The sequence below is a fragment of the Mycolicibacterium flavescens genome, assembly GCF_001722335.1.
In the GTDB taxonomy this organism is placed as follows: Bacteria; Actinomycetota; Actinomycetes; order Mycobacteriales; family Mycobacteriaceae; genus Mycobacterium; species Mycobacterium flavescens.
Genome location: NZ_MIHA01000013.1, coordinates 1 through 179,116 on the forward strand (window position 1 = coordinate 1; position 179,116 = coordinate 179,116).

General features: G+C 69.0%; 180 protein-coding genes, 4 pseudogenes and 1 riboswitch. Of the genes and pseudogenes, 107 read left to right on the forward strand and 77 right to left on the reverse strand.

The genetic code is table 11. The features are described 5' to 3' along the window. Positions 1 to 126 precede the first annotated feature (126 nt). The 5 genes and pseudogenes from BHQ18_RS17500 to BHQ18_RS17525 all read right to left on the reverse strand — a co-directional run. Positions 127 to 700, reverse strand: a pseudogene (locus tag BHQ18_RS17500) (pirin family protein); the annotation flags it as partial. Positions 701 to 740: 40 nt separating this feature from the next. Further along, positions 741 to 1,193 carry an EVE domain-containing protein gene (locus BHQ18_RS17505; RefSeq protein ID WP_069414920.1) on the reverse strand — a complete coding sequence of 151 codons (453 nt, stop codon included), beginning with the start codon at positions 1,191 to 1,193 and terminating at the stop codon, positions 741 to 743. A 129-nt stretch (positions 1,194 to 1,322) separates the two neighbouring features. Then, a complete protein-coding gene (istB, locus tag BHQ18_RS17510; RefSeq protein WP_069414921.1) occupies positions 1,323 to 2,126 on the reverse strand; it encodes an IS21-like element helper ATPase IstB in 804 nt (267 codons plus the stop codon). After that, positions 2,123 to 3,637: pseudogene (gene istA / locus BHQ18_RS17515) on the reverse strand (IS21 family transposase). The gene istB and the pseudogene istA overlap by 4 nt, the downstream one beginning before the upstream one ends. A gap of 650 nt (positions 3,638 to 4,287) precedes the next feature. Next, positions 4,288 to 5,730, reverse strand: a complete 1,443-nt coding sequence (locus BHQ18_RS17525; protein ID WP_234794217.1) for an alkaline phosphatase family protein — start codon at positions 5,728 to 5,730, stop codon at positions 4,288 to 4,290. Here BHQ18_RS17525 and BHQ18_RS17530 point away from each other — a divergent pair. The 3 genes from BHQ18_RS17530 to BHQ18_RS17540 are packed head-to-tail and all read left to right on the forward strand — an operon-like array spanning position 5,693 to position 9,864. Further along, positions 5,693 to 6,616: an LLM class F420-dependent oxidoreductase gene (locus BHQ18_RS17530; protein WP_069414923.1), complete on the forward strand. Its 924-nt coding sequence runs from the start codon at positions 5,693 to 5,695 to the stop codon at positions 6,614 to 6,616. The two genes, BHQ18_RS17525 and BHQ18_RS17530, sit on opposite strands and share 38 nt — an antisense overlap. A 21-nt stretch (positions 6,617 to 6,637) precedes the next feature. Next, the gene (gene pta / locus BHQ18_RS17535) at positions 6,638 to 8,740 is read left to right on the forward strand and encodes a phosphate acetyltransferase (protein WP_069414924.1); all 2,103 of its coding nucleotides are present in this window, start codon (positions 6,638 to 6,640) and stop codon (positions 8,738 to 8,740) included. Further along, the gene (locus BHQ18_RS17540; RefSeq protein ID WP_069414925.1) at positions 8,737 to 9,864 is read left to right on the forward strand and encodes an acetate kinase; all 1,128 of its coding nucleotides are present in this window, start codon (positions 8,737 to 8,739) and stop codon (positions 9,862 to 9,864) included. Before pta ends, BHQ18_RS17540 begins: the two co-directional genes overlap by 4 nt. Here BHQ18_RS17540 and BHQ18_RS17545 read toward each other — a convergent pair. Then, entirely contained in the window at positions 9,799 to 10,134 is a 336-nt protein-coding gene (locus BHQ18_RS17545; RefSeq protein WP_234794218.1) for an STAS domain-containing protein, read from the reverse strand. The genes BHQ18_RS17540 and BHQ18_RS17545 overlap by 66 nt on opposite strands. Before the next feature lie 472 nt (positions 10,135 to 10,606). On the opposite strand from BHQ18_RS17545, the gene BHQ18_RS17550 reads away from it, so the two are divergent. After that, positions 10,607 to 10,972 (forward strand): group I truncated hemoglobin, encoded by a 366-nt coding sequence (locus tag BHQ18_RS17550; RefSeq protein WP_069414927.1) that lies wholly within the window; start codon positions 10,607 to 10,609, stop codon positions 10,970 to 10,972. Positions 10,973 to 10,976: 4 nt separating this feature from the next. On the opposite strand, the gene BHQ18_RS17555 is transcribed toward BHQ18_RS17550, so the two are convergent. Genes BHQ18_RS17555 through glnX form a run of 3 tightly spaced genes read right to left on the reverse strand, consistent with a single transcriptional unit; the run spans position 10,977 to position 15,513 of the window. After that, complete coding sequence (locus tag BHQ18_RS17555; RefSeq protein WP_069414928.1) at positions 10,977 to 13,229, reverse strand: serine/threonine-protein kinase PknG; 2,253 nt, start codon at positions 13,227 to 13,229, stop codon at positions 10,977 to 10,979. Next, the gene (locus BHQ18_RS17560; RefSeq protein WP_069414929.1) at positions 13,229 to 14,194 is read right to left on the reverse strand and encodes a glutamate ABC transporter substrate-binding protein; all 966 of its coding nucleotides are present in this window, start codon (positions 14,192 to 14,194) and stop codon (positions 13,229 to 13,231) included. Before BHQ18_RS17560 ends, BHQ18_RS17555 begins: the two co-directional genes overlap by 1 nt. Beyond that, a complete protein-coding gene (gene glnX / locus BHQ18_RS17565) occupies positions 14,194 to 15,513 on the reverse strand; it encodes a protein kinase G-activating protein GlnX (RefSeq protein WP_069414930.1) in 1,320 nt (439 codons plus the stop codon). Before glnX ends, BHQ18_RS17560 begins: the two co-directional genes overlap by 1 nt. A 111-nt stretch (positions 15,514 to 15,624) precedes the next feature. On the opposite strand from glnX, the gene BHQ18_RS17570 reads away from it, so the two are divergent. Then, positions 15,625 to 16,131: an NUDIX hydrolase gene (locus BHQ18_RS17570; RefSeq protein ID WP_069414931.1), complete on the forward strand. Its 507-nt coding sequence runs from the start codon at positions 15,625 to 15,627 to the stop codon at positions 16,129 to 16,131. Here BHQ18_RS17570 and thiE read toward each other — a convergent pair. Continuing rightward, positions 16,115 to 16,786 carry a thiamine phosphate synthase gene (gene thiE, locus BHQ18_RS17575; protein WP_069414932.1) on the reverse strand — a complete coding sequence of 224 codons (672 nt, stop codon included), beginning with the start codon at positions 16,784 to 16,786 and terminating at the stop codon, positions 16,115 to 16,117. The genes BHQ18_RS17570 and thiE overlap by 17 nt on opposite strands. A gap of 100 nt (positions 16,787 to 16,886) precedes the next feature. On the opposite strand from thiE, the gene thiO reads away from it, so the two are divergent. The 11 genes from thiO to BHQ18_RS17630 all read left to right on the forward strand — a co-directional run bounded on the left by thiO (position 16,887) and on the right by BHQ18_RS17630 (position 29,072). Next, a complete protein-coding gene (gene thiO / locus BHQ18_RS17580) occupies positions 16,887 to 17,939 on the forward strand; it encodes a glycine oxidase ThiO (RefSeq protein ID WP_165614570.1) in 1,053 nt (350 codons plus the stop codon). Next, positions 17,936 to 18,133, forward strand: coding sequence for a sulfur carrier protein ThiS (gene thiS / locus BHQ18_RS17585; RefSeq protein WP_069414933.1), 198 nt, complete (start codon positions 17,936 to 17,938; stop codon positions 18,131 to 18,133). Before thiO ends, thiS begins: the two co-directional genes overlap by 4 nt. Beyond that, a complete protein-coding gene (gene thiG / locus BHQ18_RS17590) occupies positions 18,126 to 18,887 on the forward strand; it encodes a thiazole synthase (protein ID WP_069414934.1) in 762 nt (253 codons plus the stop codon). Before thiS ends, thiG begins: the two co-directional genes overlap by 8 nt. Beyond that, positions 18,884 to 19,633 carry an SGNH/GDSL hydrolase family protein gene (locus BHQ18_RS17595; RefSeq protein ID WP_069414935.1) on the forward strand — a complete coding sequence of 250 codons (750 nt, stop codon included), beginning with the start codon at positions 18,884 to 18,886 and terminating at the stop codon, positions 19,631 to 19,633. Before thiG ends, BHQ18_RS17595 begins: the two co-directional genes overlap by 4 nt. Positions 19,634 to 19,645: 12 nt before the next feature. Beyond that, entirely contained in the window at positions 19,646 to 20,557 is a 912-nt protein-coding gene (locus tag BHQ18_RS17600; RefSeq protein ID WP_069414936.1) for an ABC transporter ATP-binding protein, read from the forward strand. Then, a complete protein-coding gene (locus tag BHQ18_RS17605) occupies positions 20,554 to 21,306 on the forward strand; it encodes an ABC transporter permease (RefSeq protein ID WP_069414937.1) in 753 nt (250 codons plus the stop codon). Before BHQ18_RS17600 ends, BHQ18_RS17605 begins: the two co-directional genes overlap by 4 nt. Positions 21,307 to 22,116: 810 nt before the next feature. Beyond that, positions 22,117 to 24,159: a beta strand repeat-containing protein gene (locus BHQ18_RS17610; protein ID WP_131815706.1), complete on the forward strand. Its 2,043-nt coding sequence runs from the start codon at positions 22,117 to 22,119 to the stop codon at positions 24,157 to 24,159. 3 nt (positions 24,160 to 24,162) lie between these two features. Next, positions 24,163 to 24,771 carry a hypothetical protein gene (locus tag BHQ18_RS17615; RefSeq protein ID WP_069414939.1) on the forward strand — a complete coding sequence of 203 codons (609 nt, stop codon included), beginning with the start codon at positions 24,163 to 24,165 and terminating at the stop codon, positions 24,769 to 24,771. Further along, positions 24,768 to 26,054 (forward strand): HTTM domain-containing protein, encoded by a 1,287-nt coding sequence (locus tag BHQ18_RS17620; protein WP_234794220.1) that lies wholly within the window; start codon positions 24,768 to 24,770, stop codon positions 26,052 to 26,054. The genes BHQ18_RS17615 and BHQ18_RS17620 overlap by 4 nt, the downstream gene beginning before the upstream one ends. Positions 26,055 to 26,097: 43 nt before the next feature. Further along, positions 26,098 to 27,615, forward strand: coding sequence for a M28 family metallopeptidase (locus BHQ18_RS17625; protein ID WP_069414941.1), 1,518 nt, complete (start codon positions 26,098 to 26,100; stop codon positions 27,613 to 27,615). Continuing rightward, on the forward strand, positions 27,612 to 29,072 hold the full coding sequence (locus BHQ18_RS17630; protein ID WP_069414942.1) for a M20/M25/M40 family metallo-hydrolase: 1,461 nt from the start codon (positions 27,612 to 27,614) through the stop codon (positions 29,070 to 29,072). The genes BHQ18_RS17625 and BHQ18_RS17630 overlap by 4 nt, the downstream gene beginning before the upstream one ends. Here the strand turns inward: BHQ18_RS17630 and BHQ18_RS17635 are convergent. Genes BHQ18_RS17635 through BHQ18_RS17650 form a run of 4 tightly spaced genes read right to left on the reverse strand, consistent with a single transcriptional unit; the run spans position 29,026 to position 32,126 of the window. Then, positions 29,026 to 30,315: a uracil-xanthine permease family protein gene (locus tag BHQ18_RS17635; protein WP_069414943.1), complete on the reverse strand. Its 1,290-nt coding sequence runs from the start codon at positions 30,313 to 30,315 to the stop codon at positions 29,026 to 29,028. The two genes, BHQ18_RS17630 and BHQ18_RS17635, sit on opposite strands and share 47 nt — an antisense overlap. Beyond that, the gene (locus BHQ18_RS17640) at positions 30,312 to 31,532 is read right to left on the reverse strand and encodes an APC family permease (RefSeq protein WP_069414944.1); all 1,221 of its coding nucleotides are present in this window, start codon (positions 31,530 to 31,532) and stop codon (positions 30,312 to 30,314) included. The genes BHQ18_RS17635 and BHQ18_RS17640 overlap by 4 nt, the downstream gene beginning before the upstream one ends. Before the next feature lie 14 nt (positions 31,533 to 31,546). Then, positions 31,547 to 31,888, reverse strand: coding sequence for a hypothetical protein (locus tag BHQ18_RS17645; protein ID WP_069414945.1), 342 nt, complete (start codon positions 31,886 to 31,888; stop codon positions 31,547 to 31,549). Positions 31,889 to 31,901: 13 nt separating this feature from the next. Continuing rightward, positions 31,902 to 32,126: a hypothetical protein gene (locus BHQ18_RS17650; RefSeq protein ID WP_069414946.1), complete on the reverse strand. Its 225-nt coding sequence runs from the start codon at positions 32,124 to 32,126 to the stop codon at positions 31,902 to 31,904. 102 nt (positions 32,127 to 32,228) lie between these two features. On the opposite strand from BHQ18_RS17650, the gene BHQ18_RS17655 reads away from it, so the two are divergent. Then, positions 32,229 to 33,479: a TetR/AcrR family transcriptional regulator gene (locus BHQ18_RS17655; RefSeq protein ID WP_069414947.1), complete on the forward strand. Its 1,251-nt coding sequence runs from the start codon at positions 32,229 to 32,231 to the stop codon at positions 33,477 to 33,479. On the opposite strand, the gene BHQ18_RS17660 is transcribed toward BHQ18_RS17655, so the two are convergent. The 10 genes and pseudogenes from BHQ18_RS17660 to BHQ18_RS17705 form a co-directional block, all read right to left on the reverse strand. Continuing rightward, positions 33,446 to 33,724, reverse strand: a complete 279-nt coding sequence (locus BHQ18_RS17660) for a DoxX-related protein (protein ID WP_069414948.1) — start codon at positions 33,722 to 33,724, stop codon at positions 33,446 to 33,448. The genes BHQ18_RS17655 and BHQ18_RS17660 overlap by 34 nt on opposite strands. Positions 33,725 to 33,740: 16 nt before the next feature. Further along, on the reverse strand, positions 33,741 to 35,228 hold the full coding sequence (locus BHQ18_RS17665) for a flavin-containing monooxygenase (protein WP_069414949.1): 1,488 nt from the start codon (positions 35,226 to 35,228) through the stop codon (positions 33,741 to 33,743). A 55-nt stretch (positions 35,229 to 35,283) separates the two neighbouring features. Then, positions 35,284 to 35,871: a septum formation family protein gene (locus BHQ18_RS17670; RefSeq protein WP_069414950.1), complete on the reverse strand. Its 588-nt coding sequence runs from the start codon at positions 35,869 to 35,871 to the stop codon at positions 35,284 to 35,286. Between the two features lie 34 nt (positions 35,872 to 35,905). Continuing rightward, the gene (locus tag BHQ18_RS17675) at positions 35,906 to 36,529 is read right to left on the reverse strand and encodes an alpha/beta hydrolase family protein (RefSeq protein ID WP_069414951.1); all 624 of its coding nucleotides are present in this window, start codon (positions 36,527 to 36,529) and stop codon (positions 35,906 to 35,908) included. After that, positions 36,526 to 37,362: a bifunctional hydroxymethylpyrimidine kinase/phosphomethylpyrimidine kinase gene (gene thiD, locus BHQ18_RS17680; protein ID WP_069414952.1), complete on the reverse strand. Its 837-nt coding sequence runs from the start codon at positions 37,360 to 37,362 to the stop codon at positions 36,526 to 36,528. Before thiD ends, BHQ18_RS17675 begins: the two co-directional genes overlap by 4 nt. Positions 37,363 to 37,372: 10 nt before the next feature. Next, positions 37,373 to 39,007 carry a phosphomethylpyrimidine synthase ThiC gene (thiC, locus tag BHQ18_RS17685; protein WP_069414953.1) on the reverse strand — a complete coding sequence of 545 codons (1,635 nt, stop codon included), beginning with the start codon at positions 39,005 to 39,007 and terminating at the stop codon, positions 37,373 to 37,375. After that, positions 38,999 to 39,109, reverse strand: a riboswitch (TPP riboswitch). Its footprint overlaps the gene before it by 9 nt. A 58-nt stretch (positions 39,110 to 39,167) precedes the next feature. Continuing rightward, positions 39,168 to 40,762 (reverse strand): annotated as a pseudogene (locus BHQ18_RS17690) (HNH endonuclease signature motif containing protein). Positions 40,763 to 40,799: 37 nt separating this feature from the next. Then, the gene (locus BHQ18_RS17695; protein WP_069414954.1) at positions 40,800 to 41,615 is read right to left on the reverse strand and encodes an exodeoxyribonuclease III; all 816 of its coding nucleotides are present in this window, start codon (positions 41,613 to 41,615) and stop codon (positions 40,800 to 40,802) included. A gap of 3 nt (positions 41,616 to 41,618) precedes the next feature. Beyond that, positions 41,619 to 42,509, reverse strand: coding sequence for an N-acetylglutamate synthase, CG3035 family (locus BHQ18_RS17700; protein ID WP_069414955.1), 891 nt, complete (start codon positions 42,507 to 42,509; stop codon positions 41,619 to 41,621). Continuing rightward, positions 42,509 to 43,102, reverse strand: coding sequence for a peptide deformylase (locus BHQ18_RS17705; protein WP_069414956.1), 594 nt, complete (start codon positions 43,100 to 43,102; stop codon positions 42,509 to 42,511). The genes BHQ18_RS17700 and BHQ18_RS17705 overlap by 1 nt, the downstream gene beginning before the upstream one ends. 136 nt (positions 43,103 to 43,238) lie before the next feature. Between BHQ18_RS17705 and BHQ18_RS17710 the strand changes: the two genes are divergently transcribed. Genes BHQ18_RS17710 through BHQ18_RS17730 form a run of 5 tightly spaced genes read left to right on the forward strand, consistent with a single transcriptional unit; the run spans position 43,239 to position 46,532 of the window. Continuing rightward, positions 43,239 to 43,547, forward strand: a complete 309-nt coding sequence (locus BHQ18_RS17710) for a nucleoid-associated protein NapA (protein WP_064351385.1) — start codon at positions 43,239 to 43,241, stop codon at positions 43,545 to 43,547. A gap of 45 nt (positions 43,548 to 43,592) precedes the next feature. After that, positions 43,593 to 44,054, forward strand: a complete 462-nt coding sequence (locus BHQ18_RS17715) for a LytR C-terminal domain-containing protein (protein ID WP_205866133.1) — start codon at positions 43,593 to 43,595, stop codon at positions 44,052 to 44,054. Between the two features lie 10 nt (positions 44,055 to 44,064). Then, positions 44,065 to 44,781, forward strand: coding sequence for a superoxide dismutase[Cu-Zn] (sodC, locus tag BHQ18_RS17720; RefSeq protein WP_069414958.1), 717 nt, complete (start codon positions 44,065 to 44,067; stop codon positions 44,779 to 44,781). Next, complete coding sequence (locus BHQ18_RS17725) at positions 44,762 to 45,892, forward strand: glutamate--cysteine ligase (protein ID WP_069415073.1); 1,131 nt, start codon at positions 44,762 to 44,764, stop codon at positions 45,890 to 45,892. Before sodC ends, BHQ18_RS17725 begins: the two co-directional genes overlap by 20 nt. 1 nt (position 45,893) lies before the next feature. Further along, a complete protein-coding gene (locus BHQ18_RS17730; protein ID WP_069414959.1) occupies positions 45,894 to 46,532 on the forward strand; it encodes an LON peptidase substrate-binding domain-containing protein in 639 nt (212 codons plus the stop codon). 4 nt (positions 46,533 to 46,536) lie between these two features. Here BHQ18_RS17730 and BHQ18_RS17735 read toward each other — a convergent pair whose 3' ends face one another. From BHQ18_RS17735 to BHQ18_RS17800, 14 genes are all read right to left on the reverse strand, one after another. Further along, a complete protein-coding gene (locus BHQ18_RS17735) occupies positions 46,537 to 47,424 on the reverse strand; it encodes an SAM-dependent methyltransferase (RefSeq protein ID WP_069415074.1) in 888 nt (295 codons plus the stop codon). Next, positions 47,411 to 47,773, reverse strand: a complete 363-nt coding sequence (gene mnhG / locus BHQ18_RS17740) for a monovalent cation/H(+) antiporter subunit G (protein WP_069414960.1) — start codon at positions 47,771 to 47,773, stop codon at positions 47,411 to 47,413. Before mnhG ends, BHQ18_RS17735 begins: the two co-directional genes overlap by 14 nt. Beyond that, entirely contained in the window at positions 47,770 to 48,054 is a 285-nt protein-coding gene (locus BHQ18_RS17745; protein WP_069414961.1) for a monovalent cation/H+ antiporter complex subunit F, read from the reverse strand. Before BHQ18_RS17745 ends, mnhG begins: the two co-directional genes overlap by 4 nt. After that, positions 48,051 to 48,617 (reverse strand): Na+/H+ antiporter subunit E, encoded by a 567-nt coding sequence (locus tag BHQ18_RS17750; RefSeq protein WP_069414962.1) that lies wholly within the window; start codon positions 48,615 to 48,617, stop codon positions 48,051 to 48,053. The genes BHQ18_RS17745 and BHQ18_RS17750 overlap by 4 nt, the downstream gene beginning before the upstream one ends. Then, positions 48,614 to 50,209 (reverse strand): Na+/H+ antiporter subunit D, encoded by a 1,596-nt coding sequence (locus tag BHQ18_RS17755; protein WP_069414963.1) that lies wholly within the window; start codon positions 50,207 to 50,209, stop codon positions 48,614 to 48,616. The genes BHQ18_RS17750 and BHQ18_RS17755 overlap by 4 nt, the downstream gene beginning before the upstream one ends. Further along, positions 50,206 to 50,676 (reverse strand): Na(+)/H(+) antiporter subunit C, encoded by a 471-nt coding sequence (locus tag BHQ18_RS17760; RefSeq protein WP_069414964.1) that lies wholly within the window; start codon positions 50,674 to 50,676, stop codon positions 50,206 to 50,208. Before BHQ18_RS17760 ends, BHQ18_RS17755 begins: the two co-directional genes overlap by 4 nt. Further along, positions 50,673 to 53,561 carry a Na+/H+ antiporter subunit A gene (locus tag BHQ18_RS17765; RefSeq protein ID WP_069414965.1) on the reverse strand — a complete coding sequence of 963 codons (2,889 nt, stop codon included), beginning with the start codon at positions 53,559 to 53,561 and terminating at the stop codon, positions 50,673 to 50,675. Before BHQ18_RS17765 ends, BHQ18_RS17760 begins: the two co-directional genes overlap by 4 nt. Positions 53,562 to 53,742: 181 nt before the next feature. Next, entirely contained in the window at positions 53,743 to 55,839 is a 2,097-nt protein-coding gene (locus BHQ18_RS17770) for an acyltransferase family protein (protein WP_069414966.1), read from the reverse strand. A gap of 115 nt (positions 55,840 to 55,954) precedes the next feature. Beyond that, the gene (locus tag BHQ18_RS17775) at positions 55,955 to 56,392 is read right to left on the reverse strand and encodes a DUF1707 domain-containing protein (RefSeq protein ID WP_069414967.1); all 438 of its coding nucleotides are present in this window, start codon (positions 56,390 to 56,392) and stop codon (positions 55,955 to 55,957) included. A gap of 183 nt (positions 56,393 to 56,575) precedes the next feature. Then, positions 56,576 to 58,789, reverse strand: a complete 2,214-nt coding sequence (locus tag BHQ18_RS17780; protein ID WP_069414968.1) for an AAA family ATPase — start codon at positions 58,787 to 58,789, stop codon at positions 56,576 to 56,578. A gap of 1 nt (position 58,790) precedes the next feature. Then, positions 58,791 to 59,642, reverse strand: a complete 852-nt coding sequence (pssA, locus tag BHQ18_RS17785) for a CDP-diacylglycerol--serine O-phosphatidyltransferase (RefSeq protein WP_069414969.1) — start codon at positions 59,640 to 59,642, stop codon at positions 58,791 to 58,793. Then, on the reverse strand, positions 59,639 to 60,349 hold the full coding sequence (locus BHQ18_RS17790; RefSeq protein WP_069414970.1) for a phosphatidylserine decarboxylase: 711 nt from the start codon (positions 60,347 to 60,349) through the stop codon (positions 59,639 to 59,641). The genes pssA and BHQ18_RS17790 overlap by 4 nt, the downstream gene beginning before the upstream one ends. 126 nt (positions 60,350 to 60,475) lie before the next feature. Continuing rightward, the gene (gene moeA / locus BHQ18_RS17795) at positions 60,476 to 61,699 is read right to left on the reverse strand and encodes a molybdopterin molybdotransferase MoeA (RefSeq protein ID WP_069414971.1); all 1,224 of its coding nucleotides are present in this window, start codon (positions 61,697 to 61,699) and stop codon (positions 60,476 to 60,478) included. Next, the gene (locus BHQ18_RS17800; RefSeq protein WP_069414972.1) at positions 61,699 to 62,610 is read right to left on the reverse strand and encodes an SDR family NAD(P)-dependent oxidoreductase; all 912 of its coding nucleotides are present in this window, start codon (positions 62,608 to 62,610) and stop codon (positions 61,699 to 61,701) included. Before BHQ18_RS17800 ends, moeA begins: the two co-directional genes overlap by 1 nt. Before the next feature lie 73 nt (positions 62,611 to 62,683). Between BHQ18_RS17800 and BHQ18_RS17805 the strand changes: the two genes are divergently transcribed. The 5 genes from BHQ18_RS17805 to BHQ18_RS17825 are packed head-to-tail and all read left to right on the forward strand — an operon-like array spanning position 62,684 to position 66,266. Then, complete coding sequence (locus tag BHQ18_RS17805) at positions 62,684 to 63,178, forward strand: PH domain-containing protein (RefSeq protein WP_069414973.1); 495 nt, start codon at positions 62,684 to 62,686, stop codon at positions 63,176 to 63,178. Positions 63,179 to 63,210: 32 nt separating this feature from the next. Beyond that, positions 63,211 to 64,617, forward strand: a complete 1,407-nt coding sequence (locus tag BHQ18_RS17810) for a PH domain-containing protein (protein WP_069415075.1) — start codon at positions 63,211 to 63,213, stop codon at positions 64,615 to 64,617. A gap of 25 nt (positions 64,618 to 64,642) precedes the next feature. Next, positions 64,643 to 65,458 (forward strand): HAD-IIA family hydrolase, encoded by an 816-nt coding sequence (locus BHQ18_RS17815; protein ID WP_069414974.1) that lies wholly within the window; start codon positions 64,643 to 64,645, stop codon positions 65,456 to 65,458. Between the two features lie 10 nt (positions 65,459 to 65,468). After that, positions 65,469 to 65,735, forward strand: a complete 267-nt coding sequence (locus tag BHQ18_RS17820) for an addiction module protein (RefSeq protein WP_069414975.1) — start codon at positions 65,469 to 65,471, stop codon at positions 65,733 to 65,735. A 36-nt stretch (positions 65,736 to 65,771) separates the two neighbouring features. Then, the gene (locus BHQ18_RS17825) at positions 65,772 to 66,266 is read left to right on the forward strand and encodes an SRPBCC domain-containing protein (RefSeq protein WP_069415076.1); all 495 of its coding nucleotides are present in this window, start codon (positions 65,772 to 65,774) and stop codon (positions 66,264 to 66,266) included. Between the two features lie 22 nt (positions 66,267 to 66,288). Here the strand turns inward: BHQ18_RS17825 and BHQ18_RS17830 are convergent, their stop codons facing one another. Continuing rightward, positions 66,289 to 68,016, reverse strand: a complete 1,728-nt coding sequence (locus BHQ18_RS17830; protein WP_069414976.1) for a DEAD/DEAH box helicase — start codon at positions 68,014 to 68,016, stop codon at positions 66,289 to 66,291. 220 nt (positions 68,017 to 68,236) lie between these two features. Between BHQ18_RS17830 and BHQ18_RS17835 the strand changes: the two genes are divergently transcribed. Further along, complete coding sequence (locus tag BHQ18_RS17835; RefSeq protein ID WP_069414977.1) at positions 68,237 to 70,765, forward strand: excinuclease ABC subunit UvrA; 2,529 nt, start codon at positions 68,237 to 68,239, stop codon at positions 70,763 to 70,765. On the opposite strand, the gene BHQ18_RS17840 is transcribed toward BHQ18_RS17835, so the two are convergent. After that, entirely contained in the window at positions 70,755 to 71,276 is a 522-nt protein-coding gene (locus BHQ18_RS17840) for a cupin domain-containing protein (protein WP_069414978.1), read from the reverse strand. The two genes, BHQ18_RS17835 and BHQ18_RS17840, sit on opposite strands and share 11 nt — an antisense overlap. A 100-nt stretch (positions 71,277 to 71,376) precedes the next feature. On the opposite strand from BHQ18_RS17840, the gene BHQ18_RS17845 reads away from it, so the two are divergent. After that, positions 71,377 to 72,459 (forward strand): PE-PPE domain-containing protein, encoded by a 1,083-nt coding sequence (locus BHQ18_RS17845; RefSeq protein ID WP_234794221.1) that lies wholly within the window; start codon positions 71,377 to 71,379, stop codon positions 72,457 to 72,459. A gap of 20 nt (positions 72,460 to 72,479) precedes the next feature. On the opposite strand, the gene BHQ18_RS17850 is transcribed toward BHQ18_RS17845, so the two are convergent. Continuing rightward, on the reverse strand, positions 72,480 to 73,403 hold the full coding sequence (locus BHQ18_RS17850; RefSeq protein ID WP_069414980.1) for an SDR family NAD(P)-dependent oxidoreductase: 924 nt from the start codon (positions 73,401 to 73,403) through the stop codon (positions 72,480 to 72,482). Between the two features lie 116 nt (positions 73,404 to 73,519). Here BHQ18_RS17850 and BHQ18_RS17855 point away from each other — a divergent pair, with 116 nt between their 5' ends. After that, complete coding sequence (locus BHQ18_RS17855; RefSeq protein ID WP_069414981.1) at positions 73,520 to 74,062, forward strand: TetR/AcrR family transcriptional regulator; 543 nt, start codon at positions 73,520 to 73,522, stop codon at positions 74,060 to 74,062. A gap of 6 nt (positions 74,063 to 74,068) precedes the next feature. Here BHQ18_RS17855 and BHQ18_RS17860 read toward each other — a convergent pair whose 3' ends face one another. From BHQ18_RS17860 to BHQ18_RS17875, 4 genes are read right to left on the reverse strand one after another with little or no spacing between them, the layout of a single operon-like run. Beyond that, entirely contained in the window at positions 74,069 to 77,032 is a 2,964-nt protein-coding gene (locus tag BHQ18_RS17860) for a lantibiotic dehydratase (protein ID WP_084294123.1), read from the reverse strand. Continuing rightward, positions 77,029 to 77,304: a hypothetical protein gene (locus BHQ18_RS17865; RefSeq protein WP_069414983.1), complete on the reverse strand. Its 276-nt coding sequence runs from the start codon at positions 77,302 to 77,304 to the stop codon at positions 77,029 to 77,031. The genes BHQ18_RS17860 and BHQ18_RS17865 overlap by 4 nt, the downstream gene beginning before the upstream one ends. Before the next feature lie 17 nt (positions 77,305 to 77,321). Continuing rightward, a complete protein-coding gene (locus BHQ18_RS17870; protein ID WP_069414984.1) occupies positions 77,322 to 77,993 on the reverse strand; it encodes an Rv0964c family protein in 672 nt (223 codons plus the stop codon). Positions 77,994 to 78,007: 14 nt separating this feature from the next. Continuing rightward, entirely contained in the window at positions 78,008 to 78,313 is a 306-nt protein-coding gene (locus tag BHQ18_RS17875) for a WXG100 family type VII secretion target (protein WP_069414985.1), read from the reverse strand. A gap of 324 nt (positions 78,314 to 78,637) precedes the next feature. On the opposite strand from BHQ18_RS17875, the gene groL reads away from it, so the two are divergent. Beyond that, positions 78,638 to 80,263: a chaperonin GroEL gene (groL, locus tag BHQ18_RS17880; RefSeq protein WP_069414986.1), complete on the forward strand. Its 1,626-nt coding sequence runs from the start codon at positions 78,638 to 78,640 to the stop codon at positions 80,261 to 80,263. An 85-nt stretch (positions 80,264 to 80,348) separates the two neighbouring features. Next, the gene (locus BHQ18_RS17885; protein WP_069415077.1) at positions 80,349 to 80,843 is read left to right on the forward strand and encodes a DinB family protein; all 495 of its coding nucleotides are present in this window, start codon (positions 80,349 to 80,351) and stop codon (positions 80,841 to 80,843) included. On the opposite strand, the gene BHQ18_RS17890 is transcribed toward BHQ18_RS17885, so the two are convergent. Then, complete coding sequence (locus BHQ18_RS17890) at positions 80,844 to 81,221, reverse strand: hypothetical protein (protein WP_069414987.1); 378 nt, start codon at positions 81,219 to 81,221, stop codon at positions 80,844 to 80,846. 230 nt (positions 81,222 to 81,451) lie between these two features. Here BHQ18_RS17890 and BHQ18_RS17895 point away from each other — a divergent pair, with 230 nt between their 5' ends. Together BHQ18_RS17895 and BHQ18_RS17900 are read left to right on the forward strand one after the other, a co-directional pair. Continuing rightward, positions 81,452 to 82,741: an ICP22 family protein gene (locus BHQ18_RS17895; RefSeq protein ID WP_069414988.1), complete on the forward strand. Its 1,290-nt coding sequence runs from the start codon at positions 81,452 to 81,454 to the stop codon at positions 82,739 to 82,741. Positions 82,742 to 82,813: 72 nt separating this feature from the next. After that, complete coding sequence (locus BHQ18_RS17900; protein ID WP_069414989.1) at positions 82,814 to 83,638, forward strand: SDR family NAD(P)-dependent oxidoreductase; 825 nt, start codon at positions 82,814 to 82,816, stop codon at positions 83,636 to 83,638. A 4-nt stretch (positions 83,639 to 83,642) separates the two neighbouring features. Here BHQ18_RS17900 and BHQ18_RS17905 read toward each other — a convergent pair whose 3' ends face one another. Then, entirely contained in the window at positions 83,643 to 84,197 is a 555-nt protein-coding gene (locus tag BHQ18_RS17905; RefSeq protein WP_069414990.1) for a carboxymuconolactone decarboxylase family protein, read from the reverse strand. Further along, the gene (locus BHQ18_RS17910; RefSeq protein WP_069414991.1) at positions 84,194 to 85,918 is read right to left on the reverse strand and encodes an N-acyl-D-amino-acid deacylase family protein; all 1,725 of its coding nucleotides are present in this window, start codon (positions 85,916 to 85,918) and stop codon (positions 84,194 to 84,196) included. Before BHQ18_RS17910 ends, BHQ18_RS17905 begins: the two co-directional genes overlap by 4 nt. Positions 85,919 to 85,940: 22 nt before the next feature. Between BHQ18_RS17910 and BHQ18_RS17915 the strand changes: the two genes are divergently transcribed. The 7 genes from BHQ18_RS17915 (at position 85,941) to BHQ18_RS17945 (ending at position 91,553) form a co-directional block, all read left to right on the forward strand. After that, positions 85,941 to 86,330 carry a VOC family protein gene (locus BHQ18_RS17915; RefSeq protein ID WP_069414992.1) on the forward strand — a complete coding sequence of 130 codons (390 nt, stop codon included), beginning with the start codon at positions 85,941 to 85,943 and terminating at the stop codon, positions 86,328 to 86,330. 17 nt (positions 86,331 to 86,347) lie between these two features. Continuing rightward, entirely contained in the window at positions 86,348 to 86,863 is a 516-nt protein-coding gene (locus tag BHQ18_RS17920; protein ID WP_069414993.1) for a mycothiol transferase, read from the forward strand. Then, on the forward strand, positions 86,860 to 87,417 hold the full coding sequence (locus tag BHQ18_RS17925; RefSeq protein WP_084294124.1) for a phosphatase PAP2 family protein: 558 nt from the start codon (positions 86,860 to 86,862) through the stop codon (positions 87,415 to 87,417). The genes BHQ18_RS17920 and BHQ18_RS17925 overlap by 4 nt, the downstream gene beginning before the upstream one ends. Positions 87,418 to 87,442: 25 nt before the next feature. Then, entirely contained in the window at positions 87,443 to 88,021 is a 579-nt protein-coding gene (locus tag BHQ18_RS17930) for a TetR/AcrR family transcriptional regulator (RefSeq protein ID WP_069414994.1), read from the forward strand. 62 nt (positions 88,022 to 88,083) lie between these two features. Then, positions 88,084 to 89,601 (forward strand): aldehyde dehydrogenase family protein, encoded by a 1,518-nt coding sequence (locus BHQ18_RS17935; RefSeq protein ID WP_069415079.1) that lies wholly within the window; start codon positions 88,084 to 88,086, stop codon positions 89,599 to 89,601. A gap of 100 nt (positions 89,602 to 89,701) precedes the next feature. Next, complete coding sequence (locus BHQ18_RS17940; protein ID WP_069414995.1) at positions 89,702 to 90,547, forward strand: hypothetical protein; 846 nt, start codon at positions 89,702 to 89,704, stop codon at positions 90,545 to 90,547. A gap of 28 nt (positions 90,548 to 90,575) precedes the next feature. Continuing rightward, the gene (locus tag BHQ18_RS17945) at positions 90,576 to 91,553 is read left to right on the forward strand and encodes a DUF2889 domain-containing protein (protein WP_069414996.1); all 978 of its coding nucleotides are present in this window, start codon (positions 90,576 to 90,578) and stop codon (positions 91,551 to 91,553) included. On the opposite strand, the gene BHQ18_RS17950 is transcribed toward BHQ18_RS17945, so the two are convergent. From BHQ18_RS17950 to BHQ18_RS17975, 6 genes are all read right to left on the reverse strand, one after another. Then, positions 91,533 to 92,438 carry a crotonase/enoyl-CoA hydratase family protein gene (locus BHQ18_RS17950; RefSeq protein WP_069414997.1) on the reverse strand — a complete coding sequence of 302 codons (906 nt, stop codon included), beginning with the start codon at positions 92,436 to 92,438 and terminating at the stop codon, positions 91,533 to 91,535. The genes BHQ18_RS17945 and BHQ18_RS17950 overlap by 21 nt on opposite strands. Before the next feature lie 353 nt (positions 92,439 to 92,791). Next, entirely contained in the window at positions 92,792 to 93,193 is a 402-nt protein-coding gene (locus BHQ18_RS17955) for a hypothetical protein (RefSeq protein WP_069414998.1), read from the reverse strand. Positions 93,194 to 93,720: 527 nt separating this feature from the next. Further along, on the reverse strand, positions 93,721 to 94,308 hold the full coding sequence (locus BHQ18_RS17960) for a hypothetical protein (RefSeq protein WP_069414999.1): 588 nt from the start codon (positions 94,306 to 94,308) through the stop codon (positions 93,721 to 93,723). A 67-nt stretch (positions 94,309 to 94,375) separates the two neighbouring features. After that, complete coding sequence (locus tag BHQ18_RS17965; protein WP_069415000.1) at positions 94,376 to 95,884, reverse strand: putative alpha/beta hydrolase; 1,509 nt, start codon at positions 95,882 to 95,884, stop codon at positions 94,376 to 94,378. A gap of 3 nt (positions 95,885 to 95,887) precedes the next feature. Next, on the reverse strand, positions 95,888 to 96,202 hold the full coding sequence (locus BHQ18_RS17970) for a DUF2563 family protein (RefSeq protein WP_131815707.1): 315 nt from the start codon (positions 96,200 to 96,202) through the stop codon (positions 95,888 to 95,890). Between the two features lie 73 nt (positions 96,203 to 96,275). After that, positions 96,276 to 96,881 carry a sensor domain-containing protein gene (locus BHQ18_RS17975; RefSeq protein ID WP_069415002.1) on the reverse strand — a complete coding sequence of 202 codons (606 nt, stop codon included), beginning with the start codon at positions 96,879 to 96,881 and terminating at the stop codon, positions 96,276 to 96,278. Between the two features lie 263 nt (positions 96,882 to 97,144). Between BHQ18_RS17975 and BHQ18_RS17980 the strand changes: the two genes are divergently transcribed. Both BHQ18_RS17980 and BHQ18_RS17985 read left to right on the forward strand, forming a co-directional pair. After that, positions 97,145 to 98,077 carry an EfeM/EfeO family lipoprotein gene (locus BHQ18_RS17980; RefSeq protein WP_069415003.1) on the forward strand — a complete coding sequence of 311 codons (933 nt, stop codon included), beginning with the start codon at positions 97,145 to 97,147 and terminating at the stop codon, positions 98,075 to 98,077. Then, positions 98,074 to 99,318 (forward strand): Dyp-type peroxidase, encoded by a 1,245-nt coding sequence (locus tag BHQ18_RS17985; protein ID WP_069415004.1) that lies wholly within the window; start codon positions 98,074 to 98,076, stop codon positions 99,316 to 99,318. The genes BHQ18_RS17980 and BHQ18_RS17985 overlap by 4 nt, the downstream gene beginning before the upstream one ends. Here the strand turns inward: BHQ18_RS17985 and BHQ18_RS17990 are convergent. Next, the gene (locus BHQ18_RS17990) at positions 99,311 to 101,314 is read right to left on the reverse strand and encodes a prolyl oligopeptidase family serine peptidase (protein ID WP_069415005.1); all 2,004 of its coding nucleotides are present in this window, start codon (positions 101,312 to 101,314) and stop codon (positions 99,311 to 99,313) included. The two genes, BHQ18_RS17985 and BHQ18_RS17990, sit on opposite strands and share 8 nt — an antisense overlap. 55 nt (positions 101,315 to 101,369) lie before the next feature. On the opposite strand from BHQ18_RS17990, the gene adh reads away from it, so the two are divergent. The 11 genes from adh to BHQ18_RS18045 are packed head-to-tail and all read left to right on the forward strand — an operon-like array spanning position 101,370 to position 110,840. Beyond that, a complete protein-coding gene (gene adh, locus BHQ18_RS17995) occupies positions 101,370 to 102,893 on the forward strand; it encodes an aldehyde dehydrogenase (RefSeq protein ID WP_069415006.1) in 1,524 nt (507 codons plus the stop codon). Between the two features lie 44 nt (positions 102,894 to 102,937). Then, positions 102,938 to 103,465 (forward strand): DUF779 domain-containing protein, encoded by a 528-nt coding sequence (locus tag BHQ18_RS18000; RefSeq protein ID WP_069415080.1) that lies wholly within the window; start codon positions 102,938 to 102,940, stop codon positions 103,463 to 103,465. Between the two features lie 36 nt (positions 103,466 to 103,501). Continuing rightward, positions 103,502 to 103,780 (forward strand): putative holin, encoded by a 279-nt coding sequence (locus tag BHQ18_RS18005; RefSeq protein ID WP_069415007.1) that lies wholly within the window; start codon positions 103,502 to 103,504, stop codon positions 103,778 to 103,780. 13 nt (positions 103,781 to 103,793) lie between these two features. Continuing rightward, on the forward strand, positions 103,794 to 104,258 hold the full coding sequence (locus tag BHQ18_RS18010) for a hypothetical protein (protein WP_069415008.1): 465 nt from the start codon (positions 103,794 to 103,796) through the stop codon (positions 104,256 to 104,258). A gap of 50 nt (positions 104,259 to 104,308) precedes the next feature. Then, on the forward strand, positions 104,309 to 105,895 hold the full coding sequence (locus tag BHQ18_RS18015) for an ABC transporter substrate-binding protein (RefSeq protein ID WP_234794223.1): 1,587 nt from the start codon (positions 104,309 to 104,311) through the stop codon (positions 105,893 to 105,895). Beyond that, positions 105,883 to 106,929 (forward strand): ABC transporter permease, encoded by a 1,047-nt coding sequence (locus BHQ18_RS18020; protein WP_084294137.1) that lies wholly within the window; start codon positions 105,883 to 105,885, stop codon positions 106,927 to 106,929. Before BHQ18_RS18015 ends, BHQ18_RS18020 begins: the two co-directional genes overlap by 13 nt. Continuing rightward, positions 106,926 to 107,753, forward strand: a complete 828-nt coding sequence (locus BHQ18_RS18025) for an ABC transporter permease (protein WP_069415009.1) — start codon at positions 106,926 to 106,928, stop codon at positions 107,751 to 107,753. Before BHQ18_RS18020 ends, BHQ18_RS18025 begins: the two co-directional genes overlap by 4 nt. A gap of 2 nt (positions 107,754 to 107,755) precedes the next feature. After that, complete coding sequence (locus BHQ18_RS18030) at positions 107,756 to 108,523, forward strand: ATP-binding cassette domain-containing protein (RefSeq protein WP_069415010.1); 768 nt, start codon at positions 107,756 to 107,758, stop codon at positions 108,521 to 108,523. Continuing rightward, positions 108,520 to 109,143, forward strand: coding sequence for an ABC transporter ATP-binding protein (locus BHQ18_RS18035; protein ID WP_084294127.1), 624 nt, complete (start codon positions 108,520 to 108,522; stop codon positions 109,141 to 109,143). Before BHQ18_RS18030 ends, BHQ18_RS18035 begins: the two co-directional genes overlap by 4 nt. A gap of 9 nt (positions 109,144 to 109,152) precedes the next feature. Continuing rightward, a complete protein-coding gene (gene lpdA / locus BHQ18_RS18040) occupies positions 109,153 to 110,547 on the forward strand; it encodes a dihydrolipoyl dehydrogenase (RefSeq protein ID WP_069415011.1) in 1,395 nt (464 codons plus the stop codon). 2 nt (positions 110,548 to 110,549) lie between these two features. Next, the gene (locus tag BHQ18_RS18045; protein WP_084294128.1) at positions 110,550 to 110,840 is read left to right on the forward strand and encodes a hypothetical protein; all 291 of its coding nucleotides are present in this window, start codon (positions 110,550 to 110,552) and stop codon (positions 110,838 to 110,840) included. Here BHQ18_RS18045 and BHQ18_RS18050 read toward each other — a convergent pair. Continuing rightward, positions 110,837 to 111,388, reverse strand: a complete 552-nt coding sequence (locus tag BHQ18_RS18050; protein WP_069415012.1) for a carboxymuconolactone decarboxylase family protein — start codon at positions 111,386 to 111,388, stop codon at positions 110,837 to 110,839. The genes BHQ18_RS18045 and BHQ18_RS18050 overlap by 4 nt on opposite strands. A gap of 10 nt (positions 111,389 to 111,398) precedes the next feature. Continuing rightward, positions 111,399 to 112,826, reverse strand: coding sequence for an acetate metabolism transcriptional regulator RamB (gene ramB / locus BHQ18_RS18055; RefSeq protein ID WP_069415085.1), 1,428 nt, complete (start codon positions 112,824 to 112,826; stop codon positions 111,399 to 111,401). 114 nt (positions 112,827 to 112,940) lie between these two features. Between ramB and BHQ18_RS18060 the strand changes: the two genes are divergently transcribed. The 3 genes from BHQ18_RS18060 (at position 112,941) to BHQ18_RS18070 (ending at position 116,233) form a co-directional block, all read left to right on the forward strand. Next, a complete protein-coding gene (locus tag BHQ18_RS18060) occupies positions 112,941 to 113,717 on the forward strand; it encodes an acyl-[acyl-carrier-protein] thioesterase (RefSeq protein WP_069415086.1) in 777 nt (258 codons plus the stop codon). Between the two features lie 268 nt (positions 113,718 to 113,985). Next, a complete protein-coding gene (gene aceA, locus BHQ18_RS18065; protein ID WP_069415013.1) occupies positions 113,986 to 115,272 on the forward strand; it encodes an isocitrate lyase in 1,287 nt (428 codons plus the stop codon). Between the two features lie 106 nt (positions 115,273 to 115,378). Then, a complete protein-coding gene (locus tag BHQ18_RS18070) occupies positions 115,379 to 116,233 on the forward strand; it encodes a 3-hydroxybutyryl-CoA dehydrogenase (RefSeq protein WP_069415014.1) in 855 nt (284 codons plus the stop codon). Here BHQ18_RS18070 and BHQ18_RS18075 read toward each other — a convergent pair. From BHQ18_RS18075 to BHQ18_RS18085, 3 genes are all read right to left on the reverse strand, one after another. Beyond that, on the reverse strand, positions 116,221 to 117,051 hold the full coding sequence (locus BHQ18_RS18075) for a PDDEXK-like endonuclease domain-containing protein (RefSeq protein WP_069415015.1): 831 nt from the start codon (positions 117,049 to 117,051) through the stop codon (positions 116,221 to 116,223). The genes BHQ18_RS18070 and BHQ18_RS18075 overlap by 13 nt on opposite strands. Before the next feature lie 284 nt (positions 117,052 to 117,335). Further along, entirely contained in the window at positions 117,336 to 118,169 is an 834-nt protein-coding gene (locus tag BHQ18_RS18080) for a polyphosphate kinase 2 family protein (RefSeq protein WP_069415016.1), read from the reverse strand. Next, on the reverse strand, positions 118,166 to 118,873 hold the full coding sequence (locus tag BHQ18_RS18085) for a TetR/AcrR family transcriptional regulator (RefSeq protein ID WP_069415017.1): 708 nt from the start codon (positions 118,871 to 118,873) through the stop codon (positions 118,166 to 118,168). Before BHQ18_RS18085 ends, BHQ18_RS18080 begins: the two co-directional genes overlap by 4 nt. Before the next feature lie 104 nt (positions 118,874 to 118,977). On the opposite strand from BHQ18_RS18085, the gene BHQ18_RS18090 reads away from it, so the two are divergent. The 9 genes from BHQ18_RS18090 to BHQ18_RS18130 all read left to right on the forward strand — a co-directional run bounded on the left by BHQ18_RS18090 (position 118,978) and on the right by BHQ18_RS18130 (position 126,383). Further along, positions 118,978 to 120,315, forward strand: a complete 1,338-nt coding sequence (locus tag BHQ18_RS18090) for a DUF445 domain-containing protein (protein WP_069415018.1) — start codon at positions 118,978 to 118,980, stop codon at positions 120,313 to 120,315. Between the two features lie 90 nt (positions 120,316 to 120,405). After that, entirely contained in the window at positions 120,406 to 120,834 is a 429-nt protein-coding gene (locus BHQ18_RS18095) for a helix-turn-helix domain-containing protein (protein WP_069415019.1), read from the forward strand. A gap of 49 nt (positions 120,835 to 120,883) precedes the next feature. Further along, the gene (locus BHQ18_RS18100) at positions 120,884 to 121,537 is read left to right on the forward strand and encodes a heparin-binding hemagglutinin (protein WP_069415020.1); all 654 of its coding nucleotides are present in this window, start codon (positions 120,884 to 120,886) and stop codon (positions 121,535 to 121,537) included. A gap of 54 nt (positions 121,538 to 121,591) precedes the next feature. Beyond that, on the forward strand, positions 121,592 to 121,873 hold the full coding sequence (locus BHQ18_RS18105; RefSeq protein ID WP_069415087.1) for a DUF2516 family protein: 282 nt from the start codon (positions 121,592 to 121,594) through the stop codon (positions 121,871 to 121,873). After that, positions 121,873 to 122,274 carry a DUF2599 domain-containing protein gene (locus BHQ18_RS18110; RefSeq protein ID WP_069415021.1) on the forward strand — a complete coding sequence of 134 codons (402 nt, stop codon included), beginning with the start codon at positions 121,873 to 121,875 and terminating at the stop codon, positions 122,272 to 122,274. The genes BHQ18_RS18105 and BHQ18_RS18110 overlap by 1 nt, the downstream gene beginning before the upstream one ends. 35 nt (positions 122,275 to 122,309) lie before the next feature. Further along, a complete protein-coding gene (gene deoC / locus BHQ18_RS18115; protein WP_069415088.1) occupies positions 122,310 to 122,951 on the forward strand; it encodes a deoxyribose-phosphate aldolase in 642 nt (213 codons plus the stop codon). A 117-nt stretch (positions 122,952 to 123,068) separates the two neighbouring features. Further along, entirely contained in the window at positions 123,069 to 123,326 is a 258-nt protein-coding gene (locus BHQ18_RS18120; protein WP_084294130.1) for a hypothetical protein, read from the forward strand. After that, on the forward strand, positions 123,295 to 124,911 hold the full coding sequence (locus BHQ18_RS18125; protein WP_372516668.1) for a S53 family peptidase: 1,617 nt from the start codon (positions 123,295 to 123,297) through the stop codon (positions 124,909 to 124,911). Before BHQ18_RS18120 ends, BHQ18_RS18125 begins: the two co-directional genes overlap by 32 nt. Next, positions 124,908 to 126,383, forward strand: a complete 1,476-nt coding sequence (locus BHQ18_RS18130) for a hypothetical protein (RefSeq protein WP_069415022.1) — start codon at positions 124,908 to 124,910, stop codon at positions 126,381 to 126,383. The genes BHQ18_RS18125 and BHQ18_RS18130 overlap by 4 nt, the downstream gene beginning before the upstream one ends. Before the next feature lie 3 nt (positions 126,384 to 126,386). Here BHQ18_RS18130 and BHQ18_RS18135 read toward each other — a convergent pair whose 3' ends face one another. From BHQ18_RS18135 to BHQ18_RS18155, 5 genes are all read right to left on the reverse strand, one after another. Then, entirely contained in the window at positions 126,387 to 127,331 is a 945-nt protein-coding gene (locus BHQ18_RS18135) for an LmeA family phospholipid-binding protein (RefSeq protein WP_069415023.1), read from the reverse strand. Then, the gene (locus BHQ18_RS18140) at positions 127,328 to 128,155 is read right to left on the reverse strand and encodes a carbon-nitrogen hydrolase family protein (protein WP_069415024.1); all 828 of its coding nucleotides are present in this window, start codon (positions 128,153 to 128,155) and stop codon (positions 127,328 to 127,330) included. Before BHQ18_RS18140 ends, BHQ18_RS18135 begins: the two co-directional genes overlap by 4 nt. 27 nt (positions 128,156 to 128,182) lie before the next feature. Then, positions 128,183 to 128,965, reverse strand: a complete 783-nt coding sequence (locus tag BHQ18_RS18145) for a methylase (RefSeq protein ID WP_069415025.1) — start codon at positions 128,963 to 128,965, stop codon at positions 128,183 to 128,185. A gap of 369 nt (positions 128,966 to 129,334) precedes the next feature. Then, positions 129,335 to 129,844, reverse strand: a complete 510-nt coding sequence (locus BHQ18_RS18150; protein WP_069415026.1) for a DUF2505 domain-containing protein — start codon at positions 129,842 to 129,844, stop codon at positions 129,335 to 129,337. Between the two features lie 20 nt (positions 129,845 to 129,864). Beyond that, positions 129,865 to 130,371 carry a DUF2505 domain-containing protein gene (locus BHQ18_RS18155; RefSeq protein WP_069415027.1) on the reverse strand — a complete coding sequence of 169 codons (507 nt, stop codon included), beginning with the start codon at positions 130,369 to 130,371 and terminating at the stop codon, positions 129,865 to 129,867. Here BHQ18_RS18155 and BHQ18_RS18160 point away from each other — a divergent pair. Together BHQ18_RS18160 and BHQ18_RS18165 are read left to right on the forward strand one after the other, a co-directional pair. Beyond that, positions 130,352 to 131,464 (forward strand): UDP-N-acetylmuramate dehydrogenase, encoded by a 1,113-nt coding sequence (locus tag BHQ18_RS18160; RefSeq protein ID WP_276046160.1) that lies wholly within the window; start codon positions 130,352 to 130,354, stop codon positions 131,462 to 131,464. The genes BHQ18_RS18155 and BHQ18_RS18160 overlap by 20 nt on opposite strands. A gap of 15 nt (positions 131,465 to 131,479) precedes the next feature. Continuing rightward, positions 131,480 to 132,766, forward strand: a complete 1,287-nt coding sequence (locus BHQ18_RS18165; protein ID WP_069415029.1) for a L,D-transpeptidase — start codon at positions 131,480 to 131,482, stop codon at positions 132,764 to 132,766. 89 nt (positions 132,767 to 132,855) lie between these two features. Here BHQ18_RS18165 and BHQ18_RS18170 read toward each other — a convergent pair whose 3' ends face one another. Next, positions 132,856 to 133,611 carry an SDR family oxidoreductase gene (locus tag BHQ18_RS18170; protein ID WP_069415030.1) on the reverse strand — a complete coding sequence of 252 codons (756 nt, stop codon included), beginning with the start codon at positions 133,609 to 133,611 and terminating at the stop codon, positions 132,856 to 132,858. Between the two features lie 180 nt (positions 133,612 to 133,791). On the opposite strand from BHQ18_RS18170, the gene BHQ18_RS18175 reads away from it, so the two are divergent. The 6 genes from BHQ18_RS18175 (at position 133,792) to regX (ending at position 139,948) form a co-directional block, all read left to right on the forward strand. Next, positions 133,792 to 135,111, forward strand: coding sequence for an ROK family protein (locus tag BHQ18_RS18175; protein ID WP_069415031.1), 1,320 nt, complete (start codon positions 133,792 to 133,794; stop codon positions 135,109 to 135,111). 135 nt (positions 135,112 to 135,246) lie between these two features. Further along, positions 135,247 to 136,569, forward strand: a complete 1,323-nt coding sequence (mshA, locus tag BHQ18_RS18180; protein ID WP_069415032.1) for a D-inositol-3-phosphate glycosyltransferase — start codon at positions 135,247 to 135,249, stop codon at positions 136,567 to 136,569. Then, positions 136,566 to 137,072 carry a type III secretion system chaperone family protein gene (locus BHQ18_RS18185; RefSeq protein ID WP_205866135.1) on the forward strand — a complete coding sequence of 169 codons (507 nt, stop codon included), beginning with the start codon at positions 136,566 to 136,568 and terminating at the stop codon, positions 137,070 to 137,072. The genes mshA and BHQ18_RS18185 overlap by 4 nt, the downstream gene beginning before the upstream one ends. Before the next feature lie 105 nt (positions 137,073 to 137,177). Further along, positions 137,178 to 137,939: a phosphoglyceromutase gene (locus BHQ18_RS18190; protein WP_069415033.1), complete on the forward strand. Its 762-nt coding sequence runs from the start codon at positions 137,178 to 137,180 to the stop codon at positions 137,937 to 137,939. A gap of 129 nt (positions 137,940 to 138,068) precedes the next feature. After that, entirely contained in the window at positions 138,069 to 139,265 is a 1,197-nt protein-coding gene (locus tag BHQ18_RS18195) for a sensor histidine kinase (RefSeq protein WP_069415034.1), read from the forward strand. Continuing rightward, positions 139,262 to 139,948 (forward strand): two-component sensory transduction protein RegX, encoded by a 687-nt coding sequence (regX, locus tag BHQ18_RS18200; RefSeq protein WP_069415035.1) that lies wholly within the window; start codon positions 139,262 to 139,264, stop codon positions 139,946 to 139,948. Before BHQ18_RS18195 ends, regX begins: the two co-directional genes overlap by 4 nt. Here regX and BHQ18_RS18205 read toward each other — a convergent pair. Beyond that, the gene (locus tag BHQ18_RS18205; RefSeq protein WP_205866136.1) at positions 139,945 to 140,238 is read right to left on the reverse strand and encodes a YciI family protein; all 294 of its coding nucleotides are present in this window, start codon (positions 140,236 to 140,238) and stop codon (positions 139,945 to 139,947) included. The genes regX and BHQ18_RS18205 overlap by 4 nt on opposite strands. Next, positions 140,235 to 141,020, reverse strand: coding sequence for a DUF3109 family protein (locus BHQ18_RS18210; protein ID WP_084294132.1), 786 nt, complete (start codon positions 141,018 to 141,020; stop codon positions 140,235 to 140,237). The genes BHQ18_RS18205 and BHQ18_RS18210 overlap by 4 nt, the downstream gene beginning before the upstream one ends. Before the next feature lie 24 nt (positions 141,021 to 141,044). On the opposite strand from BHQ18_RS18210, the gene BHQ18_RS18215 reads away from it, so the two are divergent. The 9 genes from BHQ18_RS18215 (at position 141,045) to BHQ18_RS18250 (ending at position 148,700) form a co-directional block, all read left to right on the forward strand. Beyond that, positions 141,045 to 142,115: a Ppx/GppA family phosphatase gene (locus tag BHQ18_RS18215; RefSeq protein WP_069415037.1), complete on the forward strand. Its 1,071-nt coding sequence runs from the start codon at positions 141,045 to 141,047 to the stop codon at positions 142,113 to 142,115. A 25-nt stretch (positions 142,116 to 142,140) separates the two neighbouring features. Further along, positions 142,141 to 143,259 carry an Rv0497 family membrane protein gene (locus BHQ18_RS18220; RefSeq protein ID WP_069415038.1) on the forward strand — a complete coding sequence of 373 codons (1,119 nt, stop codon included), beginning with the start codon at positions 142,141 to 142,143 and terminating at the stop codon, positions 143,257 to 143,259. 15 nt (positions 143,260 to 143,274) lie between these two features. Next, positions 143,275 to 144,120: a sugar phosphate isomerase/epimerase family protein gene (locus BHQ18_RS18225; RefSeq protein ID WP_069415039.1), complete on the forward strand. Its 846-nt coding sequence runs from the start codon at positions 143,275 to 143,277 to the stop codon at positions 144,118 to 144,120. An 18-nt stretch (positions 144,121 to 144,138) separates the two neighbouring features. Further along, a complete protein-coding gene (locus BHQ18_RS18230; RefSeq protein WP_069415040.1) occupies positions 144,139 to 144,951 on the forward strand; it encodes a thioesterase family protein in 813 nt (270 codons plus the stop codon). A 31-nt stretch (positions 144,952 to 144,982) separates the two neighbouring features. Then, the gene (gene proC, locus BHQ18_RS18235; protein WP_069415041.1) at positions 144,983 to 145,864 is read left to right on the forward strand and encodes a pyrroline-5-carboxylate reductase; all 882 of its coding nucleotides are present in this window, start codon (positions 144,983 to 144,985) and stop codon (positions 145,862 to 145,864) included. A 127-nt stretch (positions 145,865 to 145,991) separates the two neighbouring features. Continuing rightward, the gene (locus BHQ18_RS18240; protein ID WP_069415042.1) at positions 145,992 to 146,249 is read left to right on the forward strand and encodes a helix-turn-helix domain-containing protein; all 258 of its coding nucleotides are present in this window, start codon (positions 145,992 to 145,994) and stop codon (positions 146,247 to 146,249) included. Positions 146,250 to 146,393: 144 nt separating this feature from the next. Further along, the gene (locus BHQ18_RS29175) at positions 146,394 to 146,495 is read left to right on the forward strand and encodes a 30S ribosomal protein bS22 (RefSeq protein WP_003402602.1); all 102 of its coding nucleotides are present in this window, start codon (positions 146,394 to 146,396) and stop codon (positions 146,493 to 146,495) included. A gap of 31 nt (positions 146,496 to 146,526) precedes the next feature. Further along, positions 146,527 to 147,600, forward strand: coding sequence for an SDR family oxidoreductase (locus BHQ18_RS18245; protein WP_069415043.1), 1,074 nt, complete (start codon positions 146,527 to 146,529; stop codon positions 147,598 to 147,600). A 38-nt stretch (positions 147,601 to 147,638) separates the two neighbouring features. Further along, positions 147,639 to 148,700: a lysophospholipid acyltransferase family protein gene (locus BHQ18_RS18250; protein WP_069415044.1), complete on the forward strand. Its 1,062-nt coding sequence runs from the start codon at positions 147,639 to 147,641 to the stop codon at positions 148,698 to 148,700. Between the two features lie 79 nt (positions 148,701 to 148,779). On the opposite strand, the gene BHQ18_RS18255 is transcribed toward BHQ18_RS18250, so the two are convergent. Together BHQ18_RS18255 and BHQ18_RS18260 are read right to left on the reverse strand one after the other, a co-directional pair. Then, positions 148,780 to 149,310: an FAS1-like dehydratase domain-containing protein gene (locus BHQ18_RS18255; RefSeq protein ID WP_069415045.1), complete on the reverse strand. Its 531-nt coding sequence runs from the start codon at positions 149,308 to 149,310 to the stop codon at positions 148,780 to 148,782. 14 nt (positions 149,311 to 149,324) lie between these two features. Then, positions 149,325 to 150,215 carry an HAD family hydrolase gene (locus tag BHQ18_RS18260; protein ID WP_069415046.1) on the reverse strand — a complete coding sequence of 297 codons (891 nt, stop codon included), beginning with the start codon at positions 150,213 to 150,215 and terminating at the stop codon, positions 149,325 to 149,327. A 53-nt stretch (positions 150,216 to 150,268) separates the two neighbouring features. On the opposite strand from BHQ18_RS18260, the gene BHQ18_RS18265 reads away from it, so the two are divergent. The 14 genes from BHQ18_RS18265 to BHQ18_RS18330 all read left to right on the forward strand — a co-directional run bounded on the left by BHQ18_RS18265 (position 150,269) and on the right by BHQ18_RS18330 (position 161,096). After that, positions 150,269 to 150,517: a glutaredoxin family protein gene (locus tag BHQ18_RS18265; RefSeq protein ID WP_069415047.1), complete on the forward strand. Its 249-nt coding sequence runs from the start codon at positions 150,269 to 150,271 to the stop codon at positions 150,515 to 150,517. Between the two features lie 91 nt (positions 150,518 to 150,608). Continuing rightward, positions 150,609 to 152,009, forward strand: a complete 1,401-nt coding sequence (locus tag BHQ18_RS18270; RefSeq protein WP_069415048.1) for a glutamyl-tRNA reductase — start codon at positions 150,609 to 150,611, stop codon at positions 152,007 to 152,009. 42 nt (positions 152,010 to 152,051) lie between these two features. Further along, complete coding sequence (gene hemC, locus BHQ18_RS18275; RefSeq protein ID WP_109789336.1) at positions 152,052 to 152,975, forward strand: hydroxymethylbilane synthase; 924 nt, start codon at positions 152,052 to 152,054, stop codon at positions 152,973 to 152,975. A 53-nt stretch (positions 152,976 to 153,028) separates the two neighbouring features. Next, entirely contained in the window at positions 153,029 to 154,693 is a 1,665-nt protein-coding gene (locus BHQ18_RS18280) for a bifunctional uroporphyrinogen-III C-methyltransferase/uroporphyrinogen-III synthase (RefSeq protein WP_069415050.1), read from the forward strand. Between the two features lie 16 nt (positions 154,694 to 154,709). Further along, positions 154,710 to 155,690: a porphobilinogen synthase gene (hemB, locus tag BHQ18_RS18285; protein WP_069415051.1), complete on the forward strand. Its 981-nt coding sequence runs from the start codon at positions 154,710 to 154,712 to the stop codon at positions 155,688 to 155,690. Continuing rightward, positions 155,687 to 156,142, forward strand: a complete 456-nt coding sequence (locus tag BHQ18_RS18290; protein WP_234794224.1) for a hypothetical protein — start codon at positions 155,687 to 155,689, stop codon at positions 156,140 to 156,142. Before hemB ends, BHQ18_RS18290 begins: the two co-directional genes overlap by 4 nt. A gap of 19 nt (positions 156,143 to 156,161) precedes the next feature. Further along, on the forward strand, positions 156,162 to 156,527 hold the full coding sequence (locus BHQ18_RS18295) for a hypothetical protein (RefSeq protein ID WP_069415053.1): 366 nt from the start codon (positions 156,162 to 156,164) through the stop codon (positions 156,525 to 156,527). Continuing rightward, entirely contained in the window at positions 156,524 to 157,012 is a 489-nt protein-coding gene (locus tag BHQ18_RS18300; protein WP_069415054.1) for a transport-regulating membrane protein Mce1N, read from the forward strand. The genes BHQ18_RS18295 and BHQ18_RS18300 overlap by 4 nt, the downstream gene beginning before the upstream one ends. Beyond that, positions 157,009 to 157,254 carry a hypothetical protein gene (locus BHQ18_RS18305; protein ID WP_069415055.1) on the forward strand — a complete coding sequence of 82 codons (246 nt, stop codon included), beginning with the start codon at positions 157,009 to 157,011 and terminating at the stop codon, positions 157,252 to 157,254. The genes BHQ18_RS18300 and BHQ18_RS18305 overlap by 4 nt, the downstream gene beginning before the upstream one ends. Before the next feature lie 105 nt (positions 157,255 to 157,359). After that, a complete protein-coding gene (locus BHQ18_RS18310) occupies positions 157,360 to 158,262 on the forward strand; it encodes an oxygenase MpaB family protein (protein WP_069415056.1) in 903 nt (300 codons plus the stop codon). Beyond that, positions 158,249 to 158,845 carry a TetR/AcrR family transcriptional regulator gene (locus BHQ18_RS18315; RefSeq protein WP_069415057.1) on the forward strand — a complete coding sequence of 199 codons (597 nt, stop codon included), beginning with the start codon at positions 158,249 to 158,251 and terminating at the stop codon, positions 158,843 to 158,845. Before BHQ18_RS18310 ends, BHQ18_RS18315 begins: the two co-directional genes overlap by 14 nt. Positions 158,846 to 158,890: 45 nt before the next feature. Next, positions 158,891 to 159,166: a hypothetical protein gene (locus BHQ18_RS18320; RefSeq protein WP_069415058.1), complete on the forward strand. Its 276-nt coding sequence runs from the start codon at positions 158,891 to 158,893 to the stop codon at positions 159,164 to 159,166. 30 nt (positions 159,167 to 159,196) lie between these two features. Next, complete coding sequence (locus BHQ18_RS18325) at positions 159,197 to 159,682, forward strand: pyridoxamine 5'-phosphate oxidase family protein (RefSeq protein ID WP_069415059.1); 486 nt, start codon at positions 159,197 to 159,199, stop codon at positions 159,680 to 159,682. 55 nt (positions 159,683 to 159,737) lie between these two features. Next, the gene (locus tag BHQ18_RS18330) at positions 159,738 to 161,096 is read left to right on the forward strand and encodes a cytochrome P450 (protein WP_165614572.1); all 1,359 of its coding nucleotides are present in this window, start codon (positions 159,738 to 159,740) and stop codon (positions 161,094 to 161,096) included. Positions 161,097 to 161,099: 3 nt separating this feature from the next. Here BHQ18_RS18330 and BHQ18_RS18335 read toward each other — a convergent pair whose 3' ends face one another. The 3 genes from BHQ18_RS18335 to BHQ18_RS30780 form a co-directional block, all read right to left on the reverse strand. Continuing rightward, positions 161,100 to 161,729, reverse strand: a complete 630-nt coding sequence (locus tag BHQ18_RS18335; protein WP_069415061.1) for a hypothetical protein — start codon at positions 161,727 to 161,729, stop codon at positions 161,100 to 161,102. Between the two features lie 15 nt (positions 161,730 to 161,744). After that, positions 161,745 to 162,155, reverse strand: coding sequence for a hypothetical protein (locus tag BHQ18_RS18340; RefSeq protein WP_131815708.1), 411 nt, complete (start codon positions 162,153 to 162,155; stop codon positions 161,745 to 161,747). Between the two features lie 245 nt (positions 162,156 to 162,400). Continuing rightward, the gene (locus BHQ18_RS30780) at positions 162,401 to 162,526 is read right to left on the reverse strand and encodes a hypothetical protein (protein WP_264010305.1); all 126 of its coding nucleotides are present in this window, start codon (positions 162,524 to 162,526) and stop codon (positions 162,401 to 162,403) included. Between the two features lie 229 nt (positions 162,527 to 162,755). Between BHQ18_RS30780 and BHQ18_RS18345 the strand changes: the two genes are divergently transcribed. After that, positions 162,756 to 163,172, forward strand: coding sequence for an STAS domain-containing protein (locus BHQ18_RS18345; RefSeq protein ID WP_069415062.1), 417 nt, complete (start codon positions 162,756 to 162,758; stop codon positions 163,170 to 163,172). A gap of 4 nt (positions 163,173 to 163,176) precedes the next feature. Here the strand turns inward: BHQ18_RS18345 and BHQ18_RS18350 are convergent, their stop codons facing one another. Next, positions 163,177 to 165,783, reverse strand: a complete 2,607-nt coding sequence (locus BHQ18_RS18350; protein ID WP_069415063.1) for a LuxR C-terminal-related transcriptional regulator — start codon at positions 165,781 to 165,783, stop codon at positions 163,177 to 163,179. Positions 165,784 to 165,841: 58 nt separating this feature from the next. Continuing rightward, positions 165,842 to 168,475: a LuxR C-terminal-related transcriptional regulator gene (locus BHQ18_RS18355; RefSeq protein ID WP_069415064.1), complete on the reverse strand. Its 2,634-nt coding sequence runs from the start codon at positions 168,473 to 168,475 to the stop codon at positions 165,842 to 165,844. Between the two features lie 434 nt (positions 168,476 to 168,909). On the opposite strand from BHQ18_RS18355, the gene BHQ18_RS18360 reads away from it, so the two are divergent. Then, entirely contained in the window at positions 168,910 to 169,398 is a 489-nt protein-coding gene (locus tag BHQ18_RS18360) for a lipoprotein LpqH (RefSeq protein ID WP_069415094.1), read from the forward strand. A 4-nt stretch (positions 169,399 to 169,402) separates the two neighbouring features. Continuing rightward, a complete protein-coding gene (locus BHQ18_RS29885) occupies positions 169,403 to 169,750 on the forward strand; it encodes a hypothetical protein (RefSeq protein WP_069415065.1) in 348 nt (115 codons plus the stop codon). Between the two features lie 14 nt (positions 169,751 to 169,764). Here BHQ18_RS29885 and BHQ18_RS18370 read toward each other — a convergent pair whose 3' ends face one another. After that, complete coding sequence (locus BHQ18_RS18370; RefSeq protein ID WP_069415066.1) at positions 169,765 to 169,953, reverse strand: hypothetical protein; 189 nt, start codon at positions 169,951 to 169,953, stop codon at positions 169,765 to 169,767. A gap of 142 nt (positions 169,954 to 170,095) precedes the next feature. Here BHQ18_RS18370 and BHQ18_RS18375 point away from each other — a divergent pair, with 142 nt between their 5' ends. The 7 genes from BHQ18_RS18375 (at position 170,096) to ccsB (ending at position 177,654) form a co-directional block, all read left to right on the forward strand. Then, positions 170,096 to 171,619 carry a cadherin-like domain-containing protein gene (locus BHQ18_RS18375; protein WP_165614573.1) on the forward strand — a complete coding sequence of 508 codons (1,524 nt, stop codon included), beginning with the start codon at positions 170,096 to 170,098 and terminating at the stop codon, positions 171,617 to 171,619. A 70-nt stretch (positions 171,620 to 171,689) separates the two neighbouring features. Then, positions 171,690 to 173,006, forward strand: coding sequence for a glutamate-1-semialdehyde 2,1-aminomutase (hemL, locus tag BHQ18_RS18380; protein WP_069415067.1), 1,317 nt, complete (start codon positions 171,690 to 171,692; stop codon positions 173,004 to 173,006). Further along, positions 173,003 to 173,668 (forward strand): histidine phosphatase family protein, encoded by a 666-nt coding sequence (locus tag BHQ18_RS18385; RefSeq protein ID WP_069415068.1) that lies wholly within the window; start codon positions 173,003 to 173,005, stop codon positions 173,666 to 173,668. Before hemL ends, BHQ18_RS18385 begins: the two co-directional genes overlap by 4 nt. Further along, positions 173,665 to 174,261, forward strand: coding sequence for a TlpA disulfide reductase family protein (locus BHQ18_RS18390; protein WP_069415069.1), 597 nt, complete (start codon positions 173,665 to 173,667; stop codon positions 174,259 to 174,261). The genes BHQ18_RS18385 and BHQ18_RS18390 overlap by 4 nt, the downstream gene beginning before the upstream one ends. Further along, a complete protein-coding gene (locus BHQ18_RS18395; protein WP_205866137.1) occupies positions 174,258 to 175,049 on the forward strand; it encodes a cytochrome c biogenesis CcdA family protein in 792 nt (263 codons plus the stop codon). The genes BHQ18_RS18390 and BHQ18_RS18395 overlap by 4 nt, the downstream gene beginning before the upstream one ends. Further along, positions 175,046 to 176,677, forward strand: a complete 1,632-nt coding sequence (gene resB, locus BHQ18_RS18400) for a cytochrome c biogenesis protein ResB (protein ID WP_084294136.1) — start codon at positions 175,046 to 175,048, stop codon at positions 176,675 to 176,677. Before BHQ18_RS18395 ends, resB begins: the two co-directional genes overlap by 4 nt. Then, positions 176,677 to 177,654 (forward strand): c-type cytochrome biogenesis protein CcsB, encoded by a 978-nt coding sequence (gene ccsB / locus BHQ18_RS18405; RefSeq protein ID WP_069415070.1) that lies wholly within the window; start codon positions 176,677 to 176,679, stop codon positions 177,652 to 177,654. The genes resB and ccsB overlap by 1 nt, the downstream gene beginning before the upstream one ends. 1,385 nt (positions 177,655 to 179,039) lie before the next feature. On the opposite strand, the pseudogene BHQ18_RS30550 reads toward ccsB, so the two are convergent. Then, positions 179,040 to 179,116, reverse strand: a pseudogene (locus tag BHQ18_RS30550) (SAM-dependent methyltransferase); the annotation flags it as partial.

The window sequence follows — 179,116 nt, forward strand, 5'->3', positions numbered from 1 at the left end:
GCCCGGCAACCGATTCGGCATCCAACAATTCACGCTGATCATCAGAGCGACCCTGCACCGATCAATCATCCCCAAAAACCCAGAACAAACCGACCCGGCACACCGTATTAATTCAGCAGACTCCTAGAGGTCCAACTGCGCCCCGAGCAGCGGGGTGAAGGTGTGCACGGGCGAGCGGTGGCCGTCGAGCTCGCCGAGGAACACCCTGGTGGTCACGCCGCCGGTGTGCCCAGGGGCGGGTGCGTAGTGCGCGAAGTCACGGCCGGTGTCGCGGTCGGACTCGGGCAGCGCGACCCACAGCTGCGCGCCGTGCAGCACGGTCGTCAACGCCGTGGAGACCTCGGAGTGGCAGATGCCCGCGCCCGCGGTCATCAGGTTCAGCTCACCCGGTCGCACCATCGCGTGCACGCCGGCGCTGTCACGGTGTTCGACCTCGCCGCTGAACAGCCAGCTCACCGTCTGCAGCCCGGTGTGAGGGTGCGGGGGCACGTCCATACCCGTGCCCCCGCGCACGTGTTGCGGGCCGTAGTGATCGGCGAAGCACCACGCGCCGATCAGCGACCGTTTCCCGTTGCGGAAGCGTGCGCCGAACCCGGATGGCCCGCGGACCGCCCAGCGGGACCTCGCGTGGGTGCAGGACACCCGCGAACGTCGAAGTGACGCAATCGACTTCGGCGGGGGCGGGGTCGGTGTTGCTCATCCCGCCAGCGTAGGCGCTGCCGGTCCGGCGGAGGAGCAGGTCAGCGAGACGGAGGTGCGGGCATCAGTGACGCACACGCCTGCGGCACCATCGCAGCGCGGATCACCTCGAGGTCGTGGTCATCGATCCGGAAGACGCCGAAGCGGAATTTATACCCCCAGCGGGACTTGTCCTCGATGAAGTCGAGATCGTCGAGCAGCGGCCGGATCGGCGTCTCGACACAGTCGAGGAAGTCTACGTTGCGACGCCACGGTAGAAAGTCCGGCGTCATCTCCGCCTGGTAGGGCTCGTCGTCGGCGACCTGACCGATCGCGGTGAACGCCTGCAGCGGCTGCCCGTCGGGATAGGCGGTCTTCGGGGAGTAGAAGACAATCCAGTCTCCCCGGGACATCTTGCGCAGCATGTGCGGCTTGCCGTGGTTGGCCTGAGTGAAACGGCCGCGAACACCGCGCTCGACGTGGTCGCGGCTGACCGTGTTGATCCAGTTCGTCATGACCGCACGCTATGCCTGCGGCCCGACATTCCACAGGGCCCGACCGCCCGCCCTGTCAATGGCCAGTTTGATGTCCCCACTGGTGGCCAGGTAAAAGTCCCCGCCCCGTGCGGATAGTTCATGGGTTGGTTAGGTGTCCTCCTTGTGGTGTTTGGCGTCTTTCATGCGGTAGGAGTCGCCGGCGGTGATTACGACGGTCGCGTGGTGCAGGAGTCGGTCGAGGATGCTGACTGCGGTGGTCTGCTCGGGCAGGAAGCGACCCCATTGTTCGAAGGGCCAGTGCGAACCGATGGCCAGGGACCGGCGTTCGTAGGCGCCGGCAACCAGGCGGAACAGCAGTTGGGTGCCGGTGTCATCCAGGGGTGCGAAGCCCAGCTCGTCGAGGATGATGAGGTCGACGCGTAACAGCGATTCGATGCTCTTGCCGACGGTGTTGTCGGCCAGCCCTCGGTAGAGGGTTTCGATGAGATCGGCGGCGGTGAAGTAGCGGACTTTGTGCCCGGCGTGGATCGCGGCGATCCCGAGCCCGATCAGGGTGTGCGACTTGCCAGTCCCAGCGGGTCCGATGATCGCCAGGTTCTGTTGAGTGCGGATCCATTCCAGGCTCGACAGGTAGTCGAACACCTTCGGCTTTATCGAGGATGCTTTGATGTCGAAGGACTCCAAGGTCTTGGTGACCGGGAACCCAGCAGCCTTGAGGCGGTTGACGATGTTGGAGGCATCGCGGGCCGCGAGCTCTGTCTCGACGAGGGTGCGTAGCACTTCCTCGGGGGTCCAGCGCTGGGTTTTCGCGGTGAGCAGGACTTCGGGTGCCGTGCGCCGGATCGCGGCGAGTTTGAGTCGACGCAGCCCGGCATCGAGATCGGCTGCCAGTACCGGTACTGACTGTGGTGGCACCGGTTTCGTTTTCGATTCTGTAGCCGACGTCGTCATGGAGTCACCCCGTTCTCGGCGACCGGGCCGACTTTGTAGGCGTCCAGCGACCGGGTCGGAGCGACGGGCAGATCAAGGATCAACGCCTCGCCGGCTGGACGTGGCTGCGGAGCACCGGCCCCGGCGGCCAAGATGGACCGCACATCGGCGGCGCGGAACCGTTTGAACGCCACCGCCCGATTCAACGCCGCAACCAGGGCGTCGGTGCCGTGAGCGGCACCCAAGGCCAGCAGCAGGTCCAGTTCGGCGGGCAATCGGCTGTTACCGATTGCGGCGGCCCCGATGAGGAATTTCTCGGCGCTATCGCTCAGGGCGCAGAACTGTTTCTCAGCAGTAGTTCTGGGGCGCGGTTGGCGGCTGGGTGCCTGCCGTGGGCGTTCGTAGTGCTCATCGAGGACCGAGGAGGTTCCTGGCATCGCCAGGTCGTGTTCAGCGACCACCTCACCGCAGGACTGTTCGACGATGAGCAGTTGGCCGTCGCGTTGAACCAAGATGACGGTCGACCCGATCAGGCGGGTCGGTACCGAGTAGCGGGCTGAGGCGAACCGCACACACGAGAGTCGATCCACCTTGCGGGTCACCGGCGGCGGACCGATCTGCAGACGCAGAGACGGCAACGGCCTGAGCACCTCTCGCTCTGCGAGCAGTCGCTGCTCGGGAACCGCGCAGATCTCCGAGTGCACCCGCGCGTTGACCTCGACACACCACTGACGCGCGGCGGCGTTGGCCTCGTGCACGCTCACCGACCGCCCCGCGATCTCGGCTTCGGTGAACAACGGCACAGCAGGTCGCGTTGGGCGTAGCCGGCCAGGTTCTCCACGATGCCTTTGGATTCGGGATCGGCGGCGTGGCAGAAGTCTGGTGCGAACCCGTAGTGGGTCGCGAACCGGACGTAGTCCGGGGGTGGGGACCACCAGGTTGGCGACTACCCCGGCCTTGAGGCAGCCCATCCGGTCGGCGAGCACCTTGTGCGGCACCCCGCCGATCGCGGCCAACGCTTCAGCGATCAACGCCATTGTGGTGGTGGCCTTCTCGTCGATAGCGAATGCTGCGAAGCGCCACCGTGAATGGGCCAGCACTGCGCAGAACAGGTGCAGCCCACCCACGGTGGCCCAGTCGATGACCAGGTACTCACCCGGGGTCCACACCGCGGGGCGGCGTCCCCGGTGATGGGTACTGCGCCACCGCTTCTTCGCCTCGGCGACCAGGCGACGAAAATTGCGGTCCGAGCCCTAATATCCCGCGGTCTGGGCAATCGGCAGGAGTCGCTTCGCCGAGATCCGGGCATGCGATTTCTCCACTCGCGCCGCGACCAACTCGGCGACCGCGTCATAATTGTGTTCGCGCTCGACACGAGGTGGCGGCGGCACCCCGGCCTGGTCGGCTTCGAACTTGTCCACGATCCGTTTGACGGTCTTGTGGGTGGTGCCGCACTCGTCGGCGGCGGCTCGGTACGACCCGAGTTCGTGATAGGCAGAAATGATGTCCATGCGGTCCTTCGCAGACTTCAATGGAACTCCCCGATGGTGACGATGACTGGTTGGCACCTTCACCGTCACCATCGGGGCCCGCAGTTCCTGATCGACACGACGAACACGGGGTGGAAACTTTTATCTGGCCACCATTGGGGACCTCCACTTGGCCACCAGTGGGGACTTTTTCATGGCCACGGACACGCCCTGTGGATAACTCGGGCACTACTCTGACGCCATGAGCGACGGCGCCGTCACGGCCGATTATCTGCGCAGCATCACCTTCGAGAAGCCGCCGTGGGGCAAGCGCGGCTACAACGAGAAGGCGGTGCCGGCATCAAGCGGCTGAAACTCGCTGGACGGGCGCTTCTAGCCGAACAGCATCACGGCGATGCTTGCGCCTGCCTGTGCTGGCGGGACCGCCGTCTCCTGTCAACCATGAAGGACCCTCGCTGACTCCATCTTTTCTTCCACCTCCCTGAGGAAGGCAACGGCGTCTGCGCTGGTTCGTACACCGGCGACCCGCGAAACGACCTCGGATCGCCGCGCCGGTTCGAGAGCCATTTCCTCTATTGCTGCGACCCTTACAGCAGTCGCGATGAGGCTGTCGTCCTCAGACACCGGCTGGTTCGGCGCTATCCGAGGCATCTGTCCTGCTGGCAGATTGCTGACAACGACATCGGGAAGTCTCATCGGCGGTCGGTTCTTGGTTGCGGCAGATTCGCCAAATGTGCCAATCCACAGCCGGGCTCGCGCGCGTGTCGCAACGGCGGCAGGTCGAAGAGATCCATCAGTGTTGCGATGACTGACGTGTGTTCCATCAGGCGATGCTCAACGGTATTTCGGGGAATCCACGGGGAGACAACGACGGCGGGAACGCGGGGTCCTAATTGGTCGAACTTGAATCCGTGAGTCCGACCGCTCGAGCCAGTGGGCGTAGCCCCCTCAGGGGCCACGTGATCATAGAATCCGCCATGTTCGTCGTAGGTGACGATCAGCATGCTGTTTTGCCAATGAGGTGACCTGCGGATGGCCTCGTAGGTCGCTTTGATCAGACGCTCACCCGCCGCAACTCCGCCCAGTGGATGCTGAGAGTTGCCTTTCGTGAAATCTCCCGTATTCAGAAGGCCACCAAAGTAATCCGGTTCGAGGTGAATGAATGCAGCATCGAAAGTCGGATCCTGGAGATCTCCAGCGAAGTCCTCAAAGTCGCGCACATCGAACGTGTTACTGATCCCATCCAGCTCTCCAACAACGGGAAAGTGATCGCCGGCGTAGATCCGCCACTTGATGTCGGCTTCATCGAGCAACTTGAAAATCGTTCCGCCCTCGAATTCGAATCCCCCGAAGTGATTCGTACTTGCTTCTACTATCTCCCATTTCGTCGGAGAGTCGTCGAAATTTCCGCTCGTCGCGGCACTGAGGAACATTCGGTTCGGCTCGGTCGATCCGGGCATCGAACAGAACCAACGATCGCAGACAGCGAACTCTCGAGCCAGCGTAGTCAGAATCGGCACCTGGTCAGGGCTGAAGCATCGCATGATCTCCTGACCCCGGTCATGGAAGAACCCGCCCTCAACCTTGGTGAGCTGCGAGAGAAAGCCTGTGTTGTTGACCTCGGGGTACGGACCGTCCGGCGTGAAGGCAACATACTGGCCGCACAGCTGTTCCAGTACGGCTAAGAAATCGTGACCCGGTGGGACCGTGATGTCCGGAGCGCCTTTTTGCACGAAGAATCGTTCGCCGCCGTAGCAATTGAATTCTGTGCCTTTGAGGCCGTCGGCTGTGGTAGGCTGCCCGGTCGCCGCGTCAGTACCGCTGATATCCGCGAATCCCAATAAATGGTCGTAACATCGGTTCTCAAGCATTAGCACAAAGACATGCTTGATACGGTCTCGATGCCGATGATCGCGAATGCGCTCCCGTCTTACCACCGTGTCTTGATTCGAATGACGGCCAAAATCTGCGAGAGCAAAGAGCGGGTCTTGGAACGTACCGTCACCGCGACTTCCAGCCACCCAGATGCCGTCGTCGCCGAATCCGACGATATCGGCGTGGCCGTTACCGGTGAGATCGACGACGAAACGGGGATGTTTGTCGACGCGGAGGTTCGGGGTCTGCACGTTCGCCACCGACGAGGGGCTGCGGCCCGACGAACTCGCCGTCGCGCTGGAGGAGCGCGGCTTCGACTCGCTGTTCGTCAGCGAGCACACGCACTACCCGGTCGCGGCGCCGCCACCGCCGGACACCGACATGCCGCCGCACGACTACCTGCGGTCGCTGGACCCGTTAGTCGCGCTGGCCGCCGCGGCCGCCGCGACCGAGCGGCTTTCGCTGGGCACCGGTATCGCGCTGATCGTCCAGCGCGACCCGATCACGCTGGCCAAGGAAGCCGCCTCGCTCGACGTCCTCTCCGGCGGCCGCATGCGGCTCGGCGTCGGCGCGGGCTGGTTGCGCGAGGAGATGGCCAACCACGGCACCGACCCGAGAACCCGGATGGCGTTGATGCGGGAGCGGGTGCTGGCGCTCAAGCAGATCTGGACGCAGGAGCGCGCCGAGTTCCACGGTGATTTCGTCGACTTCGACCCGATCTACTCGTGGCCCAAACCCGCGCAGAAGCCGCACCTGCCGGTGCTGATCGGCGGTAACGGGCCGACGGTGTTCGACCGGGTGCTCGAGTACGGCGACGGCTGGGCGCCGAACCTGCTCGGCCCGCCGGAGTCGTTGGTCGCCGATGTCGCCGAACTGCGCCGCCGCGCCGACGATGCCGGGCGCGGAAACATCCCGGTGACGCTGATCGGCGCCGACCGGCGCGGGTTCACCGACCCCACCGCCGACACCGCGAGGACCAGCGCACCGCTCACCGCCGACGAGATCGCGGTCCTCGCCGACGGCGGCGTGGACGAATGCGTCTTCTTCCGCGCCGCCGGGGCCGACCGCGACGCCGCGCTGGCGTTCCTCGACCACCTCGCCGAGCTCACCGAGCCGTTCCGGGATCCGCTGATGCGCGAGCGGTGAGACTTTGGCAGTCTGGGACGCGTGTCGGAGACGCCCAAGAACGGTTCGTGGTCGTCGCGTGACGGGGCGTTCGCGATCTACGTCGCATCACCCGAGGGCGACACCGGCAAATCGACGATCGCACTGGGCCTGATGCACCGGCTGACCGCCACCGTCGCCAGCGTCGGCGTCTTCCGTCCCATCACCCGGCTCGGTGAGGACCGTGACTACATCCTCGAGTTGCTGCTCGGGCAGAGCACCGCCGGGTTGCCGTACGAGGACTGCGTGGGCGTCGGCTACGAACAGCTGCACGACGACCCCGACGGCGCGCTCGGCGAGATCGTCGACCGCTACCACCGGATGGCCGAGAAGTGCGACGCGGTGCTGATCGTCGGCAGCGACTACACCGACGTCGCCGCGCCGTCGGAACTGTCGACCAACGCCCGCATCGCCGCCAACCTCGGCGCACCGGTCGTGCTGGCCGTCAAGGCCAAGGACCGCAGCCCCGACCAGGTCGCCCACATCGTGGACATCTGTCTCGGCGAGATCGCCGCCCAGCACGCCCACACCGCGGCGGTGGTCGCCAACCGGTGCGACCCGGCCGCGCTGAGCGCGGTCGTCGACGCCCTGAAAGGCTTCGGCCCCACCTGCTACGCGCTGCCCGAGGAGCCGCTGCTGGTCGCGCCGTCGGTCACCGAACTGCAGCAGGCCGTCGAGGGCACGGTGATCGGTGGGGACGACATCCTGCTGACGCGCGAGGCGATGCACGTCCTGGTCGCCGGGATGACGGCCGAGCACGTGCTCGAGCGGCTCACCGAGGGAGTCGCGGTGATCACCGCCGGCGACCGCTCCGACGTGGTGCTGGCGGTGCTCAGCGCCCATGTCGCCGAGGGGTTTCCGTCGCTGTCGTGCCTGATCCTCAACGGTGGTCTTGAGCTGCACCCGGCGATCGCGACGCTGGTCGCCGGGCTGGGACTGCGGGTGCCGATCATCACGACACCGTTCGGCACGTTCGAGACCGCGAGCCGGGTGGCCGCGGCCCGCGGACGGGTGACGTCGACGTCGGTACGCAAGATCGACACCGCGCTGTCGCTGATGGACACCCACGTCGACACCGCGGACCTGTTGTCCCGCTTGTCGATCCCGATCCCCACCGTGGTGACCCCGCAGATGTTCACCTACCAGTTGCTGGACTGGGCCCGCTCGGACCGCAAGCGCATCGTGCTTCCCGAAGGTGAGGACGACCGCATTCTGACCGCGGCGGGCCGGCTCCTGCAACGCGGTGTCGCGGACCTGACCATCCTCGGCGACGAAGCCCAGATTCGCGCCCGCGCAGCAGAACTCGGCGCCGACCTGGCCAGCGCTGTGGTGATCGACCCGAAGACCAGCGAGCTGTGCGACAAGTTCGCCGAACAGTACGCCGAGATGCGCAAGCACAAAGGCGTCACCGTCGAACAGGCCCGCGAGATCATCCACGACGTCTCGTATTTCGGCACCATGCTGGTGCACAACGGCATGGTCGACGGGATGGTCTCGGGCGCCAGGCACACCACCGCGCACACCGTGCGGCCCGCCTTCGAGATCATCCGCACGACGGCCGGCGTGTCCACGGTGTCGAGCATCTTCCTGATGTGCCTCGCCGACCGGGTGCTCGCCTACGGTGACTGCGCGATCGTGCCGGACCCGACCGCAGAACAACTCGCCGACATCGCGGTCTCCTCGGCCCACACCGCCGCCCGCTTCGGCATCGAACCGCGGGTTGCGATGCTGTCCTACTCGACGGGCACCAGCGGCACCGGCGCGGACGTCGACAAGGTCCGCACCGCAACGAATCTGGTGCGCCACCGCGAACCCGACCTGCTCGTCGACGGACCCATCCAGTACGACGCCGCGGTGGAACCGTCGGTGGCGAAATCGAAGATGCCCGACTCGAAGGTGGCCGGACGGGCGACGGTGCTGATCTTCCCGGACCTCAACACCGGCAACAACACCTACAAGGCCGTCCAGCGCAGTGCGGGTGCCATCGCGATCGGTCCGGTGCTGCAGGGCCTGAACAAGCCGGTCAACGACCTGTCCCGCGGCGCGCTGGTCGAAGACATCGTGAACACGGTCGCCATCACCGCGATCCAGGCGCAGAGCCTGTGAACCGGAACGTGCTGGTACTCAACTCCGGCTCCTCGTCGCTCAAATACGCGGTGGTGGAGGCGGACTCGGGGAACACCAGGTCCGACGGGATCGTCGAGCGGATCGGTGACAGCGAGGTCGCCGACTACGCGGCCGCGCTGCAGGTGGTGTTCGAGCGCCTGGCCGACGACATGGCGAACCTGGTCGCCGTCGGTCACCGGGTGGTGCACGGCGGTCCCGACATCTTCGCGCCCACCCTCGTCGACGACGCGCTGGTCGCCAAGATCGAGCAGCTGTCACCGCTTGCGCCGCTGCACAATCCGCCGGCGCTGCAGGGAATCGAGGTGGCACGCCGGGCGCTGCCGCAGCTGCCGCACATCGCGGTCTTCGACACCGCGTTCTTTCACGACCTGCCGCCCGCAGCGGCGATGTATGCGATCGACCGCGACGTGGCCGAGCGGTGGGACGTGCGCCGGTACGGATTTCACGGCACGTCGCACGAGTACGTCAGCCAACAGGCAGCCGAATTCCTCGGCGCCCCACTGGACTCGCTGCGTCAGATCGTGCTGCACCTGGGCAACGGCGCGTCGGCATCGGCGATCGTCGGCGGACGCCCGGTGGACACGTCGATGGGGCTGACTCCGATGGAAGGCCTGGTGATGGGCACCCGCTCCGGCGACATCGACCCTGGAGTGCTGGTGTATCTGTGGCGCACCGCGGGAATGAGCGTCGAGGACATCGAGAACATGCTCAACCGCAACTCCGGTGTGCGCGGTCTGGGCGGCGAGATCGATTTCCGCGTCCTGCACCAGCGCATCGACGCCGGTGATGCGAAGGCGTGTCAGGCCTACGACGTGTACATCCACCGGCTGCGCAAGTACATCGGCGCCTACCTCGCAGTGCTGGGCGGCGCCGACGTGATCGTGTTCACCGCGGGCGTGGGGGAGAACGACGCCGCGGTGCGGCGGGATGCGTTGAGCGGAATGGCACCGCTGGGAATCGAACTCGACGAACAGCTCAACGCGGAACCGAACGGCACGATCCGGCGGATCTCGGCGGAGACGTCGCCGACGACGGTGCTAGTTGTTCCCACTGATGAGGAGTTGGCGATCGCCCGCGCCTGTGTCGATCTCATCGAGCAGTGAGCGGGTCTTCTCCAGCGGCAGGGTGCATGCGGGGTCGCAGATGGCCAGCAGCCGGCGGACCTGCCTGCCGCAGCGCACCTGCCAGTCGATGCCGTTGCGCGAGCAGATCACGTTGATGTAGTGCAGGGCGGCGAAACCGGTTGTGCCGAAGAAGTCGACCAACCGCAGATCGATCACCAGCCGGCGCGCCCCGGCGACCTGCCCTTCCACGTACGTCGCGAGGGCTCGGCTGTTGGCGGCGTCGACTTCGCCGTCGACGGTGACGACCACCGTCCAGTTTTGCGCGTGGGTCGCGGAGAAGGTGCCTCGGTGATGACGCTCGCACTGATCGAACGTGCTGGGGTCGGGACGGAACACCCGGCATGTGCCTATCGCAGTCACGGCGCACTCCCTGCTCGTTGAGACGCTTTTGATCCCGCGGATGTCGTCAGGGCGGCCCGTGTCCTCTGGGTTCAGCCCTACATCGATGACGTCTGCAGTCGGCTGTGACCTCAACCTGTGACGCAGATTACTACGAAATCCGCGGCTTGACTATCCGTGTGACGACATGGGCGGACGCTGTAACGAAGGTCCTCAGAACGCTGGTTTGCTGGTTCTCGCTGCGGATTCCGTAGGCCCGGTTCAAGCTCACAGGCCGCCGGTGTCCGTGGTGAGGACGAATTTGCCGGTCGGCAACCGCGCGAAACGGCGAGGCAACCGGGGTGGCCTTCACTGGGGTGCAGCCGAGCGGGAGGAAGGTCAGATGTCGAGCATCTACGAGCGGATCGGTGGCCACGAGGCCCTCGAGGTGGTGGTCGACGACTTCTACCGCCGCGTACTCGCCGACGACCAGTTGAGCGGCTTCTTCACCGGCACCCACATGCCGCGACTCAAGGGCAGGCAGGTCGAGTTCTTCGCCGCCGCGCTCGGCGGCCCCGACCCGTACACCGGCGCTCCGATGCGCCAGGTGCATCAGGGCCGCGGCATCACCGTGCACCACTTCAACCTGGTCGCCGGGCACCTGGCCGCCAGCGTCGACGCGGCCGGGGTGCCCGCCGACACCACCGCCGAGATCCTCGCGGCCATTGCGCCGTTGAGCGCCGACATCGCCTCGTCGAGCGTGGCCTGAAGCCTCAGAACGTGCTCGTCGGCCGCACGCTGTTGGCGAGGTCGACCAGCGCGTAGCGGTGCGCCTGGGTGGGCGCCACCCGCGCCAGTGCCCGCAGCGAGGCCTCCACCCCGAGTTGCAGCCCGTGCTCGGTGAACGGGAAACCCAGGATGTGGTTGGTGCTGGCGGTGTTGTCGGCCAGCCAGTCCATCGCGGTGCCCAGCACCAGCGCGCGGATCTGCAGAACCCGCGGTTCGGTGTCGGGCAGCGCCTCCACCCGGCGGGCGGCGTCGCGGATCTGTTGTTCGGTGATCTCGCTGGCGCTGCGCCCGGACAGCAGCGTGACGGCGCTGGTGAGCCGGGCGGTGGTGAAGTGCCGTGACATCGCGGGCACCTTGTCGAGCGTCTTGACCGCGGCGTCTCGCTCCCCGGCCGCCGACTGGGCGCGGGCCAGCCCGAACCCGGCCGAGATCACGCCGTTGTCGGTGGACCACACGGTGTTGTAGAACTTGCCGGCGTCGGAGGTCCCGGCCAGTTCGGCGGTGGCCGCCAGCGCCAGCTTCGGGGCCAGCTCGCCGGGCATGGTGTCGAGCACCTCGGTGAAATGCTTTGTCGCCGAGTCGTAGTCGGCGGTCAGCAGTTCGGAGACGGCCTTGAACCAGATGACCCGCCAGGTCCAGCCCACCCGCTCGGCGAGGTCGTCGAGCTTGCGGCTGGCCTTGGCGACATCTCCGAGGTCCAGCAGTGCGCGCACCTCCATCAGCGGCAGTTCGACCGAATCCGACAGGTCGATGCCCTCGGAGTCCAGCGCGCCGTGCCGCGCCGCCCGCAACTGGTCGAGCGTCTGCACCGGTTGGCTCACCACGCTGGCCGACAACACGGGCGCGCCGACATCGGTGGGGTCGACCAGTGGGACCGGCAGCGCCTTGACGATCTCCTGCGCGGTCAGCCGTTCGGAGTGCACCTGGCCGTCGAGGTAGACGTCGGTGTGCGCGACCAGCAGGTCGATGCCGAACGTCGAGCGGGTGGGTGAGAAGACCGTCGACAGACCGGGTTTCGGTGAACCGGTGTCCTTGGCGACGACTTCGCGCAGCACCCCGAGCAGCTGCCCGGACATCTCGTCGGAGCCGGCGAACCGGCGCCGGGGATCGGGGTCGATCGCGCGCCGCAGCACCCGGGCGAACGAGTCGTACTCGACCAGAACCGGGTCGTCTTCGGGCAGGCCGTCGACGTAGCGGCCCTTGCGGGTGCGCAGTTTGAGGGTCAGCGCGGCCAGAGTGCGCCCGACGGTGTAGATGTCGGTCGCGACGGTCGGTCCGGTGCGCACGATCTCGGGAGCCTGGTAGCCGGGAGTCCCGTAGAGGTAGCCGAACGAGTTGATGGTCGACACCGCGCCGAGGTCGATGAGCTTGAGCTGCTCCTCGGTGATCATGATGTTCTCGGGTTTGAGGTCGTTGTAGGTCAACCCGATCGAGTGCAGATAGCCCAGGGCGGGCAGGATCTCGAGCATGTAGCCGATCGCCTGGGCCACCGGGAGCTTCTCGCCCTTGGCCTGTTTGAGCGACGTTCCGCCGACGTACTCCATCACGATGTAGCCGACCGGGTTGCCGTGCTTGTCGGCGTGCTCGACGAAGTTGTAGATCTTCACGATCCCCGGATGGGTGACCTCGGCCAGGAACTGGCGTTCGGCCATCGCGATCTTCTGCGCCTCGGCGTCCCCGGAATGCACCAGACCCTTGAGTACCACCGGACGCTCGTTGACGTTGTGGTCGAACGCCAGATAGACCCAGCCCAGCCCGCCGTGGGCGATACAGCCCTTGATCTCGTACTGGTCGGCGACCATGTCGCCCGGATTCAGTTGCGGCAGAAAGGAGTAGAAGCTGCCGCAGTGCGGGCATTCGCCTTCGGAGCGGGCCGGGGTCGCACCGTGTGAGCGGCCCACCGGGCGGCCGCAGTTCCAGCAGAACCGCTTCGACTCGGCGACAACGGGATTCGTCATCAACGCCTCGAGCGGATCCTTCGCGGGCACGCGTGGGATCTCCACCAGGCCGCCGCCGAGGCGCCGGGTGCGCGACAACGCCCGCGTCGTCGTGGAGTGGTCCTGCGGTTCGGTGTCGCCGGTGCCGGCCGACATGCCGTCGTCATCGTCGTCGAAATGCGGACGGAACACCGCTTGGGTCGCCATCGGGCGCACGGTCGAGACCGAGTCCATGCCCATGTCGTCGAAGCTGGCGGGCTGCGTGCCCGGCCCCTCCTCGTGGAAGTCGTCCTGGGTCATCAGTCCGAGTACCTCGCGACAGGTGGTGCGGGCGCGGGGCCGAGCACCGTGAGCCACTTGCGGTACAACGTGTTCCACGTCCCGTCGCGGCGGATCCGTTCGAGCGTGCCGTTGACGAACCGGACCAGGCCGGTGTTCTGCAGGTTCACCCCGATGCCGTAGGGCTCCTGGTTGAGGCTGGGCCCGACGATGTGCAGGTACGGATCCTGGGACACCAGCCCGGCCAGGATGGAGTCGTCGGTGCTGACCGCCTCGACCTGGAGCTGCTGCAACGCCACCAGGCAGTCGGCCCAGGTGACCACGCCGACGATGATCGGCGGCGGGGTGATCTGCTGGATCCGCTGCAGCGACGTGGTGCCCTTGGCGACACACACCCGCCGGCCCGACAGGTCCGAGGGCTGCCGGATCGTCGAGTCGCGCTGGGCCAGGATGCGCTGGTTCGCGGTCAGGTACACCGTGGAGAAGCCGACGTGCTTCTTGCGTTCACACGTGATGGTCATGGTCTTGACGACGACGTCGACCTGGTTGTTCTGCAACGCCTCGATGCGGTCGGCCGAAGACATGATCCGGTACTCGACCTGCGACGGGGTGCCGAAGATGTCGCGCGCGATCTCACCGGCGATGTCGACGTCGAACCCGGTGATCTGACCGGTGATCGGATCGCGGAACGAGAACAGGTTGCTGCCGATGTCCAGCCCGACGATCAACCGGCCGCGGGTCCGGATGTTCTCCACCGCCTCGTCGGCCTGCGCCTTGGTGGGGAACGGGCGCAGGCTCTGGGTGCGGTCGCAGTCCTCGCCGCCTTCGGGGACGCGGACCGGTTCCGGTGCGATCTCCTCCATCCCGGCCGGCGCGGGCGGCGCCAGCGTGACACCCGGCAACGACGTCGTCGACGCCACCTGCGAGCAGCCGGTCAGCACCAGGCCCGCGGCCAAGCACATCGCCAGCGCCCTCAACACGCTCATCACCTGTACTCGCTCAATCGTGGCCACAACCCCAGCGCCACCGCGATCGCCGCCACCACGCTGAGCACCGCGGCGCCCACCGTCGCCCCCGACAGCACCCGGTGCGCGTTGACGATGTCGTTGCGCAGCTGGGTGCGGCTCTCCTGTATCCCCTTGGACAGCGCCTCGTCGAGCTTGTTGAACGCCGGCGTCGAATCGTCGTCGCCGGTGCCCAGCGCGACCTGCGTGGCGGCCTGGTAGTTGCCGACGCTGATGTAGGCGTTGATCCGGTCATCGGCCGCCCGCCAACGCTGCAATAGTTCCTCGACGTTGGCCAGATCGGTCTTGTCGATCGCGTCTTCGCGGGCCAGGTACGCCGACAGCTGCTCCTGCATCATGTCGATGCGCTCGTAGTAGGACTGTTTGCGGACTGTCTCGTCGCCGCGCCGGATCAGCGACAGTGTCTCGTCGGCGCGGGCCTGCTGCGCGGTGATCGCCAGGTTGGTGACCGTCTTCAGCGATTCGGCGGCGGTGCCCTTGGCGCTGCGGCTGTCGGCCGTCGAGATCACCAGCGCCGTCCCGACCCAGATCAGCATGATCAGCACCGCCAGCCCGCCGGCGACGAAGCCGATGTTGATGCGCCGACGGGTGCGCCGCGCCAACCAGCGGTTGGCGAACGCCCCGAACAGCAGCGTCGCCAGCACCACCAGGATCACCGGGCCGGGGATGCGGGTGGAGGCGGTGGTCTCGGCGTCCACCCGGTCCGACGTCAGCTCGTAGAGCCGCTGCGCGCCCGGCAGGATCTGGCTCTGCATCAGCGCCGACGCCTCCGACAGGTACGACGACCCGACCGGGTTGCCGGACCGGTTGTTGGTGCGCGCGGTCTCGACGAGCCCGGTGTACACCGACAGCTGCGCGTTGACCCGACCGAGCAACTGGACGAGGTCCTCGTCGGTCAGCCCGCTGGAGGCCCGGGTGACCGCCACCGACGCGTCGGTGATCGCCTGTTCGTAGCGCTGCCGCACGTCGCGGGGTTCGGCGCCGGCGATGAACGCCGTCGCCGCGGCGGCGTCGGCCACCGACAGCGTCGTGTACAGCTGACCGGCGGCGAACGCCAGTGGTTCGGTGTGGTTGAGCACCGTGGTCAGCGCCCGCTGACGGTCGTTGATCGTGGTGGAGGTGGCGAACGCGCTGGCGATCACCAGCGCCGAGAGCACCACCCCGATGGTCAGGATCCGCCCGGGCGTGGTCCACAGAAACCACCAACGCGGGTGCGACGGGGTGGTCGGTGACCGCGATGCGAGCGGTTCCGTCGACGGGTGCGCCAACTCCACAGTCACGTGTGCGCGGACCTCATCAGCATCGCTTTCCGGCTCGTCGTTTCGACCGCTCTCACTCTATGAAAGAAGTCTAAGAGCTTCCGGCAGCGCGGGCGGCCCTATTCTTGACGCGTGCGTGGCGATGGTGACGGCTGGGTGGTGTCGGACAGCCGTCAGGCTTTCTGGGGTCGGTTCGGCGCGGCGGGTCTGATGTTGCGGGCACCGGACCGCGACGGTTCTCCCGCGGTGCTGCTGCAGCACCGGGCGGCGTGGAGCCATCAGGGCGGGACCTGGGGTTTGCCGGGCGGCGCCCGCGACAGCCACGAGACCGCCGAGGAGGCCGCGATCCGCGAGGCCCACGAGGAGGCCGGGCTGGCCCAGGACCTGGTGACGGTCCGCAAGGTCGTGGTCACCAAGGAGGTCGTCGCCTCCGACGGCGCCCGCTGGAGCTACACGACCGTGATCGCCGACGCACCGGAGATGCTGGCGACCGTGCCGAACCGGGAGAGCGCCGAGTTGCGGTGGGTGTCGGTCGACGAGGTCGCCGACCTGCCGCTGCACCCCGGCTTCGCCGCGAGCTGGCAGCTGCTGCGGCAGGAGTCCGCGGCGATCCCGCTGCTGGTCAACCGCGAGCCGTGAGGGCGCCCCTGAGGTGCTCGGCGGCCGCGCGCGGGTCGTCGGCGGCGGTGATCGCGCGTACCACCACGACGCGGCGCGCACCGGCCGCCAGCACTTCACCGAGCCGCTGCGCGTCGATCCCGCCGATCGCGAACCACGGCTTGTCGGTGCGCTGCTCGGCGGTGTGCCGGACCAGGTCGAGGCCGGGAGCCGGGCGGCCCGGTTTGGTCGGGGTGGGCCAGCACGGCCCGACGCAGAAGTAGTCGACGGCTTCGTCGATCGCGGCGTGCACCTGCTCGACGTCGTGGGTGGACCGGCCGATCACCGTGTCGGCGCCGACGATGTCGCGCGCAACACGAAGCGGCAGGTCGTCCTGGCCGAGGTGCAGCACGTCGGCGCCCGCGGCCCGCGCGATGTCGGCGCGGTCGTTGACCGCCAGCAGCGCCCCGTGCCGTCGCGCGGCGTCGCCGAGCACCTCGAGCGCCTCGAGTTCCTGGCGGGCCTCCAGCGGCCCGAACCGCTGCTCACCCGGTGAGCCCTTGTCGCGCAGCTGGATGATGTCGACCCCGCCGGCCAGTGCCGCGTCGGCGAATTCGGCGAGGTCACCGCGCTCGCGGCGGGCATCGGTGCACAGATACAGCGATGCCGAAGCCAGGCGTTCCCGAGGTTTGTGCACACCGCGACGCTAGCGACTACGGTGGGGACTCGACACGGGAGTCCCGGGACGGGGGCTGAGAGTGGGCGCGCCGCCCTTACCGTCACACCTGATCCGGGTCATGCCGGCGAAGGGAGGGATCGTGGACTCAGGGAACATCGCGGCGACGAACGGCACGCTGGCCGTCATCGGCGGCGGCGTCATCGGGCTCGCGGTCGCGCGCCGCGCGCTTCTGGACGGGTGGTCGGTGCGGGTGCACCGCAGCGACGTCCGCGGCGCGTCGTGGGTGGCCGGCGGCATGCTCGCCCCGCACAGCGAGGGCTGGCCGGGCGAGGAGAAGCTGCTCGGGATCGGGCTGGAGTCGCTGCGGCTGTGGCACAGCGGCTTCCTCGACGGTCTGCCCGCCGAGGTGGTCACCGCGCGGGAGTCGCTGGTGGTCGCGGTCGACCGCGCCGACGCCGCGGACCTCAAGACTGTCGGTGAGTGGCTGGCCGCCCAGGGACATCCGGTGACGATGACGTCGAGCGCACGCGACATCGAACCGCTGCTCGCGCAGGGCATCCGGCACGGCTTCCGAGCCGAAACCGAACTTGCCGTTGACAATCGCGCGGTCGTCGACGCGCTGGCCGCACTGTGTGAACGGCTCGGCGTGCAGTGGGCGTCCGCGGTGTCTGATCTCGCCGAGGTCGACGCGGACACGGTGGTGATCGCCAACGGGATCGATGCGCCGACCTTGTGGCCCGGGCTGCCGATCCGTCCGGTCAAAGGTGAGGTGCTGCGGCTGCGGTGGCGCCGCGGATGTATGCCGGTACCGCAGCGCGTGATCCGCGCCAGGGTGCACGGCAGGCAGGTGTACCTGGTGCCGCGCGCCGACGGGGTGGTCGTCGGCGCCACCCAGTACGAACACGGCCGTGACACCGCGCCCGCCGTCACCGGTGTGCGCGAACTGCTCGACGACGCGTGCGCGGTGATGCCTGCGCTGGGGGAATACGAACTTGCCGAGTGCGCAGCCGGGCTGCGGCCGATGACCCCGGACGGGTTGCCGGTCGTCGAACGGCTCGACGAGCGCACACTGGTGGCTGCGGGTCATGGAAGAAATGGTTTCCTGCTCGCGCCGTGGACTGCGCAGCGGATCGCGGCCGAGCTCGATGTCACGGTTGGAGTAGGTCGATGAAGGTCACCGTCAACGACAAAGCGGTGGAAGTCGATTCGGCGATCACCGTCGCCGGGTTGCTGGAGCAGATGGGCTTCCCGGAGAAGGGCATCGCCGTCGCGGTGGACTGGTCGGTGCTGCCGAAGTCCGAATGGCACACCGCGCTGGCCGACGGGTCCCGCGTGGAGGTGGTGACGGCGGTGCAGGGTGGCTGATTCCGGGAAGCTGACCATCGCCGGTCGGGAGTTCGGGTCCCGGCTGATCATGGGCACCGGTGGTGCGGCCAATCTGGCGGTGCTCGAGGAGGCGCTGATCGCCTCCGGCACCGAGTTGACGACGGTCGCGATGCGGCGGGTGGACGCCGAGGGCGGCACCGGACTGCTCGACCTGCTCGGCCGGCTCGGTATCACACCGTTGCCCAACACCGCCGGTTGTCGCGGGGCGGCCGAGGCGGTGATGACCGCGCAGCTGGCGCGTGAGGCGCTGCACACCGACTGGGTGAAACTGGAGGTCATCGCCGACGAGCGTACGCTGCTTCCCGACGCGGTCGAACTCGTCAGGGCCGCAGAACAATTGGTGGATGACGGTTTCACCGTGCTGCCCTACACCAACGACGATCCGGTGCTGGCGCGACGGCTGGAGGACACCGGGTGTGCGGCGGTGATGCCGCTGGGTTCGCCGATCGGCACCGGGTTGGGTATCGCCAACCCCCACAACATCGAGATGATCGTCGATGCCGCCTCGGTGCCGGTGGTGCTCGACGCCGGGATCGGCACCGCCAGCGACGCCGCGATGGCGATGGAATTAGGTTGTGACGCTGTACTTTTGGCGACTGCCGTCACGCGTGCCGCGGACCCGCCGACGATGGCCGCGGCGATGGCCGCCGCCGTGACGGCGGGCCGGCTGGCCCGGCGGGCCGGCCGCATCCCCAAACGGTTCTGGGCGCAGGCTTCCAGTCCCGCTCTATGAGCCGCTATGTGGCGCTGGGCAGTTCGATGGCCGCGGGCCCGGGCATTCGGCCTCGGGTCAAGGGTTCACCGTTGCGGGCCGGCCGTTCACAACGGAACTACGCGCACCTCGTCGCCGCTCGGCTGGGCCTTGACCTCGTCGACGTGACGTACTCCGGTGCCACCACCGCCAACATCCTGACGTCGCCGCAACCCGGTGCCGCGCCCCAGATTTCGGCGCTCGACGGCACCGAGGAACTCGTCACGATCACGATCGGCGGCAACGACATCGGCTATGTGCCGATGCTGATGGTCGCCGGGCTGCCAAGGGTTCTGCGGGCCGTGCCGCGGCTGGGTGCGCTGGTGGATCGGGATGCGCGCGAGGCGGCGCTCGCCGGGATCGGGTCGGCGCTCGAGGACGTCGGACGGCAGGTGCGTGGGCGCTGTCCGCAGGCGCGGGTGTGCTTCGTCGACTATCTGACGCTGTTGCCGCCGGCGGGTATCCCTGCGCCGCCGCTGTCGGACGTCGACGCCGCGACGGGGCGCCGTCTCGCCGAAGGGCTCGAGCAAGCGACCGCCGAGGCGGCCGCGGCCACGGGGTGCGAGGTGGTGCGCGTCGCCGAAGCCAGCCGAACCCACCACGCGTGGTCGGCGGATCCGTGGACGACGAGGTTCGGGCTGCCGCTTCCCGGTCGCCCGGCGCCGTTGCATCCGAACGCGGCCGGGATGCGCGCCGTGGCGGACCTGGTTGTGGCGCAGGTGAGCTGAAATAGTGGGCCGATGATCGAACTGGCCGGACTGACCAAGGTGTTCGGCCGGACCCGCGCCGTCGACGACCTCACGTGTTCCATCGAGGCCGGACTGGTCACCGGGTTTCTGGGGCCCAACGGGGCAGGGAAGTCCACGACGATGCGGATGATCCTGGGACTGGACCATCCGACCTCGGGCAGCGCCACGATCGGCGGGCAGCCCTATCGAAAGCTGACCGATCCGCTGCGCACGGTCGGAGCCCTGCTGGATGCGCGGCAGGCCCATCCCAACCGGTCGGCGCGCAACCATCTGCGCTGGATCGCGGCCACCAACCGCATCCCGAGCCGGCGGGTCGACGAGGTACTCGAGATGGTGGGCCTGGCAGCGGTCGCGGGCAAGAAGGCTGGAACGCTGTCGTTGGGGATGGGCCAGCGGCTCGGGATCGCGGCGGCCCTTCTGGGCGACCCGCCGGTGTTGTTGTTCGACGAACCGGTCAACGGGCTGGATCCCGAGGGCATCCGGTGGGTGCGCACGCTTATGCGGTCGCTGGCCGCCGAAGGCCGCACGGTGTTGGTGTCTTCGCACCTGCTGGCCGAGATGGCCAACACGGCCGACCGCCTGGTGGTGATCGGGCGGGGTCGGCTGATCGCGTCGACGACGGTCGCGGAGTTCGTCGGCCGCTCGGGTGCCGGGGCGGTGCGGGTGCGCAGTCCACAGGCCGACTCGCTGCACCGGGTGCTCGCCGACGCGGGACTCGCGGTGCAGGCCGATCCCGCGGGGGCCGCGCTGGTGGTGACGGGTACGACTACGGACGTGATCGGCGACCTGGCCGCCCGCAACGCGATCACGCTGCACGAGTTGAGCGCCCGCCAGGCCTCGCTCGAGGAGGCCTACATGGAACTGACCGATCAGGCTGTCGAGTACCGGACGTCGGGCGCATGAGCGCGGTGTCGCTGCTCAACGCCGAGCGGATCAAGCTGGCCACCACGCGCTCGTCGGTGTGGATCGCCGTGGGTGTGGCGGTGTTGAGCCTGGCGCTGGCGGCGCTGCAGGGGGGATTGGCCTCGTCGTCGCTGGAGCCGCAGCGGGCGGCGTTGGGGATCGCGGTGTTCGGGGTGCCGGTGCTGATGGTGCTGGCGTCGATGACGGTGACCGCCGAGTACCGCAGCGGGATGATCCGTACGACGTTCCTCGCCGCGCCCAACCGCAGCCTGGTCCTGGTGTGCAAAGCGGTTGTGGTGGCGGTCTTTTCGGGGGTGTATGCGGCGGCACTGGTTCTCGGTTCGATCCTGACTGCGCGGGCGGTCGCGGCGGTGCCGGCGGGAGCGGAGTTGTCCACGGCGTCGGGTGAGGTGTGGCGGGTGGCCGGGGCGGTCGGGCTCTACGCGGCGCTGGCCGCGGTCCTCGGTGTCGGGGTCGGTGCCCTGCTGAGAGCTGGGCCGGGCGCGGTGGCGGTGTTGCTGCTGTGGCCGCTGGTGGTCGAGCCCATGCTGGCCAACCTGCCCGATGTCGGCACGCGCGTGGGGCCGTATCTGCCGTTCGCGAATATCTTCCTGGTGACCGAGGTGCCGTGGCTGTACCCGGTGTACGCGATGGCGTGGGGTCCGGCGGGATCGCTTGTCTTGTTCGTCGCGGTGGTGGCGGTGGTGTTCGGCGCCGCGGTCGCGGTGGTGAACGTGCGCGACGCCTGATCTGCGCCGATTCGTGCGGTGCGGCGGTGCGCCCGGGACGCCGCGGGTGGCCGATCTTTGAGCGCGGCGATGAATTCATGGCAAAGAACCGGTTTGACGCCACCGTTAAAAAAGTATGCGCAGGTTGCGGATACCGAACGCGCCGGGCAGTCGGGTCCTGCGACTCTGAGCTGGATGTTTGCGATGTGAAACATCGGAGCGATCCGATTCCGGGGGTTGTTGCGAAGCGAAATACGCGGTCACCGCTAGCAAACTTTTTGGATCTCGTGTTCTGGGCTCGCAGCGGGTTAGCTGACGGACATGCGGGCGGGGGTGGCCCCAGACGCGGCAAGCGATGAAGGCGAGGGTGTGCTTCGGGCCGCCCGGGGGTTCGAATGGTTCTCAGGCCTGTGACGACCGGTTTCTTGGTGGCAGTCGCCATCCGGGAGTTCCGGTTCGGACGGATGTATGCCCGGCGCTGATCCGCTGACGGCTCGGCTCCGCGCCCGTTTGCGACGCTAAATACTTCGCTTAGCGAAAGGCACTAGCTAAATTTGCTGACCGTGTGGCAAAATCCGCCGCGAGGGCCATTTGTCCCAAATTTGGGAGACATGGCCCGTTTGGGGTCAGGCGGAGCCACCAGGTTCTGCGACGAGAAGGGTCGGGTCGATGGGTGATATGCCGGCGCGGGGACGCCACCGGGCTTCGAAGAGAAAATCGGGCGTCAACGTACAACCCGACGGTCGGGCAGGCGCGCGTGGTCGGCACCGCGCAGCTCCGAATCCCCTTTTCAAGCCACGCACAGTGGGGCTGGGCGTGTTCGCCGGTGGCATGGCCCTCACCCTCGCTCAGTACCAGGCGCCACCGACAGTGGCCGTCCAGTTGGTCAATGCGCCCGGCGCGCTCGGGTCCGGTCAGGTGCCGCTCGCACCCGCCGACAGCGACAGTGACTCCGGTGACGGAGGTAGCACCGGCGGTAGCACCGGCGCCGGCACCAGCACCGACGGAGATGCCGGCGGCGACACCGATGGCGGCGCCGACGGCGGAAGCACCGGCGGTGACAGCACCCCCAAGACCCGGGTCGGGGCAGGCACCACCAGCGGCGGCGCGATCGGGACCACCTCCGGCGGCGACGAGGAGGAATCCGATGCCGATTCCCGACTCTCGAGCTCGGACCCGGAGAAGGCCTTCGGCCCGACAGCCATCCTGGGCGGCGTCGTCGGCGGCCTCACCGACACCGTGGGTGGCCTGACCGACGGGCTGACAGACACGGTCGGTGATGTGACCGATGGCCTGACGACTGCTGATGTCACGGGCACGCTCGGCGATGTCACCGACACCCTCGGCGATGTGACCGACACTGTCGGTGACCTGACCGGCGATGTGACAGACACAGTCGGCGATGTGACCAACACAGTGGGCTTGACTGACACGTTGGGTGATGTGACGGACACCGTCGGTGACCTGACTGGGGACGTGACCGACACGGTCGGCGATGTCACGGACACGGTCGGTGACGTGACCGGTGATGTGACCGACGGGCTGACGACCGCTGATGTCACAGGCACTCTCGGCGATGTCACCGACACTCTCGGTGATGTGACCGACACGGTCGGCGATGTGACCGGGGACGTGACCGACACCGTTGGTGACATCACCGGTGACACAGGAACTTTGGGCACCCTCGGTGACACGTTGGGTGATGTGACGGACACGGTCGGGGATCTGACCGGGGATGTGACCGACACGGTCGGCGATGTCACGGACACGGTCGGTGATGTGACCGGTGATGTGACCGACGGGCTGACGACCGCTGATGTCACAGGCACTCTCGGCGATGTCACCGACACGCTGGGTGATGTGACGGACACCGTCGGGGATCTCACCGGGGATGTGACCGACACGGTCGGCGATGTCACGGACACGGTCGGTGACGTGACCGGCGATGTGACGAACACCGTCGGCCTGACCGACACGCTCGGCGACACGTTGGGCGATGTCACCGACACGTTGGGTGATGTGACGGACACCGTCGGGGATCTCACCGGGGACGTGACCGACACGGTCGGCGATGTCACGGACACGGTCGGTGATGTGACCGGTGATGTGACCGACGGGCTGACGACCGCTGATGTCACAGGCACTCTCGGCGATGTCACCGACACTCTCGGTGGTGTGACCGACACCGTCGGGGATCTCACCGGGGATGTGACCGACACGGTCGGCGATGTCACGGACACGGTCGGTGACGTGACCGGCGATGTCACCGACACGCTCGGCGACACCCTCGGCGATGTCACGGGCACGCTCGGTGATGTGACCGACACGGTCGGCGACCTGACCGGCGATGTGACGGACACCCTCGGCGATGTCACGGACACGGTCGGTGATGTGACCGGCGATGTCACCGACACGGTTGGCGATGTGACGAACACGGTTGGCGATGTGACCGGGGATGTGACCGACGGGCTGACGACCGTCGACGTCACGGGCACTCTCGGCGATGTCACCGACACTTTGGGAGATGTGACCGACACGCTCGGCGACACGTTGGGCGACGTGACCGACACGCTCGGTGACGTGACGGACACCCTCGGCGATGTGACCGGCGACGTGACCGACACGCTCGGCGATGCCACCGACACGTTGGGTGACACGTTGGGAGATGTGACCGGTGACCTCGCCGGCGCAACCGATTCCACCGATGGTGGGCAGGGTGGTGACAATGCGCTCACCCGCTTCTTCCACTGGCTGGGCGGACTGGTCCAAGGCGTCATCAACTTCTTCGTCAACCTCATCCGCACCGCAGTCGAAATCGTCACCGGACAACAGCCGTTCCGGACCGGCGGCGGCAACGGATGGTGGGAGCTGTAACCGATGGGCACCGAGACCGAACACAAGAACCCGAAGCCGGGGACCCGGCGGCGGGCAGGCGGCAAGCGAGCGCGCGCCACCAAATCCAGCGTGTTGTGGCGGCGGGCTCGCGACATCGGCGCGAGCGTGCTGATCATCGTGATCCTGTCCACCGCGATCCTGTCGTCGTTGCCCAACTCGGTGCTCAAACAGACGGCGGCGCCGGTTCTCACCCCTGTCGCCCGTGCCACCGGTCTCGACCAGAACTGGGGAATGTTCGCGCCGAACCCGCCGCGCACGTTCTCCGTGCTGGAGGTTCACGTGATCATGAGCAACGGTGAAGACCGTGTGTGGCTGATCAAAGACGACCCCTCGATGCCCGGACTCTACTGGCGCAAGATCAAGGAAGAAGTGATCAAGCACAAGGACTTCCGCGACGGCCTGGCGGCCTGGGTGGTCCGCAAGATGACCAACAAGGGCGAACGCCCGGCACGCGTGGCCATGGTCGTGAAAACCGAGACGCTGCCGTTCAAAGGTGAACCGAAACGCGCCAAGAGGGTGATCTACGACGTGCGGATTCCGCACCCGAAGCGCAACGAGCCGCAGGTGACCGAAAAGGGAGCGCCATCGTGAACCTGAAGACAGCGGTCCGGGACCGCGCGGGCCGGGCTGTGAACGCTTGGCAGTCCTTCTGGTTCGGCAACCAGCCCGGCTACACCCTCGGCATCGTGCGAATGGTGTTCGGCCTGCTGATGATCGGCTGGACGATGCTGCTGGCATCGGATCTCAATGTCGCGTTCGGCGCCGACGGGGTGGTCCCGCGCCCGCCGTCGCGGACCTTCACGTGGGGCATCTTCCATGTCTACGCCAGTGACAGCGCCATCCTCGTCGGGTGGCTCGTCCTGCTGGTCGCCTCCATCGCGTTGACGGTCGGGTGGCACAGTCGCATTGCCGCGATCGTCGTCTTCGTCCTGATCATGTCGTTCGAAAGACGGAACCCGGTGATTTTCAACTCTGGGGACACCGTCATCCGCATCACGGCGCTCTACCTCGCGCTGGCTCCGTGCGGTGCGGGCCTGTCACTGGATCAGCGACGGCGGTCTGGTTCGTTCTTCTCCGCGCGCCAGATCCGGCCGTGGGCGTTGCGGCTCATCCAAATTCAGGTGACGATCATCTACGTCACCACGGTCATCCATAAGCTGGCGGGCGAGACTTGGCAGAACGGTACGGCGGTCGGCTATTCGCTTCGCCAGCACGACCTGCTCATCCTGCCCACACCGGAGTGGCTGTCCACCAACCTGCTCATCTCCAATGTGCTGACCTGGGGGACGCTGGCCCTCGAGTTGGCGATCGGGATCCTGGTGTGGAAGCGGTCCTGGCGGCCGTGGGTGCTGGCGGGTGGCGTGATTCTGCACCTGTCGATCAGCCTGTTTCTCGAAGTCGGCTTCTTCTCCATGTCGATGTTCGTGCTGTACCTCGCGTTCATCCCGCCCGAACGGGCTCAAGCGCTCGCCGAGGGTGCGCAGGCACGTCTGGTACGGCTCAAGAACCGGATCCTGTCCCGTCTGCCCGGCGATGACGAGGATCTGTTCGAAGAAGAGCTTCGTCACGAGAACCGCGAACCCGACGAGGACTCGGCGCCACAGGCGCAGCGCGCGCCCCAACGTCCGCTCCGGGTGAAGCTGCCCACCGAGATCTTCGTCGACCGCGGCGGGGACCCCCGTCAGCAACGCATCATCGAGGCCGGCCGCGCCCGCAACGGGAACGGTCACACCGACATCAGCAGTCCGATCCCCGGTGGCCACCGCAACGCGGACGCACTGTCGATCGCTGTGCCCATCCCGGAAGCCGGATCCGATGCACCGACCGGTCGTCATGCCCGCCGGAACGGCTCGTTGACCGGCCACACGAACTGACGCTCGGCCGCCTCGCGCCCTCCCGGCGCTAACGTAGTGGGCGATGACCCTCACACCACCGTCGAGAGCTGTCGGGATGCTGGCCGCGATCGTCGTCGCACTGGCCGGATGCGGCAGCGACACCGAGCCGCAGCCCGCGGTGCAGCCGCCGACGTCCCAGCCCGGCGTCGCACCAGCCGTCACCGAGTTCGCCGGGGCGTTGGCCCGGCGCACCACCGCGGACGCCATCTACGCGCACCTGACCCGGCTGCAGGAGATCGCCGACGAGCACGACGGTAACCGCGCGCTCGGCACCGCCGGCTACGACGCCAGCGTCGACTATGTCGCGAACACCCTGCGCGACAAGGGCTTCGATGTGCAGACGCCGGAGTTCGAAGTCCTCATCCCGTTCGCCGACGAGCCTTCGCTGTCGGTGGACGGCACCTCCCTCGAGGCCCGCCCGCTCAACTTCACCATCGGCACCCCGCCCGACGGCGTGACCGGCCCCCTGGTGCTTGCCCGTGTCGACGATTCCCCCGGTTGCACCGCCTCGGACTACGACGGCCTGCCCGTCGACGGAGCCGTCGTCCTCGTCGACCGCGGCAAGTGCCCGTTCTCGGAGAAGGAGAAGGTCGCCGCCGGCCGCGGAGCGGTCGCCCTGATCGTCGCCAACAACGAGGAGAACGACGAGATGGGCGGAACGCTCGGTGAGCGCACCGACGTCAAGATCCCGGTCATCAGCGTCACCAAGGACACCGGCGACCGCCTGCGCGCCGAACCCGGCGAGACGACCATCAAACTCAACGCCGGTGTGCGCACCGAGAAATCCCGCAACGTCATCGCCCAGACCAGGACCGGCGACACCGACAACGTCGTGATGGTGGGGGCGCACCTCGACAGCGTGCCGGAAGGGCCCGGGATCAACGACAATGGATCCGGCGTCGCCGCCATCCTCGAGGCGGCGCTGCAACTGGGGGCATCCCCGGACGTCAACTACGCCGTGCGGTTCGGCTTCTGGGGTGCGGAGGAGATCGGGTTGTACGGGTCCAACAACTACGTCGAGTCCCTCGACATCGAAGCGCTCAAGGACATCTCGCTGTACCTCAACTACGACATGGTCGGCTCGCCGAACCCCGGCTACTTCACCTACGACGGCAACCTCTCCCTGCCGCCCGACCGCAACGGCGTGGCGCAGCGCATCCCGGAGGGCTCCGCCGGGGTAGAGCGCACCTTGACGGCATACCTGGACTCCGCCGGAAAACCCGCGCAAGACACCACGTTCGACGGTCGCTCCGACTACGACGCCTTCACACTGGCGGGCGTCCCCGCCGGCGGCACCTTTTCCGGGGCGGAATCGGAGATGACCGAAGAGCAGGCCGAGCGCTGGGGCGGCCGCGCCGGTGAGCCGTTCGACCCCAACTATCACAAGGCATCCGATACGGTGGACACCATCGATCGCACTGCACTCGGAATCCACGGCGCCGGCGTCGCTTACGCCATCGGCATCTACGCCCAGGACCAGGGCGGCCAGAACGGCGTCCCCACCCGCGACCTGCGCACGCGCCACCCGCTCGCGTCATGACCAGATGGGCGGCCGTCATCGGCGTGATCGGGGTCCTGGCCGGACTCACGTCGTGCTCGTCGGAGCCGCCGCAACCGGCGGACCTGCCGCGGCACATCGCCGACCAGGTCACCGTCGACGGTATGGTCACCCACCTGCAGAAGTTTCAGGACATCGCTGACACCAACGCCGGCACCCGAGCCGACGGCACCCGCGGTTACGATGCCTCGATCGACTACGTCGCACAGTTCCTGCGCGACAAGGGCTTCGACGTGTCCACCCCCGAGTTCGAGTTACTCGACCGCACCGAGGGCGGCAAGCCCACCCTGCGGGTCGCCGGCCGCGACTTCCCCGTCGACCAGGCGTCGTTGCTGATCACCACACCGGCGGGCGGTCTGAACGCCGTCACGCTGCGGCCGCAGAACGCGGCAGGCTGCCGATCCGCAGACTACGGCGGCAGGTCGATGCGCAACACCATCGCGATCGTCGACGACACCGGGTGCTCGGTCGTCGACAAGCAGAACGCCGCCGTCAACCAGGGCGCCGTCGGGCTTCTCGTCGTCAGCGATCCCGGCAGCTCGGGCAGCCCGCCCGGTCTGTTCACCCCCGGTTACTACCGCGGACTGACCATCCCGGTGGCCGTCATCGGCAATGCCGCCGACGCCGCCCTCCGTCGCACCAACGCGTCGGTGCGTCTTGTCCTGGACCAGAAACCGGTGATGCGCAAGACGCGAAACGTGCTCGCGCAGACCAAAACCGGGGACGCGCGCAACGTCGTGGTGGCCGGTGCGCACCTGGACAGCTCGCGGGGCAGCCCGGGCATCAACGACGACGGCACCGGCGTCGCCGCTCTGCTGGAGACCGCCGCGGCGCTGGGGGCCGAACCGCGCACCGCCAACGCGGTCCGCTTCGCTTTCTGGGCGTCCGAGGAGAACGGCCCCGCCGGGCCGACACGGTACGTGCAGGGGTTGTCCCGTGAAGAACTCGCCGACATCGCGCTCTATCTCGGCTTCGACATGCTCGGCTCTCCGAACGCCGGGTACTTCACCTACGACGGTGACCAGTCCGCGCAGCCCAACCCCGACATCCCGCTGCGGTCGGTGCCCGACGGTTCCGCAGGCATCGAGCGGACCCTGGCCGGTTACCTGAACACCGCAGGCGTGCGGCCGGCCGACATGCCGCTGACCCGGTTCACCGACTACTACCCGTTCCTGGCCGCCGGCGTCCCGGTCGGAGGGCTGACCGCCGGTGCGTCACAACGCAAAACCGAGATACAGGCCCGACTCTGGGGCGGCCGGGCCGGCGTGCCCTACGACCCGAACTACCGCACGGCGCGTGACCGGCTCGACGCAGTCAACCGGGATGCGCTGTCCACGCTCGGACCGGCTGCCGCCTACGCCGTGGCCGTCTACGCCCAAGCCGTCGACGGGGTCAACGGGGTTCCGGCGCGGGATCAGCGGCATCGGACCGCTCCCTAGCCGACCGGAACCCCAGCAGCCGCATGCCGTGGTAGACGGCCAGCGCGGCAATCGATCCGAGCGCGATTCCCGTGAACGTCAGACTTCCTGCGTTCCAGGTGAAATCGGCGATCCCGATGATCAGCGGGATGGCGGCGGTCATCTGGTTGACCGGCTTGGAGAAGTCCACCCGATTGGTCAGCCAGATCCGGATGCCGATCACCCCGACCAGACCGTAGAGCACCACCGTGGCACCACCGAGCACGCCGGCGGGTACCGCCGAGATGACCGCGCCGACCTTCGGGCACAGCGACAGCCCGATCGCCACCGCGGCCGCAACCCAGTACGCCGCAGTCGAATACACCCGGGTTGCGGCCATCACACCGATGTTCTCGGCGTACGTGGTGGTCGCCGACCCGCCGCCGAAGCCGGCCAGGGTGGTGGCCACGCCGTCGGCGGCCAACGCGCGTCCCATCACGGGGTCGACGTCGGTGTCGGTCATCTGCCCGACCGATTTCACGTGCCCGATGTTCTCGGCGACCAGAGCGATCACCGCGGGCAGGAACATCGGCAGCACCGCGATCGTGAATGTCGGTGTCTGGAACTCGGGCAGGCCCAGCCACGGCGCCTCGGCGATCGCCGAGGTGTCGACGTCGCCCAGGACCAGCGCGAACAGATAGCCGACGGCCACCGCCACGAAGATCGCCAGTCGGCCGATGATGCCGCGGAAGAACGCCAGCGTCGCCACCAGCAGGACGAGCGTCACCAACCCGACCAGTGGGCCCTCCTCGAAGTTCGCCTTGGCCGCGGGCGCCAGGTTGAACCCGATCAGCGCGACGATCGCGCCGGTCACCACCGGCGGAAGCGTCACATCGATCCAGTGCGTGCCGACCAGGTGCACCACGGCGCCGATCACGATCAGCGACAGGCCGACCGCGATCAGCCCGCCCAGCGCGCTGCCGGTGCCGTGCGAGGCCACCGCCGCGGTGACCGGCGCGATCACCGAGAAACTCGACCCGAGATAGCTCGGCAGCCGGTTGCCGGTGATGAGCAGGAACAGCACGGTGCCCACCCCGGAGAACAACAGCGTCGTCGCCGGTGGGAAACCGGTGAGTACCGGCACCAGGAAGGTGGCGCCGAACATCGCCACCACGTGCTGAGCGCCCAGGCCGATGGTGCGGCCCCAGCCGAGGCGTTCATCGGGGGCGACGACGAAATCTTCGTCGGCGCGGGCCTCCACACGCCGCCAGGTCAGATCGATCACGGTCTAAGACGGTATGCCAGAGCGCCCACCAGCACCACGCAGACACCGGCCACCACCGACGCCGACGGCAGCAGCGCGGCCAGCAGCAGGCACCCGGCGAAACCCAGTCCGGGTACGACGCGGCGTCCCAGCGTCCAGGCCGACGCGTTGGCGATCGCGTAATAGATCAGGACGGCGAAAGACGAGAACCCGATCGCTTGTCGCACGTCGACCAGGGCCGCCACCGCGGCGACCACCACGCCGACCGCAACCTCGGCGCGGTGCGGGCTGCCGAACCTCGGGTGCACGGCCGCCAGCGCGGCGGGCAGATGCCGGTCCCGCGCCATCGCCAGCGTGGTGCGGGAGACGCCGAGGATCAGCGCCAGCAGCGAACCCAGCGCGGCCACCGCCGCGCCCACCCGCACCACCGGCGCCATCGCCGGTACACCGGCCGCCGTGACTGCGTCAGCCAGCGGCGCGGTCGCCGAAGCCAGTGCGTCGCTTCCCAATCCGCTCAGGACAGCGACCGCGACCACGGTGTACACCGCGAGCGTGATCGCCAGCGCCACCGGGATCGCCCGCGGGATCGTGCGGGCGGGATCGCGGACCTCTTCGCCGAGTGTCGCAATCCGCGCATACCCGGCGAACGCGAAGAACAGCAGTCCGGCGGCCTGCAGCACACCGCCGACGGTGATCTCGGAGGTGAAAGACAGCCGCGCCGGGTCCGCGTCGCCGAATCCGAACACGGTTACCGCCACTCCGGCGAGAACGGCCAGGACGACGGCGACGATGGCCCGGGTCAGCACGGCCGATTTGCGGATACCTGCGTAGTTCACCGCGGTCAACAGCACCACCGCCGCGACCGCGATGCCGCGCGCCCATTCGGGCCGCAGGTAGTAGCCGACCGTGAGCGCCATCGCCGCGCACGAGGCGGTCTTGCCGACGATGAAACTCCAACCGGCGGTGTGTCCCCAGAAGGCGCCCAGGCGTTCGCGCCCGTAGACGTAGGTGCCGCCGGACTGCGGGTAACGTGCGGCGAGCCGCGCCGAGGAGGTGGCGTTGCAGTAGGCGACGACGGCCGCGACGGCCAGGCCGACCAGCAGGCCCGACCCGGCCGCGGACGCGGCCGGGGCGAGTGCGACGAAAATGCCCGCGCCGATCATCGAACCCAGTCCGATGACGACCGCGTCGAAGGTGCCGAGCCGCCGGTGCAGCGCAGGACCTTCCGGCGTGCTCACGCCGAAATGCTAGATCAGGCGTCAGTGTGATGCGGCAGAAGGGATTCGCGGGCCGACGTCGTGGCGGCGGCCACCAGCACCGCGAGCAGGATGGTGCCGCTGATCACCGTCAGCGGCATCGTCCACATCCGACGCACGAGCAACGCGCTCTCACACTGGTCCACGTAGTTGACGTCGCCGCCGGCCGCGGCCGCCTGCGTGAGATCGGTCAGGTAACCGGTACCGCATTTGATCTGCCAACCGTACTGGTCGTAGTCGTCGAGGAAGACCGGGAAGTTCATGGCCAGAAGCCCAAAGATCAGGACGACGGCCGCGATGATCCCGGTGTAGGCCAGGCGGTGGTGACGTTGCGACAAGACGGACCCCCCTTCAGGTCATGCAGACGTTCGAGAACAGCAGCACCGGCCACGACACGATCGACCCGAGATATGAAACGGCCAAGTCAGCGCCGTCCATCTCCCGCAGATGATCGGTGTGGGTGGTGGACCAGAAAACGCCGATCAGCAGATACGGGGTGCCGAGGATCAGCGCCGCCGCCATCAGCTCACCGATCGTGACCTGGAAACCCAAGATCTTCCGTAGCGCGCTGAACACACTACTATGTTAATGACCATTCCGACGTTGGTGACGCAGTTGATGATTACCGCCAACCGAAGCCGGCACCTACGTCGTCACCCGTTCCGTTATCGTTGTTCCATGTCGCGCACCCGGCCCGCGAGTGGCGACGCGGTTCGGCGCCGACCGAAGGACCGCAAAGCGCAGATCGCCCGGGCATCGGCCGAGGCGTTCAGTTCGCTGGGCTTTCACGGGGTCAGCATGGAGGCCATCGCTTCGCGGGTGGGCATCTCGGCGGCCGCGCTGTACCGGCACTACGCGAGCAAGTACGACCTCTTCCGCGACGCGGTGCTCAACCTGGGCCAGCAGCTCGTGGACTGTACGGCGTTCGCCGACGACACCGAGTTCGAGGATCCGCACGAAGAACTGGATCGGTTGGTCTCGGCGCTCATCGACACCGCGTTGGCCAACCGTGAGTCGGGTGGGCTGTACCGCTGGGAGGGCCGGTTCCTGCGCGGCGACGACCAGGCCTCGCTGATCGCGCAGATGCGCACCGTCCACCACCGGCTGCAACGCCCGCTTCGCGCACTGCGCCCGGAGCTGGTTTCGGAGCAGCGGTGGACGCTGTCGATCGCGGTGATCTCGGTGATCGGCAGCATCGTCGACCATCGCGCCAAGCTGCCCGCGGTTCAGGTCCGGGCGCTGCTGGCCGACCTGTCGGCGGCATTGATGGCGACCGAACTGCCGAGCAGCAGCGACGAAGTGGACACCGCCGACGACCCGGCCGCACCGCAGCCCCCCAGCACCGAGTCATCGAAATACGAAGCGCTGCTTACCGAATCGATGCGGCTGTTCAACCACAAGGGGTACCGCGACACCGGCATGGAGGACATCGCGGCGGCGGTCGGTATGCCCGCTTCGGGGATCTACCGGTACTTCGCCGGCAAGAGCGACATCCTGGCCGCCGCGTTCCGTCGGGCAGCGGACCGCCTGTCCGAGGATCTGACCGCGCTCACTGCCGCACACCCCGACAGCGAGGACGCGCTGACCGCCGTCATCGACGCGTATGTGGCCCGGTCGTTCGCGCAACCCGAACTGGACTACGTGTACTACACCGAGCGGCTCAACATGTCGCCGACCGATCAGAAGATTCTGCGCAACATGCAGCGCTCCACGGTCGAGTCGATCGTCGATCTGGTCGTCGATGTCCGGCCCGAGTGGACGCCCGCGCAGGCGCGCTTCGCCGTGCACGCGGCCATGTCGCTGGTGATCGACCTCGGACGGTTGATGCAGTACTCGAACACGCCGCAGAACCGGGCGATGCTGACCCGGTTGCTCGACGTGACGCTGCTGGGCCGCTACCGGTTGCGCGCCGCGTTGCCCGCCAAATAGGCCAGGTAGCCGACGGTTCCGAGCAGCGCGAGCTTGCGGGTCTTGCGTGCGGCCAGGCCGAGGCCGATCGCGGTCTCGATTCCGCCGTTGACGTAGATGAACTGGCGGGTGTTGCGCGGGAACGCCTGCACCGTCATCGATTCGAACAGTTCCGGCTTGAGGAAATGCGACAGCCCGACGCCGGCGAGGCCCAGACCTGCCAGGGTGGCGACGCGCGAACCGCTGCCCGACTCTACAGATGACACTGGTGTTCCTTTCTGATCACGCAATTCGGTAGTCGCTCAATGGGTATTGCGAGGCTTCCTTGATCGCGTTGCGCGTGGACATCGGGCGCAGCAGGGTGGCCTCGCCGCTCGGGTTGAAATAGTACGACCGCGATGTGGCGCAGTTGCCGACGGCGAACACCGAGTCGCCGATCAGTTCGGTCATCCGGTCCAGGTAGCGGGCGTTGGCTTCCTCGGTGACCTCGAACGTTGTCGCGCCTCGGCGCTTCAGCTCACCGAACAGTCGATCCATGTGGCGCATCTGGTATTCCATCGTGTTGAAGAAGTTCAACCCGAGGAACGCGTAGGGGCTGGCCAGGCTCAGGTAGTTCGGGAAGTGCGGCACGGTGATGCCCTGATATGCCTGGAAACGGGTCTCGCGCCACCACTTCCCGAGGTTGCGGCCGTCGCGGCCGATGATCTCGATCGCCGGGAAATTCGCTTCCCAGAGGTCGAAGCCGGTCGCGAGCACCAGGGTGTCGATCTCGGTCTTGGTGCCGTCGCTGTTGACGATCCCGTCGGACTCGACCCGCTCGATCCCTGAACTCTGCAGGTGCACATGGGGTTTGGTGAAGACCCGGTAGTAGCTGTTGGAGAAGGTGGGCCGCTTGCAGCCGAAGTCGTAGTCGGGCGTGAGCTGTTCGCGCAGCTCGGGATCGCGGATCGAGAAGAACCGGTGCATCTTCGCCAGGTCGGATGCGCCGATGTTGAGCCGGCGGAACAGGGTCTTGCTGTGGTGCAGGCCCACGTAGATGAAGAACTCGTAGAGTGCGTCGGTGACGGCGCGGATGGCGCGCTGCGTCACCGGGAACCGCGCGAACAGTCGTTTCGCGCGGGCGGAGAACTTGAAGTCCAGCTTCGGCACCACCCAGATCGGTGTGCGTTGATAGACCGTCAGGTCGGCAGCGGTTTTGGCCAGTTCGGGGATCAACTGCACCGCCGTGGCTCCGGTGCCGATGATCGCGACGCGTTGGCCTCGCGGATCGTAGGCGTCGTCCCAGTCGGTGGTGTGGATGATCTTGCCGGCGAAGCTGGTGATGCCCGGAATGTCGGGCATGTGCGGTTGGGACAGGAAGCCGGTCGCGGTGATCAGGTAGCGGGTGCTCACCGTGGCGCCGTCGGCCAGGGTGACCCGCCAGAGGTCGGCCTCCTCGTCCCAGCGCGCGCTCTCCACCGACGTGTTGAACCGGATGTGCCTGCGCACGTCGTACTTGTCGGCGACGTCGTTGGCGTACTGCTTGATCTCGGTGCCGGTGGAGAACAGCCGCGACCAGTTCGGGTTCGGCTCGAAGAAGTAGGAGTAGGTGGTGGTGGGGACGTCGACGGCCAGGCCGGGGTAGTGGTTGACGTGCCAGGTTCCGCCCAGGTCGTCCTCGCGGTCGAGGATGACGAAGTTCTCGTAACCCATCCGCTTGAGCTGGATGGCCGCGCCGATCCCCCCGAAACCGGCGCCCACGATGACGGCGTCGAACTGCTCGGAAGTCATGGCGAAACGGTACCTCAGGTACCGCCTGGGGACCGCAGGCGTCCCGCCCGCCGCGTCAGCCCCTCATCGATCCGGTGCGGGGCGGTTCGAAGGTCGCGATGCAGGTCACGGCCCGATCGCCGTCCGCCCACGTCTCGGCGGTGGGGTAGAGCACGTACATGTTCACTGCGGCGTCGAGCGCCGCTTCGGGCGAGTACGCCGACAGCGCGGGCGCGCACCGTTCGGCGTAGGCCTCGATGGCGGGCTGGCCGGGGAAGCCGCCGTCGGGCATCAGCAGCACCGCGAACACCTCACCGGCGTGCGGCTCCTCGCATGCCGTGGTCTGCACGGTCACGACGCGGGCGCCGGGGATCTCGCGCAGGCAGTCGCCGACCGCGACGTCGGTCGCGGTGACGGTGTCCTTGCCGAGCAGGAACAGCAGCGTCGCACCACCCCCGAGGACCAGAACCAGGGCGGCCACCACGCCGAGCACGATGTAGAGGGTCTTGCGGGACTTCCTCGGCGGCGGGTAGAACCCGCCCGGCTCACCGGAGTACGGCAGCGGCGGCGGGGGAGGATAGGCGCCCTGGGGCGGCGGGTAGTGCGGCTGGTTGTCGTACGGCCCGGGTCCGTACGGCGGGGGCGGGCCCGGCGGCGTGGTCATCCGACTCACCGTAGCCTGGCGGGCCGGAACCGTGTCAGCGCGCGGGAAGCAGGCTCAGCGCCGCATCCACCGCCAGTGCGGGGACGTCGAGCGTCTTGGAACCCAGATCGTGTCGTGCGCCGGTGATCTCGACGACCTCGCTGCGCACGGTGAGCAGGGCGGCGGCCGCCCGCAGTTCGTCGATCGAGCCGAACGGGTCCGAGGTGCCGTGGGTGAACACGGTCGGCGCCGTGATGTCCGGCAGGTGCTCGGTGCGGGCGCGTTCCGGCTTACCGGGCGGATGCAGCGGATAGGAGAACAGGGTGAGCACGTCGATGCCCGCCGTCCCGGCCGCGGCGACCATCGACGTCATCCGGCCGCCGTAGGAGTGCCCACCGGCGATGACCGGCCCGTCCGCCAGTGTCCTGGCCAGCGCGATCGCCTCGACGATGCCGGCCTGATCGGCGGTGGCCGAACCCGACGGCGGGCCCTTGGGGCGTCGTCGCCGGTACGGCAGGTTGTAGCGCACCGCCAGCCACCCGCGCCGGGCCCACTCATCGCAGATCCGCGTCAGTAGCGGCGCGTCGCGGTTGCCGCCTGCGCCGTGGGTCAGGACGACGACGCCGGCCGGGGCGGACTCGGGCTCGTGGGCGACGCCGTCGATCTGCTCGAGGCTCATTCGGCCAGCCGGAACAGCGCCGACACCGGTCCGTGGCCGTGCCCGAGCGGGTACGCGGCGCGCAGGCACTCGGTGACCCACCGCTTGCCGAAGGCGACGGCGTCGGGCACCGGGTATCCGTGGGCCAGCGCGCTGGCGACGGCCGCCGCCAGGGTGTCACCGGCGCCGTGGTCGTGCCCGGTGTCGATGCGGGTGGCGTCGAACTCGTGAAAGTCGGTGCCGTCGAACAACAGATCCGGGCTGTGCGCCGACGCGCGCAGGTGCCCACCCTTGACCAGCGCCCACTGCGGGCCCAGCGCATGCAGGGCGCGCGCCGCCTCCCGCTGGGTGGTCTCGTCGACGACGTCGATGCCGACCAGCAGTCGGACTTCGTCGAGGTTCGGTGTCACCAGGGTGGCCAGCGGAAACAGTTGCGTGCGCAGCGAATCGAGTGCGCTGGGGTGAAGCAGCGGGTCGCCGTGCATCGACGCGCATACCGGGTCGACGACCAGCGGCACGGTGCCTGCCAGACCCTGTCCTCGCCATGCCGTGGCCACGGTGTCGATGATCTCCGACGATGCCAGCATCCCGGTCTTGGCGGCCTGCACGCCGATGTCGGAGGCGACGGCCTCGATCTGCCCCGAGATGACGTCGAGCGGGATCTCGTGGAATCCCTTGACCCCCAGCGAGTTCTGCACAGTCACCGCGGTCACGGCGACCAGACCGTGCACGCCGAGCAACGCGAACGTGCGCATGTCGGCCTGGATGCCCGCCCCGCCGCCGGAATCTGAACCGGCGATCGTCATCACGCGCACCGGCGTCTGGCCCGTCGCGGACAGGGGAAGGTAGCTCATGGTGTCAACCTCATGCCAGGGGAAGATAGACGCGGTTGCCGTGTTCGGCGAACTCCCGGGACTTCTCGGCCATTCCCTGCTGCATCGCGGCTTCGATCGCCTCCTCGCTGTCGAGGCCGTGCTTGGCGGCGTAGTCGCGCACATCCTGCGTGATCCGCATCGAGCAGAATTTCGGGCCGCACATCGAGCAGAAGTGCGCGGTCTTGGCCGGCGCGGCGGGCAGTGTCTCGTCGTGGAATTCGCGTGCGGTGTCGGGGTCCAGCGACAGCGCAAACTGGTCGTTCCATCGGAACTCGAAGCGTGCCCGCGACAGCGCGTCGTCGCGCTCTTGAGCACGGGGATGCCCCTTGGCCAGATCGGCTGCGTGCGCGGCGATCTTGTACGCGATCACCCCGTCCTTGACGTCCTTGCGGTCGGGCAGGCCCAGGTGCTCTTTGGGCGTGACGTAACACAGCATCGCGGTGCCGGCCTGCGCGATGATCGCCGCGCCGATGGCGCTGGTGATGTGGTCGTATGCCGGCGCGATGTCGGTGGTCAGCGGTCCCAGCGTGTAGAACGGGGCCTCCTCGCACAACTCTTCCTCGAGGCGCACGTTCTCGACGATCTTGTGCATCGGAACGTGGCCCGGACCTTCGATCATCACCTGCACACCATGGGATTTCGCGATCTTCGTCAACTCGCCGAGTGTGCGTAGTTCGGCGAACTGGGCGGCGTCGTTGGCGTCGGCGATCGAACCCGGCCGCAGACCGTCGCCGAGGGAGAACGTCACGTCATAGCGCTGCAGGATCTCGCACAGCTCGTCGAAGTGGGTGTACAGGAACGACTCGCGATGGTGGGCCAGACACCACGCCGCCATGATTGAGCCGCCACGGCTGACGATCCCGGTGACACGCTTGGCGGTCAGCGGGACGTAGCGCAGCAGCACCCCGGCGTGCACCGTCATGTAGTCGACGCCCTGCTCGCACTGCTCGATCACGGTGTCGCGGTACAGCTCCCACGTCAGCGCGACGGGATCGCCGTTGACCTTCTCGAGTGCCTGGTAGATCGGCACGGTGCCGACCGGCACAGGGGAGTTGCGCAGGATCCATTCGCGGGTGGTGTGGATGTCGCGACCGGTGGACAGGTCCATGATGGTGTCGGCGCCCCAGCGGGTCGCCCAGACCATCTTGTCGACTTCCTCGGCGATCGAACTGGTGACCGCCGAATTCCCGATGTTGGCATTGACTTTCACTGCGAACGCCTTACCGATGATCATCGGCTCGGACTCGGGGTGATTGTGGTTGGCGGGGATGACGGCCCGCCCGCGTGCCACTTCATCGCGAACCAGTTCGGCCGAGAGTCCTTCGCGCGCGGCGATGAACGCCATCTCGGCGGTGATCTCACCGTTGCGCGCCCGCTGCAACTGGGTGCCGCGCTCGCGCACCACGCCCGGGCGCGGCGGCAGTCCGGCATGCAAGTCGAACTGCGCCGTCGAATCGGTGTACGGCCCGGACGTGTCGTACAAATCGAGGTGTTCTCCGTTCGACAGGTTCACCCGCCGGAACGGCACCTTGGCGCCGGGCACGCCGTCGAGGTCCCGGTAGTGCTTGACGCTGCCCGCGATGGGCCCGGTGGTCACAGACGGATTGACGACAACATCGGTCATTCGAGCATCTCCCTACGCCGGCATTACCCGGTCAGGTTCGTACGGTCGACGGGCCCACCCGTCCTCTCAGCGCGCTGGGTGCGCGCTCCCGTGTGTGGACGTTGGCCACGTTAGCGCAGGAGGCTGCGGATTGGGAGAGGGAACCCCGGAATGACCCCGGTCAGAACGGGGGGTCGTCCGGTTCCGGCGACGCTTCCGGTGACGGCCGCCAGTCCGGCGGCAGTTCCTCGGGTTCGAACGGCTCGTTGATCCAGCGGGAGAACGGGCTCTTACTGCGCTCGCGGCCCTTGAACAGAACCAGGAACCTGCGAGACCGGTTGCGCCACTTGCGCACTTCGATCTCCCTGTGCCGAGCCCGATCCAGCCTGCGCTGCGCGGCGTTGACCGGACGCTGCGCGCGCAGGGTCCGTCGCAGGTACCGCACCCGTGCTTTGCGCTCGCGCTGCCGATTGCGTTTACGCGGCTGATCGGACGGCGGCCGCATCTGGGGAAACAGCTCAAAACCGTCGGGCGTCGTGCGGTGCTCACGGCCCGTCGGGGAAGTCCACACGATGGTGCCGTCGGCGAGCTGTTCGTCACGCCAGCCATTCGGCCCGCAGACGAAGGTCTTCATCCGGTGGTGCCGGCGACAGTAGGCGGCCAGCCCCCAGGGCACCGTCAACCCGCCGGATACCTGGATCCGCATGGTTGAACGGCGTGGTGTGGTCGAGATCGCTGCCGGTCGCCGGGCGGTCGCATCCGGGGAAGCGGCAGGTCAGGTCCCGCATCCGGACCCACCGCGCCGTCGCCGCGCCGGGGCGGTACCGATGTGCCTCGGCCTCGGTCACGTGTGGCTGTTCGAGGGGCCGGACCGCGGCGTCCTCGGCGATCTCGCGTACCACCTCGGCCGTCGATGACGCCGAAACCCTCGAGGTAGCCTGGCTGCTCACTCTGACCGCTGACCGTGGCGTCGGTGGCGATCACGTTGATCACCGCGAGCACTGCGCGCTCGTCGTCGGAATCCTCGGTGCGCACCGGGCACTCGGCCCTGCCACAGTCACACACCAACTTACGGCCCGCCATCACCGCATCGAACGCGTCCGCGCGCCGCTGGTCCTTCGTACGGGAGTCTTTCGGGCACAGGGACTTCAACAAACCGGAGATGCGCTGCTCGAAGGTGGCGGCGGCGGTCGCCGAGATGCGTCCACGCAGGACGGCGGTTCCGTCGGGCTGGGCCTTGGTGCTGACGTACCGGTCACCGTCGGCGCGTGCACGACGCTCTTTGGCGGCTTCGGGGTCGATGGTGCGCACCACACTGTCGACGGTGGTGATCAGGCGCTTGCGCGACCAGGAGTGCCAGCCGCCGATCCGCTCGGCCAACTCCTCGTCGACCCGGCCGATCAACCGGTCCTCGACGAGTTCGGTGCGGGTCACGACGGCGCGCGCGCAGGGGAAGTCGACGCGGCCGTCGGCCAGCATCGCGAAGATCCGTGGCAACCGGGTGTCGAGCGCCTCGGCGCACGCCACAAGCTTGCTCGCATCCATCGGAGCCATGTTCAGCGCCGCCCCCACCTCGGCGCACGTCCGGGTGAAGCCGGTGATCATCGACCACCCGGGGTCCGGATCGATGCCTTCGGCCTCGGCGGTGCGGCATGTCAGCAGCTCGGCGATGGCCGCCATCTGGCGTGCCATCAACTTCGACTCCTCCCGGTGTGTCTCCTCGACGACGGCGAGGCTGGCTGCCGGATCCGCATACTCGAACGTGTGTTCGATCATGGTTCCGATAGTGCCATTGCCCTCCGACAAATTCGGTTTACCCGAGTTCGACCAGGACCGGGGCGTGATCGCTGGGCGATCCGATGCGGTCCTTGCCGCTCTTGCGTTCATCGCGGACGATCTCGCCGTGCACCACCCGATCGGCGAATGGTGGTGACCCGAGGATGAAGTCGATCCGCATGCCGCGGTTCTTCGGAAACCGGAGCTGCGTGTAGTCCCAGTACGTGAACACCGACGGCCCCGGCGTGAACGGCCGCACCACGTCGGTGAACCCGGCGTCGACGATCGCGTTGAACGCCGCGCGCTCCGGCGCGGTGACGTGCGTGCTGTCCTGGTAGAACTCGACGCTCCACACATCCTCGTCGGTGGGGGCGATGTTCCAGTCACCGACCAGCGCGATCGGGGCGGACGGATCGTCGGACACCCACTTGTGCGCGGTGTCGCGCAGCGCGGCAAGCCAATCCAACTTGTACGCGTAGTGCGGGGAGCCGACGAACCGCCCGTTGGGCACGTACAGGCTCCACACCCGCACACCGGCGCAGGTCGCCCCCAGCGCGCGGGCCTCGGCGGCGGCCTCCACCTCGGGTTTGTCGCCCCACGTCGGCTGTCCCTCGAAGCCGACCTCGACGTCGTCGATGCCTACTCGCGAGGCGATCGCCACCCCGTTCCACTGGTTGAACCCGCAGTGCGCCACCTCGTAGCCGGCCGCGAGGAACGGCATCATCGGGAACTGGTCGTCGGAGCACTTGGTCTCCTGCATCGCCAACACGTCGACGTCGGCCCGCTGCAGCCAGTCGGTGACGCGTTCGGCCCGGGCGCGGATCGAGTTGACGTTCCAGGTCGCGATGCGCATGGCCTACAGGCTACGAGCGTCCAGATAGCGGCTGCGGTGCTGCGCGGCGAATCCCATCGACTCGTACAGTCCCAGCGCCACCGCGTTGTCGGCGAGCACCTGCACGTAACCGCGCGTCGCACCGCGTTCGGCGCCCCACGCCAGCAGCGCCGAGCACAGCTTCCTCCCGACGCCCCGGCCGCGGGCGTCCTCGTCCACCCGCACCGACGACAGCCCCACCCAGCGGCCGCCGTCGGGAGCCGTCGTCACCGCCGCCCGGCCCACCCCCGCACCCGGCACCGTCGCGAACACCACCTCCCCGTCGATGACCGCGGTCAGTACCTCGACGGGCACCTCGCGCTGCAGCAGGCGCAGCCACTCGGCGTCCGGTGTCGCAGCGAGCTGTACTTCGCCGTTACCCTGTGCAGCCTCCAATTCGGTTGCCATCACGACGGTTTCGAGATGCGGCGGCCGCTCGGGCGGGCGGAACAGGCGGTCGGGCAGCGACAGCCACGGGGTGAGCCCCCGCGCGGTGTACCAGTCGACGATCTCCGGGATCGCCGACGCATCCGACTCGAAGCCCAGCGGCACCGCGGAATTACCGCGATGGGTGTGGCCGTCGGCGGCGCGCAGCAGCCACCCGCGGACCCAGCGCTGCTCCAGACCCGGCCACGCGAGCGCGGCCGCGTGCTCGAGCTTGCGGATGTCGGCCGTACGCACCGTTTTCGGCGGCAGCGCCTTGAGTACGACGACATCGCGGGGGTCGACGTCGACGATCTCACCGTGCTTGGTCTGGACCCGAAGCGCCGGATCGTCGGCCAGCAGGTGACCGATGACGTCGGTCAGCGGCGGATCGGAACCGGCGGGCAACCGGTACCGGATGATCACCCGGGTCCCCACCGGCGGCACCTGCATCAGTGACCGAACGGATCGGGGTCCTTGCCGGGCATCCACGACAACCCCGGCACACCCCAGCCGTGTGACTTCACGGCGCGCTTGGCGCTGCGCGCGTGCCTGCCCACCAACCGGTCCAGGTACAGAAAGCCGTCGAGGTGGCCGGTCTCGTGCTGCAGCATCCGCGCGAATAGGTCGGTGCCCTCCAGCGTGATCGGGGTGCCGTCGGCGTCCAGCCCGGTCACCCTCGCCCAGTCGGCCCGCCCCGTCGGGAACGATTCGCCGGGCACCGACAGGCAGCCTTCGTCGTCATCGTCGGGATCGGGCATCGTCTCCGGAACCTCCGAGGTCTCCAGGACCGGGTTGACGACGACGCCGCGCCGACGGGTGAGCCGGCCGCGCACCTCGGCGCAGTCGTAGACGAAGACCCGCTTGGCGACCCCGATCTGGTTGGCGGCCAGGCCGACCCCGTTCGCGGCGTCCATCGTGTCGTAGAGATCGGTGATCAGATCCGCGAGGTCGGGTGGCAGCGAACCGTCGTCACCGACGGGCACCGGCTCGGTGGCGGTGTGCAGGACGGGATCTCCTACGATGCGGATCGGTACGACGGCCATGCGCAAAATCTTAAGTCGGCATTCGTTGCCGCCCGACTCGCGGGCATGTCGGACCGCTCATCGGCGCAACCCGTGGTTGAATGAGCGCCGAACCACAGCGATGTCATTCAAGTTGTCGGAAGGGTCCAAGAGCCAGATGGACGGCGCGATCGCGCGGACTGAGCAATCCGGGGACAACTCTGAACTCTCCGACGGGCTGACCCGGCGCGAGCACGACATACTCGCCTTCGAGCGGCAGTGGTGGAAGTACGCCGGCTCCAAAGAGGACGCCATCAAAGAGCTGTTCTCGATGTCGGCCACCCGCTACTACCAGGTGCTCAACGCGCTCGTCGACCGCCCAGAAGCGCTCGCGGCCGATCCCATGCTGGTCAAGCGGCTGCGTCGGCTGCGGGCCAGCAGGCAGAAGGCGCGCGCGGCGCGCCGCCTCGGTTTCGACGTCACCTGAGGTTCTCCTTTCAGGGCTGCGGGCCCGCTCGATAAGGTGGGCGCAATGAATCAGCGAGACTCGTCCGGTCTACCCCTGCGCGCCATGGTCATGGTGCTGTTGTTCCTCGGCGTGGTGTTCCTGCTGGTGGGGTTCCAGGCGATGGGCTCCGATTCCGACGACGACGCGCAGACGCCGATCGCCACCTCGACGGTCACCAGCACCCCGACCAGCACCTCGGCCGAGGCCGAACCCGCCAGGGCCGAGGTCCGGGTGTTCAACATCTCCGCGGTGCAGGGCGCCGCGGAGGACACCGCCAACCGGCTGCGCGAGGCGGGCTGGGAGGTCGCCGACACCGGCAACCTCGAACTGGCCGACGTGCCCGTGACGACGGTGTTCTTCTCCGACGCCCCCGGCGAGCGCGAAGCCGCCGACGAAGTCGGCAAACTGCTCGAAGCGCCGGTCGAACCGCGGGTGCCCGGGCTCGCCGACCAGCCGCCGGGCGTGGTCGTAGTGGTCACCGGTTAGGCTCTTGCACATGTTCAAGACCGTCGCCGCCGCTGCCTTGTTCACCGTTCCCGCGCTGGCACTGAGCGCGTGCGCCGCACCCGAAATCCCGAGCGACACTCCCGGCACCACACCGTCGGTCTGGACCGGCTCACCGGCGCCGTCCGCCCCGCCCGGTGAAGGCGGCGCCGCAGAAGGTGGTGAGCAGGGTGGCGAAGCCCCGCCGCAGGGCGAGACCCTCACCGCCGAGCTGAAACTGGCCGACGGCACGCCGGTCGCCACCGCGAACATCGCGTTCACCGGTGGCTACGCGACGGTCACGGTGGAGACCACCACCCCCGGCGAGCTGACCCCCGGCTTCCACGGCATGCACATCCACCAGGTTGGAAAGTGCGAGGCCAACTCGGTGGCCCCGACCGGCGGCGCGCCCGGCAACTTCAACTCCGCGGGCGGACACTTCCAGGTGCCCGGCCACAGCGGCCACCCCGCCAGCGGCGACCTGTCGTCGCTGCAGGTCCGTGAGGACGGGTCGGCGAAGCTGGTGACGACGACCGACGCGTTCACCGCCGAGGAGCTCACCTCCGGCGCGGGCACGGCGATCATCATCCACGAGAAGGCCGACAACTTCGCCAACATTCCGCCGGAGCGCTACCAGCAGGTCAACGGCGATCCGCCGCCCGACGCTGCCACTCTGGCGACCGGTGACGCCGGCGCACGGGTGGCATGCGGTGTCATCGCTGCCGGCTAGCAGCCGTATCGACTTCGCCGGTTCACCGCGGCCGACGGTCGGCGTCGAATGGGAGTTCGCGCTCGTCGACGCGGAGACGCGGGACCTGAGCAACGAGGCGACCGCGGTCATCGAGGAACTCGGTGACACCCCGCACGTGCACAAGGAACTGCTGCGCAACACCGTCGAAATCGTCACGGGCATCTGCGATTCGGTGCCCGAGGCGATGGAGGATCTGCGCACCACGCTGGTCAGCGCCCGTCGCATCGTCCGGGACCGCGGCATGGAGTTGTTCTGCGCGGGCACCCACCCGTTCGCCAAGTGGTCGCCGGGCAGCCTGACCGACGCGCCGCGCTACGCCGAACTGATCAAACGCACCCAGTGGTGGGGCAGGCAGATGCTGATCTGGGGTGTGCACGTGCACGTCGGCGTGCGGTCGGCGCACAAGGTGATGGCGATCAACACCTCGCTGCTCAACCACTATCCGCATCTGCTGGCCCTGTCGGCGTCGTCGCCGTTCTGGGACGGTGAGGACACCGGCTACGCGTCGAACCGGGCGATGATGTTCCAGCAGTTGCCGACGGCCGGGTTGCCGTTCCACTTTCAGACGTGGGCCGAGTGGGAGCACTTCGTCCACGACCAGAAGAAGACCGGCATCATCGACCACATGAACGAAATCCGTTGGGACATCCGGCCTTCGCCGCACATCGGCACCGTCGAGATCCGGATCTTCGACGGGGTCTCGAACCTGCGTGAACTCAGCGCGCTGGTCGCGCTGACCCACTGCCTGGTGGTCGACCTCGACCGCAGGCTCGACGCAGGAGAGCCGCTGCCGACCATGCCGCCCTGGCACGTGCAGGAAAACAAGTGGCGCGCAGCCCGATACGGCCTCGACGCGATCATCATCCAGGACGCCGACAGCAACGAGCGGCTGGTCACCGAGGATCTCGACGACCTGCTGAACCGCCTCGAACCGGTCGCGGCCTCCCTCGGATGCGCCGACGAACTCGCGCGCGTCGAAGACATCTACCGGACCGGCGCGTCCTATCAGCGGCAGCGGCGGGTCGCCGAAGAACATGACGGCGACCTGCGCAGCGTGGTCGACGCCCTGATCGCCGAACTGGACATCTGAGATGGTCGCGATACCGATGTTCCCGCTGCAGGTCGCGATGCTGCCCGGCGAGGAACTGCCGCTGCGCATCTTCGAACCCCGCTACACCGCGCTGGTCCGCCACTGTCTGGAACAGCCCGACCCAGCGTTCGGGGTTGTGCTGATCGCCGCGGGCCGCGAGGTGGGCGGCGGGGACACCCGCAGCGACGTCGGCGCGCTGGCGCACATCACCGACGTCGGCGACCACGGCGACGGCCGGTACCGGTTGAAATGCGTGATGGGCGAACGGATCCGGGTGCTCGAATGGCAGCCCGACGATCCGTATCCGCGGGCGGCGGTGCAGCCCTGGCCCGACGAACCCGGCGATCCCGTCGACGCCGACGCGATCCGCACCGTGGAGGACCGAATCGTCGCGCTGTTCGAGCGGATCGCCGCGGCCCGCGGTGCCGAGGTCGACAGTCGCCAGGTGGTGGCCGGCGCCGACGCCTCCGGGGACGCCGGACAATGGTTGTACGCGTTGGCCGCTCGGCTGCCGATGGGGCAGGCCGACCGCTACGCGGTGCTCGCCGCACCCACCGCCGCGCAGCGGCTCGCAGCGCTGCGCGACGCGGTGGAGACGGTGACCGCAATGGTCGAATTCCAGCTGTCCTCAGGCGACTGACCGGTCAGCAGGTTCGCTGGCCCTCGACGAAAACCGTTCGGGGCGTGGCATCGTCGACCTCACCGGCCGCGCAGCGCCCGTAGCGCCCCATCAGATCGGCGGCAGGAAGTGCCGTCACATCCCAGCCGCGCCCGGCCAGCCAGGCGGCCACCTCGGTGCGCTCCTCGACATACCACAGATCCTGTACGTCGAACGTGTCGTCGCTTCCCCCGGCCTGCGCCCGGCTCTCCCGCAGCCTCGCGAGGTACTCGGGGTCGAAGAAGCCGGCGCCGAACGACTCCACGGCGATCCGGCTGCCCCGCGCGCTCAGATCGTGAATCCGCTCGAACAGCAAATCCTGCCCGGCCGCAGGCAGATACGGCAGCAGACCCTCGGCGGTCCAGGCGGTCGGCTCGCTCGGATCGAACCCGGCGTCGAGCAAGGCCCGCGGCCAGTCCTCGCGCAGATCGATCGGCACCGGCCGGTACTGCGCCATCGGCGTGACCCCATGTCGGCGCAACGTGTCGGCCTTGAACGCCAACACCCGGGGCTGGTCGATCTCGTAGACCACGGTGCCGTCGACCCACGGCAGCCGCCAGGCGCGCGCGTCGAGCCCGGCGGCGAGGATCACCACCTGGTCGATGCCGTTGGCGCCGGCGGCGATCAGGAACTCGTCGAACCACTTGGTGCGCGACGCCGCGTAGCCGCCGATCGCCTTGATCCGTTCCACGACGTCGGCCGGCGGCTGCCGCCACCCGCGCTCGACGGCGGCGTCGACGAACAACTGCGCGAACGGATCCAGGAACAGCGGGCACTCGGAGTTGTTCTCCTGCGCCCGCGACCACGCCACGCCCAGGGCGGTCGCGCCGACGCTTTCGGTGACGTCCCAGGTGTCGTCGTCAGACCTGGTCATCGCCACCGCTCTCCGTCTGCTCCGCGAATTCGTGGGCCTCGTCCGCCGTCAACAGATCGTCTCGGACGTTCTGTTCCCGATATGCGAGCTGGCCAACCCGGTTGGCCACCACCGGCGCGGTGATCACGGTGAACAACCCGGTGAGCAGCAGCATGCCGACGTCGGCGTTGCCGCGCAGCCGCAGCGCCGCGCCGGCCAGCACCAGCAGCAGGCCGAGCACCTGCGGTTTGGAGGCGGCGTGCATCCGGGTGAGTGTGTCGGGGAAGCGGACCACCCCGATCGCGGCCGTCAACGCCAGCGTGGATCCGCCGAGCACCAACACGGCGGTGATGATGTCGAAGACGTTCATCGGTGATCCCGTCGGTGGGGTTCCTTGACGTCCGGTACGCGGAACCGCGCGACGCTGACCGAGCCGACGAAGCTGATGATCGCCAGCGCGGTCAGCCCGTAGGTCACGGTGCTGTCGAGGCTGTAGGCCGCCCAGATACCGATACCGCACATGATCACCGCGATCAGCGTGTCGACCGCGACCAGGCGGTCCAACGTGCTCGGGCCGGCGAGCAACCGGAACATCGTGATGGCTGCCGCTGCGGTGGTCATGATCGCCGCGGTGACCCACACCCAAGTCACGCGCGATCACCCCCATTGCTCGCCGGCCGCCAGTCCTCGTCGCGCTCGAAGGTCCGGACCAGCAGCCGTTCCACCTCGGCGACCTGGGCGTAGAAGCGGCTCACCGAGCGGTCGGACCCGACGTCGATCACGTGCATGTACAGCATCCGGCGGGACTGGTCGATCTCCAGCACGATCGAACCCGGAATGAGGTTGAAGATGCTGACCGCCAACGCCAGCACCAGATCCGACTTCACCGACAGGTGCGCGCGCAGCACCGCCGACAGCGGAGGCGGGCCGGGTTTGATCGCCAGCGCCGCAACCTGGAACGAGGACAGCACCAACCGGTAGACTACGGTGATCAGCAGGCGTGCCAGCGACAGCAGATGCACCTTGCCTTCCACCGGTACCGGCGGCAACGGCAGCAGCAGCGTGATCAGCAACGCGACCGCCAACCCCGACACCACGTTGGCCGCACTGAACTGGCCCCACAACAGGTTCCAGACCAGCACCAGCCAGCACACCACCCACACGCGCAGCAGCACGCTTCGCAACGGCGGCCTCGAGCGCGATTTAACGCTCATCGCGGTCCCACCACTGCCGTGATGTACTGCCCCCGGTCGAGCACCTCACTGGACGCGCGCTCGCTGTAGGCGAGGATCGGCCCGGCGAACAGTGTCAGCGCCAACCCGACCGCGATCAGCGCCCCGGTCGGGGCGACCATCCCGGCCGGCATCCGGCCGACGTGATCACGGTCGACGAACTCGATGTCCTCGGGTTCGTCGAGCAGCGCCGACGGCGAGGCGGCCGACAGGTGGCCCTCGGGCGCGTCCTCGCGTGACCGCCAGAACGCCTTGGTCCACACCCGCGCCACCACGTACAGCGTCAGCAGGCTGGTCACCACACCGCCGCCGACCAACGTCCAGGCCAGCACCGAACCGTCCTGCGCGCCGGCCTCCAGCAGCGCGACCTTGCCGATGAACCCGGAAAACGGCGGTATCCCACCGAGATTGAGCGCAGGCACGACGAACACGAACGCCAGCAACGGGCTGGCGGCCGCCAACCCGCCGAGCCGCTGCATCGTCGAGGCGCCGGCCTGGCGTTCGATCAGCCCGACCACCAGGAACAAGGTGGTCTGCACGAGGATGTGGTGCGCGACGTAATAGATGGCACCCGACATGCCGAGCTGGCTGGACAGCGCGATCCCGAACACCATGTAGCCGATGTGACTGACCAGCGTGAACGACAACAACCGTTTGATGTCGCTCTGCGCGATCGCGCCGAGGATGCCCACGATCATGGTGAGCAGCGCGGCCACCAGCAGCACCGGGTCCAGGCCGCCGGACGGGAACAGCAGCGAGTGCGCGCGGATGATCGCGTAGACACCGACTTTGGTGAGCAACCCGGCGAACACCGCGGTGACCGGCGCGGGTGCGGTGGGGTAGGAGTCCGGAAGCCACGCCGACAGCGGGAACACCGCCGCCTTGATGCCGAACGCGACCAGCAGCACCGCGAACAACGCCGACCGGGTTCCGCTGGACACGTCGTCGAGGCGCACCGCGACCTCGGCCATGTTCAGGGTGCCGGTGGCGGCGTAGACCAGCGCGATGCCGAACAGGAACACCAGCGACGACACCATCGACACCATCACGTACGAGATGCCGGCCCGGACACGGTCTTTGCTCGCCCCGATCGTCAGCAGCACGTAGCTCGACGACAGCAGCACCTCGAAGCCGACGAACAGGTTGAACAGGTCACCGGCCAGGAACGCCATGCACACGCCCGCCGAGAGGACCAGGTAGGTGGGCATGAAGATCGACACCGGCTGGCGTTCGTCGCCGTCGCGGATGCCCTGGCCGATGGCGTAGAACACCACCGCCAGCAGCACGATCGACGAGACCACCAGCATCAGCGCCGAGAGCCGGTCCACCACCAGCGTGATGCCCAGCGGACCCATCCCGGGCACCGACTGACCCCAGCCGCCGACGTTGAGCACCAGCGTGCCGTCGCGGTCGGCGAGGTAGAGCAGCGCGCAGCACACCACGACGACGACCGACAGCGCGGCCAGCGTGAGGCTGCGCTGCAACCGCGGCCGTCGGCCGGCGATCAACGTCGCGGCGGCGCTGAGCGTGGGTATCAGCACCGGCAGCGGGATCAACGCGCTGGCAAGGCTCATCGCGAGCCCTCGTAACCGGGCAGCGCGTCCAACTCGTCGGGCGCGTCGGTGTCGCGGGCGGTGTCGACCTGAGGCCGGTCCTCCTCGACGGCGGTGGCGTCGGTGGCGGCCAACTCGGAGACCTTGGCGTCCTCGGGGTCGTCACCGACCTCCTCTTCGGTGGTCAGCCGGTACGACCGGTAGTTCATCGCGAGGATGAACGCCGCCACCCCCATCGTGATCACGATCGCGGTCAGGATCATGGCCTGCGCCAACGGATCTGCGACGACGCCGCTGTCGTTGCTGGTTCGGCCCCGGATCGGGGGACTGCCGGAGCGTCCCCCGACGACGATGATCAGCAGGTTGATCGCGTTGCCGATCAACAGCAGGCCCAACAACATTCGGGTCAGGTTGCGCTCGAGCAGCAGGTACACCCCGGCGGAGGTGAGCGCGCCGAGCAGCACGAGTGGGACGAATGAGGTGGTCATCGGGCGGGCACCGCCGCATCCTGTTGTTCACCCAGTTCGACGTCGATGCGCGCGCCGAGGCTGCGCAGCACGTCGAGCACCAATCCGACGACGATCAGGTACACCCCCAAATCGAAGAACAGCGCGGTGACGAACTTGACCTGACCGAGCACCGGCACGTCGATCTCGATCAGCGCCGACGACAACGCCGGCGCCCCCACCAGGATCGAGCCCAGGGCCGTGCCCGCCGACAGCGTCAGGCCCGCACCGAGGATCTTGCCCGCGTCCAGCGGCAGCGTCTCGCCGAGTTCGTAGCGCCCGCCTGCGAGGTAACGCAGCACCAGCGCCAGCCCCGCGGTCAGCCCGCCGGCGAACCCGCCGCCGGGAGTGTTGTGCCCGGCGAAGAAGAAGTACGCCGACAGGATCATGATCAGCGGGAAGATGATGCGGGTCGCGACCTCCAGGATCAGCGACCGGTGCCGCGGGTCGCGCAACTCACTGCCACGCAACCAGGTGACGTCGCCGAACGCGGGGCTGGTGTTCAGCGTCGCGGGCACCCGTCCGATGTCGGGCTGGCCGGCGTCGGCGACCCGCGGCGGAGCACCGAAACGCCTGTGCCGGAACACCATCGACGCCACACCCGTCGCCGCGACCAGCAACACCATGACCTCGCCCATGGTGTCCCAGGCGCGGATGTCGACCAGCAGCACGTTGACCGCGTTGGCGCCGTGGCCGCGGTAGTAGGCCGCGTCGGGAATCAACGACGCGATCGGGGTGCCGGTGCGCGCGGCCATCGCGTACGCCGCCAGCATCGTCACCGCCGCGCCGACCGCGAGCGCCAGCGCCGCACGCGGCCAGCGGTGCCGCCTGATGTGCACGCGGTCGGCCTCGGCGGGCAGCGTGCGCAGCACCAACACGAAGATCACCAGCGTCAGCGTCTCGACCAGGAACTGGGTCAGCGCCAGGTCGGGTGCGCCGTGCAACGCGAAGATCGCGCCGCAGCCGTATCCCGTCACCCCGACCAGCAGCACCGCGGCCAACCGGTTGCGCATCACCAGCGAGCCCAGCGCCGCGCCGAGGATGATCACGCCGATGACCACCTGCAGCGGCGAACCCCACAGCGCGAAGTTCGGGCGGTCGCGCGCGCCGACCGCCAGCGCGATCGTCGGCAGCAGCACCAGCGTCGACAGGATCACCGACTGGGTCGCCGGAATCGAACCCCGTTGGGTGACCGCGGTCAGCTCCACCGACCAGCGGTCGAGCCACCGCACAACGGCGTCGTAGGCGTGGTCGGCGTTGCCCAGCGGTTCGCGCACCGTGCGCAGCCGTCGCAGCCGCTGCCGGAAGGCGAACGCCGCGACACCGGTCGCCACCACGAGCACCGAGAGCAGAAGCGGCAGGCTCAGCCCGTGCCAGAGCGCCAGGTGGTAGTCGTCGTTGCCGCCGGGAACCGTGTCGGCGTAGCCCTCGAGCACGTCGCCGACGCCCACCGGCCAGATGCCGAACGCCAGCCCGGCCGCGGCCAGGATCGCCGGCGAGATCATGAACGGGATCTCCAGGCGGTGCATCTCGGCGACGCGCTTGCTCGGCTCGCTCTGGACCTTGCGGCCGAACGCGCCGAACAGGAACCGCAGGCTGTAGATGGTGGTGAACACCGAACCGACCACGATGCCGGCCAGCACGAACGGTGCCGCGTGCCCGAGGTACGGGCTGTGCAGCACGGTCTCGAGGTCGGCCTCCTTGGCGACGAACCCGAAGAACGGCGGCAGCGCGGCCATGCTCGCGGTCGCGCCGATCGCGATGACGAGCAGCGGACGCGCGCGGTCGCCGAGCCAGGCCAGCCGGCGGATGTCACGGGTGCCGGTGACGTGGTCGATGATCCCGACGACCATGAACAACGCCGCCTTGAACATCGCGTGCGCCACCAGCATGGCCAGCCCGGCGAGCATCATGTCGCTGCCGCCCGTGCCGACCATCACCGTGATCAGCCCCAACTGGCTGACGGTGCCGAACGCCAGGATCAGCTTGAGGTCGTATTCGCGCACCGCGCGCCAGCCGGCCATCAGCATGGTCAGCAGACCCAGCGAGACCACCATCGGCCGCCACGGGGCCACGTCGGCGAACCCGGGTGTCATCCGCGCGATCAGGTACACCCCGGCCTTGACCATCGCGGCGGCGTGCAGGTAGGCGCTCACCGGTGTCGGGGCGGCCATCGCGCCCGGCAGCCAGAAGTGCATCGGCACGATCGCCGACTTCGACAGCGCACCGATCAGCACCAGCACGACGGCCACCGACACCGCCACACCGCTGGGCGGCGACGCGATCAGCTCCGAGAGCAGGTAGGTGTCGGCGATCTCGCCGAGCACGATGATGCCGACCAGCATCGCCAGCCCGCCGAACGTGGTGACCAGCAGCGCCTGGGTGGCGGCGCGGCGGCTGGTGACGCGTTCGGCGTAGTGACCGACGAGCAGGAACGACAGCACCGTCGTGATCTCCCAGAACACGTACAGCAGCAACGTGTTGTCACTGGTGACCAACCCGAACATCGCACCCGAGAACGCGACCAGTTCGGCGGCGAAGCTGGGCAGCCGGTTCTCTTTGCGGCCGTCGTGGTGATGGAAGTAGTCGGCGCAGTAGAACAGCACGAGCGCGCCGATCGCGAGCACCAGCACGCTCATGATCGCGGCCAGCGAGTCGAAGCGCAGGTTGATGTCCATCGACAACTCGGGCACCCACGGAATGTCGACCCGCGTCGAGGAACCCGGGCTCGGCCAGTTGAGCACCACCCAGACCAGCGAGAACAGCGGAACCAGGGCGAGCGGATAGAACGCCATCCGCCCCCAGCGGTAGACGAGCAGGGGCGCCAGCGCGGTGGCGACCGCGTGGGCTGTCAAGACGGCGAGCAGGGCACTCCGATCGGTTGGGCCGACGGCACGCGGCCGCCAACCAGGGAACTTCTGGTCGGGGTGTCAGCCGAGTAAGTGGCTTCGGTGATTCACATTCTACGGGGGACGATCCGCGTTACTATCCGGCGTCGTTTCCGGCGTTGCTGTCGGGCCGGGCGTCACAGCTACCGTCGCAGCCCCCTCACCACCAACCGGTGGCCTCGGCGAGTTGGCGCGCCAACTCGTCGACCAGCGTCCGCACGTAGGTCGCCGAGAGGTGGTGGGCGTCGTGGTAGACCAGCACATTGCCCTCCACGGCGCGGCACACGTCGGGGCGGCACACCGCGTCGGACAGGTCGAGCACCGACAGCAGCGGATAGCGGTCGGCGTGTTCCAGCGTCGGGTTGCGTTCGGCCAGCATCTCACTGCGGGGCAGGCCGCAGGTCTCGGGGTCGCCGCCGTCGGCGAGGCAGTCGACGGGGGCGAACAGCACGCCGTCGCGGAACATCCACGGGGTGTCGCGCAGCCCCAGGATCGGGATCTGCTGGATGCTCAGCTCGTCCCAGATGCCGAGGTAGCTGTCGGGCACCCGGTCGCCGGGACCGTTCGGGTGTGGCCGGGTGGTGGTGGTGAAGACGTAGTCGGGCCGGTCTACGGTCAGCGCGTCCATCGCGTCGCGCACCCACACCTTGCACAGCGGGTAGGGGTCTTCGGACCCGGCGATGCGCGGGTCGTCGTCGGTGCTCAGCGGGCAGCCCATCTTCAGGTAGGTCACGACGCGGAACCCGTGGCTGCGCCCGACGATGTCCAGCGCGGTGATCCAGTGCTCGGAGTGCGAGCCGCCGGCCAGTGCGATCGTGCGTGCGGCCGAGGCGTCGCCGTACACGCAGCGGATCACCTCGACGCTGGCGAAATCGGTGATGCAGCCGTCGATGGTGGTGGCCGGGAGATCGTCGGTGGCCTCCAGCACGCTGGGCCGCATCGGGAGCCTCGGGACACGCGAGTTCTCCAGCAGCGCCCGAGCGCCCGGGTAGTCGCGGCTCGACAGGGTCTGCAGCTCGACGCCGTTGGCGCGGATCCCCTCGACGTGCCCGCGCCAGGCCAGTGAGGACACCACCAGCGCGACGGCGAGCAGCGCGACGACACCCCCGAGGGCGACCGCACCGTAGCGGGGGCCGGTCGGAAGGCGGTGCGCGGCACGGTCTTTCGATCCGACGCGGAGCGGATTCTCGACCAGACGCGTCGTCAGGTAGGCCAGCACCAGCGACAGCGCGATGATCGCCACGCCCTCGCTGACGCCGACGCCGTCCCGGTCGGTGTGGGCCAGCCAGAAGATCAGCAGCGGCCAGTGCCACAGATACAACGAGTAGGCCATCGTCCCGAGCGTGACCAGCGGCGCGGTGGCCAACAGGCGGTTCGGCGCGGGTGGCTCCCGGGTGCCGCTGAGGATCAACAGGATCGTCGCGCCGACCGGCACCAGCGCCCACGGGCCGGGGAACTCGGCGGCCCCGTCGAGCAGCACACCGCAGGCCAGGATCGCCCCCAACCCGACGACCGCCGCGACCACCCGCAGCCACCGCGGGCACCGCAGGACCGGCAGCACCGCGGCCGCCAGCATCCCGGCGAGCAGCTCCCAGGCCCGGGCGAACGTGTCGTAGTAGGCGTGGGACTGGTCGAGTTGGTGAGTGACCAGCGCGTACCAGAACGACAGCACGGTCAGCACAGAGAGCACGCCGACCAGCACCGCCCGCCGGTGCCGCGCCGCCCCGACGAGCCGCGTCACCAGCGCGATCACCGCAGCCAGGGTCAGCACGCCGACGAAGAACTGGCCCTGCACGGACATCGACCAGATGTGCTGCAGCGGGCTCACCCCCTCGCCGGCGCGCGTGTAGTCGTTGGCGGAGTCGGCCAGATACCAGTTCTGCCAGTAGAACTGGCTGGCCAGCGCCTGGTCGGCGAACTCCTCCCAGCGGGTCTGCGGCTGCACCAGCACGGTCAGCACCGCGGACGCGGCAAGCACCACCACCAGCGCGGGAAGCAGCCGGCGGGCGATGCGGGCGACGGCGCGCGGCCACGACTCGTCGGGTTGGTCGCCGGCGGCCTGGCGCAGCAGCCGGCCGCCGAGGAAGAAGCCCGAGAGCACCAGGAACACGTCGACGCCGCCGGAGACCCGGCCGAACCACACGTGGTAGACGACCACCAGCGCGATCGCCAGACCGCGCAGCCCGTCGAGGTCGCCGCGGATCTGCGTGGTGCGGATCGTCGGGCGGGAGGGCGCGACGGTCACGGTGCTGCTCATCGCGATCGCAATCCTGCCCGTTCGAAAGGTGTCGGCGCCCAAACTAACGCGTCAGATTTGGCGAAGCCAAACGCAGACCCAGGCCGGCACCGTGCCGATGCGGCGCCCGGCCCCGCTACGCGATTCGGGTCGGTCTGATCGAGCCGTGAGCCATCGCGGGAACGGCGTGACAGATGACGCCGATACCCCAGCCCATGATCGGCCAGACCGGCCAGAAGTACCACGACCCCGCGGTCAGTCCGACGGTCAGCCAGATGTCGAGCATCAGCAGTGAGCCGGCGAGGTAGCCCGCGACGTGGAACTGGACGCTGCGGCGGGCCGCGCGTCGCAGCGCCGCGCGGCGGGCGGGGTCGTTGCGTCTCAGGTGAGCGACGGGAAGGTCGGCGGTGAGGGCGTGGAGTTCGGGTCGGGTGCCCGCGGTGAACGCGGTCTGCAGCCGCGACTCGTACTCGGGCATCTCGAGGTAGCCCTGGGCGAGCGCGAGTCCGAGCAGGCGGGCGGTGGTGTCGCGGTCGGCGTCGCCGGCGCGGATGGTGGCGATGGGCGCGGTCATGGACGGCCTCCTCGATCTTGACAATGACAAGTTCTGGGGTCGACTATGCCGCGTCATCTAGCCACTGTCAAGATGCGGGGGGGCTGCGGGGCCGCCTTTCCGGCGCGAACGTGGGTTACCCGCACGCATTTTTCGAATTTTGCGTGCGGGTAACCCACGTTCGGCGGAAGAAAAAGTAGACGGTCAGCGGGCGGCCGAGAAGGCCCGCAGCGAATCCACCTGCGCCGGGTTCAGCGACGGCCGCACGTTCTCCCGGGCCGCTGCGACGTCGTCGGCCGTCACGTCGGCGGCGTCGATGGAGCGTCGCATCGCGGTCAACGCGGCCTCCCGCAACAGCGCCACACAGTCCGCGGCGCTGTAGCCGTCGAGTTCACCGGCCAGCGCGTCGAGGTCGACGTCGGGCGCCAGCGGGATCGACTTGCCCGCGGTCCGCAGGATGTCGCGGCGCGCTTGGGCGTCGGGAGGCTCGACGAACACCAGCTTCTCCAGCCGGCCCGGCCGCAGCAGCGCGGGGTCGATCAGGTCCGGCCGGTTGGTCGCGCCGAGCACCACCACATCGCGCAGCGGGTCGATCCCGTCGAGTTCGGTCAGCAGCGCCGCGACCACGCGATCGGTCACCCCGGAGTCGAAGCTCTGCCCGCGCCGCGGCGCCAGCGCGTCGATCTCGTCGAGGAACACCAGCGACGGCGCCGAGTCGCGCGCCCGCCGAAACAGTTCGCGCACCGCCTTTTCCGACGACCCAACCCACTTGTCCATCAGCTCGGCGCCCTTGACCGCGTGCACCGACAGCCGCCCCGAACTCGCCAGCGCCCGCACCACGAACGTCTTTCCGCAGCCCGGCGGACCGTACAGCAGCACACCGCGCGGCGGCGCCACGCCGAGACGCTGGAACGTGTCGGGGTGCTGCAGCGGCCACAGCACCGCCTCGGTCAGCGCCTGCTTGGTGTCGACCATGTCGCCGACGTCCTCGAGCGTGACCGAACCGACCGACACCTCCTCGGTCGCCGACCGCGACAGCGGCCGGATGACCGACGTCGCCCCCATCAGGTCGTCCTGCGTGAGACGCGGCGGCTCACCGTCGGCGCTGGCCCGCGACGCCGCCCGCAGCGCCGCCTCGCGCACCAGTGCGGCCAGGTCGGCGACGACGAAACCCGGTGTGCGCTGGGCGACTTCGTCGAGATCGAGGTCGTCGGCAGGCACGTCGCGAAGCAGTACCTCGAGCAGCTGCCGACGGATCGTCCCGTCGGGCAGCGACAGTCCGAGTTCGCGGTCGCACAGGTCGGGCGCGCGCAGCCGCGGGTCGATGCCGTCGGGCTGCTGCGACGTCGCGACGAACGCCACCCCGCGCGTCGCGACCGCGTTGCGCAGTTCGGCCAGGATCAGCGTGGCCACCGGTTCGGCGGGCCGGTCCGCGGTGTCGGGCAGCAGCGCGTCGACGTCGGTGATCAGCAGCACCCCGCCGCCGTCGCGCACGGTCGACACCGCCGACGCCACGCTGCTGAGCCGGTCCTCGGCGCGCAGCGAACCGACCTCGGGCCCGTCGAGTTCGACCAGCCGCCGCTCGGCGCACACCGCTCGCACGAGTGCGGCCTTGCCGACCCCCGCGGGCCCGGACACCAGCACCCCGAGATTGGCTGTCGCGCCCAGGGTTTCGAGCAGCTCCGGCTGATCGAGCGCAAGCTTGAGCCACTCGGTGAGCCGCTCGGCCTGCGCCTGCGCACCCTTCAGGTCGGCCACGCTCAGCTCCGGCTGCGAGGGTCCGGTGACCACTGCCTGCGCGGTCGACGGCGTCGACGCCGGCGCGGACGCCGATCCGCTGCCCCAGGTGACCGACGAATTCGGTTGCACGCTCACCGGTCCGGCCGGATCCGTGCCGGTCACGGTCAGCAGTTCCGAGGTCCAGGTGATGCCCACCGACGACGCCAACGCCGCCGTCGCCCGCGAGGCGGGGATGTCCGGGCCCAGTTCACGGGGCAGCAACGACACCGTGTCACCGACCGTCATCACCTTGCCCAGCAAGGCCTGTCGCAGTGTCGCCGGTGAAATCGACTGGCTCGCCAGCCTCGAACCCGACAGTGTCACCGACCGCGCGCCGTACACGGTCACCGGCGCCACCAGCACGGTCGCGTCCTCCCGCAGCCCGGCGTTGGACAGCGTGACGTCGTCGAGCAGCGCGGTGCCCGCCGGGACACCCGCCGGCGCCTCCGCGGCCACCGCCGAGGTGGTACGAGACCCGGTGAGCGACACCGCATCCCACTCGCGAATGCCCAGCGCGGCGATGGCCTCGGGGTGCAGCCTGACCACACCGCGCCGCGAGTCCAGCGCCGAGGTGTTCAGCCGCGCGGTCAGCGCGAGCTGCCGGTGGGGGACCTCGCCGGTGGTCTGCAGTTCGGTCACGTCAGGACCCGGGCCTGCGCAGTCCGAGTCGCATCATCGACCGCCGGTGCGGCTGGGCCCGCCGGATGGCGCGCCGCGCGGCGCGTTGCTGGCGGGGTTTGTCGTCCCAGACCTCCGGGTGCGCCGCCAGGAACCGGCGGGTCCGGATCGCGAACGGGATGTGCAGAACGTAGGCGGCGATGATGATCAGGATGACGATGTAGCCGTAGAGGATCGCCGCGGCGACGCCGATCGCGACCAGCGCCAGCAGCGGGGCCACCATGTTGGGCGGCACCGAGAACGTGTGGATCTTGCGCATCGGGATGGTGCTGACCACCAGCAGCGAGACCCCGACCATCCAGATCACGACCGCGATCTCCGACGTCCACCAGCCCTCGCCGAACTGCATCTTCGCCGCCAGCGGGCCGATCGCGCCGATCGCCCCCGCCGGTGCGGGCATGCCGACGAAGTACTTCTTCTCGTAGTCCGGTTTGTCGACGTCGAGCATCGCGTTGAACCGCGCCAACCGCAGCACGATGCACACCGCGTACACCAGCACCACGATCCACCCGATCTGCGACTGCGACAGCAGCGTGCCGTAGACGATGAAAGCCGGTGCGACACCGAAGTTCACGGCGTCGGCCAGCGAGTCGATCTCCTCGCCCATCTTCGACGTGGCGCCGAGCGCGCGGGCGATGCGCCCGTCGAGCGCGTCGAGGATCGCCGCGACCGCCAGGAACGCCATCGCCTCGGTGGGCCGGTTGTCCAGCGCCATCTTCACCGCGCTCAACCCGAGGCAGATCGCCGCGACGGTCATCGCGCTGGGCAGGATGCGCAGGCTGACGACGCCCCGTTTGATGCGCGGCCGGATCATGCCGTCGGCGCCCCTAGTTCGGCCAGCACCGTCTCGCCGCCGAGCGCCCGCTGGCCGACGGTCACCAGGATGTTCGAGCCGGCGGGCAGATAGGTGTCCAGCCGCGAGCCGTAGCGGATCAGGCCGTAGGTCTGGCCGATGTCGAGGGTGTCACCGGCCTTGACGTCGCACACGATGCGCCGCGCCACCAGGCCCGCGATCTGCACCGCGATCACCTGCACGCCGTTCTCGGTGCGGATCAGCACGCTGTTGCGTTCGTTGTCCTCGCTGGCCGCCTCGAGCTCGGCCGACCCGAACAGGCCGGGGCGGTGCTCGACGGAGACCACCTCACCGCCGATCGGCGCCCGCTGCACATGCGCGTCGAACACCGACAGGAAGATGCTGATGCGCGGCAACGGGGTTGGGGGTAAACCGAGTTCGGCCGGCGGCGCCGCCTCCTCGATCAGACAGATCAGGCCGTCGGCGGGCGCGACGATCAGGCCGGGCCGGGTAGGCGGCACCCGGGGCGGATGCCGGAAGAACGCGGCGTTGGCCGCGGCGGCCGCCAGCGCGGTGCCGCGCAGCCAGCGCTTCCGGTGCCCCAGCGCGGCCACCGCGAGGCTGGCGCCGACGAACGGCAAGCCGGCCGGGTGCATCGGGGGGATCGTGGTCCGGGCCAGCGCCAAGAGCCGCGCGGGGCCGGATTGCAAATCGGGGCGTCTGGCCATCGTGTGGCGATTCTACGGGCCGGGCTGACGCGGTGGCGCTCACCCGTCCGGCGCCGAAACTGAAGGTTTGTCTGAAAACCCGCCGGAAAAACGCGCACAAGCTCAGTTTCGGCGGTGCCGGACCCGTCAGCCGAGGTCCCACACCCGCACTTGGGAGCCCGCGGGCAGCGTGTCGACATCCTCGGCGATCTCGAGCAGACAGTTCGCCGATGCCAGCCAGCGCAGATGGTGCGACGCCGGCGGTCCGTAGCTGGTGACCGTGCCCGACTCGGCGTCGAGCACACCGCGGCGGAACTGGCGCTTCCCGCGCGGTGACTTCAGGTCCTCGGTCAGCACCGCGGTGCGCCGCGGGCGCTCCGGCTGCCTCGAACCCATCGCGGCCCGCAGCGGCGCGCGCAGGAACACCTCGAACGACACCAGCGCGCTCACCGGGTTGCCGGGCAGCGTGACGATCGGGGTGCCGTCCACCGCGCCGCAGCCCTGCGGCATCCCCGGCTGCATCGCGACCTTGACGAACTCCACCGCACCGCCGCTTCCCGGCGTCGCCGACGACCCGGCTCCGAGCGCGTCCTTGACCACCTCGTACGCGCCTGCGCTCACACCGCCGGTGGTGATGATCAGATCGGCCTGCCCGATGTGGCGGGCCAGCGCGGCGCGGAACGAGTCGACGTCGTCGCCGGTCATCGGTGAGGCCACCACCTCGGCGCCGGCATCGCGCAGCGCCGCGGCCAGCATCACCGCGTTGGACTCGTAGATCTGTCCCGGCGCCAGCGGTGTGCCCGGCGCGACGAGTTCGGTGCCGGTCGACATCACCAGCACCCGCTGGCGGGGGATCACGGTCAGCTCGCCGAGCCCGAGCGCGGCCGCCAGGCCCAGCGCCGCGGGTGTCAGCGCCTGACGGGCGCTCAGCACCGTCGTGCCCGCGGTGACGTCCTCGCCGGCGCGCCGGATGTGGCGGCCCGGTTCGGCGCCCGCGCGGATCTCCACGGTGTCGGTGGCCGCGTCCGTCGCCTCGACCGGCACGACGGCCGTCGCGCCCGCGGGCATCATCGCGCCGGTCATGATCCGGTGTGCGGTACCGGGTTTCAGCGTCAACACACCGGTGCGGCCCGCGGGGATGTCCTCGGCGACGGGCAGCCGCACCGGGTGCTCGGGCGTCGCGGAGGCCACATCGTCGGCGACGACGGCGTACCCGTCCATCGCCGAGTTGTCGAACCCGGGCAGCGACAGCGGCGCGACGACGTCCTCGGCGAGCACGAGCCCGAGCGCCTCGGCGATCGGCACCCGCGCCGGTGCGCGTGCGGTGATCAGCCCGGCGACCACCCGCTGGTGTTCTTCGACGGTGCGCATCACAGCGGATAGGTGATGCCGGTCAGCTCCTCGGACATGGTCCACAATCGGCGCTGAATGTCTTCGTTGTGTGACTGTGCGCTCGACGCAACGACTTTCGGGTGTCCCTTGATCTCGCCGATGCCGTCGGGCCCGTAGTACTGGCCACCTTCGACGCCCGGGTCGGTGGCTGCGCGCAGCGTGGGCAGCGCGCCCTGATCGGCGGGTTGGGTGAAGATCTTCCACACGATGTCGGGCACGACGACCGGGATGTAGCGCATCAGTTCGGTGTCGGAGAAGCCGGGGTGTGCGGCGGTGGCGATGGTCGGCGCGCCGCGGCCCGACAGCCGGCGCTGCAACTCGTAGGTGAACAACAGGTTGGCCAGCTTGGACTGCCCGTAGGCCTGGAACCGGTTGTACCCGGTTTCGAAGTGCGGGTCCTCGAAGCGGATCCGGGCCCGGATGCGGTGGCCGACGCTGCTGACGGTCACGATGCGCGACCCCTCGACCGCCAGCAGGTGGTCGAGCAGCAGCCCGGTCAACGCGAAGTGCCCGAGATGGTTGGTGCCGAACTGCATCTCGAAGCCGTCGGCGGTGAGCTCGCGGTCGGGCACGTACATCAGGCCGGCGTTGTTGATCAGCAGGTCGATGCGCGGATGCGCCGCGCGGATCTCGTCGGCGGCGTTGCGCACGCTGTCCAGCGACGACAGGTCGAGTTTCTGCACCGACACCACGGCGTGCGGGCTGGCCTTCTTGATCCGGTCGAGGGCCTCGTTGCCCTTGTCGAGGTTGCGCACCGCCAGCACCACCTGCGCGCCCCTGTCGGCCAGCACGGCCGCGGTGTCGTAGCCGAGGCCGCTGTTGGCTCCGGTGACGACCGCCGTCCGGCCGGACTGATCGGGCACGTCGGCCGCGGTCCATTTGCTGCCCATGACGATCAAACATACTCAGCGGCGCGGCGCGCGGCGGTTCCCTAGGCTGGTCCGGACTGGGAGGGCAGAACAGATGTCGCAACGGGCCGCGCTCGTCGACCCGGTGAACAGGCCGAGCAGCAAGGCGCCGCTGGTGTGGGCGCTGGGCGCGGCGATCCCGTGGTCGGCGCTGGTGCTGGGGCAGATCGTGTGGTTCGTCGTCGACCCCCGCCCGGCCTGGGTGCACGCGTTGGCCGCGGTGGCCACCGTCGTCGGGGCCGCGGTGTCCGTTCTCGTGGTGCCGTGGTGGCGCTACCGGGTGCACCGCTGGGACATCGACGGGCAGGCGGTCTACACCCGCACCGGGTGGCTGACCCAGGAGCGGCGGATCGCCCCGATCTCGCGGGTGCAGACCGTCGACACCGAACGCGGGCCGCTGGACCGGCTGTTCGGGTTGGCCAACGTCACGGTGACGACGGCGTCGTCGGCCGGGGCGGTGCGCATCGTGGCGCTCGATTCCGAAGTTGCCGACGCGATCGTCGCCCGCTTGACCGACATCGCCGCGCTCGGCGAGCAGGACGCCACGTGACCGAAGAGGACTGGCAGCGCCTGAGTCCGCGGATGCTGCTGGTGCACCCGGTGCACGAGATCATCCGCCAGATCCCGGTGATCGTCGGTTCGCTGGTGCTCGGCTCGGCGACCGGCAACCCGCTGTTCGCGGTCCTGGTGTTCGCGCTGACCATCGCGGTGGGCCTGGCCCGCTGGTTCACCACCACCTACCGGATCGGCCCGTCGGACGTGCAACTGCGCACCGGTCTGCTGCAGCGCAAAGTTCTGTCGTTGCCGCGCAACAGAATCCGTTCGGTCTCCACCGATGCCCGGTTGTTGCACCGGGTGCTGGGCCTGACGGTGCTGCGGGTCAGCACCGGTCAGGAGGCCACCGGCGACGCCGCGTTCGCGCTCGACGCGGTGCAGACCGAACAGGTGGGCCGGCTGCGCGCGCTGCTGCTGGCGGACTCGCTGGCACCCGAGGAGCCCACCGCCCCCGGCCGCGTGCTGGCGCGGTGGACGCCGTCGTGGTTGCGCTACAGCCCGCTGAGCTTCACTGGGCTGGCGATGATCGCGGCCGCGGCCGGTCTGGTCTATCAGGTGGGCGCCGGGCAGGCGGTGCAGGATTCGCAGCTCGCGCAGTCGGGTGTCGACGCCGCCGAACGGTTCGGGGTGGCGGTCACCGTCGCGGTGCTCGCGGCGGCCGTGCTGCTGGCGTCGGTGGTGCTCTCGGTGCTGCAGTCACTGCTGAGCTACGCAAACCTGGAGTTGCGCAGGGACTTTGACGTCCTGCACCTCAAACACGGACTGGTCCGGGTGCGTGAGCGCACCTTCGACATGCGCAGGCTGCGCGGCGGGACGCTGCGAGAGCCGCTGCTGGTGCGGCTGTTCGGCGGCGCCCGCCTCGACGCGATAATGACCGGCGTCGGCGGTGTCGGTGAGGCGTCGCTGCTGCTGCCGCCGTGCCCGGCCGCGACCGCGCAGGCGGTGCTGACCGATCTGATCGGGCAGCGCGACGCGGTGAGCGGGCCGGTGCGCGGACACGGGCCGGTCGCGACCCGGCGCCGCTGGACCAGGGCGATGATCGTCCCGGTCGTGCTCGGCGTGGTGCTGGTGGTGGCGCCGGTCCCGGCGTGGCTGTGGGTGCCGTGGGCGGTGCTGACCGGGTGCTGCGCGCTGCTGGCCGCCGACCGGGCGCGGTCGTTGGGGCACCGGGTCGGTGACGGCTGGCTGGTGGCGCGCACCGGCAGCCTGCAGCGCAGACGCGACTGCATCGCGGGGTCGGGGATCATCGGCTGGACCGTGCGCCAGACCTGGATGCAGCGCCGCGCCGGGGTGGCGACGCTGGTGGCCGCCACGGCCGCGGGGGTCAAGCACTATCAGGTGATCGACGTGCCGGTCGCGGTGGCGTGGCGCATCGCGGCCGAGACGTCGCCGTGGCTGGCCGACACGCGGTGGGCGGGGTCCGAGTTGCGCTGACGGGTGCGCCGTTTAGTGTCGGGCCATGGCGATCGGTGGAGTGTTGTTCGACATCGATGGCGTGCTGGTGACGTCCTGGCGGCCGATCGAGGGTGCCGCCGAGACGGTGCAGGCGTTGGCCGACAACCAGATCGCGTGCTCGTATCTGACCAACACGACGACCAAGACGCGGGCGCAGATCGCCGGACTGCTCAGCGACGCGGGCATGGCGGTGCGTCCCGACGAGGTGATCACCGCGGCGGTGCTGACCGCCCAGTACGTGCGCGAAACCTACCCGGGCGCCCGGTGCTTCATGGTCAACAGCGGCCAGATCGCCGAGGACATGCCGGGTATCGATCTGGTGTCGTCCACCGACTTCACCGGTCCCCGCGCGCCGGAGACCCCCGATGTGGTGCTGCTGGGCGGGGCGGGCCCGGAGTACAGCCACCTGACGCTGTCGTGGGTGTACGACTGGATGGCCCGCGGCGTGCCGGTGGTGGCGATGCACCGCAGCACCGCATGGACGACGACCGACGGGCTGCGCGTCGACACCGGCATGTACCTGATCGGCATGGAGGAGACGTCGGGCCGCAAGGCCACCGCGGTGGGAAAACCGGCGCCGGAAGGGTTTCTGGCCGCCGCCGGACGGCTCGGGGTGGAACCCGACGAGATGTACATGCTCGGCGACGACCTCAACAACGACGTGCTGGCCGCGCAGGTGGTCGGCATGACCGGGGTGCTGGTGCGCACCGGAAAGTTCCGCCAGGATACGCTGGATCGTTGGGCCGCAGACGAATTCGCGATGCAGCCCAACCATGTGATCGACTCGGTGGCGGACCTTCCGGCGCTGCTGGGGTTGTAGGGGGACGACGATGTGGCAGCGTGTGCAGCAGATGCTGCTGCGGCGGGGGATCAACACCTATCTCGAGCTCGCATTGTGGATCGCGTTGATCTACACCGTCGTCGGAGTCGTGTACGCCGCATTCCACATCGAGCTGATCGGACAGCTGGAGGCCGCGCTGTCCGGCGATTTCACGATCTTCGCCAACATCGCGGCGCTGGTGGCCACCGTCGCGCTGTGGCCGGTGCTGCTGCTCACCGCGTTCGTGTGCGGGGTGGCCGGCTGCGGGTTGTTCTAGCGACGAGTTCCGGCCGGTCGCGTGGTCTGTATGGGCGTGACTGAAAAACGCATCTCCGCCACCCGCACCGTCGACGCGCCGATCGACACCGTGTTCGGCCTGCTGGCCGACCCCGCGACACACGAGGCGATCGACGGCACCGGCTGGGTCCGCGCGCCGCTGGACGCCCGGCCGCTCACGGCCGTCGGACAGATCTTCCGGATGGCGATGTACCACGACAACCATCCGGAGAAGGACTACGAGATGGCCAACCGGGTCGAGGTGCTCGACCCGCCGCGCGCGATCGCCTGGCAGCCGGGGCAGGGGCCTGAGCAGCGCGGGCACATGATGAACACCACCGAGTTGGAGTTCGGCGGCTGGATCTGGCGGTACGACCTGGCGCCCGCCGAGACGGACCGCACGAAGGTGACGTTGACCTACGACTGGTCGGCGGTGCCCGCGCACTTGAGCGACATCCAGTTCCCGCCGTTCGAGCCCGGGCATCTGGACAACTCGCTGCAGAACCTGGCGGCCCTCGCCGAGCCCCGGTAACCCCCGCCCGCGCGGGAAACCGTCAGGCCTGAAGCGTGCGCACCGCCTCGATACGGGCCCGCAGCTGATCCGTCGTCGCCGCCGGCACCGGGGGGCCGCCGCAGATCCGGCGAAGCTCGTTGTGGATCCAGCCGTGCGGCTTGCCGGTGCGGTGGTGGGCGATCGACACCAGCGCGTTGAGCTCGCGGCGCAGCTCGCGCAGCTGCCCGTGGGTGGACACCCGCTGCGCGCTGCCCGGAGCCGGACCGAACTCGGCGCCGCCGCTGACCTGGGTGCGCCGGGTCAGCTGCTCTTCCTGCCTGCGGCGCAACAGGTCTCGCATCTGGTCGGCGTCGAGCAGGCCGGGGATACCGAGGTAGTCGGCCTCCTCCTCGCTGCCGGCCGGGGTCGCGGTGCCGAACGACGACCCGTCGAAGATGACCTGGTCGAGTTCGGCGTCGGCGCCCAGCATCTCGAAGCCGTTGTCGAGCTGGTCGGCCTCGTCCTTCTGCTTGTTGGCGTCCTCGAGGGCGGCGTCGTCCCACTCGCCCTGCGACTCGCGGTGCGGCTTGCCGAGCACGTGGTCGCGCTGCGCCTCCATCTCGCCGGCGAGGTTGAGCAGCGCGGGCACCGACGGCAGGAAGATGCTCGCGGTCTCGCCGGGCCGACGCGACCGCACGTAGCGGCCGATCGCCTGGGCGAAGAACAGCGGGGTCGACGCCGACGTCGCGTACACGCCGACCGCCAGCCGCGGCACGTCGACACCCTCGGAGACCATCCGCACCGCGACCATCCACCGGCCGGTGCCCGCCGCGTAGTCGGCGATGCGGTCCGAGGAGCCCGGATCGTCGGAGAGCACCACGGTCGGCTCCTCGCCGGTCAGCGTGGCGAGCACCTTGGCGTAGGCGCGGGCGGCCTTCTGGTCCGACGCGATCACCATCGCGCCCGCGTCGGGCACCCCGCCGTTGCGCAACTGGGTCAGCCGGGTGTCGGCGGCCTGCAGCACGGCCGGGATCCACTCGCCGTTCGGGTCGAGCACCGTGCGCCAGGCCCGGGCGGTCTGCTCGGCGTTGAGCGGTTCACCCAGGCGCGCCGAGTACTCCTCGCCGGCGCTGGTGCGCCAGCGGGCCTCCCCGGAGTAGGCCAGGAACACCACCGGGCGCACCACGCCGTCGGCCAGCGCGTCGGAGTACCCGTAGACGTGGTCGGCGCGCGAGCGCATCACGCCGGTGCCGTCGGGTTCGTAGGTGACGAACGGGATCGGGCTGTCGTCGCTGCGGAACGGGGTACCGGTCAGTGAGAGTCGGCGGGTGGCGTCGCTGAACGACTCGCGCATCGCGTCGCCCCAGCTCTTGGCGTCCCCGCCGTGGTGGATCTCGTCGAAGATGACCAGCGTGCGGTAGTTCTCGGTGCGCACCCGGTGTCGGGCCGGGTGGCTGGCCACCTGGGCGTAGGTGACGACGACGCCCTGGAACTCCGACGAGTGGTGTGCGGCGCTGTTGGAGAACTTCGGGTCCAGCGAAATGCCGAGCCGCGCGGCGGCCAGCGCCCACTGGATCTTGAGGTGTTCGGTCGGCACCACCACGGTGACCCGCTCGACGGTGCCGTCGGCCAGCAGCTCACCGGCGACGCGCAGGGCAAACGTCGTCTTACCCGCGCCGGGGGTGGCGACGGCCAGAAAGTCGCGTGGTTTGGCGCGAAGATACCGCACCAAAGCCCGACGCTGCCAGCCCCGCAAAGCCTGGGTGTCGGGCGCTGCATCTGCCCGCACCCAAAGACTCCTCACTGATCGGACGCCAGACTAGCGCAAGGCTTTCCGGGCGCGCATCCCTGTGTGGCGTGTCGTCGGGTGAGCGGTGTGTCGCGGCCGGTCGGCGCCGCCGACGTCAACCCTGATCCCCGGGCGTATGATCGCAGGCCACCTCGGGGCGGGCGGGCAGGCAGCAAACCCGACGCTTGTCCTCTCGTGTGATGGGTACTCTCCCGGCATCATGTCGGCCACCCCTGCCCCCTCGACCGACGAGGTCGACCCGTGTGTGCGCGTCTTCGGTACCCGCGTACACAACTTACGGGGTGTCGATGTCGCCGCGCCGCGCGACGCGCTGGTGGCGTTCACCGGGATCTCGGGGTCGGGCAAATCGTCGTTGGCGTTCGGGACGATCTACGCCGAGGCGCAGCGGCGCTACTTCGAGTCCGTCGCGCCCTATGCGCGCCGCCTGCTGCTGCCCAGCGGCGCTCCGAAGGTCGACGACATCACGGGCCTGCCTCCCGCGGTCGCGCTGCAGCAGCGCCGCGGGGCGGCCACCTCGAGGTCGACGGTGGGCACGGTGACGACGCTGTCCAACCTGCTGCGGATGTTGTTCTCGCGGGCCGGGGCCTATCCCCGCGGGGCGACCGAACGGCTGGACTCCGATGCGTTCTCGCCGAACACCGCGATCGGGTCCTGCCCGCGCTGCCACGGTCTCGGCCGCATCCACGAGGTCAGCGAGCAGACGCTGGTGCCCGACCCGTCGCTGACCATCCGCGAGGGCGCCGTGGCCGCGTGGCCGGGCGCGTGGCAGGGGCAGAACCTGCGCGACATCCTCATCACCCTCGGCTACGACATCGACAAACCGTGGCGCAAACTGCCCAAGCGGCAACGTGATTGGATCCTGTTCACCGACGAGCAGCCCACTGTCGAGATCGATCCCGGCCAGCATCCGGTCACCGCGGACTACTACTACAACGGGACCTTCTCCAGCGCTGAACGCCACGTCCGGCACACGCTCGCGAACTCCCAGAGCGCGACGATGCGGCGCCGGGTGCTGCAGTACGTCAACACAGTCGACTGCGGGGTGTGCGAGGGTTCCGGGCTGCGGCCGGAAGCGCTGAAGGTGACGTTCGCGGGCCGCACCATCGCCGACTACGTAGCGATGCCGTTGACCGATCTCGCCGACGTGCTGCGCCCGACGGCGGCGCGTACCGACGCCGCGGCCGCTTTCGAGTCGACCGAGTCCGGTGAGCACACCGAGGTCGCCACGATGATCGCCGCCGACCTGGTGGCCCGCATCGACGTGCTCGTCGATCTGGGGCTGGGTTATCTGTCGCTCAACCGGCGCACGCCGACCGTGTCGCCGGGGGAACTGCAGCGGTTGCGGTTGGCCACGCAGTTGCGGGCGGGTCTGTTCGGGGTGCTCTACGTGCTCGACGAGCCGTCGGCGGGTCTGCATCCGGCCGATGTGGAACCGCTGCTCGACGTGCTGGATCGGCTTCGCAGGGCGGGCAATTCGTTGTTCGTCGTCGAGCACGACATGGATGTGGTGCGCCGCGCCGACTGGATCGTGGACGTCGGGCCGAACGCGGGTGAACTCGGCGGCCGGGTTCTCTACAGCGGTCCCGTTGCGGGACTGGCCGACGTCGAGGAGTCGGTCACCCGTCGGTACCTTTTCGGTGACACGGCGGCCGCGCCGCGGGCACCGCGCACGCCGTCGTCGTGGCTGCGGTTGCGCGGCATCAGGTTCCACAACCTGCGCGGGGTCGACGTGGACCTCCCGCTGGGTGCCTACACGGCGGTCACCGGGGTCTCCGGATCCGGCAAGTCGACGCTGGTGGTCAAAGTGCTGACCGACGTCGTCAACCGTCACCTCGGTCGCGCCGCCGAGACCGACAGCGACGCCGATGATTCCGACGGCGAGGTCGTCGACCTCGATCTCGACGCGAGCGTCGGGGTGACGGCGCAGGGCGTGGACGCGGTGCACCGTCTGGTCGCCGTCGACCAGCGGCCGATCGGCCGGACCCCGCGGTCGACGCTGGCGACCTACACCGGACTGTTCGACGCGGTGCGACGCGAGTTCGCCGCGACGCCGGCGGCCCGGCGCCGGGGGTGGTCGGCGGGCCGGTTCTCGTTCAACGTCGCCGCCGGCCGGTGCGAGACCTGCCAGGGGGAGGGCTTCGTCTCGGTCGAATTGCTGTTCCTGCCAGGCACTTACGGCACATGCCCGACGTGCGGGGGAGCGCGCTACAACGAGGCCACGCTCAAGGTGCGCTACCGCGGTCGCACCATCGCCGACGTCCTGGCGATGACCGTCGACGAGGCGTCGGAGTTTCTCGCCGACATCGCAGGCGCATCGAGGAGCCTGACGACGTTGCGCGAAGTCGGGCTGGGGTACCTGCGCCTCGGGCAGCCGGCCACCGAGCTGTCCGGCGGGGAGGCGCAGCGCATCAAGCTGGCCTCGGAACTGCAGCGGCCCCGCCGCGGCCACACGCTGTATGTGCTCGACGAACCGACCACGGGCCTGCACCCGGCCGATGTCGATCTGCTCGACGCCCAGTTGCACCGACTTGTCGACGCCGGCAACACGGTGGTGGTCGCCGAACACGACATGCGGATGGTCGCCGGAACGGACTGGGTGATCGACCTCGGGCCCGGGGCGGGCGACGACGGCGGCCGGGTGGTTGCCGCCGGCACGCCGCAGCAGGTGAGCCGGGTCGAGGCCAGCCGCACCGCGCCCTATCTCGCGGCGCGGCTGCTCACTCGATGAAGAAGTTGTCGTTGGCGATGAAGAAGTCCCGACGTTCCTCGTCGGTCAGATCGCCGAGTTGGGCCAGACCCTCGAAATAGTGTTCACGTGGGGCGCCGGGTGCGAACAGCATCAGGATCGACGCCGGCTCGTCGGCCTCGTTGCGGAAACCGTGGATGCCGCCGGGCGGCACGTACAGGAAGTCACCGGTGCGGCCGTCCTTCCAATCCGTGCCGTCGTAGAGCCGGATCGCTCCGGACAGCACGAAGAACGCCTCGGACATCGCGCGGTGGTAGTGCGGGCCGGGTCCGCCGCCGTTCGGCGCGATGTCGACCCGGTACAGCCCGTAGTCGCCGTCGGTGGCTTGTTGATCCGCCAGGTAGTGGTACTCCACCAGTCCGAACGATTCGTAATCCGGTCCGGGCCCGCCGTTTTCGGGGGACCGTCTCAGCCACGCGCTGGCCTCGGGCTCGGGTGCCGTGTACCGCGCAGGCGGATAGGGCGGCACTCGTCGCGGATCGATCAGTGACATGCCGTCCCACCCTTCCACAAGTTTTCGGTCAACTTTGCCGATCTCGATAGTTGGCCGCCGGGGTGTGCAATGCTCCGGCATGGCCCACTGGCGCGCACGTGTGGCGGCTACACTCGCCGCCGCGTCGCTGCTGCTGGCGACCGGGTCCCTGGCGAACGCAATCGGCCAGGCCAACGTAGCGGCCGGGCAGGCGGTCCTGATCCCGGGCGCCACGGTCTTCAAGCCCATCAATCCGTTCTATCGGGCCATCGCGACGAGCTACCCGAAGATCGGGATGCACTTTCACGACGACACCTCGCCGACAGTGGTCGCCTACTCGCAGAACGCGCTCGCCGCCGACCGGGCGGTGCGCGACGGGGTGCGACAGACCAAAGCCGCGGTGCGTGGAACGGACGCGGAGGTTGTGGTCATCGGCGAGTCGATGGGCAGCATGGTCGCCTGGCGGGTCGCGCGGGAGTTGGCCGGCGACAACGACGCCCCGTCGCCCGCCGACGTCAGCTTCGTCCTGATCGCACCGCCCGAAATGGGCGTGGCCGAATACTTCAAGGCGGGAACGTTCATCCCGATCCTGAATTACCGGGTGCGCCGTATCGAGCCGTCGCCGTATCCGACCACGATCGTGATCGGCGAGTACGACGGTTGGGCCGACCCGCCCGACCGCCCGTGGAATCTGCTCGCCTCAGCCAATGCGTTGGCGGGCATCGCCTACGTGCACGGGCCACCGATCGCGGCGGTCGATCCGGACACGGTGCCCGAGCAGAACATCACCCGCGTGCCGGCCACCGCGCAGCACGGCCCCATCACCACTTACTTCGTGCCGACCCGGAACCTGCCGCTGACCCAGCCGTTCCGAGACCTGGGCGTACCGAACACGTTGGTGGACAAGGTCGATCGAATGCTGCGTCCCGCGATCGACGCCGGGTACGTCCGGCACGACAAACCCGGCGACACCCGTCCGTACCTGCGCGACGGCGAGCTCCGCCGCAACGTGCAAAGCCAGCAGTCGGCCCGGGAGCCACAGGAGCAGGCAGACGAACCGGATACCGCTCAGCAGCGGGGCACGTCCGACAGCGCGGTGCGCGACGCCGATCCGCCGGTACCTGTGCAAGCCGACTCCGACGAGGTGGGGGACCTGGCCGAGCAGCAGGCCGAACCGCAGGAAAGCGAGGATGCCGGCGAGTGACCGCCGGCATCCACCGCGGGTCAGACCGTGGCGGGCACCGGATACGTCACCCCGGTCAACTCCTCCGAGACCGTCCACAGCCGACGCTGGCCGCCGATGTCGTGCGACGCTCGACTAGACGCGACGACCACGGGGTGCCCCCGCTGTTCGCCGAGACCGTCGGGACCGAAGTACTGACCGCCGAGCGCGCCGGGGTCCGTCGCGGCGCGCAGCGTGGGAAGCGCCCCCATCGCCGCGGTTTGGGTCAACAACGGTGTGACGAGCCGGAACACCAGACGCAGTAGCCCCGGGGAGTTACGCGACAGCTCGGTGTTCGAGCCGCCGGGATGCGCGGCCACCGACATGGTGCCGGTACCCTGCAGCCGTCGCTGCAGTTCGTAGGTGAACATGAGGTTGGCCAGCTTGGCCTGCCCATAGGCGCCGACGCGGTTGTAGTCGCGTTCCCACTGCAGATCCTCGAAGCGGATTCCATTGCGCGCGAACCGGTGTCCACCGCTACTGACGGTGACCACCCGAGACCCCGGGGCGGCCAGCACCCGATCCAACAGCAGGCCGGTGAACGCGAAGTGGCCCAGATGGTTGGTGCCGAACTGCGATTCGAAGCCGTCCGTCGTCGTCGACTTCGGCGTGAACATCACGCCCGCGTTGTTGATCAGCAGATCGACGGCGTCGTAGCGGGTCCTCAATTCCTCGGCGGCGGCGCGCACCGACTCCAGTGAGCCGAGGTCCAGTTCCTGCAGCGCGAGGTTCGCACCGGGGGTGGACTGCTCGATGCGGCGGACGGCGTCGGCGCCCTTGTCCAGGTTGCGCACCGCGAGTACGACGTGCGCACCCCTGGCGGCCAGTGCGGCTGCGGTTTCGTAGCCGAGTCCGGTGTTGGCGCCGGTGACGACCGCGGTGCGGCCGGTCTGGTCGGGAATGTCGGCGGTTGACCAGTTGCTCATGATTCTCCTCGGTAGAGTGTTAAGCGGAGCGGGCGCTCCGGATACTGACGAATATACGGAACGCACGCCCCGTTTAGTTTCATTCCCGAGGTGATGACGTGACTGACGAGCGGCCGATGCGTGCTGATGCCCTGCGCAACCGGGCGCGGGTGCTGGAGGTCGCCTACGAGGCGTTCGCGACCGACGGCCTGGCCGTGCCCATCGACGAGATCGCCCGTCGGGCGGGGGTCGGGGCCGGCACGGTGTATCGGCATTTCCCGACGAAGACGGACCTGTATCGGGCCGTGGTCGAAAGCCGGTTCGACCAGCTGGTGGCCGCGGGGCGGGCTCTGGCCGACGGGGAACCGGCGGCCGACGCGCTGTTCGTGCTGCTGCGTACGGTCGTGCTGCAGTGGGGAGCCGCCGACCGTGGCCTCAAGGATGCGCTGGCCGGCGAGGGTGTCGACGTCAACGCCGCGATGCCGGACACCGAGCAGGCGTTTCTGTCGTTGCTCGCCGACCTGCTCGCGGCGGCCCAGCAGGCGGGGACCGCTCGCAAGGATCTCGACGTCACCGACGTGAAGGCCATCCTCGCCGGTGCCTTCGCGGTGCAGGACGCCAAACCGCAGGACGCCGAGCGGCTGATCGAGGTGGTTCTCGACGGGCTACGGGAGCGCTGATCCGGGTCAGCCGCTGCGCCGCAATCGGTTTCGTTCGGTTTTGACCAGCCACAGGGCCGCGTACTCCTCGTGCCGGCGCAAGCCGAGCCGGTTGCACAGCAGATGGCTCGCGCTCTGCAGCACACCAGATGTCATCACGGCGTCCCGCTGGGCCGGGTCGGCCCACAAGTGGCGCAGGCTCGCCGCGAGGTCGTTGCCGGCGTCGATCTGGGGGCGCCGTTCGCGCAGCGACCTTTTGATCGGATGTGCGACCGCGCCGAGTTCTCGGCTGTACTGCTCGACGGCGAGGTCGATCACCGCATCTGCGTCCACCCGGTCGGGGTCGAAACCGTCGAACCATTGGCGGAGAACCCCGGCCGCGTTCTCGACGCCCGGCCTGACGAGCGCCGTCGATGTTGCCGGTACCGGCGCGTTGGGATCGATGATCGGCAGCAGGGGGACGACGAGCGCCGTCTCGCGGCAGAACAGCCGCTCAAAGCAGGGGAAACTCCGGGCTCCGCCGTAGCGTTCGAGTTCGCGATGGTAGACGGGGATCGAGTAGTCGCCGATGCGTCCGGCCTGGCGAGCCTCGGCCAGCCACGCCAGGACGGTTGTGAGCTCACCCACCGGGCGTCGGACGCGCAACCGCAATTGGTCCCGGTCGTTCTCCCGGTACCGCACGAAGTACCAGTCGTCGGCGAGGTCTCCGAAGGCGTCGGCGAAGGCCCGCAGGATGCGGTCGTGGTTCGAGCCGACTGCGGCGATGGCGAACGCCGTCCAGGCGCCGCCCGGCACGAGCAGCCGGTGTTCATCGTCGGCGGGGTCGTGTAGCGGGTAGTGCGTCAGGTCGGGCTCGACGCGCGAGGTGCCCGGAGCTGCGACGGTGACCACGACTTCGGCGGGGTGCATGCCCCCTCCGGCGTCGCGCACGACCCCTGTCTGGGTGGGCTCCGGAGCGCGGTACAGCCACCGATTGCCCGCGGTGATCTCGTCGAGAAGCAGATCCCGGTGCGCCGGGTGGTGGGTGTCGAGGTGCAGCCTCGTGTCGTGCGACCCGGCAAGGACGTAGCGACTGACACCAATCTCGGCGATCCACTCCCGCAGCGCATCTCGGCTTTGTTCGGCCGCCGTTGGGTAGCGCCATCGCTGTTCGGTCAGGGTGACATTCCGGTATCGGACCGCGGGCAGCTGGTTCAAGACCGCCTCGGCCCCGCCCCAGGACCAGAACGGCATCCGGGTTCCGGCATCGGAGATCGCCCGCAGGAGCCGAACTGCTTTGGCCGAAGCGCTCGTCGTGGCCATGTTGAGTTGTCGCACCCTCACGGGGCTGCGGTCGGCCAGCACCGTCCGCACGCGTCCGTCCGCGTAACCGAGGTAGATGTCGGCGAGCGTCAGCACAGTGCCGGTCGGCTTGTGCGGACGCGCGTTGACCGCGAGTGTGAATGGGTACAGCTGTGCCGTTGCGGCGACCGCGTTGATCGAGTCCGTGCCGGCGATGTAGTCGACATCGCAGAGGATTCCCTGCCCGCCGGTGTTGTCGGCCCACCATGCGGTGTCGAAATCCACACAGCGTTGCGCGTAGTCCCGCGCCTGTGTCATGAGGGCGGTGAACCGTCCGGTCGTGGACCCGCCGGGAAAGCCGATCCCGGCGACGGTCGCCGAAAGGCCCGTTGGCACTCGGTGCAATCTGAGCATGACGTCGAAGCTGCTGGGCATGCCGTCGGGTGCGGCGAAACCGGCCAGGTCTGCGTCGGTGAGCTCGACGGTGTCCACGCCTTCGGATGCCGCCCGGTGTAGCAGCCGCGCGATGAGGTCCCGGCGCCGCTCGGCGTCGGGGCCCTCGGAAGGAGCCGTGGGGCGCCCGACAGACGCATAGGCCTGCGGATAGCCGATCCCGAGTTCGTCGTCGACGGCGGTCAGAAATGGCACCACGGTGTTGCCGTACCGTTCGAGAAACTCGGCGCCGAACTCGTCGAGCGCTGGGTTGACAGGCGCGTGGGCCATCGTCGCGGCCAGGGCGGTGATGGCGTCGTGAGCCGCGTCGACGAGCGACACGGGCACCCGCCCGGACGCATCTAGTTCGAGGTCGACGTGCACGCCGCGTTGGACCCCGGGTTGGGCCTCGCTTTGCGAGCACAGCCGCAGCAGCGTATCGAGACTGCCATCGTCGGCCGGGTGGGAGGCAGTGGAGTACCGCGCGACAGCAGCCCGCATCTTCGTGGCGCCTTCGACGGCGTCGGGCACGCGCACCAACGGATCGCCGTCGAAGGCGGAGTGCTCCGCTTCGCACAACAGCACCTCGGCCACCAACAGGTCGTCGACCAACTTCTGCACCTTCGCGGGGCCGGCCGCGGGGTAGGCGTCGGCGACGCGCTGCTCGATGTCCTGACGCGTCGCGACGCCGGCAGCGGTGTCGATGGCCAACCGGGCGGGGCCGGTCGCCCTGACCGAAGCCCGAGTATGCGTGTCGTCGACGCCGCGCATCACGGTGACGGCGAGTCGGTCGGCACGCGTGATCAGCGACGGGTTGGGATACAGCCGAGCCTGCGGCAGCGCGCGAGTCTCTTCCAGGAGGCGCCTGGTGACCGCGCCGGTTGCACGGACGTGTCGGACGTGGGACGTGCCGAGCGCAGGTTCGCCGTCGCCGACGGGCAGCACGGCAACTCCTGCGAACATGCCGAACGGCGTGCATCTGGTGCTGAGGCGCAGCGCATACTTCAACAGTCCCTTGTGCAGGCGCCTGCGCTTCTTCACCGGCGTGTCGGTGCCCGTGGACGACAACAACTTCCGGACCTGGGCCGCGAGTACCGGGCTGGCAAGCAGTACCGCCTCACGGATGGCGTCGACCGACCAGAGCCGCGCGATGGCGTCGCGGTCACCCCACTCAGCCGGTTCATCGGGATAGTCGGCGACCGTTCCGACCGAACACCGGATGACCGCGCTGTCGTGAGAGGGGTGGTTGGGTTCGCACACCGGCGGGAGCCGGCTCAATCGTCAGAACGTTTCGACACCGTCTTTGTGTGCTTTGTGTGGCGGTTCTCCGTGGCGACGAACGTCAACAGATTGAGCACTACCAGTGCCGCGAAGGGGTACCCGCCGGCCCAGCGGGTCGACGGAATCAAGAGGATGAAGACACAGATCGCCGCCAACAGGATCTTGCGTCCCACGGATTCCCACAGGCCCCGACGCATCAGGAAGACGAGCAGGATGGTGTACAGCAAGCCGAGCAGAATCCACCAGTATTGAGCCAGATACTCCAGCACGTTCGCGTCCTATCTGTTTATCCAGCGGGATCGTCGCAGTTGCGGGACATAAGCGTCGGCGTCAGGGTCGTGGCGATTCCCGTGAGCGCAGTGATGTACTGCCCGCAGTCGATCGACGAATCGACGAAGCCTTGCGGCATTCCCCCGCCCGGAAGGGCTTGGGCGCGAACAAATTGAGTATCCAGATCGAATTCGTCGTGCTTGGGCTTCATCGCGTTCGCGAGGTGCATGTCCGTCAGATCAGCCGCCTGCCGGAGCCTGTCCAGGCTCTGCTGGCCGATGGTCGTCATGTCTTGCACCAACTTCTGGTTGGCCGCCGACATCGACGCCATGTTCGGCGGCGGCACCGCGCGGCTGCCGCCGGCGTCGACCGTGATCCCGAACTGCCCGAGTGTCGACCGCAACTCGCTGAGTTGAGTCTTGACCTGCCGAACCTCGTTGGCTGCGGTACTGGCAGCCTTGGCGACCGCAGCCGCGTCCTGGTTGTGCAGATCCAGACCGAGGGCGAGAGCCTGGGTGCGCGCCTGCGCCGCATCGGCCCCGGCGCCCTGCCAGCTTCGGAACGCAGACAGCTCCTTCAATCGCGAACCGGCTTGCGAGGCGGCATCCGCGCGGGCCGCACTCGCCGAGCCGACCGCGCTGATCGACTCGGGACTCCACTTATCGATATCGGCGATCGACAAACCCATCGACGATGCTCCCGTCAGAGATTCTCGGCGGCGCTGCGCACGGACTCCGCGCCGGACTCGTCGGCGCGGCCGTATCTCGTTGCCGCTGCGGCGAACTTCTTGCCGTGCTCGCTGAGCACCTCGGCAAGCAACTGCGTCGCGAACTCCCACCCGGCTGACATCGAGGCCAACGCATCGGCGGACTTACCCGTCCAGCCGGATCGAGCAGATGCGATCTGCGCGTCGCTGGCGGACAGAGCAGACGTCAAAGTCGTCGTGATCTCGTCGATCTCGACGCTGGACCGGTGAATCTCAGACGGGTTCACTCGCAGTTCCCTCATCCGCCCCCTCCTCGCATCAACCCGCTGATTCGTCACTCTAACGCGGCTCCGGACACCCCACTGGCGCCAATTTCGGGCTGTCTGGCGGCCGCCACGTGAGTGCGTAGGGCGCGGGGGTTGCCGCGGACCGTCGGGGAACGCCACACAACCTTGCACTCACCCTGGTCGAGTGCTAGAAATGCAGTTGGCACTCGCGACCGGCGAGTGCTAGGTCGGGACGGTGAGGCAACGGGCCGCATCTGCGGAGCACACCCGAGCCGTCCGTCGCGGGCACTGAACCCGGCCGAAAGACGTGCCACCCCCAATCCGGAGGAACACTTCGCAATGGCCAAGACAATTGCGTATGACGAAGAGGCCCGCCGCGGCCTCGAGCGGGGCCTCAACAGCCTCGCCGACGCGGTAAAGGTGACGTTGGGCCCCAAGGGTCGCAACGTCGTCCTGGAGAAGAAGTGGGGCGCCCCCACGATCACCAACGATGGTGTGTCCATCGCCAAGGAGATCGAGCTGGAGGACCCGTACGAGAAGATCGGCGCTGAGCTGGTCAAGGAAGTCGCCAAGAAGACCGACGACGTCGCGGGCGACGGCACCACCACCGCCACCGTGCTGGCCCAGGCGCTCGTGCGCGAGGGTCTGCGCAACGTCGCGGCCGGCGCCAACCCGATGGCGCTGAAGCGCGGTATCGAGAAGGCCGTCGAGAAGGTCACCGAGACGCTGCTGAAGTCGGCCAAGGAGGTCGAGACCAAGGAGCAGATCGCTGCCACCGCCGCGATCTCGGCCGGCGACACCCAGATCGGCGAGCTGATCGCCGAGGCCATGGACAAGGTCGGCAACGAGGGTGTCATCACCGTCGAGGAGTCCAACACCTTCGGGCTGCAGCTCGAGCTCACCGAGGGTATGCGCTTCGACAAGGGCTACATCTCGGGTTACTTCGTGACCGACGCCGAGCGTCAGGAAGCGGTCCTCGAGGATCCCTACATCCTGCTCGTGTCGTCCAAGGTGTCGACCGTCAAGGATCTGCTCCCGTTGCTGGAGAAGGTCATTCAGGCCGGCAAGCCGCTGCTGATCATCGCCGAGGACGTCGAGGGTGAGGCCCTGTCGACCCTGGTGGTCAACAAGATCCGCGGCACCTTCAAGTCCGTGGCCGTCAAGGCCCCGGGCTTCGGTGACCGCCGCAAGGCGATGCTGCAGGACATGGCGATCCTCACCGGCGGCCAGGTCGTCAGCGAAGAGGTCGGCCTGTCCCTGGAGACCGCCGACATCTCGCTGCTGGGCCAGGCCCGCAAGGTCGTCGTGACCAAGGACGAGACCACCATCGTCGAGGGCGCCGGTGACTCCGACGCCATCGCCGGCCGGGTGGCCCAGATCCGCGCCGAGATCGAGAACAGCGACTCCGACTACGACCGCGAGAAGCTGCAGGAACGCCTGGCCAAGCTGGCCGGCGGTGTTGCGGTGATCAAGGCCGGCGCTGCCACCGAGGTGGAGCTCAAGGAGCGCAAGCACCGCATCGAGGACGCCGTGCGCAACGCCAAGGCGGCCGTCGAGGAGGGCATCGTCGCCGGTGGCGGCGTGGCCCTGCTGCAGTCGGCGCCCGCGCTCGAGGAGCTCAAGCTCGAGGGTGACGAGGCCACCGGCGCGAACATCGTCCGCGTGGCGCTGTCGGCTCCGCTGAAGCAGATCGCCCTCAACGGCGGGCTCGAGCCCGGCGTTGTCGCCGAGAAGGTCAACAACTCGCCCGCCGGCACCGGCCTCAACGCCGCGACCGGTGAGTACGAGGACCTGCTCAAGGCGGGCGTCGCCGATCCGGTGAAGGTGACGCGTTCGGCGCTGCAGAACGCGGCGTCCATCGCGGCGCTGTTCCTGACCACCGAGGCCGTCGTCGCCGACAAGCCGGAGAAGGCGGCCGCTGGTCCGGCCGACCCGACCGGTGGCATGGGCGGTATGGACTTCTAAGTCCGTCAACCACGGAAAGGCCCGGGTGCGCTTCGGCGCCCCGGGCTTTTTCGTCGGTAACCTCTCGGATGTGCCCGAACGTTCCATGCCGCCGTTGGACGCCGACGAGCGCACCGCGCTGGAAGCGTGGCTCGACTTCTACCGCGCGACGCTCGCGATGAAGTGCGCCGGACTCGACGACGTCGAGTTGAGCACCACCAGCATCGACCCGTCCCCGCTGACACTGCACGGGCTCGTGCAGCACATGGCCGAGGTGGAACGGAAGTGGTTCCGCCGGGTGCTCGCCGGCGAAGCGGTGCCGTCGATCTACGGCGCCCCCGATGACACGACCGGCCATGACGGCGGGTTCGCCCTCTCGGAGCACTCGACTTTCGCTGAGGCGCAATCGATCTGGCAACGTGAGGTCACCGCTGCGCGCGCCGCGTGTGCCGGCCGCGACCTCGACGACACCAGCCCGTTTCCGGGCGGCGGGCAGGTCAGCGTGCGATGGGTCTACCTGCACATGATCACCGAGTACGCGCGGCACTGCGGGCACGCCGACATGATCCGCGAACGCCTCGACGGCACCACCGGGGTGTGATCACTGCTTGATCGGCACGCAGTCGTGCAGACAGTCGGGGCTCGTCGACGGTGACTGGGCGCTCGCCTTGCGGTGCAGCACCGCCTTGGTGGGTGCGACGGTCAACGTCTCGTCGTCGGACTTCTGCGCGTGGCCGTCGACGATCAGCGTGTAACCGCCGGGGTCGCTCGGCGGCCAGACGATCGTCACGTCGCGGTGCCGCTCGGTGTTCTGCCGCGTGTGCCTGCCGACGGTGCCCACATTCAGGCGGCCGTCGGTGAGCACCGGTTCCACCGCGACCGTGTGCGCGCGGTGGTCGTCGCTGACGGAGATCAGGTAGGCGAACGCGTAATCGCCCAGCACGTCGGCCAACCGGTCCAGATCCACCTTCACGCTCATGAGTCCCTATCCTCCCCGGCGGCGGGACCGATCGCCAGAGGGCCTGCGTGGCCGTCGCTGCCTCCGTTTGACGCAAGCACTCTGGCGCGTTGCAGAGGGAATCGACCGCTGAACTCACGGGACACGCCTTTGTTCGAATATTGACGCAACCGTCGAAAGGTGTCATATGCTCATGCCGGTGGCCGCGGGGCCACCGAGGGGTCGCGAGTCCACGTCCAAAAGGGGGAAATATGAACGCGTTCGCACGTCCATTGCCGACCAGGCTGGCAGCCGCCATCGTCGCGGCCGGCGTCGTCTCGACCGGAGCCGCCGTCGTCGAGGAGTCCGATCACCGGATCTCGCAGACGATCACCGCGGAGGTGGCTCCTGCATCGATCGTCACCGAGATGCTGTACAACTTCGGCACCATCGTGTCCGGCGCGGCCGGTGCGTACGCCGCGGTCGCTGACGCCCAGACGTCCCTGCCGTTCGACTTCGGCACCGCGGCGCTGATCGCGTTGGAGAACCCGACGCTCGGGCCGAGCCTGTTCAGCTGGTTCGTGCAGCGTTACCTGAACCCCTCCGACGGCTACCCCCCGTACACCTACGCATGGGACCTCAAGTCGTCGATCCAATCCATCGCCAGCACCTTCCCGCCGCCGATCGGCGGGGCGATCATCACCGGCCTGAACCAGTTCGCCGACGCGATCGGCGCGGCGTTCGCCGACTTGCTGCCCGACCCCTCGGCGGGTATCGGCGCCACCACCTACTTCTGGGACAGCACGCCGATCGGCCAGACGGTCTGGGCGGCGAACCTGGCCGCGGTCGCGCCGATCTATGTGGTGACCAACGTCATCTCCAACCTCGCGTATCTGCCGGCCACCCTGGAGGCGACGTTCGAGTCGGCGCTGCGCGATCCGAGCCAGATCCTGAACAACCTGAGCTACCTGGCGCACGGACTGCTGGGCCCCGGCGGCCTCCTCGGAGGCGTCGTCGATCCGATCGTCGCGCCGTTCATCGCGCTCCCGGGCCCGATCGGGGACTTCAGTCAGCAACTCGTGGACGCGTTCTACGGCGGGGTCGATGCGCTGTTGGGACTGTTGCCGCCGCCGATCCCGCCGACGCCGTTCGGTGCGCCGTCGATGTTCGCGAGCTCCGTCGAGTCGCAGGAGGAGGCAGGCGACGCCGAAGTCGCCGACAACGAGTTCTCCGCGCTGAGGTCGGTCCCGGCCGACGACACCACCGACGAGGGTCAGGGCAGTGTCGACGAGGGTTCCGAACCGTCGGAGCCCGCCAAGGAGGACGAGGACGCGGACGCGGACAGCGGTGACAAGGTTGTGCCGGTGCCGGGGGCTCCAAAGGTCAAGCAGGGCAACAAGTTCGTCCCCGGGGGCGGTGACGCCCCGGTGGACGGCGATACCACCGGGTCGCCCGACGAGGTGCAGGCCCCGGCCGACGCTCCCGCGCCGAGCGACGAGGGCGCCGACGACGCCGACGACGCCGATCAGGACGCGAACGAGCCCGGCGGAGAAGCTGCCTGACTCGATCGACGAGAAGGCCCGGTCCCGGTGGGGGCCGGGCCTTTTCATTTCGGGCACCGGTAGGTTCGAGCCATGCCGCTGCCCCCGCCTTCACCGACCTCCACAGCCGTCGTCACCGGCGCGTCGTCGGGTATCGGTGCCGACTTCGCCCGCGAGTTGGCCGCCCGCGGTCACGGCGTCACACTGGTCGCCCGCCGTTCCGAGAGGCTGCAGGAACTGGCCGCCGAACTCGGAACCGCTGTGCGCGCTGAGGCCATCGCCTGCGACATCGCCGACCCCGACGCCCGCGCCGCACTGTTCGACAGGATCGCCGAACGTGGGCTGACCGTCGACATCCTGGTCAACAACGCAGGCATCGGGACCATCGGCCTGGTGACGAGAGTGCCTCCGGTCGACGAGGTGGCGCAGGTGCGGGTCAACGTCGAGGCGATCGTGGATCTGACGACCCGCGCGGTGCAGCAGATGGTGCCGCGCGGCCGCGGCGCGATCCTCAACGTCGGCTCCACCGCCGGGTTCTACCCGTTTCCCGGGCAGACAGCGTATGCCGCCACCAAGGCGTTCGTGCACACCTACAGCGAGGGGTTGCGCGCTGAACTGGCGGGAACGTCGGTGACGGTCGCCATGGTGGCGCCCGGGCCGGTGCGCACCGAATTCCTGCGGGCGGCCGGGATGGACGAGAAGAAGTTCGCCGCGGCGTTCCCGAAGTTCCTGTGGATGCCCTCGCGTGAGGTCGCCAGGATCGGCGTCGACGCGATCGAGCACGACCGGGGAAACGTCATCGCCGGGCGACGCAACTGGGTGGCGACCCGGTTCGCGCAGATGCTCCCGCGGGCATTCCTGCTCAAGACGCTGCGCGAACAGCACCCGGCGCTGCGGCGGGACCGCTCAGCCCGCTGACGGCTCAGTTGCGCAACGGCCAGGGGCGCATCCACGCCTCGACCGGCAGCGCCAGCCCGTTGCACAGCGTGCAGATGGTGCGGTACCAGCCCACCGCGACGAGCAACTCCATCCGCTGCTCGTCATCGAGCTTGTCGCCCAACGCGTTCCACGTGTGCTCCGACCACGTCCCGACGCTCTCGACCTCGTCGACCGCCGCGATCAGCACCCGTTCGAACGCGTCGAACTTCTCGAGGTCCCCGGTGACGAGCGCATCGCATTCGTCGGCGCGCACACCGGCGATCGGACCCCAGAACGCCGCCTGTCCACCCCACTCGTAGGCGCACCCCAACAGCGCGCAGATCCGCAGGATCGCGATCGTGCGCAGCCGGGGCGGAAGCCGGGTGTCGGCGTACAGCGACTCGCCCAACTTACGTAGCCGCGCCGCAAGATTCGGGTGCCGCTGCAGGCAGCGCACCAGCATCAGCGGCTCATAGGTGCGGTCGGGATGGCCCCAGCTGTGGATGCCCGCGGCGTCCTCGTCGCTCCAGGGCGGCGCCAGCGGTGCGACCCGGGTCATGCCGTGGAAGCGGGCTGACGGCCGCGGATCAGCCGGCCCGGCCGCGCGGCGGTGGGCACCCCGTTCTCGGCGATGATCTCGCCGGACACGATCGTCGCGACGTAGCCGTCGGCGCGCTGATCGAGTCGGCGACCGCCCGCCGGCAGATCGTTGGCGATCACAGGCCGGTGCAGATGCACTGCGTCGTGGTCGATGACGTTGACGTCGGCCTTGTAGCCGACCGCGAGGCGGCCGCGGTCCGCCAGGCCCGCCACCCGCGCCGGCACCGACGTGAGCTCCCGCACCACCTCGGCCACCGACAGCCGCCCGGCCGAACGGTCGCGCGCCCAGTGCGCCAACATGTAGGTGGGAAAGCTTGCGTCGCAGATCATCCCGTAGTGGGCGCCGCCGTCGCCGAGGCCGAGCACCACATCGTCGCGGCGGATCAGCTCCGCGACCGTGTCGAGGCTGCCGTCGCGGAAGTTGGCGAGCGTGACCAGCAGCATGGCGTGCCCGTCGTCGTCGAGCAAGCGGTCGTAGGCCTCCTCGAGCGGGTCGACGCCACGCGCACGGGCGCGGGCACCGACCGAATCCTGTGGGGCCGGTTCGTAATTCGGCGGATCACCGAGCGGGTACATGTAGTCCCACGCCTGCGCGGCGAACATCAGCGGATGCCCGTCGCTGCTCGGCTTGTCGGTCAGGATCCGTTCGCGCACTTCGGGTCTGCGCATCATCGCGACACGTTCGGCCAGCGGCAGGTCGGCGATCTCCCGGTACGACGGGTACATGACGAACGGGTTGCCCGACAGTTCCAGGCCGAGCACCAGCCCGATCGGGCGCGGGAAGATCTGACCGGTCACGTCACCGCCGTTGGCGTTGGCCTTCTCCACCATGCGCAGCGCGTCGAGGTGGATCGGCGGGCCCGCGTTACCGATCGCCAGCGTGAACGTCACCGGCAGACCCACTTCGGAGGCGACGTCGAAGACCGCGGCGAGCGCCCCCTCGTAGTCGCCGGCCATCAGGTCCGGGACGAACTGGAGCAGTCCGCCGCCGGCGTCGTCGACACCGCGCGCGATGGCCTCGATCTCGGCGTACTCCGCCTCGTAACTCGGAATCGGTTGTCCGCCCGCAGTCTTGTGCAGGGTCAGCCGCGACGACGCGAACCCCAGCGCGCCGACCCGCACGGCCTCCTCGGCCAGTTTGCGCATCAACGCGAGGTCCTCGGCGGTGGCCGGTTCGCGGTCCACCCCGCGCTGGCCCATCACGTACACCCGCAGCGGCGAATGCGGCAGAAACGCCGCCACATCGATGTCGCGGTGGCGGGCCTCCAGCGCGTCGAGGAACTCGGGGAACGTCTCCCACGTCCACGGCAACCCGTCGACCATCACCGCGCCCGGGATGTCCTCGACCCCGGCCATCACGTCGACGAGCACGTCGTGGTCCTCGGCACGGCACGGCGCGAACCCGACCCCGCAGTTACCCATCACCGCCGTGGTCACCCCGTGCGCCGACGACGGGATCATCCGATCCGACCAGATCGCCTGCCCGTCGTAGTGCGTGTGCAGGTCGACGAAGCCGGGGGTGACGAGCAGACCGGTCGCGTCGATCTCGCGTTCCCCGGGCTCTGCCACCACACCGACGGCGGCGATCACCCCGCCGGATATCGCGAGGTCCCCGACGTAGGGTTCGCCGCCGAGACCGTCGACGATCGTGCCGCCGCGAATGACGAGTTCATGTGTCATAGGTCGAATCTACGATGTGCCGATGATCGACCACTTCGGAATCAACTGTGCGGACTGGGAGCGGTCCAAGGCGTTCTACGACTCCGTGCTCGGCGTGCTGGGATACACCCGCCAACTCGACTACCGGGTCGCCATCGGCTACGGCCGCGACGGCAAACCCGATTTCTGGATCGCCGACATGAGCGCGGGGGAGGCGGCCGGGCCCAACCGCGAGGTGCATTTCGCGTTCCGGGCCGCCGACACCGACGCGGTGCAGGCCTTCTACGACGCCGCGCTCGCCGCGGGCGCCGAGTCGTTGCACGCGCCCCGGTTGTGGCCCGAATACCACCCCGGCTACTTCGGCGCGTTCGTGCGCGATCCGGACGGCAACAACATCGAGGCCGTCTTCCACGGGGCGCCGCCGGCGGGCTGACGTATAACGTCGACGTCATGGCTGACTCAGATGCGGCGGCGGTCCGCGAGGTCTTACGTGACGCGTTCACCCGCCAGATAGAGCACGTCGAGGACCTCACCGACGGGCTGACCGACGAGACGGCGTTCTTTCGGCCGACGCCGACGGCCAACAGCATCGCCTGGCTGATCTGGCACAGCGCGCGCCAGCAGGATCTGCAGGTGTGCGACCTCGCCGGCACCGAGCAGGTCTGGTTGCGCGACGGCTGGGTGGACCGCTTCGGCCTCGACCTGCCCCGGGAGGCGATGGGCTACGGCGACAGCCCCGACGATGTCGGCAAGGTCCGCGTCCCGGCGGATCTGCTGGCCGGCTACTACCACGCCGTGCACAAGATGACGCTGGAGTACGTCGCGTCGGTGACGCCCGAGGAGTTGAGCCGCGTCATCGACACCAACTGGGATCCGCCGGTCACCACCAGCGCCCGGTTGGTCAGCATCATCGACGACGCCGCCCAACACCTCGGTCAGGCGGCGTACATCCGCGGTATTGCGTGATCCGCTGGTGGCCGTCGATCGGGTTGGCGGCGATGCTGCTGCTCGGCTGGGCGGTCGGCGCGTCCTCCACCGGGCTCGACGACTGGTTCCAGAGCCTCGGGCACACCCCGGTGCGCCCGCTCAACAAGCTCGCCGATCCGCGCCTGCTGATCATCGTGCTGGCAGGTTTGCTGCTCGTCGGCGCGTGGCAGCGGCGGTGGAGGCTGGTCGCGATGACCGCGCTGGCGCCGCTGATCGGATTGGCGTTCGTCCGGGTGCTCAAGCCGATCTTCGGGCGGGACAAGAGCGGCGGGTTGGCGTATCCGAGCGGGCACATCACCACGATGACGATCGTGTTGGGGTTGGTGGTCCTGGTGGCGGGGGCGGCGTGGTGGATGGTGACGGTGGCGCTCGTCGTGCTCGCGCTGGCCGCCGTCGGCGTGGGCTCGACCTTCCACTACTTCACCGACACCGTGGGCGGGCTGCTGCTGGGATCGGCGATCGTCAGCGCCGCGGCGCTCGTCGCGCGCCGGGACCTGACCAGGAACGCCCGACCTCGCAGCTTCCCTGGCTAATCTTTCGGTCTGCAAGAATCGGGGTATGACTGCGCCGGAACCACGACCGGGGCTGCGTGAGCGAAAGAAGATCCAGACCCGTGCCCGGATCCGGCGCGAAGCGCTCGGGCTGATCCAGGAGCAGGGTTACCAGGCCACCACCGTCGAACAGATCTCCGACGCCGCCGACATCTCACCGCGCACCTTCTCCCGCTACTTCTCGACCAAAGAGGCGGTGCTGCTCTCCGTCGACCACATCCCGCCGATCATCGAGGCATTCATCGCCGCGCCCGCACACCTGTCGGTCATCGACGCCTACCGCCAGGCCGTGGAGACGACGTTCGCCGCGCTCGACGACGACGCACGCGAGGAGGCGATCGTCGGGCAGCGGTTGATGTACTCCGTGCCCGAGGCGGCCGGCCTGATCTACACCGAGTATGTCCGCCTGATCGGGCCGATCACCGACGCGCTGACACAGCGGCCGGACGCGCCGACCGACCCCGTGGAACGCCGGGTGCTGGCGGGTGCGATCGTCGGCGTGCTCATCGGCGCCTCCCACGGCACCCCGCTGCCGGGGGACCCGATCTCGACGAGCCTGCGCGTGCTCGACCGGATGCTCAGATAATTTCTTGACAGGTGTCAACCCGGCTGCGACCTGGATCACACGAGGTGGCTAGCATGGAGGTCATGACCGCGACACCTGAGGTTGAATTGCCCGAGACCAGCACGATTCGCAACCCCGCGACAGGTGCTGTCGCCGGCACGGTGCGCTGGACCGATCCCTCCGACGTGCCGCGCATCGCCGCCGGCCTGCGCGAGGCGCAACGACAGTGGGAGGCGCGCGGTGCCGCCGGCCGCGCCAAGGTGCTGGCCCGCTACGCGGTGTGGCTGGGTGAGCACCGCGAGGAGATCGAGTCGCTGCTGATCGCCGAGACCGGCAAGTCCGCCGTCGACGCGGCGCAGGAAGTACCGCTGCTGATCATGATCGCGTCGTACTACATCAAGACCATGGAGAAGGCGCTGGCGCCCGAGAAGCGGCCCGCGCCTCTGCCGTTCCTGTCGATCAAGAAGATCGAGGTGCACTACCGGCCGCGCCCGGTGGTCGGCATCATCGCGCCGTGGAACTACCCGGTGGCCAACGCGCTGATGGACGCGATCGGGGCGCTGGCCGCCGGCTGCGCGGTGCTGCTCAAACCGTCGGAGCGCACGCCGTTGACCGCCGAGCTGTTGCTGCGCGGCTGGCTGGATTCCGGGGCGCCGGAGGTGCTGGCGCTGGCGCAGGGCGCCCGCGAGGTGGCCGAGGCCGTCATCGACAACGCCGACTTCATTCAGTTCACCGGTTCCAGCGCGACCGGCGCCAAGGTGATGGAGCGCGCCGCGCCCCGGCTCACGCCGGTCAGCCTCGAACTCGGCGGCAAGGACCCGATGATCGTGCTCGAGGACGCCGACATCGACCTGGCCGCGCACGCCGCGGTCTGGGGTGCGTTCTTCAACGCCGGGCAGACCTGTGTGTCGGTGGAGCGGGTGTACGTGCTCGACACGGTCTACGACAAGTTCGTGGCCGCGGTGGTGCGCGACGTCGAGAAGCTGAAGATGGGCACCGGCGACGGGTACGACTTCGGCTCGCTGATCGACGAATCGCAGGTCGCCGTCACCGCCCGCCACGTCGACGATGCGCTGGCCAAGGGGGCGCGGGCGCTGACCGGGGGTCAGCGCCCCGAGGGTTCGGGCAGCTTCTACCCGCCGACCGTGCTGGTCGATGTGGATCACTCGATGCTGTGCATGACCGACGAGACGTTCGGCCCGACGCTACCGATCATGAAGGTCGCCAGCGCCGACGAGGCCGTCCGGTTGTCCAACGACAGCCCGTACGGGCTCAGCGCGTCGGTGTTCTCCGCCGACGTGGAACGCGCCAAACGGGTTGCCATGCAGCTGGATTGCGGTGCGGTCAACATCAACGACGTGATCTCGAACCTGATGGTCACCACCGCGCCGATGGGCGGCTGGAAGACGTCGGGGCTGGGTGCGCGGTTCGGTGGGGCCGAGGGTCTGCGCAAGTACTGCCGGCAGGAAACGGTGGTGGCGCCGCGCACGGCCGTCGGCGCGGGCGGCAACTACTACAACAATTCGCCCAAGGCGCTCAAGCGGATGAACACGATGATGACCAAGCTCGCGCTGATCACCCCGAAGCGGTTCGCCAAGTAGATCCGCGGCGGTCGAGGTCGAGGCCGCCGAGAGTAGGGTTTCTGATGCGATTACTCGCGTTCCGTGTCAAAAACCCCACTCTCGGTGAAGGAGGACGCGCGTGCGGTTGGTGACGACCGTGTTCCTGTGGCTGATCACCACCGCCCTGCTGGCGGTCGCGGTGCCCTCGATGTGGGCCCAGCGCACCGTGGTCGACGCCGACGGGTACGCGGCGCTGGCCGAAACCGCGGCCAAGGACCCGCAGCTGCAGAAGGCGATGGCCGGCATCCTGGCCACCGAAGTGACGTCCTACATGTCCGACAACGGCTACGACGTCGACAACACCCTGATCAACGGCGTGGCCTCGGCCTACACCGCCAACCCGACGTTCCCCGACCAGTTCGCGCTGGCGAACATCGTCGGGCACCGCTGGATGTTCACCGACGCCGCCCACCAGGTCGACGGCACCGATCAGTGGATCCTGGATCTGGGCCCGATGCTCGCCGACGAGTCATTCCGCCGCACCCTGGGCAACTTCGGGGTCGAGACACCCGACACGCTGCCCGTGCCGGTCACGATCTCGGACACCTGGCGGCCCGGCCAACTCAAGGCGGCCGCCACGTGGAGCCCGTGGATCAGCATCGGGTCGACGATCCTGACCGGTGTTTTCGCGCTGCTGACGCTGACCGCCGCACGGTCGAGGGGCAAAACGCTTGCTGCGCTCGGTGTTTCGGCTCTGCTCGTCGGAGCGGCCGGCTGGGCGGGGCTGGAGGTGGCGCGACGCTGGATCAACGACTCGCTGAACCGGCTCTCCGGAGACCTGCGCGAGGTCGCCGACGTCATGGTGGCCACCGCCGAGGACAGCCTGCACCACTGGCTGAACCTGACCCTCGCCGCCGGCGGTGTGCTCGTGGTGTTCGGTGTGCTGGTGTCGGTGCTGGCCGGGTTGCGTCGCCGCGACGTCTAGCCGAGCGCGATATTGCTACGGTCAGTGCATGCCGTTCGTCTCGGACATCGTCGGACCGCAGCGGCCGCTCGCCGCATGGCCGCCGTTGCGCCGAGGTGTGCTGCGACGAACCAGCACCATCGACACCCACCCGGACGGCCCGGACTCCGACGTCGACCTGCGCGCCCGCGACGCCGTGGGCGGGGAGCACGGGGTGCTCGACGAGCTGCGTCTCCGCGCGCGCCTGGCCGAGCGCACCATCGCCGAGATCGACTCCGGCGACGCGCGGTTGGGCCGGTTGCTGGGCAAGCGGGTGGGTCCGGGATTCCGCACGATGGTCGGCGAGGTGTTCCCCGACGAGGTGCGCCGCTCGAGCCTGCTGAACCTGCTGCTCGACGACTGGGTCGGCGCGGCGCTGGTGTCCGGGTACGCGGTGCAGCACATGGGGATCGTGGCCGGGACCGAAGTGCCGCTTCCGCCGGGCACAGCCGACCGCATGGCCGGCATCTGCGCCGGTTTCGCGCCGGAGGCCTCGCTGGTGCGGACGACGCGACGGCTCGGCACCATCCCGTCGGTGCACGGCCCGCCCGCGCCCCCGCTGGCCCGCGACGGCATGCACGACGTCGCACCGCTGCGCGCACACGGCATGCGCCGGCTGCGACGTCTGGATCTGCAACCGCCCGAGGGGGATTCGGCCCGCTTCGACGCCCACTTCCGCGATTCCCACGTCGACGGTGACGGCGTCGAGACAATCGTGCACGAGTACGCGCTCACCGGTGCCGTCGACGTCGCGGCCCGTACGGTCACGACCATCGAGGCCGAGGTGCACGTGCTGCCGTGGCAGGAGTGCCCAGGTGCGGTCGGCAGTGCGCAACGCGCGGTGGGGATGACGCTCGGCGAGATCCGCGACCGGGTGCGCGGCGAGTTCGTCGGCACCAGCACCTGCACGCACCTCAACGACACGCTGCGCGCGATCGGTGATCTCGACGCCCTGTTCGACCTGCGCTCAGGGCTCGATGACGTGTGACGGGTCGGGCCGCTTGTCCGGCGGCGCCTGGCTGTAGTCGCCCCACGGTCCGTCGCGTTCCTCGATCGCGCTCCGAACGCCCTGGGCCGCTGCGGTTTCGATGAATGCCAGCGCGTCGGGCGTGTTGCGCATCAGGCCGTCGAGGATACCGCCGAGCGTCTGCGTCGACGCCAACCCCATGTTCTCGTAGGCCTGGTTGACGATCAGCTTCTGGGCCTGCAACTGCGACAGCGGAATCCGCGCCAGCTTGAGCGCGACCTCCTTGACGCGCGCCTCGAGCCGCTCGAACGGCACGGCCTCGTTGATGAGTTCGACTGCGGCGGCTTCCTTCCCGGTCAGCGGCTCACCGGTCAACGAGTGCCACTTCACCTTCGCCAGGCTGAGCCGGTACAGCCACATCCCGGTCAGGTAGGCACCCCACATGCGGGCGTACGGGGTGCCGATGACGGCGTCCTCGCTGGCGATGACGAGGTCGGCGCACAGCGCGTAGTCGCTCGCGCCGCCGACGCACCAGCCGTGCACCTGCGCGATGACGGGTTTGGAGGACCGCCAGATCGCCATGAACTTCTGGGTCGGCCCGGTCTCGCGTGCGGTGACCATCGCGAAGTCCTTGCCGGGGTCCCAGCGGCCGTCGGTGTTCATCGCCTCACCCCAGTGGGTGAAGCCGCCGCCGAAGTCGTAGCCGCCGGAAAACGCCCGCCCGGCGCCGCGCAGCACGATCACCTTGACGTCCGGATCGCGTTCGGCCAACCCGATGGCGCGCTCGATCTCGTCGGGCATCGGCGGCACGATCGTGTTGAGGTGCTCGGGCCGGTTGAGGGTGACGGTCGCGACCGGGCCGTCGGTCGTGTACAGCAGGGTCTCGAACTGCGGAGTTGTCGCCATACATCGGAGTTTGGCAGAGGGCGGCCCGGGTGACGGGCTTCGCGCGGCTGCGACTTTGGTGGACCTGGGCGCGTCGTCGATCGCCGCAGGGGTGATATCGCGGCGGCCGACCCGTCATCCGGGTTTCGGAGACAGCGCAGGCCGACTGCCGCGCCGTGATGCGGTTGCAGAAGCTGCGACGCGAGTTCGGCCGCGGCCCGGCGAATTGACGATTCCGGGGCGTCGGATGCTGGTTATTCTCGACCCGGAGGATATCGGCCGGGGTGTTGGCGGAGGCGCCGACACCGTTTCACCCGGCCAACACCGAGAAGCGCAAGGCGTTGCAGTGGTTCCAGCCGCACGGTGTGCTGATCTCACGCGGGCCCATCCGGCAACAGCGTCGTGAGTTCAAGGACGCGGTGCTCGACAGTGGGGCCGAGGTGCACCGACTGGCTGACGCGTTCGTGCGGGTGGTGAGCGCTGCTGGCGCAGTTGTTGAGCGCCCTGTCGGTCGAGTTGGTGTCGGATCCGAAGCCGACACCGGACCGGCCGTTGCCGATGACGCTGAACCAGTTGACGTTGACGTTCGATGTCGCACCGGCGAGCGGGTCAGTCTCGGTGTAGTCAGTCGTACTTCTTCCGCAGATGTGGGTGTGCGCGGTACTCCACGGACCCCTTAAGTCGCAGCGGTCGCCGTCGTCTGGCCGCGTACCCAGAAAGTACAACACGGTGAACGCACCCACGGTGACAAACCCGATGACCCGAACGGCAACCATCGGCCCCGGGCAACACCGTAACCCCATGACGTGTCTTGGTTTTCAGCCAACAGCGCCACGATAACGATCACTGTGGACGATTCGAGGGCGTACCAGGGGCCATCGCCCTCCTTCAGGTAGGCCGCCACGACGAACACGCAACCGCAGATGACGAACGCGAACAGCCACCAGGTCTTCAGCGCGGTCGCAAGACCGCCGTACGACTCGGGCGCGGGGTCGAGTCCGGGTCGCGAGCCGCGGTCTGCTGCTCGTCTGCGTGGCTGTCACTCAGACTGAAGGCGTAGATACGGCCACGAATCTGGATGTAGGACGTACCCATGTAAGCCCGAATAATCTGGACGGCGACGACCGCTGCTGCGAGTCCAGACCGCCAACCCGCTCAGGTGGATACAGCGCGAAGAACGCCGACACCGTGGCGATCACGGCGCCGACCCCAGTAGAGCGGCCGCTGGGCACGTTCGGTCTTGGTCGGCAGCATGGGGAGTCCGAGGTCGACGACATGCCGACGGCGAAGGTTGGGTTGATCATCAGCTGTCTCGGTTTCGGAATGAACCACCCGCCGCCCAGAATGTGGCGACGTAGGCGATCGGCGGTGCGAGAAACAATGGAACCGACGCGGTCACGATGATCGCAAGTGGAACCCACTGACGGCGCGCGAGGGCGAACCTCGCGCGGGCGTCCACGTGTCCGGCCAGTGCCAATGCGCCGACCGTGAACGCGCCCAGCCCTAGTGTCGCGCTGCTTAATCCGAGTTCAACACGGGTGAACGCGAGGACACACGTGATCAGGGCCAGCGTCCACCACATTTTCGGCGCAGTGAGATAACCGTAATAGCAGTCAGGCGGCAGAGGTGGCGGTTCGTTGCTCCCGTCAGGGGAATCCGGTCGACTATCGGGAATCGTGTAGGCATAGATCCGATCACCAAGCCTGACGTACGGCGTGCGCAGATACGCGTACATGAGAGCGAACACCGCGGCTGCACCCGCAACAATGCATGACGAGGCTACGCCCCGATCCGCCGCCGCCAGTGCCATGAACGCACCGGCGGCCAACCAGCTGAGCCAATAGACGCGACGGGCGCATTGCGCTTCCTTCGTGAAAGCCGCCGACAGCATGCCGACTAGAGCTATTCCCACCCCACCCAGAAACACGAAGTCGGATAGAGGAAGGGCAGCTGCGACATTACTTGTCAAACAAGCTCCCGAGCGCCGAGCCCCCGGCCTTCCCTCCGGTCGCGCCGACGAGGCCGCCGACTACTGCGCCGACGAATGCGCCTCCGGGCCCCAGGGCAGCACCCCCGAATGCTCCGCCTGCCATGCCAATTAGAAACCCGCCGCCAACGCTGCCGGCAGCACTGCCGAACGCTTGTCCGGCACCCGCGCCATTACGCCACTCCGCGTAGGCGACCGCGAATTCGGCGGCGGAACCGAGGGCGCCGAACGTTTTTCCGACATTAGCAATTGCTTTCAGATCTGCGGTGCGGTAACGCTCCCATGGCAGAGAGTGCTTTCCATCGGACAGTGCGCCGTCGACCTGCTTGATCTCACTGAGTGGACCGGCGACTTCTCCGGCATACGCAAGGTCAGACATCGACAGCCCACGCGACATCGCGCCCGCGACGTCCTCAGCCGCGTGCCGGGACAGTCCCTGACTTTGGAGACCCTCGATTGTGAGCTCCATCGCCTCGATCCGAGCCAGCGCTTCCTGCTCGTCCATCCATGCCGTCGCTTCATCCGGTGTCATGGGTGGCATCCAGGGGGAGCCGATCTCCAGCTGTCGCTGCCATTCTTGGCGGACCAGGGCGCGCCGTTGTGGATCCGACCCGAGAATCGGATCGCGTGGGAGCGAACCAGGAGGTTGGTATGCCACCTCGAAGTCGTCGAGACGTTCGCCGGCTAGTCTGACTGCGGCCGGATCCGCGGATGGATCCTGAATGGTTGCGAAGTCGCGAAGGCGGGCCGCGGCCGCTTCCTTCTCAGGTGTCATCGGACCTTCACTGTTGATGAGAGCTTCATCTGCCGTGCGCTGTTGCGCGTCGTAGCCGCGGGCCTCGTGTTGCGCAGCTCCGTCCTTATCGGTGCCGTCGCCGTCGGCGCGGTCGACTTCGTCCGGCATGTACCCTTCCGCCTGCATGCTTGTCATGGCACGGGTTAGCTCGCCGGCATACTCATCTCGCGAGGAGCCTATTTCGCTGAGCGCGGCTTCGATTTCCTGCACAGCCAGCGCTTTCAGCGGCGCCAGATCGCTTTCATCGAACGCCATCGCACTCTGCTGGATGGCGGCTTCGATCGCGTTGTCGATCTGCTGGAGACTCGCTTCCAGAGAGCTGATGCTGGCGGCCGACGATTGTTGCGTCTCCGCCAGTGAAGCTGAAATCCTCTGCAAGTCAACGGCGATCTTCGCCAACTGTTCTCGATCCAAATTCAGCGAACTGGTGGCACGGCGCACTTCGGCAGAATCGTTGATGGGGTGGTCGCCGCCGCCCTCGCGGTCCCACGCCGATTCGAAACGCTTCTTCGCCTGGTTGAACTCGTCGCTGGTTTCTCCCATGCAAACGCCCGCGTTGTGGAACGCCGTTGCAAGCTCGCTGATCTCTCCTGGCGATCCGCTCTGGACAGTCCCATCCAGCTGCCAGGGGTCACCGCCAGCACTGGCGATCAACTCCTCAATACTGAGGTGCCTGAGCTCCATTCGTCAGACTGTCAAGCCGGGGAGTGACGGCTCTATGGTGGTCGCGCCATATTCATCCGTCTCGGTGAAGGCCCGCGCCGCCGCGACTGCATTCTCGGCGAGCTTCATCAATGCCGAGTGATGTCCCTGCATTGTTGCGGCGTGCTTGGCGTGGGCCTCAGATAGCGCTTGGTGAAAGGTTTTCGCTTCATCGAAGTCGCCAAATGCGCTGGCCGGTAAGGACGCTGACGTGAGATCGCCAGCGCCCTGGTGAACGATTGCACCCGCGCTTTCAGAAAAATCCGCGCCCATTCGTAGCAGCGTCGGGTCGACCCTCATCGCGTGCTCCTGAACACACGAATCAGTGTAGTGGTCCGGGCAAACACTCTCGTGCACCAGTTTCGACGTCGTCTCACCGTCTGACGGCTCGTACCTTCACCAACATCGCATTTACCAGGTCGACGGCGGCATTGGCCGCGACCGCCGGTTCATGAGGCGTCGGGTTGGTGATGGGTACCGACGCCTCAACGATGCAGTCCTTCGCGACCCCAAGCGCCCGCTGGACGCGCACCGGTACAGCCGTGCGGGAATCCGAGGTGACTTCGTCGATGGCAGATACCACACTGGACGCTGCGTCGAGCTCGGTGAGCCGGTGTTCGTACGTCGTAATGCGGTCCGCTTTGACAAGGGTTGCCCCCTCGCAAGCTCGCCACTGGTCGGCGAAGGCGTCGAACAGTCCGCGGGCGTCGTCGTCCGACGCCAGCGCGACTGCTCCGATAGTGATGGTCGACTCGGTGGCGAAGGTGACTGCTCGGACCGGTGCACTCGCGAAGACCTGCGCCTCGAGCGGCGACACGACTCCAAGACATTGACCTTCGGTGAGCTGGCTACCGGTCACGGTGTCGCGGAGCCGGCTGCTCACCGACGGTGGCCCATCCATCCGAACCGGATACCCGGCGGCAGTCGTCAACTCCTCATTACTGGGCAGCACCGTCGTAAGCCAGGAGTAGCTGTCCATCGGTGTACTGCTCGTTGGCCGAGTCGCCGGCGGTGCTGTCGCGGCGTCCTGGGTTATGGCATTGCCGTCTCGGGTATCGCCGCAGCTTGCGACAACAAGACCCGCGAGCGCGATCGCACAGATCCGGGCGAGATTGCCCCGTCTACGTCTGATCATCGATCGATTATCCCGTTCACTCCACATCCGCTATGGGTTTAGGTGTGGCAACCCTCTCACCCTCCACGGAGTGTTATGGTCAGCCTCTCCTAACTCTCGAGGTGCTTATGAACCGGATTCTTGCCTGGGCAGCCCCCCTCACCGTCGCGGGTCTGATTCTTTCCGGATGTTCCAGCGACAACGCCTCGAGCAGCGAGACGTCGGCGTCGGAGACCGGGTCGGCGGCCGAGACCACCAGCGCGGCTCCCGCCGTCGACCCAGCGGTCCTGGACAAGGCCGCCGCCGACTACAAGGCCTACGCGCAGAGCAACATCGACGAACTGCAGCGCGTGGTCAAGGTCTTCACCGACGCCGTGCGCGCCGGCGACCTGCAGGCCGCGCAGGACGCCTACGCGCCGTCGCGCATGCCGTGGGAGCGCATCGAGCCGATCGCCGGGCTGGTCGAGGAGATCGACGGCAAGATCGACGCCCGCGTCGACGACTTCGCCGGCGTCGACGACCCCGCCTTCACCGGCTGGCACCGCCTCGAATACCTGCTGTTCGCACAGAACACCACCGAGGGCGGCGCCCCGTTCGCCGACCAACTCGACAAGGACGTCGCCGACCTGAAAGCGCAGTTCCCCTCGGTCGAGGTGAAGCCGATCGACGTCTCCAACGGCGCCGCCGAACTCATCGAAGAGGTCTCCGAGGGCAAGATCACCGGCGAAGAGGACCGCTACGCCAAGACCGACCTGTGGGACTTCGACGCCAACCTGCAGGGTGCTCGCGATGCGGTCGGCAAGTTGGATCCCGCTCTGGTGCAAGCCGATCCGGCCCTGCTCGGCAGGATCAGCGCCGGTCTGAACTCGGTCTTCGAGACCATGGCTCCGCTGCGGCGCGGTGACGGCTGGGTGCTGTTCTGCACCGAGAACGACCCGTACCCGTCGCCCCGCTGCCCCGAGGTCACCGTCACCCCGGATGTGATCGACAAGCTCAAGGCCGAGCTGGCCGGGCTGTCGGAGAACCTGTCTCAGGTCTCGGGAGTGCTGAAACTGCAGTGACCAGGCGGCGCACCGGGTTTTCGCGCCGCGGCTTCCTCGCCGGCGCACTGGGCACCGGCGCCGGCGCCGCGCTGGCCGGATGCTCGTCGCCCGAACCGGCCCCGGCCGGACCGCCCGCGGCGGCGCTGGTCCCGTTCGAGGGCGCACACCAGACCGGCGTCACCGCGCTGCCCATCCCCGAACAGGGCCTGGTGGCGTCGTTCAACGTGCTTTCCCCGGACCGCGAAGCCCTCACGCACGCCTTCCGGGAACTCACCGACGAGATCCGCGGCCTGATGGCCGGCAGAGCGCCCGAGGCCCGCGGCCCCGCCTACCCGCCCGTGGACTCCGGCATCCTGGGCGAGCAACCACCGGCCGACAACCTGTCGGTCGTCGTCGGTGTGGGTGCCTCGCTGTTCGACGACCGCTTCGGGCTCGCTGACCGCAAACCCCGCGAACTGGCGACCATGCCGTTTCTGGCCAACGATCGGCTCGACCCGAAGCTGTCGCACGGCGACCTGTCGATCATCATCGAGGCCGGTCACACCGACAGCGTGGTGTTCGCGCTGCGCCAGTTGATGCGCCGGACGCGACGCCATCTGGTGCTGCGCTGGATGGTCGACGGGTACGCCCGCGGCATCGGCGCGGGGCAGGTGTCCGAGGCGGCCACCCCGCGAAACCTTCTGGGCTTCAAGGACGGAACGTCCAACCTCGACGTCAACGACGACGCACTGATGAACCGCCATGTCTGGGTCGGGCCCGACGACGGTGAACCGGACTGGGCGGTCGGCGGTTCGTATCAGGCGATCCGGATCATCCGGATGTTCGTCGAATTCTGGGACCGCACCCAACTCGTCGAGCAGGAAGCGTTGATCGGTCGCGCCAAGGTCAGCGGCGCACCGCTGGGGCTCAGCGGCGAGTTCGACGACCCGGACTACCCCGAGGATCCCGACGGCAAACGGATCCCGCTCGACGCCCACATCCGGCTGGCGAACCCGCGCACACCCGAGACCGACGAGAACCTGATCCTGCGAAGGGGTTTCAACTACTCGCGCGGTTTCGACGGGGCAGGGCGGCTCGATCAGGGGCTGGCGTTCATCGCGTACCAACGCAGCCTGGAGAAGGGCTTTCTGACCGTGCAGCGCCGCCTCGACGGCGAGCCGCTCGAGGAGTACATCCTGCCGGTGGGCGGCGGGTTCTTCTTCACGCTGCCCGGCGTCACCGGGGCGGACCGCTGGCTCGGCGACCAGTTGCTCAGCTGAGCACCTGCCAGAGGAACTCGTAGATCAGCGCAGACCGGAACGCGGTCTGCGCGTTGTCGGCCGCGCCGGCGTGGCCACCCTCGATGTTCTCGTAGTAGTGCACCCGATGGCCGGCCTGCTCCAGGGCCGCGGTCATCTTGCGGGCGTGCCCGGGATGCACCCGGTCGTCGCGCGTGGACGTGGTGATCAGAATCGGCGGGTAGGTGCGCTCAGCCGAAATATTCTGGTAGGGAGAGTATTTCGAGATGAACTCCCAGTCGTCAGGATCGTCTGGGTCACCGTACTCGGCCATCCACGACGCACCCGCGAGCAGCAGGTGGAACCGGCGCATGTCCAGCAGCGGCACACTGCACACCAGCGCGCCGAACAGCTCCGGGTAGCGGGTCAGCATCACGCCCATCAACAGACCGCCGTTGCTTCCGCCCTGCGCCCCGAGCTGCTCGACCGTCGTGATTCCGCGCTGCACCAGATCCCTTGCGACCGCGGCGAAATCCTCGTACACCAGGTGACGGTTCTCCCGCATCGCCTGGGTGTGCCACGTCGGCCCGTACTCACCGCCGCCGCGGATGTTGGCCAACACGTAGGTCCCGCCGCGAGACAGCCACAGCCGGCCCAGCACGCCGGCGTAACCCGGGGTGTTGGCCACCTCGAAGCCGCCGTACCCGCTCAGCAGAGTCGGGCCCGGTGCACTGCTGTGCCGATGTCCCACAACGAAATACGGGATCATCGTTCCGTCGGCCGATGCGACGAAGTGCTGACTGACCTCGAGGTCGGCGGCGTCGAAGAACGACGGCGCCCGCTTGACCTCGGTGAGCTCCCCGCCGGCACGGCCCCACAGCAGCCGCGAAGGGGTGTCGAAACCGCTGACGTCGAGGAAGATCTCGTCGCCGTACTCGTCGGCGTCGACCAGCGCCGCGGTGGTGTTCGACGGCGTCGGGATCTCCTCACGGGTCCAGTCGCCCGGCGTCACGACCGCCACCCGGCTGATCACGTCGACCAGCGTGACCAGCACCAGACGGTCTTGGGTCCAGGCGTAGTTCTCCAGGCTCGAATGCGCGTCGGGTTCGAACACCACGTGCAGTTGCGCTGTCCCCGCGAGGTATTCGTCATACTTCGCCGCCAGCAGCGACCCGGCCGGATAGGTGGTGGCGCCGACGGTCCAGTCGGTGCGCGGCCGGATCAGCAGCCACTCGCGGTGCACCGAGATCCCCGCGTCGGTGGGCACGTCGATCTCGATGAGATCGTCGCCGCGCAACTCGTAGCGGTACCGGTTGAAGAAGTCGAACGACCGGGTGATCAACAGCCGCTCGAACCCGGGGGTCGCGTCGTATCCGCATCCGACGCTGACATCGCCGGCTTCACCCTCGAACAAGGTCTGGGCGTCCTCGATCGGCTGCCCGCGCCGCCACCGCTTGACCACCCGCGGATAGCCCGAGTCGGTCAGCGATCCCGGGCCGAAATCCGTGCCGACCAGCACCGTGTCGCGGTCCTGCCACGTCACCGCCGACTTGGCCTCCGGCAGCGCGAAGCCGTCGTCAACGAACTGCCGTGTCGCCATGTCGAATTCGCGGACAACGGTGGCGTCGGCACCACCCCGGGACAGCTCGATCAGCGCCAGAGAGAAGTCCGGTTCGAGCACCTCGGCGCCCGCCCACACCCAGTTCTCGTCCTCGGCCGCGGCGATCGCGTCGACGTCGATGAGCACGTCCCACTCCGGTCGCTCGGTGCGGTAGCTGTCCAGCGTGGTGCGTCGCCAGACACCGCGCGGGTGGTCGGCGTCGCGCCAGAAGTTGTACAGGTGCTCGCCGCGCCTGCGCACATACGGGATGCGGGCGTCGGTGTCGAGCACCTCCAGCGCCTCGGCGCGCATCTGCTCGAACCGGTCGCCGCCGAACCGGTCCAGGGTCGGTTCGTTGTGCTCGCGCACCCAACCGAGCGCGTCGTCGCCGGTGATGTCCTCGAGCCACAGATACGGGTCGTCACTCACACGACCCATTGTGTCGGTCCGGCGTAGTGTGAGCCCCGTTACACCCGTCGAGGAGGAGTCAACGATGACTGTCTACGCCCGCCCCGGTTCGTCAGATGCGCTGATGTCGTTCGAGTCTCGGTACGGCAACTTCATCGGCGGCGAATGGGTGCCGCCGGTGTCGGGGGAGTACTTCGAGAACCCGACGCCGGTCACGGGCCAGCCGTTCTGCGAGGTCGCGCGCTCGACCGAGGCCGACATCGACAGGGCGCTCGACGCCGCGCACGGCGCCGCGCCGGCGTGGGGCAAAACCGCCGCCGGTGAACGCGCGAACATCCTGAACAAGATCGCCGACCGCATCGAGGCCAACCTGGAGTCGCTGGCGCTGGCGGAGTCGTGGGACAACGGCAAGCCGATCCGCGAGACGCTGAACGCCGACCTGCCGCTGGCCGTCGACCACTTCCGCTACTTCGCGGGCGCGATCCGCGCGCAGGAGGGGTCGCTGAGCCAGATCGACGACGACACCGTCGCCTATCACTTCCACGAACCGCTGGGCGTCGTCGGCCAGATCATCCCGTGGAACTTCCCGATCCTGATGGCCACCTGGAAGCTGGCGCCCGCGCTGGCCGCCGGCAACGCCGTCGTGCTCAAACCCGCCGAGCAGACACCAGCCTCGATCCTGTACCTGCTGAGCTTGATCGGCGACCTGCTGCCCGCGGGCGTGCTCAACGTGGTCAACGGTTTCGGCTTCGAGGCCGGTAAGCCGCTGGCGTCGAGCAACCGCATCGCCAAGATCGCGTTCACCGGCGAGACCACCACCGGGCGGCTGATCATGCAGTACGCGTCGCAGAACCTGATCCCCGTCACGCTGGAACTCGGCGGCAAGAGCCCGAACATCTTCTTCTCCGACGTGCTGGCCGCCCACGACGACTACCAGGACAAGGCGCTCGAGGGCTTCACGATGTTCGCGCTCAACCAGGGCGAGGTGTGCACGTGCCCGTCGCGCAGCCTGATCCAGGCCGACATCTACGACGAGTTCCTGGAGCTGGCCGCGATCCGCACCAAGGCCGTCCGGCAGGGTGATCCGTTGGACACCGAGACGATGATCGGGTCGCAGGCGTCCAACGACCAACTCGAGAAGGTGTTGTCCTACATCGAGATCGGCAAGGACGAAGGCGCGCGCGTCGTCACCGGAGGCGAACGCGCCGAACTCGGCGGCGACCTGTCGGGCGGCTACTACGTGCAGCCGACGATCTTCGAGGGCAACAACACGATGCGGATCTTCCAGGAGGAGATCTTCGGGCCGGTCGTCGCGGTCACGTCGTTCACCGATTACGACGACGCGATCGCGATCGCCAACGACACGCTGTACGGGCTGGGCGCCGGGGTGTGGAGCCGCGACGGCAACACCGCCTACCGCGCGGGCCGCGACATCAAGGCCGGCCGGGTGTGGACGAACTGCTACCACGCCTACCCGGCGCACGCCGCGTTCGGCGGATACAAGCAGTCGGGCATCGGCCGCGAGAACCACAAGATGATGCTCGACCACTACCAGCAGACGAAGAACCTGCTGGTGTCCTACAGCAACAAGGCGCAGGGGTTCTTCTGACCGTGCCATCCGACCGGCGCGAACGTGGATTACCCGCACGCCAAATCGCGGATTCGTGTGCGGGTAATCCACTTTCGGCGCAACAGGAACCGCCGCCGCCGCGGGCGCTGATCACCGCCGCGGCCGCCGACCTGCTGCGCCGACTCCAGGACCGGCACGGCCCGCTGATGTTCCACCAGTCCGGCGGCTGCTGCGACGGGTCCTCGCCGATGTGCTACCCCGACGGCGACTTCATCGTCGGCGACCGCGACGTGCTGCTGGCGATCCTCGACGTCGGGACCGGCGTGCCGCTGTGGATCTCCGGACCGCAGTTCGACGCCTGGAAGCACACCCAGGTCGTCATCGACGTGGTGCCCGGCCGCGGCGGCGGCTTCAGCATCGAAGCCCCGGAGGGCCTGCGATTCCTCACCCGCGGCCGCGCGTTCACCGACGACGAGAACCGCGCGCTGGCCGCGCAACCGCCGGTGACCGGCGCCGACTACGCCCGAGGTGCGCGGCCGCCTGCGACGGGTTCGCATCTCGTCGGTAATGCAATCGATGCCTGCCCGATACCGAACGTGCCGGGTGCGTGACCGGAAAACCCGATCGCCGGTCGTAACCTGAAAACCGTGATACCGCTGCCTCGCGCATGGCTGTTGACGAGCGCACTGCTCGTCGGGACCGCCGTGGGTCTGATCCTCGGCATCGCCTCGACGTTGCTGGTGGACACGCCGATTCGGCCCGACGTCGTGATCGCGCTCGTCGTCGGGGTGCCCGCCGGACTGGGCATGTTGACGATCCTGCTGTCCGGGCGGCGCTGGGTGACGACGGTCGGCGCGTTCCTGCTCGCGGTGGCGCCGGGCTGGTTCGGGGTACTGGTCGCGATCCAGGCGGTGCACGGTGCCTGAGCGGACCGACACGATGGCCGGCGAACCGACCGAGCCGTACACGCCGACGTTCGACACCGGCGAGTTCGAGACGCCGCACGCGCCGGTGGCCGTCGTTGACACCGACCGCCCGGAACCGGTGCCCGTCCCGGCGCATCCGGTCGCGGTGCCCGGCAACTACCAGTACCTCAAACGCTGGACGTTCGTGCTCGTCGTCGCGGCCGTGTGGGCGCTGGCCGCGGTGGCCGGGTGGGGTCTGTACCACTGGTGGTACCACTCGCTGGACAAGACCGCGCCGGTGTTCGTGGTGCTGGTGTTCGTGATCTGCACGACGGTTGGCGGCCTGCTGGCGGCCATGGCGCCGCGACCGCTGATCTCCGCGCTGGCGATCGCGCTGACATCGGCGCCGCTGGCCGCGGTCGGCGGCGCCGCCGTGCTGCACGGCCTCTACTTCTGCGAATGGGCCAGCCGCTGCTTTGCGGGCCTGATTCCGTACTGAAAACCCGGGTGCACGCTGCGCCTCGGTGAGTCATATGTTCAGATAGACAGGTGTTGGCTTCGGGACGCGCTGGGTCGCGGACACTGCCGGTCCTGCTGGCAGCCGTAGTACTCGCCGGTTGCGCGACGGAAAGCTCCGCACCCTCGGACCAGATCGTGCTGGCCGAGTCGCAGGACCTGGGCGCGTTCAACCCCGTCTCCGGCTACGGGGAACAGGGCGTCTCACCGCTCTACGACGGGCTCTACCGGCCGCAGGCCGACACCGACGACGTCGTACCCGACCTCGTGCCCGCACTCGCGACCGCGGCTCCCGAACCCGCGGGCCCGCAACGCTGGCGGGTCCCGCTGCGCACCGGTGTGACGTTCTCCGACGGCACGACGTTCGACTCCGCCGACGTCGTCGCCACCTACGCGGCGGTCAAGAATCCCGCGGTCGCTTCGGAGATCTCGACCAACCTGCAGGCCGTCACCGAGGTCACCCCGGACGGGCCCGACGCGGTGATCGTCGAGACCGACAGCGCCGCCGACCCGCGGCCCTACCTGCTGCTGAGCATCCTGCCGTCGGAGAAGATCGAGAACGGCCCGGCCGCAGACTGGGCCGTCAACACCCAACCCGCCGGCACCGGGCCCTACCGGCTGGAGAGCCTGCGCCCCGACCAGGCCGTGATGGTCGCCCGCGACGACTACTGGGCAGGCGCCCCGCAGGTCAAACGCATCGTCTACACCCACACCCCCGACGACAACACCCGCGCCCAACGCATCGTGGCCGGCGAGGTGGACGGGGTGAGCCTGCCGCCCCGCCTGATCGACTCGGTCGCGAGCGACGACGTGCAGACCGTGGCCGTGCAGTCCGCCGACTGGCGCGGTGTGGCGCTGCCCGCCGGCAACGCGTTCACCGCCGACCCGCAGGCGCGGCTGGCGATGAACCTCGGTGTAGACCGTGAGGCGATGGCCCGGGAGGTGTTGGCGGGCAAGGCGCGTCCGGCCAGCACCCCGATCGCCGCGGTCTACGGCGACGCCTACGACGACGGCGCGCAGTTCGGCTTCGACACCGCCGAGGCGACCGCCCTGCTCGACCGCTCCGGCTGGCGGCCCGGCCCGAACGGAATCCGCGAAAAAGACGGCGCCCCAGCGTCATTCGAACTGCTCTACAACGCCTCCGACAGCCTGCGTCGCGACCTGGCGGTGGCGTTCGCCGCGGCGATGAAACCGCTCGGCATCGACGTGCGCACCCGCGGCAGCAGCTGGGACGAGATCGACACCCGCTTCGGTGACTCGGCCGTGCTGCTCGGCGGCGGGTCGACGCCCTACAGCATCGACTCGCAGGTCTACGACACCCTGCACACCCGCGTACCGGACTCGTCGATCTACTCCAACCCCGGCAACTTCACCGCCCCCGGACTCGACGGGCTGCTCGAACGTGCCCGGCAGGCCGCGACGGGCCCGGAGAAGGACGCGCTGTACCGCCAGGTGCAGTCGACCTATGCCACCGCGCCGTCGCACGTGTTCCTGGTGTTCCTCGACCACACCTACGGCTACCGCGACCTCGGCTGGCGCGCGCCCGCGCCGATACTGGAACCGCACTCCCACGGCGTGGCCTGGGGGCCGTGGTGGAACCTCGCGGCATGGCAACGCTGACCCGTCCGTCTGTCGCGCACCCGCCGCCCGCCACCACCGGGCGGCGCCGACAAAGCGGGCGGGGGCGGATCGCGTTGCGGCTGCTGGGCATTCGCCTCGCGATCGCCGTGCCGGTGACCGCGGCGGTGTCGTTGGCGATGTTCGCGGTGGCCTCGATGTCGCCGTTCGATCCGCTGGTGGCCTACCTCGGCGACAACTTCCAGCGGGCCACCCCGTCCCAACGCGAGGCGATGCGCGCGGCCTACGACGTCGACCAACCGTGGTGGCAGGCATGGTGGCAGTGGGTGACCGGGCTGCTGCACGGTGACCTCGGCTGGTCGTCGACGCAGTCGCAACCGGTGACCACGGTGCTCGCCGACCGCATGCCGTTCACGCTGGCGCTCTCGGGTGCCGCGCTCGTCATCGGCGCTGCTGTCGCGATCCTGCTCGGCGTGGTGGCCGGGATGCGCCGCGGCGGTGTGCTCGACCGCGCCGCGAACGCGTTCGCCGTCACGTTCGCCGCGGTGCCGCCGTTCGTCGTCTCGCTGGCCCTGGTGGCGGTGATGGCGGTGGGGCTGCGCTGGTTCCCGGCCTCCGGCGCCGCCCCGCCCGGCGACCCGTACACCGTGGCCGGCGTGCTGCGTCACGGCGTCCTGCCGCTGATCGCGCTGACCGTCTCGCAGATCCCGTGGCTGTTGTTGACGACGCGGACCGCGGTGGTCGACGCCTGCGCGTCGGACGCGGTGCGCAGCGCCCGGGCCCGCGGCGTCGACGGTTGGGCGCTGCTGCGCGGGCACATCGCGCCGGTCTCGGTGCTGCCGTCGCTGGCGCTGCTGGGCACCCGGCTGCCGGAGCTGATCGCGGGCGCGGCGATCGTCGAGACCGTGTTCGGCTGGCCCGGTATGGCCGCGGTCCTCGTCGATTCCGCTGCTGCCCTGGACTTTCCGTTGCTGGCCGCGTTGACGGTCGGGTCGGCGTTCGCGGTGCTGGCAGGTTCGGCGCTGTCGGACGCGGCCGCGGTCGCGCTCGACCCGAGAATCGGGATGGCCGCATGAGCACCGTGTACGCCGACACCCGCACCCGGGTCCCGTGGCCGTGGCTGCTGATCGCCGTGATCGCCTCCGCGGCGGTGGTGATCCCGGTGCTGGCCGGCGAGCAGGTCGCCGACTTCGCCGCCGCGCTGCGCCCGCCCGGCGCCGAACACCTTCTCGGAACCGACCATTCGGGCTACGACCTGCTCGTGCGCTGCGCCGAGGGGCTGCGGATCTCGCTGGCGATCGCGGCGGCCTGCGCGCTGGCGGCAACCGTGCTCGGACTGCTGATCGGCATCGTCTCGGCGTTGGCGGGCGGGTGGGTCGACGCGCTGGTGATGCGCGCCGTCGACGGCTTCAACGCGCTGCCGCACCTGGTGGTCGGCATCGTCATCGCCGCGATGTGGCGCGGCGCGCCGCTGGCGATCATCGCCTCCATCGCGCTCACCCACTGGCCCGCGGTGGCGCGCGTGGTCCGCGCCGAGTTGCTGTCGGTCACCGAGGCCGGCTGGGTGCAGACCTCGCGCCTGGCCGGGGCGTCGCGGTGGTTCGTCGCGCGACGGCACATGCTCCCGGCGGTGACCGGGCAGGCGCTCGTCGCGATGATCATGCTTCTGCCGCATGCCATCTGGCACGAGTCGACGCTGTCGTTCCTCGGCGTCGGGCTGTCCCCGGACCGGGCCAGCCTCGGCACGCTGCTCGGCGAGGCCCGCGGCGACGTGCTGACCGGCGCGTGGTGGACGCTGGCCGCCCCGGCCGCCGCGCTGATCGTCACGGCGCTGGCGTTCGCGCTCGGCGGTTCGGCCCTGCGCCGCCGCAGCGCCCCTCCAACAGGACAGGTGTGGTGACCATGGACATCGCAGCGCAGATCACCGATCTGACCGTCGACATCGCCGTGCGCGGTGGCCGCGCGGCACCCGTCGTACGCGTCCTCGACGGCGCCGACCTCGCCCTGCCCGCCGGTGACGTCACCGCGTTGATCGGCGAATCCGGTTGCGGCAAGTCGCTTGTCGCGCTCGCGCTGTGCGGGTTGCTGCCGGCGTCGTCGCGGATCTCGGGGCGCATCACGATCGGCGACGACGACATGAGCGCCGCCGGCGAGCGGGCCTGGCGGCAGCTGCGCGGCCGGCGGATCGGGCTGGTGCCGCAGTCGGCGGCGACGTCGTTCACGCCGGTGCGCACGGTCGGCTCCCAGGTCGCCGAGGTGTGCCGGCGGGTGAACGCCGACCGCACCGCCGAACAACTGTTTGCCGCGGTGCGCCTGCCCGGCGACGTCGGGGACCGCTACCCACACGAACTGTCCGGCGGGATGGCGCAGCGGGCCGCGATCGCCGCCGCCCTGGCCGGCAGGCCCGAGCTGCTGATCGCCGACGAGCCGACCTCCGCGCTGGACCCCGACAACGCCGCCACGGTGTGGGGGCTGCTGGCCGAGGCCGCCGCGGACGGGGCCGCGGTGCTGGTGATCACCCACGACCTGGCGTCGCTGCTGGCCGCCGACGCGTGCGGACAAGTGGCGCTGATGCGCGACGGGGCGGTGCTGCGCCAGGGGCCCGTCGTCGACCTGCTCGACGGGCACGACGAATACGCCGCGCGCTTCTTCGACCGGGTGCCAGCGTGAGCCACCGCATCGAGGCGACCGGCGTCGCGGCCCGGTTCGGCGAGCATCGGGTGTTCTCCGGGGTGAACGTCACCGCGGCCACCGGCGCCGTCACCGGCATCACCGGACCGTCGGGATGCGGAAAGACCACGCTGCTGCGGGTGCTGGCCGGACTGCACCGGCCCGCGGCCGGCGAGATCCGCTACGACGGCGCCGCCGCCGCGCCGCGCGGGTCGCTGGCCCTGCTGGCGCAACACCCGCGGCTGGTTTGCAACCCGCGCTGGACGTTGCGCCGCATCGTCGCCGAGCCCGCCGCGATCCGCGGCACGCAGGCCGACATCGGCGACGCCGTCGAACGGGTCGGGCTGACCGCCGCGCTGCTCGACCGCCACCCGGGACAGGTCAGCGACGGGCAGCTGCAGCGGGCGTGCCTGGCGCGGATGCTGGTGCAGCGGGCGTCCTACGTGCTGTGCGACGAGCCGACCGCGATGCTCGACCCGATCGCCACCGGCGACGTCGTCGACGTCCTGCGTGAGGTCGGCGGCACCGCCGCGGTGGTCCTGGTCAGCCACGACGCCGCGCTGGTGGAGGCGCTCAGCGACGAGGTCCTGCCGCTGTCCGCCGCGGCCGTCGGCCATTAGGGTGGGGGCGTGACCCACTATGACGTCGTCGTGCTCGGAGCAGGCCCCGGCGGGTACGTCGCGGCCATCCGCGCCGCCCAGCTCGGACTGAACACCGCCATCGTCGAACCCAAGTACTGGGGCGGCGTGTGCCTCAACGTCGGATGCATCCCGTCGAAGGCGCTGCTGCGCAACGCCGAACTGGCCCACATCTTCACCAAGGAAGCCAAGACCTTCGGCATCAACGGGGAGGCCACGTTCGACTACGGCGCGGCGTTCGACCGCAGCCGCAAGGTCGCCGACGGCCGGGTCGCCGGCGTGCACTTCCTGATGAAGAAGAACAAGATCACCGAGATCCACGGGTACGGCAAGTTCAAGGACGACCACACCCTCGAGGTCGACCTGAACGAGGGCGGCACCGAGACCGTCGAGTTCGACAACGCGATCATCGCCACCGGTGCGAGCACCAAGCTGGTGCCAGGCACCAAGCTGTCGAAGAACGTCATCACCTACGAAGAGCTGATCATGCAGCGTGAGCTGCCCAAGTCGGTGGTGATCGCCGGCGCGGGCGCGATCGGCATGGAGTTCGGCTACGTGATGAAGAACTACGGCGTCGACGTCACGATCGTCGAGTTCCTGCCGCGGGCGCTGCCCAACGAGGACGCCGAGGTGTCCAAGGAGATCGAGAAGCAGTTCAAGAAGCTCGGCGTCAAGATCCTCACCGGCACCAAGGTCGAATCGATCGACGACGACGGCGACAAGGTCACGGTCACCGTCAGCAAGGACGGCAAAGAGGAGCAGCTCAACCCCGAAACCGTGCTGCAGGCAATCGGTTTCGCGCCGAACGTGGACGGTTACGGGCTGGACGCGGCCGGAGTGGCGCTGACCGACCGCAAGGGCATCGGCATCGACGACTACATGCGCACCAACAAGCCGCACATCTACGCGATCGGCGACGTCACCGGCAAGCTGCAGCTCGCGCACGTCGCCGAGGCGATGGGCGTGGTGGCCGCCGAGACCATCGCCGGCGCCGAGACGCTGCCGCTGGGCGACTACCGGATGATGCCGCGCGCGACGTTCTGCCAGCCGCAGGTCGCCAGCTTCGGGCTCACCGAGGAACAGGCCCGCGAGGAGGGCTACGACGTCAAGGTCGCCAAGTTCCCGTTCACCGCCAACGGCAAGGCGCACGGCATGGGCGCACCCGCCGGTTTCGTCAAGCTGATCGCCGACGGCAAGTACGGCGAGCTGATCGGCGGGCACCTGATCGGCCACGACGTCTCCGAACTGCTGCCCGAGCTGACGCTGGCGCAGAAGTGGGATCTGACCGCCAACGAGCTGGCCCGCAACGTGCACACCCACCCGACGTTGTCCGAGGCGCTGCAGGAGTGCTTCCACGGCCTGGTTGGCCACATGATCAACTTCTGACCGTGGGTCAGACGTCCACCAGTGCGCGGGCCATCTGGGTCGCCGGTATCGGCGGGCTGGTGATCGGCCACATCCTGTGGCTGGCCGGGATCTCGTTCGCCACCGCCAGCGGCACCGTCAGCACGTGGGTGCTCGTCGTCGCCGCGGTGTCGTTCGTCGTCGGCGGGGCGGCCGGCTGGCTGGGCTGGCGGGCCTATGAGCGCAAGGCCGAGGTGTGGGCGGCGTTTTTGTGCGGCCTGCCGATCTCCCCGGTGCTGCTGTCGCTGATCGTGCTCGGCATCACGTACCTCTAGTCCGGAAAGTCCAGCGGCACTTTCAGTGTGGTGATCGTGGCGGCCAGCCCGTCGTACTGGGCGGCCAGCAGGCAGAACTCGATCAGCTGCGGTTTGGTGAGGTGCTCGGCCAGCCGCGCCCAGGTCTGCGCCGAGACCCCGCGGGTGACGACGAACTCGTCGGTCGCGGTGATCAGCGCCCGCTGCCGGGCGGTCAGGCCTTCGGCGTCGGGACCCTCGAAGATCTTCTTCTGCACCTCGGGGCTGATGCCGCGGGTGCGGGCCAGCCGGCGGTGCTGCTGCAGTTCGTACTCGCAGTCGCGCAGGTGGCCGACGCGCAGGATGACGGTCTCGGCGTCGCGGACGGGCAGCTTGCTCATCATCCCGAGCAGCATTCCGCTGTAGGGCAGCCACGCCAGGAACAGAAGCCGGTGCTGGCCAAGCACATTCATCAAGCTGAAGCGGGGGGCGCGGATGGCGCGCGCACCGATCTTGGCGATGGCCCAGTTGACCGGGCCGAGTTCCTTGAATCCACCGGGCGCGATGCGTGCCGACTCGAGTTCGCTCACCGTCGCGAGTCTATAGCTGCTGCTTGACCAGATACGGCGACACGGTGCTGCGGTGCTCGTCGATGTCGAGTGCCCGGCCCAGCGCCGGGAACGCCCGCTGCGGGCAGTTGTCGCGTTCACAGACCCGGCACCCGGCCCCGATCGGCGTGGACACCTCACCGGAGAGGTCCAGGCCCTCGGAGTAGACCAGGCGGTGCGCGTGGCGCAGTTCGCACCCCAGCCCGATCGCGAACGTCTTACCGGGCTGCCCGTAGCGCTGCGCGCGGCGCTCGACGGTGCGCGCCACCCACATGTAGTTGCGGCCGTCGGGCATCTGGGCGATCTGCACGCCGATCTTGCCGGGGTTGGCGAACGTCTCGTAGACGTTCCACAGCGGGCATGTACCGCCGCTGGAGGAGAAGTGAAAACCCGTGGCGGACTGGCGTTTCGACATGTTGCCGGCCCGGTCGACCCGGACGAACGACAGCGGCACCCCGCGCATCGACGGCCGCTGCAGGGTGGACAGGCGGTGCGCGATGGTCTCGTAGCTGACCGAGTAGAACGCCGAGAGGCGCTCGACGTCGTAGCGGAACTCCTCGGCGATGTCGTGAAACTGCCCGTACGGCAACATCGTTGCCGCGGCGAAGTAGTTGGCCAGCCCCATCCGGGCCAGCCGGGTGGACTCGTCGCTGGTGAACTTGCCCTCGTCGACCAGCTTCTCGATCAGCTCGCCGAACTCCAGGTAGGCCAGCTCGGCGGCCATCTTGAACACCGTCTGCCCCGGGGACAGGTGATTACTGAACTCCAGCGTCTTGGTCGACGCGTCGTAGCGGTGCAGTACCGAGCCGCCCAGATCGCGGCGCCGCACGATCCGCACGCCGTGCACCATGCTCAGCCGGTCGGTGAGTTGGCGAGCCAGTTCGGCGCGGTGCATGCCCATCCGGATGGTCAGGTCCTCGGCGGCGGTGTCGAGTTCGTGCAGGTAGTTCTGCCGCTCGTAGAAGTAGTCGCGCACTTCCTCGTGCGGCATCGTGATCGAGCCCGACCCCGAGCTGCCGCCGACGAGCGCGAACCGGTCCTCGGTGGCGGCCGCGAGCCGGGTGTTGGCCAGTTGGTAGCGGCGGTGCAGGTTGACCATGGCGCGGGCCATCGCCGGATGCGACGCCACCAGGTCGGCGATCTCGGCGACGTCGACGTCGATGTCCAGGTCGCGGTCGAGGGTCAGCTCGCGCAGTTCGGCGACCAGTCGGGTGTCGTCCTGGTTGGCGAAGAAGGTGGCGTCGACCCCGAATACGTCGGTGATCCGCAGCAGCACCGCCACGGTGAGCGGGCGTACGTCGTGCTCGATCTGGTTGAGGTAGCTCGGCGAGATGTCGAGCATCTGGGCGAGTGCGGCCTGGCTGAATCCGCGTTCGCTGCGCAGCTGTCGAACCCGTGATCCGACGAACGTTTTCGCCATGATCAGCCAGCGTAGCAACGGTGCGAAGACGTTCTTCGCATTGTTGGCAGTTCGGTGCCTGTGGCAGGATCGGCCTTCGTGAGCACCAAGCAGGGACCCGGCCTCGCGAAGGTCATGATGCCGGTCCCTGACCCGCATCCGGACGTGTTCGACATCGAGTGGCCGCTGCGGGTCGCCGACGTCGACCGCGAGGGCCGGCTGAAGTTCGACGCCGCCACCCGCCACATCCAGGACATCGGCTCCGACCAGCTGCGCGAGATGGGTTTCCAGGAGACCCATCCGCTGTGGATCGTGCGGCGCACGATGATCGACATGATCCGCCCCATCGAATTCCAGGACATCCTGCGGCTGCGCCGCTGGTGTTCGGGCACGTCGAACCGGTGGTGCGAGATGCGGGTGCGCATCGACGGGCGCAAGGGCGGGCTCGTCGAGTCCGAGGCGTTCTGGATCAACATCAACCGCGAGACGCAGGGGCCGTCGCGCATCTCCGACGACTTCCTCGAGGGGCTGCGCCGCACCACCGACGTGGACCGGCTGCGGTGGAAGGCCTATCTGACCGCGGGCAGCCGCGAGGACGCCGACGAGATCCGCGACTACCCGATCCGGGTCAGCGACATCGACATCTTCGACCACATGAACAACTCGGTGTACTGGTCGGTGATCGAGGACTACCTGTACCACCATCCAGAGTCGGTGCGTTATCCGCTGCGGGTGACCATCGAGCACGACGCCGCGGTCGCGCTCGGCGACAAGATGGAGATCCTGAGCCATGTGCACCCGGCCGGAAGCACCGACCAGTTCGGTCCGGAACTGACCGATCGCACTGTTACAACGCTCACATACGCCGTCGGCGACGAGGCCAAAGCCGTCGCGGCGATCTTCTCGCTCTGATTGCCGTCCGGTAAACAGTACGGGCGTACTGACCAGCACAAATGCGTTACCAGCGAGTAACTTCTGAACCGGTCAAGCGCTGACCGTTCTTCGCAACCTTTGCAAATTTCGGGGTTGAGTTGGCTGAAGTTGGCAATGTAAACGGCTGGACCTGCGGTGATGTTGTGAGGCATCCTCGGATTAGCAGAGCGGCAAAGCCGTTCAGGCGTTAACAAAGCCGGGTCTCCCGGCGGCGCCGCAGCGAAGTGAACAGATCCGGAGGAACGCCATGTCAACCGTCGGCCAGCCGAAGAGCGCAGCAGAGATCCAGCGCGACTGGGACACCAACCCCCGCTGGAAGAACGTCACGCGTGACTACTCCGCCGAGGACGTCGTCGCGCTGCAGGGCAGCGTCGTCGAGGAGTCCACGTTGGCCCGGCGCGGCGCCGAGATCCTGTGGAACCAGCTGCACGACATGGAGTTCGTCAACGCGCTCGGCGCGCTGACCGGCAACATGGCCGTCCAGCAGGTCCGCGCCGGCCTGAAGGCCATCTACCTGTCCGGGTGGCAGGTCGCCGGCGACGCCAACCTGTCCGGCCACACCTACCCCGACCAGAGCCTGTACCCGGCCAACTCCGTCCCGCAGGTGGTGCGTCGCATCAACAACGCGCTGCTGCGCGCCGACGAGATCGCCAAGGTCGAGGGCGACACGTCGGTGGAGAACTGGCTGGTGCCGATCGTCGCCGACGGTGAGGCCGGCTTCGGCGGTGCGCTCAACGTCTACGAGCTGCAGAAGGCGATGATCGCCGCCGGTGTCGCGGGCTCGCACTGGGAGGACCAGCTGGCGTCGGAGAAGAAGTGCGGCCACCTCGGTGGCAAGGTGCTGATCCCGACCCAGCAGCACATCCGCACGCTGACCTCGGCCCGGCTGGCCGCCGACGTGGCCGACGTGCCGACCGTCGTCATCGCCCGCACCGACGCCGAGGCCGCCACGCTGATCACCTCCGACGTCGACGAGCGCGACCAGCCGTTCATCACCGGTGAGCGGACCAAGGAAGGCTTCTACCGGGTCAAGAACGGCATCGAGCCGTGCATCGCCCGCGCCAAGGCCTACGCGCCGTACGCCGACCTGATCTGGATGGAGACCGGCACCCCCGACCTCGAGCTGGCCAAGAAGTTCGCCGAGGGCGTGCAGGCCGAGTTCCCGGACCAGATGCTGGCCTACAACTGCTCGCCGTCGTTCAACTGGAAGAAGCACCTCGACGACGCGACGATCGCGAAGTTCCAGAAGGAGCTCGGCGCGATGGGCTTCAAGTTCCAGTTCATCACGCTGGCCGGCTTCCACGCGCTGAACTACTCGATGTTCGACCTGGCTTACGGCTACGCCCGCAACCAGATGAGCGCCTACGTCGAGCTGCAGGAGCGCGAGTTCGCCGCCGAGGAGCGGGGTTACACCGCGACCAAGCACCAGCGCGAGGTCGGCGCCGGCTACTTCGACCGGATCGCCACCACCGTCGATCCGACTAGCTCGACGACCGCGCTGAAGGGTTCGACCGAAGAGGGTCAGTTCCACTAGGCCCCGGTTCAACAGACCAGGCTTAGTAGGCTCACGAGGCCCAACGGCTTGTCATCAGGCCCCGTCCTTATATTGGGCGGGGCCTGATGTTGTGGAGAGGACACAAGTGAGCATTGAACGAGTGGGTGTCGTCGGCGCCGGGCAGATGGGCAGCGGTATCGCCGAGGTCTCGGCGAAAGCCGGCGCGAACGTCGTCGTCTACGAACCCAGCAAGGCGCTCGTCGACGCGGGCCGCGACCGCATCACGTCGTCGCTGGAGCGGGCGGTCGCCAAGGGCAAGCTGTCCGAGGCCGACCGCGATGCGACGTTGGCACGGTTGTCGTACACGACCGATCTGTTCGACCTCGCCGATCGGCAACTGGTGATCGAGGCGATCGTCGAGGACGAGGCGGTCAAGGCGAAGGTCTTCGGCGAGCTCGACGCCGTCGTCACCGATCCCGACGCGGTGCTGGCGTCGAACACCTCCAGCATCCCGATCATGAAAATCGCTGCGGCGACGAAGAATCCGAGCCGGGTGCTCGGATTGCACTTCTTCAACCCGGTGCCGGTGCTGCCGCTGGTCGAACTCGTCAACACGCTGGTGACCTCCGAGGAGGCGGTGCAGCGGACCGAGCAGTTCGCCAGCGAGGTTCTGGGCAAGAAGGTCGTACGGTGTTCTGACCGTTCGGGTTTCGTGGTCAACGCGCTGCTGGTGCCGTATCTGCTGTCGGCGATCCGGATGGTCGAGGCGAGGGTGGCGACGGTCGAGGACGTCGACACCGCGATCGTGGCGGGGTTGTCGCATCCGATGGGGCCGTTGCGGCTTGCGGACCTGATCGGGTTGGACACCATGAAGCTGATCGCCGATTCGATGTACGACGAGTACCGGGACCCGAGCTACGCCGCGCCGCCGCTGCTGCTGCGGATGGTCGAGGCCGGCCAGTTGGGTAAGAAGTCCGGGCGGGGCTTCTACACGTACTGAGCCAACGCGGTCCGCACACGCCGCAGGATCCCGGCTCGATCGCGCCGAAGCTGGCGGGCGCACACCCGGATGATCGTCCAGCCCTGCGACGCAAGGTATTCGAGCCGTTCGATGTCGGCGGCGTGGTCGTCCGGATTGGTCCAGTGGTGCTCTCCGTCGTACTCGACGCCGACTTTCCATTGCGGCCAGCCCATGTCGACTCGGCGTTTGCCGACGCGGATCTGGGTGGTCAGTTGCGGCAACCCGTCGCGGACCAGGAGTAGTCGCAGCTCGGTCTCCTTCGGGGACTCGGCGCCGCCGTCGGCGAGGGCGAGGGCGGCGCGAAGCCGCCGGATACCTCTTGCGCCGGGATAACGATCGGCTATCCGGTGCACCTCATTCGGAGTGCACCCGGTCGCGTTGAGCACCGCGTCGATGCGCTCGATACCGAGGTCCCCGGCGACGCGACGGCCGATGTCGTAGGCCGTGCGGGCGGGCGTCGTGCAGTCGATGCTGCCGCGAAGGCACACTTCATCTTCGGCGAGGGCGCCACGATGAATGACGATGCCCGGGGGCGACGGTTGGTTGGGATGCGCGAGTTCTGCAGGGAGGTCGTCGGGAAGCCATCGCGTCCCGTACATCGCGGCAGCCGAGTGGCCGACGACCACTGCCGTGCCGCGCGACCACAACCACGCGGCCATCGCCTTGTCGGCAGCGTCGAGTTTCACGCCCGCGCGGGCGTACACGTTCTGGTGGATCTTCACGTAGTCCCTGCTCAAGGCATAGCGTGTCACAGCACCCGCCCTGACGGCCTGGCTGCCGAGAATGAAGCGCTCCATACATGGTTAGGCGCACCAGAGGCTCGGACGGTTCCATAGTTTCGACGCTCGGTGCGGGCTTGGGGCTGGGTTGGTTCGCCGAGCGTCGGGTTTTTGGCGTGTTTTGCGCTGAATCGCGCGATAGTTTCGACGCTCGGTGCGGGTGGGGGGCTGGGGGTTGGGTGGGTTCGTCGAGCGTCGGGTTTTTGGCGTGTTTTGGGCTGAATCGCGCGATAGTTTCGACGCTCGGTGCGGGTGCACGCGCGGGGGTGCGCGCGGGCGCGGGTGGGGCGCGCCAGGGAGGCCTACGACGAGAGCAGGCGCTGGCGTTCGGTCTCGACGTCGAAATCCGCCGGAGGATACGACAACTGCAGCCCCTCGAGCGCTTCGATCAGCATCTCGGTGATCGCCAGCCGGCTGTACCAGCGACGGTTGGCCGGTACGACGTGCCACGGCGCGTAGTCGGTCGATGTGCGGTCGAGCACCGCCTGGTAGGCCTCCTGGTACTGCGGCCACAGCAGGCGTTCGTCGATATCGCCGGGGTTGTACTTCCAGTGCTTGGTCGGGTCGTCGAGGCGCTCGAGCAGTTGCTCCTTCTGCTCGTCGAGCGAGATGAACATCGCGGCCTTCACCACCGTCGTTCCCGCGTCGACGAGTTCACGTTCGAACGCGTTGATCTCGTCGTAGCGCGCACCCCACACTTCCGGCGCCACCAGGTTGCGTACCCGCACGATCAGCACATCCTCGTAGTGCGACCGGTCGAACACGCCGATGTGGCCGGCCGGCGGCAACGCCCGCCGGATCCGCCACAGGAAGTCGTGCGCCAGTTCCTCGGCCGTCGGCTTACCGAACGCGGTGTAGCGCACACCCATCGGATTCACCGCGCCGACAACGTGTTTGACGATTCCGCCCTTACCTGCGGCGTCCATTCCTTGCAACACCAGCAGCACCGAGCGATGGTCGTCGCCGCCCTTCGAGCTGGCGTACAGCATCTCCTGCAGTTCGGCGAGCCGTTGGCTGCGCGCCGCCTGTACTGCGGCGGCATCGGCCTTGGACCCGTCGAAACCCGGTGTGGCCGAAGGGTCGATGTCCGCCACCTGGAGGCCGGCCCGGAACCGCAGAGCCTCGGGGATCGTCATCCGTTGTCCGGACGGTTCGGCAGCGCCGGCGACGGATGCGGCTGCTGGCGGAACTTCTCCAGCGATCCGCCCACCTCGACGATGCCGCACAGCGCGTTCCACGACAGCATGGTCAGGTAGTCGATCAGCTCGTCGGAGCTCATCCGCGGATTAGACATCCACGAGTGCGTGGCCAGCTGGACCCCGCCGACGGTGTGGAACGCCCACGGCTCCACTCCGCCGGTGTCCATCCCGGCGGCCGCCATCCGCCGGCGCAGCATCACCGCGAGCATGCGCGCGATGATCTGTTCCGACGTCGCGACGGCCCGGCTCTTGCTCGCCGAGTTGTTGGCCATCACGAACTGGTACGGCTCGGGTTCGGCGGCGACGGTCTCGACGTAGACGCGGATGATCTCGCGGGTCAGCTCGAAGCCGTCCAGGTTCGACGACAGCGCCGCGGCCATGTTCGGGATCAGCGTGGTCTGCGCGAACCGCATCATCACCGCGGTGGTCAGATCGTTCTTGTCGACGAAGTACCGGTAGAGCACCGTCTTCGAGACACCGATCTCGGCAGCGATCTCGTCCATGCTGACGTTGCTGCCGCGGCGGCGGATGGCTTCCAGGGTGCCATCGACCAGCTCGTTGCGGCGTTCCACTTTGTGCTGATGCCATCGCCGTTTGCGGCCGTCTGTCTTGACCGCGATCGCCTGGGTCTGCTGTGCCACTATCCCCGTGATCCGTTCACTAGTTCCCCCCGATACTACGGCTGATCTTGAGGGTGCGGGTTGTCGGACCGGGGCCCGCCCGCGCGGTAGCGGATGATGGAGAAGTGGCACACAGACCGAGCCCGGGTGGACCCGCTCGAACGGCCCCCGCCGGCCCGCGTCCGAGCTTCGCCGAGTCGCTGGCGGGCGCGGATTCGGTCGCCGACGCCGAACGGCGGCGCAGCCTGCGACGGATGAAGGTCGTGGCGCTGAGCTTCCTGGTCGCCGCCAGCATCGTCTTTCTGCTCTGCAGCTGGGCCCAGTCGGTCGGAGCGCCCGGCTGGGTCGGTTACGTGCGCGCCGCCGCCGAGGCCGGCATGGTCGGCGCCCTGGCCGACTGGTTCGCGGTCACCGCGCTGTTCAAGCATCCGCTGGGCATCCCGATCCCGCACACCGCGATCATCAAGCGCAAGAAGGACCAGCTCGGCGAGGGCCTGGGCGCCTTTGTGCGGGAGAACTTCCTGTCGCCGGCCAACGTCGAGACCAAGCTGCGCAACGCCGAGGTGGCCGGGCGGATGGGCAAGTGGCTCTCCGAGCGCGCGCACGCCGAACGCGTCGCCGCCGAGACCGCCACCGTGCTGCGGGTGCTGGTGGAGATGCTGCGCGACGAGGACATCCAGCAGCTGCTCGACCGCATGATCGTCAAACGCATCGCCGAACCGCAGTGGGGCCCGCCGGTGGGCCGTGTGCTGGCGACACTGCTCGAGGAACGCCGCCAGGAGGCGCTGCTGCAGTTGCTCGCCGACCGGGCGTTCCAGTGGTCGCTCAACGCGGGCCCGGTCATCGAGCGGGTGATCGAGCGGGATTCGCCGCAGTGGTCGCCGCGTTGGGTGGACCATCTCGTCGGTGACCGCATCCACCGCGAGCTGATGGACTTCACCGACAAGGTGCGCCGCAACCCCGACCACGAGCTGCGCCGCTCGGCCACCCGGTTCCTGTTCGAGTTCGCCGACGACCTGCAGCACGACGAGGCCACGATCCAGCGCGCCGAGAACGTCAAGGAACAGCTGATGGGCCGCGACGAGGTGGCCCGCGCCGCCGAGACCGCGTGGGCGGCGGCCAAGCGGATCATCCTCGAGTCCGTCGACGACCCGTCCTCGGCGCTGCGCACCCGCATCGCCGATTCCGTCGTGCGCATCGGGGAGTCGCTGCGCGACGACGGCGATCTTCGCGACAAGGTGGACAACTGGATCGTGCGCGCGGCCCAGCATCTGGTGGCCGAGTACGGCGTGGAGATCACCGCGATCATCACCGAGACCGTCGAGCGGTGGGACGCCGACGAGGCCAGCCGCCGTATCGAGCTGCACGTCGGCCGCGACCTCCAGTTCATCCGGATCAACGGCACGGTCGTGGGCTCGCTGGCTGGCCTGGTGATCTATTCGATAGGCCAGCTACTCTTCTGACCTGCGCTAGCTAGTGCTTGCAAAAGTTAGCACCCCGTCGTACGGTGGTGGTGTCGCTTGTTGGATACCCATTGCGCGAGGGGGCTACGAATGTCGCAAGACGAGAAGCTTGCCGTCGTCGTATCCAACGCTGCCCAGACCGCGGCCCAGGACATCGGCTCGTTCATCCGCAGCCAGCGCGAGGCCGCCCAGGTGTCCGTGCGACAGCTGGCCGAGAAGGCCGGCGTAAGCAATCCCTACCTCAGCCAGATCGAGCGGGGACTGCGCAAACCGTCTGCCGATGTGCTCAACCAGATCGCCAAGGCGCTTCGGGTGTCCGCGGAGGTGCTCTACATCCGCGCCGGGATTCTCGAGCCCAGCGAGCCGAGCGAGGTCCGCGACGCCATCGTCAACGACACCGCGATCACCGAGCGGCAGAAGCAGGTGCTGCTCGACATCTACACCTCGTTCTGCGCCCAGAACGAGGCCGACGATGCCGAGGCAACCGGCGAAACAGGTGAGGAGTCGACGACTGACTAGACCTCACGTACTGACAAGCAATCAACTGAAGTCCTGAGAAAGGAAAACCATGGCCAAGAACACTCCCGCCAAGAACCAGCCCACCGTTGACGACCTGAAGGCCCCGCTGCTCGCCGCCGTGGGCGCCGCCGACCTCGCCCTCGAGCGGGTCAACGAGATCGTCGCGACCCTGCGCGAGCGCGCCGGCGAGGCCCGCACCGATTCGCGCAGCCGCGTGGACGAGACCCGCGCCCGCATCGACCGCCTGCAGGAGGACCTGCCTTCGCAGTTCGGTGAGCTGCGTGAGCGCCTGACCTCCGAGGAACTGCGCAAGTTCGCCGAGACCTACGCCGACGCCGCGCAGACCACCTACACCAAGCTCATCGAGCGTGGCGAGGCCGCGCTGGAGCGGCTGCGCACCCAGCCCGGTCTGACCGAGGCCGCGGGCCGGGTCGAGGGCTACACCGACCAGGCCGTCGAGCTGACCCAGGAGGCGCTGGGCAACGTCGCCGCCCAGACCCGCGCGGTCGGCGAGCGCGCCGCCAAGCTGGTCGGCGTCGAGCTGCCGAAGAAGGCCGGCAAGGATGAGGACGACGCCCCGGCGCCGACCGCCGCCAAGAAGGCCCCGGCCAAGGCTCTGGCGAAGAAGGCTCCCGCCAAGAAGGCGCCGGCCAAGAAGGCCCCCGCCAAGAAGGCTGAAGCCAAGAAGGTCACCCAGAAGTAGGCCCGCACGGCCCGGAGTCGACCACGGGGACGTAACCCGCTTAGTCTTGTGAGCGTGCAGCTCCAAGGCCTGGTGGGTTACGTCCTTTTCATATTGCAGATCGTCGTGCTCGCGGTGACCGTGTACGCGTTCGTGCACGCGGCGATGCAGCGGCCGGACGCCTACCCGGCCGCGGACAAGCTGACCAAGCCGGTGTGGCTGGTGATCATCGGCGTGGGTGGCCTGCTGGCGCTGGTGCTCGGCGTGACCGGCACCGCCATCGCCGCCGTCGCCACCGGCGTCTACCTGGTCGACGTGCGTCCCAAACTGCTGGAGATCCAAGGGAAGTCGCGCTAGTGCGCAGAGTCGCTGCCGCGGTGGCGGCGGGCGTCGTCGCGGCCGGGCTGTGCGCGCCGGTCGCCAACGCCACCCCCGCCCCGCCCTACGTCGACCACGTCGAGTGGGCCAAGTGGGGTGACCTGTCCAGCCTGCGCGTCTATCCGACCGCGGCCGGTCGCCAGGCCTCCGGGCCGGCGGCCTCCACCCCCGCCGAGGCGGCGTGGGCCGAAGTGCTCGCGCAGTCCCCGGACGCCGACATTCCCGGTATGAAACCGCAGTTCCTGTGCCACTGGGAGTACGCCGAACTCGGCTACCCCGGCAAGACCAGCTGGAACCTCGAGCCGTGGCGTCCGGAGGTTCCCTATCAGGAGATGCTGGAAGCCGGCTGCAACCCCGGCGGCACCGAAGAGCCGTTCTAGTGGCCGACGGGTACCGCCGCGATCAGGTCGCCGCGATGGTCGACCACACCCTGCTCAAACCGGAGGCCACCGCCGCCGACGTGACCGCACTCGCCGAGGAGGCCGCGGCACTCGGGGTCTACGCGATCTGCGTGTCGCCGTCGATGCTGGCCGTCGCCAAACGAGCCGGGTCCTCGGCCCAGAAGCTTTGTGCCGTCGTGGGTTTCCCGTCGGGCAAACACCTGCCGGCGATCAAGGCGGAGGAGGCGCGGCTCGCGGTGGCCGACGGCGCCGACGAGATCGACATGGTGATCGACGTCGGGGCCGGATTGGCGGGCGACTTCGCCGCCATCGGCACGGAGGTGGCCGCGGTCCGGTCGGCGATCGGTGACCGCAGGGTGCTGAAAGTCATCGTTGAATCGGCGGCGCTATTGCTCCTCGGCGACGAGCAGACGTTGCTGGACGTAAGTCGGGCGGCGGCAGGCGCGGGCGCCGACTTCATCAAGACCTCGACGGGCTTTCACCCAGCGGGCGGAGCGTCGGTGCGCGCGGTCGAGTTGATGGCCACAGTCGGGCCGCAGGTCAAGGCCAGTGGCGGTATCCGAACCGCCGCCGACGCCGCCGCGATGTTGTCGGCGGGCGCGCACCGTCTGGGCCTGTCCGGGACCCGCGCCGTGCTCGACGGCCTGTCCGGATAGCCCCGCACTATAAATTGACGCACGTTTCGTAAATTTGCTGTAGGCTGGCGGGCGACTTTCGTAGAGGTCGCCTGCCGGCGCTTCCGTCGCCGCTGAAACCATAGATAGGATCTGATCATGATGACCAAGACGGGTTTGCTTCGACGTGTTCCTCTAGTTGCCGGTGTGGCCGCGGTCCTGGTGCTCGGCGCCGCCGCCTGCTCCAGCGAAGAGGAACAGGCCCCCGAGACGTCGACCACCACCACGACGACGACCACCGGTCCGGCGGCCACCCCCACCGAGAAGGCCCCGCGGATCAACCCGAACGAGCCCAACCCGTTCTCGCCGACGCATCTTGCCCCGCCTGCACCGACGGCCACGCCCGGCCATAAGTAGTCGCCGACATCGGCTCACGGCGCTCGCCGCCGTAGTCCTGCTCGCCTGCTCGGCGTTCAGCGCCGCGTGCACGCCGCAGCACCGGGCGGTCATCGCCGGCCCGGTCGCGGCGCTGCTCGCGGACTCCACCGACCTCGGCCCTTCCGCATCCGGGGACGTGCAGCTGACAGTCACCCTCGCCGACGCCTCAGGTGCCCAGACCCTGACGACGTGGGCCGCCGCCCGCGGACTCTGGGTGCGGTGGCGGGCCGGCAACGAATGGGCGGTTGTCGAAGGCGCGGCCGCCGACGTGGCCCGCGTCTTCGACGTCCCGGTGCACGACTACCGCGCACCGCAGGGCCGTGTCTTCTACGCCTCACCCGAACAACCCGACACCCCAACGGAATTGCGCGGTACGGTCACGGCCGTCGGCCGGATCATGAGCTTCACCCCGTACCGGACGAAGTCGCCCGGGTTCTTTCCGCTCGACGTTCCCAAGGGCGGTCTGACCCCGCAGGGACTCGTCGACGCCTACAACGCGACACCACTGATCGACGCCGGGTTCACCGGCCAGGGCGCGACGATCGTCTTCTTCGCGTTCGACAGCGCCGATCAGGCCGACCTCGACATGTTCGCCGACACGTCGGGGCTGCCACGATTCACCCCCGAGATCGTCGGCGGCCAACCCGCCGAGCAGCACGGTGAGACGGCGATGGATCTCCAAGTGGCACATGCCATTGCGCCCGACGCACGGCTGGTGGTCGTCAACGCCCGCCCGACGGTCGAAGGCGACGGCCCCTACGAGAAGTTGGGCGCGCTGTTCGAGTCGGTAAACCGCGACTACCCCGGCGCGGTGTGGAGCCTGTCGATCGGATGGGGGTGCGAGGCGTTCGTCACCGCCGCCGACCTCGCTCCGGTGGAGGCCGCGCTGGCCGCCGCGCAGCGACGCGGCACCTCGGTGTTCGACGCCAGCGGGGACACCGCGGGACTGGAATGCAAAGGCGGCGAACAGTGGTCGGCACCGCCGGGACCCGACGACGTCGGCCTGGACGCGGTGGCGTCGCTGCCGGCGATCACGTCGGTCGGCGGCACCACATTGTCGACCGGTAAGAACGGGCAGTGGCTGGCCGAGCACGCCTGGGTGGATTCTCCTCTGTCGCAGGGGACCAGCGGCGGGGTATCCAAACTGTACGAACGGCCGCCGTGGCAGAAGCGGCTGACCGTGGCTCGGGACACGCAGGGCCGACGGTTGGCGCCGGACGTGTCCGCGGTGGCCGATCCGTTCACCGGCGTGCGGTTCATCTTCGGCCAGCGCGAGATGATGGGCGGCGGCACCTCGCAGTCGGCGCCGATCTGGGCCGGGCTGACCGTGCTGATGAACCAGTACCTGATGGCCAACGGCGGCCACCAACTCGGCAACATCAACCCGCTGCTCTACCGGGTGGCGGCCGGTTCGCGGCTGCCCGGGTTCCGCGACGTGCGCCGCGGCGGCAACGCCGTCGACATGGCGGAGGCCGGCTATGACCTCGCCACCGGTCTGGGCACGCCGAACACCTACAACCTGGCGCAGAACTTCCTCGACCTGCAGCGGGCGGGGGTGCGGTGAGCCTGGCCGCCCCCGATCGGTCGATCCCGTTGCCCGGCAATCTCTTCCCGCACGTCCGCTCCCGCGCACCGTTCCTGGTGGCGCTGGGTCTGCTCGCGGCGATGCTGTGCGCAGGCGGCCTGCTGCGGTGGCAGGCGGCGATGATCTCGGTCGCCGCGCTCGGGTTCGCGCTGGTGTTCGCGCTGTCCCTGTGGACCTTCGCGTCGGAGCGGCGGGTGCTGGCCTGGTGCGCCGCGCTGGCCGTCGCGCTCGGTGCCGGGTGGGCACTCGTCACCGGCACGCTGGTCGCGCTGTCACACGACGTCGCGCTCAACGCGCCCGGCACGGACGACGAGCGGTTGCTCACCGGCATCGGGGTCCCGGCCGGCAGCGCGCTGCTGATGGTGGTGCCTGCGGTGGTGTTCGGTCGCCGGATGCGGGAGCCGTTGCGCGGCTATGTGATCGGGGCGTGGGGTGCGGTCGTGTTCACCGCCGCCGCCACGCTGGCCCGGCTGGCGCCGCAGTTCGCGACCGGCGTCACCACCGAGGAGCGGCCGGTCGCCGTGCTGCTGGTGCAGGCCGGCATCCAGGGCCTCGCGCTGCCGGTGACCGCGGCGGCGCTCGGCGGGATGGTGGGGATCACGGTCGTTCTGGGTCGCAGGGCGGCGGTCATCGCGAGTGTGCTTGTCGCGCTGGCGATCTACACGATCATGGGCGTGACGGAGTTCCTGCCGATGCTGCACGGTCTGCACCTGGCGGTGCACGTCGTGCTCGCGGCGATCGCGCTGTGGGCGCTCGGCGTCGCACAGCGCGCCGTGGTCTCCGATCCGGCCGCGGCGACCGTGCGTCCCGTGCGGGTGCTGGCGACGTTCACCGTCGGTGCCGCGGTCGTCGCGGCGGCCGGGTCTGCGGTGGCGCTGCTGATCACCCCCGACCTCGGCCGGATCGAGTGCCCGCCGGACTGCGGTCGCCCGCCGATCGGCGAGCCGATCGAGTCGAACCCGCGCTTCTACGCCGAGGACGGGGCGTTCTCGGTGCAGTACCCGGGTGCGGGCAGCGCCTACGAGGCCACCATGCACCCCGACGGCGTCGAGTTGGATTTCGTCGGCGGCGACACCGGCACGCTGGAACTGTTCGGGCTGCCCGCCGAGAACCGCACCGCCGAGCAGGTCGCCGAGGACCTGATCGACCAGTACTATCCCGAGGCCACAACCGAATACGAGATCCCCAACGCGATGGTGGGGTACGAACCGGGCTATGGCGTCGTCGCCGACGACTACCCGCAGGACGCCAACGGAACCTTCACCCGGCTGCGGCTGATCGTGGTGGTCGCGGTGCGCAACGACTACGCGTTGGTGGCCGCGGCGATCGGGCCGTACCGGGAATTCACCCAGGACTTCGGCACCGGGCACCCGTCGGGGGCCAACCTTCAGCTCGCCATGGATATGGGCAAGTACGTCAACAGTTTCCGCTGGGGCGGCACCGGCGACTGACGGTCACAGTCCCGCGAAGCACGGGTCCTGCTGACCCTTCGGGATGTCGGCGTTGGTGGTCGAGAACCGGCTCTCCACACCGGAATCGGTGACTTTGACCGAATCGGCCTTGATGTTCATCGGGTAGTTCTTGGTCAGCTGGCTGGTGAACGCGTCCAACGCCGGCTGGACCGCTTCGCGCGGCAACGTGAAACCCAGCCCGGTCAGTTCGACAACCTGCAGGGAGATCCCGTCGTCGACGACCGCGGGTTTGGCCTTGATCGCGCCGAGCGGTCCCTGAAGTTCCACCGTGCCTTCGGACGGGTTGGTCTTCACACCGTTGACGAACGCGCCGATGAGCGGGATCGAGTCGGAGATCGTCTGCTGAATGCCCGCCGAGGACCACGTGATGTTGGCGACCAGCGAGCCGATCGAACCGCTGGCGTTGGCGGAGTCCTCCAGCCGCACATCGTCGATCTCGAGGTTGACCTTCATGCCCTTGGCGTTGCGGATCTGGTTTCCCGCGGTCTCGACGCGGATGTTGGTGTAGTGCCCGCTCATGTGCTGGAGCAGGAACGGCGGCATCACCCCGAACGAGGCGCTGGCCTCGTCCTCGACCACACACGAGACGGATTGGGCGACGACGGTGTCGGCGCGGTTGCGCGCATACAGCTCGCCGCCCAGCAGACCGGCCAGCGCCAGCGCCACCACGATCACGAACACCAGCACGATCGACAGCGGGTCGCGCAGCAGGTTGCCCAGCCGGGATCCGGAGGGCTCCGCTGAACCCTGCGGGGGAGGCCCCTGGTGCGGTGGTGGCCCCTGCTGCGGTGGTGGTCCCTGGGGAGGGGGAGGTCCCTGCGGTGGTGGTCCCTGCGGGGGCGGACCCTGCTGCGGTGGCGGACCGGGTGGGAACTGGCCCTCCGGCGGAGGTGGTGGCTGGTTCGGGCGGGCCCAGGGGTCGGTCACGCCCGCGATTCTGCCTTACCCCGACGGGTGAACGCCGCGCGGTTGTTCATCACCGCGACGGTCTCGCGGGCCTTGCGCCCGGCCTCCAGGTCCAGATCGGCCACCAGCAGCTGCGGGTCGGCGCCCGCCGCGTCGACTACCTCGCCCAGCGGTGAGGCGACCAGGCTGCCGCCCACTCCCGTCGGCCCCAGGGCCGCGATGTCGGGTTCGGGGTGACCCTGGTCGACCGCCGCGACGTAGCCGGTGGTGTCGATCGCGCGGGCCCTGGCCAGCAGCGTCCACTGGTCGAGCTTGCCCGGACCGCTGCCCCACGAGGCGTGCACGGTGATCAGCTGGGCCCCGCGTTCGGCCAGCTCGACGTACAGCTCGGGGAAGCGCACGTCGTAGCACAGCGTCAGGCCGACCCGGACCCCGTCAACGTCGATGACCACCGGCTCCAGGCCCGGCGCGACAGTTTTGGACTCCTTGAACCCGAACGCGTCGTAGAGGTGGATCTTCTCGTAGTGCGCGTCGATATAGCCGTCGGTGCTCGGACCGGTCGCGATCAGCGTGTTGAGGACCCGGCCGTCGTCCGACGGCACGAACATGCCCGCGACGACGACCACGCCCGCGCGTTCGGCGATGGCCCGCACCTCGGTGGCCCACGGCCCGTCGAGCGGTTCGGCGACCGGTGCGAGCGGAACCCCGAACCGGCACATCGTGGCCTCCGGGAACAGCACCATCCGCGCGCCGGCGTCGGCGGCGCGGCGGGTGTAGTCCTCGACCAGCGCCAGGTTGGCGGTCGGCTCGTCGCTGCTGAGGATCTGCGCCAGGGCAATCCGCATGCGGCCAGCTTATCGACGAACGCGAACTCAGACCGGAGCCACAGCCGACCACGGCACGGTGAGCACACCGTCGCGCATCCGACGGCGCGCAGGGGTCACCGGATAACCGTTGTCGCGCAACAGCTCCAGCATCGCGCGCCAACGCACCCGCGGACCGAAGACGCCGTGACCGGCGACGCTGGCCCAGGCGCGGTCGGCCGCCGCCAGCAGGGCGTGCACGGGTTGCCCGTCGACGTTGTGGTGGATCAGCACCTTGGGTAGGCGCTCGGCCAGGTCGGAGGGTCGCTCGATGGCGAACGGGTCGCAGGCCAGGGTCAGGCTGATCGGTCCGGCGGCGTCGAGCAGCAGCCAGCAGCAGCGCCGACCGACCTCGTCGCAGGTGCCGTCGACGATCAGCCCGCCGGGGGACAACTGGCGTTGCATCACCGACCAGGCGCCGGCGACGTCCTCGACGGGGTACTGGCGCAACACGTTGAACGCGCGCACCAGAACCGGGCGCATCCCGGCCAGTTCGAAGCCGCCGAGACCGAATTGCACATCGGAACGTGCGGCCGCGCGCGCGGACTGCACCCGCGCGGGGTCGATCTCGAGGCCGACGACGCGGACGTCGTTGCGCACCACCCGCAGGCGCGCGGCCAGTTCGAGTGTCGTGACCGGAAGTGCGCCGTAGCCCAGGTCGACGACGAGCGGGTCGGCGGCCGAGACCAGGGCGGCTCGCACGCGCGGCGCGTGCACCAGCCAGCGATCGCTGCGGCGCAGCCGGTTGTAGCCGGTGGTGCCCCGGGTCAGCTGACCGATGGGCCCGCTCATGGTTCGAGTTTAGGGCCGGTGAACCCGCCGCTGCGCCACGCGACCGCAGTGTGTCGGCTGGTGAAAGTAGATTGCACTCTCGTTTGGCAATGGTGTTGCCCGCAAATCGTTGTGCGACGGCGGGGTTCGTTTGGTCTAGTGGGGTGACTATGAAGGTCTGCCCGGCCGCTCGGCACAGGGGTCGAGCGCGCAGTCGAACGGAGCGGATCGACCTGGCGCGCGCCGAGGTGAGCGCGGCGCGAGAGGACAGTCTGCTCAATCCTGTTGACCACGAATGGGATTCGTGGTTCATGACGGAGCTGGTGCGTTCGGTCTTCCACTACTACGCGTGCGCCCGGCGCGCGACGGGTGAGCTCGGCGCGAAATAGCTCAGCGCCGCGCGATCCAGTGCGCGGTGAACTCCTGCTCGGCGTCGAACAGGCCCTTGACGTGGTGCAGCATCAGGTCCTCGAGCGGGCCGCCGAGCAGCGGGATCGACACCTTGCACACGCTGGCCAGCAGCAACCGGCTGCCCCCGCCGTTCGCGGTCAGCGTGTAGGTGCCACCGAAGCGGCCCGGCCCGCGCGGGATCGACGCGGCGTAGGTGCCCGCGGCGCGGCGGTCGGCGGGCTCGTAGGGGTCGAAGTGCTGAGTACGCGTGATCACCATGTCGGCGGGAATGACCTTGCGCGCGATCGCCGGTAGCTCGCTGCGGGGAATCACCTGGACGAACTCGATGTCGGTGCCGTGGTCGTCGGCGTGGAACCGGGTGACCTCGGAACGGCTGTAGCGCCGGTACATCCCCATCAGCGCGTCCCAGTACTGCTCGCTGGTGAAGTCCTCGTAGATCCGCTCCGGCGGCGCCTCGAACTCGAGGGTGTAGTCCAATCGCCGTGACACGGTGCCAGTTTACTTGTGGATCAACCGTTCTCGGCGATCCACTCCGTGGTGAAGCGTTGTTCGGCGATCAGCAGATCGACCAGCTGACCGCCGATGAAGTTCTCGATCTTGCCGCCGACCAGCGGAACCCGCACCTCCACCTCGACCGTCAGCTCCAGGCGCGCCCCGTCGGCGGTGGGCGCCAGCCGCCCGTTCCCGGTCAGGCTGGCCGGGGCGCCCGGGATCGACCCCTTCACCAGCGCGGTGGCCTGCCCGTCGCGCACCGGGGTCCAGGCCTCCTCGCGCAGGAAGTCCAGGTCGCCACGGTGGAACTGGGTCACCACGGCGGGCAACCGGTCGGCGCGCAACGTCTGGCGGGTCACCACGTCGACGCCGCCGTCGCCGTCGACGGCCATCGAGTCCAGCGAGTAGTCGTCGGCGCCGGAGTCGGTGAGCCGCGCCAACCAGTAGCGTTCGTCGCGGAATGCCCGGTGCACCTGTTCGACGGTTCCCCCGTACTCGGCGGCCATGTCGAATGAGCGCGGCATAGCTGGCACGCTACCGTTACCCGCCGTGGTCACTTCGCAGCTAGGGGGTGCCTCCGTCGAGGAGGCGGTGCCGCTGGCGCCGTTGACCACGCTGCGTATCGGGCCGGTCGCGCGCCGGCTGATCACCTGCGACACCACCCGCAAACTGGTCGACGTGCTGCGCGCGCTCGGCCCCGACGACCGTTCGCTGGTGCTGGCCGGCGGTTCAAACGTCGTGCTGTCCGACGAGCTGAACGACCTGACCGTCGTGCACGTCGCCAACACCGAGATCACCGTCGACGGCGCCGTGGTGCGCGCCGAGGCCGGCGCGGTGTGGGACGACGTCGTGGTCACCTCGCTCGCGCACGGGCTCGGCGGGCTGGAGTGCCTGTCCGGCATCCCCGGATCCGCCGGCGCGACGCCGGTGCAGAACGTCGGCGCGTACGGCGCCGAGGTCGCCGACACGATCGCGCGGGTGCGCCTGCTGGACCGCCGCACCGGCGAAGACCGCTGGGTGGACCCGCGCGAGCTGCAGTTCGGCTACCGCACCAGTGTCCTCAAGCACTCCTCGGACGCCGTCGTGCTGGAGGTCGAGTTCGCGCTCGACCCCGACGGCCGCAGCGCGCCGCTGCGCTACCGCGAACTGGCCGCCGCGCTGGACGCCGAGCCGGGGTCGCGTGCCGACCCGCTGGCCGTGCGCGCCGCGGTTCTCGAACTGCGGACGGGCAAGGGCATGGTCGTCGACCCCGACCCGGCCCACCCGGACCACGACACCTGGAGCGTCGGGTCGTTCTTCACCAACCCCGTCGTCGCACCCGAGACCTTCGAGCGGCTGCAGGGCTCGGTGGACCGCCCGGTACCGAACTATCCGGCCCCCGACGGCGTCAAACTGGCCGCGGGCTGGCTGGTCGAGAACGCCGGCTTCGGCAAGGGCTACCCCGGCGATGGGGTCGCCGCGAGGCTGTCCACCAAGCACGCGCTGGCGCTGACCAACCGCGGCACCGCCACCACCGCCGACGTGATCGCGCTGGCCAGGACCGTACGCGACGGTGTCCGAACAAGATTCGGGATCGAACTCACACCCGAGCCCGCCCTGATCGGGTGTTCGCTGTAGGTACGCTGGATCCACGTGAGCACTGCGGACCCCTTGCCGTCGTTCAATCGGCGGCGCGCCCTGACCGCGCTGGCGGTCGGGGTCGTCGCGCCCGGGGCGTTGGCCGCGTGCATGACCAAGTCGGAATCGCCCGCCGCGCAGGAGGAAGAGGCGCAGGCCGCCCCCGAGGTGACGTTCACCCCCGCTGCCGCGGCGGCTGACGTCCCGCCGACCGCGCCGGTGCGCGTCGAGGTCGCCGACGGCTGGTTCCAGAAGGTCGCGTTGACCAACCCCGACGGCAAGGTCGTCGCCGGTTCGCTCAACCGCGACCGCAACGAGTTCACGGTGAGCGAACCGCTCGGCTACGGCGTCACCTACACCTGGAGCGGGTCGGTCGTCGGTAAGGACGGCAAGGCCGCACCCGTCGAGGGCTCGTTCAGCACGATCAACCCGAGCAAGCAGGTCAGCGGCAGGTTCCAGCTGGCCGACGGTCAGGTCGTCGGGGTCGCCGCGCCGATCATCATCCAGTTCGACTCCTCGATCAGCGACAAGGCGTCGGTGGAGAAGGCGTTGACGGTCACCACCGATCCGCCGGTGGAAGGCAGCTGGGCGTGGCTGCCCGACGAGGTCGGCGGCTCGCGCGTGCACTACCGGACCCGCGACTACTACCCGGCCGGCACCAAGGTGCACGTCGACGCGAAGTTCTACGGGGTGCCGTTCGGCGACGGCGCCTACGGCGCGCAGGACGCGACGCTGACCTTCGAGATCGGTCGGCGGCAGGTCGTCAGGGCCGACGCGCCGTCGCACCGCATCCAGGTGCTCGACGGCGCGGGCGCGGTGATCATGGACTTCCCGTGCAGCTACGGCGAGGGCGACCTGGACCGCAACGTCACCCGCAGCGGCATCCACGTCGTCACCGAGAAGTACGAGGACTTCTACATGACCAACCCGGCGGCCGGCTACGCCAACGTGCGTGAGCGGTTCGCGGTGCGGATCTCCAACAACGGCGAGTTCATCCACGCCAACCCGGCCAGCCTGGGTTCGCAGGGCAGCGCCAACGTCACCAACGGCTGTATCAACCTGTCGGAGTCCGACGCGCAGCAGTACTTCAACAGCGCCATCTACGGCGATCCCGTCGAGGTCACCGGCACCCGCATCCAGTTGTCCTACGCCGACGGCGACATCTGGGACTGGGCGGTGCCGTGGGAGGAGTGGAAGGCGATGTCGGCGCTGTCGGACGCCAACGCCCCGGACATGCCGAGCACCGCGCCGGCGACGCCGTCGGGCGCACCGGAACCGGCCGGCGACCGCCCCGGCCGCTAGCAGTCCGCGCCGAGCGGCCAGTTATCCGACGCTTCGCAGGCGCGACCGCGCGTTAAGTGGCCACTCGCGGACCCAACGCCCCGGCGAACTCAAGTCCGGTTGAAGCGCGAGCCGCTGGCCCCGCTGACCTGATCGCGCGGACGGACCACGATCAGGTCCAGGTCGACGTGCGACGGCCGGCTGGCGACGAACCCGATGATGTCGGCGATGTCCTCGGCGACCAGCGGAGTGACCCCCTCGTACACCTTCGCGGCGCGTTCCTCGTCGCCCTCGAAGCGGTTGAGCGAGAAGTCGGTCTTCACCATGCCGGGCGCAACCTCGGTGAGCCGCACCGGTTTTCCGAGCAGCTCACTGCGCAGCGTCCGGTGCAGGACACCCTGGGCGTGCTTGGCCGAGGTGTAGCCGCCGCCGTTGTCGTAGATCTCCACCGCGGCGATCGACGTCACGGTGACGATCAACCCGTCGCCGGAGTCGATCAGCTTCGGCAGCAGCGCCCGGGTCACCAGCAGCGTGCTCAGCACGTTGGACTCCCACATCCAGCGCCAGTGGTCGATGTCGGCCTCCGCCACCGGGTCCAGTCCGCGGGCACCGCCTGCGTTGTTGACCAGCACATCGACGCGGTCCAATTGCTCGGCCAGCGCCGACACGGCCTCGGTGGAAGTGACGTCCGCCACAATCGCGGTGCCGCCGATCTCGTCGGCCAGCGCCCGGATCAGGCCTTCCCGGCGGGCCACGCAGACCACATGAAAGCCTTGTGCGGCAAGGGTTCTCGCCGTCGCCTCACCGATGCCGGCACTGGCACCGGTGACGACGGCGACGCGGCGGTCGGTCTGAGAAGTCGTCATCTGTCCAACTCTAGATGCCGTGCTAAATTCGCTTCGTGTTGTCCAGCCAGTCCTGTACGCGGTGTGCGTGTTGTTGTCGCGCACCCCGCCGCGCCTGACTGACCCCGGACCCGCTGTCCTGCTGAGTCGCCAGGTGTGGCCTCAAAGCCCACCGGCCGACTTCACCCCTAGGACAAGCACATGCGCACTTCTGCCACCCTCCCCGTCAAACCCGTCAAGCCTGTCGCGCGCACCAAGCGGGTGCTGTCGGCGGCACCGAACCCCGCCGGGCGCTACCCGCACACTCGGGCCCGCATCGTCGCGCCGGCGCTGAAGGTCGCCGACGCGGCCGCCGCCTCGGTGTTCAGCGCCGCGCGCCAGCGCGGGCCGATCGCCCGCGACGTCATCGCCCAGGTCAGCGGCCTGAGCATCGCGACCGTGAACCGGCAGGTCACCGCGCTGCTGGACGCCGGTGTGCTGCGTGAACGCGCCGACCTGGCGGTCTCCGGGGCGATCGGCAGACCCCGCGTCCCGGTCGAGGTGAACCACGAACCGTTCCTGACGTTGGGCATCCACATCGGCGCCCGCACGACGAGCATCGTCGCCACCGACCTGTTCGGCCGCACCCTCGACGTCGTCGAGACCCCGACACCGCGCGGATCCCAAGGCGCCGCGCTGGAGTCGCTGGCCAACAGCGCCCGCCGGTACCTCAGCCGCTGGCACCGCAGGCGTCCGCTGTGGGTGGGCATCGCCGCCGGCGGCGTCGTCGACAGCGCCACCGGGCACCTCGATCACCCGCGGCTCGGCTGGTCGGACGCCCCTGTCGGGCCGGTGCTCGTCGAGGCGCTGGGCCTGCCCGTCTCGATCGCCTCCCACGTCGACGCGATGGCCGGCGCCGAACTGCTGCTCGGTGGCCGCCGTCAACAGCGGGCCGGGGCCGACGCCGCCACGATCCTGTACTTCTACGCCCGCGAGACGGTCGGCTACGCACTGTCGATCGGCGGGCGGGTGCACTCACCGGCCAGCGGACCCGGCACCATCGCCGCCCTGCCCGCTCACTCCGAAATCCTCGGCGGCACCGGCCAATTGGAGTCCACCGTCAGCGACGAGGCGGTGCTGGTCGCGGCCCGCAGGCGGCGGATCGTGCCGGCCGACGGCCCCGGGTCGACGATGCAGGCGCTGCTGAAGGTGGCCCGCGGCGGCAGCGCGCCCGCGCAGGAACTGCTCGCCGAACGCGCGCGGGTGCTCGGCGAGGCCGTGGCGCTGCTGCGCGACATGCTCAACCCCGACGACCTGGTGGTCGGCGGGCAGGCGTTCACCGAGTACCCCGAGGGCATGGCGGTCGTCGAGGAGGCGTTCGCGCGGCGGTCGGTGATGCCGGCCCGCGAGATCCGGCTCACCGCGTTCGGCAACCGCGTGCAGGAAGCCGGCGCCGGGGTGGTGTCGCTCGGCGGCCTCTACGCCGACCCGATCGGCGCGATGCGTCGGGCCCAGCCCCGCCTGCCCGAAGCCAGCGCCTGACCGACGCCGAGTGTGAACCCACGGCGGAATCCGGCCCGGATTTTCGCCATGACTTCACAGTCGGCGTCGCGAAACGCCCCGCACCGGCACACCGCACGTGCAGGCAATCCGCCGCTGCGGTGTAGACATGTCTGTGTGCGCCTAGCAACGGATGTGTCCCGTTCGGATGCTGCCGGACTGCCGGTTCCCCGCCGCGTCGCGGTGCTGTCGGTGCACACCTCGCCGCTGGCCCAGCCCGGCACCGGCGATGCCGGCGGAATGAACGTCTACGTGCTGCAGAGCGCGCTGAAGATGGCCCGCCGCGGCGTCGAGGTCGAGATCTTCACCCGAGCGACATCGTCGAGCGACCAGCCGCTGGTCCGGGTGGCGCCGGGCGTGCTGGTGCGCAACGTCGTGGCCGGCCCGTTCGAGGGGCTCGACAAGTACGACCTGCCGACCCAGCTGTGCGCGTTCACCGCCGGGGTGCTGCGGGCCGAGGCGACCCACGAGCCCGGCTACTACGACATCGTGCACTCGCACTACTGGCTGTCCGGTCAGGTCGGCTGGCTGGCGCGCGACCGCTGGGCGGTGCCGCTGGTGCACACCGCCCACACGTTGGCCGCGGTCAAGAACGCTGCGCTGGCCGACGGTGACGCACCGGAGCCGGCGCTGCGCGCGGTCGGCGAGCAGCAGGTCGTCGACGAGGCCGACCGGCTGATCGTCAACACCGAACACGAAGCGCAGCAACTCGTTTCGCTGCACAACGCTGACCCCGCGCGCATCGACGTCGTCCATCCCGGCGTCGACCTCGAGACGTTCACCCCCGGCGACCGCGGTGCCGCGCGGGCCGCGCTGGGCCTCGACCCCGATGAGCAGATCGTCGCGTTCGTCGGGCGCATCCAGCCGCTCAAGGCCCCCGACGTCGCGCTGCGCGCCGCGGCCAAACTGCCCGGGGTCCGCGTGCTGGTGGCCGGCGGCCCGTCGGGCAGCGGCCTGCAGGCCCCCGACGGGCTGGTTCGGCTGGCCGCCGATCTGGGTATCTCCGACCGCGTGACGTTCCTGCCTCCGCAGTCGCGTGAGCAACTGGTCAACGTGTACCGGGCCGCCGACCTGGTCGCGGTGCCGAGCTACTCCGAATCGTTCGGGCTGGTCGCGGTCGAGGCCCAGGCCTGCGGCACCCCGGTGGCGGCCGCGGCCGTCGGCGGCCTGCCGGTCGCGGTGCGCGACGGGGAGACCGGGCTGCTGGTCGACGGCCACGACGACGGCGACTGGGCCCACGCGATCGGCGACCTGCTGCGGCGCGCCGACGGTATGCGCGCCGCCGCGGCCGCGCACGCGGCGACGTTCTCGTGGGAGCACACCGTCGACGCGCTGCTGGCCGGCTACGGGCGCGCGATCGCCGACTACCGCGCCCGCCACCAACCCGCCGCGCGCCGCACCGGCCGGCGATTCGCCCGGCGCAGGGGAGTGCGCGCATGACCGACGCGGTCAAGATCATCGAGGACGCCTGCCGGGACAACGACCTGGTCTGCAGCCGGCACGAAGGCGCGCACGGCGGCCTGCCCGGGATCATCGTCGAACTGCCCGGCGAGCGGCGACTGAAGACCAACACGATCCTGTCGGTCGGGGAGCATTCGGTGCGCGTCGAGGCGTTCGTGTGCCGCAAACCCGACGAGAACCACGAGGGCGTCTACCGGTTCCTGCTCAAGCGCAACCGCCGCCTCTACGGCGTCGCCTACACCCTCGACAACGTCGGCGACATCTACCTGGTCGGCCGGATGTCGCTGGAATCGGTGACCCACGACGAGGTCGACCGCATCCTGGGCCAGGTGCTCGAAGCCGTCGACAGCGACTTCAACACGTTGTTGGAGTTGGGTTTTCGCTCGTCGATCCAGAAAGAGTGGGAGTGGCGGGTCTCGCGCGGCGAGTCGCTGAAGAACCTGCAGGCGTTCGCGCACCTGATTGAGGAAGACGACGACTGACCCGCCCAAACCTACGTTCTGGCGGGTTTTTCCGACCGAAGACCGCCATTTCGTCAACCTCGGGACGGGCCGAGGTCGATCCGTCCGCCGTGAGAGGATTCCACCATGTCTGATTCTCGGGGTGACTGCACGCTGATCCTGCTCCGCCACGGCGAGAGCGAGTGGAACTCGAAGAACCTCTTCACCGGCTGGGTCGATGTCGACCTCACCGACAAGGGACGCGCCGAGGCGATCCGCGCCGGCGAACTGATCAAAGAGCTCGACCGCCAACCCGACGTGCTCTACACCTCGCTGCTGCGCCGCGCGATCACGACGGCCAACCTCGCGCTGGACAAGGCCGACCGGCACTGGATCCCGGTGCACCGCGACTGGCGCCTCAACGAGCGGCACTACGGCGCACTGCAGGGGCTCGACAAGGCCGAGACCAAAGAGAAGTACGGCGACGAGCAGTTCATGGCGTGGCGGCGCAGCTATGACACCCCGCCGCCGCCGATCGAGCCGGGCAGCACCTACAGCGAGGACGGCGACCCGCGCTACGCCGACCTGCCCGGCGGCCCACCGCGCACCGAATGCCTCAAGGACGTCGTCGAACGGTTCGTGCCGTACTACACCTCCACGATCGAACCGGACCTGCGCGCGGGTAAGACCGTGCTGATCGCCGCGCACGGCAACTCGCTGCGCGCCCTGGTCAAGCACCTCGACGGAATGTCCGACGAGGACGTCGTCGGGCTCAACATCCCGACCGGGATCCCGCTGCGCTACGACCTGGACTCCGATCTCAAACCGAAGATCATCGGCGGCACCTACCTGGACCCGGAGGCCGCGGCCGCGGGCGCGGCGGCGGTCGCGTCGCAGGGCGCAAAGTAGTTCGGCCGTGCCCGCGCGCGGCAAACAATCGGTGAACACCGGTCGAACACCTGCGATTGGGTGTGTGACTTGTGCCGATTTGGCTGCACGCTGCTGGGATGACGTTCACCGAATGCGTACGCTTTTCGCGTGAGTGTCGTTTCGGCACTGCTGCTCGCAGCAGGCGTCGCGCTGGCCGCCCTGGTGGCCGGTGCGGCGCTCGGAGCCCGGTTCGCGCCGCGGATGCGGCAACGCCGGCAGCGCCGGACCACCGCGCAGACCGGCATCACGGTCTCGCAGATGCTCTCCCACATCGCGTCCCGCTCGCCGACGGGCATCGTGGTGGTCGACCACTTCCGTGACGTCGTCTACGCCAACGACCAGGCCCGTGCGCTGGGGCTGGTCCGCGACCGGCTCCTCGACGACCGGGCCTGGCAGGCCGCCGAACGCACCCTCGCCACCGGCGAGCCCACCGACGTCGACCTCGAAGCCGGTAAGCGGGCCCACCCCGGCCGGTCCGGGCTGTCGATCCGCGGCCATGTGCAACTGCTGACCGAGAAGGACCGCCGCTTCGCCGTGGTCTACGTGCACGACCAGTCCGAACACGCCCGCATGGAGGCCACCCGCCGCGATTTCGTGGCCAACGTCAGCCACGAGCTCAAGACGCCGGTCGGGGCGATGGGGGTGCTGGCCGAGGCGCTGCTGGCCTCCGCCGACGACCCCGACACCGCGCGCCGGTTCGCCGAGAAGATGCTCGCCGAGTCCAGGCGCCTGGCCGACATGGTCGGCGAGTTGATCGACCTGTCCCGGCTGCAGGGCGCCGAGCGGCTGCCCGACCTGACCGCCGTCGACGTCGACACCGTCGTCTACGAGGCGCTGTCGCGGCACAAGGTGTCCGCCGACAACGCCGACATCGCGATCAACACCGACGCGCCGACCGGTTTCCGGGTGCTCGGCGATCAGACGCTGCTGGTGACCGCCCTCGCGAACCTGGTGTCCAATGCGATCGCGTACTCGCCGCACGGCTCCTCGGTGTCGATCAGCAGGCGCCGGCGCGGCGACAACATCGAGATCGCGGTCACCGACCGCGGTATCGGCATCGCCCGCGAGGATCAGGAGCGGGTGTTCGAACGCTTCTTCCGCGTCGACAAGGCGAGATCCCGGGCCACCGGCGGCACCGGGCTGGGGTTGGCGATCGTCAAGCACGTCGCGGCCAACCACAACGGAACCATCCGGCTGTGGAGTCAGCCGGGAACGGGATCGACGTTCACGCTGTCGATCCCGGCCTACCCCCATGGCGAGGACGACATGAAATCGCCTGAACGAGAGGATCAGCGAGACCAATGACCAGTGTGTTGATCGTGGAGGACGAGGAGTCCTTGGCCGATCCCCTGGCCTTTCTGCTCCGCAAGGAGGGCTTCGAGGCCACGGTGGTGGCCGACGGGCCTTCTGCGCTGGCCGAATTCGAACGCGCCGGGGCCGACATCGTGCTGCTGGACCTGATGCTGCCGGGGATGAGCGGAACCGACGTGTGCAAGCAGTTGCGGATGCGCTCGAGCGTGCCGGTGATCATGGTGACCGCGCGTGACAGCGAGATCGACAAGGTGGTCGGGCTCGAACTCGGCGCCGACGACTATGTCACCAAACCGTATTCGGCGCGCGAGTTGATCGCGCGCATCCGTGCGGTGCTGCGCCGCGGCGCCGACGCCGACGACCTCGCCGTCAGCGACGGTGTGCTCGAGGCCGGGCCGGTCCGCATGGACGTCGAGCGTCATGTGGTGTCGGTCAACGGTGAGCCGGTCACGTTGCCGCTCAAGGAATTCGACCTGCTCGAGTACCTGATGCGCAACAGCGGCCGGGTGCTGACCCGCGGCCAGCTGATCGACCGGGTCTGGGGCGCGGACTACGTCGGCGACACGAAAACCCTTGATGTGCACGTGAAGCGGTTGCGCAGCAAGATCGAAGCCGACCCCGCCAACCCGGTGCACCTGGTCACCGTCCGAGGGCTGGGGTACAAGCTCGAAGGCTAGCCGGTGGTGCCGCCCATGATCTCGAACACGTCGAAGGTGTTGACACCGGCGATGACCGACGGGTCACGCTCGCCGATCGCCAGCACCTCGCCGCGGTCGCGGGCCCGCAGCACGCCCAGTCCCCACACGCCTTCGGGGTCGGCGACGGGGCCGTAGACCGCGACCCGGCCCTCGGCCAGCAGCGCCTGCCAGTACTCCTGGTGCTCGGCCATGGCGCGCTGCTCGTCGGCGGTCATGGTCTGCGCGAAATCGGCCCGCGGCGGGTTGAGCCGGAAGTAGTACAGGTTCATTCGGCCAGCCGGGTCGCCGGGTGCACCGCGATCAGCCCTAAAGCGCTGCGCCGCTTGCACATCGCGGCAAGTTCGGCGTAGGCCTTCTCGCCGAGCAGTTCGGTCAGTTCGGGGCCGTAGGACTGCCACACCGGCTTGGCGCCGACGTGCGCGTTGGGGTCGCCCGTGCAGTACCAGTGCAGGTCCAGGCCGCCTTCGCCCCAGCCGCGGCGGTCGTACTCGCCGATCCAGGTCTTGAGGATCTCGCTGCCGTCGGGCCGCTCCACCCACTCCTGGGTGCGCCGGATCGGCAGCTGCCAGCAGACCTCGGGCTTCATGGTCAACGGTTCGACGCCGAGCTTGAGCGCCTTGCTGTGCAGTGCGCAGCCGATCCCGCCCGGGAAGCCGGGCCGGTTCAGAAAGATGCAGGCGCCCTTGTACTTCCGGGTCCGCAGGTTGGGCTTGTCGTCGTACTCGTCCATCTCGAGGTAGCCCTTCTTGCCGAGCCCCTTCTCGCGGAACTGCCAGTCCTCGTCGGTCAGCATCTTGACCGCGTCGTCGAGGTGGGCGATGTCGTCGTCGTCGGACATGAACGCGCCGTGCGAGCAGCAACCGTCGTCGGGCCGGTCCTCCACGGTGCCCTTGCACGCCGGGGTACCGAACACACACGTCCAGCGCGAAAGCAGCCACGTCATGTCGGCGGCGATCAGATGCTCGGGATTGTCCGGGTCGTAGAACTCCACCCATTCACGAGCGAAATCGAGATCAACCTCTCCAGGGTGTGATGCGCTCACATTTTCCAACGGTAGACCGTTTAAGTTGGACGGGTGCGATTAGGCGTGCTCGACGTGGGCAGCAATACCGTTCACCTTCTGGTGGTGGACGCCCGACGTGGTGGGCACCCGACGCCGATGAGTTCGACCAAGGCCTCGCTTCGGCTCGCCGAGGCGATCGACAACGACGGCAAGATCACCCGCAAGGGCGCCGACAAACTCATCGGCACCATCGACGAGTTCGCCAAGATCGCCACCAGCTCCGGCTGCGCCGAGCTGATGGCGTTCGCGACGTCGGCGGTGCGCGACGCGAAGAACTCCGAAGAACTGCTCGCCCGGGTGCTCGCCGAGACGGGAGTGGCGCTGAAGGTGCTCGCCGGCGTCGACGAGTCGCGGCTGACGTTTCTGGCGGTCCGGCGCTGGTACGGCTGGAGCGCCGGACGCATCATGAACATCGACATCGGCGGGGGCTCGCTGGAGCTGTCCAACGGTGTCGACGAGGAGCCTGAGGTGGCGCTGTCGCTTCCGCTGGGGGCGGGCCGGCTGACCCGGGAGTGGCTGGCCGAGGATCCGCCGGGCCGGCGCCGGGTCGCGATGCTGCGCGACTGGCTGGACACCGAGCTGGCCGACGCGGGCGCGGAGATGCTGCGCGCGGGCGCGCCGGACCTGACGGTGGCCACCTCGAAGACGTTCCGGTCGCTGGCGCGGCTGACCGGGGCCGCCCCGTCGGCGGCCGGTCTGCGGGTGAAGCGGACGGTGACCGCGACCGGATTAAGGCAACTCATATCTTTCATCTCTAGGATGACCGCGGCCGACCGTGCGGAACTGGAGGGAGTGAGTGCTGATCGGGCGCCACAGATCGTGGCCGGTGCGTTGGTCGCCGAGGCGAGCATGAAGGCCCTCGCGATCGAGAGCGTGGACATCTGCCCGTGGGCGTTGCGGGAAGGGCTGATTCTGCGGAGACTCGACAGCGAAGCCGACGGAAGTGGATTCGTCGAGAGCGTCGCCGATCCGGCCCGGATCGGTGCCGGCGACGCGGCGAGGGATGGCGGAGAGGGCCCAGCAAAGGGCGGTCCCGGCAATCCGACCTCGGTACAGACGTTTGTGCGCAATGCTGGACGATGAGTGACGAGGCCCGAAGGCAAAGACGATGACTGGACCTGAAGACGATCACAGCAACACGCGACCGATCTCGGTCGCGGAGTTGCTGGCGCGCAACGGGACGATCGGCGCCCCGCCGGTCGGCGGTCGGCGCCGCCGCCGCCGCGGTGACACCGGCTCCATCACCGTCGCCGAGCTGACCGGTGAGATCCCGGTCATCCGCGACGAGGAGCCCGCGCCCACCAACGGAGCCGCCGTCACCGACGAACCCGCGGCACCCGAGCCCGTCGAGGAACCCCCGGTCGCTGAAGAGGCCACCGAGGAGGCCGTCACCGAAGAGGTCGACGAGCCCCTGGATGAAGCGGCCGAGGTCGACCAAGCCGACCAAGCCGACACCGCCGACACCGCCGACACAGTCGACGAAGCCGACACAGTCGACGAAGCCGACTCAACCGACGATGTCGATGACGACGACGAGTACGCCGACGCGGTCGCCGACTACCAGGCCCACGTCGAGCAACGCGACGAGGACGAGGACCTGGACTTCTTCGCCCCGCCGCGGCGGTCGACGTTCGCCGGGCGGGCCAAGTCCGTCAGCACTGACACCGGCACCGGGGACGCCGTCGACGCCGAGCACATGAGCCCGGATCCACTCGACTGGCCCGGTGCCTCCGACGAGGACGACGCCGACGCGGCGGCCGTCGACCTGATCGAGGACGACGAGGACGACAGGGACGACGACCGGGACCGCGACGATCTGCCGTCGTACCTGAGGTCCTCGGACAGCTCGCTGTTCGGTGGTCCCACCGGTGGCGGCCGCGACCTCGACTTCGACCTCGACCGTGACGACCTCGACGACCTCGAGCACACCGACCTCGACCGTGACGAAGCGCCCGCCGGCGCCATGTCGAAGGTCATGCACGGCGCGCTGGTGGTCGGGCAGTGCGTGCTGGCGGTCGCGTTCGGTGCGGGGCTGTTCATCGCCTTCGATCAGCTGTGGAAGTGGAACAGCATCGTCGCGTTGGTGCTCGGCGTGCTGGTGATCCTCGGCCTGGTGGTCGGCGTCCGGGTGGTGCGTAAGACCGAGGACATCGGCAGCACCCTGATCGCCGTCGCGGTCGGCGCGATGGTCACCTTCGGGCCCCTGGCGCTGATCCAGGCGGGTTGAGGCGCCGAAGCTGTCGTGCGCCCCGCCATCAAGGTCGGTCTGTCGACCGCGTCTGTCTATCCGCTGAGGACCGAAGCCGCCTTCGAGTACGCCGCTCGCCTCGGCTACGACGGCGTCGAGCTGATGGTGTGGGCCGAAACCGTCAGCCAGGACATCGAGGCCGTCGCGCAGCTGTCCGAGCGCTACGGCGTCCCGGTGCTGTCGGTGCATGCGCCGTGCCTGCTGATCTCGCAGCGGGTGTGGGGCGCCAACCCCATCTCGAAGTTGGAGCGCAGCGTGCGCGCCGCTGAGGAGTTGGGCGCGCAGACCGTCGTCGTGCACCCGCCGTTCCGGTGGCAGCGCCGCTACGCCGAGGGCTTCTCCGAGCAGGTGGCCGAGCTCGAGGCCGGCAGCGACGTGCTGGTCGCGGTGGAGAACATGTTCCCGTTCCGGGCCGACCGGTTCTTCGGCGCGGGCCAGACGTCGATCGAGCGCATGCGCAAGCGCGGCGGGCGGCCCGGGCCGGGTATCTCGGCGTTCGCGCCGTCCTACGACCCGCTTGACGGCGGCCATGCGCACTACACCCTGGACCTGTCACATACCGCGACGGCCGGCACCGACGCGGTCGACATGGCCCGCCGGATGGGTGAGGGGCTGGTGCACCTGCATCTGTGCGACGGCAGCGGCGCCTCCACCGACGAGCATCTGGTGCCCGGCCGCGGCACCCAGCCGACGGTCGAGGTGTGCGAGATGCTGGCCGCGAGCGACTTCACCGGGCATGTGATCCTCGAGGTGACCACCTCGGGTGCACGGATGGCCGCCGAACGCGAAGCGTTGCTGACCGAGTCGTTGCAGTTCGCCCGGAAACACCTGCTGCGCTGATTCCCGAAGGACCCGCACATGTCTGGCTCGACCCTGTTCACTGACGCGATGGCGCTCACCGCAACCGGTGATGGCGTGTATCACGGTGAGCTGAACGAACATTGGACGATCGGCCCGAAGGTGCACGGCGGCGCGATGCTGGCGCTGTGCGCGAATGCGGCGCGCATGGAGCACGGCCAGCCGGGCGTCGAGCCGATCGCGGTGTCGGGCAACTTCCTGTGGGCGCCGGACCCGGGGCAGATGCAGGTCGTCACCACGGTGCGCAAGCGCGGCCGGCGGATCAGCCTGATCGACGTCGAACTCAACCAGGGCGGGCGGACCGCGGTGCGGGCCTCGATCACGCTGGGCGAACCCGAGCATCACGTTCCGCCGCTGCTGTCGGTCAACCCGGTGATCCCGCTGATGCAGCCCGAACCGCCGCCGGGGCTCGAATCGATCGGCGAGGGCCACCCGATGGCCGACATCGTGCACCTGGCGCGCGGATGTGACATCCGTCCGTCGTTGACGACGATGGAGCCGCGCTCCGACGGCGGACCGCCCGTCATCGAGTACTGGGTGCGGCCCAAAGGCGTTGCGCCCGATGTGTTGTTCGCGCTGCTGTGCGGCGACGTGTCGGCGCCGGTGACGTTCGGGGTGAACCGGTTCGGCTGGGCGCCGACCGTGCAGCTGACCGCGTACCTGCGCACGCTGCCCGCCGACGGCTGGCTGCGGGTGCTGTGCACGACGGTGCAGATCGGCCAGGACTGGTTCGACGAGGACCACATCGTCGTCGACAGCGCGGGCCACATCGTCGTGCAGAGCCGGCAACTCGCGATGGTGCCGAGCGAGTAACCGCTTCCGCGTTCTGCAATGCTTTGCAACCATGGCCAGAATCGCGATCGTCGGCGGCGGAAGTATCGGTGAGGCGCTCCTGTCGGGGCTGTTGCGCGCCGGTCGTCAGGTCAAGGACCTGGTGGTCGCCGAGAAGCACCCGGACCGGGCGAAGTACCTGGCCGACAAGTACTCGGTGCTGGTGACGACGGTCGCCGAGGCGGTCGGCCACGCCACCTACGTGATCGTCGCGGTCAAGCCCGGCGACGTGGAGGGTCTGGTCGGCGAGATCGTCGACGCCGCCACCCGTGCCGAAAGCGACACCGCCGAGCAGGTTTTCGTCACGGTCGCGGCCGGGGTGCCGACGTCGTTCTACGAGAACAAGCTGCCCGCCGGCTCGCCGGTGATCCGGGTCATGCCGAACACCCCGATCATCGTCGGCGGCGGGATCAGCGCGCTGGCCGCCGGCCGGTTCGCGACGGCCGAGCAGATGAAGGAGGTCTCGTCGATCTTCGACGCGGTCGGCGGGGTGCTGACCGTGCCCGAATCGCAGCTCGACGCGGTCACCGCGGTGTCGGGTTCGGGTCCGGCCTACTTCTTCCTGATGGCCGAGGCGCTGGTGGACGCCGGCGTCGCGGCCGGGCTGTCGCGGTCGGTGGCCACCGATCTCGTCGCGCAAACGATGGCCGGCTCGGCCGCGATGTTGCTGGACCGCCTCGACAAGGCCGCCGCGACCGCCGCGGCGGTGGGCGCCGCCGGCGAGGTCACGATGGACACGACGGCTGCGCAGCTGCGCGCCGGCGTTACCTCCCCGGGCGGTACCACCGCGGCTGGTCTGCGGGAACTGGAGAGGGGCGGTTTGCGGGCGGCGGTGGCCGAGGCGGTGGACGCCGCAAAAAGGCGCTCTGAGCAGCTAGGAATTACATCTGAGTAATTCGATTAATTGCCCACACCCGTCGCAGTAACACCATCAGCCACGCTATTCTCCTCGTGTAAGCACGGGTCGGTGCCAGCGGTGGGGAAGCCGCTGGGACTGCCCGTGCCTGAATGATTGGGTTGCGATGACGTCTATGAACGGGCCATCCTCGCGGGATTCGGCCGGCAAGTCCGCACGAGACGCCGGATCCGATGGTCAACAGCCACGAGCTCAATTTCTCACCGTCGCCGAGGTGGCGAGCCTGATGCGGGTCAGCAAGATGACGGTGTACCGACTGGTGCACAACGGCGAACTGCCCGCCGTGCGCGTCGGCCGCTCGTTCCGGGTCCACGCCAAGGCCGTCCACGACATGTTGGAGAGCTCGTACTTCGACGCCGGCTGACGGTGGCCCACCCGGGCCGGCGGTGTTCCCACAGCGCCGGCTCTGGCCCACCCCTGCCGGGCCGTTTTCGCGGATACCTGGGCAGCCCGGTAAAGTAACCGGGTCAGTCAACAGTGCTTTGGTAATTCGTAGGTAGCGGAGTTTATGGGTTCAGTCATCAAGAAGCGGCGCAAGCGCATGTCGAAGAAGAAGCACCGCAAGCTGCTTCGTCGCACCCGGGTGCAGCGCAGAAAACTCGGCAAGTAGGCCCGGCGCGCGGTCGCTAGGCTGACCGGCTATGGACTCCCAAGGTGAGCCGCGCGAGGCCGTGCAGTATCCGAAGGTCGTGCTCGTCACCGGTGCGTGCCGGTTCCTCGGCGGCTATCTGACCGCCAGGCTGGCGCAGAACCCGCTGATCAACCACGTCATCGCGGTTGACGCGATCACCCCGAGCAAGGACCTCCTGCGGCGCATGGGGCGCGCGGAGTTCGTGCGCGCCGACATCCGGAACCCGTTCATCGCCAAGGTCATTCGCAACGGCGACGTGGACACCGTGGTGCACGCGGCGGCGGCCTCCTACGCGCCGCGCTCCGGTGGCCGGGCGACGCTCAAAGAGCTCAACGTGATGGGCGCCATCCAGCTGTTCGCGGCGTGCCAGAAGGCGCCGTCGGTGCAGCGGGTGGTGCTCAAGTCGACCTCGGAGGTATACGGCTCGAGCGCGCGCGACCCGGTGCTGTTCACCGAGGACACCAGCGCGCGGCGCCCGCCAGGCGAGGGTTTCGCCCGCGACAGCATCGACATCGAGGGCTACGCGCGCGGGCTGGGCCGGCGGCGTCCCGACATCGCGGTCACGATCCTGCGCCTGGCGAACATGATCGGCCCGGCGATGGACACCGCGTTGTCGCGCTACCTCGCGGGTCCGGTGGTGCCCACGGTGATCGGCCACGACCCGCGGCTGCAGTTGCTGCACGAACAGGACGCCCTGGGTGCGCTCGAGCGGGCGACGATGGCCGGCAAACCCGGCACGTTCAACATCGGCGCGGCGGGCGTGATCATGATGAGTCAGGCCATCCGGCGGGCCGGGCGGATCCCGCTGCCGGTGCCCCGATCGGCGCTCTGGGCGGTGGATTCGCTGCGGCGCGCAACTCGCTACACTGAACTCGACCGCGAGCAGTTGGACTACATGAGTTACGGCCGGGTCATGGACACTTCGCGGATGCGAAGTGAGCTCGGTTATAGCCCAAAATGGACCACTGTGGAGGCCTTTGACGATTACGTCCGGGGTCGCGGATTGACGCCGATCGTCGATCCGCGGTGGGTACGCTCAATGGAGAGTCGGGCCGTCTCAGTGGCGCAGCGGTGGGGACGGTAGAGACAGCAACTAATCGGGTGGGGGAGAAGGTAACGACTGTGGCCGGCGAGTCCAAGGCGAAAGTCATTCCGCTGCACGGGAATTCGAGCCGAGCAGCGGTTCAGCGACGCAACGCCGCGCGGGCGCAGAGTTCGCGTAGGCACCCGTCGATGCTTTCGGACCCGGCCGGCGCGTCGGCCGAGGAGATCGCCGCCGTCGTCCGCGAGATCGACGAGCTCCGGGCCGGCGGCTCGGCGCCGCCTGTCGAGGAGGCCCCCACCGAACTCGCCCGGCGCATCGCCGCCGTCGCCGAGTTCGTGCGCAAGCGGATGACGGGTGACTACACCGTCGACGAGTTCGGGTTCGATCCACACCTCAACAACTCGGTGATCCTGCCGGTGCTGCGCGTGCTGTTCAACTCCTGGTTCCGCGTCGACGTCAGCGGTGTCGAGAACCTGCCCGAGACCGGTGCGGCGCTCATCGTGGCCAACCACGCCGGCGTGCTGCCGTTCGACGGGCTGATGGCCTCGGTGGCCGTACACGACCACCACCCCACCCACCGCGACCTGCGCCTGCTCGCCGCGGACATGGTCTTCGACATGCCGATGGTCGGTCAGGCCGCGCGCAAGGCCGGCCACACCATGGCCTGCACCGCCGACGCGCACCGGCTGCTGGCCGCCGGTGAGCTGACCGCTGTGTTCCCGGAGGGCTACAAGGGCCTCGGCAAGCACTTCAAGGACCGGTACAAGCTGCAGCGCTTCGGGCGCGGCGGGTTCGTGTCGGCCGCGCTGCGCAGCAAGGCGCCGATCGTGCCGTGCTCGATCGTCGGTTCTGAGGAGATCTATCCGATGATCGCCGACGTCAAGCTGCTGGCCCGGCTGCTGGGTCTGCCGTACTTCCCGGTCACGCCGTTCTTTCCGCTGGCCGGCGCCGCCGGGATGATCCCGCTGCCGTCCAAGTGGCACATCCAGTTCGGTGAGCCGATCGAGACCGCGGATTACGACGAGTCCGCCGCCGACGATCCGATGATCACCTTCGAGCTGACCGACCAGGTCCGCGAAACCATCCAGCAGACCCTCTACCAACTGCTGGCGAACCGCCGCAACATGTTCCTGGGCTGAGCTCTTTCCCGCCGAGCGGCCAGTTAACCCGCGCTTTCGGCGGTTCCGTGCGCCATAACTGGCCACTCGGCCAACGCGTCTATTTGGTCTGCTTGGCGATCATGCTCTTGATCGCCTCGTCGCGCCGGGCGGCGATGCGCTCGCTGATCTCGTCGGCCTCGGTGTCGGACTGCGCCTCACCCATCACGGTGACGACGCTGGTCAGCACCGGTTGACCGTCGGCGTCGGTGACCTCGCCGCGGACCTCGGTGACGATCGCGCCGTGCGACTCGGTCACCGAATCCAGGTACGAGTCGAAGTAGAGCCGGTCGCCGGCGACGATCGGCCGGTGGAACACGATCTTCTGGTCGCGGTGCAGCACCCGCTCCATGTTGATCGGCACGTCGAACTGGTTGAAGATCTCCATCTGAACCCGCCGGCCGGCCACCGCGAGGAACGTCAGCGGGGCGATCAGCGCGTCGAACCCGCACTCCCGGGCGGCTTCCTCGGTGAAGTGCGCGGGGTGGTCGTTCTGCACCGCGGTGGCGAACTCGCGGATCTTCTCCCGGTCCACCTCGAAGTAGTCGGGGTACCGGTAGTGGGTCCCGATGATGTTCTCTGCGATCGCCATGGCGGGCGAGCCTATCAGCGGCGGCTTTCCTGGCGGTGCGACACGATCGCCGCCAACGCCCCGCCGGCGGCCCCCAGCGCCAGCGCCGACGGCACCCCGATGCGCGCCGCCTTACGCGCGGTCCGGAAGTCGCGGATCTCCCAGCCGCGCTCGCGGGCCAGGTCACGCAGGTCGGCGTCCGGGTTGATCGCGACCGCGGTGCCCACCAGCGACAGCATCGGCACGTCGTTGAAACTGTCCGAGTAGGCGGTGCAGCGGCGCAGGTTGAGCCCCTCGCGGATGGCCAGCGACCGCACCGCGTGCGCCTTGCCGGTGCCGTGCAGGATGTCGCCGACCAGCCGGCCGGTGAACACCCCGTCGACGGATTCGGCAACCGTCCCCAGCGCCCCGGTCAGGCCCAGCCGCTTGGCGATCGTCGCCGCCAGCTCGTAGGGCGTCGCGGTGACCAGCCACACCTGCTGGCCGGCGTCAAGGTGCATCTGCGCCAGCGCCCGCGTGCCCGGCCAGATCTTGTCGGCGATGATCTCGTCATAGATCTCCTCGCCGACGGCCATCAACTCCGCGGTCGTGCGGCCCTCGATGAACGCCAGCGCCTTGCGCCGGCCCGCGGCCACGTCCTCGCTGTTCTCCCGGCCGGTCAACTGGAACTTGGCCTGCGCGTAGACGAACTTCGCGACGTCGCCGTAGGTGAAGTACTTGCGGGCGGCCAGCCCACGGGCGAAATGCAGCAGCGACGAACCGTGCACCAGCGTGTTGTCGACGTCGAAGAACGCGGCGGCGGTCAGATCCGGCGGCGGTGCGGCCGGTTCGGACGCCTCGCCGGGCAGGGAGACCTCCGTGACGGCGGCCTCGGCGCTGGCCTCACCGGCAACGCGCTGCTGGTCGGCTTCGAGGTCACGAGACACGAGATCAACCCTAATTTATCGACCGGCGGGCGCCGCCCGGTGATACTGGCGGCATGCACCGGGTGGAGCTGCTGACGCGCGACGGCTGTTCGATCTGCACCGCGGCGGCGGCCCGGCTCTCCGAACTCGCCGGCGAGCTGGGCTTCGCCCTCGCGGTCACCGACGTCGACGCGGCCGCCGCGTCCGGTGATTCGACGCTGCGGGCCGAGTACGGCGACCGGTTGCCGGTGGTCCTGCTCGACGGTCGTGAGCACAGCTACTGGGAGGTCGATGAGCCCCGGCTGCGCGCCGACCTCGGATGATTGTGCGCATAAGCGTTGTTACGTGAGATTCACCGGGAATTTGGTGAGCTAACTGTCCAACGACTACCTTGGATGACGTGGTGATGATGCCGTGAGCGTGCTGCTTTTCGGGGTTTCGCACCGCAGCGCGCCGGTGTCCGTTCTCGAACAGTTGAGTACTGACGAGTCCGATCAGGCCAAGATCGTCGAGCAGGTGCTGCAGTCCTCGCTCGTCACCGAGGCCATGGTCCTGTCCACCTGCAACCGCGTCGAGGTGTACGCCGTTGTGGAGGCGTTCCACGGCGGGTTGTCGGTGATCGGGCAGGTGCTCTCCGAGCACTCCGGGATGAGCCTGCAGGACCTGACCAGATACGCCTACGTGCGCTACGCCGAGGCCGCCGTCGAGCACCTGTTCGCGGTCGCCTCCGGCCTGGACTCGGCGGTGATCGGCGAACAGCAGGTGCTCGGGCAGGTCCGCCGCGCCTACGCCGCCGCCGAGGAGAACCACGCCGTCGGCCGCACGCTGCACGAACTGTCGCAGCGCGCGCTGTCGGTCGGCAAGCGGGTGCACACCGAGACCGGTATCGACGCCGCGGGCGCCTCGGTGGTGTCGGTGGCCCTCGACATCGCCGACAGCAAACTCGGCTCGCTGGCCGGGCGCACCGCGGTGGTGATCGGCGCCGGGTCGATGGGTTCGCTGGCCGCCAAACACCTGATCCGCGCCGGCGTCGAATGCGTCCACGTGGTCAACCGGTCGCTGCCGCGGGCCAAACGGCTGGCCGACAACATCCGCGAACTGGGCATCGAGGCCGATGCGTTCCCGTTCGACCATCTGCCGCCGCTGCTGACCGACGCCGACGTGGTGGTCAGCTGCACCGGCGCGGTGCGGCCGGTGGTCTCGCTGGCCGACGTGCACCGCGGCCTGGCCCACGGTCAGGAGCCCAAACAGCTGGTGATCTGCGACCTCGGGATGCCGCGTGACGTGGACTCCGCGGTCGCCGGGCTGCCGGGGGTCTACGTCGTCGACATGGAGCGCATCCAGCGCGAGCCGTCGGCACGGGCCGCCGCCGCCGACGCCGAGGCCGCGCGCACGATCGTCGCCGCCGAGGTCGCCAACTACCTGGCCGGCCAGCGGATGGCCGAGGTCACCCCGACCGTGACGGCGCTGCGGCAACGCGCCGCCGACGTGGTGGAGGCCGAGCTGCTGCGGCTGGACAACCGGCTGCCGGGGCTCGACGCGGCCCACCGCGACGAGGTGGCCAAGACCGTGCGGCGGGTGGTCGACAAGCTGCTGCACGCACCCACGGTGCGGGTCAAACAGCTGGCCAGCGCGCCCGGTGGTGACAGCTACGCCGAGGCGCTGCGTGAGCTGTTCGAGCTCGACCAACAGGCCGTCGACGCCGTCGCCGGACCCGAATTACCCCTAGTGGCCGACCGAGATGATCTGCCGTGGATCGCTGGCGGTGACGAATTCCGTTCTGCTACATCTGATTTCGATAAGGCGGCCGAGTAGCGCTTGACTAGCCCATCCCCCCGGCCGCAACGCTCGAGCCCGATCCGGATAGGCACTCGGGGCAGCCTTCTGGCGACGACGCAGGCCGGCACCGTCAGAGACGCGCTCATCGCCCGAGGCCATGACGCCGAACTCGTCATCATCTCCACCGAGGGCGACCGCAACCAGGGTCCGATCGCCGACATCGGCGTCGGAGTGTTCACCGCGGCCCTGCGCGAGGCCATCCTCGACGGCCGCGTCGACGCCGCGGTGCACTCTCACAAGGATTTGCCCACCGCCGACGACCCGCGCTTCACGATCCCCGCGACACCCCCGCGTGAGGACCCGCGCGACGCCCTCGTGGCCCGCGACGGCCTGGTGCTCGGGGAGTTGCCGGCGGGATCGCTGATCGGCACGTCGAGCCCGCGGCGGGCGGCACAGCTTAGAGCACTGGGTCTCGGTTTGGAAATCCGCCCCCTACGAGGCAACCTGGATACCAGGTTGAGCAGGGTAAGTAACGGTGAACTCGACGGCATCGTGGTCGCACGTGCGGGCCTGGCCCGGATCGGACGACTGGCCGATGTCACCGAGACTCTCGAGCCGGTGCAGATGTTGCCAGCGCCGGCTCAGGGGGCGCTCGCGGTGGAGTGCCGCGGGGACGACTCCGAGCTTGCCGCGCTGCTGGCGGAGCTGGACGACGCCGACACGCGTGCCGCGGTCACCGCCGAACGGGCCCTGCTCGGCCGACTGGAGGCGGGCTGCTCCGCACCGGTGGGCGCGATCGCCGAGGTGGTCGAGTCCATCGATGAGGACGGCAACGTCTTCGAAGAAGTGTCGCTGCGCGGCTGTGTGGCGACGCTGGACGGATCCGACGTGATCCGCGCGTCCGCTGTCGGGACTCCCGACCGGGCCCGGGAGCTGGGGCTCTCGGTGGCCGAGGAGTTGTTCGACCTCGGGGCGCGCGAGCTCATGGCGGATACCAAATGAACGTGCAGAGCTGCGATGAGCGCGAGCGAAGAGCAGAGAGATGAGTGACTGAGATGACTGCCCAGAGTAGCGGGCGAGGCCGCAAGCCGAAGCCGGGCCGCATCACGTTCGTCGGCTCGGGTCCTGGCGACCCCGGCCTGCTGACGACGCGGGCTCGCGCGGTGCTCGCCAATGCAGCGCTGGTGTTCACCGATCCCGATGTGCCCGAAGCGGTGCTGACCCTGGTGGGTACCGAGCTGCCGCCGCCGTCGGGTCCCGAACCGGCCGAGGCGGCCGACGGTGCGGCCGACAACGACTCCGCGGGTGCGTTGCCCGGCGGGCCCGACATCCGGTCCGCGGTCGGCGATCCCGCTGAGGTCGCCAAGACGCTGACCACCGAGGCGCGCACCGGTGTCGACGTGGTGCGCCTGGTCGCCGGTGACCCGCTGTCCACGGACGCGGTGATCACCGAGGTTTCCGCGTTGGCCAAGTCGCACGTGAACTTCGAGATCATCCCCGGCCTGCCCGACGCCACCGCGGTGCCCACCTACGCGGGTCTGCCGCTGGGTTCGGCGCACACCGTCGCCGACGTCCGCTCGCCCGACGTCGACTGGGCGGCGCTGGCCGCCGCGCCCGGACCGCTGATCCTGCACGCCACCGCGAGCCATCTTCCCGACGCGGCGCGCACGCTGATCGAGTACGGGCTGACCGACACCACTCCGGTGGTCGTCACCGCGAACGGCACCACGTGTCAACAGCGTTCGGTCGAGACCACGCTGGCCGGGCTGCTCGACAAGGCGGCGCTGGACAAGCCGGCCGGCGTCGAACCGGCCGGGCCGCTGGCCGGGCCGCTGGTCGTCACGATCGGCAAGACCGTGGCCAACCGCGCGAAGCTGAACTGGTGGGAGAGCCGCGCCCTGTACGGCTGGACCGTGCTGGTGCCGCGCACCAAGGACCAGGCCGGTGAGATGAGCGAGAAGCTCGTGGGGCACGGGGCACTGCCGATCGAGGTGCCCACCATCGCGGTCGAGCCGCCGCGCAGCCCGGCGCAGATGGAGCGCGCCGTCAAGGGTCTGGTCGACGGCCGTTTCCAGTGGGTGGTGTTCACCTCCACCAACGCGGTGCGCGCGGTGTGGGAGAAGTTCAACGAGTTCGGCCTCGACGCCCGGGCGTTCTCGGGTGTGAAGATCGCGTGCGTGGGTCAGGCCACCGCCGACCGGGTGCGCGCGTTCGGGATCAACCCCGAGCTGGTGCCCAGCGGTGAGCAGTCCTCGCTCGGCCTGCTCGACGACTTCCCGCCCTACGACGACGTTTTCGACCCGGTGAACCGGGTGCTGCTGCCGCGCGCCGACATCGCCACCGAGACGCTGGCCGAGGGGCTGCGCGAACGCGGTTGGGAGATCGAGGATGTCACCGCGTACCGCACGGTGCGCGCGGCGCCGCCGCCCGCGCACACCCGCGAGATGATCAAGACCGGCGGGTTCGACGCGGTCTGCTTCACCTCGAGCTCGACGGTGCGCAACCTGGTGGGCATCGCCGGAAAGCCGCACGCCCGCACCATCGTCGCGTGCATCGGGCCCAAGACCGCCGAGACCGCGGCGGAGTTCGGTCTGCGCGTCGATGTGCAGCCCGAGGTCGCCGCGGTCGGTCCGCTGGTCGAAGCGCTCGCCGAGCACGCGGCCCGGTTGCGCGCCGAGGGTGCGTTGCCGCCGCCGCGTAAGAAGAGCCGCCGCCGCTGACCGCGAGGAGCCGCTGATGGGTTTCCCCCGGCACCGCCCGCGCCGGTTGCGCTCGACTCCGGCCATGCGTCGGCTTGTTGCCGAAACATCGCTGGAGCCAAGGCATCTCGTGCTGCCGATGTTCGTCGCCGACGGTATCGGCGAACCGCGGGAGATTTCCTCGATGCCCGGCGTCGTCCAGCACACCCGCGACTCGCTGCGCCGCGCCGCCGCCGAGGCGGTCGCGGCCGGGGTGGGCGGTCTGATGCTGTTCGGGGTGCCGCGCGACGACGACAAGGACCCCACGGGTTCGGCCGGGGTGGCCGAGGACGGCATCCTCAACGTCGCCCTGCGTGACCTGTCCGGTGACCTCGGCGCCGACACGGTGCTGATGGCCGACACCTGCCTCGACGAGTTCACCGACCACGGGCACTGCGGTGTCCTCGATGCCGCCGGCCGCGTCGACAACGACCTCACCAACAAACGGTATGTCGAACTCGCTGTTGCGCAGGCGGATTCAGGCGCACACGTGGTAGGGCCCAGCGGCATGATGGACGGGCAGGTGGCCGCCATCCGCGACGGTCTGGACGCCGCGGGACACACCGACACCGCGATCCTGGCGTACGCCGCGAAGTTCGCGTCCGGCTTCTACGGCCCGTTCCGCGAAGCGGTCGCGTCCAGCCTGCAGGGCGATCGTCGCACCTACCAACAGGATCCGGGTAACGCCCGCGAAGCGCTGCACGAGGTGGCACTCGACATCGACGAGGGCGCCGACATGGTGATGGTCAAACCCGCGATGGCCTACCTCGACGTGGTGCGTGCGGCCGCCGACATCTCGCCCGTGCCGGTCGCGGCCTACCAGGTCTCCGGCGAGTACGCGATGATCAGCGCGGCCGCCGCCAACGGGTGGATCGACCGGCGCACCGTCGCACTGGAAACGCTGACCAGCATCAAACGCGCGGGCGCCGACATCGTGCTGACCTACTGGGCGGCCGAGGCCGCCGGATGGTTGCGGTGAATCCACAGCAAGGTGGTTGGCCGGCCGTCGATCCCGGCAATGACGATCAGCCGCCGCAGCGGCCCGACGACGTCGACACCGGCTTCTGGCTGTGGGTGCTGGCGTTGCCGATGATGATCACCGGTCAACTCGTCGACCTGCTGGTCAACGACCGCACACCGCGGCTGCCCGGTCCGGTGGTGGCGTTCTCGGTGGTGTTCGTGTTGATGATCGCGGCCGTGGTGCTGACGTTCCTGATCCTGATGCGCCACGGCTACCGGTGGGCGCGCACCGTGCTCACCGGCGGCGGTGTCGCGGCGGTCGTCTACGCGGCGACCAACCTGTTCGGCGTCGAACGCCCGCCCGCGGCCGCGGTGACGTTCGCGGTGACCGCGATCATCGGGGTGGTGGCGATCGTCGGCGGCGCTTACCTGTTGCACCGCAAGGACGCCAACGGCTACTTCACCCGGTGACCCGATACGCTGACCGACCATGACCGCTCCCGTCCCGCGACCCGTCACCGCCGCCTTCTGGTGCTGGGTGGCCGCGGCCGTGATGCTGATGGTCGGCGGGATGATCGCGGCCTCGGTGAACCTGCCGGCGGTGTTCCGCGGCGCCGGAATCCTGACGGTCCTCGCCGGCGGGGGCCTGGCGTTTCTGGCGGGCCGGGTCCGCGGCGGCGACGCCCGCTTCCGCCGGGCCGGTGTCGCGCTCGCGCTGACGGTCGTCGCGCTGATCGCGTTGCTCTCGCTGATGGGGATTGTGCACATCGTGACGGTGCTGGCGATCTTCCCGCTGATCGCCGGGGCCGTGCTCATCACCAGGCCCAGCGCGGCCGGACAGGGGGAGCCGTCGTGACCGACAACAGTGCCTCGAAGCAGGTGCTCTTCTACGAGCAGGGCGCGAGTTGGTGGTGGATCGCCGCGGGACCGGCAGCGGGCATCGCGATGGCGTTGATCCAGGCCTCGGCGGGGTACGGCGTGCAGTTGCTGGTGCCGGGCATCTTCTTCGTCCTGGTCACCGGGTTCCTCGCTATCCAGGTCAAGGCCGCGCGCATCCACACCTCGGTGGAGTTGACCCCGGAGTGGCTGCGCCAGGGCGCCGAGATCATCAGCACCGACGAGATCGTGCGGATCTACCCCGAGGCCAGCGGTGCCGAAGCCCCGAAATGGCAGTCGGCGCGGGCGCTCGGCGAGCTGACCGGGGTGCCGCGCGGGCGCACCGGCATCGGGCTGAAGATGACCAACGACCGCTCCGCGCAGGCGTGGGCCCGTAAGCACCAGAAGCTGCGGGAAATCCTGACCCAGGTGGTCGAGGAACGCATCCCGCCGGAACGCGCATGAGCGTGCGGTCGGCGGTCGAACTCGTTCTCGGTGCGGCCGCGCTTGTCGGCGCCGTGCTCTGCTTTCTGTCCGCCGACACGACGATCGTGGTGCCGCCGGTGCTCGAAGGCGAACCGCAGACCACGTCGGTGCAGTACAGCGCGCCGCTGATCGGGCTGTCGTTGCTGCTGGCAACGGTCGCCGGCGTGTTGATCGTGCTGGCGGTCGCGCGCATCCGGCGCCGGGCCCGCACCGCGAAATAGCAATCCTGGTCGCTCCGCGACGGCGACCACGACCGTGGCTACTCACTCGGTGAGGCCGCTCACACCCACTTGGAACAAAGTTCAGAATTTGTAACACTGTGTCGCATGACCGAGTTGGTGGACAAGCCCGAAGACATCGACGCTGCCCGAGACACCGCCCCCGACGCCGCCCATGATGACGCGCTGCCGCTCGGGCCGCAGTCACTGGTCTGGCGCTACTTCGGCGACAACCGGATGTACCTGATCGGGCCGCGGCCGGCGGTGCTGCAGAACATGCTCGCGCAACTGGGCCAGGGCGTCCTGGACCACTCGGTGTTCTTCGACGACACCGCCGCGCGGGTCAAGCGATCGCTGCCGCCGATCTTCAACACCGTCTACGGCAGCGACGACGACCACCCGGGCACCCAGGTGCGCGACTTCCACACCGAGATCAAGGGCACGATGGCCCCGGAGTACGGCGGCGGTCGCTATCACGCGCTGGACCCCGAGACCTACTTCTGGGCGCACGCGACGTTCGTCGACCAGGTGCTGTACTTCGCCGACACGTTCGTCAAGCGGCTGACCCGCGCGGAGAAGGAGCAGATCTACCTGGAGTCCAAGACCTGGTACCGGCGCTACGGCGTCAGCGACCGGGTGATGCCGGCGACCTACGACGACTTCGAGCGGTACTGGGACAAGATGATCGACGAGATCGTCGTCGCCCACCCGACCGCCAAGTACGGCGTCGGCTACGTCACCAAGGGATTCCCCTGCCCCAAGGGTGTCCCGGCGTGGGCGTGGCGGCTGATCGCGCCGGTGTTCAACCCGGTGGCCGCGTTCCTGACCACCGGCGGGATGCCCCCGCGCACGCGTGAACTGCTGGGGCTGCCGTGGAGCGAGCGCCAGGAACGGCGCTACCAGCGGTTCGCCGCGCTGTGGCGGTCGCGACCGGTGAACTGGGTGTGGGACCGCCTGCCGATGAAGGTGCGGTACAACGGCTACGCCCAAAAGGGTTATGCCCGGGCCTGACGCGGCCACCAGCGCCATCCTCGACGCCGCAGTGATCGAGTTCGAGCGGCACGGCTTCCGCCGGGTCGCGCTCGACGACGTGGCCCGCCGCGCGGGGGTCAGCCGGACCACGATCTACCGGCGGTTTGCCAACCGCGACGAACTGGTGGCCGCGGTGACCGAGCGCGAGAACATCGCGTTGTTCGCCGACATCGCCGACGAGATCAAACGCGTTGAGCCGCAGTCCAATTACTACGTCGAGGCGTTCACGCTGTCGATCCTGAAGTTCCGCAGGCACCGGGTGCTGCACCGGATGATGGTCGACGAGCCGGCGCTGGTGCTCGAACTGGCGCACCGCCACTACGACGCCGCGATCGCCCGCATGGCCGAGGCGCTGCGGATCATCTTCCCCGCCGGTTTCGCCGAACGCATCGGCGCCCAGGCCGTCGACGAACTGGCCGACACCATCCTGCGCTACGCGGTGATGGTGCTGCTGCTGCCGAGCGCGCAGCCGCTGGAGACCGCCGACGACATCCGGGCGTTCGCCTACCAGCATTTCCTGCCGAGCCTGCCCGCCGCGCTGCGCACGGTCCCGGCCCGTTAGTCCGTATTGCGTTTCGCAAATCGGCTCATCGGGCAGTCGTGTCCCATGAGCAGCGAAGAACAGGGCGCCGAGCCCCGCACCGACGAACACCACAACGTCCTCGACGAGCAGGAAGAGCGTCCGACGACGGACAAACCCGAGGTCACCGACGAACACCGGGAAAAGGCCAAGGAGATGCACAAGCCCTACGAGGAGGACCGGCCGACGACCAAGATGCCGGGCACCGGAGGCGCGGTGGCCGGTACCGCGGTCAACGACTGGATCGACGACGACGGCAACCCCAAATTCAGCGAGGGCGAGAAGGACACCAAGCAGGGCTGAGCGCGCGCCCCGCCACCTAGGCTGGGTCGCGTGAGCACACTCGAGCAGATCGCGCCGGTTTTCGTCGAGATGGCCCACTCGATCGTGTGGGCCTCGGTGGCCACGGTCGACGCCAACAGCCGCCCGCGCACCCGCATCCTGCATCCGATCTGGGAATGGGACGGCACCGACCTGTTCGGCTGGATCGCCACGGTGCCGAGCCCGGTCAAGAAGCGCCACCTGGCGGTGCACCCCGAGGTGTCGGTCAGCTACTGGGCGCCCAGCCACGACACCTGCAGCGCCGAGTGCCTGGTCGAGTGGTACGTCGACGACGAGACCAGGACCGCGGTCTGGGACAAGTTCGCCAACGGGCCCGCCCCGGTGGGCTACGACCCGCGGATCATCCCGGCGTGGAGCGGTGGGCCGACGTCCGACGAGTTCGCGGCGCTGCGGCTGAGCCCCTACCGCCTCCGGGTCATGCCCGCCGCCGTGATGACGAAAGGCGAAGGCGTCCCGCTGTCCTGGACTTCGTTGTGAAATGTCTGCGTCGTGAATGTCCCGCACAGCCGCTGCCTAGGCGATGATCAGTGACATGACCACCACGTCGGACGTCTCCGCGCTGCCGCTGGTCCCGAAGAATCCGCTGCCGATCCGGCAGCTGGTGAAATTGGTCCGCAGGCTCGACACCGGGCAGGAGGTCATCCGGGACGCCGGCGGTCCGATCACCCGGATCCAGTTCGGGCCGAAATGGGTGTACCCGCCGATCGTGGCGGTGATGTCGCCCAACGGCATGCGCGACGTGCTGGGCCGCTCCGACGCGTCCTCGGAGCGCTGCATCTACCACGACGAGGTCCGCAACATGGCCGGCGACAGCCTGTGGGTGCTGCCCAACGAGCTGTGGCGGCCCCGCAAACGCGCCTTGCAACCGGTGTTCACCAAGCACAACGTCCGCAACTTCGGCGGTCACATGTCCGGGGCGGCGCAGGCATTCGTCGACCGGTGGCCCGACGGCGGCGACGTCGACCTCGACATCGAGTGCCGCCGGGTGGCGATGCAGTCCCTGGGCCGCTCGGTGCTCGGCGTCGACCTCAACGAGCGCGGCGACGTCATCGCCCGGTGCATGCACGTGGCGTCCTCCTACACCACCGACCGCGCCTTCCGGCCGGTGCGCGCACCCCGCTGGCTGCCCACCCCGGCCCGCCGCCGGACCCGCAAGGCGGTCGCCGAGATGAAGGAGATCACCGACGAGATGGTGCGCGCGTGCCGCACCGACCCGGACCGCGACGCCCCGCTGGTGCGGGCGCTGATGGACGCCAGGGACCCGGAGACCGGCCTGCCCATCGACGACGACGACATCTCCAACGACCTGCTGATCTTCATGCTCGCCGGGCACGACACCACCTCGACCGCGCTGACGTACGCGCTGTGGGTGCTCGGCCACCACCCCGAGACGCAGAAGCGGGTGGCCGCCGAAGCGGCCGCGATCGGGGACCGCGAACTCACCCCCGAAGACGTGCCGCGTCTGGGCTACACCGTGCAGGTGCTGCACGAGGCGCTGCGGTTGTGCCCGCCGGCCGCCGGGGTGGCCCGGCTGGCGACGCGCGACATCGCCGTGGACGGCTACCGGGTGGAGGCCGGAACCTTGGTCGCGGTGGGATTGTATGGGCTGCACCATGATCCGAAGCTGTGGCCGAATCCGACGCAGTTCGACCCGGAGCGCTTCAGCCCGGAGAACGTCAAGGCCCGTAACCGGTGGGAGTTTCTGCCGTTCCTCGGCGGGGGCCGGCCGTGCATCGGCGAGCATTTCGCCCGGCTGGAGACGACGCTGGCGCTGGCGACCATCGTGCGCGCGATGGAAATCGACTCCGTCGACGAAGGTTTCGAGTGTGAGGTTCCGCTGACGACGGTGGCCAAAGGACCGATCCGGGCCCGCCTTCGGCCCCGGACCTGATGTCTAGCGGGTGCCCGCCAGCGCGGGTGCCTGTTCCCCGCTTCGCAGGCCCAGCCGCGGCAGCGGCGGACTGTGGGAATCCGGTGCCACCGACTTGTCGGCCGGGTGCCCGCCCCGGTGCCAGTTGACGACCGCGCCGGCCAGTTCGGCGACCTCCGCCTGGGTCTCGACGACGGCGTAGGAGGTGGTGACCTCGGTCAAGCCGTTGATCCGGCTCTCGTAGCCGATCCGGTGGGCCAGGTCGCGGGCCCAGCGCTCGACACGCAGCCGCTGGCCGAAGGACAGCGGCCGGGCGTCGCAGACCACCAGAACCCGGCGTACCCCCTGGGTGTCGGCGGCGGTGACGGCCTCGTCGCAGATGGTGTTCTCGCAGGCCCGCAGCCGTCGGCGCGACGAGGGTGAAAGAGGTTTGCCGAACAGGGATTCGGCGGCGTCGGCCGCGACGATGAAGGCGGCCGAGCGGGTCGGGGTGTCACCTGTCTCGGGGGACGCCCGTGAGGGCCCCCCGCAGGCCGCGTCGCCCAGCGACGTCTCGATGCCGTGCTGTCGACACGCTGCCGCGATGGCTTCGGACAGGTCGTCGTCCTGACCGAACAGCATCACTGGCGAAAGCATGGTCTTCTGAATCGTCATGACAGATCCTCACTCTCAGGTGCTGGTGGCCCGCAGGCCGGAAACTACTTCTTGCGCGACGGCGATCGCGTCCCGGTAACCGTCGGCGCCGTCGTCGTCGCCCAGCGCGATCTCGTTGCCCAGTCGCCGCCCGATGGTCCGGACCGCGGCCCGGATGCGGACCGATTCGCGGTCACGTCGCGAACCGTTGGTCATCGCGATCCGGTCCAGATACCCGGAGGCCGCGGCGATCTCGTCGAGTACGCAGATGCGGGCGAACCGGATACCGGCACTGAACCCCGCGCGGTATGCCGGGCCCCGTTCGGCCGGCGGCGAGGCCTCGGCCAACTCGTCGAGCAGGCGGCGCAGCGCCTCATGGACCGTCACCGGCTGGGCGTGCGTATCGCTGGTCTCGGTCGCCGCGCCGATGCGCGCGTCAAGATTCACCGTCGCCACAACTCGCTGCCCCTCCATCGCTCTGTACGCCTGTGCTTTTTGATCACGTTCATGTCTCTCCTCAAAAGAAAACTCTGCAAACAGCGTTATCCGGCCGACCATTGATTGCAATTCAATTCGCCTCGTGAATGGGCGTGCAAAACAATGGTCGGCCGGATCGGCTCCGCTTTATTCGCCGGACAATTCAGTTGGGCTGTCGACCCCGCTGCGTCGGGCGGCTGACCGTGGTTCCCCGGCTACCGGTCGGCCCGCTTACGCTTGGGGACGATCTCCTGGGCCATCTTCTCCCGCTTGGCTGCTCGCCGCTCCTTGAGCGTCTTCGACGGCTTCTTCAGCGTCGCGCCCTGGGACTTACTAGCCATTTTTACCTCCCGCTAGCATTTCTCCATCAATTCGCGACCATACCCCAGAAAAAATAAAATGCCAGTCCAGCACGGGATTTCGCGTCGCCGAGGTCGGGAGGGCGGAGAAACCGCGGGTGTCGCTGTCGATTTCGGACAACCGCCCGGTTCGCGCTTGTCCGGAACGGGCAAAAGCGGGGTCCGGTGGCCTCGACAGGATGGTGGCGATCCCGTCGGCACGAGGAGGCCCATGACGCCGAGCGTCTGCGCGTGTCCCGACCTGACGAGCGGCGGGGCGGCGCGTTTCGCCCTGATCCCGACGCTGCTGTTGCGGCGTCACCACGTCATGCACCGCCCGTCGCGCCTGGTCGGCCCCGCGCTGCATCCTGAATCCCTGATCGTCGAGGTCGTCGGCGACATCGATGCGAGCAACACCGGCGCGCTGTGCGACCACGTCGACGAGTTCGTCGCGCCCGGTCACCGGACCGTGCTCGACTGCAGCGGCGTCGAATTCTTCGCGCTCGCGGGCATGCGGCTGCTGGTGGACGTCGACGACCGCTGCCGGCAGCTCGGTCTGCCGTGGGCGCTGATCACCTCCGAAGCCGTCGAGAGGGTGCTGACGGTCGCCGGCGCGGCCCGTCGCTTCCCCGTCGTCGACCAGGGGTGACGGGTCACGAACCGCGCAGGATCGCGATCAACTGCTCGCGGCTGTTCGCGCCGACGCGCTGTGACGCCCGGAACAGGTGGCCCTCGACCGAACGGACCGACATGGTGAGCCGCTCGGCGATCTCCCTGTTGGACAACCCCTGCGCGGCCAGCGAGATGATCTCGCGCTGCCGGGCGGTGAACACCTGCGGCGCCGCGGCCGCCGACAGCGCCGGCGTGCGCGCGCCCTGGCACTCGGCCGCCAACCGTGAGGCGACGGCCGACGCGGTCATCGCGGCGCCCCGCAGCCCGCGGCCCTGATAGACCGATACGGCCTGGGCTGCGGTGTCGGCTGCTGCGACCCGGTCACCGAACGACTCGTAGCGCCGCGATGCCGCGAGCAGTGCGTCCGCGTCGCCGTCGGCCAGGGCGGCGGCGTGCGCGGCGGCGGCCGGCGCTCTCGGGCCCTGAACCACTGTTGCCAACTCGGCGAGGCGGCCCGCGGTGGTGTGGTCGCCGAACTGCGTCGCGGTCTGCAGCAGCACCACCTGCCACGCCGGCCTGTCGAGTTCATCCTCTCGTCGCGCGGCCGCGCGCAGGATCGAAATCGCCTCGGAGCAGGTACCTTCCGCGGCGCATACCCAGGCCTCGGCCAGCGACCGGTAGGGGTCGAACATGCACGCCTGCGGGTCCCGCGCCCACCACTGGAGGGCCTCGAGTTCCCGGCGGGCGTCCGGGGCCAGACCGAGCATCGCGGTCACCGTCGCCAACCACGTCCTGGCGAACGTCTTCACCATGCGCCCGCTGTCGCCGGGGCCCAGGTAGGCCAGTGCATCGCGCAGCGACCGGCGCGCGTCGCCGAGCGCGCCGCTGCTCATCGCCGACAGTCCGACCATCACCCGGTGCCACGACTCCTCGAACGGGACGTCGAGCGTGTCGCGCCTGATGCGCTCGATCACGGCGTCGGACTCGGCGAGCATCCCTGCCAGGCGGTAGCCGTGGGTCTCCTGAAGTGCCAAGCGGCGCAACAGGTGTCCCGATTCCGGTGACCGGTCGGCCACCGCATAGCCCGTTTTGGCGGCGGCATCGATCTCGTCGACACGCCCCAGGTCGCCCAGGCCGGTGACATACACCCAGGCCAAGAAGATCGTCGCCACGTCGCTACCCGGCGAGACGGCCGACGCGGTGTCGGCCATCGCCACCGCGGTCCGGGAGTGCCCGCGCACCAACTGGATCAACGGCCGCAGGGCCGCGGCGATCGACTGTGCGTTGACGTCGTCGACGGGCAACAGTTCGAGTTCGGCTTCGGCGCTGCCCACTTCGCCGAGGATCAGCGTGAAGTTCATCGCGCGCAGGATCGCGATCTGCGTCCGCTCGAGCCCGCAGGCCTGGGCGGCCTGTTCGGCGAGCACCGCCTCGGCCTCGACGCCGCGCTCCTGCCACGTGATCGCCATGGCACGGGCGATTTTGGCCCACGGCCCGCCCCCGACCGCGACCGCGCGTTCCGCGAGGTGTTCGGCAAGCCGGTGGTCGAGCAACTGCATCGCCGCCGACGCGGCGGCGAGCAGCAGCTCCGAGTCGGGAACCAGATCGGATTCCAGTGTCAGCACCGCGCGTCGGATCAGGGCGCGGGGATCGGGGGAGCCTTTGCGGGCCAACTCCGCGGCGATCCGGCCGCTGACCCGGCGCATCCGCAGCGAACCGGTGTGCCGAATCTCGCCGAGCAGTGGGTGGGCCAGCCGCACCGACGCCGGCCGCGCCGTGCAGTCGACGCTGATCAGGCCCAGCGACTCGGCCTGGGAGAGCGCGTCGGCTCCGGTCACGGCTTCGAGCACGTCGGATTCGAGTGGTTCGGCCACCGCCAGCGCATCCAGGACGTCGCGCACGGAATCCGGTGCCTGCGCGATGCGGGATTCGAGCAGCTCGGTCAGCGTGGGGGACAGGCTGGGCTGACCGTTCCACAGCCACACCCCGGCGCGGCGCGTCACCCGCCCCGCGTCGACCTCGTGGTCGAGCAGGTGCCGCAGATACAGCGTGTTGCCCTGCGTGTACTGCCACAACCGCTCGGCGGTGAACGAGTCCACCGGGCCGCCCAGTACCTGCTCTACCAACCGGCTCAACTCCTCCGGTGAAAGGGGCTGCAGCTCAAGCCGATCGAGGTGCTGGTCTTTCCAGATCGCGGTGATGGCGTCCGGCGGGGTCTCACCGGAGCGGATGGTGAGAATGACCGTCGCCAGCCGCCGGGTGACCAGTTGGTGCACGGTGAACGCCGACAGGTCGTCGAGCAGATGGGCGTCGTCGACCCCGACCACCACCGCACCGGGCGCGGCGTCGCCGATCAGCGCGTCGATCACTTCCCGGACCCGGCGCAGCGGATCGGGCCCGAACTCGCTGGCGATCTCGACGAACGCCCCGAGCGGGACGCTGCGCGACGATGCCGTGCCGACCAGCCAGTGCCTGCGCGCGCTCGGCGGCCCGCACCTTGCCACCGCCTCGAAGGCCACCCGGGTCTTGCCCACACCGGCCGCGCCCGACAGCACCACCCCGCGCGCACGGTCCCCGACCGAGCGGGTCGCCTCGGCGATCACCGCCAGTTCCTCGGACCGTCCGACCAGGGGCCACTGGCGGATCACCGCCAAATTCTATGCCTGCGGTGGGGTTTTCCGTGAGAAGTCGCCCAGCGCGGCCGGATCACGTCCCGGGTGCGCTGCCGGTCAGGATCGAGATCAGCTGTTCGCGGCTGTTGGCCCCGACCCGCTGGGATGCCCGGAACAGGTGGCCCTCGATCGAGCGGACCGACATGGTCAGCCGCTCGGCGATCTCCTTGTTGGAAAAACCCTGCGCGGCAAGGGAGATGATCTCGCGTTGGCGCGCGGTGAACGGCTGTGGACGGGACACCGCGGCCAACGCCGGTGTCAGCGCGCCCCCGCATTCGGCGGCCAACCGTTCGGCCACGGCCGCGGCGGTCATCGCGGCGCCGCGCAGCCCGGCCGCCCGGGACACCGCGACCGCCTGCGCGGCGGCGTCGGCGGCCGCGATCCGATCACCGAACGACTCGTAGCCCCGCGATGCGGCCAGCAGTGCCTCGCCGTCGCCGGCGGCCAGCGCCGACGAGTGGGCGGCCGCCGCCGAAGCCCGCGGGCCCTCGACCGCGGTGATCAACTCGGCGAGGCGCTCGGCGGTGGTGTGGTCACCGAACTGCGTCGCGGTCTGCAGCAGCAGCACCTCCCACGCCGGCCTGCCCAGCTCACGGTCGCTGCGGGCCGCCGCGCGCAGCACCGCGATCGCCTCGGACACCGCACCTTCGGCCGCGCACACCCAGGCCTCGGCGACCGCGCGCTCGGAATGCCAGCCGCGGGCGTCGGGGTCGGAATCCGACTGGCAGATCGGGGCGAACTCGCGACGCGCGTCGGCGGCTTCCCCGGCCATCGCGTCGACAGTGGCCAGCCATAGCCGCGCGAACCGCTTACGCATGCGACCGCTGTGGTCGCTGCCGATGTCGGTCAGCGATTCGCGGCACAGCCGCTGCGCTTCGGTCAGCCCGCCGCGGTTCACCACCGCCAGGCCGGCCACGAACGCGTGCCACGATTCGGCGACGTGCCAGGAGCCCTCGAACGGGACGTCGACGGTGTCGAGCCGGATCCGCGCGATAGCGGCGTCCGATTCGGCCAGCGCGCCTGCGGGGCGGTAGGCGTAGGCGTGCAGGAACGCCAGCGGCACCCGCAGGTGCGACACCTCGGCGGACCGGTCGGCCAGGCGGTAGCCGCGGGCGGCGGCAGGTTCGATCTCCGCGACGCGGCCCAGCTCGCCCAGCCCGTTGACCAGGGCGAAGACCGACAGCATCTGGGCCAGCGCGTTGTCGGACGCGACGCCGAGGTTGGCGGTGGCCCGCTGCACCGCGGTCGCGGCGTGCCCGCGCACGACGTCGATCAGCGCGCGCAACGACTCGGCCACCGGCCGGGCGGCCTCGTCGTCGGCCGGCACGTGGGCATCGAGTTCGGCCTGCGCGTTGCCGGTCTGGTTGAGGATCACCGCGAAGTTCAGTGCGCGCAGCAGCGCGATCTGCGCGCGCATCGGGCCGGTGGTCTGTTCTGCGAGTTCGGCGAGCACCGTTTCGGCTTCGTGTCCGCGCTCCTGCCAACTCAACGCCATGACATGGGTCATCTTGGCCTCGAGCCCGCTGCCGACGCTCACCGCGCGTTCGGCGAGTGTTTCGGCCAACCGCAGGTCGAGCAGCTGCATCGCCGCCCAGGTGGCGGCGTTGAGCAGCGCGGAGTCGGGCGGTGAGTCGGATTCGAGGGTGAGCACAGCGCGCCGGACCAGGTCCCGCGGGTCGGTGACGTCCTTCTTGGCGAGCTCGCCGGCGATCCGCCCGCGCAGACGTCGCATCCGCAGCGATCCGGTGCGCCGGACCTCGCTGAGCATCGGGTGCGCCACCCGCACCGACGGCGGCCGCGCCGCGGTGTCCACCGTGACCAGGCCGAGGGCCTCGGCTTCGGCCAGCGCGTCGGGATCGGTCACCGCGGCCAGCACGTCGCTGCCCAGCGGTTCGGCGACCGCCAGCGCGTCGAGCACGTCACCGACCGCAGCCGGCGCCTGTGCAATCCGCGCCTCGACCAACTCGGCGAGCGTCGGCGAGAGCTCGGGCCGCCCGTCCCACAGCCACATTCCCGACCGCCGCGCCAACCGTCCGGCGTCGACTTCGCTGTCGAGCAGGTGGCGCAGGTACAGCGCGTTGCCCCGGGTGTACTGCCAGAGTCGTTGCGCGCTGAGCGAATGCACCGGGCCGTCGAGGATGTGCTCGAGCAGCTTCGTGGTCTCCGGTAGCGAGAGCGGTTGCAGCTCAAGGCGTTCGAGCCGGTGGTCCTTCCAGATCGCGGTGATCGCGTCCGGCGGCGTCTCACCGGAGCGGATCGTCAGGATCACCGTCGCGAGTTGGCGTGTCACCAGTTGGTGCACGGTGAACGCCGACAGGTCGTCGAGAAGGTGCGCGTCGTCGACCCCGACCACGACGTCGCCGCGACCGCCGATCAGGCCGTCGATGACTTCGCGGACCCGGCGCAGCGGGTCCGGGCCGAAGTCGCTGGCGATGTCGGCGAACGCGCCGAGCGGGACGCTGCGCGCCGACGCGGTGCCGACGATCCAGTGCCGCGAAGACATCCGCGATGCGCACGCCTCGACCGCCTCGCGGGCCAGCCGGGTCTTGCCGACACCGGCGGATCCGGACAGCACGATCCCGCGGGCATGCCCCCTGCCTGCCCGCGTCGCCTCGGCGATCATCTGCAGCTCTTCGGAACGCCCGACCAGAGGCCAGCGGCGGATCATCGCCGAATCGTATCCGGCCGCAACGCGTTGCGAGGGCTACCGAACACAACTTCGGACGTGTGTGGAGTAGTGCCGGGCGCGGAACTGGGGTAGCGGCTTACCCCAGTCACCTCCGGCGCCCGTCGTTACGTTTCCGCCATGACTAACACACAGTTCGTTCGACGGTCGCTCACCGCATGTGCGGTGGCCGCCTTGAGCATCACGCCATTGTTGGTAGGGGTTCTCGACGAGGACGTGGCACCGGTCGCCGGGGGGTCGCCCGGATACGTCGAGCCCGCACCCGGACCGCCGCCTCCGCCGCCGGCGGCGGCGCCTGCGCTTCCGCCGCCTCCGCCCCCCGGTTCGGGGATCCGTGATTCCCGCTGCGGCACTGATCTTTTCACCGGCACGCCGCTGCCGTGCTGAACAATCAAACCAGGAATAGGAGAATGACGATGATCAGAACAATCGGTCCCGCGCTGGGCGCCGCGGCGCTCGTGATCGCCGCTGGCGCGGGGTGTTCCTCGGAGGACAAGTCCGCCACCCCGAACGACGAGGCTTCCACGACCCAAACCGCCGCAGCCACACCGGCGGCCGGCGATTCGACCGCCAAGGTCAGCATCGACGGACAGGATCAGGACGTGTCGGGGACGGTGGTGTGCACCGAGATGGCCGGCAACATGAATATCGTGATCGGCGAGGCCACCACCGGCATCGCCGCGGTGGTCGGCACCGGCGACGCCCCGGCCGTGCAGTCGGTGGCGCTCGGCAACGTCAACGGTGTCACCCTCGGCTACCAGCAGGGCGCCGGTCAGGGGGAGGCGACGGCCGAAAAGGACGGCACCACCTACACGATCACCGGCACGGCCAGCGGGATCGACATGGCCAACCCCATGCAGCCGATCAGCAAGCCGTTCGAGATCTCCGTGTCCTGCCCGGGATGACGCGATGAGCATGCGCATGAAAGCCGTCGCGACGGTGGTCGCAACGGTCGCGACCGCGTGCGGTGCGGGACTGGGCGCCGGTGTCGCCGGCGCCCAGACCCCGCCGGGTGGTCCCTACACCTGGTGTCCTGGTGATCCGCCGGTGGCCACCGGCAACATCCGGGTCAATCCGGTGGTGTGGGACAACAACATCTGTCACACGTATTACTACGTGTATCACGGGCAGGGCAATGTGGCGCAGAACATCTGGGACGGACCGAATCCGCCGGGGCCGCCACCCCCGCCGCCGGGTATCACGCCTGCGCTGCCGCCGGGGCAGTGCTGGTATCTGTTCATCCCCGGCCCGTGCTGACCGGTGGCGGTCCGTCACTTGTGTTGGGCTGCCACCATTTTGGCCTCGGCCACCCTCATGAAGATCGGAAACGCGTCGATGTCCACACCGACCCGTTCGGCGATCACGTCGTCCGGACAGCCGGCCTCGCGCAACCGCAGCGCGGTGGCGTACGGCAGCGGCAACCGGTCGAGGAGCTCATCTCGGTTTCCATCGGTGGCCATGACACCACGGTGACGCGTCGACGGCGGGTGGCGTGGGGTAATCGGCTACCCCATTCATGAGTCCCGCGCCGATTGTTCTGCGGGGAAATAGTTTTCGATTCCACAGTGACTCGTCCGCACGCGAAACCCATGGAGGGACATGATGAACACCACCAGATGCATCGGCCGCTTCGGGGCGCTGGGCCTGGCCCTGGGCATCGTCACGGCGGTCTCGCCCACACCGGGGGTGGCGGTTGCAGAACCCGACCCTAATTCGTCGGCCACGCCGCGGCACCCGGTCCGGTTGCTGTCTCACGTGGTGACGACGGTGCTGAGCTGGGTAGGGCTCGGGCCCAGCCCCACGGCGCCGGCCAGGACACCTGCCCTGTGGGGGGTGTTGGCCTGGGTGCGCCGCGAGATCGGCCGCACGTTCTTCAACCAGACTCCGGTCTGCGCGTACCGCACTGCCGAGAACGTGGAGACGGTGGAAGTCGACGGCCGAATCACGTCGATCACGGGGGATCTGCGCGCGGCGGACCCGGACGGCGACGAGTTGACCTTCACCGTCGTCGAACCGCCCGAGCACGGGACTGTCGTCGTCAACAACGACGGCACCTTCACCTACACACCCACCGACGAGCTCGCGCGCATCGGCGGCAGCGACCGGTTCGTCGTCAAGTACACCGACCGCGGGCTGCACCTGCACAGCCTTGCCGACCTGCTGCGGCCGGGCATCCACCACAGCGACACCGCCGTGATCGACATCCCCGTGGGCCAGCCCCTCAGCCCGGTCGTGATCGCCACCATCGACGTCGGCGACCGGTCGCTGGACGTCGACTTCACTCCCGACGGCAGCCGTGCGTATGTCACCAACGCAGATTCCAACACTGTTTCGGTCATCGACACGGCCACCACCGCCGTGATCGCCACCATCCCCGTCGGAAACGACCCGTGGAAGCTGGCCGTCCACCCGAGCGGAACGCGCGTTTACGTGACCAACTACGACGACTACACCGTCAACGTCATCGACACCGCCACTCACACGGTCACCGCGACCATTCCCGTCGGTTCGGGGGCGGGAAAGGGTGCCGACGAGCTGGCGTTCAGCCCGGACGGCACCAAGCTCTACGTCGGCAGCAGCAACATGCTGCAGGTGATCGACACCGCGACCAACACCGTCGTCGAGACCAGGCTGTTGTTCTTCGGGCCCTACGGAATCGCGGTCAGCCCCGACGGTGACTGGGTCTACGTCGCCAGTTGGACCGGCGACTACGTCCGCAAGACCCGCACGCTGCCCAACGGCGCCAGCGTCGAAATCGGTGTCGGCAACAGCCCGACCGGCGTGACGGTGAGCCCGGACGGCACCCGGCTCTACGTCGCCAATGCCGACAGCAACACCGTCTCGGTCGTCAATACGGCGACCAACGCTGTGATCAAGACGATCGCGGTCGGAAGCACCCCGCTCGAGGTCGCCATCAGCCCGGTGGGCACGCTGGCGTATGTCGTCAACCAGTTCGGCGGCTCGGTGTCGGTCATCGACACCTCCACCAACACCGTGATCAAGACGTTGAAAGTCAACGTGGTCGCGTCGTCGATCGCGGTCAGCCCCGACGGCACCCGCGCCTACGTGACGGACCGCGACGGCGGCACCATCCGCGTGATGAACCTGGCCCCGCTGCTCGACTGACGGGCACCGTCTCCCCTTACCACTACACCCTGTAGTTGACGGGATCGGCGCAGCTGGGACACTGGGGGCCATGCGTGCGGACCAGATCACCACCGAGGAGTCGGCGCGGCTGTTCGCCGACGCGGCGGCCGTCATCCCCGGTGGGGTGAACTCCCCGGTGCGGGCGTTCAGCTCGGTCGGCGGGACCCCGCGGTTCATCACCTCGGCCAGCGGCTACTGGCTGACCGACGCCGACGGCAACCGCTACGTCGACCTGGTGTGCTCGTGGGGTCCGATGATCCTGGGCCACGCGCACCCCGACGTGGTCGCGGCGGTGCAGAAGGTGGCCGCCGACGGGCTGTCGTTCGGCGCGCCCACCCCGTCGGAGACCGAACTGGCCGCCGAGATCATCGGCCGCGTCGGCCCCGTCGAGCGGCTACGGCTGGTCAACTCCGGCACCGAGTCGACGATGAGCGCGATCCGGCTGGCCCGCGGCTTCACCGGCCGCGCCAAGATCGTCAAGTTCTCCGGCTGCTACCACGGGCACAGCGACGCGCTGCTGGCCGACGCCGGCTCCGGGGTCGCGACGCTGGGGCTGCCGTCGTCGCCCGGGGTGACGGGCGCCGCCGCCGCCGACACGATTGTGGCGCCCTACAACGACGTCGCCGCGGTCGAGGAGATTTTCGCGCGCTTCGGCGACGAGATCGCCTGCGTGATCACCGAGGCGTCGCCGGGCAACATGGGCACCGTCCCGCCGCGGCCCGGCTTCAACGCCGACCTGCGCCGCATCACCGCCGAGCACGGTGCGCTGCTGATCGTCGACGAGGTGATGACCGGCTTCCGGGTCAGCCGCTCCGGGTGGTACGGCGTCGATCCCGTGGAGGCCGACCTGTTCACGTTCGGCAAGGTGATGAGCGGCGGCCTGCCCGCGGCCGCGTTCGGTGGCCGCGCCGAGGTGATGGAACGGCTGGCGCCGCTGGGGCCGGTCTACCAGGCAGGCACGCTGTCGGGGAACCCGGTGGCGATGGCGGCCGGGCTGGCCACGCTGCGGGCCGCCGATGACGCCGTCTACGCCAAGCTCGACGCCAACGCCGACCGACTCGCGGGCCTGCTCACCTCGTCGCTGACCGAAGTCGGTGTGGCGCACCAGGTTCAGCGTGCAGGCAACATGCTCAGCGTGTTCTTCACCGACGAGCCCGTGCACGATTTCGCGGCGGCCCGCGCGAGTGAGACCTGGCGGTTCCCGCCGTTCTTCCACGCCCTGCTCGACGCCGGCGTGTATCCGCCGCCGAGCGCGTTCGAAACCTGGTTCGTCTCAGCGGCTCTCGACGACGCGGCGTTCGAGCGGATCGCCGACGCCCTGCCCGGGGCGGCCCGCGCCGCCGCGGAGGCGGTCGCACCGGTATGACCACCAATCAGACGCCCGGTGCCGGAGGCACCAATCAGACGCCCGGTGCCGGAGGCACCAATCAGACAATCGTGCACGTGATGCGGCACGGTGAGGTGCACAACCCGGACAAGATCCTCTACGGCCGGCTGCCCGACTACCACCTGTCCGAGCGCGGTCGCGCGCAAGCGCAGGCGGTCGCGGACTGGCTGGTCTCGCGCGACATCGTCTATGTCGTCGCCTCACCGCTGGAGCGGGCGCAGGAGACCGCGGCGCCGATCGCGGCCGGGCTCGGGCTCTCGGTCGACACCGACGACGAACTCATCGAATCGTCGAACATCTTTCAGGGACAGCGGGTCTCGCCGGGTGACGGCGCGCTGCGCGACCCGCGCAACTGGTGGCACCTGCGCAATCCGCGCACCCCGTCCTGGGGTGAGCCGTACCGCGAGATCGCCGAACGGATGACCGGCGCCGTGCACCGCGCCCGCGAGAAGGCGGCCGGCCACGAGGCGGTGTGCGTCAGCCACCAGCTGCCGGTGGAGACGCTGCGCCGCGCGATGACCGGTCAGCCGTTGCACCACTTTCCGACCCGGCGGCTGTGCAACCTGGCGTCGGTGACGTCGTTCTACTTCCACGGGGACACCTATGTCGGCTGGGGCTACGCGGAGTTGGCCGGGCAGTGAAGCGGTGGATTCTGCTGGCCTGCGCGGGGTTTCTCGCGCTGGCCGGTTGTTCCACCGGTGACGACGCCGTCGCCCAGGGCGGCACCTTCGAGTTCGTCGCCCCCGGCGGCCAGACCGACATCTTCTACGACCCGCCTGCCGACCGGGGCCGCCCCGGCCCGCTGAGCGGCCCGGACCTGATGGACGAGAACAAGACCATCTCGCTCGACGACTTCGCGGGCAAGGTCGTTGTCATCAACGTGTGGGGTCAGTGGTGTGGGCCGTGCCGCACCGAGATCACCCAGCTGCAGAAGGTGTACGACGCCACCCAGTCGCAGGGGGTCGCGTTCCTCGGGATCGACGTGCGCGACAACAATATTCAGGCACCCCGCGACTTCATCGTCGACCGCGGGATCACGTTCCCGTCGATCTACGACCCGCCGATGCGCACGATGATCGCGTTCGGTGGCCGCTACCCGACGACCGTCATCCCGTCGACGGTCGTGCTGGACCGCGAGCACCGCGTCGCCGCGGTGTTCCTGCGCGAGGTGCTCGCCGAGGACCTGCAGCCGGTGGTGGAACGGCTCGCCGCCGAACCGGAGCCGTCGGCGTGAACCTCGACCAGATCGACCAGTTGATGGCAGGCGGCCCGGTGCTGCTGGCGTTCCTCGTCGCCGCGCTGGCCGGGCTGGTGTCGTTCGCGTCGCCGTGCGTGGTGCCGCTGGTGCCCGGCTACCTCAGCTACCTGGCCGCGGTCGTCGGCGTCGACAACGCGCCGGCCGGCGCTGCCCAGGGGGTGGTGGCCACCCGAACCACCCGCGTGCGGGTGGCCGGCGCCGCGGCGCTGTTCGTCGCCGGGTTCACGGTGGTGTTCGTCCTGGGCACCGTCGCGGTGCTCGGCATGACCACGTCGCTGATCACCAACCAGCTTCTGCTGCAACGCATCGGCGGGGTGGTCACCATCGTGATGGGTCTGGTCTTCGTCGGGTTCATCCCCGCCCTGCAGCGCGAGGCGCGGTTCACTCCGCGGCAGATCTCGACGCTGGGCGGGGCGCCGCTGCTGGGTGCGGTGTTCGCGCTCGGCTGGACGCCGTGCCTGGGGCCGACGCTGACCGGGGTGATCGCGGTGGCCTCGGCCACCGACGGTTCCAACGTGGCCCGCGGTGTCGCGCTGGTCATCGCCTACTGCCTCGGCCTGGGCATTCCGTTCGTGCTGTTGGCGTTCGGGTCGGCGCGCGCGGTGCAGGGGATGGCCTGGCTGCGGCGCCACACCCGGACCATCCAGATCATCGGCGGTGTGCTGCTGATCGTGGTCGGCACCGCGCTGGTGACCGGGGTCTGGAACGACTTCGTCTCCTGGGTCCGCGACGCTTTCGTCAGCGATGTGACCCTGCCGATATGACCGGTTCCTCCCCGCGAGTAGACACAGAATCGCGCGCATCGGGCTCCAAACGTGCGATTCCGCGTCTGCTCGCGCTGTTCCGGAACACCTGGCGGACCCTGACGTCGATGGGCACCGCGCTGGTGCTGCTGTTCCTGCTGGCGCTCGGCGCGATCCCCGGGGCGCTGCTGCCGCAGCGGAACCTCAACGAGTCCAAGGTCAACGAGTACATCGCCGAGCACCCGACGCTGGGGCCGTGGCTGGACCGGTTTCAGGCCTTCGACGTGTTCTCCAGCTTCTGGTTCACCGCGATCTACGCGCTGCTGTTCGTCTCGCTGGTCGGCTGCCTGACCCCGCGACTGATCGACCACTTCCGCAGCATGCGCGCGACCCCGGTGCCCGCGCCGCGCAACCTGGGCCGGCTGCCCAAACACGACAGCGCCGAGGTGGTCGCCGAACCCGAGGCGTTGGCGGCCGACGTCACCGAGCGGCTGCGCGGTTGGCGCACGGTCACGCGCCGCAAGGACGACGTCACCGAGGTCTCGGCGGAGAAGGGCTATCTGCGCGAGTTCGGCAACATCGTCTTCCACTTCTCGCTGCTCGGTCTGCTGGTGGCGGTCGCCGCGGGCAAGCTGTTCGGCTACGAGGGCCAGGTCATCGTGATCGCCGACGGCGGGCCCGGTTTCTGCTCGGCCTCACCCGCGGCGTTCGACTCGTTCCGTGCCGGCAACACCGTCGACGGCACGTCGCTGCATCCGATCTGCCTGCGGGTCAACGACTTCCAGGCCGACTACCTGCCGTCCGGGCAGGCCACCTCGTTCGCCGCCGACATCGAGTACCAGGCCGGTGAGGACCTCGACACCGGCACTTGGCGTCCGTACCACCTGCGGGTCAACCATCCGCTGCGGGTCGGCGGCGACCGGATCTACCTGCAGGGCCACGGCTACGCGCCGACGTTCACCGTCATCTATCCCGACGGGCAGACCCGCACCCAGACCGTGCAGTGGCGCCCCGAGGACCAGGTCACGTTCCTGTCGTCGGGAGTGATGCGGTTCGATCCGCCCGGCGGCACCTATCCCGACGCCGATGTCCGCCGCGAGAACCAGATCGCGATCCAGGGCCTGTTCGCGCCGACGCAACTGCTGCACGGCACCCTGTTGTCGTCGAGCTTCCCGGCCCTCAACGACCCCGGCGTCGCGGTCGACATCTACCGCGGCGACACCGGCCTGGACACCGGCCGGCCGCAGTCGCTGTTCACCCTCGACCCGCGCCTGATCGAGCAGGACCGGCTGGTCAAGAAGGCGCGGGTGAACCTCGGTGAAGGGGAGTCGACGCGCCTCGACGACGGCACCGTGGTGCGTTTCGACGGCGCGGTGCCGTTCATCAACGTGCAGGTCTCCCACGACCCCGCGCAGCTGTGGGTGCTGGTGTTCGCGATGACGATGATGGCCGGGCTGCTGGTGTCGCTGGTGGTGCGTCGCCGCCGCGTCTGGATTCGGATCAGCCCCGCAGGTCCGGGTACCGTAACCGTCGAGCTGGGCGGGCTGGCCCGCACCGACAACTCCGGCTGGGGCGACGAGTTCGAGCGGCTGACGCAACGCCTCCTGCCCGATGCGACGTCGGCACAGCCCGCAGGAGAGAAGGTCTGATGAACACGATCGACATCGGGTTGGCCCGCTATTCCGACTGGGCGTTCACGTCGTCGGTGCTGGTGCTGGTCGGTGCACTGCTGCTGTTGGCGATCGAGTTGGCGTACAACCGCAGCCGCAAGGCCGAGGACCGCGAACTCGTCGCCGCCGGCGCCGGACGCGTCGCGGGCGAGGGACCCGGCGTCGTGGTCGACGCGCCCAAGAAGCCGGTTGACGAGCGGATCGGCGGCGCCGGCCTGGCGCTGACCTACCTCGGCATCGTGCTGCTGCTGGCCTGCATCGTGCTGCGCGGTCTGGCCACCTCCCGCGTGCCGTGGGGCAACATGTACGAGTTCATCAACCTGACCAGCTTCTGCGGTCTGCTCGCCGCGGCGGTGGTGCTGCGCCGGCCGCAGTACCGGGCGCTGTGGGTGTTCGTGCTGGTGCCGGTGCTGATCCTGCTCACCGTGTCCGGACGGTGGCTCTACAGCAACGCCGCCCCGGTCATGCCGGCGCTGCAGTCCTACTGGCTGCCGATCCACGTGTCGGTGGTCAGCCTCGGTTCGGGGGTGTTCCTGGTCGCCGGTGTGGCCAGCATCCTGTTCCTGCTGAAGATGTCGCGCTTCGGTGACCCGCAGCGCAACCCGGACAACGTGCTGGGCCGCATCGTCGCCCGGCTGCCCGACGCTCAGACCCTCGACCGGATCGCCTACCGCACCACGATTTTCGCGTTCCCGGTGTTCGGTTTCGGCGTCATCTTCGGGGCGATCTGGGCCGAAGAGGCCTGGGGCCGCTACTGGGGCTGGGACCCCAAGGAGACCGTGTCGTTCATCGCGTGGGTGGTGTACGCCGCCTATCTGCACGCGCGGTCGACCGCCGGGTGGCGCGACAAGAAGGCGGCGTGGATCAACGTCGTCGGGTTCGCCGCGATGGTGTTCAACCTGTTCTTCATCAACCTGGTCACCGTGGGCCTGCACTCGTACGCCGGGGTCGGCTGACCCGTCCGCAAAGACGGTTACCACGACGGCTCCGGTCCCGGATCCGGCTGCTGGAGCGACGCTGACGAGCGGAATGTCGTTGCCTTCGCAAGCAGCAGACATTTAGTTGCTAGAACAACCGCTTTCGGGCAGGGTGCAAAAATCCGCGCTATTGAAGCGTGTGTCAATTTAATAGCTGCAGATCCAGACAGTCGCAATACAAACGTATCTCAACAGGCAGTTCCGCATCTGAGTCACGCGACAGTATTAGCTCTTCGGCAAAAGCTGTAACCAGTTGGGCGAATACTCTAGCTTTCGCGAACATTAGCTGTGATACTGCCGGAACAGGGCGTGAAAAGCGGTTCCAGCAACTGTCGACCGGGGGAGGTCGAGATGCCCGCAGCGGGTTGCGCCGCCCACTCGGCGGCAAACGCGCTGCGCGGCAGTCGAACCGCTTCGAGGGGTACGCCCCGAGCGACAAGAGGGGTAGCTGAAGGTGCACGCAACGTACATCGGACGCGTGGGGGCGGTGGCGGTCGCGATGGGGTTGGGCGCACCCGCGCTGTTCATCGCAGTGGGACCGCAACAGCAGCCCGTCGCCGACGATTCCTGGTCCCCGGCCCGACCGTCGGCGCGGCCCTATGTGACGACCGGACTGTCGATCGCCGGCGCCAAGGCTTCGGCGCTGAGCCCGCAGACCGTCGCGCCCACCGCGACCCCGCCGCCGAGCATCGACGGCGCGCTCGCGCCGTGGGCGGTGCTCGGGGTCGTCGGCGAGGGCGGCACTCCCGATCCGGCCGACTCTGCCGGGGCGGAGCAGGGGTTGGTGCGCACCTCGTTCATCGCGTCCCCGACGGTGTACGCGACGACGGTTCCGTTCCTCGGCGGATCCGACGGCTTCTTCGAGGGCGAGACCGCGGTCACGCTCGACATCATCCTCAGCGGTCTGCAGGTGCAGAACCGCTGCGGGCTGGTCTGCAACGGCCGCAACGGCGGCGTCGGCGAGGACGGTCAGAGCGGCGGTCTGCTGTTCGGGTTCGGCGGCAGCGGCGGCGCCGGGGCGCCGGGGCAGAGCGGCGGGAACGGCGGCCACGGCGGCTGGATCTTCGGCTCCGGTGGCGCGGGCGGCGCCGGCGGGGCCGGTGCGACCGGCGCCGACGGCGGCACCGGTGGTAACGGCGGTAATGCGGGCTGGTTCGCCGGCAACGGCGGCGTGGGCGGGAACGGCGGCGCCGGTGGCTCGGGCACCCCGGGGACAACCCAACCCGACGGCAACGGCGGTGCCGGCGGAGCGGGCGGTGACGGCGGAAACGGCGGTATCGGCGGACGGGCCGGCATCTGGCTCGGCCTGGGCGGCAACGGCGGCCACGGCGGACCGGGCGGGGCCGGCGGAGCGGGCGGCTGCGCAGCGCCGGGTGCGTGGCGAGCAGGTCGCGGACGCGGTCCAGCGTGCGGGTACGCACCTTCTCCGGCGAGGTGATGC

Coding starts and splice junctions, on each gene's coding strand:
- BHQ18_RS17605 (WP_069414937.1), top strand. CDS start 20,554: ATGAGCGCGGTGTCGCTGCTCAACGCCGAGCGGATCAAGCTGGCCACC.
- BHQ18_RS17870 (WP_069414984.1), bottom strand. CDS start 77,993: ATGGGTTTGTCGATCGCCGATATCGATAAGTGGAGTCCCGAGTCGATC.
- BHQ18_RS18305 (WP_069415055.1), top strand. CDS start 157,009: ATGAGCGTGCGGTCGGCGGTCGAACTCGTTCTCGGTGCGGCCGCGCTT.
- BHQ18_RS18255 (WP_069415045.1), bottom strand. CDS start 149,310: ATGGCGATCGCAGAGAACATCATCGGGACCCACTACCGGTACCCCGAC.
- BHQ18_RS17560 (WP_069414929.1), bottom strand. CDS start 14,194: ATGAGCGTGTTGAGGGCGCTGGCGATGTGCTTGGCCGCGGGCCTGGTG.
- BHQ18_RS17875 (WP_069414985.1), bottom strand. CDS start 78,313: ATGAGGGAACTGCGAGTGAACCCGTCTGAGATTCACCGGTCCAGCGTC.
- BHQ18_RS18095 (WP_069415019.1), top strand. CDS start 120,406: ATGTCGCAAGACGAGAAGCTTGCCGTCGTCGTATCCAACGCTGCCCAG.
- BHQ18_RS17840 (WP_069414978.1), bottom strand. CDS start 71,276: ATGTCACTGATCGATCCGCGACGAGTGCCGCCCTATCCGCCTGCGCGG.
- BHQ18_RS18245 (WP_069415043.1), top strand. CDS start 146,527: ATGGACTCCCAAGGTGAGCCGCGCGAGGCCGTGCAGTATCCGAAGGTC.
- BHQ18_RS17810 (WP_069415075.1), top strand. CDS start 63,211: ATGCTGCTGGTGCACCCGGTGCACGAGATCATCCGCCAGATCCCGGTG.
- BHQ18_RS17895 (WP_069414988.1), top strand. CDS start 81,452: ATGAACGCGTTCGCACGTCCATTGCCGACCAGGCTGGCAGCCGCCATC.
- BHQ18_RS18240 (WP_069415042.1), top strand. CDS start 145,992: ATGACGTCTATGAACGGGCCATCCTCGCGGGATTCGGCCGGCAAGTCC.
- BHQ18_RS18170 (WP_069415030.1), bottom strand. CDS start 133,611: ATGACGACTTCTCAGACCGACCGCCGCGTCGCCGTCGTCACCGGTGCC.
- BHQ18_RS17935 (WP_069415079.1), top strand. CDS start 88,084: ATGACCGCGACACCTGAGGTTGAATTGCCCGAGACCAGCACGATTCGC.
- BHQ18_RS18370 (WP_069415066.1), bottom strand. CDS start 169,953: ATGGCCACCGATGGAAACCGAGATGAGCTCCTCGACCGGTTGCCGCTG.
- BHQ18_RS18385 (WP_069415068.1), top strand. CDS start 173,003: ATGACCACCAATCAGACGCCCGGTGCCGGAGGCACCAATCAGACGCCC.
- BHQ18_RS17675 (WP_069414951.1), bottom strand. CDS start 36,529: ATGAGCCTCGAGCAGATCGACGGCGTCGCCCACGAGCCCGAGTCCGCC.
- BHQ18_RS17760 (WP_069414964.1), bottom strand. CDS start 50,676: ATGACCACCTCATTCGTCCCACTCGTGCTGCTCGGCGCGCTCACCTCC.
- BHQ18_RS18155 (WP_069415027.1), bottom strand. CDS start 130,371: ATGCCGCGCTCATTCGACATGGCCGCCGAGTACGGGGGAACCGTCGAA.
- sodC (WP_069414958.1), top strand. CDS start 44,065: ATGTTCAAGACCGTCGCCGCCGCTGCCTTGTTCACCGTTCCCGCGCTG.
- BHQ18_RS17885 (WP_069415077.1), top strand. CDS start 80,349: ATGCCGCCGTTGGACGCCGACGAGCGCACCGCGCTGGAAGCGTGGCTC.
- BHQ18_RS17710 (WP_064351385.1), top strand. CDS start 43,239: ATGGACGGCGCGATCGCGCGGACTGAGCAATCCGGGGACAACTCTGAA.
- BHQ18_RS18355 (WP_069415064.1), bottom strand. CDS start 168,475: ATGATCCGCCGCTGGCCTCTGGTCGGGCGTTCCGAAGAGCTGCAGATG.
- BHQ18_RS17655 (WP_069414947.1), top strand. CDS start 32,229: ATGTCGCGCACCCGGCCCGCGAGTGGCGACGCGGTTCGGCGCCGACCG.
- BHQ18_RS18185 (WP_205866135.1), top strand. CDS start 136,566: ATGACCGACGCGGTCAAGATCATCGAGGACGCCTGCCGGGACAACGAC.
- BHQ18_RS17835 (WP_069414977.1), top strand. CDS start 68,237: ATGTCGGCCACCCCTGCCCCCTCGACCGACGAGGTCGACCCGTGTGTG.
- BHQ18_RS17990 (WP_069415005.1), bottom strand. CDS start 101,314: ATGGGTCGTGTGAGTGACGACCCGTATCTGTGGCTCGAGGACATCACC.
- BHQ18_RS18375 (WP_165614573.1), top strand. CDS start 170,096: ATGAACACCACCAGATGCATCGGCCGCTTCGGGGCGCTGGGCCTGGCC.
- aceA (WP_069415013.1), top strand. CDS start 113,986: ATGTCAACCGTCGGCCAGCCGAAGAGCGCAGCAGAGATCCAGCGCGAC.
- BHQ18_RS17670 (WP_069414950.1), bottom strand. CDS start 35,871: ATGACCACGCCGCCGGGCCCGCCCCCGCCGTACGGACCCGGGCCGTAC.
- BHQ18_RS18175 (WP_069415031.1), top strand. CDS start 133,792: ATGCGCACTTCTGCCACCCTCCCCGTCAAACCCGTCAAGCCTGTCGCG.
- pssA (WP_069414969.1), bottom strand. CDS start 59,642: ATGATCCGGCCGCGCATCAAACGGGGCGTCGTCAGCCTGCGCATCCTG.
- istB (WP_069414921.1), bottom strand. CDS start 2,126: ATGACGACGTCGGCTACAGAATCGAAAACGAAACCGGTGCCACCACAG.
- BHQ18_RS17730 (WP_069414959.1), top strand. CDS start 45,894: ATGGTCGCGATACCGATGTTCCCGCTGCAGGTCGCGATGCTGCCCGGC.
- BHQ18_RS18310 (WP_069415056.1), top strand. CDS start 157,360: ATGACCGAGTTGGTGGACAAGCCCGAAGACATCGACGCTGCCCGAGAC.
- BHQ18_RS17965 (WP_069415000.1), bottom strand. CDS start 95,884: ATGGAGCTCAGGCACCTCAGTATTGAGGAGTTGATCGCCAGTGCTGGC.
- BHQ18_RS30780 (WP_264010305.1), bottom strand. CDS start 162,526: ATGGCTAGTAAGTCCCAGGGCGCGACGCTGAAGAAGCCGTCGAAGACG.
- BHQ18_RS29175 (WP_003402602.1), top strand. CDS start 146,394: ATGGGTTCAGTCATCAAGAAGCGGCGCAAGCGCATGTCGAAGAAGAAG.
- thiO (WP_165614570.1), top strand. CDS start 16,887: ATGCCGGCGAAGGGAGGGATCGTGGACTCAGGGAACATCGCGGCGACG.
- BHQ18_RS18075 (WP_069415015.1), bottom strand. CDS start 117,051: ATGGAGCGCTTCATTCTCGGCAGCCAGGCCGTCAGGGCGGGTGCTGTG.
- BHQ18_RS17900 (WP_069414989.1), top strand. CDS start 82,814: ATGCCGCTGCCCCCGCCTTCACCGACCTCCACAGCCGTCGTCACCGGC.
- BHQ18_RS17610 (WP_131815706.1), top strand. CDS start 22,117: ATGGCCCTCACCCTCGCTCAGTACCAGGCGCCACCGACAGTGGCCGTC.
- BHQ18_RS18190 (WP_069415033.1), top strand. CDS start 137,178: ATGTCTGATTCTCGGGGTGACTGCACGCTGATCCTGCTCCGCCACGGC.
- BHQ18_RS17970 (WP_131815707.1), bottom strand. CDS start 96,202: ATGAGGGTCGACCCGACGCTGCTACGAATGGGCGCGGATTTTTCTGAA.
- BHQ18_RS17855 (WP_069414981.1), top strand. CDS start 73,520: ATGCGTGCTGATGCCCTGCGCAACCGGGCGCGGGTGCTGGAGGTCGCC.
- BHQ18_RS17705 (WP_069414956.1), bottom strand. CDS start 43,102: ATGGCCGTCGTACCGATCCGCATCGTAGGAGATCCCGTCCTGCACACC.
- BHQ18_RS18080 (WP_069415016.1), bottom strand. CDS start 118,169: ATGACGATCCCCGAGGCTCTGCGGTTCCGGGCCGGCCTCCAGGTGGCG.
- groL (WP_069414986.1), top strand. CDS start 78,638: ATGGCCAAGACAATTGCGTATGACGAAGAGGCCCGCCGCGGCCTCGAG.
- BHQ18_RS18140 (WP_069415024.1), bottom strand. CDS start 128,155: ATGCGGATTGCCCTGGCGCAGATCCTCAGCAGCGACGAGCCGACCGCC.
- BHQ18_RS17980 (WP_069415003.1), top strand. CDS start 97,145: ATGAACCGGATTCTTGCCTGGGCAGCCCCCCTCACCGTCGCGGGTCTG.
- BHQ18_RS17960 (WP_069414999.1), bottom strand. CDS start 94,308: ATGCTGTCGGCGGCTTTCACGAAGGAAGCGCAATGCGCCCGTCGCGTC.
- BHQ18_RS18145 (WP_069415025.1), bottom strand. CDS start 128,965: ATGAGCGGGCCCATCGGTCAGCTGACCCGGGGCACCACCGGCTACAAC.
- BHQ18_RS17815 (WP_069414974.1), top strand. CDS start 64,643: ATGGCGATCGGTGGAGTGTTGTTCGACATCGATGGCGTGCTGGTGACG.
- BHQ18_RS17790 (WP_069414970.1), bottom strand. CDS start 60,349: ATGGCCAGACGCCCCGATTTGCAATCCGGCCCCGCGCGGCTCTTGGCG.
- BHQ18_RS17625 (WP_069414941.1), top strand. CDS start 26,098: ATGACCCTCACACCACCGTCGAGAGCTGTCGGGATGCTGGCCGCGATC.
- BHQ18_RS18360 (WP_069415094.1), top strand. CDS start 168,910: ATGATCAGAACAATCGGTCCCGCGCTGGGCGCCGCGGCGCTCGTGATC.
- BHQ18_RS18330 (WP_165614572.1), top strand. CDS start 159,738: ATGACCACCACGTCGGACGTCTCCGCGCTGCCGCTGGTCCCGAAGAAT.
- BHQ18_RS18120 (WP_084294130.1), top strand. CDS start 123,069: ATGATGACCAAGACGGGTTTGCTTCGACGTGTTCCTCTAGTTGCCGGT.
- BHQ18_RS17920 (WP_069414993.1), top strand. CDS start 86,348: ATGGCTGACTCAGATGCGGCGGCGGTCCGCGAGGTCTTACGTGACGCG.
- BHQ18_RS18335 (WP_069415061.1), bottom strand. CDS start 161,729: ATGACGATTCAGAAGACCATGCTTTCGCCAGTGATGCTGTTCGGTCAG.
- BHQ18_RS18020 (WP_084294137.1), top strand. CDS start 105,883: ATGGCAACGCTGACCCGTCCGTCTGTCGCGCACCCGCCGCCCGCCACC.
- BHQ18_RS18315 (WP_069415057.1), top strand. CDS start 158,249: ATGCCCGGGCCTGACGCGGCCACCAGCGCCATCCTCGACGCCGCAGTG.
- BHQ18_RS17595 (WP_069414935.1), top strand. CDS start 18,884: ATGAGCCGCTATGTGGCGCTGGGCAGTTCGATGGCCGCGGGCCCGGGC.
- BHQ18_RS17950 (WP_069414997.1), bottom strand. CDS start 92,438: ATGGCGACAACTCCGCAGTTCGAGACCCTGCTGTACACGACCGACGGC.
- BHQ18_RS18220 (WP_069415038.1), top strand. CDS start 142,141: ATGACTGGACCTGAAGACGATCACAGCAACACGCGACCGATCTCGGTC.
- BHQ18_RS17505 (WP_069414920.1), bottom strand. CDS start 1,193: ATGACGAACTGGATCAACACGGTCAGCCGCGACCACGTCGAGCGCGGT.
- BHQ18_RS17905 (WP_069414990.1), bottom strand. CDS start 84,197: ATGACCCGGGTCGCACCGCTGGCGCCGCCCTGGAGCGACGAGGACGCC.
- thiD (WP_069414952.1), bottom strand. CDS start 37,362: ATGAGCTACCTTCCCCTGTCCGCGACGGGCCAGACGCCGGTGCGCGTG.
- mnhG (WP_069414960.1), bottom strand. CDS start 47,773: ATGAACGTCTTCGACATCATCACCGCCGTGTTGGTGCTCGGCGGATCC.
- BHQ18_RS18230 (WP_069415040.1), top strand. CDS start 144,139: ATGTCTGGCTCGACCCTGTTCACTGACGCGATGGCGCTCACCGCAACC.
- regX (WP_069415035.1), top strand. CDS start 139,262: ATGACCAGTGTGTTGATCGTGGAGGACGAGGAGTCCTTGGCCGATCCC.
- BHQ18_RS17775 (WP_069414967.1), bottom strand. CDS start 56,392: ATGACCGCGCCCATCGCCACCATCCGCGCCGGCGACGCCGACCGCGAC.
- BHQ18_RS17755 (WP_069414963.1), bottom strand. CDS start 50,209: ATGAGCCTTGCCAGCGCGTTGATCCCGCTGCCGGTGCTGATACCCACG.
- BHQ18_RS18160 (WP_276046160.1), top strand. CDS start 130,352: ATGTCGAATGAGCGCGGCATAGCTGGCACGCTACCGTTACCCGCCGTG.
- BHQ18_RS17975 (WP_069415002.1), bottom strand. CDS start 96,881: ATGGACAGCTACTCCTGGCTTACGACGGTGCTGCCCAGTAATGAGGAG.
- BHQ18_RS18025 (WP_069415009.1), top strand. CDS start 106,926: ATGAGCACCGTGTACGCCGACACCCGCACCCGGGTCCCGTGGCCGTGG.
- BHQ18_RS17695 (WP_069414954.1), bottom strand. CDS start 41,615: ATGCGCATCGCGACCTGGAACGTCAACTCGATCCGCGCCCGGGCCGAA.
- BHQ18_RS18205 (WP_205866136.1), bottom strand. CDS start 140,238: ATGAACCTGTACTACTTCCGGCTCAACCCGCCGCGGGCCGATTTCGCG.
- BHQ18_RS17770 (WP_069414966.1), bottom strand. CDS start 55,839: ATGAGCAGCACCGTGACCGTCGCGCCCTCCCGCCCGACGATCCGCACC.
- ccsB (WP_069415070.1), top strand. CDS start 176,677: ATGAACACGATCGACATCGGGTTGGCCCGCTATTCCGACTGGGCGTTC.
- BHQ18_RS17700 (WP_069414955.1), bottom strand. CDS start 42,509: ATGCAGGTGCCGCCGGTGGGGACCCGGGTGATCATCCGGTACCGGTTG.
- BHQ18_RS18030 (WP_069415010.1), top strand. CDS start 107,756: ATGGACATCGCAGCGCAGATCACCGATCTGACCGTCGACATCGCCGTG.
- adh (WP_069415006.1), top strand. CDS start 101,370: ATGACTGTCTACGCCCGCCCCGGTTCGTCAGATGCGCTGATGTCGTTC.
- BHQ18_RS18295 (WP_069415053.1), top strand. CDS start 156,162: ATGACCGCTCCCGTCCCGCGACCCGTCACCGCCGCCTTCTGGTGCTGG.
- BHQ18_RS17750 (WP_069414962.1), bottom strand. CDS start 48,617: ATGAGCGTTAAATCGCGCTCGAGGCCGCCGTTGCGAAGCGTGCTGCTG.
- BHQ18_RS18100 (WP_069415020.1), top strand. CDS start 120,884: ATGGCCAAGAACACTCCCGCCAAGAACCAGCCCACCGTTGACGACCTG.
- BHQ18_RS17915 (WP_069414992.1), top strand. CDS start 85,941: ATGATCGACCACTTCGGAATCAACTGTGCGGACTGGGAGCGGTCCAAG.
- BHQ18_RS17715 (WP_205866133.1), top strand. CDS start 43,593: ATGAATCAGCGAGACTCGTCCGGTCTACCCCTGCGCGCCATGGTCATG.
- BHQ18_RS17910 (WP_069414991.1), bottom strand. CDS start 85,918: ATGACACATGAACTCGTCATTCGCGGCGGCACGATCGTCGACGGTCTC.
- BHQ18_RS18320 (WP_069415058.1), top strand. CDS start 158,891: ATGAGCAGCGAAGAACAGGGCGCCGAGCCCCGCACCGACGAACACCAC.
- BHQ18_RS18345 (WP_069415062.1), top strand. CDS start 162,756: ATGACGCCGAGCGTCTGCGCGTGTCCCGACCTGACGAGCGGCGGGGCG.
- BHQ18_RS17800 (WP_069414972.1), bottom strand. CDS start 62,610: ATGGGCAGCAAATGGACCGCGGCCGACGTGCCCGATCAGTCCGGCCGG.
- BHQ18_RS17805 (WP_069414973.1), top strand. CDS start 62,684: ATGTCGCAACGGGCCGCGCTCGTCGACCCGGTGAACAGGCCGAGCAGC.
- thiC (WP_069414953.1), bottom strand. CDS start 39,007: ATGACCGATGTTGTCGTCAATCCGTCTGTGACCACCGGGCCCATCGCG.
- hemB (WP_069415051.1), top strand. CDS start 154,710: ATGGGTTTCCCCCGGCACCGCCCGCGCCGGTTGCGCTCGACTCCGGCC.
- proC (WP_069415041.1), top strand. CDS start 144,983: ATGGCCAGAATCGCGATCGTCGGCGGCGGAAGTATCGGTGAGGCGCTC.
- resB (WP_084294136.1), top strand. CDS start 175,046: ATGACCGGTTCCTCCCCGCGAGTAGACACAGAATCGCGCGCATCGGGC.
- thiS (WP_069414933.1), top strand. CDS start 17,936: ATGAAGGTCACCGTCAACGACAAAGCGGTGGAAGTCGATTCGGCGATC.
- hemL (WP_069415067.1), top strand. CDS start 171,690: ATGCGTGCGGACCAGATCACCACCGAGGAGTCGGCGCGGCTGTTCGCC.
- BHQ18_RS18265 (WP_069415047.1), top strand. CDS start 150,269: ATGCACCGGGTGGAGCTGCTGACGCGCGACGGCTGTTCGATCTGCACC.
- ramB (WP_069415085.1), bottom strand. CDS start 112,826: ATGGCGAAAACGTTCGTCGGATCACGGGTTCGACAGCTGCGCAGCGAA.
- BHQ18_RS17600 (WP_069414936.1), top strand. CDS start 19,646: ATGATCGAACTGGCCGGACTGACCAAGGTGTTCGGCCGGACCCGCGCC.
- BHQ18_RS17615 (WP_069414939.1), top strand. CDS start 24,163: ATGGGCACCGAGACCGAACACAAGAACCCGAAGCCGGGGACCCGGCGG.
- BHQ18_RS29885 (WP_069415065.1), top strand. CDS start 169,403: ATGAGCATGCGCATGAAAGCCGTCGCGACGGTGGTCGCAACGGTCGCG.
- BHQ18_RS17890 (WP_069414987.1), bottom strand. CDS start 81,221: ATGAGCGTGAAGGTGGATCTGGACCGGTTGGCCGACGTGCTGGGCGAT.
- BHQ18_RS17850 (WP_069414980.1), bottom strand. CDS start 73,403: ATGAGCAACTGGTCAACCGCCGACATTCCCGACCAGACCGGCCGCACC.
- BHQ18_RS17945 (WP_069414996.1), top strand. CDS start 90,576: ATGCCGTTCGTCTCGGACATCGTCGGACCGCAGCGGCCGCTCGCCGCA.
- BHQ18_RS17735 (WP_069415074.1), bottom strand. CDS start 47,424: ATGACCAGGTCTGACGACGACACCTGGGACGTCACCGAAAGCGTCGGC.
- BHQ18_RS17930 (WP_069414994.1), top strand. CDS start 87,443: ATGACTGCGCCGGAACCACGACCGGGGCTGCGTGAGCGAAAGAAGATC.
- BHQ18_RS17665 (WP_069414949.1), bottom strand. CDS start 35,228: ATGACTTCCGAGCAGTTCGACGCCGTCATCGTGGGCGCCGGTTTCGGG.
- BHQ18_RS17820 (WP_069414975.1), top strand. CDS start 65,469: ATGTGGCAGCGTGTGCAGCAGATGCTGCTGCGGCGGGGGATCAACACC.
- BHQ18_RS18280 (WP_069415050.1), top strand. CDS start 153,029: ATGACTGCCCAGAGTAGCGGGCGAGGCCGCAAGCCGAAGCCGGGCCGC.
- BHQ18_RS17550 (WP_069414927.1), top strand. CDS start 10,607: ATGTCGAGCATCTACGAGCGGATCGGTGGCCACGAGGCCCTCGAGGTG.
- deoC (WP_069415088.1), top strand. CDS start 122,310: ATGGTCGACCACACCCTGCTCAAACCGGAGGCCACCGCCGCCGACGTG.
- BHQ18_RS18010 (WP_069415008.1), top strand. CDS start 103,794: ATGGCCGGCGAACCGACCGAGCCGTACACGCCGACGTTCGACACCGGC.
- BHQ18_RS18060 (WP_069415086.1), top strand. CDS start 112,941: ATGATGCCGGTCCCTGACCCGCATCCGGACGTGTTCGACATCGAGTGG.
- BHQ18_RS17630 (WP_069414942.1), top strand. CDS start 27,612: ATGACCAGATGGGCGGCCGTCATCGGCGTGATCGGGGTCCTGGCCGGA.
- BHQ18_RS17955 (WP_069414998.1), bottom strand. CDS start 93,193: ATGGTTGCCGTTCGGGTCATCGGGTTTGTCACCGTGGGTGCGTTCACC.
- BHQ18_RS17555 (WP_069414928.1), bottom strand. CDS start 13,229: ATGACCCAGGACGACTTCCACGAGGAGGGGCCGGGCACGCAGCCCGCC.
- moeA (WP_069414971.1), bottom strand. CDS start 61,699: ATGCGCACCGTCGAAGAACACCAGCGGGTGGTCGCCGGGCTGATCACC.